This is a genomic window from Massilia sp. CFBP9026 (assembly GCF_034045165.1).
In the GTDB taxonomy this organism is placed as follows: Bacteria; Pseudomonadota; Gammaproteobacteria; order Burkholderiales; family Burkholderiaceae_D; genus Telluria; species Telluria arenae.
This window is the reverse complement of the sequence record NZ_JAXCWH010000002.1, coordinates 399,449-621,170: the sequence shown is the minus strand read 5'-3', so window position 1 is coordinate 621,170 and position 221,722 is coordinate 399,449. Positions and strand designations below refer to the sequence as shown.

220 protein-coding genes, 1 tRNA gene, 1 pseudogene and 1 riboswitch (1 of these 223 only partly in view) are annotated in these 221,722 nt (G+C 64.0%); of the genes and pseudogenes, 139 read left to right on the top strand and 83 right to left on the bottom strand.

Going from position 1 to position 221,722, the window contains the following annotated elements:
- From SOM28_RS07025 to SOM28_RS07015, 3 genes are all read right to left on the bottom strand, one after another.
- Positions 1-805, bottom strand: the 5' portion of a protein-coding gene (locus SOM28_RS07025; protein WP_320467678.1) for a branched-chain amino acid aminotransferase. Its footprint begins 32 nt before the window's first position; 805 of the gene's 837 nt are visible here — the first part of the coding sequence; its start codon is at positions 803-805; its stop codon lies off the left edge, out of view.
- Between the two features lie 82 nt (positions 806-887).
- Positions 888-1,163 (bottom strand): hypothetical protein, encoded by a 276-nt coding sequence (locus SOM28_RS07020; protein WP_320467677.1) that lies wholly within the window; start codon positions 1,161-1,163, stop codon positions 888-890.
- Positions 1,164-1,197: 34 nt separating this feature from the next.
- On the bottom strand, positions 1,198-2,232 hold the full coding sequence (locus SOM28_RS07015) for an extracellular catalytic domain type 2 short-chain-length polyhydroxyalkanoate depolymerase (RefSeq protein ID WP_414675165.1): 1,035 nt from the start codon (positions 2,230-2,232) through the stop codon (positions 1,198-1,200).
- A 210-nt stretch (positions 2,233-2,442) separates the two neighbouring features.
- Here SOM28_RS07015 and SOM28_RS07010 point away from each other — a divergent pair, with 210 nt between their 5' ends.
- Both SOM28_RS07010 and cls (SOM28_RS07005) read left to right on the top strand, forming a co-directional pair.
- Positions 2,443-4,620, top strand: coding sequence for a site-specific recombinase (locus SOM28_RS07010; RefSeq protein WP_123069553.1), 2,178 nt, complete (start codon positions 2,443-2,445; stop codon positions 4,618-4,620).
- A complete protein-coding gene (gene cls / locus SOM28_RS07005; protein ID WP_320467675.1) occupies positions 4,617-6,005 on the top strand; it encodes a cardiolipin synthase in 1,389 nt (462 codons plus the stop codon). Before SOM28_RS07010 ends, cls (SOM28_RS07005) begins: the two co-directional genes overlap by 4 nt.
- A 158-nt stretch (positions 6,006-6,163) precedes the next feature.
- Here cls (SOM28_RS07005) and SOM28_RS07000 read toward each other — a convergent pair whose 3' ends face one another.
- Both SOM28_RS07000 and SOM28_RS06995 read right to left on the bottom strand, forming a co-directional pair.
- A complete protein-coding gene (locus SOM28_RS07000) occupies positions 6,164-7,000 on the bottom strand; it encodes a metallophosphoesterase family protein (protein WP_123069740.1) in 837 nt (278 codons plus the stop codon).
- Positions 7,001-7,014: 14 nt separating this feature from the next.
- Positions 7,015-7,764, bottom strand: coding sequence for a phosphatase PAP2 family protein (locus SOM28_RS06995; RefSeq protein WP_320467674.1), 750 nt, complete (start codon positions 7,762-7,764; stop codon positions 7,015-7,017).
- Between the two features lie 139 nt (positions 7,765-7,903).
- Between SOM28_RS06995 and SOM28_RS06990 the strand changes: the two genes are divergently transcribed.
- From SOM28_RS06990 to SOM28_RS06980, 3 genes are all read left to right on the top strand, one after another.
- On the top strand, positions 7,904-8,116 hold the full coding sequence (locus SOM28_RS06990; RefSeq protein WP_123069738.1) for a hypothetical protein: 213 nt from the start codon (positions 7,904-7,906) through the stop codon (positions 8,114-8,116).
- Positions 8,117-8,239: 123 nt separating this feature from the next.
- Positions 8,240-9,241, top strand: coding sequence for a sulfate ABC transporter substrate-binding protein (locus tag SOM28_RS06985; protein WP_320467673.1), 1,002 nt, complete (start codon positions 8,240-8,242; stop codon positions 9,239-9,241).
- Positions 9,242-9,396: 155 nt separating this feature from the next.
- A complete protein-coding gene (locus tag SOM28_RS06980; RefSeq protein ID WP_320467672.1) occupies positions 9,397-10,365 on the top strand; it encodes an IS1595 family transposase in 969 nt (322 codons plus the stop codon).
- Positions 10,366-10,396: 31 nt separating this feature from the next.
- On the opposite strand, the gene SOM28_RS06975 is transcribed toward SOM28_RS06980, so the two are convergent.
- The 5 genes from SOM28_RS06975 to SOM28_RS06955 form a co-directional block, all read right to left on the bottom strand.
- Positions 10,397-12,217 (bottom strand): glycoside hydrolase family 15 protein, encoded by a 1,821-nt coding sequence (locus SOM28_RS06975; RefSeq protein ID WP_320467671.1) that lies wholly within the window; start codon positions 12,215-12,217, stop codon positions 10,397-10,399.
- The gene (gene fabG, locus SOM28_RS06970) at positions 12,210-13,007 is read right to left on the bottom strand and encodes a 3-oxoacyl-ACP reductase FabG (protein ID WP_320467670.1); all 798 of its coding nucleotides are present in this window, start codon (positions 13,005-13,007) and stop codon (positions 12,210-12,212) included. Before fabG ends, SOM28_RS06975 begins: the two co-directional genes overlap by 8 nt.
- 280 nt (positions 13,008-13,287) lie before the next feature.
- Complete coding sequence (locus SOM28_RS06965; RefSeq protein ID WP_320467669.1) at positions 13,288-14,121, bottom strand: HDOD domain-containing protein; 834 nt, start codon at positions 14,119-14,121, stop codon at positions 13,288-13,290.
- A gap of 88 nt (positions 14,122-14,209) precedes the next feature.
- Positions 14,210-14,491, bottom strand: coding sequence for a hypothetical protein (locus tag SOM28_RS06960; protein WP_123067773.1), 282 nt, complete (start codon positions 14,489-14,491; stop codon positions 14,210-14,212).
- Positions 14,488-14,994, bottom strand: a complete 507-nt coding sequence (locus tag SOM28_RS06955; protein ID WP_123067774.1) for a MarR family winged helix-turn-helix transcriptional regulator — start codon at positions 14,992-14,994, stop codon at positions 14,488-14,490. The genes SOM28_RS06960 and SOM28_RS06955 overlap by 4 nt, the downstream gene beginning before the upstream one ends.
- Positions 14,995-15,170: 176 nt before the next feature.
- Here SOM28_RS06955 and SOM28_RS06950 point away from each other — a divergent pair, with 176 nt between their 5' ends.
- From SOM28_RS06950 to SOM28_RS06905, 10 genes are all read left to right on the top strand, one after another.
- Complete coding sequence (locus SOM28_RS06950; RefSeq protein WP_147935723.1) at positions 15,171-16,109, top strand: GlxA family transcriptional regulator; 939 nt, start codon at positions 15,171-15,173, stop codon at positions 16,107-16,109.
- Positions 16,110-16,396: 287 nt separating this feature from the next.
- On the top strand, positions 16,397-17,638 hold the full coding sequence (locus tag SOM28_RS06945; RefSeq protein ID WP_123067776.1) for an acetylornithine/succinyldiaminopimelate transaminase: 1,242 nt from the start codon (positions 16,397-16,399) through the stop codon (positions 17,636-17,638).
- An 89-nt stretch (positions 17,639-17,727) separates the two neighbouring features.
- Positions 17,728-18,789 carry an arginine N-succinyltransferase gene (locus SOM28_RS06940; RefSeq protein WP_123067777.1) on the top strand — a complete coding sequence of 354 codons (1,062 nt, stop codon included), beginning with the start codon at positions 17,728-17,730 and terminating at the stop codon, positions 18,787-18,789.
- Complete coding sequence (gene astA, locus SOM28_RS06935; protein ID WP_320467668.1) at positions 18,780-19,838, top strand: arginine N-succinyltransferase; 1,059 nt, start codon at positions 18,780-18,782, stop codon at positions 19,836-19,838. Before SOM28_RS06940 ends, astA begins: the two co-directional genes overlap by 10 nt.
- Positions 19,831-21,315: a succinylglutamate-semialdehyde dehydrogenase gene (astD, locus tag SOM28_RS06930; protein WP_320467667.1), complete on the top strand. Its 1,485-nt coding sequence runs from the start codon at positions 19,831-19,833 to the stop codon at positions 21,313-21,315. Before astA ends, astD begins: the two co-directional genes overlap by 8 nt.
- 2 nt (positions 21,316-21,317) lie before the next feature.
- Positions 21,318-22,658: an N-succinylarginine dihydrolase gene (gene astB, locus SOM28_RS06925; RefSeq protein ID WP_320467666.1), complete on the top strand. Its 1,341-nt coding sequence runs from the start codon at positions 21,318-21,320 to the stop codon at positions 22,656-22,658.
- 100 nt (positions 22,659-22,758) lie between these two features.
- On the top strand, positions 22,759-27,450 hold the full coding sequence (locus SOM28_RS06920) for an NAD-glutamate dehydrogenase domain-containing protein (protein WP_320467665.1): 4,692 nt from the start codon (positions 22,759-22,761) through the stop codon (positions 27,448-27,450).
- A 3-nt stretch (positions 27,451-27,453) separates the two neighbouring features.
- On the top strand, positions 27,454-28,440 hold the full coding sequence (locus SOM28_RS06915; protein WP_320467664.1) for a succinylglutamate desuccinylase: 987 nt from the start codon (positions 27,454-27,456) through the stop codon (positions 28,438-28,440).
- A gap of 91 nt (positions 28,441-28,531) precedes the next feature.
- Positions 28,532-29,623 carry an NADH:flavin oxidoreductase/NADH oxidase gene (locus SOM28_RS06910; RefSeq protein ID WP_320467663.1) on the top strand — a complete coding sequence of 364 codons (1,092 nt, stop codon included), beginning with the start codon at positions 28,532-28,534 and terminating at the stop codon, positions 29,621-29,623.
- Between the two features lie 123 nt (positions 29,624-29,746).
- Positions 29,747-30,607, top strand: a complete 861-nt coding sequence (locus SOM28_RS06905; protein WP_320467662.1) for a head GIN domain-containing protein — start codon at positions 29,747-29,749, stop codon at positions 30,605-30,607.
- On the opposite strand, the gene SOM28_RS06900 is transcribed toward SOM28_RS06905, so the two are convergent.
- Complete coding sequence (locus SOM28_RS06900; protein ID WP_320467661.1) at positions 30,608-31,798, bottom strand: globin domain-containing protein; 1,191 nt, start codon at positions 31,796-31,798, stop codon at positions 30,608-30,610.
- Between the two features lie 248 nt (positions 31,799-32,046).
- Between SOM28_RS06900 and SOM28_RS06895 the strand changes: the two genes are divergently transcribed.
- Positions 32,047-33,528 carry an APC family permease gene (locus SOM28_RS06895; protein WP_320467660.1) on the top strand — a complete coding sequence of 494 codons (1,482 nt, stop codon included), beginning with the start codon at positions 32,047-32,049 and terminating at the stop codon, positions 33,526-33,528.
- 1 nt (position 33,529) lies between these two features.
- Positions 33,530-34,204 carry a CatA-like O-acetyltransferase gene (locus tag SOM28_RS06890; protein ID WP_320467659.1) on the top strand — a complete coding sequence of 225 codons (675 nt, stop codon included), beginning with the start codon at positions 33,530-33,532 and terminating at the stop codon, positions 34,202-34,204.
- Here SOM28_RS06890 and SOM28_RS06885 read toward each other — a convergent pair.
- From SOM28_RS06885 to SOM28_RS06870, 4 genes are all read right to left on the bottom strand, one after another.
- Positions 34,167-35,261 carry an alpha/beta fold hydrolase gene (locus SOM28_RS06885; protein ID WP_320467658.1) on the bottom strand — a complete coding sequence of 365 codons (1,095 nt, stop codon included), beginning with the start codon at positions 35,259-35,261 and terminating at the stop codon, positions 34,167-34,169. The two genes, SOM28_RS06890 and SOM28_RS06885, sit on opposite strands and share 38 nt — an antisense overlap.
- 160 nt (positions 35,262-35,421) lie before the next feature.
- Complete coding sequence (locus SOM28_RS06880) at positions 35,422-37,581, bottom strand: S46 family peptidase (protein WP_320467657.1); 2,160 nt, start codon at positions 37,579-37,581, stop codon at positions 35,422-35,424.
- Between the two features lie 135 nt (positions 37,582-37,716).
- The gene (gene cls, locus SOM28_RS06875) at positions 37,717-38,982 is read right to left on the bottom strand and encodes a cardiolipin synthase (RefSeq protein ID WP_123067790.1); all 1,266 of its coding nucleotides are present in this window, start codon (positions 38,980-38,982) and stop codon (positions 37,717-37,719) included.
- Positions 38,983-39,064: 82 nt separating this feature from the next.
- Positions 39,065-39,334: a GlsB/YeaQ/YmgE family stress response membrane protein gene (locus SOM28_RS06870; protein ID WP_123067791.1), complete on the bottom strand. Its 270-nt coding sequence runs from the start codon at positions 39,332-39,334 to the stop codon at positions 39,065-39,067.
- Between the two features lie 302 nt (positions 39,335-39,636).
- Here SOM28_RS06870 and SOM28_RS06865 point away from each other — a divergent pair, with 302 nt between their 5' ends.
- Positions 39,637-40,959, top strand: a complete 1,323-nt coding sequence (locus tag SOM28_RS06865) for a hypothetical protein (protein WP_123067792.1) — start codon at positions 39,637-39,639, stop codon at positions 40,957-40,959.
- Between the two features lie 70 nt (positions 40,960-41,029).
- On the opposite strand, the gene SOM28_RS06860 is transcribed toward SOM28_RS06865, so the two are convergent.
- The 3 genes from SOM28_RS06860 to SOM28_RS06850 are packed head-to-tail and all read right to left on the bottom strand — an operon-like array spanning position 41,030 to position 42,732.
- Entirely contained in the window at positions 41,030-41,599 is a 570-nt protein-coding gene (locus SOM28_RS06860) for a YceI family protein (protein ID WP_005664752.1), read from the bottom strand.
- Between the two features lie 33 nt (positions 41,600-41,632).
- Complete coding sequence (locus SOM28_RS06855; RefSeq protein WP_123067793.1) at positions 41,633-42,187, bottom strand: YceI family protein; 555 nt, start codon at positions 42,185-42,187, stop codon at positions 41,633-41,635.
- Positions 42,184-42,732, bottom strand: a complete 549-nt coding sequence (locus SOM28_RS06850) for a cytochrome b (RefSeq protein ID WP_123067794.1) — start codon at positions 42,730-42,732, stop codon at positions 42,184-42,186. The genes SOM28_RS06855 and SOM28_RS06850 overlap by 4 nt, the downstream gene beginning before the upstream one ends.
- Positions 42,733-42,918: 186 nt before the next feature.
- Between SOM28_RS06850 and SOM28_RS06845 the strand changes: the two genes are divergently transcribed.
- Positions 42,919-44,838 (top strand): TOL_0244 family TonB-dependent receptor, encoded by a 1,920-nt coding sequence (locus SOM28_RS06845; protein ID WP_414675155.1) that lies wholly within the window; start codon positions 42,919-42,921, stop codon positions 44,836-44,838.
- A 129-nt stretch (positions 44,839-44,967) separates the two neighbouring features.
- Here SOM28_RS06845 and purB read toward each other — a convergent pair whose 3' ends face one another.
- Positions 44,968-46,347: an adenylosuccinate lyase gene (purB, locus tag SOM28_RS06840; RefSeq protein WP_320467655.1), complete on the bottom strand. Its 1,380-nt coding sequence runs from the start codon at positions 46,345-46,347 to the stop codon at positions 44,968-44,970.
- Between the two features lie 157 nt (positions 46,348-46,504).
- Between purB and SOM28_RS06835 the strand changes: the two genes are divergently transcribed.
- Together SOM28_RS06835 and SOM28_RS06830 are read left to right on the top strand one after the other, a co-directional pair.
- On the top strand, positions 46,505-47,119 hold the full coding sequence (locus tag SOM28_RS06835; protein ID WP_123067796.1) for a glutathione S-transferase C-terminal domain-containing protein: 615 nt from the start codon (positions 46,505-46,507) through the stop codon (positions 47,117-47,119).
- 14 nt (positions 47,120-47,133) lie between these two features.
- Positions 47,134-48,060 carry a PfkB family carbohydrate kinase gene (locus tag SOM28_RS06830; protein WP_320467654.1) on the top strand — a complete coding sequence of 309 codons (927 nt, stop codon included), beginning with the start codon at positions 47,134-47,136 and terminating at the stop codon, positions 48,058-48,060.
- A gap of 123 nt (positions 48,061-48,183) precedes the next feature.
- Here SOM28_RS06830 and bfr read toward each other — a convergent pair whose 3' ends face one another.
- Entirely contained in the window at positions 48,184-48,654 is a 471-nt protein-coding gene (gene bfr, locus SOM28_RS06825) for a bacterioferritin (RefSeq protein WP_109346016.1), read from the bottom strand.
- 400 nt (positions 48,655-49,054) lie between these two features.
- Here bfr and SOM28_RS06820 point away from each other — a divergent pair, with 400 nt between their 5' ends.
- Positions 49,055-49,852: a MipA/OmpV family protein gene (locus SOM28_RS06820; protein WP_320467653.1), complete on the top strand. Its 798-nt coding sequence runs from the start codon at positions 49,055-49,057 to the stop codon at positions 49,850-49,852.
- On the opposite strand, the gene SOM28_RS06815 is transcribed toward SOM28_RS06820, so the two are convergent.
- The 3 genes from SOM28_RS06815 to SOM28_RS06805 all read right to left on the bottom strand — a co-directional run bounded on the left by SOM28_RS06815 (position 49,824) and on the right by SOM28_RS06805 (position 52,179).
- Positions 49,824-51,182 (bottom strand): ATP-binding protein, encoded by a 1,359-nt coding sequence (locus tag SOM28_RS06815; protein ID WP_320467652.1) that lies wholly within the window; start codon positions 51,180-51,182, stop codon positions 49,824-49,826. The genes SOM28_RS06820 and SOM28_RS06815 overlap by 29 nt on opposite strands.
- Complete coding sequence (locus SOM28_RS06810; RefSeq protein WP_320467651.1) at positions 51,179-51,844, bottom strand: response regulator transcription factor; 666 nt, start codon at positions 51,842-51,844, stop codon at positions 51,179-51,181. Before SOM28_RS06810 ends, SOM28_RS06815 begins: the two co-directional genes overlap by 4 nt.
- 125 nt (positions 51,845-51,969) lie before the next feature.
- A complete protein-coding gene (locus SOM28_RS06805; RefSeq protein ID WP_123071745.1) occupies positions 51,970-52,179 on the bottom strand; it encodes a (2Fe-2S)-binding protein in 210 nt (69 codons plus the stop codon).
- A 235-nt stretch (positions 52,180-52,414) separates the two neighbouring features.
- Between SOM28_RS06805 and SOM28_RS06800 the strand changes: the two genes are divergently transcribed.
- The 6 genes from SOM28_RS06800 to SOM28_RS06775 all read left to right on the top strand — a co-directional run bounded on the left by SOM28_RS06800 (position 52,415) and on the right by SOM28_RS06775 (position 56,791).
- Positions 52,415-52,669, top strand: coding sequence for a FeoA family protein (locus SOM28_RS06800; RefSeq protein ID WP_123071746.1), 255 nt, complete (start codon positions 52,415-52,417; stop codon positions 52,667-52,669).
- A gap of 4 nt (positions 52,670-52,673) precedes the next feature.
- Positions 52,674-54,554 (top strand): ferrous iron transporter B, encoded by a 1,881-nt coding sequence (gene feoB / locus SOM28_RS06795; protein WP_320467650.1) that lies wholly within the window; start codon positions 52,674-52,676, stop codon positions 54,552-54,554.
- Between the two features lie 3 nt (positions 54,555-54,557).
- Positions 54,558-54,821, top strand: a complete 264-nt coding sequence (locus SOM28_RS06790; RefSeq protein ID WP_320467649.1) for a hypothetical protein — start codon at positions 54,558-54,560, stop codon at positions 54,819-54,821.
- A gap of 92 nt (positions 54,822-54,913) precedes the next feature.
- Positions 54,914-55,588 carry a glutathione S-transferase gene (locus SOM28_RS06785; RefSeq protein ID WP_320467648.1) on the top strand — a complete coding sequence of 225 codons (675 nt, stop codon included), beginning with the start codon at positions 54,914-54,916 and terminating at the stop codon, positions 55,586-55,588.
- A 15-nt stretch (positions 55,589-55,603) separates the two neighbouring features.
- Positions 55,604-56,380, top strand: coding sequence for a 5'-3' exonuclease (locus tag SOM28_RS06780; RefSeq protein WP_123071741.1), 777 nt, complete (start codon positions 55,604-55,606; stop codon positions 56,378-56,380).
- Positions 56,381-56,395: 15 nt separating this feature from the next.
- The gene (locus SOM28_RS06775; protein ID WP_123071740.1) at positions 56,396-56,791 is read left to right on the top strand and encodes a response regulator; all 396 of its coding nucleotides are present in this window, start codon (positions 56,396-56,398) and stop codon (positions 56,789-56,791) included.
- A 6-nt stretch (positions 56,792-56,797) separates the two neighbouring features.
- Here the strand turns inward: SOM28_RS06775 and SOM28_RS06770 are convergent, their stop codons facing one another.
- Complete coding sequence (locus tag SOM28_RS06770; protein ID WP_320467647.1) at positions 56,798-57,523, bottom strand: GAF domain-containing protein; 726 nt, start codon at positions 57,521-57,523, stop codon at positions 56,798-56,800.
- Positions 57,524-57,697: 174 nt separating this feature from the next.
- On the opposite strand from SOM28_RS06770, the gene SOM28_RS06765 reads away from it, so the two are divergent.
- Positions 57,698-59,476, top strand: a complete 1,779-nt coding sequence (locus tag SOM28_RS06765) for a sensor domain-containing phosphodiesterase (protein WP_320467646.1) — start codon at positions 57,698-57,700, stop codon at positions 59,474-59,476.
- A gap of 3 nt (positions 59,477-59,479) precedes the next feature.
- Here SOM28_RS06765 and mnmA read toward each other — a convergent pair whose 3' ends face one another.
- Positions 59,480-60,592, bottom strand: a complete 1,113-nt coding sequence (mnmA, locus tag SOM28_RS06760; RefSeq protein WP_320467645.1) for a tRNA 2-thiouridine(34) synthase MnmA — start codon at positions 60,590-60,592, stop codon at positions 59,480-59,482.
- A gap of 18 nt (positions 60,593-60,610) precedes the next feature.
- Entirely contained in the window at positions 60,611-61,093 is a 483-nt protein-coding gene (locus SOM28_RS06755) for an NUDIX hydrolase (protein ID WP_123071736.1), read from the bottom strand.
- Between the two features lie 241 nt (positions 61,094-61,334).
- Here SOM28_RS06755 and SOM28_RS06750 point away from each other — a divergent pair, with 241 nt between their 5' ends.
- Genes SOM28_RS06750 through SOM28_RS06740 form a run of 3 tightly spaced genes read left to right on the top strand, consistent with a single transcriptional unit; the run spans position 61,335 to position 64,292 of the window.
- Entirely contained in the window at positions 61,335-62,447 is a 1,113-nt protein-coding gene (locus tag SOM28_RS06750; protein WP_320467644.1) for a Re/Si-specific NAD(P)(+) transhydrogenase subunit alpha, read from the top strand.
- 40 nt (positions 62,448-62,487) lie between these two features.
- Positions 62,488-62,838, top strand: a complete 351-nt coding sequence (locus tag SOM28_RS06745; RefSeq protein WP_320467643.1) for an NAD(P) transhydrogenase subunit alpha part 2 — start codon at positions 62,488-62,490, stop codon at positions 62,836-62,838.
- The gene (locus SOM28_RS06740) at positions 62,835-64,292 is read left to right on the top strand and encodes an NAD(P)(+) transhydrogenase (Re/Si-specific) subunit beta (RefSeq protein WP_320467642.1); all 1,458 of its coding nucleotides are present in this window, start codon (positions 62,835-62,837) and stop codon (positions 64,290-64,292) included. Before SOM28_RS06745 ends, SOM28_RS06740 begins: the two co-directional genes overlap by 4 nt.
- A gap of 360 nt (positions 64,293-64,652) precedes the next feature.
- On the opposite strand, the gene SOM28_RS06735 is transcribed toward SOM28_RS06740, so the two are convergent.
- Genes SOM28_RS06735 through SOM28_RS06720 form a run of 4 tightly spaced genes read right to left on the bottom strand, consistent with a single transcriptional unit; the run spans position 64,653 to position 68,930 of the window.
- On the bottom strand, positions 64,653-65,801 hold the full coding sequence (locus SOM28_RS06735; protein WP_320467641.1) for an FAD-dependent monooxygenase: 1,149 nt from the start codon (positions 65,799-65,801) through the stop codon (positions 64,653-64,655).
- Complete coding sequence (gene pepP, locus SOM28_RS06730) at positions 65,798-67,144, bottom strand: Xaa-Pro aminopeptidase (RefSeq protein ID WP_320467640.1); 1,347 nt, start codon at positions 67,142-67,144, stop codon at positions 65,798-65,800. The genes SOM28_RS06735 and pepP overlap by 4 nt, the downstream gene beginning before the upstream one ends.
- On the bottom strand, positions 67,141-67,863 hold the full coding sequence (gene murU, locus SOM28_RS06725) for an N-acetylmuramate alpha-1-phosphate uridylyltransferase MurU (protein ID WP_320467639.1): 723 nt from the start codon (positions 67,861-67,863) through the stop codon (positions 67,141-67,143). The genes pepP and murU overlap by 4 nt, the downstream gene beginning before the upstream one ends.
- An 8-nt stretch (positions 67,864-67,871) precedes the next feature.
- Complete coding sequence (locus tag SOM28_RS06720; protein WP_123071729.1) at positions 67,872-68,930, bottom strand: aminoglycoside phosphotransferase family protein; 1,059 nt, start codon at positions 68,928-68,930, stop codon at positions 67,872-67,874.
- 114 nt (positions 68,931-69,044) lie between these two features.
- Between SOM28_RS06720 and SOM28_RS06715 the strand changes: the two genes are divergently transcribed.
- The 5 genes from SOM28_RS06715 (at position 69,045) to SOM28_RS06695 (ending at position 75,043) form a co-directional block, all read left to right on the top strand.
- Entirely contained in the window at positions 69,045-71,303 is a 2,259-nt protein-coding gene (locus SOM28_RS06715; RefSeq protein WP_320467638.1) for an LPS-assembly protein LptD, read from the top strand.
- 71 nt (positions 71,304-71,374) lie between these two features.
- Entirely contained in the window at positions 71,375-72,745 is a 1,371-nt protein-coding gene (locus tag SOM28_RS06710; RefSeq protein ID WP_320467637.1) for a peptidylprolyl isomerase, read from the top strand.
- A 4-nt stretch (positions 72,746-72,749) separates the two neighbouring features.
- Positions 72,750-73,844 carry a 4-hydroxythreonine-4-phosphate dehydrogenase PdxA gene (gene pdxA / locus SOM28_RS06705; RefSeq protein WP_320467636.1) on the top strand — a complete coding sequence of 365 codons (1,095 nt, stop codon included), beginning with the start codon at positions 72,750-72,752 and terminating at the stop codon, positions 73,842-73,844.
- A 10-nt stretch (positions 73,845-73,854) separates the two neighbouring features.
- Positions 73,855-74,628, top strand: a complete 774-nt coding sequence (gene rsmA / locus SOM28_RS06700) for a 16S rRNA (adenine(1518)-N(6)/adenine(1519)-N(6))-dimethyltransferase RsmA (RefSeq protein ID WP_320467635.1) — start codon at positions 73,855-73,857, stop codon at positions 74,626-74,628.
- Positions 74,629-74,875: 247 nt separating this feature from the next.
- Positions 74,876-75,043, top strand: a complete 168-nt coding sequence (locus SOM28_RS06695) for a hypothetical protein (protein WP_005664814.1) — start codon at positions 74,876-74,878, stop codon at positions 75,041-75,043.
- A 180-nt stretch (positions 75,044-75,223) separates the two neighbouring features.
- Here the strand turns inward: SOM28_RS06695 and SOM28_RS06690 are convergent, their stop codons facing one another.
- From SOM28_RS06690 to SOM28_RS06680, 3 genes are read right to left on the bottom strand one after another with little or no spacing between them, the layout of a single operon-like run.
- Positions 75,224-75,865, bottom strand: a complete 642-nt coding sequence (locus SOM28_RS06690) for a hypothetical protein (protein WP_320467634.1) — start codon at positions 75,863-75,865, stop codon at positions 75,224-75,226.
- 20 nt (positions 75,866-75,885) lie between these two features.
- Positions 75,886-76,470, bottom strand: coding sequence for a hypothetical protein (locus tag SOM28_RS06685; RefSeq protein WP_320467633.1), 585 nt, complete (start codon positions 76,468-76,470; stop codon positions 75,886-75,888).
- 16 nt (positions 76,471-76,486) lie between these two features.
- Positions 76,487-76,648: a hypothetical protein gene (locus SOM28_RS06680; protein WP_320467632.1), complete on the bottom strand. Its 162-nt coding sequence runs from the start codon at positions 76,646-76,648 to the stop codon at positions 76,487-76,489.
- A gap of 63 nt (positions 76,649-76,711) precedes the next feature.
- Between SOM28_RS06680 and SOM28_RS06675 the strand changes: the two genes are divergently transcribed.
- The 3 genes from SOM28_RS06675 to SOM28_RS06665 all read left to right on the top strand — a co-directional run bounded on the left by SOM28_RS06675 (position 76,712) and on the right by SOM28_RS06665 (position 80,911).
- The gene (locus SOM28_RS06675) at positions 76,712-77,413 is read left to right on the top strand and encodes an HAD family hydrolase (RefSeq protein WP_123071722.1); all 702 of its coding nucleotides are present in this window, start codon (positions 76,712-76,714) and stop codon (positions 77,411-77,413) included.
- Positions 77,414-77,529: 116 nt separating this feature from the next.
- Positions 77,530-78,558, top strand: a complete 1,029-nt coding sequence (gene hrcA, locus SOM28_RS06670) for a heat-inducible transcriptional repressor HrcA (RefSeq protein ID WP_123071721.1) — start codon at positions 77,530-77,532, stop codon at positions 78,556-78,558.
- Between the two features lie 151 nt (positions 78,559-78,709).
- A complete protein-coding gene (locus SOM28_RS06665) occupies positions 78,710-80,911 on the top strand; it encodes a TonB-dependent siderophore receptor (RefSeq protein WP_320467631.1) in 2,202 nt (733 codons plus the stop codon).
- Between the two features lie 84 nt (positions 80,912-80,995).
- Here the strand turns inward: SOM28_RS06665 and fur are convergent, their stop codons facing one another.
- Positions 80,996-81,427, bottom strand: a complete 432-nt coding sequence (gene fur / locus SOM28_RS06660; RefSeq protein ID WP_123071719.1) for a ferric iron uptake transcriptional regulator — start codon at positions 81,425-81,427, stop codon at positions 80,996-80,998.
- Positions 81,428-81,506: 79 nt separating this feature from the next.
- Between fur and SOM28_RS06655 the strand changes: the two genes are divergently transcribed.
- The 22 genes from SOM28_RS06655 to SOM28_RS06550 all read left to right on the top strand — a co-directional run bounded on the left by SOM28_RS06655 (position 81,507) and on the right by SOM28_RS06550 (position 105,781).
- Positions 81,507-82,112 carry an outer membrane protein assembly factor BamE gene (locus SOM28_RS06655; protein ID WP_183407546.1) on the top strand — a complete coding sequence of 202 codons (606 nt, stop codon included), beginning with the start codon at positions 81,507-81,509 and terminating at the stop codon, positions 82,110-82,112.
- 10 nt (positions 82,113-82,122) lie between these two features.
- Positions 82,123-82,932, top strand: coding sequence for a 4-hydroxy-tetrahydrodipicolinate reductase (gene dapB, locus SOM28_RS06650; RefSeq protein ID WP_123071717.1), 810 nt, complete (start codon positions 82,123-82,125; stop codon positions 82,930-82,932).
- A 2-nt stretch (positions 82,933-82,934) separates the two neighbouring features.
- A complete protein-coding gene (locus SOM28_RS06645) occupies positions 82,935-83,261 on the top strand; it encodes a barstar family protein (protein WP_123071716.1) in 327 nt (108 codons plus the stop codon).
- 201 nt (positions 83,262-83,462) lie between these two features.
- Positions 83,463-86,105: a leucine--tRNA ligase gene (gene leuS / locus SOM28_RS06640; protein WP_320467630.1), complete on the top strand. Its 2,643-nt coding sequence runs from the start codon at positions 83,463-83,465 to the stop codon at positions 86,103-86,105.
- 8 nt (positions 86,106-86,113) lie between these two features.
- On the top strand, positions 86,114-86,623 hold the full coding sequence (locus SOM28_RS06635) for an LPS-assembly lipoprotein LptE (protein ID WP_123069771.1): 510 nt from the start codon (positions 86,114-86,116) through the stop codon (positions 86,621-86,623).
- A 14-nt stretch (positions 86,624-86,637) separates the two neighbouring features.
- Positions 86,638-87,651, top strand: coding sequence for a DNA polymerase III subunit delta (gene holA / locus SOM28_RS06630; protein ID WP_123069770.1), 1,014 nt, complete (start codon positions 86,638-86,640; stop codon positions 87,649-87,651).
- 71 nt (positions 87,652-87,722) lie between these two features.
- Complete coding sequence (locus tag SOM28_RS06625) at positions 87,723-88,988, top strand: glutamate-5-semialdehyde dehydrogenase (RefSeq protein ID WP_123069769.1); 1,266 nt, start codon at positions 87,723-87,725, stop codon at positions 88,986-88,988.
- 18 nt (positions 88,989-89,006) lie between these two features.
- On the top strand, positions 89,007-89,420 hold the full coding sequence (locus SOM28_RS06620) for a CopD family protein (RefSeq protein ID WP_123069768.1): 414 nt from the start codon (positions 89,007-89,009) through the stop codon (positions 89,418-89,420).
- Between the two features lie 248 nt (positions 89,421-89,668).
- Positions 89,669-90,871, top strand: a complete 1,203-nt coding sequence (locus tag SOM28_RS06615) for a THUMP domain-containing class I SAM-dependent RNA methyltransferase (RefSeq protein ID WP_414675154.1) — start codon at positions 89,669-89,671, stop codon at positions 90,869-90,871.
- A 12-nt stretch (positions 90,872-90,883) separates the two neighbouring features.
- On the top strand, positions 90,884-92,173 hold the full coding sequence (locus SOM28_RS06610) for a multidrug effflux MFS transporter (RefSeq protein ID WP_123070506.1): 1,290 nt from the start codon (positions 90,884-90,886) through the stop codon (positions 92,171-92,173).
- A 188-nt stretch (positions 92,174-92,361) separates the two neighbouring features.
- On the top strand, positions 92,362-92,763 hold the full coding sequence (locus tag SOM28_RS06605) for a VOC family protein (protein WP_320467629.1): 402 nt from the start codon (positions 92,362-92,364) through the stop codon (positions 92,761-92,763).
- Positions 92,764-92,767: 4 nt separating this feature from the next.
- A complete protein-coding gene (locus SOM28_RS06600) occupies positions 92,768-93,115 on the top strand; it encodes a nuclear transport factor 2 family protein (protein WP_320467628.1) in 348 nt (115 codons plus the stop codon).
- A 358-nt stretch (positions 93,116-93,473) separates the two neighbouring features.
- Complete coding sequence (locus tag SOM28_RS06595; protein WP_320467627.1) at positions 93,474-95,645, top strand: HDOD domain-containing protein; 2,172 nt, start codon at positions 93,474-93,476, stop codon at positions 95,643-95,645.
- An 8-nt stretch (positions 95,646-95,653) separates the two neighbouring features.
- Positions 95,654-97,867 (top strand): putative bifunctional diguanylate cyclase/phosphodiesterase, encoded by a 2,214-nt coding sequence (locus SOM28_RS06590; protein WP_123070502.1) that lies wholly within the window; start codon positions 95,654-95,656, stop codon positions 97,865-97,867.
- A gap of 6 nt (positions 97,868-97,873) precedes the next feature.
- Positions 97,874-99,445: a tetratricopeptide repeat protein gene (locus SOM28_RS06585; protein ID WP_320467626.1), complete on the top strand. Its 1,572-nt coding sequence runs from the start codon at positions 97,874-97,876 to the stop codon at positions 99,443-99,445.
- 104 nt (positions 99,446-99,549) lie between these two features.
- Positions 99,550-100,779: a putative DNA modification/repair radical SAM protein gene (locus SOM28_RS06580; protein WP_109346055.1), complete on the top strand. Its 1,230-nt coding sequence runs from the start codon at positions 99,550-99,552 to the stop codon at positions 100,777-100,779.
- Positions 100,776-102,320, top strand: coding sequence for a UdgX family uracil-DNA binding protein (locus SOM28_RS06575; RefSeq protein WP_320467625.1), 1,545 nt, complete (start codon positions 100,776-100,778; stop codon positions 102,318-102,320). Before SOM28_RS06580 ends, SOM28_RS06575 begins: the two co-directional genes overlap by 4 nt.
- A gap of 155 nt (positions 102,321-102,475) precedes the next feature.
- Positions 102,476-103,468, top strand: a complete 993-nt coding sequence (locus SOM28_RS06570; protein WP_229414999.1) for a TraB/GumN family protein — start codon at positions 102,476-102,478, stop codon at positions 103,466-103,468.
- Between the two features lie 68 nt (positions 103,469-103,536).
- A tRNA-Gly gene (locus tag SOM28_RS06565) sits at positions 103,537-103,610 on the top strand.
- A 174-nt stretch (positions 103,611-103,784) separates the two neighbouring features.
- Positions 103,785-104,573: a TIGR04255 family protein gene (locus SOM28_RS06560; protein ID WP_320467624.1), complete on the top strand. Its 789-nt coding sequence runs from the start codon at positions 103,785-103,787 to the stop codon at positions 104,571-104,573.
- Entirely contained in the window at positions 104,570-105,094 is a 525-nt protein-coding gene (locus tag SOM28_RS06555; protein ID WP_320467623.1) for a hypothetical protein, read from the top strand. Before SOM28_RS06560 ends, SOM28_RS06555 begins: the two co-directional genes overlap by 4 nt.
- 9 nt (positions 105,095-105,103) lie before the next feature.
- On the top strand, positions 105,104-105,781 hold the full coding sequence (locus SOM28_RS06550) for an HNH endonuclease (protein ID WP_320467622.1): 678 nt from the start codon (positions 105,104-105,106) through the stop codon (positions 105,779-105,781).
- 7 nt (positions 105,782-105,788) lie between these two features.
- Here the strand turns inward: SOM28_RS06550 and SOM28_RS06545 are convergent, their stop codons facing one another.
- From SOM28_RS06545 to SOM28_RS06505, 9 genes are all read right to left on the bottom strand, one after another.
- Positions 105,789-106,826, bottom strand: a complete 1,038-nt coding sequence (locus tag SOM28_RS06545) for a tyrosine-type recombinase/integrase (protein ID WP_320467621.1) — start codon at positions 106,824-106,826, stop codon at positions 105,789-105,791.
- Positions 106,804-107,025, bottom strand: coding sequence for a DUF4224 domain-containing protein (locus SOM28_RS06540; RefSeq protein ID WP_320467620.1), 222 nt, complete (start codon positions 107,023-107,025; stop codon positions 106,804-106,806). The genes SOM28_RS06545 and SOM28_RS06540 overlap by 23 nt, the downstream gene beginning before the upstream one ends.
- Entirely contained in the window at positions 107,025-107,585 is a 561-nt protein-coding gene (locus SOM28_RS06535; protein WP_320467619.1) for a hypothetical protein, read from the bottom strand. The genes SOM28_RS06540 and SOM28_RS06535 overlap by 1 nt, the downstream gene beginning before the upstream one ends.
- Entirely contained in the window at positions 107,582-108,823 is a 1,242-nt protein-coding gene (locus SOM28_RS06530) for a hypothetical protein (protein ID WP_320467618.1), read from the bottom strand. The genes SOM28_RS06535 and SOM28_RS06530 overlap by 4 nt, the downstream gene beginning before the upstream one ends.
- On the bottom strand, positions 108,816-109,490 hold the full coding sequence (locus tag SOM28_RS06525) for a hypothetical protein (protein WP_320467617.1): 675 nt from the start codon (positions 109,488-109,490) through the stop codon (positions 108,816-108,818). Before SOM28_RS06525 ends, SOM28_RS06530 begins: the two co-directional genes overlap by 8 nt.
- A gap of 21 nt (positions 109,491-109,511) precedes the next feature.
- Positions 109,512-109,910, bottom strand: coding sequence for a hypothetical protein (locus SOM28_RS06520; RefSeq protein ID WP_320467616.1), 399 nt, complete (start codon positions 109,908-109,910; stop codon positions 109,512-109,514).
- Positions 109,907-110,224, bottom strand: a complete 318-nt coding sequence (locus SOM28_RS06515; RefSeq protein WP_320467615.1) for a hypothetical protein — start codon at positions 110,222-110,224, stop codon at positions 109,907-109,909. Before SOM28_RS06515 ends, SOM28_RS06520 begins: the two co-directional genes overlap by 4 nt.
- Before the next feature lie 132 nt (positions 110,225-110,356).
- Positions 110,357-111,184, bottom strand: coding sequence for a phage regulatory protein/antirepressor Ant (locus tag SOM28_RS06510; protein ID WP_320467614.1), 828 nt, complete (start codon positions 111,182-111,184; stop codon positions 110,357-110,359).
- A gap of 134 nt (positions 111,185-111,318) precedes the next feature.
- On the bottom strand, positions 111,319-112,083 hold the full coding sequence (locus tag SOM28_RS06505) for a helix-turn-helix domain-containing protein (RefSeq protein ID WP_320467613.1): 765 nt from the start codon (positions 112,081-112,083) through the stop codon (positions 111,319-111,321).
- 277 nt (positions 112,084-112,360) lie between these two features.
- Here SOM28_RS06505 and SOM28_RS06500 point away from each other — a divergent pair, with 277 nt between their 5' ends.
- The 7 genes from SOM28_RS06500 to SOM28_RS06470 are packed head-to-tail and all read left to right on the top strand — an operon-like array spanning position 112,361 to position 117,715.
- Positions 112,361-112,720, top strand: coding sequence for a hypothetical protein (locus tag SOM28_RS06500; protein ID WP_320467612.1), 360 nt, complete (start codon positions 112,361-112,363; stop codon positions 112,718-112,720).
- Positions 112,717-114,087 (top strand): replication protein, encoded by a 1,371-nt coding sequence (locus SOM28_RS06495; protein ID WP_320467611.1) that lies wholly within the window; start codon positions 112,717-112,719, stop codon positions 114,085-114,087. Before SOM28_RS06500 ends, SOM28_RS06495 begins: the two co-directional genes overlap by 4 nt.
- Positions 114,084-115,463: a replicative DNA helicase gene (gene dnaB / locus SOM28_RS06490; protein ID WP_320467610.1), complete on the top strand. Its 1,380-nt coding sequence runs from the start codon at positions 114,084-114,086 to the stop codon at positions 115,461-115,463. The genes SOM28_RS06495 and dnaB overlap by 4 nt, the downstream gene beginning before the upstream one ends.
- Positions 115,460-115,846, top strand: a complete 387-nt coding sequence (locus SOM28_RS06485; protein ID WP_320467609.1) for a RusA family crossover junction endodeoxyribonuclease — start codon at positions 115,460-115,462, stop codon at positions 115,844-115,846. The genes dnaB and SOM28_RS06485 overlap by 4 nt, the downstream gene beginning before the upstream one ends.
- On the top strand, positions 115,843-116,922 hold the full coding sequence (locus tag SOM28_RS06480; protein WP_320467608.1) for a tyrosine-type recombinase/integrase: 1,080 nt from the start codon (positions 115,843-115,845) through the stop codon (positions 116,920-116,922). Before SOM28_RS06485 ends, SOM28_RS06480 begins: the two co-directional genes overlap by 4 nt.
- A 29-nt stretch (positions 116,923-116,951) precedes the next feature.
- Positions 116,952-117,197: a hypothetical protein gene (locus SOM28_RS06475; protein WP_320467607.1), complete on the top strand. Its 246-nt coding sequence runs from the start codon at positions 116,952-116,954 to the stop codon at positions 117,195-117,197.
- Positions 117,194-117,715, top strand: coding sequence for a hypothetical protein (locus SOM28_RS06470; protein ID WP_320467606.1), 522 nt, complete (start codon positions 117,194-117,196; stop codon positions 117,713-117,715). The genes SOM28_RS06475 and SOM28_RS06470 overlap by 4 nt, the downstream gene beginning before the upstream one ends.
- A 130-nt stretch (positions 117,716-117,845) precedes the next feature.
- Here SOM28_RS06470 and SOM28_RS06465 read toward each other — a convergent pair whose 3' ends face one another.
- From SOM28_RS06465 to SOM28_RS06455, 3 genes are all read right to left on the bottom strand, one after another.
- The gene (locus SOM28_RS06465) at positions 117,846-118,082 is read right to left on the bottom strand and encodes a hypothetical protein (RefSeq protein WP_320467605.1); all 237 of its coding nucleotides are present in this window, start codon (positions 118,080-118,082) and stop codon (positions 117,846-117,848) included.
- A gap of 78 nt (positions 118,083-118,160) precedes the next feature.
- Complete coding sequence (locus tag SOM28_RS06460) at positions 118,161-118,577, bottom strand: type II toxin-antitoxin system HicB family antitoxin (RefSeq protein ID WP_320467604.1); 417 nt, start codon at positions 118,575-118,577, stop codon at positions 118,161-118,163.
- Between the two features lie 75 nt (positions 118,578-118,652).
- Positions 118,653-118,829, bottom strand: a complete 177-nt coding sequence (locus tag SOM28_RS06455; RefSeq protein WP_320467603.1) for a type II toxin-antitoxin system HicA family toxin — start codon at positions 118,827-118,829, stop codon at positions 118,653-118,655.
- A gap of 222 nt (positions 118,830-119,051) precedes the next feature.
- Here SOM28_RS06455 and SOM28_RS06450 point away from each other — a divergent pair, with 222 nt between their 5' ends.
- From SOM28_RS06450 to SOM28_RS26355, 32 genes and pseudogenes are all read left to right on the top strand, one after another.
- On the top strand, positions 119,052-119,273 hold the full coding sequence (locus SOM28_RS06450; protein WP_320467602.1) for a hypothetical protein: 222 nt from the start codon (positions 119,052-119,054) through the stop codon (positions 119,271-119,273).
- Complete coding sequence (locus SOM28_RS06445; RefSeq protein WP_320467601.1) at positions 119,273-119,653, top strand: HNH endonuclease; 381 nt, start codon at positions 119,273-119,275, stop codon at positions 119,651-119,653. Before SOM28_RS06450 ends, SOM28_RS06445 begins: the two co-directional genes overlap by 1 nt.
- An 88-nt stretch (positions 119,654-119,741) precedes the next feature.
- Positions 119,742-120,143, top strand: coding sequence for a phage terminase small subunit (locus SOM28_RS06440; protein ID WP_320467600.1), 402 nt, complete (start codon positions 119,742-119,744; stop codon positions 120,141-120,143).
- Entirely contained in the window at positions 120,143-121,825 is a 1,683-nt protein-coding gene (locus tag SOM28_RS06435) for a terminase large subunit (RefSeq protein ID WP_320467599.1), read from the top strand. Before SOM28_RS06440 ends, SOM28_RS06435 begins: the two co-directional genes overlap by 1 nt.
- Complete coding sequence (locus SOM28_RS06430) at positions 121,822-121,998, top strand: hypothetical protein (RefSeq protein ID WP_320467598.1); 177 nt, start codon at positions 121,822-121,824, stop codon at positions 121,996-121,998. Before SOM28_RS06435 ends, SOM28_RS06430 begins: the two co-directional genes overlap by 4 nt.
- On the top strand, positions 121,998-123,203 hold the full coding sequence (locus SOM28_RS06425; RefSeq protein ID WP_320467597.1) for a phage portal protein: 1,206 nt from the start codon (positions 121,998-122,000) through the stop codon (positions 123,201-123,203). Before SOM28_RS06430 ends, SOM28_RS06425 begins: the two co-directional genes overlap by 1 nt.
- Before the next feature lie 8 nt (positions 123,204-123,211).
- Positions 123,212-124,225 carry a head maturation protease, ClpP-related gene (locus SOM28_RS06420; RefSeq protein WP_320467596.1) on the top strand — a complete coding sequence of 338 codons (1,014 nt, stop codon included), beginning with the start codon at positions 123,212-123,214 and terminating at the stop codon, positions 124,223-124,225.
- Positions 124,226-124,227: 2 nt separating this feature from the next.
- Entirely contained in the window at positions 124,228-125,460 is a 1,233-nt protein-coding gene (locus SOM28_RS06415; RefSeq protein ID WP_320467595.1) for a phage major capsid protein, read from the top strand.
- A 51-nt stretch (positions 125,461-125,511) separates the two neighbouring features.
- The gene (locus tag SOM28_RS06410; RefSeq protein WP_320467594.1) at positions 125,512-125,784 is read left to right on the top strand and encodes a hypothetical protein; all 273 of its coding nucleotides are present in this window, start codon (positions 125,512-125,514) and stop codon (positions 125,782-125,784) included.
- 18 nt (positions 125,785-125,802) lie between these two features.
- On the top strand, positions 125,803-126,069 hold the full coding sequence (locus SOM28_RS06405) for a hypothetical protein (RefSeq protein WP_320467593.1): 267 nt from the start codon (positions 125,803-125,805) through the stop codon (positions 126,067-126,069).
- A 2-nt stretch (positions 126,070-126,071) separates the two neighbouring features.
- Complete coding sequence (locus SOM28_RS06400) at positions 126,072-126,491, top strand: hypothetical protein (RefSeq protein ID WP_320467592.1); 420 nt, start codon at positions 126,072-126,074, stop codon at positions 126,489-126,491.
- Positions 126,491-126,868 carry a hypothetical protein gene (locus tag SOM28_RS06395; RefSeq protein WP_320467591.1) on the top strand — a complete coding sequence of 126 codons (378 nt, stop codon included), beginning with the start codon at positions 126,491-126,493 and terminating at the stop codon, positions 126,866-126,868. The genes SOM28_RS06400 and SOM28_RS06395 overlap by 1 nt, the downstream gene beginning before the upstream one ends.
- Positions 126,869-126,871: 3 nt before the next feature.
- On the top strand, positions 126,872-127,990 hold the full coding sequence (locus SOM28_RS06390) for a hypothetical protein (protein WP_320467590.1): 1,119 nt from the start codon (positions 126,872-126,874) through the stop codon (positions 127,988-127,990).
- Entirely contained in the window at positions 127,987-128,322 is a 336-nt protein-coding gene (locus SOM28_RS06385) for a hypothetical protein (protein ID WP_320467589.1), read from the top strand. Before SOM28_RS06390 ends, SOM28_RS06385 begins: the two co-directional genes overlap by 4 nt.
- Entirely contained in the window at positions 128,319-128,471 is a 153-nt protein-coding gene (locus SOM28_RS06380) for a hypothetical protein (protein ID WP_320467588.1), read from the top strand. The genes SOM28_RS06385 and SOM28_RS06380 overlap by 4 nt, the downstream gene beginning before the upstream one ends.
- Entirely contained in the window at positions 128,468-129,028 is a 561-nt protein-coding gene (locus tag SOM28_RS06375; protein WP_320467587.1) for a head-tail connector protein, read from the top strand. The genes SOM28_RS06380 and SOM28_RS06375 overlap by 4 nt, the downstream gene beginning before the upstream one ends.
- Entirely contained in the window at positions 129,028-129,330 is a 303-nt protein-coding gene (locus SOM28_RS06370; RefSeq protein ID WP_320467586.1) for a phage head closure protein, read from the top strand. Before SOM28_RS06375 ends, SOM28_RS06370 begins: the two co-directional genes overlap by 1 nt.
- Positions 129,327-129,866 carry an HK97-gp10 family putative phage morphogenesis protein gene (locus SOM28_RS06365; RefSeq protein WP_320467585.1) on the top strand — a complete coding sequence of 180 codons (540 nt, stop codon included), beginning with the start codon at positions 129,327-129,329 and terminating at the stop codon, positions 129,864-129,866. The genes SOM28_RS06370 and SOM28_RS06365 overlap by 4 nt, the downstream gene beginning before the upstream one ends.
- Positions 129,863-130,213, top strand: a complete 351-nt coding sequence (gene gp17 / locus SOM28_RS06360; RefSeq protein WP_320467584.1) for a DUF3168 domain-containing protein — start codon at positions 129,863-129,865, stop codon at positions 130,211-130,213. The genes SOM28_RS06365 and gp17 overlap by 4 nt, the downstream gene beginning before the upstream one ends.
- Positions 130,214-130,321: 108 nt before the next feature.
- Entirely contained in the window at positions 130,322-130,969 is a 648-nt protein-coding gene (locus SOM28_RS06355) for a phage tail protein (protein WP_320467583.1), read from the top strand.
- A 90-nt stretch (positions 130,970-131,059) separates the two neighbouring features.
- Complete coding sequence (locus SOM28_RS06350) at positions 131,060-131,509, top strand: phage tail assembly chaperone (RefSeq protein WP_320467582.1); 450 nt, start codon at positions 131,060-131,062, stop codon at positions 131,507-131,509.
- Between the two features lie 17 nt (positions 131,510-131,526).
- Complete coding sequence (locus SOM28_RS06345; RefSeq protein WP_320467581.1) at positions 131,527-131,832, top strand: DUF1799 domain-containing protein; 306 nt, start codon at positions 131,527-131,529, stop codon at positions 131,830-131,832.
- Between the two features lie 62 nt (positions 131,833-131,894).
- Complete coding sequence (locus SOM28_RS06340; protein ID WP_320467580.1) at positions 131,895-132,263, top strand: hypothetical protein; 369 nt, start codon at positions 131,895-131,897, stop codon at positions 132,261-132,263.
- Between the two features lie 66 nt (positions 132,264-132,329).
- Positions 132,330-138,563: a phage tail length tape measure family protein gene (locus SOM28_RS06335; protein WP_320467579.1), complete on the top strand. Its 6,234-nt coding sequence runs from the start codon at positions 132,330-132,332 to the stop codon at positions 138,561-138,563.
- On the top strand, positions 138,560-140,188 hold the full coding sequence (locus SOM28_RS06330) for a phage head spike fiber domain-containing protein (RefSeq protein ID WP_320467578.1): 1,629 nt from the start codon (positions 138,560-138,562) through the stop codon (positions 140,186-140,188). The genes SOM28_RS06335 and SOM28_RS06330 overlap by 4 nt, the downstream gene beginning before the upstream one ends.
- Positions 140,185-141,213 (top strand): hypothetical protein, encoded by a 1,029-nt coding sequence (locus tag SOM28_RS06325; protein ID WP_320467577.1) that lies wholly within the window; start codon positions 140,185-140,187, stop codon positions 141,211-141,213. Before SOM28_RS06330 ends, SOM28_RS06325 begins: the two co-directional genes overlap by 4 nt.
- A complete protein-coding gene (locus tag SOM28_RS06320) occupies positions 141,210-141,548 on the top strand; it encodes a hypothetical protein (RefSeq protein ID WP_320467576.1) in 339 nt (112 codons plus the stop codon). Before SOM28_RS06325 ends, SOM28_RS06320 begins: the two co-directional genes overlap by 4 nt.
- Positions 141,548-142,009 (top strand): hypothetical protein, encoded by a 462-nt coding sequence (locus SOM28_RS06315; RefSeq protein ID WP_320467575.1) that lies wholly within the window; start codon positions 141,548-141,550, stop codon positions 142,007-142,009. Before SOM28_RS06320 ends, SOM28_RS06315 begins: the two co-directional genes overlap by 1 nt.
- 11 nt (positions 142,010-142,020) lie before the next feature.
- The gene (locus tag SOM28_RS06310; RefSeq protein ID WP_320467574.1) at positions 142,021-142,404 is read left to right on the top strand and encodes a hypothetical protein; all 384 of its coding nucleotides are present in this window, start codon (positions 142,021-142,023) and stop codon (positions 142,402-142,404) included.
- A 2-nt stretch (positions 142,405-142,406) separates the two neighbouring features.
- A complete protein-coding gene (locus SOM28_RS06305; RefSeq protein ID WP_320467573.1) occupies positions 142,407-142,883 on the top strand; it encodes a glycoside hydrolase family 24 protein in 477 nt (158 codons plus the stop codon).
- The gene (locus SOM28_RS06300; protein WP_320467572.1) at positions 142,880-143,257 is read left to right on the top strand and encodes a hypothetical protein; all 378 of its coding nucleotides are present in this window, start codon (positions 142,880-142,882) and stop codon (positions 143,255-143,257) included. Before SOM28_RS06305 ends, SOM28_RS06300 begins: the two co-directional genes overlap by 4 nt.
- Positions 143,190-143,327 (top strand): annotated as a pseudogene (locus SOM28_RS26355) (hypothetical protein); the annotation flags it as partial. The gene SOM28_RS06300 and the pseudogene SOM28_RS26355, both read left to right, overlap by 68 nt.
- 1 nt (position 143,328) lies before the next feature.
- On the opposite strand, the gene SOM28_RS06295 reads toward SOM28_RS26355, so the two are convergent.
- From SOM28_RS06295 to SOM28_RS06280, 4 genes are all read right to left on the bottom strand, one after another.
- Entirely contained in the window at positions 143,329-143,454 is a 126-nt protein-coding gene (locus SOM28_RS06295) for a hypothetical protein (protein ID WP_320467571.1), read from the bottom strand.
- 722 nt (positions 143,455-144,176) lie between these two features.
- Entirely contained in the window at positions 144,177-144,569 is a 393-nt protein-coding gene (locus tag SOM28_RS06290; protein WP_320467570.1) for a hypothetical protein, read from the bottom strand.
- A gap of 318 nt (positions 144,570-144,887) precedes the next feature.
- Complete coding sequence (locus tag SOM28_RS06285) at positions 144,888-145,190, bottom strand: BrnA antitoxin family protein (protein ID WP_123067842.1); 303 nt, start codon at positions 145,188-145,190, stop codon at positions 144,888-144,890.
- Positions 145,177-145,443 carry a BrnT family toxin gene (locus tag SOM28_RS06280; protein ID WP_320467569.1) on the bottom strand — a complete coding sequence of 89 codons (267 nt, stop codon included), beginning with the start codon at positions 145,441-145,443 and terminating at the stop codon, positions 145,177-145,179. The genes SOM28_RS06285 and SOM28_RS06280 overlap by 14 nt, the downstream gene beginning before the upstream one ends.
- A 163-nt stretch (positions 145,444-145,606) precedes the next feature.
- On the opposite strand from SOM28_RS06280, the gene SOM28_RS06275 reads away from it, so the two are divergent.
- The 5 genes from SOM28_RS06275 to SOM28_RS06255 all read left to right on the top strand — a co-directional run bounded on the left by SOM28_RS06275 (position 145,607) and on the right by SOM28_RS06255 (position 149,755).
- Entirely contained in the window at positions 145,607-146,533 is a 927-nt protein-coding gene (locus tag SOM28_RS06275; RefSeq protein WP_123067840.1) for an aldo/keto reductase, read from the top strand.
- Between the two features lie 35 nt (positions 146,534-146,568).
- Positions 146,569-147,186, top strand: coding sequence for a DUF6064 family protein (locus tag SOM28_RS06270; RefSeq protein WP_320467568.1), 618 nt, complete (start codon positions 146,569-146,571; stop codon positions 147,184-147,186).
- Positions 147,187-147,424: 238 nt separating this feature from the next.
- Complete coding sequence (locus tag SOM28_RS06265) at positions 147,425-148,486, top strand: aldo/keto reductase (RefSeq protein ID WP_123067838.1); 1,062 nt, start codon at positions 147,425-147,427, stop codon at positions 148,484-148,486.
- Between the two features lie 37 nt (positions 148,487-148,523).
- Positions 148,524-149,273, top strand: coding sequence for an SDR family NAD(P)-dependent oxidoreductase (locus SOM28_RS06260; RefSeq protein WP_221176118.1), 750 nt, complete (start codon positions 148,524-148,526; stop codon positions 149,271-149,273).
- A gap of 47 nt (positions 149,274-149,320) precedes the next feature.
- The gene (locus tag SOM28_RS06255; RefSeq protein ID WP_320467567.1) at positions 149,321-149,755 is read left to right on the top strand and encodes a nuclear transport factor 2 family protein; all 435 of its coding nucleotides are present in this window, start codon (positions 149,321-149,323) and stop codon (positions 149,753-149,755) included.
- Here SOM28_RS06255 and SOM28_RS06250 read toward each other — a convergent pair.
- Positions 149,732-150,847: a succinylglutamate desuccinylase/aspartoacylase family protein gene (locus tag SOM28_RS06250; protein ID WP_320467566.1), complete on the bottom strand. Its 1,116-nt coding sequence runs from the start codon at positions 150,845-150,847 to the stop codon at positions 149,732-149,734. The two genes, SOM28_RS06255 and SOM28_RS06250, sit on opposite strands and share 24 nt — an antisense overlap.
- A gap of 171 nt (positions 150,848-151,018) precedes the next feature.
- Between SOM28_RS06250 and trmB the strand changes: the two genes are divergently transcribed.
- The 3 genes from trmB (at position 151,019) to SOM28_RS06235 (ending at position 153,791) form a co-directional block, all read left to right on the top strand.
- Positions 151,019-151,699, top strand: coding sequence for a tRNA (guanosine(46)-N7)-methyltransferase TrmB (trmB, locus tag SOM28_RS06245; protein WP_123067835.1), 681 nt, complete (start codon positions 151,019-151,021; stop codon positions 151,697-151,699).
- Positions 151,700-151,830: 131 nt separating this feature from the next.
- A complete protein-coding gene (locus tag SOM28_RS06240) occupies positions 151,831-153,045 on the top strand; it encodes a sensor histidine kinase (RefSeq protein ID WP_320467565.1) in 1,215 nt (404 codons plus the stop codon).
- The gene (locus SOM28_RS06235; RefSeq protein ID WP_123067833.1) at positions 153,042-153,791 is read left to right on the top strand and encodes a LytR/AlgR family response regulator transcription factor; all 750 of its coding nucleotides are present in this window, start codon (positions 153,042-153,044) and stop codon (positions 153,789-153,791) included. Before SOM28_RS06240 ends, SOM28_RS06235 begins: the two co-directional genes overlap by 4 nt.
- Positions 153,792-153,796: 5 nt before the next feature.
- Here the strand turns inward: SOM28_RS06235 and recQ are convergent, their stop codons facing one another.
- Both recQ and SOM28_RS06225 read right to left on the bottom strand, forming a co-directional pair.
- Positions 153,797-155,629, bottom strand: a complete 1,833-nt coding sequence (gene recQ / locus SOM28_RS06230) for a DNA helicase RecQ (protein WP_147935653.1) — start codon at positions 155,627-155,629, stop codon at positions 153,797-153,799.
- 41 nt (positions 155,630-155,670) lie between these two features.
- Positions 155,671-156,504 (bottom strand): undecaprenyl-diphosphate phosphatase, encoded by an 834-nt coding sequence (locus SOM28_RS06225; protein ID WP_123067831.1) that lies wholly within the window; start codon positions 156,502-156,504, stop codon positions 155,671-155,673.
- 238 nt (positions 156,505-156,742) lie between these two features.
- Between SOM28_RS06225 and SOM28_RS06220 the strand changes: the two genes are divergently transcribed.
- The gene (locus SOM28_RS06220; RefSeq protein ID WP_320467564.1) at positions 156,743-157,150 is read left to right on the top strand and encodes a hypothetical protein; all 408 of its coding nucleotides are present in this window, start codon (positions 156,743-156,745) and stop codon (positions 157,148-157,150) included.
- A 1-nt stretch (position 157,151) separates the two neighbouring features.
- Here SOM28_RS06220 and SOM28_RS06215 read toward each other — a convergent pair whose 3' ends face one another.
- Positions 157,152-157,322, bottom strand: coding sequence for a Fe-S-cluster oxidoreductase (locus tag SOM28_RS06215; protein WP_414675150.1), 171 nt, complete (start codon positions 157,320-157,322; stop codon positions 157,152-157,154).
- A 126-nt stretch (positions 157,323-157,448) separates the two neighbouring features.
- On the opposite strand from SOM28_RS06215, the gene SOM28_RS06210 reads away from it, so the two are divergent.
- Entirely contained in the window at positions 157,449-159,110 is a 1,662-nt protein-coding gene (locus SOM28_RS06210; protein ID WP_320467563.1) for a recombinase family protein, read from the top strand.
- Between the two features lie 38 nt (positions 159,111-159,148).
- Here SOM28_RS06210 and mobF read toward each other — a convergent pair whose 3' ends face one another.
- The 4 genes from mobF to SOM28_RS06190 are packed head-to-tail and all read right to left on the bottom strand — an operon-like array spanning position 159,149 to position 163,743.
- Positions 159,149-161,722, bottom strand: a complete 2,574-nt coding sequence (gene mobF / locus SOM28_RS06205; protein ID WP_320467562.1) for a MobF family relaxase — start codon at positions 161,720-161,722, stop codon at positions 159,149-159,151.
- The gene (locus SOM28_RS06200) at positions 161,716-162,924 is read right to left on the bottom strand and encodes a type IV secretion system DNA-binding domain-containing protein (RefSeq protein WP_320467561.1); all 1,209 of its coding nucleotides are present in this window, start codon (positions 162,922-162,924) and stop codon (positions 161,716-161,718) included. The genes mobF and SOM28_RS06200 overlap by 7 nt, the downstream gene beginning before the upstream one ends.
- A 1-nt stretch (position 162,925) precedes the next feature.
- Complete coding sequence (locus tag SOM28_RS06195) at positions 162,926-163,252, bottom strand: hypothetical protein (RefSeq protein ID WP_320467560.1); 327 nt, start codon at positions 163,250-163,252, stop codon at positions 162,926-162,928.
- Positions 163,249-163,743: a plasmid mobilization protein gene (locus SOM28_RS06190; protein ID WP_320467559.1), complete on the bottom strand. Its 495-nt coding sequence runs from the start codon at positions 163,741-163,743 to the stop codon at positions 163,249-163,251. Before SOM28_RS06190 ends, SOM28_RS06195 begins: the two co-directional genes overlap by 4 nt.
- Before the next feature lie 333 nt (positions 163,744-164,076).
- Here SOM28_RS06190 and SOM28_RS06185 point away from each other — a divergent pair, with 333 nt between their 5' ends.
- The 4 genes from SOM28_RS06185 to SOM28_RS06170 are packed head-to-tail and all read left to right on the top strand — an operon-like array spanning position 164,077 to position 166,497.
- Positions 164,077-164,409: an immunity protein Imm33 domain-containing protein gene (locus tag SOM28_RS06185; RefSeq protein WP_320467558.1), complete on the top strand. Its 333-nt coding sequence runs from the start codon at positions 164,077-164,079 to the stop codon at positions 164,407-164,409.
- 22 nt (positions 164,410-164,431) lie between these two features.
- Complete coding sequence (locus SOM28_RS06180; RefSeq protein ID WP_320467557.1) at positions 164,432-164,710, top strand: DUF7660 family protein; 279 nt, start codon at positions 164,432-164,434, stop codon at positions 164,708-164,710.
- A 7-nt stretch (positions 164,711-164,717) separates the two neighbouring features.
- Positions 164,718-165,857 (top strand): hypothetical protein, encoded by a 1,140-nt coding sequence (locus SOM28_RS06175; RefSeq protein ID WP_320467556.1) that lies wholly within the window; start codon positions 164,718-164,720, stop codon positions 165,855-165,857.
- Between the two features lie 7 nt (positions 165,858-165,864).
- The gene (locus SOM28_RS06170; RefSeq protein ID WP_320467555.1) at positions 165,865-166,497 is read left to right on the top strand and encodes a DUF3885 domain-containing protein; all 633 of its coding nucleotides are present in this window, start codon (positions 165,865-165,867) and stop codon (positions 166,495-166,497) included.
- 466 nt (positions 166,498-166,963) lie between these two features.
- Here SOM28_RS06170 and SOM28_RS06165 read toward each other — a convergent pair whose 3' ends face one another.
- The gene (locus tag SOM28_RS06165) at positions 166,964-167,224 is read right to left on the bottom strand and encodes a YkgJ family cysteine cluster protein (RefSeq protein ID WP_320467554.1); all 261 of its coding nucleotides are present in this window, start codon (positions 167,222-167,224) and stop codon (positions 166,964-166,966) included.
- A 320-nt stretch (positions 167,225-167,544) separates the two neighbouring features.
- Between SOM28_RS06165 and SOM28_RS06155 the strand changes: the two genes are divergently transcribed.
- From SOM28_RS06155 to SOM28_RS06140, 4 genes are all read left to right on the top strand, one after another.
- Positions 167,545-168,186 carry a TetR/AcrR family transcriptional regulator gene (locus tag SOM28_RS06155; RefSeq protein WP_123067828.1) on the top strand — a complete coding sequence of 214 codons (642 nt, stop codon included), beginning with the start codon at positions 167,545-167,547 and terminating at the stop codon, positions 168,184-168,186.
- Between the two features lie 161 nt (positions 168,187-168,347).
- Positions 168,348-169,001 (top strand): protein-L-isoaspartate O-methyltransferase family protein, encoded by a 654-nt coding sequence (locus SOM28_RS06150; RefSeq protein WP_123067827.1) that lies wholly within the window; start codon positions 168,348-168,350, stop codon positions 168,999-169,001.
- Positions 169,002-169,010: 9 nt separating this feature from the next.
- Entirely contained in the window at positions 169,011-169,334 is a 324-nt protein-coding gene (locus SOM28_RS06145; protein WP_123067826.1) for a rhodanese-like domain-containing protein, read from the top strand.
- 37 nt (positions 169,335-169,371) lie between these two features.
- A complete protein-coding gene (locus SOM28_RS06140) occupies positions 169,372-170,730 on the top strand; it encodes a TolC family outer membrane protein (protein WP_320467553.1) in 1,359 nt (452 codons plus the stop codon).
- A gap of 89 nt (positions 170,731-170,819) precedes the next feature.
- On the opposite strand, the gene ribB is transcribed toward SOM28_RS06140, so the two are convergent.
- From ribB to SOM28_RS06105, 7 genes are all read right to left on the bottom strand, one after another.
- Positions 170,820-171,467 carry a 3,4-dihydroxy-2-butanone-4-phosphate synthase gene (gene ribB, locus SOM28_RS06135; protein WP_123067824.1) on the bottom strand — a complete coding sequence of 216 codons (648 nt, stop codon included), beginning with the start codon at positions 171,465-171,467 and terminating at the stop codon, positions 170,820-170,822.
- Positions 171,468-171,569: 102 nt separating this feature from the next.
- Positions 171,570-171,721: riboswitch (FMN riboswitch) on the bottom strand.
- A 96-nt stretch (positions 171,722-171,817) separates the two neighbouring features.
- Positions 171,818-172,927 (bottom strand): hypothetical protein, encoded by a 1,110-nt coding sequence (locus tag SOM28_RS06130; protein ID WP_320467552.1) that lies wholly within the window; start codon positions 172,925-172,927, stop codon positions 171,818-171,820.
- A 22-nt stretch (positions 172,928-172,949) separates the two neighbouring features.
- Positions 172,950-174,512, bottom strand: coding sequence for a hypothetical protein (locus SOM28_RS06125; protein ID WP_123067823.1), 1,563 nt, complete (start codon positions 174,510-174,512; stop codon positions 172,950-172,952).
- A 38-nt stretch (positions 174,513-174,550) separates the two neighbouring features.
- Positions 174,551-177,376, bottom strand: coding sequence for a type VI secretion system Vgr family protein (locus tag SOM28_RS06120; RefSeq protein ID WP_320467551.1), 2,826 nt, complete (start codon positions 177,374-177,376; stop codon positions 174,551-174,553).
- Positions 177,377-177,605: 229 nt separating this feature from the next.
- A complete protein-coding gene (gene gloA, locus SOM28_RS06115; protein ID WP_123067821.1) occupies positions 177,606-178,019 on the bottom strand; it encodes a lactoylglutathione lyase in 414 nt (137 codons plus the stop codon).
- Between the two features lie 99 nt (positions 178,020-178,118).
- Positions 178,119-178,550, bottom strand: a complete 432-nt coding sequence (locus SOM28_RS06110) for an OsmC family protein (RefSeq protein ID WP_123067820.1) — start codon at positions 178,548-178,550, stop codon at positions 178,119-178,121.
- Between the two features lie 3 nt (positions 178,551-178,553).
- Positions 178,554-178,880, bottom strand: a complete 327-nt coding sequence (locus SOM28_RS06105; protein ID WP_123067819.1) for a hypothetical protein — start codon at positions 178,878-178,880, stop codon at positions 178,554-178,556.
- A gap of 143 nt (positions 178,881-179,023) precedes the next feature.
- Here SOM28_RS06105 and SOM28_RS06100 point away from each other — a divergent pair, with 143 nt between their 5' ends.
- From SOM28_RS06100 to SOM28_RS06045, 12 genes are all read left to right on the top strand, one after another.
- Complete coding sequence (locus tag SOM28_RS06100; RefSeq protein ID WP_320467550.1) at positions 179,024-179,932, top strand: DUF3667 domain-containing protein; 909 nt, start codon at positions 179,024-179,026, stop codon at positions 179,930-179,932.
- 130 nt (positions 179,933-180,062) lie between these two features.
- The gene (locus tag SOM28_RS06095) at positions 180,063-180,965 is read left to right on the top strand and encodes an NAD kinase (protein ID WP_320467549.1); all 903 of its coding nucleotides are present in this window, start codon (positions 180,063-180,065) and stop codon (positions 180,963-180,965) included.
- A 66-nt stretch (positions 180,966-181,031) separates the two neighbouring features.
- Complete coding sequence (gene recN / locus SOM28_RS06090; RefSeq protein ID WP_320467548.1) at positions 181,032-182,696, top strand: DNA repair protein RecN; 1,665 nt, start codon at positions 181,032-181,034, stop codon at positions 182,694-182,696.
- A gap of 277 nt (positions 182,697-182,973) precedes the next feature.
- Positions 182,974-183,402, top strand: coding sequence for an organic hydroperoxide resistance protein (locus SOM28_RS06085; protein WP_005664912.1), 429 nt, complete (start codon positions 182,974-182,976; stop codon positions 183,400-183,402).
- A 136-nt stretch (positions 183,403-183,538) separates the two neighbouring features.
- Positions 183,539-184,642, top strand: a complete 1,104-nt coding sequence (gene hemH, locus SOM28_RS06080; RefSeq protein ID WP_123069019.1) for a ferrochelatase — start codon at positions 183,539-183,541, stop codon at positions 184,640-184,642.
- 239 nt (positions 184,643-184,881) lie between these two features.
- Positions 184,882-185,457: a nucleotide exchange factor GrpE gene (gene grpE, locus SOM28_RS06075; protein ID WP_320467547.1), complete on the top strand. Its 576-nt coding sequence runs from the start codon at positions 184,882-184,884 to the stop codon at positions 185,455-185,457.
- A 121-nt stretch (positions 185,458-185,578) separates the two neighbouring features.
- On the top strand, positions 185,579-187,525 hold the full coding sequence (gene dnaK, locus SOM28_RS06070) for a molecular chaperone DnaK (protein ID WP_320467546.1): 1,947 nt from the start codon (positions 185,579-185,581) through the stop codon (positions 187,523-187,525).
- Between the two features lie 118 nt (positions 187,526-187,643).
- Positions 187,644-188,777 (top strand): molecular chaperone DnaJ, encoded by a 1,134-nt coding sequence (dnaJ, locus tag SOM28_RS06065; RefSeq protein ID WP_320467545.1) that lies wholly within the window; start codon positions 187,644-187,646, stop codon positions 188,775-188,777.
- 201 nt (positions 188,778-188,978) lie between these two features.
- A complete protein-coding gene (gene can, locus SOM28_RS06060; RefSeq protein WP_123069023.1) occupies positions 188,979-189,677 on the top strand; it encodes a carbonate dehydratase in 699 nt (232 codons plus the stop codon).
- The gene (locus SOM28_RS06055; RefSeq protein WP_320467544.1) at positions 189,655-190,023 is read left to right on the top strand and encodes a nucleotide pyrophosphohydrolase; all 369 of its coding nucleotides are present in this window, start codon (positions 189,655-189,657) and stop codon (positions 190,021-190,023) included. Before can ends, SOM28_RS06055 begins: the two co-directional genes overlap by 23 nt.
- 338 nt (positions 190,024-190,361) lie before the next feature.
- Positions 190,362-191,141, top strand: coding sequence for a gamma-glutamyl-gamma-aminobutyrate hydrolase family protein (locus tag SOM28_RS06050; RefSeq protein WP_123069025.1), 780 nt, complete (start codon positions 190,362-190,364; stop codon positions 191,139-191,141).
- Between the two features lie 80 nt (positions 191,142-191,221).
- Positions 191,222-192,592, top strand: a complete 1,371-nt coding sequence (locus SOM28_RS06045) for a glutamine synthetase family protein (protein ID WP_123069026.1) — start codon at positions 191,222-191,224, stop codon at positions 192,590-192,592.
- Between the two features lie 145 nt (positions 192,593-192,737).
- Here SOM28_RS06045 and SOM28_RS06040 read toward each other — a convergent pair whose 3' ends face one another.
- The 3 genes from SOM28_RS06040 to SOM28_RS06030 all read right to left on the bottom strand — a co-directional run bounded on the left by SOM28_RS06040 (position 192,738) and on the right by SOM28_RS06030 (position 196,114).
- Complete coding sequence (locus SOM28_RS06040) at positions 192,738-194,198, bottom strand: high affinity choline transporter 1 (RefSeq protein WP_123069027.1); 1,461 nt, start codon at positions 194,196-194,198, stop codon at positions 192,738-192,740.
- 100 nt (positions 194,199-194,298) lie between these two features.
- The gene (locus tag SOM28_RS06035) at positions 194,299-195,051 is read right to left on the bottom strand and encodes a LytR/AlgR family response regulator transcription factor (RefSeq protein ID WP_320467543.1); all 753 of its coding nucleotides are present in this window, start codon (positions 195,049-195,051) and stop codon (positions 194,299-194,301) included.
- A gap of 4 nt (positions 195,052-195,055) precedes the next feature.
- Positions 195,056-196,114 (bottom strand): sensor histidine kinase, encoded by a 1,059-nt coding sequence (locus SOM28_RS06030; RefSeq protein WP_320467542.1) that lies wholly within the window; start codon positions 196,112-196,114, stop codon positions 195,056-195,058.
- Between the two features lie 177 nt (positions 196,115-196,291).
- Between SOM28_RS06030 and SOM28_RS06025 the strand changes: the two genes are divergently transcribed.
- Both SOM28_RS06025 and SOM28_RS06020 read left to right on the top strand, forming a co-directional pair.
- A complete protein-coding gene (locus tag SOM28_RS06025) occupies positions 196,292-197,068 on the top strand; it encodes a DeoR/GlpR family DNA-binding transcription regulator (protein ID WP_320467541.1) in 777 nt (258 codons plus the stop codon).
- Positions 197,065-198,213 carry an MFS transporter gene (locus tag SOM28_RS06020; protein WP_320467540.1) on the top strand — a complete coding sequence of 383 codons (1,149 nt, stop codon included), beginning with the start codon at positions 197,065-197,067 and terminating at the stop codon, positions 198,211-198,213. The genes SOM28_RS06025 and SOM28_RS06020 overlap by 4 nt, the downstream gene beginning before the upstream one ends.
- Here SOM28_RS06020 and thpR read toward each other — a convergent pair.
- Together thpR and panB are read right to left on the bottom strand one after the other, a co-directional pair.
- The gene (thpR, locus tag SOM28_RS06015) at positions 198,203-198,715 is read right to left on the bottom strand and encodes an RNA 2',3'-cyclic phosphodiesterase (protein ID WP_320467539.1); all 513 of its coding nucleotides are present in this window, start codon (positions 198,713-198,715) and stop codon (positions 198,203-198,205) included. The genes SOM28_RS06020 and thpR overlap by 11 nt on opposite strands.
- A gap of 8 nt (positions 198,716-198,723) precedes the next feature.
- Positions 198,724-199,590 carry a 3-methyl-2-oxobutanoate hydroxymethyltransferase gene (panB, locus tag SOM28_RS06010; protein ID WP_370663531.1) on the bottom strand — a complete coding sequence of 289 codons (867 nt, stop codon included), beginning with the start codon at positions 199,588-199,590 and terminating at the stop codon, positions 198,724-198,726.
- A gap of 389 nt (positions 199,591-199,979) precedes the next feature.
- On the opposite strand from panB, the gene SOM28_RS06005 reads away from it, so the two are divergent.
- Positions 199,980-200,687 carry a choice-of-anchor K domain-containing protein gene (locus SOM28_RS06005; RefSeq protein ID WP_320467538.1) on the top strand — a complete coding sequence of 236 codons (708 nt, stop codon included), beginning with the start codon at positions 199,980-199,982 and terminating at the stop codon, positions 200,685-200,687.
- Positions 200,688-200,784: 97 nt separating this feature from the next.
- Here SOM28_RS06005 and SOM28_RS06000 read toward each other — a convergent pair whose 3' ends face one another.
- From SOM28_RS06000 to hda, 5 genes are read right to left on the bottom strand one after another with little or no spacing between them, the layout of a single operon-like run.
- Entirely contained in the window at positions 200,785-201,132 is a 348-nt protein-coding gene (locus tag SOM28_RS06000; RefSeq protein ID WP_005664942.1) for a DMT family protein, read from the bottom strand.
- Positions 201,133-201,145: 13 nt separating this feature from the next.
- Positions 201,146-201,619 carry a 2-amino-4-hydroxy-6-hydroxymethyldihydropteridine diphosphokinase gene (gene folK / locus SOM28_RS05995; protein ID WP_123069033.1) on the bottom strand — a complete coding sequence of 158 codons (474 nt, stop codon included), beginning with the start codon at positions 201,617-201,619 and terminating at the stop codon, positions 201,146-201,148.
- Entirely contained in the window at positions 201,616-203,004 is a 1,389-nt protein-coding gene (gene pcnB, locus SOM28_RS05990; protein ID WP_123069034.1) for a polynucleotide adenylyltransferase PcnB, read from the bottom strand. Before pcnB ends, folK begins: the two co-directional genes overlap by 4 nt.
- On the bottom strand, positions 202,997-203,671 hold the full coding sequence (locus SOM28_RS05985; RefSeq protein ID WP_320467537.1) for a histidinol-phosphatase: 675 nt from the start codon (positions 203,669-203,671) through the stop codon (positions 202,997-202,999). The genes pcnB and SOM28_RS05985 overlap by 8 nt, the downstream gene beginning before the upstream one ends.
- Positions 203,668-204,351: a DnaA regulatory inactivator Hda gene (gene hda / locus SOM28_RS05980; protein WP_123069036.1), complete on the bottom strand. Its 684-nt coding sequence runs from the start codon at positions 204,349-204,351 to the stop codon at positions 203,668-203,670. Before hda ends, SOM28_RS05985 begins: the two co-directional genes overlap by 4 nt.
- A gap of 179 nt (positions 204,352-204,530) precedes the next feature.
- Between hda and purM the strand changes: the two genes are divergently transcribed.
- On the top strand, positions 204,531-205,574 hold the full coding sequence (purM, locus tag SOM28_RS05975; RefSeq protein ID WP_320467536.1) for a phosphoribosylformylglycinamidine cyclo-ligase: 1,044 nt from the start codon (positions 204,531-204,533) through the stop codon (positions 205,572-205,574).
- 61 nt (positions 205,575-205,635) lie between these two features.
- Here the strand turns inward: purM and SOM28_RS05970 are convergent, their stop codons facing one another.
- On the bottom strand, positions 205,636-207,666 hold the full coding sequence (locus SOM28_RS05970; protein WP_320467535.1) for an alpha/beta hydrolase family protein: 2,031 nt from the start codon (positions 207,664-207,666) through the stop codon (positions 205,636-205,638).
- 223 nt (positions 207,667-207,889) lie between these two features.
- Here SOM28_RS05970 and cysC point away from each other — a divergent pair, with 223 nt between their 5' ends.
- The 3 genes from cysC (at position 207,890) to SOM28_RS05955 (ending at position 216,753) form a co-directional block, all read left to right on the top strand.
- Positions 207,890-208,510: an adenylyl-sulfate kinase gene (gene cysC, locus SOM28_RS05965; RefSeq protein ID WP_320467534.1), complete on the top strand. Its 621-nt coding sequence runs from the start codon at positions 207,890-207,892 to the stop codon at positions 208,508-208,510.
- Positions 208,511-208,777: 267 nt separating this feature from the next.
- Positions 208,778-209,641, top strand: coding sequence for a sulfotransferase (locus SOM28_RS05960; RefSeq protein ID WP_320467533.1), 864 nt, complete (start codon positions 208,778-208,780; stop codon positions 209,639-209,641).
- Positions 209,638-216,753, top strand: a complete 7,116-nt coding sequence (locus SOM28_RS05955) for an Ig-like domain-containing protein (RefSeq protein WP_320467532.1) — start codon at positions 209,638-209,640, stop codon at positions 216,751-216,753. Before SOM28_RS05960 ends, SOM28_RS05955 begins: the two co-directional genes overlap by 4 nt.
- Before the next feature lie 19 nt (positions 216,754-216,772).
- Here SOM28_RS05955 and SOM28_RS05950 read toward each other — a convergent pair whose 3' ends face one another.
- The 4 genes from SOM28_RS05950 to SOM28_RS05935 form a co-directional block, all read right to left on the bottom strand.
- Positions 216,773-217,750, bottom strand: coding sequence for a hypothetical protein (locus SOM28_RS05950; protein ID WP_320467531.1), 978 nt, complete (start codon positions 217,748-217,750; stop codon positions 216,773-216,775).
- 3 nt (positions 217,751-217,753) lie between these two features.
- Positions 217,754-218,425 carry a phage tail protein gene (locus SOM28_RS05945; RefSeq protein WP_183407380.1) on the bottom strand — a complete coding sequence of 224 codons (672 nt, stop codon included), beginning with the start codon at positions 218,423-218,425 and terminating at the stop codon, positions 217,754-217,756.
- A 127-nt stretch (positions 218,426-218,552) separates the two neighbouring features.
- On the bottom strand, positions 218,553-219,272 hold the full coding sequence (locus SOM28_RS05940) for an aspartyl/asparaginyl beta-hydroxylase domain-containing protein (RefSeq protein WP_123069044.1): 720 nt from the start codon (positions 219,270-219,272) through the stop codon (positions 218,553-218,555).
- Positions 219,269-219,751 carry a GNAT family N-acetyltransferase gene (locus SOM28_RS05935; RefSeq protein ID WP_123069045.1) on the bottom strand — a complete coding sequence of 161 codons (483 nt, stop codon included), beginning with the start codon at positions 219,749-219,751 and terminating at the stop codon, positions 219,269-219,271. Before SOM28_RS05935 ends, SOM28_RS05940 begins: the two co-directional genes overlap by 4 nt.
- Here SOM28_RS05935 and SOM28_RS26300 point away from each other — a divergent pair.
- Complete coding sequence (locus SOM28_RS26300) at positions 219,673-220,125, top strand: DUF6916 family protein (RefSeq protein WP_414675146.1); 453 nt, start codon at positions 219,673-219,675, stop codon at positions 220,123-220,125. The genes SOM28_RS05935 and SOM28_RS26300 overlap by 79 nt on opposite strands.
- Before the next feature lie 54 nt (positions 220,126-220,179).
- On the opposite strand, the gene SOM28_RS05925 is transcribed toward SOM28_RS26300, so the two are convergent.
- Together SOM28_RS05925 and SOM28_RS05920 are read right to left on the bottom strand one after the other, a co-directional pair.
- On the bottom strand, positions 220,180-220,836 hold the full coding sequence (locus SOM28_RS05925) for a phage tail protein (RefSeq protein ID WP_320467530.1): 657 nt from the start codon (positions 220,834-220,836) through the stop codon (positions 220,180-220,182).
- 131 nt (positions 220,837-220,967) lie between these two features.
- Positions 220,968-221,624 carry a phage tail protein gene (locus SOM28_RS05920; protein ID WP_320467829.1) on the bottom strand — a complete coding sequence of 219 codons (657 nt, stop codon included), beginning with the start codon at positions 221,622-221,624 and terminating at the stop codon, positions 220,968-220,970.
- Positions 221,625-221,722 lie beyond the last annotated feature (98 nt).

The following is a 221,722-nucleotide window of genomic DNA, read 5'->3' as shown; positions in this document are numbered from 1 at the left end:
CGCGCGCCTGGCGTGCGACCGGGCCCGCTTCGAGCGTGCGGTCTTCGTAGCGGGTGCACGGCGTGACCTTGCCGTAGTTACCGGTGCTGAAGATCTCGCGCGCGGTATTGAGCTCGGTGGCCTTGACGCTGCGTTCTTCGACCTGCACGCCGGCTTCGGCCAGCAGCGCCATCACGCGCGCACGGGTGATCCCCGCCAGGAAGGTGCCGTTCAGGGCCGGCGTCACCAGCTTGCCATCCTCCGTCACCAGGAACAGGTTCGACGCCGCGAATTCGGCCACATGGCCTTCGGCGTCGAGCATGATGGCCTGGTCGAAGCCGCGCTCTTTCGCTTCGCGCATCGCGCGGGTCGAGTTGGCGTACAGGGCCGAGGCCTTGGCGTCGGTCGGCGCCATATTCGGCTGCGGACGGCGCATGGTCGACAGGCAGGCCGAGAAACCGGTGAACGGCGGCAGCGGTGCATCGAACAGGGTCAGCGCGAACTGGCTTTTTTCGGCGACCGGGATCAGGAAGCCTTCGGAACCGAACACCAGCGGACGGATATAGAGTTCGGCATCGAGCGGGAACTTGGCCACGCCTTCGCGCACCAGCGCCTCCATCTCTTCGACCGTCAGCGGGCAGCGCAGGCCGAGTTTTTCGGCGGACGTGATCACACGCTCCAGGTGCGGGCGCAGGTCGGGCAGCTTGCCGCGGATCGCGCGCGCGCCGTCGAACACGGACGAACCGAGCCACAGGCTGTGGTCCATCGCGCCATACAGGGGGGTATTGCCTTCGGCCCACTGGCCGTTGTAATAAGTGAGGTACATGGTTGCCTTCTACATTGCTGAACCATGGCAGTGTATAAGGTCTGGCGCGGGCGCGTCCAGACCCGCGGCCGCGCCGCCTCGCCTACTTCGCCTCATCCAGGAAGTAAGGCTTGCGCTCGAAGCCGATGTGATACACGAGCGATTGCATGATGACCTCGGGGCCGCCGATGTCGCGGACGCTGACATTCTTCTCGAGGCCGAGGATGCGTCCGCGCGGCGTCGAGCCCAGGCAGAGGTTCACCAGGTCCATCTGCGACTGGACTTCGGCTTCGCTACGCATCTGGTCCGGATTGTCGTTGCCGACCACGATGCGCTTGATGAAGCGGAAGTTCGCGAGTTCCAGGGGGTTGTTCAGCATGATGTTCCTCTTTCGTCGACATGGTGGAGTTCGGTCACTTGCGGCCCAGGCGCTCGATCATGGCCATCACGGCCTGCATCTGCGGGGCCTGCCTGGTAGCGAAAGTCCAGTCTGGCTGGTGACCGTTCGAATAGCCCCAGAAGTCCCAGCATCCCCTGGGATTGAACGGAATGCCTTTGGAGTTGTGTACCTGCGGATACAGCACGATCAGGCGGTTGGCGTCGGCGAAGCCGTTATAGCCTGCGCCCCGATAGAAACGGCTGCCGACATCGGACGCACCCTGGCGGCACCCGTGGAAGGCGACGTGCACGGCGCAACCGCCATCGCGGCAGGCGTCCGGCACGTAGACGTATGCCTCGTCATCCATGCTGCTGCGCGGGTTGTTCAGGAATTCGCTCTGGTCGAAGCGGATCAGCATGCCACGGGCGCTGCCGTCGACCGCGCCCGTTCGTTCCGGATACAGGTGCCGCAGCACGTCGTGCGCCTGCACGAAACCGCAGTTGTTCATGTAGGGCATCCCGGTCGTCCCGCACGGCGGGTCGTCCGGGTTGTCGGTGCTGATCCCATGGCCGGCCTCCCGACTGAAGACATACCGGATGTTGGCTGCGGGCGCACCCGCCAGCCGATAGAACTCCGCCACCTGCTCGACCACCATGGACTTGACCGTATCGTCAAGGCCGCCGGTGGCCGCGTAGACGCGCTGTCGCTGCAGGTTCCCGGTGGGGTCGATACGGCCGTCCACGGCGAACCGCCTTGCATTCTGGTAAGAGACGGCGCCATTGGCGCCGACCGCGCTGGAGAACGGCGTCATGCAGGTAGTCTGCGCAACCTCGATCAAACTGCCGCTCTGATAGGTGCCGGCGCAGTAGAACGGGCCGCCGCCGATGACGCCGACGCCCACGATCCGGCTCGAATACGCGACCGCGAGCTGGGCCGCCATGAAGCCGCCAGCGCCCAGGCCGGACACCGAGGTCTGGGCCAGGTCGGCGCCGAGGGACGGCAGGGGCCTGTTCTCGGCCATGGCGGCGCCCGCAAGCGCGGTCCAGGTCAACAGCGTCGACAAGATCATCCGTTTCACGTGTTCTCCTTGCGTTGATGGCGGCGCGCCATGGAATGAATACATGCTCCAAGGAAATACATTCGGGTGCAAGTACTATTTTTTCGGCACTGGCAAATATGCAACTGACGGCGGCATCCTCCACCGACTTACTGTTCGTTGCCACACCATATTTACCGGCCTCGTCGCGTACACTACGGCTTTCCAGTAGAAATTGTTTTCATGCTTGCTACTCTCGAACGGATCGATCCCTACAGCGACGACATCGACCTGCTGGTCGAGTTGGTCTGCCACCTGCGCCCGCGCCAGCGCTGGGTGTGGCAGGACGGGGACGATCCAGCCCAGGCGGTGCGCACGCTGACCCAGCTCCTGAAGGGCAATCCAGCCCAGGCCTGGGCGCTGCGCCGCTACATCACGACCCTGCTCGAGAAGCGGCGGCACACCAGTCTTTACAGCGATATCGGGATCCTGTCGAACGACGGCTTCGTCACCGAACTCAAGAGCCGCATCACCTACCGCTTCCTGCCGCCCGCGCTCGACAACCTGTATTTATCGGACGCGCTCGACCAGGTGCTGTACCGCGAGGACGACTACGAATGGATCCGCGCGGTGCCCGACGGCGACTGGATGCAGCTGTTCGACGTGATCGCCAATGCCCCGCAGATGGACGACAGCGCGCCCGGCCGCGCGCGCGTGGTCACGCTCAAGGGCCTGCTGGACGCGATCCGCACCCTGTCCTGCCGCATCTGCGCGCTCGGCCTCGAGCCGCGCCTGGTGCACAGCTACAGCCAGATCGAGAATTTCGATTCGCCCTTCCTGATGCAGAACATCGAGGCCAACCGCTACCTCGACGAATACGCGCGCTATCTCGCCGGCGAGCGCGAGCGTCCGGACGACGCACGCCACCTGCTGGTGATGCTCGACCAGTGCGAGGACGTGGTGCTCAAGATCCGGCGCCTGGCGCTGTCGAATGGCACCAGCATCGCCCTGACTTACCTGCTGGTGGCGGTGCAGCAAAGCATCGACCGCCTGCAAAAGCTGCTGTTCCTGGTCGACGTCACCGACGAGAAGGGTTCGACGCCCTCGCCCGCCCCCGCCTCGGCCCATGAGGTGATGGACGAGCTGGTCATCGACGGCGAGGTGGTGCCGCCGGTGGCGCCGCAAGCCGACAAGCCGGGCCAGCTGGCGCTGCCCGACGCCCCGCTGCTCACTCCGCGCCAGCACGCCGCGATCTCGCTGGCCGAAGAATTGATCGAGGCCCACAACACCAAGTACCAGGTCAGCGGCCTGGTACGCGACAATGTGCACCTGCTGGCGCGCAACGTCACCGAGAACGCCAGCCGCACCGGCGAGCACTACATCGCCGAAGACCGCAAGGACTTGCGCAAGATGCTGTGGTCCTCGTCCGGCGCCGGCTTCATCGTCGGCTTCATGGCGCTGTTCAAGATCCTGCTGGGTTACCTGAGGACGCCGCCGCTGGTCGAGGCCTTCCTGTTCAGCATGAACTACTCGCTCGGCTTCGTGCTGATCCACATGCTGCACTTTACGGTCGCCACCAAGCAGCCGGCCATGACGGCCCAGCGCATCGCCGCCTCGCTGCACCGCTCCGCCACCGGGCGCGGCATCGACGTCGACAAGCTGGCCGAACTGGTCAACAAAGTGTTCCGCACCCAGATGGTGGCGGTGCTCGGCAACGTGCTGGTGGCCTTCCCCGTGGCCTGGGCGATCGCCGAGGGCGTGCGCTGGTACACCGGCCACCACCTGGTCGACCCGATCAAGGCGCTGCACCTGCTGAACGACATCGACCCGCTGCACAGCCCGGCGCTGTTCTACGCCGCCGTGGCCGGCGTCTGGCTGTTCGTGGCCGGCCTGATCTCGGGCTACTACGACAACAAGGCGCTGTACACGCGCATGGGGCAGCGGGTGCAGCAGATCCGCGGCCTGCGCCGCCTGCTGGGCGCCGAGCGCACGGCGCGCCTGGGCCGCTATGTCGAGGACAATCTCGGCGGCCTGATGGGTAACTTCTTCTTCGGCATCCTGCTCGGCACCACCGGTACCATCGGCTTCCTGCTCGGTCTGCCGATCGACATCCGCCACATCACCTTCTCGGCCGCCAACTTCGCCACCGCCCTGGTGGCGCTGGACTACGGCATGAGCTGGGCCCAGATCGCCAATGCCACCGCCGGCGTGCTGATGATCGGCACCGTCAACCTCTTGGTGAGCTTCGGCCTGGCGCTGTGGGTGGCGCTGCGCGCCCGCAAGATCGTCTTCAAGCGCTGGATCCTGCTGGTGCAGGCACTGGGCCGGCGCTTCGCCTATTCGCCAGTCGAATTCTTCCTGGGTCCGCGGCATCGCCAGTTGCCGCCGCCCGATACCGTCTCCTCGAGGGGAACAAAATGAACAAGAAGCGCTTCGCCGCCTGGTTCGGCGTCATCGGTTTCGTCTGCGTGGTCGCCTCATGCAAGGCCCTGCCCGACCGCAGCACCATCGCCGGAGCGCCCGACAAGGCCGTGCCCACCGTCGCCACCCAACGCGGCGAGATGAAGGATGGACAGGCGGCGGCGCTGCTCAAGCGGCGCTGGGCGCGCGCCTCGCCCGACCTCAAGCAGCTGGCGGTGCTCGAAGAACAGGCGACCGGCGTGCCGCTGATCGCCGGCAACCAGGTCTCGCTGCTGTTCGACGGCCCGGCCACGATGCGCGCCATGATGGAAGCGGCGAAGAACGCCAAAACCTCGATCAACCTCGAGACCTATATCTTCGACCACGACGAAATCGGCACCCAGTTCGCCGAGATCCTGATGCAGAAGCGCGCCGAGGGCGTGACCGTCAACATCATCGTCGACGGCGTCGGCACGCTGGCCACGCCGAAGGAATTCTTCGAGCGCCTGCAGCAGGCCGGCATCAACGTGCTGGTGTTCAACCCGGTGAACCCGACCAAGCGGCCCGGCAAGTGGGCGCTGAACAACCGCGACCACCGCAAGATCATGATCGTCGACGGCAAGGTCGCCTTCACCGGCGGCATCAATATCAGCAGCACCTATGCCAACAGCTCGCTGTTCCGCTCGAACAAGCGCGCCGGCAAGGTCAACCAAGAAGACGTGGGCTGGCGCGACACCCACATCAAGATCGAGGGACCGGCCGTCGGCGCCCTGCAGTGGGCCTTCATCGACAACTGGGTGCACCAGGACGCGGGCGAACTGCCCGAGATCGAGTACTTCCCCAAGCTCGCCCCGGTGGGCGAGAAAGTGGTGCGGGTGCTGGCGACGTCGCCCGACCGCGATTCGGAAATCTATAAATCGCTGGTGCTGGCGATCGGCGAATCGAAGAAGTCGATCCACCTGACAGCGGCCTACTTCGTGCCGGACCGGCAGATCGTCGACGCCCTGATCGCAGCGTCCAAGCGCGGGGTCGACGTGCAGCTGGTGCTGCCGGGCGTGTCGGACCACGACTTCATCAAGTATGCGGGCGAGTCGTTCTACCACGAGCTGCTGGAAGGCGGCGTGCGCATCTTCCAGCTGCAGGTGGCGGTGCTGCACGCCAAGACCACGGTGATCGACGGCATGTGGTCGTCGATCGGCTCGGCGAACATCGACCGCCGCAGCTTCATCCACAATTACGAGGTCAATGTGGTGGTGCTCGATCCGCAGTTTGGACGCGATATGGAAGCGGCGTTCAGGGAAGACTTGCGCCACTCGAAAGAGATCAAGCTGGCCGACTGGAAGCGGCGGCCGTGGGGCGATCGGTTGCGCGAGATGATGTCGCGGTTGACTGAATACTGGATCTGACGCGGGACCCCGCATCGATCACCACCGCATGCACGTCGTTTCCGCAAAGGCGGGAACCCAAGCCCTTTAAGCCGCCACGCTATTAAACAGTAGTGGCAACGCATGCAACCTTAGGTTCCCGCCTTCGCGGGAACGACGTGCGCGCGCTGCTGGCCGTCTCAAAGGCCGGCCGCCAGCATGCCGTCGCTATGCGGCGACCAGATGCTCCCGGCGCGCACGAACTTCTCGGTCGTGACCAAGGCAAACCTGCCCCCCACCACGTCCCAGCCATAGCGGTCGATCTCGACCCGCTGCGGCTCGACCCGCACCACATTGAAGGAATTGACCTCGCCGCGCCCGCGGGTGGAGGTGGCGGTGCCGGCCTGGACCACGAGCGCCGCGTATTCGTCGATCTGGTAGCGCGCCGCCGTGCTGCCCGCGTGGCTGGCATGCATGTGGCCGGCCATCAGGATGTCGACGCTGGTCTCGGCGAACACCTCCATCGCCAACGGCGCGCGCACCACGAGGTCGCGCTTTTCGAAGTGTTCCGGCAAATCGAAGGGGTGATGGGTGACGACGATGCGCGTCACCTCCGGTCCCAGGCCGGCCAGGCGCTGGCGCAGCCCCGCCACCTGCTCGTGGCTGATGCGGCCGTCCTTGATGGTCAGCGAACGCGCGGTGTTGACGCCCACCACGGCGATCTCGTCGTCGATGAACGCGGGCTCGAGATCGTCGGTGATAAAGCGCTTGTAGCGCGCCAGCGGCCGCATGAAACGGCGGAACACGTTATAGAGCGAGATGTCGTGGTTGCCGGGTACGATGATCTGCGGACCGGGCAGCGAATCGAGGAAGGCGCGCGCTTCTTCGAATTCCTCGACCTTCGCGCGCTGGGTCAGGTCGCCCGAGATCACGACCACGTCGGCCGCAATGCGCTCGACCAGTTCGCGCAAGGGGCCGAGCAGCGCCTGGTCGACGCGGCCGAAATGCAGGTCGGACAGGTGAACGAGGGTGCGCATGCGGGAATCTCCTTTTATATTTCTTGCCGCGGCGCCCTACCGGACGCGCGCCGCTCGCGCGCGGCCCGGCGCCGGTTCAGGGTAGCGGCGCCGCCGATGCAGATCGCCAGCCAGCCGCAGCCCTCGGCCAGCGCGGCCAGGATGTCGGTCAGGTAGTGTGCGCCGAGGTACATGCGCGAGAACGCGATCAGGCCGATCATCAGCGCCGCCAGCACGAACGGCAGCAGGCGCCCGATCCAGGACCTGGCATGACGCACGAAGTAGCAGGCCAGCAGGCCGTACAACACGGTGGCGGCCATTGTGTGCCCGCTCGGGAAACTATAGGTGGTGAGGGTGAGGATGGGTTCCTCGAAATGGGGACGCGCGCGCTCGAAGGTATGCTTGAGCGCCACATTGAGCAGCATCCCGCCCGGCACGCTCGAGACCAGCGCCACAATCCAGTAGCGCTGCCCACGGCGGTACAGCCAGACGCCGACGCCGAAGGCGATCGCGAGCACGCCCGGCGTGCTGTGGATATGGGTCAGCACCAGCAGCGCATCGCGCAGCAGGCCGCCCTGGCTGGCGTGCGCGTGCAACCAGTTGGCCACCACCATGTCGAGCTGGGTGATCGGGGCGCCGGCGACGACGGCATCGGCCAGCCGGGCAAAGCCCGCCATCGCCAGCAGCAGGAACGCGATCCCGACGGTGAGATGGAGGCCGTACTCGCCTTCCGGCGAGAAGCGGGCGGCGGCAAAACGTTGAAGACGGGGCAGGACATTGCTCATGATATTGATTATGACTGACTTGGCGAAAAAACCACACACGCAAAAATTTACTGTATGTCCGAACAGTAGCTGTGTATTTGTACAGTAGTTGTGTTATTCTTTCCTCACTGCACAACCACTACGATTCAAGGAAACGAACATGACGACTCTGAACAGCTCCTTCGGCCTGGAACACGCACCTGTCCCCTTCCTGGCGCGCATTGGCCGCCGCGAAATCCTCATCACCCGTGATTTCCGCAAGCGCTTCTATGCGGTCAATCCGGTCATCGAGTGCGATACCGGCGTCGAGGCCGGCCACGTCGAGATCCTGCTGTTCCGCCGCTGGCTGCTCATTCTGTCCAAGGCACACTGATCGAAGGCGATGCGCAAGCTGATCTACGTTGGAAAAATTCATATGGATGCTTGAATTTATTCCTTTTCTTTCTATGGGCCGAGACCGTACGCTACGGTTTCCCACCCTCCAGAAAGATAATAAATGCTTCGCAAAACCTTCATCCGTTCGCTGGCAGCACTGACCCTGCTGGTGCAGACCTCGGCGTTTGCCGCCGACGTCAACCTGCTCAACGTGTCGTACGACCCGACCCGCGAGCTGTACCACGAGTTTGACGCGGCCTTCGCCAAGCACTGGAAAGCAAAAACCGGCGACAACGTCACTGTGAAGCAGTCGCACGGCGGTTCGGGCAAGCAGGCGCGGTCGGTGATCGACGGCCTGCAGGCCGACGTCGTCACCCTGGCGCTGGCCTATGACATCGACGCGATTCGCGACAAGGGCCTGATCAATCCGGGCTGGGAAAAGAAGCTGCAATACCATAGCGCGCCATACACCTCGACCATCGTGTTCCTGGTGCGCAAGGGCAATCCGAAGAAGATCAAGGACTGGAACGACCTGGTCAAGCCGGGCGTCTCGGTAATCACGCCGAATCCGAAGACCTCGGGCGGCGCGCGCTGGAACCACCTCGCGGCCTATGGCTACGCGCTGCGCCAGCCGGGCGGCAATCCGCAGAAGGCGGCCGAATTCCTGGGCGCCCTGTACAAGAACGTGCCGGTGCTCGATTCGGGCGCGCGCGGTTCCACCACCACCTTCGTCGAGCGCGGCATCGGCGACGTGCTGCTGGCCTGGGAAAACGAGGCGCTGCTGGCGCTGCGCGAACTCGGCCCGGATAAATTCGAGATCGTCGCGCCGTCGCTGAGCATCCTGGCCGAGCCGCCGGTCGCCGTGGTCGACAAGAACGTCGACAAGAAAGGCACCCGCAAGGTGGCCCAGGCCTACCTCGAATACCTGTACAGCGACGAAGGCCAGGACATCATCGCCAAGAACTACTATCGCCCGGCGGTCGACAAGTTCGCCAAGAAGTATGCGTCACAGTTCCCGCAGATCAAGCTGTTCCAGATCGACGAGCTTGGCGGCTGGACCGCGGCCCAGAAGAACCACTTCGCCGACGGCGGCATCTTCGACCAGATCTACACCAAGAAGTAAGCGCTACACCGCATCATCCCTGTCTCCTGGACGCCGTTCCCGCCGCTGGTGGGGCGGCGTTTTTTTTGGCGCTGTCATCGTTAGATATGGATGAGCATTGAACTGCTGAGCTGACCCGCGGTCCAATCCTGGTCGTCATCGATCGGGAGCGCACGATGAAAGCACCGAAGTTTGAGAAGCTGTTCGCCCAGCTGCCTCAACTGAACCAGCCGCAGCGTCAGCAGGTGCTCGCCGCCCTGCATCCAGCTGCCGGGCTCGACCGGGTGGTTGCTCTCATCGGCGAGATCCGGTCAAAGGGGCGGTGCTGCCCGGATTGCGGCTGCCAGCGTTGGCACCGGCATGGTCACGCTAACGACCTGCAACGCTTTCGCTGTTGCGCATGCGGCCGCACCTTCAACGACCTGACGGGTACGCCACTAGCACGGCTCAGGCACAAGGGCAAATGGCTCGATTATCTGGACACGGTCCTCGATTCCCGCACGGTCCGCTCTGCAGCCAAGCGGCTCGGCGTGCACTCCAACACGACCTTTCGCTGGCGTCACCGCTTTCTCGACCGGGTGAAGGACGACCGGCCTGAACGTCTGCTAGGCATCGTCGAGGCCGACGAGATGTTCCTGCTCGAATCGCAAAAAGGTTCGCGCAAGCTCGATCGCCGGCCGCGCAAGCGTGGCGGCAGGGCCGCCCTGCGTGGCATCTCGCATCATCTCGACTGCATCCTGGTGGCGCGCGACCGCAGCGGCCAGACCATCGACGCCGTGACCGGACGCGGCGCCTTGAAAGTGGTCCAGCTGGTCAAGCACTTGCTGCCAAAACTCGATCCCCAGGCACTGCTGGTCACCGACGCCAACGCCGCCTATCCCGCCTTCGCCCGTGCCCATGACATCGCCCATCAGGCCATCAATCTTAGTGCCGGCGAACGCGTCCGCAACGGCGCCGAGGGCGCCATCCACGTTCAAAACGTCAATGCCTATCACCGCCGATTCAAGGAATGGCTGGCGCGCTTCCATGGCGTGGCGTCGCGCTGGCTCCCAAACTATCTGGGCTGGCAGTGGGCGCTCGATGGCGGCCGAGTCACTTCTGTCGAGCAATTGCTGCGTATTGCATTCGGGGTCATCAATAGGTAACGATGACAGCGCCTTTTTTTATCCGCAGTTTTTATAGCTGCCAGGGATGCTCGATCTTGCCGTCGAGCGCAGCATCGAGATAGGTCGCGGCGCTGATCAGGGCCAGGTGTGTAAAGGCTTGCGGGAAGTTGCCGAGCAGCTCGGCCTTACTAGTGAATTCTTCTGCATACAGGTGGACGTGGTTGCCGTAGGCGAGCAGCTTTTCCATATTGTTGCGGGCCTGGTCGATGCGGCCGGCGCGCGCCAGGCATTCGACGTACCAGAACGAGCAGGCCGCGAACGCGCCTTCCTGGCCCTCGAGACCGTCGTCGCGGTCGTAGCGCAGCACCAGCGCATCGTCGCCGAGCTGTTCTCCGATCGCGTCCAGCGTGGCCAGCCATTGCGGATCGGTCGAGCCGACGAAGCGCACCAGCGGCATCATCAGGAGCGCGCCGTCCAGGTCGCGCGAACCCTTGCTGCGCACGAAGTGGCCAAGCTCTTCGTTCCAGAACGTGTCCCAGATATACCGCGAGATATCGTTGCGCGCCGCGATCCAGCGCTCGAACGGCGCCCGCAGCGAGCGCTTGCTGGCCAGGCGCACCGCGCGGTCGACCGCCACCCAGCACATGAGCTGGGAATGCAGGTGTTCGCGCGGCTCCTCGCGGCCTTCCCAGATGCCAATGTCGGGCCGCTGCCAGTTGTCGCAGACATAGTTGACCACCTCGCACACGCCCACCCAGTCGGCATGCGAAATCGCCTCGCCATACTTGTTGCTCAGGTAGATGGCGTCGAGCAGGGCGCCGAAGATGTCGAGCTGGAGCTGGGTCGCGGCGGCATTGCCGATGCGTACCGGCCTGGAACCGGCATACCCTGCCAGGTGGTCGAGTTCGATTTCCTCGCCGATCTGGCTGCCGTCGAGCGCATACATGATGCGCAGGTGGCTGTCGGTCGAGTCGTGTTTCGGCCGTTCGGCCGCCCAGCGGGTAAATGCCTTGGCCTCGTCGGTGTAGCCGAGCCGCATCAGCGCATACACGGTGAACGAGGCATCGCGGATCCAGGTCGCGCGGTAGTCCCAGTTGCGCTCACCGCCCAATACCTCGGGCAGGCCGAAGGTCGCAGCGGCGACCATCGAGCCGTGGCGGCACGAGGTCATCAGCTTGAGCACCAGCGCCGAACGGTTGACCGCCTCGCGCCAGCGGCCCTTGTAGGTCGAGCGCCTGGTCCAGTCCTGCCAGCGCCGCACGACTTCGGCCAGCAGGGCGTCGCGGGCGCCGGCATCGAGACTCGAGTCGCCATCCTCGTCGAGCACGAAGTCCATCACGTCGCCGTCGTGCAGCACGACCGAGGCGCTGGCGCCGCCATCGGCCGCCACGAATTCCACCGGCGCCGACAGGCGCAGGCGTGGGGCATTGGGAGCCGCGAACAGCGCGTGGTCCTGCCCCACCGTCACTTGAGGCCGCTGGCGGGCATAGTCGAAGCGCGGCTGGCAATCGATCCGGATGCGGGCCTCGCCGCTGCTGACCCGCACCCGGCGTACCAGCCGCACCGCGCCATGGCCGAGTTCCTCGGGACCGACCATGAAATCGATGATCTCGACGTTGGCCGTTTCGCCCATCCACTGCGTCAGCAGCACATTGGTGTCGGGCACATAGGTCTGCACCACGCGCATGTCCCCGTCCTCGGGCGCGATGGTGAAGTGGCCGCCCTGTTCGGGGTCGAGCAGGGCGGCGAAGATGCTGGGACTGTCGAAGTCGGGCCAGCACAGGAAATCGATGGCGCCATCGAGCGCCACGAGGGCGATCGTGGCCATATTGCCGATGGCGCCGTGGTCGCCGATCGGGCGCGGTGGGCGGGTTGCGTTTGGTTCAGCCATTGTCTTCAAATCCTGGGTAAAGCGACATGCCACCGTCGACATAGACCGTGGTTCCGGTCATGTAGTCAGCCAGGTCGGACGCCATGAACAGCGCCAGACTGGCCACGTCGTCGGTCTCGCCGATGCGTTGATACGGAATCAGCTCAAGCAGCTTCTTGCCCGCCTCGCCTTCGGTGGCGTCTTCGTTGATCGGGGTGCGGATGGCGCCGGGGGCGATGCCGTTGACGCGGATGCGTTCCTGTGCGACTTCCTGGGCCAGCGAGCGCATGAACATGCCAATGCCGCCCTTGGACGCTGCATAGTTGACGTGGCCGGCCCAGGGGATGGTCTCGTGGACCGAGCTCATGCACAGGATGACGCCGTTGGCGCGCATGCGGCCGCGGTTGCCCTGTTGGCGAAAGCGCTTCACTGCGGCGCGGGCGCACAGGAACTGGCCGGTCAGGTTGACGTCGAGCACGGCTTTCCAGTCGTCCAGTGACATCTCGGCGATGCCGGCATCCTTTTGCATGCCGGCATTGGCGACCAGGATGTCGAGACCGCCAAAGGCCTTGTCGGTGGCGTCGAACAGGCGCTCGACGTCGTCTTCGCTGGACACATTGCACTGCACCGCCAGCGCATCGCCGCCGGCTTCCTTGATCTGTCGTACGACTTCGTCAGCCTTGTCCTGGCTGCTGTTGTAGTTGACCACCACCTTGGCGCCAGCCGCGGCGAAGGCGATGCTGATGGCGCGGCCGATACCGGAGTCGCCGCCGGTCACGAGCGCCACCTGGTCGTTCAGGGTGATTTTCATGGGATGTCCTCCAGAGCGTGATTGCGCCGGACGCGCTCTGCAGTCGCGTCCTGGCAGAACGACCTTAGCAGAAAGCGCGGATGGCAAATGCACGGCTGGGCCGGCAATGGCACCGAACGGGAGAGGCGAAAAGAGTGATGACCAGTGTGCGTGAACGTACGGAGTGCGCTACGCCGAGAGCATAAGATGAAGCTGTCTCTTTCAGGACATCCCTAGTTTTGGACTTGGCCCGCTCCTTACCGAGCGGGCGTTTTTTTTGGCTTGCTTACTTGTGGCTTGCTTACATCAACGCCGACGTCAGGCTCTTCACTTCCTCGCCCGATTCTTCCAGCACGCCCTTGAGCGTGCCTTCGCCGAACACGAAGTCAATGGTGGCCGCCGCGGCATGGGTGGTGGCGCCGGGCGGCGCGAACAGGGGAGAGGGCAAGGGCGCCAGGTCATTGGCCAGCAGCAGGGTGTCGCCCAGGGTTTCCGGCGGCAGCGCGCGCATGCCGACCCACAGCGCTTCGATCGCGTCCATCACCGGGGCCGGGACGCCCAGCTTGTGCAGCACGCCACGGCCGATGGCCGCTTCGCCATGGTCGAGCCAGGCATTGAGGTTGTCGTCCAGCAGGCCGGGCAGGGCTTCGGCGCGCGACAGCAGGTAGAAGCCGCCGACCTCGTGCACGATGCCGGCGAACAGCGCCGTTTCGGGATCGACGAAGGACACGCGGCGCGCGATCACCTGGGCCAGCGCGGCCACGTGGGCCGAATGGGCCCACAGCTGGTCGGCCTTGTGGCGCAGGCCCGGATCGCGGATCTCGCTGGCCAGCTGGCGCACGATGACCGAGGCCGCCAGGGCGCCCAGGGTGCGAAAGCCCACGCGCTGGACCGCCGCGCGCACATTGGTGACGTCGTTGCCGCTGCGGTTATAGGCCACCGAGTTGGCGATCGCGACCGTGCGCGCCGCCAGCAGCGGCTCGGCCTGCACCAGGCGGGCGGCGGCGTCGATATGGCAGTCGGGTTCGCCCAGCGCCCGCTGCAGGGTCAGCGAGGCGCTGACGCTGGTGGGGAAGGCAAGTTCGCCGCGGCTGGCTTCGGCGGCGATGCTGTCGAGTGCGGAGACTTGGTCCATGGGAAAATTATACCCCTAACACAACACCCTGCTTGCAAAAATATTGCCCTGTGGTATCGATTTCGGTGGCGCCGTGGCCTCCGGGCTCTTACTCTTCGCTGAAGATGGCGTCGCAGCCTTCCTTCTGTTCTTCGAGGTTTTCCAACTCGTCGACCAGACCGAGGTCGAGCAGTTCCTCGACCGCGTTCATGTAGCTGTTGAGTTTGGCGGCACCGATGAGGCGATAGATCTCGCCGGCTTCGTTGCGCACGCCGATCAGCATCGGCTCCTCGCGCACTTCTGCCAGTGGGGCGACGTCGAGCAGGATGTTGCCGATGATGTGCTTGTCGAAATGGGGTGGCTTCTTGCCGTCGATGAGAGAGGTTTTCAAGGCGTTTCCTTCAGGTGGAATAGGGAGGGAGTGGGGCGGTCGCCATCGTCGCTGCCGTCATGCCGGGCGCAGGCGCCATTGGCGCGGATGCGCTCGCGCAGCAGGCCGAGCGCGTCTTCGAGCACGGCGAAATCGGCATCGCTGTAGGCGGTGAATAATTCTTTTCCACGTGCAATCACTTTCGGGAACACATCGCAGAACACTTGATCGCCGGCAGGCGTCAGGCGCACGAAGAACGATCGCTTGTCGTCGCAGCTGCGCTCGCGCAGCACCAGGCCTTTTTGTTCCAGGCGTTCGATGACGCCGGTCAGGGTGCCCTTGGTGATCAGGGTGCGTTCGCCCAGTTCCTTGTAGCTCATGCCGGTGGTATTGCCCAGCGTGGCGATGATATCGAACTGCGCATGCGTCAACCCGTTCTGGCGCACCGCATCGCCCGAGACGCGCTCGAAGCCCTGCATGCACTCGGCCAGCAGCCGGACGCTTTTTAGATATCGTTCCCCCATGGGCGGGGATTATAGCCGTCCGCCGCGCCTTACGTTGCCCGCCACGCAAGATTCTGCCGGAGGCATGGCTGGCGCGAAACGCGCCGATTGAACTCCGGTATGATAGACGACCATGTCCTTTCATCACGTCCGTCGCGCGTCCCCTTCTGCAGCCATGGCATCCCTCACCCGCCGCGATGCAGCCTGACCTGTCCCTGCTGGCGCAGGAGCGCCCGCTGCGCATCCTGCTGGTGAACGCCGGCGAGCCCGATGCGCTGACCTGGTCCGGGCTGTACCAGCCGCTGCGCCTGGCGGCCAAGGTGCTGGGGCCGGACCGCCTGCACGTCGACGTGCGCGGTCCCGACAAATTCATGAGCGATCCCGGGCGCCACTGGCACCTGGTGCTGCTGGTGGCCGACGAGGCCGAGGCGGCACTGCGCCCGGCCAACCTGCGCGCGCTGATCGAGCGCTGCCGCGCCGCGCCGTATTGGGGCGGGGTGGGAGCCGGCGTGCTGTGGCTGGCCGACGCCGGCGTCCTGCATGGCGTGCGCACCGCCTTGCCCTGGGCCCTGTATCCGGACGTGAACGCCCAGGCCGAGCAGGCCCTGCTCACCCCCCATTTGTACGAGGTCGACGCCAACCGCCTCACCTGCTGCGGCGGGGCGGCCAGCATCGATTTCGCATTGAGGCTGGTCGAGCTGCTGTTCGGCGCCACGGTCCAGGCGCAAGTGAAGGAAACCCTGTGCATCGACCGCGTGCGCGGCCCGGACGAGCGCCAGCGGGTGGCGCTGCAGGCCCGCTTTGGCGCCCTGCAGCCCAAGCTGTCCGAGGCGGTGGCGCTGATGGAGGCGAACATCGAAGAGCCGCTCTCGACCGACGAGATCGCCCAGCTGGCCGGCATCTCGCGGCGCCAGCTGGAACGCCTGTTCAAGCAATACCTGGGCAGCCTGCCGTCGCGCTACTACCTCGAACTGCGCCTGCGCCGTGCGCGCCAGCTGCTGCTCGATACCAATCACTCGATCGTGCAGGTGGGGCTGATGTGCGGGTTTTCCTCGGGATCGCATTTCTCGACGGCATTTGGGGCCTTGTTCGGGAATACGCCGCGCGAAGAGCGCCAGCGCAAGCTGGCGCAGTAGGCACTCACACTCTTGCCCTGCTGCCCCAGCACGTCGTTCCCGCGGAGGCGGGAACCTAAGTTTGCATGCATCGCCGATGCTATTTAACGCAGCCATGGCGCAAGCAAACTTGGGTCCCCGCCTTCGCGGGGACGACTGGGCAAGGCTGGGCCTTACCCAGTCGTCCAAAAATGAAAATGCCTGTCGCACTTCTAAAAGAAGTTGTCAGGAAGCGTTTCTATAATGGGCCGATCATGCGGTGATTCCATCCCGCACCACCCACACTGATTGGATGAGGAAAAGAAGCCATGAACGCAAAGCTTGATTCGGGTATCGCCACGCTGCCGGTTAGCCGTCAGACTTTTGACGAGGTCCTGGTCCCTACCTACGCCCCGGCCGCGATGGTGCCGGTGCGTGCGTCGGGCCTCGACCTGTGGGACCAGGAAGGCAAGCATTACCTCGACTTCACCTCGGGCATCGCCGTCACTGCCCTGGGCCACGCCAATCCGGAAGTGAACGAAGCGCTGACCAAGCAGCTCAACACCCTGTGGCACATCGGCAATGGCTACACCAACGAGCCGGTGCTGCGCCTGGCCTCGGCCCTGATCGCGGCCACCTTCGCCGAACGCGCCTTCTTCTGCAACTCGGGCGCCGAAGCCAACGAAGCGGCCCTCAAATTGGCGCGTAAGTACGCGCACGGCAAGTTCGGCCCGCACAAGTCGCGCATCGTGTCCTGCCTGTCGTCGTTCCACGGCCGCACCCTGTTCACCGTCTCGGTCGGCGGCCAGCCGAAGTACACCGAAGGCTTCGAGCCGCTGCCGCAAGACCTCTCCCACATTCCGTACAACGACATCGAAGCGGCGCGCGCCGCCATCACCGACGACGTCGCCGCCGTGATCGTCGAGCCGATCCAGGGCGAGGGCGGCGTCATCCCGGGCAACCCGGACTACCTGAAGGCGCTGCGCGAGTTCTGCGACAAGACCGGCGCGCTGCTGGTGTTCGACGAAGTGCAGTCGGGCATGGGCCGCACCGGTTCGCTGTTCGCCTACGAGCAGATGGGCGTGGTGCCGGATGTGCTGACCTCGGCCAAGGCGCTGGGCAACGGCTATCCGATCGGCGCCATGCTGACCACCAACGAGATCGCCCAGTACCTGGCGGTCGGCACCCACGGCACCACCTACGGCGGCAACCCGCTGGCCTCGAGCGTCGGCCTCAAGGTCCTCGAGCTGATCAACCAGCCGGCCTTCCTGGGCCGCGTCAAGGAAGCCAGCGCAAAAGTCATGGCCAACCTGCAGCAACTGGCGGCGGATTATCCGCAGGTGTTCGGCCAGCCGCGCGGCATGGGCCTGCTCATCGGCCTGCCGATGGCCGAAGGCGTCAAGGGCCGTTCGAAGGACTACACCAAGCTGTGCGAGAAGCTGGGCCTGATGCTGCTGATCGCCGGCCCGGACGTCGTGCGCCTGGCGCCGGCTCTGGTGGTGTCGGACGAGCAGATCGCCGAAGCCGACCGCCTTATGCGCGCGGCGGTGGCTGAATTCACCGCCGCCTGATCGCCAAACTCCGGTCGCGGCCGGCCCGCCCGGGAGGGTAGGCCGGCCGTCCGCATTGTCTCCACTTACGTTTCACCAGGGAGTACTCAATGTATGTTGTCCGTCCGGTAGATCGCGCGGATATCGGCGCGCTGGAAGCGATGGCGGCCATCTCGATGCCGGGCGTGCACACGCTCCCGCGCACGCGTGAAGGCATAGTCGCCGCGGTCGAGCGCTCACTCGCCTCGTTCGCGGCCCAGGTCGATATCCCGAGTGAAGAGTCGTATCTGTTCGTGCTGGAAGACCTGCGCTCGCGCGAAGTGGTCGGCACCGCCATCATCCACGCCTCGGCAGGCTCGAACGGCACCTATTTCGCGTTCCGCAACGACGTGATCCAGCAGGTCTCGCGCGACCTGAACATCAGCCACAGCGTGCACGCGCTGACCCTGTGCTCCGAGCTCACCGCCTATTCGCAGCTGTCCGGTTTCTTCCTGCGCCACCGCGACAGCGCCGGCATCGAAGCCGCGCTGCTGTCGCGCGCGCGCCTGCTGTACGCCATGCTGGCGCCGCACCGCTTCGGCGACCGCTTCTTCGTGCCGCTGGCCGGACGCCTCGATGCCGACGGCCAGTCGCCGTTCTGGAATGCGCTGGGACGCAAGTTCTTCAAGATGGACTTCCTCGAGGCCGAACGCCTGATCGAGGGCGCCCGCAACCGCACGCTGATCGTCGAGCTGATGCCGCATTATCCGGTCTACGTGCCGCTGCTGCCGGGCGACGCCCAGGCCGCGCTGGGCCAGATCCATCCGGGCGGCCAGATTGCCTTCGACCTGCTGGCGCAAGAAGGCTTTGAAGCCGACGAATACATCGACATCTTCGATGGTGGCCCGATCCTGCAGGCGCACAAGAACGCGCTGCGCTCGTTCTGTGCCTCGTACAAGTTGCGCGTGGGCGCGGGGCCTGCTCAGGGAACCGATCATGCCCCTGACGTGGCGCCGGTCGACTACGCCGTCGCCAGCGTCGACAACGGTTTCCGCGCCGTGACCGTGCGCTGTGCACCGATCGAACATGCGCACAGCATCGACTTGCCGCGCGAGGTCCAGCAGGCGCTGGGCGTCTCGGCCGGCGACGAAGTGGTGTGCGTGCGCATCCAGGGAGAACCCGCATGCTCGTGATCCGTTCCTCCAGACTGTCCGACCTCGACGCCCTGATGGAAATGGCGCGCCAGGCCGGCAGCGGCATGACCACCCTGAAACCCGATCCCGAGATGCTGGGTCAGCGCCTGGCGACGTCGGAAGCCTCGTTCGCCGAGACCATCGCGCCGGAGAAGCGCGACTACATGTTCGTGCTGGAGCACACGGGGCCTGCCGGCGAGGCCGGCAGCATTGCCGGCGTGTGCGCGATCAAGGGCGCGGTCGGCCTGACCGAGCCGTTCTACAACTACCGCATCGGCACCCTGGTGCACTGCAGCCGCGAGCTGAACGTGTTCACCCGGATGGAGACGCTGTACCTGTCGAACGACCTCACCGGCTCGACCGAACTGTGCTCGCTGTTCCTGCTGCCGCAGTACCGCGCCGGCTTCAATGGCAAGTGGCTGTCCAAGAGCCGCTTCCTGTTCATCGCCCAGTTCCAGCACCTGTTCACCGAAAAAATCATCGCCGAGATGCGCGGCTACCAGGACGAAGCGGGCGATTCGCCGTTCTACGAAGGCCTGGGCCGCCACTTCTTCAAGATGGATTTCAATCACGTCGACGGCCTGACCGCGATCGGCAAGAAATCCTTCATCGCCGAACTGATGCCGCGCCAGCCACTGTATGTCGACTACCTGCCGCAGTCGGCGGTCGACGTGATCGGCAAGGTGCACACCTCGACCCAGCCGGCGCGCCGCCTGCTGGAGCAGGAAGGCATGCATTACGAGGGCTATGTCGACATCTTCGACGCCGGTCCGGTGCTGCAGGGCCGCGTGTCCGAACTGCGCGCGGTGCGCGACAGCGTGCTGGCGGTGGCGGCCGAGGGCCTGGCAGACGAGGAAGCGGCGCCGGATACCGAGCATATGCTGGTGTCGAACACGCGCCTCGACGACTTCAGGATGATCCTGACCCGCGCCGTGCCGGGCGCCACCAGCGTGGTCCTGAACCCCGCCGAGCTGGCGCAGTTGCGCTGTCAGGCGGGCGACAACGTGCGTACCCTGACACTCAATACCAGGAAGACTTCCCATGGCTAATCTTTCGAACTACATCAACGGCGAGTGGCTCGCCGGCAGCGGCCGCGAACTGGCGACCATCGATCCGTCGACCGGTAGCCAGACCTGGACCAGCAATGAATCGACGGCCCAGGACGTGGCGCGCGCCGCTTCCGCTGCGCACGCCGGCTTCGAAGCCTGGGCACTGACGTCGCTCGACGAACGCATCGCCATCGCGACGCGCTTTCGCGATCTGCTGAAGGAAAATGCCGAGGAACTGGCGGCGACCATCGCCGAGGAAGTCGGCAAGCCGCTGTGGGAAGCGCGCACCGAAGTGGCCACCATGGCCAACAAGATCGACATCTCGGTCCAGTCGTATGGCGCGCGCACCGGAGAAAGCCAGGCCAAGGTCGCCGACGGCAATGCCGTGCTGCGCCACCGTCCGCACGGCGTGTTCGCCGTCTACGGCCCCTATAACTTCCCCGGCCACCTGCCGAACGGCCACATCGTGCCGGCCCTGATCGCCGGGAATACCATCGTGTTCAAGCCGAGCGAATACGCGCCGCGCACGGCGGTGAAGACCGTCGAACTGTGGGAGAAGGCCGGCCTGCCGAAGGGTGTGCTGAACCTCGTCAACGGCGGCCGCGAGACCGGCATCGCGCTGGGCCAGGAGCCACTGGTCGACGGCGTGCTGTTCACCGGCAGCAGCCAGACCGGCGCGGCGCTGCACAAGCAGTTCGGCGGCCAGCCGGGCAAGATGCTGGCGCTGGAAATGGGCGGCAATAATCCGCTGGTGGTGTGGGACGTGGAAGACATTGACGCCGCCGTTCATCACACGGTGATGTCGGCCTTCATCTCGGCCGGCCAGCGCTGCACCTGCGCGCGCCGCCTGGTCATCCAGGATAACGAGGCAGGGCAGGTCTTCCTGGCACGCCTGGTCGACGTGGCAGCCCAGTTGCAGGTCGGCCCGTCGAATGCCGAGCCGCAGCCGTTCATGGGACCGGTGGTCTCGAGCGCGGTCGCCGCACGCCTGGTGCAGGCGCAGGCCGATATGGCGACCAAGGGCGGCAAGATCCTGCTGCAGATGCGCCAGCTCGATACGAACGCCGGATTCGTCACGGCCGGCATCGTCGACACCACCGATGCGCAGGGCATCCCCGACGAAGAGTGGTTCGGCCCGCTGCTGCAGGTGATCCGCGTGAAAGACTTCGACGACGCCCTGCGTGTGGCCAACGCCACCGAATTCGGCCTGGCTGCCGCGCTGCTGTCGCCGTCGGAAGAACTGTGGAAGCGGTTTGCCGTGCGCGCCCGCGCCGGCATCGTCAACTGGAATCGTCCGACCACGGGCGCGGCCAGCTCGGCGCCGTTCGGCGGCGTCGGCAAGTCGGGCAACCACCGTCCGAGCGCCTATTACGCGGCCGACTACTGCGCCTATCCGGTGGCCTCGATCGAGACCGCGGCACTGGAAATGCCGGCCAAGCTGTCGCCCGGCCTGGCCTTCCCGGCGCAAGGAGCCTGACGATGCGCGACGCCCGTGAATTCAACTTCGACGGCCTGGTCGGCCCGTCGCACAACTATGCCGGCCTCTCGTTCGGCAACGTCGCCTCGTTCAACAACGTGCGCTCGGCCTCGAATCCGCGCCAGGCCGCGCTGCAGGGCCTGGCCAAGATGCGCGAGCTGGCCGCGCGCGGCTTCGCTCAGGCGGTGATGCCGCCGCAAGGCCGTCCGAACTTCCGCCTGCTGCGCAGCCTGGGCTTCTCGGGCACCGATGCCGACGTGCTGGCGCGCGCGTACCGCGAAGCGCCGGTGATCCTGGCCTGCGCCTGGTCGGCCGCGCCGATGTGGACCGCGAATGCCGGCACCGTGAGCCCATCGGCCGACTCGCTCGACGGCCGCGTGCACTTTACTGCCGCGAACCTGAACAACAAGCTGCACCGCTCCGAAGAGCATCTGCAGGCGACCCGCACCCTGCGCGCGATCTTCGCCGACAGCAATCGCTTCGTGGTGCACGACACCTTGCCGTCGGTGCCGGCCTTCGCCGACGAGGGCGCCGCCAACCACACGCGCTTCGCCGCCAGCCATGGCGCGGTCGGCGTCGAGTTCTTCGTCTATGGCCGGGTGGAGTTCGACCCATCCGCCCCGGCGCCGAAGAAATACCCGGCGCGCCAGACGCTCGAAGCCTCGCAGGCGATCGCGCGCCTGCACGGCCTGGACCCGGCGCGCACCGTGTTCGCCGCGCAAAACCCCGACGTGATCGACCAGGGCGTGTTCCACAACGACGTGATCTCGGTCGGCAACGGCAATGTGCTGTTCCATCACGAGCAGGCGTTCGCCGACGAAGCGGGCACCCTGGATCTGCTCCGGCGCGCCCTGGCCGGCGTCGATACCGAGCTGCAGTCGGTGCGCGTGGCGAGCAGCCAGGTGCCGGTGGCCGACGCCGTGGCCAGCTATCTGTTCAACAGCCAGCTGCTGTCCAAGCCGGACGGCAGCATGGCGCTGGTGGTGCCGCATGAGTGCCGCGAGAACCCGGCCGTGTCCAACTACCTGGCCGGCCTGGTCGCCAGCGGCGGCCCGATCGACGAGCTGGTCGAATTCGACCTGCGCCAGAGCATGCGCAATGGCGGCGGACCGGCCTGCCTGCGCCTGCGCGTGGTGCTGACCGACGAGGAAGCCGCCGCCATGCACCAGGGCGTGATCATGACCGAGGCGCTGTATGCGCGGCTGGTCGCCTGGGTCGAACAATATTACCGCGACCGCGTCGAGCCCCAGGACCTGGCCGACCCGCAGCTGGCGCTGGAATGCGCGGCCGCACTGGAAGAACTCACCCGCATCCTCGGATTGCCGGGGCTGTACGACTTGTAACGATGTAGTATTCGGGCGGGAGATCCCTGTCCTGTATAAGCAGGGCCGCGTCGGGCCACGAGCTGTCGACGCACCAGGCACACAACTTTGGAGAAGCAAGATGAAAGACATGCCCAACGATCTGCGCAACCAGACGCTCGCGCTGGTCAACGCCAACCAGTCCGCCGACAGCGCCCAGGTCAATGCCCTGACCGCCGCCTGGATCGGATCGCTCGACGACGAAGACCTGGCCGGCACCGCGCCGCAAAGCCTGGCGCCGGTACTGGTGGAAGGGTTCTCGCAACTGGCCCAGCGCAGCGGCCCCGGCGCGCAGATCGCCACCATGCGCTACCTGGACGGCCGCGGCGGCACCGCCACCGCACTCTTGATTCTGAACGACGACCGTCCCTACCTGGTCGACTCCTTCGTCATGGCCCTGCGCCGCGAACGCATCACCGCCGCCGGCGTGATGAACGCCGTGCTGCCGGTGCGTCGCGACGCCAATGGCGCCTTTGTCGCCGTTGGCGAAGCCGGCAGCCCGCTGGAATCGATCGTCCTGTGCCTGCTGAACGATGAACTGCAATTCGAAGAACTGGACAAGCTGACCGCGCGCCTGCGCATGGTCGCCAACGACGCCGCCACCGTGCAGCGCGACGCCGTCGCCATGGGCGACCGCATGACGGCAGTCGCCGCCGCCGCCGCTGCCGCCGGCACCCCGGAAGGCCAGGAAGTCGCGGCCTTCCTCGAGTGGGCCAAGAACGAGGGCTTCGAGCCGTTCGGCTACGCCTACTACGTCGTCAAGCCGGGCGCGCGCGAACTCGAACGCGACATCCCGAGCCGCATCGGCGTGCTGAAGGATACCTCGCACCCGGTCTACGGCACCTGCCTGGCCAGCATTCCGGGCGACTTCGAAACCCTGTCGCTGCGCGCCGAGAACCTGTCGATCGTCAAGGCCGACGTGGCCGGCACCTTGCACCGCGACGCGCCGCTGGACTTCATCGGCGTGCGCGACCTGGATGCGCAAGGCAAGATCCTGGGCGAGCACTGCTTCATCGGCCTGTTCACCCGCGCCGCCACCTCGACCCCGCTGGCGCGCCTGCCGTTCGCGCGCGGCCGCGTGGCCAAGGTGCTCTCCATCGCCGGCGTGCGCCAGGAAGGCTTCCGCGCCGAGAAATTCATCGAGATCCTCGAATCGCTGCCACGCACCGAAGCGCTGGAAGCCGAGCCGGAATGGCTGGCCGAAGTCTGCGGCGCCGTGGTCTCGCTGTACAAGCAGCCGCGCGCCAAGGTGTTCGCGCGCCGCGACGTCTACCAGCGCCACCTGAACGTGCTGGTCTACCTGCCGCGTGAGCGCTTCAGCGCCGCCGTCGCATCCAGCCTGGCCGCCGCCCTGAAGGAAAGCTCGGGCGCGCGCGACGTCGACGTCCAGACCCTGGTGGCCGACGGCCCGCTGGCGCGCGTCTACCTGACCGCGCACGCCGCGCGCTACCCGCTCGACCTGGAAAGCGATATCCAGCGTCCGCTGCTGGGCGTGCTCGATGGCTGGCATGACCGCTTCGCCGAGTTGATCAACTCGGTCGACGAAAGCCGCCAGCGCAGCCTGATGCGCAAGATCGTGCCGACCCTGCCGGTCAACTTCGTCGCCGCGACCACGCCCGAGACCGCGTTCCGCGACGTGCACGCGCTGCTGACCAAATGCCGCCCGGACCGTGTGACCGCGCGCATCGAACACGATGACGCCGCCGGCGCCTCGATCCGCCTGTATTCGAGCGAGACCGTGCCGTCGCTGTCGCGCATCCTGCCAGCGCTGCAGAACGCCGGCATCGCGGTCGACCGCGAGCAGACCTACCGCCACACCGGCCTGGATGGCGTACGCCGCTACGTGACCGCGCTGACGGTCGATGCCGAGAGTGCGGCCAAGCTGGCCAAGCCGGGAATCCCACAGGTGGCCGAGGAACTGTTCAGCGCCCTGTTCAACGACGAGGCCGAAGACGGCCGCATGAACGGCCTGACCATCGAAGGCGGCCTGTCGCTGCGCGAAGTGCAGCTGGTGCGCGCCTATATCAGCTACTGGCGCCAACTGGGCTCCAAGTTCTCAGTGCGCTACATGGCCGAGACCCTGCGCACCCAGCCGGCCCTGGTGAAGGAATTCGTCGCCGGCTTCATCGGGCGCTTCGACCCGAGCCTGAGCGAAGAGCAGCGCAACGAAGGCAGCAGCAAGCTGTACACTCTCAAGACCGGCCTGCCGAGCGTGAACCACGCCGACACCGAAGAGATCATGGGCGCGCTGGTCGACCTGGCCTTGGCCACCGTGCGCACCAACTACTTCCAGAACAGCGGCGAGAAGATCATCTTCAAGGTCGACACCAGCAATCTGGCGCTGGCGCCGGAGCCGCGTCCCTTCCGCGAGATCTATGTGTTCTCGCGCCGCTTCGAAGGCGTGCACCTGCGCGGCGGCCCGGTCGCCCGCGGCGGCCTGCGCTGGTCGGACCGCATGGAAGACTACCGCACCGAGGTGCTGGGCCTGGTGAAGGCGCAGATGGTCAAGAACGCCGTCATCGTGCCGGCCGGCTCGAAGGGCGGCTTCGTGTGCAAGCAGATGCCGACCGGCGCCCCGCGCGAAGTGGTGGCGGCCGAGGGCGAAGCAGTCTATCGCCTGTTCATCGCCAGCCTGCTGGAAGTGACCGACAACCGCGTACAGGGCGAGATCGTGCCGCCAGCGGCCACCGCGCGCCATGACGGCGACGATCCTTACCTGGTGGTCGCTGCCGACAAGGGCACCGCGACCTTCTCCGACATCGCCAACAGCATCGCCGTCGAACGCGGCTTCTGGCTGGGCGACGCCTTCGCCTCGGGCGGCTCGAACGGCTATGACCACAAGAAAATGGGCATCACCGCCAAGGGCGCGTTCGAAGCGGTCAAGCGCCACTTCTACGAACTGGGCCACGACCTGGCCAACAACCCGATCACCATGACCGGCGTCGGTGATATGTCGGGCGACGTGTTCGGCAACGGCGTGCTGCTGTCGCGCCAGCTGAAACTGGTGGCGGCCTTCGACCACCGCCACATCTTCCTGGACCCGACCCCGGATGTCGAAGTGTCGTTCAAGGAGCGCGAGCGCATGTTCGCGCTGCCACGCTCGTCGTGGGAAGACTACGACAAGAACCTGATCTCGGCTGGCGGGGGCGTGTACCCGCGCAACGCCCGCTCGATCGAGCTGTCGCCGCAGATCCGCGAAGTGCTGGGCATCGAGGAAGCCTCGCTGCCGCCGCAGGAACTGATGCACCGCATCGTCAAGGCGCCGGTCGACCTGTTCTACAACGGCGGTATCGGCACCTATATCAAGGCTTCGACCGAGACCCACGCCCAGGTGAAGGACCGCGCCAATGACGCGATCCGCGTCAACGGCAACGAACTGCGCTGCAAGGTGGTGGCCGAGGGCGGCAACCTGGGCGCGACCCAGGCCGGCCGTATCGAGTTCGCGCTGGCCGGTGGCCGCATCTTCACCGATGCGATCGACAACTCGGCCGGCGTGGATTGCTCGGACCATGAAGTGAACGTCAAGATCTGGCTCGACACCGAAGTCAACGCCGGCAAGCTGCCTGAAGCCGACCGTAACCGCATCCTGAACGAGATGACGGGCGAGATCGAGCGCCTGGTCCTGCGCGACAATACGCTGCAGACCCACCTGCTGACCCGCGAGGTGCAGGCGCAGGCCAATAGCGCGGTGGTCGATGGCTACATCACCCTGATCGGCAACCTGGAAGCCGAAGGCGCGGTCTCGCGCGAGCTGGAACAGCTGCCGACGGACGTCGAGCTGCAGCGCCGCAAGTCGCTGGGCCTGGGCCTGACGGCGCCGGAGCTGGCGGTGGTGATCGCCAACGTCAAGAACCGCTTCAAGCGCACCCTGGCGGCGCTCGAGCTGACGGGCGAAGCGTGGGCCGACTCGCTGCTGCGTCCTTACTTCCCGGCCCAGCTGGTGGCGACCCGCGATCCGCTGGATCATCCGCTGGCCAACACCATCCTGGCCACCGTGCTGGCCAACGAGGCGGTCAACCGCTGTGGCCCGCTGATGCTGCGCGACCTGGCGCTGGAGCACCGCATCGACGAGACCGAAGTGGTCAAGGCCTGGGCCCGCGCCTGGGCGGCCCTGCACCTGGCGCCGGTATTCGAGGCGCTCGACCATGACGCGCTGGTGGTGCCGCGCGACGTGTCGGTCTCGGTCGACAACCGTAGCCGCGCGATGCTGCGCGCCACCGTCGAAGGCGTGCTGTCGCTGCCGGCCAATTCGGAAGGCCTCAAGGAGCTGTCGACCCTGTTCGCCGAGGCCGACGGGAGCCAGGCGCCGCAGATCCGTTCGGAAGCCGACGGCCACACCGGCCTGCCGGTGCCGTTCGCTGCGGCCTGGAAGGCGGTCGAGATCATCGAATCGCAGGCCTCGTTCTTGTTCGCTGCCGTGTCGGTGCAGCGTCCAAGCGGCATGACCCTGCTGCAGTTCCTGCAGATCGGCACCGTGCTGCGCCAGAAGGTCGGTATCGATACGCTGGAACTGGGCCTGAAGCTGCCGGCGCAGAGCAAGTCGCAGGAACAGCTGCGCAACTATGCGCTGCAATCGCTGCGCCGCGCCCAGCAGCGCCTGCTGCTGCAGGTGATCGAGCGTGCGGGCCGGGATGGCAATATGGAAGCGGCGGTGGACGAAGTGATGGCCGCGCGCGGCCTGACCGGCTTCGCCCAGCCGGCCGACCTGGAACAGGCGATGCTGGACGTGTGGGCCTTGTCAGAAGGCCTGAGCCCAGAGCGTTTGGCGGCTTGAGTCGTGAGCGCATTGCCTGAAGCAGTGCGCGCGCTGGCCGAGGCGGATTTCGCCTCGGTCGCGCAGCGCTTCGAAAGCGCCGGCTTTGCCGTCGCGCAGCCGGCGTCCGGCGTGCTGACCGTCAAGGCGGCGACGCCGGATGCCGGCCGTCCCAGCGTGCTGGTGTCGGTCGGCGTGCATGGCGACGAGACCGGGCCGATCGAGATGGTCGCGTACCTGGTCGAGGCGCTGTCGCGCACGCCGGAGGCGCTGGCGGTGGACCTGATGCTGTGCGTCGGGAATATCGATGCGATCCGCTCGGCCAAGCGCTTCATCGATGCGGACCTGAACCGGATGTTTCGTCTGGAGCGTGGTTCGCTGACCGGGACTTTCGAGGCCGGCCGCGCCGACGTGCTGATCGACGTCACCCGTGCCTTTTTCGAAGGCAGCGGGCCGCAGCGCTGGCACCTCGACCTGCACACGGCGATCCGGCCTTCGCACTATCCGATGTTTGCGATCGTACCGGAGCTGATCGAGGACCGGGCCCGCGCAAGCCTGATCGCGTGGATAGGCGAGGCCGGGATCCAGGCCATCATCATGAATCCAGCATCGGCCGGCACCTACAGCTATTTCACGTCCGAGCATCTCGGCGCGGCCGGCACCACGGTCGAGCTGGGACGGGTCGGCACGCTGGGACAGAACGACCTGTCGCAGTTCGCCGATGCGTCGAAGGCGCTGGATCGTTTGCTGCGCGGCCAGCCGGCCGAGGCAGCCAGGTCCACGCCGCATGTGTTTGCGACGGCGCAGTCGATCATGAAGCTGTCGGACGCATTCAGCATGCGCGTGGGCCGCGAGACCTGGAACTTCACGCCGATGAAGCACGGCGAGGTGATCGCCTCCGATGGCGAGACCGTGTACACGGTGAAGCACGACGAGGAACTGGTCGTGTTCCCGAACCCCGACGTGCGCGTGGGACTACGCGCCGGCATCATGGTGGTGCGTATCGCTTGACGGGAAACGGGCTGCGGCCCGTTTTTTTTCGCTCCCTGCAGGAATCCTTCCGGCGGAATAGACTGGTGAATTCCGACCTGCAGGAGTCACCATGAGCAAGCTGTTTTCCCCGTATTCCCTCGGTTCGCTGGAGCTGTCGAACCGCATCGTGATCGCCCCGATGTGCCAGTACTCCGCCGTCGATGGCCTGGCCACCGACTGGCACATGATCCACCTCGGGAACCTGGCGTTGTCCGGCGCCGCCCTCCTGATCCTGGAAGCCACCGCCGTCGTGCCCGAAGGCCGCATCTCGCCGGATGACCTGGGCCTGTGGTCGGACGAGCACGCGAATGCTCTGGCGCCGATCATCGCCGCGATCCGCCGTCATTCCCCGATCAAGCTGGGCGTCCAGCTGGCCCACGCCGGCCGCAAGGCCTCGACCAACGTACCGTGGGAGGGCGGAGCCGCGATCCCGCCCGATGCGCCGCGCGGCTGGCAGACCGAGGCCCCGTCCGCCGTGCCGCATGCCGAAGGCGACCCGGCGCCGCTGGCGCTGGACGCCGCGGGCCTGGCGCGCGTGAAGGACGCCTTCGTGGCCGCCGCCCAACGCGCCCATGCGTTGGGCCTGGACGCGATCGAGCTGCACGGCGCCCACGGCTACCTGCTGCACCAGTTCCTGTCGCCGCTGGCGAATCGCCGCGACGATGAATACGGTGGTTCGCTCGAAAATCGCATGCGCTACCCGCTGGAGGTCTTCGCCGCGGTGCGCGCGGCCGTGCCGTCGATGACGGTCGGGATGCGCATCTCGGCGACCGACTGGGTCGAAGGCGGCTGGGACCTGGAGGCGAGCATGCGCCTGGCACAGGAGCTGAAACGCCTCGGCTGCGACTTCATCCACGTCTCGAGCGGCGGCGTCTCGCCCCATCAGCAGATCGTGCTGGGCGCGGGCTACCAGATCGGCTTCGCCGAACGCATCAAGGAAGAAACCGGCATGCCGACCATCGGCGTCGGCCTGATCACCGAAGCGCAGCACGCGGAAACCATCCTGCAAAAAGACCAGGCCGACCTGATTGGCCTGGCGCGCGCCATGCTGTTCGACCCGCGCTGGCCATGGCATGCAGCGGCTGAACTGGGCGACCAGGTATTCGCACCGCCGCAGTACCTGCGTTCGCAGCCGCGCGAGCACAAGACGCTGTTCGGCTAATCCATTCGCGCCGTCCATGCGCCGTCCAGGACGCCTTTTTTGCAGTTTGTCGCATGCAGATGGCGACCGGGGAGGGCGCTTGCTAGAGTGACATCACTCGAACAACAACCTGATTGGACTGCCATGCGTACCCTCATCGCCCTTGCTTCCCTTGCCGTTCTTTCCGGCTGCGCCATCATCGTCGCACCGGGCGACGGCGATACCCGCGTCCACACGGCGTGGAGCAGCGATGCGAAGGAGGGCGACGGCGTGGCCGCGCGCGACCAGCGCGAGGTCAAGGCGCTGGCGGCGCTGGACGTGAGCGGTTCGCTGCCGGTCGAGGTGCGCGTCGGCCCTGCGCCGTCGCTCGTGGTCGAGGCGGACAGCAATCTGCTGTCGCTGATCCGCACCGAGACCCAGGGCGACACCCTGCGCATCTATTCCGAGAAGAGCCTGCGCAGCAAGACGCCGCTGCGCATCGTGTACACCACGCCGCGCTTGAGTGAAGTGCGCGCTTCCGGCGCCACCCGCGTCGAGGTGAGCGACTTGAATGGCGCGCCGCTCGACGTGCGCCGGAGCGGGTCGTCCGAAGTGCGCCTCGCGGGCAAGGTGGGCAACCTGAATGCGCGTTCCAGCGGCTCGGGCCTGCTGGATGCTAGCCGCCTGCAGCTAGAGGGCATCGACGCGACCCTGTCGGGATCGAGCCGCATGCGCCTGGGCCAGGTGAAAGGGGATCATGCGCGCCTGGAACTGAGCGGATCGAGTTCGCTTGACGCCAGTGGCGCGGTGCGCTCACTGAGCGCCCGCGTGAGCGGCTCGGCCAACGTCGACCTGGCCGACCTGAAAACGGACGACGCCGACCTCGGCGCCAGCGGCGCCGGCGGCATCCGCGCCACCGTGAAGCAGTCGCTGTTCGCCCGCACCTCGGGCTCGGGCGGCATTCGCGTGTATGGCCACCCGGCCCAGCGCAGCATCACTGGCGACCGGGTGCATCTGCTGGACTGATTAAAGCAGGTTATCCAGCAGGTCCGGACCGAACACCTCGCGGTGCAGGCGTTCGGCCGGGGCGCCATCTTCCAGCAGCGCATTCCATTGCGCCTGCATGAACGGCAGCGGGCCGCACATATACACGTTGGTTTCGCTGCGCGGCCACTTCGGCAGGCGCGCCAGGTCCATGAAGCCGGGCAGGGCGTCGGGCGCGCTGTCTTGTTCATGGAAGGTCACCACCTGCAGATTCGGCATGCGTGCCTTGGCGGCCGCGATATCGCGCTGGTGCGGGTGATGCTCGGGGCAGCGCGCGGCGTGCGCGAAGATCACGCGGCGCTGCGGATTGACCAGGGCGATGCGGTTCAGCGCGCCGATCATCGGCGTGATGCCCACGCCGGCCGACAGCAGCACCACCGGCTCGTCGGACTCGGTATCCGGCAGGAAGTCTCCAAACGGGTAGCTCACCTGCAGGATGTCGCCCGCTTCCACATTACGGTGCAGCCAGTTCGACACGGCGCCGGCCGGAATGTTGTCGTTGCCTTCCTCGCGCTTGACCGAGATGCGCATCGAATCGACGCCGTGCGCATCCGACAGGCTGTACTGGCGCAGCTGACGGAACCCGTCGTCGAAGATCGCTTCCACGCTCACGTACTGGCCGGCCTTGAACGGCGGCAGCGGCTCGCCATCCTGCGGCACGAAGCGGATCGACAGCACGTTCTCGCTTTCCTGCACGACCTCCGTCACGCGCATGGGACGCAGATAGCCCGCTTCGATGCCGGCATCCGCATACATCTTCGTTTCGGCATCGATGAAGAGCTTGGCCAGCGAGCCATAGGCTTCTTCCCATGCCTTCATCAGCGGCTCGACGGCGGCATCGCCCAGGGTCGACTTGATCGCGCCCAGCAGGTGGAAGCCGACGATCGGATAGTGAGCGGCGGTCAGGCCGACCGAGACGTGCTTGTGCACGATGCGGCTGACCACCGGACCGAGGGCGGCGGCGTTGTCGATGTTGGCGGCGTAGGCGAACAGCGCCGAGGCGAGTGACTGCTGCTGCACGCCGCTGGCCTGGTTACCCATATTGAACAGGTTCCGCAGCTCGGGGTGGGCCCTGAACATATTGGCGTAGAAGGTGGTCGTGATGGCCGGACCGTGCTGGCGCAGGACGGGAACCGAAGCGTCGATATAGGGGCGGGAAGCGGCAGAAATCATGGAAGGTCCTTATTAGATGCAATTTAAAAGCATGTTTTAGTGCTGAAAAAAGCCCGCCAGATGGTCTTCGCGTGCGGGCAACGGTAAGTCGACGGAAAGAATTCTATCAAAGATGCTTTGAAAATGCACCTTACTTAAACTATTTATTGCGAGGGAGGCGGACTCCCCTATAATCGCAACTTCGTTTTTGAGACTGTCGAGCTGCGGCCGCCGAGCCGCGATCGCCAAAGTGGATTGAAGGACACGCCGTGAACCAGACCCTGGGCCAGAAGCTGTTACGTACCAAATCGGCAGCACCGCATCATGAGGAAACCGCCAGCGTCGGCGTCGCCGGCGCCTTGCCCGGCCTGCATCGCTCGCTCGGCCTGTTCCCCCTGACCATGATCGGCGTCGGCGCCACGATCGGCACCGGCATCTTCTTCACGATGGTCGAAGCGGTGCCCAAGGCCGGTCCGGCGGTCATCCTGTCCTTCCTGCTGGCCGCGCTCACTGCTGGCCTGACAGCATTGTGCTACGCCGAACTGGCCGGCCGCGTGCCTGCCTCGGGCTCTTCGTATTCCTTCGCCTACGCCACCGTCGGCGAATTCGCGGCCTTCATCGTCGCCGCCTGCCTGCTGCTCGAATACGGGCTGGCCGCCAGCGCGACTTCGATCGGCTGGTCCGACTACCTGAACAACTTCCTGCTCAATGCCTTCAACTGGCAGATACCGGAGCAGCTGCGTTCGCCGATGTTCGTCTCGGACCACCATGCCGTGACTTTCCATCCGGGGAATATCAACCTGCCGCCGATCATCCTGGTGATCCTGTGCGGCTTCCTGCTGGTGCGCGGCGCCAAGGAGTCGGCCACCACCAATGCCATCATGGTGATCATCAAGCTGGCGATCCTGGTGTTCTTCGCGGCGATTGCCTTCACCGGTTTCGACGCCAACAATTTCCAGCCCTTCTTCAATACCAACGAGGCCTCGGGCTATGCCGGCATGGCCGGCGTGACCGCCGCCGCCGGCACCGTGTTCTTCTCCTTCATCGGCCTGGACACCATCGCCACCGCCGGCGAAGAAGTGAAGGACCCGCGCCGCAACGTGCCGATCGGGATCCTGGCCGCCCTGATTATCGTGACCGTGTTCTACATGCTGGTCGCGGTAGCCGCCATGGGCGCCCAGCCGGCCCATATGTTCGAAGGCCAGCAGGCCGGCCTGTCGGTGATCCTGCAGAACGTGACCGGCCAGGCCTGGCCGGCGCTGGTGCTGTCGGCCGGCGCGGTGGTGTCGGTGTTCTCGGTGACCCTGGTGACGATCTACGGCCAGACCCGCATCCTGTACGCGATCAGCCGCGACGGCCTGATCCCGCAGGTATTCCAGAAGGTCAGCGCGCGCACCAAGGCGCCCGTGAAGAACACCATGATCGTGTGCGTGGTGGTCGGCCTGGTGGCCGGCAGCGTCGACTCCACCTTCTTGTGGGATATGGTGAGCATGGGCACGCTGACCGCCTTCATGGTGGTCTCGATCGCGGTGCCGGTGATCCGCAAGCGCCAGGGTGCGGACGCGCCGCCGGGCTTCCGCGTGCCGTTCGGCCCCTACCTGATCCCGGGCCTGTCGGTGCTGGCCTGCCTGTACATCATGAAGGACCTGTCGCCGGCAACCTTCCGCGTGTTCTTCATCTGGATGGCGGTGGCGGTCGTGGCCTACTTCGGCTACGGGATGCGCAACAGCCGCCTGAACAAGGCAAAGTAAGATGGACAAGTTCGAACAGCGGCGCGACCGTTTCGCGCTGTTCGACGGCATGGACAGCCCGTCGGTCAACCTGTGCTTCCCGCTCGAGCTGCCGGATTTCCGTCCGTGGTGCAAGGAGCAGGAGCTGGCGCCTTTCCACGTGCTGTTGTGCGCGGTGCTGCGCTCGGTCCTCAAGATCGAGAACTTCCGCTATCGCATCTACGACGACGAAGTGATCCGCATCGAGCGGCTGATCCCGTCGTTCACCGTCAAGAACCTCAACGACGACCTCAATTTCGCGACCTTCGACTGGTCCGACGACCTGCGTGAATTCGTCGCGCGCGGCCGCGCGGCCGGCGTCGAGGCGATGGGCATGACGGGACTGAACCAGCGCTACGCGACCCTGTCGCCGCGCGACGCCAAGGACCAGGTGTTCGTCACCTGCATTCCCTGGCTCGAGTTCACCTCGATCCAGCATCCGACCACGCGCGTCGGCCGCTCGGACATCCCTTCGCTGGCCTGGGGGCGCTTCCGCGACGGTCCGGACGGCAAGCTGGTGCTGCCGTTCTCGGTGCAGGCCCACCACGGTTTCGTCGACGGCTTCCATATCTATTCGCTGGGCCAGCAGATCGCGGCCGAACTGGCGGCGATGATGCGTTCTACTTCGCCAGCGGCCGCACATACTCCAGCAGGCTGACCAGGGTCTTGCCCGGCTCCTCCCACGGCGCCATGTGCGCCGAACGCTCGAACCATACCGCCCGCTTCGACGGCGCCTTCACCTGCGCCAGCCAGGCCTCGGTGGGGGCGGTCGGCGTCGTATAGTCGTGGCGGCCCAGGAACATCACGACCGGCACCGGGAATTCCTTCACCTTCGAATAGTCGACCTTCACGAATTCCGGCAGCAGCCGGCCCAGCGTGAGCAGGCTGCCGGCGTCGATGGCCTTGACCTGGTCCATCGTGTAGTCGGGCGAGAGCAGCGGCCCCTTGAAGAAGTAAGTGGACTCGCTGCGGTAGGCCGACAGGCCACCATAGTGCTGCGGCCACTTGCGCGCGGCCACGATGCGCTCGCGCGTGATCGGCTGGCTGCCGGGATAGGGCGCGATCGCCTGCAGCTCCTTCAGCGCCTCCTTGTCGTCGTGGATGCGCGCCTGTTCCAGCGCATATTCGAAGCTGATGCGTTCATTTTCACGCACGCTGATCACCTGGCCGATGCCGACGTAGGCGTGGAACAGGTCGGGACGTTTCAGCGACGCCGCCATCGAGATCACGGTGCCCCAGCTGTGCGCCATCAGCACCAGCTTCTGCTGGCCGTAGCGCCCGCGCAGGTGTTCGGCCACCTCGATCAGGTCGTCGACGTAGCGCTCGATGCGGATCGTCTCGGCCACGATGGCGGGATCGGTTTCACCATAACTCTTGCCGGCGCCGCGTTGGTCGTAATTGGCGACGGTGAAGAATTCCTCGATCGGGCGCTGGAACTGCCACATGGTCGGCGTGATGGGCGAGGCCGGACCACCGTGCACGAACAGGATCATCGGGTTGGCGCGGTCCTGGCCGCGCACATTGATCCACTGGTCGATGCCGCCGATGCGGGTTTTATAGGAATCCTGCACGCCGTGCGGCGCCACGATGCGCTGCAAGTCTTCGACCGCGGCGCGGGCGCCGGCCAGCCGCTTCGCATCGACACTGTCCTGTGCCGAGGCGTTCGCGCACAGCATGCCCAGCGCGGCCAGGCAGCAGATCAGGGTATTTTTCATTTCGCTCTCCCGACATTATTTGAATCGAGTGTAGCGAGCGACCCGCGACGCGTCACGGCGTACGCGACAGGCGGGCGAAACGACGGAATAAACTGTGCAAAACCCCATGAAAAAGGCCGCGCCCCTTGCGGTGACGCGGCCTTCGAAAGAAGAAGAACGATTACAGCGCGTTCATCTCTTTCAGCAGATTATCCGCCTTGTCGACTTCCTTCATATTCCACAGCATGTAGCGGGTGTCGACCTGGATCGAGCGGGTCATCTTGTTGTTGAAGTCCCAGTCCGAGATGATCGAATCCAGGGTGCCGTCGAAGGCCAGGCCGATCAGCTCGCCCTTGGCGTTCAGCGCGGCCGAACCCGAGTTGCCGCCGGTGATGTCGAGCGTCGCCAGGAAGTTGACCGGCAGGGTCTTCTGCTTCGGATCGGCGTACTTGCCGAAGTTCTTCGCCTGGATCGCGGCCAACTGGTTGTCCGGCGCATCGAACTCGCCTTCGCCGGTGTGCTTGGCGGTCACGCCCGACACGGTGGTGAAGGCGGTCCAGCCGGTGGTGCCGTCGGCGCCCACGTCGCGGCCGGCGATCTTGCCGAAGGTGACGCGCAGGGTGCTGTTGGCATCCGGGTAGACGGCCTGGCCCTTGCTGTTCATGTAGGCGATCTTGGCCTTCATGTAGTTGCCATAGGCTTGCTGGATCTTGCCGGCCGACTCTTCGCCTTTTTCTTCATCCTTGATGTCGGCGTCGTACATCGCGACCGCAGCCTTGATGAAGCTGTCGTTCGAGGCCTTGAAGTCGGCTGGCGACTTTTTCAGCCAGGCGGTGCGCTCTTCCTTGCTGGCCAGCTTGGAACCGGCATAGATGCGGTCCAGCGCCGACTTCAGTTCGGCTTCGCTCATGCCCGGCTTGATGCCCAGGGCGGCGTCGAACGATGCGTCATGCTCGGCGGCCGGCTGTGCGTTGTACTGCTTCAGGAAGTTCAGCACCAGCGCCTTGTCGACTTTCTCGTCGTAGGTGCGGTCCTGGCCTTCGATGACCGAGGTCAGGCGCGGCAGGTCGCGGTCCTGGTAGCCGGTCTTGCGCTCGGTGTCCGGCTTGGCGCGTTCGTTGGCCAGGCGCACCAGGGTGCGCGCCGAGGTCAGGAACTTCGGCTGGGCATAGGTCAGGAAGAAGCCCTTCTTGGTGCCGGCATCGCGCTCGGCGATCAGCTTTTCGGCCGCGTCGATGTCGGCGCCGTACTGCGCCTTGCGCGACGCGTCGGCATTCACCCAGGCCTTGAGCGCATTGTGCTCGGCGGTCTTGCGCTGCAAGAAGTCGCTGCTCTGGTAGGAGACCAGCATGCCCTTGCGGTTCTTGTAGTAGTTGTTCACGCCGGCGATCTGGCCGGCGTACTTCAGGCGCGCGGCCGGGTCGTTCTTGGTCTCGCGGTCGATGATGGCCAGGGTCTCGCCCGAGGCTTGCACGAAGGCCGGGTAGTTCCAGTCGAAGGTGAAGGCCACTTCGGACGGCAGGCGGTGGCGGTTGGTGCGGCCAGGATAGCCCAGCACCATCACGAAGTCGCCTTCCTTGGCGTGGTCTTGCGCCAGCTTGATGATGTGCTTCGGCTTGTACGGCACGTTGTCCTTCGAGAACTCGGCCGATTTGCCATCGCGGCTCACGTAGGCGCGGTAGAAGCCGTAGTCGCCGGTGTGGCGCGGCCACATCCAGTTGTCGGTGTCGCCGCCGAACTTGCCGATGCCGTCGGCCGGCGCGTGCACCAGGCGCACGTCGCGGATCTCGAGCTGCTTCAGGCGGTAGAACTCCAGGCCGCCGTAGTAGCTGGCCACGGTGCAGCGGTAGCCGGCATCTTTTTCGCATTCGGCCACCAGGGTCTTCTGGTTCTTCTCGATGGCGTCGATGCGGGCCTTGCCGGTCAGCTTGGCGACTTCTGGCGTGATGACCTGGTTGCTGACGTTGGTCACCTCGTCGGTCACAAAGATGCGGCTGCCTGGCGAAGCCGGCAGTTCGTCAGCCATGGTCTTGGCCAGGAAGCCGTTCTTGAGCAGGTCGCGCTCCGGGGTCGAGTTGACGGCGATGCTGTTGTAGACGCAGTGGTGGTTGGTGACCACCAGGCCCTGCGGCGACACGAAGGACGCCGAGCAGCCGCCCAGGCTGACGATGGCGCCCATCGGGAACTCGGTCAGCTTGGTCAGATTGGCCGGATCCAGCTTGAGGCCGGCGGCTTTCAGTTGCTTGGCCACTTGTGGCAGCTGTTGCGGCATCCACATGCCTTCGTCCGCGTGGGCGGCGAAGCTGCTCAGGATGGCGAGCGAGAGAAGGGTTTTTTTCATGCGCGTAATCTTGGTTGGGAAGGGATACTCATGGACCTCGGAGCGTCCATGAGTATGGTAATCCCATGCTGGATCGTCAACCGCTATTTCGAGCGCGCAAGCAAATTCCGTTTTTCCCTCGTTTCGCCGTGTTTACTACAGCTGCTTGTCGACCAGCGACACCGCCCAGGTACTGAAGCGCTGCCACCACGGGCGCTGCGCGAACTTGTGCTCGGTCACCGGCGTGGCGCGTGCCCAGTCCTGTTCGTAGATCTCGCTCATCTGCGCCGCAAAGCCTTCGTCCAGCACGTTCAGGTTGGCCTCGTCGTTGATGCTGAACGAGCGGTTGTCGAAGTTGGTCGAACCGACCGATACAAGGAGTTTGTCGACGATCAGCGTCTTGACGTGGTACATGGTCGGCTTGTATTCCGAGATCTGCACACCTGCATCGAGGAGTTCGGGCCAGCGATCGCGCGAGGCGGCCTTGACCAGGTCGGAATCGATGATCGGACCCGGCGTGATCAGGCGCACCCGCACGCCGCGCTTCGCGGCGGCGATCAGGGTGCGGACGGTCAGGTCGTCCGGCACGAAATAGGCGGCCGACAGGTCGATCGTCTCGCGCGCGGCGGTGATCGACATCAGGTACATCAGGTGCATGCTCTCGCTGCCGCCGGTTGGCGAGCTCGAGAACATCTGGGCGGGCATCGTGCCTTTTGGTTCCAGCGCCGGGAAGTAGTCGGGACCGTCGAGCACTGCGCCGGTGGCCTTGGTCCAATTGTCGTTGAACACAGCCTGGATCTGCCCGACCACCGGGCCTTCGATCCTGAAGTGGCTGTCGCGCCAGTGATTTTCGTCTTCGGCATTGCCGCGCCACTGGTCGGCGATGCCGACCCCGCCAGTGAAACCGATCTTGCCGTCGATAACCAGGAGCTTGCGGTGGGTGCGGTTGTTCATGCGCGCCAGCTTCCACCATACCGGCTTGTGATAGCGCTGCACGCGCACGCCGGCTTTCTTCATTTCGTCCACCAGCGCATTGTCCATCTTCATGCTGCCCATGAAGTCGAGCATGACGTGGACCTTCACGCCGGCGCGGGCGCGCTCGGACAACGCTTCTGAAAATTCCTTGCCGATCGATTCCGACCAGTAGATATAGGTTTCCAGGTTGATCGACTTTTCCGCCTGGCGAATCGCGGCCAGCATGGCGGGGAAGATCTGGTCGCCATTGATCAAGGCGTCGACCTTGTTTCCTTCAAGAATAGGGGGGCCGAGCAGCACACCCATCGAGCGGCGAAATTGCGGGTCGTGGGTGTCGTACTGCCGTGTCAGTTGCCGTTCGATCTGCTTTTCGCTCGGCATGAAATTCAGCGCCAGCACGCCAAGCACCAGCGTCGCGGCGACCGTGATCAACACTGTCCAGAACATTTTTGGGCTCATCAATAAAACCACAGAGGAAAAAAAACCAACGCACGTGGCGTTGGTTTTTACAGATTGCGTGTCGTACTCATTAACGAACGCGACCGCGGCGCAGCAGATTCACGATGGCCAGCAGGATGACCGCGCCCAGGAACGAGACCAGGAGCGAAGCGACACTGAAGTCGTCCGAGTTGATGGTGCCGGTGCCGAACAGCGGCGACAGCAGCCAGCCGCCCAGGAAGGCGCCGATGATACCTACGACGACGTTAAGAATGATGCCTTGCTCTGCGTCGGTTTTCATGACCATGCTGGCAAGCCAGCCCAGGATGCCGCCGACGACGATCCAGATGATGAATAACATGGTTGCTTCCTCCTCAAGTAAAAAGACATACCCCCAGGCCCAACAATTGCCGTGACCATGGGAAAAAGTCTAGAGATGCGTCCCCGTCAGGTCGGTGCGGCAACTCACGTTAGATAGCGTTTTTGCATTGCTGTTCATCCACCGGTCCGGTCGATCGCAGCTGCGTTGGCCGCATGTCGGCCGGTCTGTGTCAACCGTGCGTCATCGAACAGAGCCATGCAGCTCATGGGCATAAGGTGGACGTCCCTGGCAGTGCCGCTTCAACAGCGCCTGGCCACCCCAACTACCAGAAAGGATTTGACATGAGCAGCTACGACACCAATCGTCAGGACCAGAACCAGCGCATGGTCACCGGCCTGTTCCCCGACCGCGCCAGCGCCGAGCGCGCCTATGGCACCGTGTCCGATCGCGGCTATACCCGCGACGACGTCAACCTGATGATGTCCGACACCACCCGCACGACCCACTTCGCCGATAAAGATACGGAACTGGGCAGCAAGGCGGCCGAAGGCGCGGGCATCGGCGCCGGCATCGGCGGCACCATCGGCGCCGTGCTGGCCGGTATCGCCGCCGTGGGCACGACCCTGGTGCTGCCGGGCCTGGGCGTGGTCGTCGCCGGACCGTTGGCGGCGGCCCTGGCCGGCGCCGGCGCGGGCGGCATCACGGGCGGCCTGATCGGCGCGCTGATCGGCGCCGGCATCCCCGAAGAACGCGCCAAGCACTATGAAGAAGGCATCAAGAACGGCGGCATCGTGATGGGCGTGCACACCCGCTCCGACGAAGACGCGGCCCACATCCAGGAATCCTGGACCAAGCAGGGCGGCTCGCACGTGATCGGCGCCGGCCTGGGCATCGCGGGCGGCGCGGCGCTGGGCGCCACGGTCGGCACCGTTGCCGGTCCGATCGGCACCGTGACCGGCGCCGTGGTTGGCGGCGTGGCGGGCGGCATCGCCGGCAAGGGCGTGGGTGAAGTGGTCAATCCGAAGGCCGGCGACGACCTGGCCGAACACCACCTGGCCAAGGGCGTGGGCGCCGGCACCGGCGCAGCCGCCGGTGCGGCGATCGGCGCCGTCGGCGGTCCGATCGGGATGGCGGCGGGCGCCGTGGTCGGCGGCCTGGCCGGCGGCGCGGCAGGCCGTGGCGCGGGCGAGGTCGTCAATCCGAAGGTGGGCGACGAACTGCATGACCATAACCTGGCGCAGGGCGTGGGCGCCGGCGGCGGCGCGACCGCGGGTGCGATCATCGGCGCCGCGGCCGGCCCACTGGGTGTGGCGGCGGGCGCAGCGATCGGCGGCCTGGCGGGCGGCGCGGCCGGCAAGGGCGTCGGCCACATGGTCAATCCGCACGAGGAAAACGAGTACTGGCGCACCCAGTACCAGACCCAGCCGTACTACACGCCGGGCTACACCTATGACGACTACGCGCCGGCCTATGCGCTGGGCTACAACAGCTATGGCAAGTACGATGGCGGCTATGACGCCAACGAAAGCCACCTGGCAGGCGAATGGGACCGCTCGAAGGGCAATTCGCGCCTGAAGTGGGACCAGGCCAAGTCGGCCACCCGCGCCGGCTGGCACCGCGTCGAGCGCGCGATCCCGGGTGATTTCGATCGCGACGGCCGTTGATCGTTTGATCCGCGGATGAAAAAAGCCCCGCCGGTTCGCACCGGCGGGGCTTTTCATTTGGTGCGATCGATCAGCGCTTGACGGCTTCGACCTGGATCGCCAGCTTCACTTCCGGCGAGAAGTTCGGCAGGCCGAAGCTGATGCCGAAGTCGTCGCGCTTGAAGGTGCCGACCACGTCGGCGCCGCAGGCTTCTTTCTTGAGCATCGGGTGCATGATGCACTTGAATTTGTTGATCTGCAGCGTCAGCGGCTTGGTCACGCCGTGCAGGGTCAGCTCGCCGTCGACCGAGGTCGGCACGTCGCCGGTGTACTTGATCGACTTCGACTTGAAGGTCGCGGTCGGGTACTTGGCGGCGTCGAAGATGTCCGGCTTCTTGGCGTGCTCGTTCATCTTTTCGTGGCCGAAGTCGATGCTGTTGATGTCGACGGTGATGTCCAGCGAGCCGGTCTTGGCTTCGCGATCCAGGGTCACGCTGCCGCTCGACTTGTTGAACTTGCCGCGCCATACCGACAGGCCCATGTGGTCGGCTTCGAAGCTCGGATAGGTGTGGTTCGGCTCGATGTCATAGGTGACCGGCGCGGCGAAGGCGGTGCTGGCGGCGAGGGCGGCGGCGGCCGCGATCAGGTGCTTGATCTTCATGTGGTGATGTCCCTTGTGAGGTGTGGTGGTGAGTTATGGTGCTGCGGTGACGCGGAACTTGATGACGACTTCATCGGCGACCATGCTCGTGTCCTTCCACTCGCCTTCGCCGATGTTGAAGGCCAGCCGCTTGATCGGCAGCTGACCTTCGAATACCTGTTTGCCGCCTTCGGCCTTGACCGCCAGCGGGAAAGTGACGTCGGCAGTCTTTCCCTTCAGGGTCAACTTGCCCGACACGTTCAGCTTGCCGGCGCCGCTTGGTGCGATGCTGGTGGATACGAAGCTGGCCTTCGGGAATTGCGCCGAATTGAACCATTCCTTCTTGGCGACTTCCTTGTTGTACATCGGGTCGCCGATGTCGAAGCTGGCGGTATTGATCTCGACGGTCGCCTTCGAGGCGGCCGGCTTGGCCGCGTCATAGTCGATGGCCGCGCTGAAGCTGCGGAACGGCGCTTCCACCGGCACGTTCATCTGCTTGAACACGGCCGAGACGCTGCTCTTGGCCGGATCGGTCTTGAGCGGGACGGCGATCGCGATGGCGCTGGCGCCGACCAGGGTCGCAACCAGCAAGGCTTTGAATGGTTTCATCGTTTTTCCTTCGGGGTAGGGAGGGGAAGCATGCGCTGCATCACGCCGTCGCGGTCGACCAGCAAATGCTTGAATGCGGCCAGCACGTGCAGGGCCACCAGGGCGGCCAGCAGCATATTGAGCCAGTAGTGCACGCCGCGGAGCAGGGCGCGCAGCTCGGGATCGGGCCCGATCAGCACCGGCAGCGGGATCTCGCCGAAATACACGACCGGGAAGCCGGCCGCCAGGCTGAAGAAATACCCCGACAGCGGCACCGCGAACATCAGCACGTACAACAGCACGTGCAGGCCGTGGGCGGCGCCGCGCTGCCAGGCCGGCATGGCGTCGGCATATTGCGGCGGGTGATTGAACAGGCGCCACAGGAGGCGCAGCGCGGCCAGGCCCAGCACGGTGACCCCGGCCCATTTGTGCCAGTTGGTGTAGCGGAGCTTGGTCATGGTGATGCCCTGGATGTCGGTCATGACCAGGCCGAGCGTGAACGTGCCGATGATGGCGATGGCAATCAGCCAGTGCAGCACGATAGCGGGCAGCGTATAGCGGCGCATGTTTGTATTCAAGTAACTAGTACGAGTTAGAACTAACCAACTATAGCAAAAAAGCGGTCACCGTGCTGCAGAGTGTGATTTCTGTTGCAGACACTAGCACGGACTTGTAAAACATGCACCATTCGGCGCGGCTGAATGTAAAATCGGCTCATGAACGTGTTTATCACTTATTGCTGTCGGAACCTTGTGTTGGCCACGGGCGTCGCCGCCTGGCTGGCGCTGCCCGCCATGGCCGCCCCCGCCGGGCAGGCCGACCTGGCCGACCTGTCGATCGAGGAACTGGCCAATATCCAGGTGACCTCGGTCTCGAAGCGGCCCGAGCGCCTGCAGGATGCGCCGGCGGCCGTGTTCGTGATCACGGCCGACGATATCCGCCGCTCCGGCGCCGACACTCTTCCCGAGGCGCTGCGCCTGGCGCCCAACCTGCACGTGGCGCGCGTCAACGGCTATGCCTATTCGATCAGCGCGCGCGGCCAGAACAGCGGCGGCAGCGTGCTGTCGAACAAGCTGCTGGTATTGATCGATGGCCGTTCGGTGTACACGCCGCTGTTCGCCGGCGTGTTCTGGGACGCCCAGGAGGTGCTGCTCGAAGACGTCGAGCGCATCGAAGTGGTGAGCGGGCCGGGCGGCGTCATGTGGGGCCTCAACGCGGTCAACGGCGTCATCAACATCACGACCCGCTCGGCGCGCGACACCCAGGGCGGCATGCTGGCGCTGCAGGGCGCGAACGACGGCAGCGGCGGCGCCGCCTTCCGCCAGGGCGGCACGAGCGCGGGCGGCGTGGCCTGGCGCGCCTATGGCAAATACACGCGCCGCGACGACAGCGACCGGGTCGGCGGCGGATGCATCGACGACCGCTACCGGCGCACCCATGCCGGCGTACGCGCTGACTGGGAGCAGGGCGGCGACCGTTACTCGGTGATCGGCAACGTCTACCAGGGGCGGCTCGACCAGCCGCAGCCGGGAGAAATCGCGGTGCCGGGCGGTCCCACCGAGCTCGATCGCGTGCGTTCCGACGGCGCCAACCTGACCGCGCGCTGGCAGCGTCAGCTCGCGGACGGCGGCGACGTCGCCGTCCAGGCCTATCTGGATCACACGGTGCGCGAATCGCCGCCCTTGTTCAGCGAGCGCCTGACCACGGCCGACCTGCAGTTCCAGCACACGCTGCCGGTCGCCGGCCGCCATGGGCTGATGTGGGGCGCCAACTATCGCCAGACGCGCGACCGCGTCGGCAACACCCAATACGTGGCCTTCCTGCCGGCCGACACCAACCAGCGCTGGGGCAGCCTGTTCGTGCAGGACGAGATCGCACTGGATGACGCCTGGCGCCTGACGCTGGGTGGACGCGCCGAGTACAACCATTACACCGGGGTCGAATGGTTGCCGAGCGCGCGCCTGTCGTGGCGCATGTCGCCGCAGCACGCCTTCTGGGCCTCCGCGGCGCGCACCGTGCGCGCACCGGCGCGGCTGGACGCCGACGCCTGGGTGCCGGGGCAGCCACCGTTCATCCTGCGTGGCGGGCCAGAGGTGCGCAGCGAAGTGGCGCGCGTGATCGAGCTGGGCTACCGCGGCCAGCCGACGGCGGCGCTGTCGTATTCGGTCACGCTGTTCCATACCGACTACGACCACCTGCGCACGCAAGAACTCGACCCCAGCGGCAGTTATCTGCTGTTCGACAACCTGATGGAAGGCCGCGCCAGCGGCATCGAAGCCTGGGGCAGCTGGCAGCCGATGCCGCGCTGGCGCCTGTCGGCCGGCTGGACCGCGCTGCACCAGCGCCTGCAGCTCAAGCCCGGCGGTAACGATGTGGCTGGCCTGCGGGCGGCGCGGCGCGACCCCTCGCATACGGCGCAACTACGATCGAGCTACAACATCGACGACGCGCGCGAGATCGACGTCACCGTGCGCCGGGTGGGCGAGATGCCGGCGTCTCGGGTGGCGTCGTACACGGCGCTCGATGCGCGCTTCGGCTGGCGTGTGCGGCCGGGCCTCGCCCTGTCGGTGTATGGCGAGAACCTGAACGGCGGGCATGCGGAGTTTGGCTCCAGCACGTATTGGGCGGAGTTCGAGCGCCGGGTGGGCGTCAAGATGAGGTGGGATTATTGAGGTAGGGTGGACCGGGACGCGTAGTCGGCTTTGCCGTCCACGCGTTCAACTGCGGTATGCGTTTCCACAACGCTGGCGTAATTTGAACGCGTGTACGGCGGAGCCGTACACGCTACGAGGCGTTCAACCTCAAATATCAGCAGCCAGCTTCGCTGCCAGGCCGGTGTAATTCGCCGGCGTCATCGCCAGCATCAGGTCCTTGGCTTCCTGCGGCACGGCCAGCGTCTCGATGAACTCGCGCAGCGCTTCGCGGGTGATGCCCTTGCCGCGGGTGAGTTCCTTGAGCTGCTCGTACGGGTTGGCGATGCCGTAGCGGCGCATCACGGTCTGCACCGGTTCGGCCAGCACTTCCCAGTTCGCGTCCAGGTCCTGCTCGAGGCGGGCGGCGTTCACTTCCAGCTTGTTCAGGCCGCGCAGGCAGCTGTCATAGGCCAGCAGGGCGTAGCCGAAACCGACGCCGATATTGCGCAGCACCGTCGAATCGGTCAGGTCGCGCTGCATGCGCGAGACCGGCAGCTTGTCGGCCATGTGGCGCAGCACCGAATTGGCCAGGCCCAGGTTGCCTTCCGAGTTCTCGAAGTCGATCGGGTTGACCTTGTGCGGCATGGTCGACGAACCGATTTCGCCGGCCTTCAGTTTCTGCTTGAAGTAGCCCAGCGAGACATAGGTCCAGATGTCGCGGTTCAGGTCGAGCAGGATGGTGTTGGTGCGCGCGATGGCATCGAACATCTCGGCCATGTAGTCGTGCGGTTCGATCTGGATCGTGTACGGATTGAAGGTCAGGCCCAGGCGCTGTTCGATCACGTTCTTCGAGAAGGTCGGCCAGTCGAATTCCGGATAGGCCGACAGGTGGGCGTTGTAGTTGCCGACCGCGCCATTCATCTTGCCCAGGATTTCGACGTCGGCGATGCGGCGGGCGGCGCGCTGCAGGCGCGCGACCACGTTGGCCATTTCCTTGCCCAGCGTCGTCGGGCTGGCGGTCTGGCCGTGGGTGCGCGACAGCATCGGCAGCGCCGCGTTGGCGTGGGCGATCTCGGTCAGCTTGGCGATGATGGCTTGCAGCGCCGGCAGCATCACGCCGTCGCGCGCGGCTTTGAGCATCATGCCGTGCGAGGTGTTGTTGATGTCTTCCGAGGTGCAGGCGAAGTGGATGAATTCGCTGGCCGCGACCAGTTCCGGCACGTCCTTGACCTGTTCCTTGAGCCAGTATTCGACCGCCTTGACGTCATGGTTGGTGACCGCCTCGATTTCCTTGATGCGCGCGGCATCCTTTTCGCTGAAATTCGCAGCCATCTGGTCGAGGTGAGCGATCGCTTGCGCGGAGAACGGCTTGATCTCGGCAAAGCCGGCCTGCGACAGCGCCTGCAGCCACGCGATCTCGACCTTCACGCGGTGGTGCATGAAACCCGTTTCCGACAGGATCGGGCGCAGCTTGTCGGTTTTCGAAGCGTAACGGCCGTCGAGCGGGGACAGGGCCGACAAGGTAGGGGACAGGGCGGTAGAGGTCATGGCAGCAGTGGCGGTCAAAAACGCGGATTTTACCACCGGACGGGCGGCGAACCCTTGCGCATGACGCAGTTCGGGAGTGTGTTGGGCCGGCGACAGCGCAGGTTTTACGGCAGGGGCCGATGCTATACTGGGTTTCGATTCCCAACTGCGACCTCCCATGAAACTCATCGGTTCTGTCACCAGCCCCTACGTCCGCAAGGTCCGTGTCGTGCTGGCGGATAAAAAGCTCGACTATTCCTTTATCCAGGAGAATGTCTGGGCCGCCGATACGACCATCCAGCAGACGAATCCGCTGGGCAAGGTTCCATGCCTGGTGATGGAAGACGGCAGCACCCTGTACGACTCGCGCGTGATCGCCGAGTACCTCGACACGCTCACGCCGGTCTGCAAGCTGCTGCCGCCGAATGGCCGTGACCGGGCCGAGGTCAAGGTCTGGGAAGCCCTGGCCGACGGCGTGCTCGACGCCGCCGTGCTGGTGCGCCTGGAAACCACCCTGCGTCCCGAGGCCCAGCAAAGCCCCGAGTGGATAGCCCGCCAGTGGGGCAAGGTGCATGCCGGCCTACGCGTGATGTCCGAGCGCCTCGGCGAGTCAAGCTTCTGCGCCGGCAACCATTATTCGCTGGCCGACGTCGCCGTCGGCTGCGCCCTGGGCTGGATCGCCTTCCGCTTCCCCGACATCGACTGGCGCGGCGACTACCCGAACCTGGCGCGTCTGTTCGACAAGCTGTCCGAACGCCAGTCGTTCAAGGACACCATCCCCTTCCTCGCATGAACGGCGTGTCGGGCATGTCCACCGCCGTGGTGTTCGGCGAAGCGCTGGTCGACGATTTTCAGCCCGAGCAGGTCGTCGGCGGGGCGCCGTTCAACGTGGCGCGCCACCTGGCCGCCTTCATGGCGCCGGTCCTGGCCATCACCCGCATCGGCGACGACAAGAGCGGCCAGCTGGTGCACGCCGAGTTCGAGCGCTTCGCCATGAGCGAGGCCGGGCTGCAGCGCGACCCGCTGGAAGAAACCGGCCGCGTGCTGGTCGAGCGCGGCGCGCGCGGCCATCGCTTCACGATCCTGCCGAACCAGGCCTATGACTTCATCGACCGCGCCGCGGCGGTGGCGAGCGTGGAAAGCGTCACGCCGGGCGTCGTCTATTTCGGCATGCTCGCCCAGCGCCACGAGGCGTCGCGCGGCGCGCTCAAGGCGGTGCTGGACAGCACCGCCGGCACGGCAGCGCGCTTCCTCGACCTGAACCTGCGCGACGGCCAGTACGACGAGCGCGGCGTCACCCGCTCGCTGCAGGCGGCGAACATCGTCAAGGTCAACGAAGAAGAATTGCAGGCGCTGTTTGGCTGGCACTTCCAGATCAAGCCCGACGATCCGCCGCTGGCGGCCGACGAGGTGCACGCCTCGTGCCAGGCACTGCTCAAGATGTTCTCGCTCGACGCCCTGATCGTCACCCTGGGCCACCGCGGCTCGGTGTACTTCGACAGCGAGGGCCGGGTGCTGACCCAGCGCGATCATCCGGCCCCGCCGTTCGTGATCGATACGGTGGGGGCGGGCGACGCCTTCGCGGCGATCTTCCTGCTGGGACGGATGCGTGGCTGGCCACTGGAAACGAGCCTGGCGCGCGCGAACGAATTCGCCGGCGCGATCTGCGCGATTCCCGGCGCGGTGCCGAGGGATATGGGGTTCTACGACAAGTGGATGACGCGCTGGCGCTGAAGGCCAGGGCGGGGGAGCGGTAGGGTGGACGGCTTTGCCGTCCACGCGTTCAACTGGAATATGCGCTGCCACTACACCCGCATGATTTGAACGCGTGGGCGGAAACCCGCCAACCCCACGCGATTACGAAGCGATCTGGCTCTGCAGGTAATTCTGGATGCCGACCTTGACGATCAGGTCGAGCTGGGTTTCCAGCCACTCGATGTGCTCTTCGGTGTCTTCCAGGATCATCAGGAACAGGTCGCGCGACACGTAGTCGGCGGCCGCTTCGCAGGCGGCGATGCCTTCCTTGACGGTCACTTGCGCGCCGCGTTCGAGTTTCAGGTCGCATTCCAGCATTTCCTGGGTCGACTCGCCGATCATCAGCTTGTGCAGTGCCTGCAGGTTCGGCAGGCCGTCGAGCATCAGGATGCGGTCGATCAGCTTGTCGGCGTGCTTCATTTCGCCGATCGATTCTTCGTATTCCTTTTTGCCCAGCTTTTCCAGGCCCCAATGGCGGTACATGCGCGCATGCAAGAAATACTGGTTGATCGCGGTGAGTTCGTTGGTCAGCTGTGCGTTCAGCAGACGGAGAACGTTTTGATCGCCTTTCATTTGGAGCCCCTGATGATTTTGAATGGGCTCAATGATAGCAAACAAGCCGGCGAAATATGCCCTCAAAAGGGAGAAAATTAGCGAAAAAAGCGCATTAAATCGAAGAAAAAGCCACAAAATGCGGCGTAATAAAAACCGTTCTCACTCCACGTTGATAACGCTTCTCGCTACCGCAAAAATGAAATGAGACCGCTTCTCGTTTCACCTATTTCGGCCATTATCCCCAGCTTCTTTCCCGCATTAAAAACCGCGTTAAAAGCCGCGTTAAAAACCGCGTTAAAAACCGCATTAAAAACCTATTAATCACAGCTTGGCATTGTTCGCCCTGCCATGGCGCGCCATGGTACGCCCGCCGCCAGGATAGGCGACAGGCGATTCGCCCCACCGTTAGAGGACATCGATGAACCAAGCACTTCACCCCTTTCGCATCCTGGCCGCGGCACTGGCCTGTGTCGTTCCTGCCTGCCTCGTGCCGGCATCCGCCCAGGTCGTGGCGCCCGAGCAGCTCGCCGCGGAAGCCTCGCCCAAGACTTCCCAATGGGGCCTCGGCTTCGGCGCCGGCTTCGATAAAAGCCCGCTGCGCGACTTCGACGACGACGTCGACCCGCTGCCGCTGGTGCTGTACGAGAGCAGGCACCTGAGCGTGTTCGGCGCGCGCATCGACTACAAGCTGCCCTCGTATGGCCCGCTGCAGTTCCGCCTGCGCGCGCGCTATGCCAACGACGGCTACGAAGCCAAGGATTCGCCTTATCTGGCCGGCATGGAAGAACGCAAGGGCGGCCTGTGGCTGGGCGGCGCCGCGACCTGGCGCAGCGGGGCCACGAGCGTGGCGGGCGAATTCACCGCCGCCACCGGCGACGCCGAGGGCAAGCGCATCAAGCTGGAACTGAACCGAGAATTCCGCACTGGCGCCGTCACCATCACCCCGCGCATCGGGGCCGAGTGGTACGACAAGGACTACGTCGACTACTACTATGGCGTGCGCGCCAACGAGGTACGCGCGGGCCGCCGCGCCTACAACGGCGACTCGTCGCAGGCGATCGAGGCCGGTGTGCGCTTCGGCTACGCCTTCCAGCGCCGCCACAACTTCTTCGTCGACGTCAGCGCCAAGTCGCTGGGCAGCGAGATCAAGGACAGTCCGCTGGTGGAACGCTCCACCGAGAGCAGCATCAAGCTGGGCTATCTGTACGCGTTCTGAAGACGACCCGCACCGCGAAGCCGCGGCCGGCCAGGCCGCTGCCGGTCTCGATGCGCGCATCGTGCAGGCGGGCGATGGCGGCCACCAGCGACAGGCCGATGCCGCTGCCGCGGCCCTGGTTGCCGGGAAGGCGGTAGAAGCGCTGGAAGATGGCGCCGTGCTCTGCCTCCGGCACGCCGGGGCCGTCGTCGGCGACGCTGAGCCACGGTCCATCCGGTCCCACGCCGCAGGCCACCTCCACCCGTCCACCGTCGCGCGCGAAGCGCACCGCATTGTCCAGCAGGTTGCGCAGCAGGGTCCCCAGCTCGTCGAGATTGCCCTCGACCCAGGCCGGCGCCTTCACTGAGACGAGCGTGCAGCCGAGGCGCTGCGCGTGATAGGTATATTCATGCACCACATGCTCGACCACCACAGCCAGGTCGAGCGCTTCGGTGCTGATCGAACACGACATCGCATCGAGCCGCGCCACGTCGAGCAACTGCTCGGCCATGCGCGCGCTGCGCCGTACACCCTGCTGCAGCATCTGCAGCGCTTCCGTGCGCTCGGCGTCGCTGCGTGCATGCAGGGCGACGTCGACGTGGGCTTGCAGCACCGACAGCGGCGTGCGCAGCTCGTGGGCGGCGTCGCCCAGGAAGCGGCGCTCGTTCGCCACGGCCTTGTCGAGTTGCACCAGCAGGTGGTTGAACGAGGTGACCAGGGGCCGCAGCTCGACCGGCAGCGCCGCCACCGGCAGCGGCGTCAGGTCGAAGTCCTGGCGCCGCAACAGCGCGCGCTCGATCACGGACAGGGGACGCAGCGAACGATCCAGCGCATGCAGCAGCAGCAGCGCCACCAGCACCAGCACTGCCGTCATGGCGGCCAGCGCGGCCAGCGTCTCGCCATACATCTCGCGGTCGATCGCGCTTTGCAGGTTGGCGACCTGCACCGAGACCAGGCTGTGGCGGTCCGAGATCGTGTACACGCGCCAGGCCTGGCCCCCCGCTTCGAGCGTGGCGAAGCCGTTGCGGAAGCTGGGCTGGAATGGCGCCTCCGGCGCGGCCGGAGAGCGGATCACCAGCCGGCGGTCGTTGCTCCAGACCTGGATCGCGAAGTTCCCGGGATCGTGCTGCATCGTGGGCGGCAATTCCAGGCTGGGTCCGAACGGGCCGTCGTTGATTTCCTCGGCCGGCAGGGACAGCAGCAGGCGAGTGCCGAAGGCCTGCAGCTTGCCGTCCCACAGGCTGTGCTCATTGCTGGCGGTATAGGCGGCGACCACGCCGCCGCCGCAGATCCAGCAAAAGGCCAGCGCCAGGCTGAACACGCAGCGCACGCGGGCGCGGATCGAGTTCACGTCACGTCCTTGCCCAGGCGGTAGCCCTGGCCGTGCACGGTCTCGATGATCTCTTCGCCGAGCTTGCGCCGCAGCTGATGGATGAAGACGGCGATCGTATTGCTCTCGACGTCGCCGTCCGCGCCATAGATCAGCGTTTGCAGGTGACTGCGCGCGATGATGTGGCCGGGGCGCTCCATGAAGGCGAGCAGGGTGCGGTATTCATAGGCGCTCAGGGTCACCGGCTGGCCGTCGCAGGTGACGGCCTGGCGCGCCACGTCCAGCACCACGTTGCGGCAGGTGAGGGTCGGCACCGTCTTGCCTTCGCTGCGGCGGGTCACGGCGCGCATGCGCGCCCACAGCTCGCTGAATTCGAAAGGCTTGACCAGGTAGTCGTCGGCGCCGGCATCCAGGCCGGCGATGCGCTCGGACATCTGGGCGCGCGCGGTGAGGATGATGACCGGCGTCGCGTTGTACGCCGCGCGCAGGCCGCGCAGCAGGGACAGGCCCGACTCTCCCGGCAGGCCGAGGTCGAGCAGGATCACCGAGTAGACGTTGTCGAGCAAAGCCAGGCGCGCGCTTTCGGCATCGCCCGTATGGTCGAGAACCAGGCCTTCCTGGCGCGCGCGCTCACGGATGGCGGCAGCGAGCATGGCGTCGTCCTCGACGAGCAGGATGTTCATGGGGAGAGGTGAAGAATCCGGGACCGGGAAGTATAACGCCGCCGGATTAATGACCTTTTAAGACGCGCCCGGACAAAAAAAAGCCTCGCAGCTTGGCGAGGCGGGGGGGAGAGACAGGGCTGGTGTCAGGCCGCTTGCGGGAGGCGGCGCACTTCGGTAATCGTGGTCTTGCTGTCGAGATGGGTATGCAGGACTTCACGCGCATAGCTGACGCAGGTGCCGCACATGGTGCCGACGCCCAGTTCCTTGCGCAGTTCAGCAATCGACGAGATGCCCAGATCGACGGCCTGGCGGATTTCACGGTCGGAGATGTTGTTGCAGACGCAGACGATCATCAGAGCTACCCTTGCTAGTTACACTATAAAAATGCGAATCATTCTCATTTGCGTTGCTATTTTCTGTAAACTCGGCGGCAAACGCAAGCGGATTTTGCGTATCGTGTGCACTTTTTTTGTGCTTTTCGTCCAAGCAATGACAAGCTGCAAATAGTAATAGTTCGCATTTAGGTTTATGATGTCGGCATCATTCTTGTCGCTGTCTCATAAGCGCAACAACCATTTGGAAGCTGCCATGACCCTAGCCCCCTCCCTGTCCACACTCGACTCGCTGAAAGCGGGCCAGAGTGCCACCGTAGTCCAGCTGGCGCCGCATGCGCAGGGCGGCGTCGATGTGCAGCGCCGCCTGATGGAGCTGGGCTTCGTGCCGGGCGAGCGCATCCGCGTGCTCAAGCGCGTGATGAAAGGCCCGCTGGCGGTCAAGGTCGGCGAGTCGACGTTCGCCCTGCGCCCGTTCGAAGCGGCGCTGGTCTCGATCAAGGCGGATTGAACGAATGGGAGTCATGGATCGACAAGTCGCGGCCCGTACGCCGCTGGTGGCACTGCTGGGCAACCCGAACTGCGGCAAGACCGCGCTCTTCAACCGTCTCACCGGCTCGCGCCAGAAGGTCGCGAACTATGCCGGCGTCACCATCGAGCGCAAGGAGGGCAGCTTCAAGTCGCCGGCCGGCCGCGCTTTCCGCGTGCTCGACCTGCCGGGCGCCTACAGCCTGAATGCGCAAACGCCGGACGAAGGCATCACGCGTGACGTGGTGGCCGGCCTGCGTCCGGGCGAAGCCGCGCCGGACGCCATCCTGTGCGTGGTCAACGCGACCAACCTGCGCCTGAACCTGCGCCTGGTGCTTGAGCTCAAGCGTTTGGGCCTGCCGATGGTGCTGACCCTGAACATGGTCGATGTCGCCAAGAAGCGGGGCATCGAGATCGACACCGTGAAGCTGTCGCAGGAACTGGGCATGCCGGTGGTGGAAACCGTCGCCATCCAGTCGGGCGGCGAACAGGCGCTGCTGGCCGAACTCGATCGCATGACGTTCGACGCGCCGGTCAAGGCCAACCCGCTGTCGGCGATCGACGCGGTGCCGGTCGAAGAGACCCAGCGCGAGGTGCGCCGGATCCTGGCCGCCGCCGTCTCCACCGCGAAGGACACCGGCAACCTGACCGAAAAGGTCGACAACGTGGTGCTGCATCCGGTCGCGGGCCCGATCATCCTGGCCGCGCTGATGTTCCTGATCTTCCAGGCCGTGTTCAGCTGGGCCGGCACGCCGATGGACCTGATCGAAGCCGGTGTCGGCGCGCTGGGCGAATTCGTCGGCGACCTGCTCGGCGAAGGCCTGCTGCACAGCCTGATCGTGGACGGCATCATCGCCGGCGTCGGCAGCGTGCTGGTGTTCCTGCCGCAGATCCTGATCCTGTTCTTCTTCATCCTGCTGCTCGAAGACGTGGGCTACCTGCCGCGCGCGGCCTTCCTGCTGGACCGCATCATGGGCAGCGTCGGCCTGTCGGGCCGCGCCTTCCTGCCGCTGCTGTCGTCGTTCGCCTGCGCGATCCCCGGCGTGATGGCCGCGCGCACGATCCAGAACCCGCGCGACCGCCTGGTGACGATCATGATCGCGCCCTTGATGACGTGTTCCGCGCGCCTGCCGGTGTATGCGCTGCTGATCGCGGCCTTCATCCCCGACCAGACCGTGGCCGGCTTCCTCAACCTCAAGGGCGTGGTGCTGTTCATCCTGTACATGGCCGGCATCCTGTCGGCGATGGCGGTGGCCTGGTTCATGCGGCGCCGCAGCGAATTCAAGCAGCAGGCGCTGATGCTCGAACTGCCGGCCTATCACTGGCCGCAAGCGGGCGCACTGGTCTCGGGCCTGTGGGAACGCGCCAAGATCTTCCTGATGCGGGTCGGTACCCTGATCCTGACCATGATGATCCTGCTCTGGCTGCTGTCGAGCTTCCCGGGCGCGCCGGCTGGCGCCACCGAACCGCCGATCTACTACAGCGTGGCCGGCATGATCGGCCGTGCGCTGGAAGTGATCCTGGCGCCGATCGGCTTCAACTGGCAGATCGCGATCGCCCTGGTGCCGGGCATGGCCGCACGCGAAGTCGCGGTCGGCGCGCTGGGCACCGTGTACGCGCTGTCGGGCGGCGACGAAGTCGGCGACCTGCTGGCGCCGATGATCGCCGAATCGTGGTCGCTGGCCACCGGCCTGGCGCTGCTGGCCTGGTATGTCTACGCGCCGCACTGCCTGCCGACGCTGGCCACCGTGGCCCGCGAGACCGGCAGCCGCAAGTACGCCTGGATCATGGCCGGCTATATGTTCGGCCTGGCCTACGTGGCGGCCTTCATCGTCTACCGCGTCACCCTCGCCATCACAGGAGCGTAAATCATGCAGGAACTGGCCGTCGTCATCATCGTCTCGTTGGCCGCGCTGTACCTCGGCGCGAAGTACATGTCGGCCAGCCTGCGTGCGCGCATCGTGCTGCGCCTGACCCGGGGCGGGCGCAGCTCGGCCATCGCGCGCTGGCTCGACAAGACCGGCGGCGGCGGTTGCGGCGGCGGCAGCTGCGGCAGCGGCTGTGCGCAGCAACAGTCTACCTCGCAGCCCGCCCCGCCCGGCAAGCACCGCGTGATCAAGCTGCACCAGCGCTGATCCGCCTCCACGGCCCGCGCTGTCGGCGCGGGCTTGTTGGCGCATGCGCAACAGTGCTAAGCTGGCGCCCATCGCCACTTCCCGTATCCGCCATGATCGTCGTCCACCACCTGAACAACTCGCGCTCGCAGCGCATCCTGTGGCTGCTGGAAGAGCTGGGCCTGGACTACGAGATCAAGCGCTACCAGCGCGACCCCAAGACCATGCTGGCCCCGCCCGAGCTCAAGGCCGTGCACCCGCTGGGCAAGTCGCCCGTCATCAGCGACGGCGAGCTGGTGGTGGCCGAGTCCGGCGCCATCGTCGACTACCTGGTCGAGCAGTACGGCCAGGGACGCCTGAAACCGGCGGCCGGCACCCCGGCGCGCCTGCGCTACACCCACTTCCTGCACTACGCCGAAGGCTCGGCGATGCCGCCGCTGCTGCTCAAGCTGGTGTTCGACAAGGTCGAGAACAGCCCGATGCCGTTCTTCGTCAAGCCGATCGCGCGCGGCATCGCGCAAAAGGTCAAGGGCAGCTTCGTGCTGCCGCAGATCGCGCTGCACCTGGCCTACCTGGAAGGAGAGCTGGGCAAGCATCCCTGGTTCACAGGCGAAGAGTTCACGGCGGCCGACATCCATCTGAGCTTCCCGCTGGAGGCGGCGGCCTCGCGCGGCGGGCTCGATGGCAAATATCCGAACCTGCTTGATTTCCTCAAGCGCATCCATGCGCGTCCGGCTTACGGGCGCGCGCTCGAGCGTGGCGGCAAATACGAGATCGGCAAGGCGTAAGAGGATCCATCAAGCATGGCCAAGCTGCTCGCCATCGACGGCCTGAACATCGTACGCCGGGTGTACGAGGCCAGTCCCGAGCCGGATTCCGACCTGAAGGCCAGTATCGCCTTGCGCCATGCCTTCTCGTCGTTTCGCAAGGTGCTCGAGACGCATGCGCCGACCCACGTGCTGGCGGCCTTCGACCACGGCGGCGATAACTGGCGCCACGCCCTGTATCCGCGCTACCGCGAGGGCAGGGCGGCGATGCCCCATGAACTGCGCGCGGCGCTGCCCGAGTTCCACGAGCGCCTGCGCGCGGCGGGCCTGCACGTGGTGTCGATTCCCGAGGTCGAGGCCGACGACGTGATCGCCACCGGCGTGATGCGCTGGCTGTCGGAAGGACGCGGGGAGGCCATCGTCGCCACCACCGACAAGGACTTGCATCCGCTGATCGCGCACGGCGCGCTGGTATGGGACCATTTCAAGAACGAATGGCATGACGACGCCTGGGTGCGCCAGCGCTTCGGCGTGGCGCCCGAGCGGCTGCACGACCTGCTGGCGCTGATGGGCGACCCGACCGACGGCGTGCCGGGCGTGTCCAAGGTCGGCATGAAGACGGCCGCGCGCCTGCTCAATGCCTACGGCAGCCTCGACGCCGTGGTCCAGGGCGCCGGCATCCTCAAGACGCCGCTGGGCGAAAGGCTGCGCGCCGAGCGTGAGATACTCGAGATATCGCGTTGCCTGGTGTCGCTCAAGCTCGACGTGCGCCTGGGCGTGACCTGGAATATGCTGGCCTATGACTCTCACTAAACAGAAAGCGACGCGATGCTCAAGGCGGTAATCGTGGATGGAAACGCGGTCTCGCGGTCGATGCTGGGCACCGTGCTGGCCGACGGCAGTTACGAGGTGGTGGGGGCGACCCACACCAGCGCGCTCGGCTACGGCCTGGCGATCAAGCACCGTCCGCACGTGCTCTGCATCGCGCGCGAGCAGGTCGAGGACGGCAACAACGTGGTCGAACAGCTGCGCGCCGAGCTGCCCAAGACCCTGATCTTCCTGGTCTCGGGCACGCTCGATGCGCAGGCGGTGCAGTCGGCGGCGGCGCGCGGCGTGCATGGCTTCATCGTCAAGCCGTTCAAGGCCGACACCGTGCTCAAGACCATCCGCAACACCGTGATCGCCTTCGTCAAGAAGCAGCAGGCGGCCCCGAAGGCCGAGTGAGCGCCGTTAGCCGCGGCGCCTGACTTCGTCGGACGCGATGGCGGCCAGTTCGCGCAGCGCGCGCAATTCGCGCTCGCGCAGGCGGCGCGGTTCGCGGTCCAGCACGCACAGTGATCCGAGCGCCAGCCCCTTGGCATCGAGTACCGGATAGCCCGCATAGAAGCGGATGTGCGGCGCGCCCGTCACCAGGGGATTGGCGGCGAAGCGCGGGTCGGCGCCGGCATCTTCCACCACGAATGCGCCGTCCTGCATGATCGTATGGCTGCAGAAGGCCACCTCGCGCGGGGTCTCACGCCGCTCGATACCGATGCGCGACTTGAACCACTGCCGCTGGCCGGACAATAAGGTCAGCAGGGCCATGGGGCACTCGGTCACGTGGCTGGCCAGCCACGTCAGGCGGTCGAACGTTTCTTCCTCGGCCGAGTCCATCAGCTTCGTCGCGGCCAGCGCCGTCAGGCGCTGCGCTTCGTTGGACGCCACCGGATACGCAGGAGACTGCGTCGGGAGGAACTCGCCGGAGAGCCGCTCGGCCTGCGCCATGGGCAGGCTGGCCTCGCGCTGCCGCATCAGCTGGGTCACCGCGCTCAGGCGCACCCGGCGATGCCCGCCGGGGGTCTTCCAGGTCGGCAGCGCGCCGCCTTCCATCCAGACCTGGGCGGTGCTCACCGCCACCCCCAGCAGCCGCGCCGCTTCGCGCGTGGTCAGGATCGGATCGTCGTCGGTTCTCGTCATTATCGTGTGCTGTATTGCTGCAATACATGGATTTTACACCAAGCAACAAAAAATGACGAATGTGACGATAGAATTGGCGATAATTGTTGACTGTGGGAATTTTTATTGCAACAATGAATCAAAATCCGTCAATTTCGTCATTTCCGGCGCGTGTGCGCCAGCCAGGGGCCAACCATGAACTCACCGATCGAACCAGCACTATTGGCCCCGTCCCTCCATGAAGCGGCGCGTCTCGAAGCCCTGCATCGCCTCGAATTGCTGGACACCCCGCCGAGCGAGGCCTTCGACCGCATCACGCGAATGGCTGCCCAGTTGTTCAATCTGCCGATTGCGGCGGTGTCGCTGACCGACAGCGACCGCCAATGGTTCAAGTCGAAGGTCGGCGTCGGGCATGACTCGATTCCGCGCCTGCGCGCGCCATGCGCAGAGGTGGCCGATACGGCCCACGTGCTGGTCGTGCCTGACCTGCTTGAAAACGCCTATTTTCGCGACAGCAAGCTGGCCGCGGACGGCATCCGTTTCTACGCCGGTGCACCGCTCGTGACCAGCGACGGTTTTGCGCTGGGCGCGATGTGCGTGCTGGGCACCGAACCGCGCCAGGTGACAGAAGCCGAGAGCCAGGCGCTGCAGGACCTGGCGACGATGGTGATGACGCAGATCGAGCTGCAGCATGCGCTGGGGCGGATCGACCCGGTCAGCGGCCTGCCCAACCGCAACCAGTTCATCGTCGACTTCAACGACATGGAACTGGCCGAGCCGGCCGGCGACATGCGCCTGGCGGCCCTGGTCAGCCTGGCCAGCCCGCAAGAGCTGAGCGACGCCCAGCGCGTGATGGGAGCCGGCTACCTGGACGAGATGGTGCGCGACGTGGTGCCGCAGCTGCGCCTGGCCGGCTCCGGCAAGATCTTCCACGTCGGCAGCACCCAGTTCGCCTTCTTCGCGCCGCGCGGCGTCACGCTCGAGACCTTCCGCACCCAGATGCAGTCGTGGCTCGACGCGCGCGCCAGCCACGGTCAGGCGCGCTTCATCACCACCGTCACAGTCGGCATCGCGCCATTCACGGTCGGCCAGACCGAAGGCCTGGACCTGCTGCGCAATATGCACAGCGCGGCCCACGACGGCCTGGCCGCCGAGCGCTGCGTGCGGGTGTTCTCGTCCGAGCATGACGCCATCCTGCAGCGCCGCTTCTGGCTGGTGAACGCCTTCGGCGCCGCGCTCGAGAGCCGCAACCAGCTGCACCTGGTGTACCAGCCCAAGGTCGGCCTGCACGACGGCGCCTGCGCCAGCGTCGAGGCGCTGCTGCGCTGGAGCCATCCCGAGGCGGGGGTCATCTCGCCGGGTGAATTCATCCCGGTGATCGAAGGCACCTCGCTGGCGCGCGCCACCACCGAATGGGTGCTGGCCGCCGCGATGCGTCAGATGGCCGCATGGCGCCAGGAAGGCGTCACCTTGCAGGTGGCGGTGAACGTGTCGGCGGTGAACCTGGAAGAGCCGGACTTCTGCGATCGCGTATTGAAGCTCCTGGTGCGCCACGGCCTGTCGGCGTCAAACCTGGCGATCGAGCTCACCGAGAGCGCGCTGATGCGCAACCCGAAGGTGGCGCAGGGCACGCTGGAGCGCCTGACGCAGGCCGGCGTGCAGCTGGCGATCGACGATTTCGGCACCGGCTACAGCAGCCTGTCTTACCTGCAAAGCCTGCCGGCCAACGTGGTCAAGATCGACCAGAGCTTCATGCGCAACCTGGCGCATGACGAACGCCGGCGCGCGCTGGTGGGGACGATGATCAAGCTGTCGCACGACCTGGGCCACAAGGTGGTGGCCGAAGGCGTGGAGACGGTGGAAGTGGAGGATTTCTTGCGCGCGGCGGGCTGCGACGAGGTGCAGGGCTACCTGCACGCGCGCCCGCTGGCGCCGAACGCGCTGGCCGAATGGCTGGCCGGGCGCGTTCGCTGAGACTTACCCGACGCCCGAGCGGGCGTCGATGATGCCGCCGCCCAGGCAGACGTCGCCGTCGTACAGCACGGCCGACTGGCCGGGCGTGACCGCCCATTGCGGGTCGGTGAAGTCGAGGGCAAATCTGCTGTCGCCTTCGGCCAGCACCTTGCAGGCCACGTCGGCCTGGCGATAGCGGGTCTTGGCCGCCAGCTCGCGCGGATCGGGGGGCTCGCCCGCGATCCAGCTGGCCTGGCCGGCCTCCAGGCGGTTCGACAGCAGCCATGGGTGGTCATGGCCCTGCACGATGTACAGGGTGTTGGCCTCGATGTCCTTGCGCGCCACGAACCACGGCTCGCTGATGCCGTCGGCGGTCTTGCGCGATTTGAGGCCGCCGATGCCGATGCCCTTGCGCTGGCCCAGCGTGTAGAACGACAGGCCGACGTGTTCGCCGACCTTGCTGCCGTCATCGAGCCTGATCGGGCCCGGTTTATAGGACAGGTAGCGGTTCAGGAAATCGCGGAACGGGCGCTCGCCGATGAAGCAGATGCCGGTCGAATCCTTCTTGGCGGCGTTCGGGAGCTTGAGCTTTTCGGCGATCTTGCGCACCTCGGTCTTCGGGATCTCGCCCAGCGGGAACAGCGACTTCGAGAGCTGCGCCTGGTTCAGGCGGTGCAGGAAGTAGCTCTGGTCCTTGGTGGCGTCGAAGGCCTTCAGCAGTTCGAACTTGCCGCTGCCCGTGTTCTCGCGCACGCGCGCGTAGTGGCCGGTGGCGATCAGGTCGGCGCCCAGCTTCATCGCATGGTCGAGGAAGGCCTTGAACTTGATCTCGGCGTTGCACAGCACGTCCGGGTTGGGCGTGCGGCCGGCCTGGTACTCGCGCAGGAACTCGGCGAACACGCGGTCCTTGTATTCGGAGGCGAAATTGACCGCCTCGATGTCGACCCCGACCACGTCGGCCACGCTGGCCGCGTCGATCCAGTCCTGGCGCGTCGAACAGAATTCGGAGTCGTCGTCGTCTTCCCAGTTCTTCATGAACAGGCCGACCACGTCGTAGCCTTGTTCTTTCAGCATCCACGCCGCGACCGAGGAGTCGACTCCGCCCGACATCCCGATCACGACTTTTTTCTTGCTCATGTTACGTCCGTATTGAATTCAGATCCCGCCCTCGAACACCGAGGGATGGGTGTGCAGCAGGGACAGGGGCGTGCTCTGGCCGGCCAGGTAGTCGTCCACGCACCGGAGCACGATCGGGCTGCGGTGGCGGTCGGCGGTGGCGGCGATCTCGTCGCGCGTCATCCACAGGGTGCGCAGGATGCCTTCGTCGAGCGGCTGGTCGAACTTGCGGCCGACGGCCCCGGCGAAGGTGAAGCGCAGGTAGGTGACGTCGGCATTGCGCGACTTCGAGTGGTAGCGCGACATATACATTCCCACCAGCGTGCGCGGTATGAACTCGTGGGCGGTTTCCTCGAGCGCTTCGCGCACGACCGCTTGTTCCAGCGATTCGTGCGGGTCGAGATGACCGGCGGGCTGGTTCAGCTTGACGCCCTCGCTCGTCTCTTCTTCGATCAGCAGGAAACGGCCCTCGTGCTCGATGATCGCAGCCACGGTAACCGATGGTTTGAAGATGTCGCTCATGCCTGTCCTTGAAAATGAGCCGGTATTCTACCTCGGGCGGGGGCTGCTCTGCTCAGCCTTGCCCTTCCTGTGGCGCTTGCCTGTCGTTAATTCGGCTTGATCTGTCGCAAAAATGCCGGCAAATCGCCCGAGCGGCATGAGTTTTGTCATAAGCATTGCAAATTCATTAAAAGACGGTATATTGGAACACTTGCCGTAAAGACAGGTAGTGCACTCGAGTATTCCAACGTACGGAGGTGTCATGAGGATAGGCATACCGGCCGAGACAAGGCCGGGCGAGACGCGTGTTGCAGCAACACCCGAAACCGTCAAAAAACTGGCCGCCAAACACCAGGTCCTGGTGCAGTCCGGCGCCGGCCTGCATGCCGCGGCGCCCGACAGCGCCTATGAAGCGGCAGGCGCCAGCATCGTCGATGCCGCCGCCGCTTTCGGCGCCGACATGGTCCTCAAGGTGCGCAGCCCGGACGCCGCCGAACGAGGCCTGATGCGGCGCGAGGCGGTGCTGGTCGGCATGCTCGATCCCTTCGACGCCGATAATCTGTCCGCGCTGGCCGCGAGCGGCGTCACCGCCTTCGCACTGGAAGCGGCGCCGCGCATCACGCGCGCACAGTCGCTCGACGTACTCTCTTCGCAGGCCAATATCGCCGGTTACAAGGCCATCCTCCTGGCCGCCAATACCTATGGACGCTTCATGCCGATGCTGATGACGGCGGCCGGCACGGTCAAGGCGGCGCGCGTGCTGATCATGGGCGTGGGCGTGGCCGGGCTGCAGGCGATCGCCACCGCCAAGCGCCTGGGCGCCGTGATCGAAGCGTCCGACGTGCGTCCGCCGGTGAAGGAACAGGTGGAGTCGCTCGGCGCCAAATTCATCGACGTGCCGTATGTGACCGACGAGGAGCGCGAGATCGCCCAGGGCAGCGGCGGCTATGCGCGGCCGATGCCGGCCGACTGGATGCGGCGCCAGGGAGAACTGGTGCACGAGCGCGCGAAACTGGCCGACATCGTCGTCACCACCGCCCTGATCCCGGGCCGCAAGGCGCCCATCCTGATCGGCGAAGAGACGGTGCGCGCGATGAAGCCGGGCTCGGTGATCGTCGACATGGCCATCGCCCAGGGCGGCAACTGCCCGCTGACGGAGCTGGGAAAAACAGTGATCAGGCACGGGGTGCACATCATCGGCGAGCCGAACCTGGCTGCGCTGGTGCCGGCCGATGCGTCGGCCCTGTATGCGCGCAACGTGCTGGACTTCCTCAAGCTCGTGATCGACAAGGACGACCGTTTCTTCATCGACCGCGAGGACGAGATCGTGACCGCGACGCTGGTGTGCGCCGGTGGAGAAGTGCTGCGCAAATAGATTGCTTCAGGCAGGACCAGAACTAGACAGGAGACTAGGCATGGACATCAGCCACACCATCATCAACCTGATCATCTTCGTGCTGGCGATCTACGTCGGCTACCACGTGGTCTGGACCGTCACCCCCGCGCTGCACACGCCCCTGATGGCGGTCACCAATGCCATCTCGGCGATCGTGATCGTCGGCGCCATGCTGGCCGCCGGCCTGACCGAAGGCCTGACCGGGCGCGTGGCCGGCACGGTGGCGGTGGCGCTGGCGGCGGTGAACGTGTTCGGCGGCTTCCTGGTTACCCAGCGCATGCTGGAGATGTTCAAGAAGAAGGAGCCGAAAGCCGTGAAGGCGGCGGTCGAAGAGAAGATCGAGGACAAGATCGAGGAGAAGCAGGCATGAACGCCATCAGCATGAACCTCGTCACCCTGTTCTACCTGGTCGCTTCGGTGTGCTTCATCCAGGCGCTCAAGGGCTTGTCCTCGCCCTCGACCGCGCGCATCGGCAACGCCTTCGGCATGGCCGGCATGGGGATCGCCGTGGTGACCACGGTGGCGCTGATGCTCAAGCTGCAGGACAGCCTGGGGCAGGGCGGTGGCTCGGGCTTCGGCCTGGTGGTGCTGGGCGTCGTGGTCGGCGGCGCGATCGGGGCGTACGCCGCGAAGAAGGTCGAGATGACCAAGATGCCCGAGCTGGTGGCGGCGATGCACTCGCTGATCGGCCTGGCGGCGGTGTGCATCGCGATCGCCGCCGTGTCGGAACCCTGGGCCTTCAATATCGCCACCCGCGATGGCGCACTCCCGTTCGGCAACCGGCTGGAGCTGTTCATCGGCACCTTCGTCGGCGCGGTGACCTTCTCGGGTTCGGTGATCGCCTTCGGCAAGCTGTCGGGCAAATACAAATTCCGCCTGTTCCAGGGCGCGCCGGTGCGCTTCGGCGGGCAGCACATCCTGAACCTGGTGCTGGCGATCGCGATCGTCGTGCTGGGCCTGATGTTCTGCTTCGCCGACGGCGTGGCGCCGGCCTGGACACCTTTCGTTGTGATGGCGGCGCTGGCCTTCGTGCTGGGCGTGTTGATCATCATCCCGATCGGCGGCGCCGACATGCCGGTGGTGGTGTCGATGCTGAACTCCTATTCCGGCTGGGCGGCGGCCGGCATCGGCTTCTCGCTCAACAACTCGATGCTGATCATCGCCGGCTCGTTGGTCGGCTCGAGCGGCGCGATCCTCTCGTACATCATGTGCAAGGCGATGAACCGCTCCTTCTTCAACGTGATCCTGGGCGGCTTCGGCGGCGAGGCCGTCGCCGACGACGGCGGCGTCAAGGAGCAGCGCCCGGTGAAATCGGGCTCCGCCGAAGACGCCGCCTTCATCTTGCAGAACGCCGAATCGGTGATCATCGTCCCCGGCTACGGCCTGGCGGTGGCGCGCGCCCAGCACACGGTGAAGGAGCTGGTCGACAAGCTGACGGAGCACGGCGTGACGGTGCGCTACGCGATCCACCCGGTAGCCGGCCGCATGCCTGGCCACATGAACGTGTTGCTGGCCGAAGCCGAAGTCCCCTACGACCAGGTGGCCGAGATGGAAGACATCAACGGCGACTTCGGCCAGACCGACGTGGTCCTGATCCTGGGCGCCAACGACGTGGTGAACCCGGCCGCGAAGGACCCCAAATCCCCGATCGCCGGCATGCCGATCCTGGAGGCCTACCGCGCGAAAAGCATCATCGTCAACAAACGCTCGATGGCCTCCGGCTACGCCGGCCTCGACAACGACCTGTTCTACCAGCCCAATACGATGATGGTCTTCGGCGACGCCAAAAAGGTCATCGAATCGATGGTCAAAGCCGTCGAATAATCAATAGCCCAACAATTAGGGTCAGAGTAGATTTATTGGCCAATTGCCCGGCAGATAACTAGGGTCGGAGTCGAATTAACGGCTCAGCCGTAAAAGTTGTCAAACAATTCGACTCTGACCCTAATTATTTTGATGGTATTTCTCTGCTTGAGGCTGGCTGTTTTGGCGTGCTCGTCCAGTTTTCTTATGATTAATTGCCCCTTTTATAAGAAAAAGGGCTGATTTGACCGCCAAATTAATTAGGGTCAGAGTCGAATTATTGGCCAATTGCCCGGCAGATAACTAGGGTCAGAGTCGAATTAACAGCTCAGCCGTAAAAGTTGTCAAACAATTCGACTCTGACCCTAATTAGCGAGGGGGTTAGCGGCGGCCGAACATCATCAGGTCGGCCAGCAGCGTGCGCGCCGGTCGGGCCAGGTCGAGGGCGGCGAGGCCCAGGCCCAGCAACGGTTGCAGCGGCTTGCTGGCGGTGAAGGCGCGGGCCATGGTGTCGGTCAGGCTGATCGTCAGCTTGCGGTCTTGCGCGCGTTCTTCCAGGAAGCGGCCGAGCGCGGCCGACGTGGCGCCGCGCGCCAGCTGGCGCGCCAGGACGGCGGCGTCGCGCAGGCCCAGGTTCAGGCCCTGGCCGGCGACCGGGTGCAGCGTCTGCGCGGCATTGCCGATGGCGACCGTGCGCGCGGTGGCGCGCGCTTCGGCGTTCAGGCCGAGGGGGAAGGCGACCCGTGGCGACACCTTCGTGAAGGTGCCGAGGCGGGTGCCGAAGGCGTCGCCGAGTTGGTGCAGGAATCGGGTGTCGTCCAGGTCGAGAATTCCTCCGGCGCGCTCGGGGCGCACGCACCACACCAGCGCATACTGGTGGCCGTCGGGACCGTCTTCCGGCAGCAGGGCCAGCGGGCCTTCGTCGGTGAAGCGCTCAAAGGCGCGATGCGCGATCGGCGCGTCGCTCGTCACGCGCGCGATCACGGCGGTCTGTTCGTAGTCGCGGCTTTTGGCGCGACCGTCTTGCTGACCGAAGATGCCGCCTTCGGCTTGCACCGCCACCTGCGCACGCAGCGTGCGGCCGTCGTCCAGCGCCAGCAGCGCGCCAGTGGGAGTTTCGTCCAGCGACTGCACGCGCGCCGGGCGCAGCACGGCGACGCCGGCCGCCTCGCAGCGCCGCGCCAGGGCGTCAACCACGGCGCCGTAGCGCGTGACGTAGCCCAGCGCCTCGACGTCGTGATCGCGGCGGTCCATCAGGCTGCGGCCCAGCTGGCCGCGGCGCGAGACGTGGATCTGGTGGATCGCCGTGGCCGGCAGCGGCCAGGCGCCGACTTCGTCCAGCAACTGCACGCTGCCCCAGGACAGCGCGATCGAACGCGGGTCCGAGATCGCCTGGCCCAGCGACTTGCCGTCGATCAGGGCGATGCGCTCACCCGGCACCCCGCGCCGCACCAGGAAGGCCGCCAGCGCCAGGCCCACCGGGCCGGCGCCGCAGATCGCCACGTCGAAGTCGAGGGTTTGTTCCGTCATCGTGTTTCCCGCATCAATGATTCGATATCCACCACTTCCTTCGGCGCGTCGGCGCTCAGGATACGGCAGCCGGTGTCGGTCACGACCACGTCGTCCTCGATCCGGATACCGATGTTCCAGAACCGCTCCGGCACGCCCTCGCCGGGCCGCACGTAGATGCCCGGCTCCACCGTCAGCGCCATCCCCGGCAGCAGGGGACGAGACGGTTTGTCGGGGGAGGCGACGTCGCGGTAGGCGCCGACGTCGTGCACGTCCATGCCCAGCCAGTGGCCGGTGCCATGCATGTAGAACTGCGCATAGGCGCGTGACGCGATCGCCTCGTCGAGCGAGCCCACCTTGCTCCGGTCCAGCAGGCCCAGGTCGAGCATGCCCTCGGTGAGCACGCGCAACGCCGCATCGTGGATCGCGCTGTACGGCCGGCCCGGCACGATGGCCGCAATCGCCGCGCCCTGCGCGCGCAGCACCAGTTCGTACAGGATGCGCTGGGCTTCGCTGAAGCGGCCATTGGCCGGATACGTGCGCGTGATGTCGCTGGCGTAGCCATCCAACTCGCAGCCGGCGTCGATCAGCACCAGGTCGCCGTCCTCGATGCGGCGGTTATTGGCGTTGTAGTGCAGCACGCAGGCTTGCGGGCCGGAGGCGACGATCGAGGGATAGGCCGGGAACTGCGCCCCGTTGCGGCGGAATTCGTGCAGCAGCTCGGCCTCGATCTCGTACTCGAACATGCCGGGCCGGGTGGCGCGCATCGCGCGCGCATGGGCCTGGGCCGAGATCGCGCCGGCGCGCGCCATCAGGGCGATTTCGTGCTCGTCCTTCAGGAGCCGCATCTCGTCCAGCATGGCCAGCAGGTGGTGCGTCGTCTGCGGCGCGGTGACGCCCGTGCGGCCGCGCGCGCGCACCGCCTTGAGCCAGCCGGCCACCCGGGCGTCGAGCGCCTCGCCGGAGCCGAGCGCGTAATACAGCGCCGGCGCATCGGCCAGGATGTCGGCCATGCGCGCGTCGAGTTCATCGATCGGATACGCCTCGTCGAAGCCGAACGCAGCGCGCGCCGCTTCGGGGCCAAAGCGAAAGCCTTCCCAGATCTCGCGCTCGACGTTCTTCTCGCGGCAGAACAGGATGGAACGCCCCGCATGCTCTGCCTGCGCCGCTACCAGCACCACGCAGCTCTCGGGTTCGGCGAACCCGGTCAAATAATAGAAATGGCTGTCGTGGCGGTAGGGATAGTCGCTGTCGCCGTTGCGCGGCACTTCGGGGGCGGTGCCCAGCACGGCAATTGCGCCCGGTTGCATCCGCCCCAGCAACTGCGCACGCCGGGCCGCATGCGCGGCGCAATGCGGCATCATGAAGCCGTCTTGGCCGCCCGCAGCGGCGCGTTCAGTTCTTCCAGCTGGCCCACGGTGCCGACGTTGACCCACTGGCCCTGGTAGATCTCGCCGCCGACGCGTCCCTGTTCGATGAACTTGCGCATCAGGGGCCCGAACTTGAGGAATTCGCCAGCCTTGATCCCGTCGAACATCTCGGCGCGGTAGACGCCGATGCCGGCGAAGTTCCACTTAGGTGGACCGTCGTTCTTGAGCGTGTACATGTCGAGCGCGAAGTCGCCGTGCGGGTTGTGCCACGGGTTCGGCGTCAGCCACAGCCAGGCGATGTCGCGCTTGTCGACCGGGTAGGGAACGCCGACCGCATCGATGTCCTTGAGCGCGTCGAGCGCCAGCGAGAAATCGAAGTAGGGCGCATAGATGTCGCCCGACACGGCCAGGAACGGCTCGTCGCCCAGCAGGTGCAGCGCATTGGCGATGCCGCCCGCGGTCTCGAGCGGCGTCGGCTCGTGCGAGTACACGATGCGCGCGCCGTAGCGGCTGCCGTCGCCCAGTTCTTCCTCGATCATGTGGCCGAGGTGGGAGTGGTTGATCACGATCTCGGTGATCCCGGCGCGCACCAGGTTCAGCACGTGCCAGGTGATCAGGGGCCGCCCGCGCACTTTCAACAAGGGCTTGGGGCAGCTGTCGGTCAGGGGCCGCATGCGCTCGCCGCGGCCGGCGGCGAAAATCATCGCTTTCATGCTGGACCTCAGAAGGTGTAGCCGACTTGCGGCGCCTTGTCTTCGAGCGCGTCGAGGAGGCGCAGCAGCGGCTTGAGTTCGGTGTAGCGGTTCGCGGTCTTGCGCACGTAGTCGATCACCGTCGGCAGGTCGCCCATGTAGTGCGACTTGTTGTCGCGGTAGTTCAGGCGGCAGAAGATGCCGAGGATCTTCAGGTGGCGCTGCATGGCCATGAACTCGAAGTCGCGGTAGAAGGCGTCGATGTCCGGGTTGACCGGCAGGCCGGCCTGCTTGGCGCTCTGCCAGTAGCGCACCACCCAGTCCAGCACGATCTCTTCGTCCCACTGGACGTAGGCGTCGCGCAGCAGCGACGCCAGGTCGTAGGTGACGGGGCCGTACACGGCGTCCTGGAAATCGAGCACGCCGGGGTTGCCGTGGTCGAGGAACATCAGGTTACGCGAATGGAAATCGCGGTGCATGAACACCTGCTGCTGCGCCAGCACGTTCGAGGCGATCGCCTCGAATACCTTGTCGAGTTGCGCCTGCTGCTTGTCGTCGAGCGTTACACCCAGGTGGCGGTTCAGGTACCACTCCGGGAAGATGTTCAGCTCGCGCAGGATGAAGGCGCGGTCGAACTCGGGCAGCACGCCGGGCTGGCTGGCCATCTGGAACTTGAGCAGGGCATCGACCGCGTCCGAATACATGAAGGCGGCATTGTCGCTATCGAGGCGCGCCAGGTAGGTGGTGGTGCCCAGGTCGCCCAGCAGCAGGAAGCCCTGTTCGACATTGCGCGCGGCGATCGCCGGCACGGTCACGCCGGCGTCGAACAGCAGGCCCTGCACGTGGATGAAGGCCGGCACGTTCTCGCGTTCCGGCGGCGCATCCATGGCGACCAGGGTCGCGCCCAGCTTGTCCTGCATGGCGGGAACGACGTCGTAGCGGAAGTAGCGGCGAAAGCTCGCATCGACGGAGGCAGGGCGGCCGGTTCCGACTTCCACCAGGCCGGTCGAGGCCAGCCAATCGTTCAGCTGCGCCAAACGCGCGTCGGCGCTGACAGAAGTGGAAGAGTTTTGATACAAAGATGACATGAAGCGGCCTGACGAATCCGGTTGGTTGAGCTAATTCCCATATAATAAGGGATTCATTCTAAAAAAACCGCCCTTTATGGTGCATGTCCGATTTTCCATGAGCTGCGATTTTCCATGAGCTGGTCGTCACGCCAACCTTTCCCTCCGCGGCAGGTCCTCGCGCTCTATGCACTGGTTACCGCAACCGCGGTCCCGGCATTCGCCCAGACTGCCCCCCCTGCGCCACAAGCTGAAGACGAACTTCCCGTCGTAATCCAGGCCGAGGAGATCGGCGGCCGTCCCGACCGGCGGCTGGACCTCGACCGCAACGTCGAGATCACGCGCGGCCAGAGCGGCATCACCGCCGATACCGCCTGCTACCTGCGGGTCGAGGACGAAGTCACGGCCACCGGCAACGTGAACATGTGGCGTTTCGGCGACCGCTACAAGGGCGACGAACTGCAGCTGAACCTCGAGACCGGCAAGGGCTACCTGCTCAACCCGACCTATTTCCTAGCCAGTACCAATGGCCAGGGCGAGGCCGACCGCATCGACTTTTTGGGCGAACAGCAGGCCATCGTGCGCAACGGCACGTACAGCACCTGCGAAGGCCCCGATCCCGACTGGTACATCAAGTCGAGCACCCTGCGCCTGGACAGCGGCCGCGACGTCGGCACCGCCGGCAAGACCATCATCTATTTCAAGGACGTGCCGATCCTGGGTACCCCGGCGATGTCGTTCTCGCTGTCGGGCCAGCGCCGCTCCGGCTGGCTGCCGCCCACGGTGGGCTTCGGCTCCCAGGGCAAGGCCGAGGTGATGGTGCCGTACTACGTCAACATCGCCCCCAACCGCGACCTGACGCTGTATCCGCGCATGATGTTCGACCGCGGCTTCCAGATGGGCGCCACCGGCCGCTACCTGGGCAGCACCTACCAGGGCGAGACCCATGTCGAGGTCTTGCCGGACGACCGCAAGACGGAGACCACGCGCTGGCGTGTCGACTCGCTGCACAGCCAGTCGATCAGGCCGAACTGGTCGTATGGCTGGAACCTGCATGGCGCTTCGGATGACGAATACCCGTCCGACTTCTCGCGCAACGTCTCGGCCAGCGCCGAGCGCCAGCTGCTGCGCGAGGTGCGCACCGATCTGCACGGCCAGTTCTGGAGCCTCTCCGCGCGCGCCCAGAACTACCAGGTGCTGCAGGATCCGGCCGCCGACACCGACCCGAACCTGAGGGTGCCGCGTCCCTACGACCGCCTGCCGCAGATTAACTTCCGCGCCGCGCGCTACGACGTGGCCGGCTTCGACTGGGCGATCGACGCCGAGGCGACCCGCTTCGACCACCCTACCGACATCGGCGGCAACCGCGCCGTGGTGCAGGGCCAGGTCAGCTATCCGATCGTGCGTCCGGGCTGGTTCGTTACGCCCAAGCTGATGTACAACGCGGCCAAGTACGATCTCGAAAAGCACGATAGCCGGCCCGGCAAGCCTACCAGTATCACGCGCACGATCCCGACCTTCTCGCTCGACAGCGGGCTGGTGTTCGAGCGCAAGGCCTCGCTGTTCGGCGGCGGCTCCACCCAGACCCTCGAGCCGCGCCTGTTCTACGTCTACACGCCGTACGAGAACCAGGACGACGTGCCGCTGTTCGACACCGGCCGCTCCGGTTTCAACTACGCCCAGCTGTTCTCCGAAAACCGCTACGTGGGCCTGGACCGGGTGTCCGACGCCAACCAGGTCACGGCCGCCTTGGTGTCGCGCTTCATCCAGGAAGATGGCTCCGAGCGCCTGCGGCTGGCCTTTGGCCAGCGCCAGTACCTCAAGCAGCCGCGCGTGGGCCTCTACCAGGGCGAACCGCCACACCAGAGCCGTTCCGACATGCTGCTGGCCGCCTCCGGCACCATTTCCGAGTCCTGGAGCTTCGATAGCGGCGTACAATACGATGCCAGCGGAAGCAGTTTGTACAGCTCGAATGTGGGTGTACAGTGGCGTCCGGGGCAGATGAAGGTGTTGAACGCCGAATACCGTTATCAGCGTGACAGCTTCCGCAACATCGACCTGTCGGCGCAGTGGCCGATCGGCCGCCGCTGGTATGGCGTGGGCCGGGTCAGCTATGCGCTGCGGTCGTACGGCGTGGGGTTGCCAGCCAATTCACCGGCTGGCGGGGGCAAGCTGATCGAAAGCCTGATCGGTCTCGAATACAAGGCCGATTGCTGGGTGTTCCGGATGGGCGCGCAGCGCTTCGTGACCGCGGCCCGAGAAACGTCGACGCCGATCTTCTTCCAGCTCGAGCTCAATGGCTTGTCGCGCCTGGGCCTGGGTAACCCGCTCGATTCGTTCAACAAGAGCGTCCCGGGCTATACGCGACTGAATACCGGAATTGGACGTCCATAAGCAAGCGTTCAGACTAGCCGTCCATAATTCGTCCATGATGTGTGAACTATCCTGAAATGAGTGCTCTCCAGATGATGCGTACTACCCGTTTGCAGTCCCTCCAGATGGCGGCAGCACTGCTGTGCGCGCTAACCGCCGGCCAGGCGCTGGCCCAGGCCGACACCGCGGCCGCCACCGGCGGCGGCTTCCTGCCGCCCGCCTCGGCCAATGCCAAGGTGGTCGATTCGATCCAGGTCGTCGTCAATGACGAAGTGATCACCCGCAACGAAGTCGCGGGCCGCGTGGTGCAGGTCGCCCAGAACATGAAGGCGCGTAACGCCCAGATGCCCGATCCGGCCACCATGGAGCGCCAGGTGCTCGAGGCGATGATCGTCGAACGCGCCCAGCTGCAGCTGGCGAAAGAGATGGGCGTCAAGGTCGACGACCGTACCCTGGACGCCACCATTGGCCGCATCGCCGAAAATCAAAAGTTGTCGGTGCAGGACATGCGCAACCAGATGGAAAAAGAGGGCATGCCGTTCGCCCAGTTCCGCGAAGACATCCGCAACGAGATCATGATGCAGCGCCTGCGCGAGCACGAGGTCGACAGCAAGATCCAGGTCTCGGAAGCCGAGATCGACACTTATATGGCGGCCGCCAAGGCGGCCGAGGCCGACCGCATCGAGGTCGACATCTCCCAGATCCTGGTGCGCGTGCCAGAGAACGCCTCGCCCGAGCAGATCGCTGCGCGCGCCGCGCGCGCCGAGGAAGTGATGCGCCAGCTGCGCACCGGCGCCGACTTCGCGCGCATGGCCTCGACCTATTCCGACGCCCCCGACGCGCTCAAGGGCGGCGAGATCGGCTGGCGCGACGCCGACCGCCTGCCGCCGATGTTCTCGACCGAGCTGCGCAAGCTCCAGGCGGGCCAGGTCACGCCGGTCCTCAAGACCAACGTCGGCTTCCACATCCTCAAGCTGGCCGGCAAGCGTCCGCTGGGCGGCGAGACCGAGAAGTCGGTGGTCGAGCAGACCCACGCGCGCCACATCCTGATCAAGGTCACCCCGACCATGACCGAAGGCGAGGTCAAGCGCAAGCTGCTCGAGCTGAAGGAAAAGATGGACAACAACGCCGGCACCTTCGAGGACCTGGCGCGCCTGCACTCGCAGGACGGTTCGGCCTCGAAAGGCGGCGACCTGGGCTGGCTGTATCCGGGCGACACCGTGCCGGAATTCGAGACCGCGATGAACGATCTGAAGCCGGGCCAGGTGTCGGACGTCATCCAGTCGCCGTTCGGCTTCCACCTGATCCAGGTCATTGGGCGCAAGAGCGAAGACGTGACCCAGCAGAAAGAGCGCAATGTGGCGCGCCAGGTCCTGCGCGACCGCAAGATGCAGGAAGCGATGGAAGACTGGATGCGCCAGGTGCGCGACCGCGCCTACGTCGAGTTCCGCGAGGAGCAGTAACACCATGGCTGCGCCACAGGCGCCCGGGCGCCCGTTGGCGCCGCAGTCGGCGGCATCGCGGCCAGTGTTGGCAATCACCGTCGGCGAGCCCGCCGGCATCGGTCCCGAGATTGCGATCCGCGCCGCCTGGGCCCTGCGCGAGCAGGCCAATTGCGTGCTGGTCGGCGATGCCGCCTTCCTGGCGCTCACCGCCAGCCTGATCGATCCCACTATCCGCCTGTCGGCGCTGTCGACCCAGGCCCTGCGCAATGGCGGCCTGCCGCATTTCGGCGTCGAACGCCTGGCGGTGGTCGACGTGCCGCTGGCCGCGCACGTGGTGCCGGGCCAGCTCGATCCCGACAATGGTCTTGCCGTGCTGGCCACGCTGGACCTGGCGATCGAAGGCTGTGGCTGCGGTTGGTTCGACGCCATCGTCACCGCGCCGCTGCAAAAAAGCACGATCAACGACGCCGGCATCGCGTTTTCGGGACACACCGAATACCTGGCCGAAAAGACCGGCACGCCCAAGGTGGTGATGATGCTGGCCGGCTCGCCTGGCGGCGACCAGCCCTACCTGCGCGTCGCCCTGGCCACGACCCATCTGCCCTTGAAGGACGTGCCGGGCGCGCTCACGCGCGACAACCTCACCCAGGTGCTGGACATCCTGCACGCCGACCTGCGCGATAAATTCGGCATCGCGGCGCCCGTGATCCTGGTCACCGGCCTGAATCCACACGCCGGCGAGAACGGTTACCTGGGCCGCGAAGAGATCGACGTCATCACGCCGGTGCTCATTGATGCGAAAAGCCGCGGCATCGATGCGCGCGGCCCATATCCAGCTGACACCCTGTTCCAGCCCAAATACCTGAAGGATGCCGACTGCGTGCTGGCGATGTACCACGACCAGGGTTTGCCGGTGCTCAAGCACGCGACCTTCGGACGCGGCATCAACGTCACCCTGGGCCTGCCCCTGATCCGCACCTCGGTCGACCACGGCACCGCCCTCGACCTGGCGGCCCAGGGCCTGGGCCTGGCCGATTGCGGCAGCATGGAAGAGGCGATCCGCGCCGCCATGCACATGGTGGCCGCGCGCCGCGCAGCCGCCACCACGAATAATTAAGAAAGCAAGCATGAAACACGTCGCACGCAAGCGCTTCGGCCAGAACTTCCTGACCGACAAGCAGGTCCTTACCGATATTATCGACGCCATCGGGCCGCAACGCGGCCAGGCTATGGTCGAGATCGGCCCGGGCCTGGCGGCGATGACGGCGCTGCTGCTCAAGTCGCTCGACCACATGCACGTCGTCGAGCTCGACCGTGACCTGGTTGCGCGCCTGGAAAAAGCCTATCCGCGCGAGCGCCTCACCGTGCATTCGGGCGACGCGCTCAAGTTCGACTTTGGGTCGATTCCGGTCCCGGAAGGGAAGAAGCTGCGCGTGGTCGGCAACCTGCCGTACAATATTTCCAGTCCGCTGCTATTCCACCTGGCCGAATTCACCGAGCTGGTCGAAGACCAGCATTTCATGTTGCAGAAGGAAGTGGTCGAGCGCATGGTGGCCGAGCCGGGCACCAAGGCCTACAGCCGCCTGTCGGTGATGTTGCAATGGCGCTACGACATGGCCATGCTGTTCATCGTCCCGCCGACCGCCTTCGATCCGCCGCCGCAAGTCGAGTCCGCCATCGTGCGCATGGTGCCTACCCGGCGCCGGCTGGCATGCGACGGCAAGCGCCTGGAAGCGGTGGTGGCCAAGGCCTTCTCGCAGCGGCGCAAGGTGATCCGCAACTGCGTGGCCGGCATGTTCACCGAGGCCCAGTTGGTCGAGGCCGGCATCGACCCGGGCGTGCGTCCGGAAGCGGTCAGCCTCGAACAGTACGTGGCGCTGGCCAATTTACCTCTGACTTGACCGTAGGGTGTACGGCTTCGCCGTACACGCGTTCAACACCATCTGCCCCTAGCGCCGCCCGCCGGCGCTTTTTTGCGTCCAAACCCGTCCTGCTGCGCCGCAACATACGGGTTATCACGTATTTTAGGTCGCCCGGTCGCCGATTTGCGCAGTCTGTCGCATGCCGCTGGAGGGCTGAGGGCCAATTTCTTATAGTGCTTACATGGACAGCCGATCCGGCGCCTCAACCGACCAACAGGAGCACATCATGAACGTCCTCAAGCACATGGAAGCCATCTTCATCGCCGCCGCCATCCTCGCCGGCTTCAGCAGCTACGCCGTCGCCGCCAATGCGCGATCAAGCGAGGCTTACCAGTCGCAGGTGTCGGTCGGCATGGAAAAGATCGCGGTGGTGAAGGTGAGCGCCGCCCGCTGATTGCCCTGGCGCCGCCTCGATGAATCCTGCGGGCAAAAAAAAGCCCGCTCTAGAAGAGCGGGCTGAAATCCAATTCTTTTCTGAGGAGAGTTGGAGGAGACAGGAGTTATTATGCTGCGCGACAGCATATAAATCCAATTTTCCTTTCAAATACTCGACATAAGAATTGTGTATATCTGATCAGCTCGGTGCGGCCACGCAAGTGACGTTGATGTTGCTGACGTTCGCCGCGCCCATGGTGCCGGTGGCGTTCGCGATGGTGCACACCTGACCGGTTGGCTGGGTCAGAATGGTCACGCCGTAGGTCGTACCGAAGAGCACTGGTCCGGCAAAAGTGAACGTGATCGGCGTCGTAACCCCCGCGGCCGGCTTGCCGACCGTGATGGTGCCGCCAGTACTGCCGTTGGCCAGCACCAGGCCGTCCGCGGTCAGGCCGCTGATCGTACCGCCGATCGAATAGGGATCGACCGCGCATGCGAAGGTGATGGCGATTTCCGCCAGGCGCCCGGCGGTATCGTTGAAGTTCGGGATGGTCTGGAAAGGCGTGTCACATTTCTGATTGCTCGGGAAGCTCTTGAACTGGACATTGTAGACATCGCCATACTCGAGCTTGTTCGGGAATTCGAAACTGACAGGGTCGCCAGTCCTGGCCGGCGGTGCAACGGCGATTTCCATGCCATTGGTGGTCAGGACGGCGCCCGGGTAGACGATGCCGGTGATCGTGCCTTTGACAACGAACTCGGCTTTGTCGCTACCGCCACAGCCGGCCAGGCCCGCGGCCAGCGCCAGCGCGAGCGCCGGACGGATCAGGGAAGACTTCATGCGTAACGCTCCAGGGAAAATTAAGGGGTGCAGGTGACGCTTACGTTGCTGATGTCGGCCTGGCGGGCGGTGCCGCTGCCATTGCTGACGGTGCAGGTCTGGTCGGCAGGCTGGCGCAGGATCGACACGCCATAAGGCGAGTCTTCAGCCACGTTGGCCATCTTGAACGACGTGGCGCCCGCCTGGAGCGTCACATTGTCCGAGCCATTGACCAAGACCAATTCGCCCTTCAGGTTGCCAATGGTGCCGGACAGCCCGCGGAAATTGGGTGTACAAGTCACGTAAACGTTATAGACGTGGTATCCCGCACGGCCGCCGGCGTTTTCGATCTTGCAATCGCTGACGTTCGACGGCCTGGACTTGATTTCGACGTTATAACGGTCGTCGGTCGAGATCAGGTTGTCGAAAGCCCAACGACCCGCGCCGGTACCATCGGCCGGCGGCGTGATTGCCTTTTCCTGACCGCCATTGGTCAATACCAGGCCGGCCTTGGTCACGCCGGCGAAACTGCCGCCCAGCTCCAATTGGCCATCGCTGCCGCCGCAGGCAGACAGTGCGACCGCGCAGGCCAGCGCCGCGCCGGCACGCAGGTAGGAACTCTTCATAACATCTCCAAAAAATCTAGCGGGAAAGCGCAGCTTGCGCGGTGAGAATGGAAAAATCGCTCAACATTTTAGTCCATTTGGCAAGCAGCTGGTCCATTTCGGGCGCATTTGGTTTTGTATCTTGGTGTAACCATAATTCAACAAAGGCAATATTCCAGGGCGCGAACGGCGTGCGCATTGCATTCGGACTGGCGCATCGCTATGCTTGGGGCGCACCTTTTTACCCCTAGTCTGGAAGCCGATGACCCGCCAACCCTGGCCGAAAGCCGTCCTGTTCGACCTCGACGATACCCTGTGGCCGATCGCGCCCGTGATCCTGGAAGCCGAAAAACTGTTGTATGCCTGGCTCGGCGAGCACGCGCCGCGGGTGGCCGAACGCTTCACGATCGACAGCCTGCGCGCGGCGCGCCTCGAACTGCTGGCCGCGCGCCCCGAGTTCGGGATCGATCTGGGCGCGCTGCGCCATGCCGGCCTGGTCGCGGCCTTCGAACAGGTGGGCGAGGATCCGGGCAAGGCCGAGCTGGCGATGACGGTGTTCTTTGCCGCCCGCAATGCCGTGACGCCCTACGAAGATGTCGTGCCCGGGCTCGAGCGCCTGAAACGCCATGCGCTGGTCGGCTCGGTCACCAATGGCGTGGCCGACCTGCAGACCATCGGCCTGGCCCACCACTTCCAGGCCTCGGTAGCGGCGCGCGAGTTCGGCCGCGCCAAGCCCGACCCCGGCATCTTCCTGGCCGGCTGCGCCGCCCTTGGCGTCGAACCCGGCGAGACCCTGTACGTGGGCGATGACCTATTGCTGGACGTGCAGGGCGCCCAGCGCGCCGGCCTGCGCGCGGCCTGGATGAACCGCACCGGCAAGGTCAACGAACTCGCCCACGAAGTCCGGCCCGACGTCGAAGTGGCCAGCCTCGACGCGCTGCTCGATTGGCTCGAATCGCTGTAAAGACGCAGACAAGAGCGTTGGACATGCGTCACAGCAAGCCTTGCGCTGGCCGTGCCACGTCCCAACCTGCCTATAATGCACACACTAAATACGAGCATCGAACGTTTCCTGGAATCATGCAACTCGACCAACGCGCCCACACCCTGCTCAAAGCCCTCGTCGAACGGTATATCGCCGACGGCCAACCGGTAGGCTCGCGTGCGCTGTCCAAGCTGCCCGGCCTGGAGTTGTCGCCGGCCACCATCCGCAACGTCATGGCCGACCTCGAGGAGATGGGCTTCGTCGCCAGCCCGCATACCTCGGCCGGTCGCATCCCGACCCCGCGCGGCTACCGCGTGTTCGTCGACACCCTGCTGACGGTGGGGCCGATCGACGACAAGACGGTCGATGCCGAGCGCATGCGTTTGCCGCAGCCCCTGTCCAACCTGCAACCGCAGAAACTGATCGCCAACGCGGCGCAGATGCTGTCCTCGCTGTCGCAATTCGCCGGCGTGGTGCAGAGCCCGCGCCGCGAGTCGGTCTTCCAGCAGATCGAATTCCTGCGCCTGGGCGAAAAGCGCATCCTGCTCGTGATCGTCGATCCGCGCGGCGACGTCCAGAACCGGCTGCTGCTGCTCGATCAGGATTATTCTCCGTCGCAACTGACCCAGTCGGCCAACTACCTGAACCAGAACTTCGCCGGCCTGTCCTTCGACGCGGTGCGCAAGCGCCTGAGCGGCGAGCTGCAGCAATTGCGCGACGATATGGGCCGCCTGATGCAGGCGGCGGTCGAGGCCGGCAGCGAAGCGATGGCCGAGGGCGACGACATGGTCATCGCCGGCGAGCGCAACCTGCTGTCGGTGTCCGACCTGTCGTCCAATATGAGCTCGTTGCGCCAGATGTTCGAGATGTTCGAGCAAAAGACTGGCTTGATGCAATTGCTCGACGTCTCGAGCAAGGCCGGCGGCGTGCAGATCTTCATCGGCGGCGAATCGAAGCTGGTGCCGATGGACGAGATGAGCGTGGTGACGGCGCCGTATGCGGTCGACGGCCGCATCGTCGGCACCCTGGGCGTGATCGGCCCGACCCGCATGGCCTACGAAAGGGTGATCCCGATCGTCGACATCACGGCCAAGCTGCTGTCGAACGCCCTCAGTCACTCCTGAATCGCGAAAACTTAAGCCAGTGCAAGGCTGGCAACCCTCTCGCCACAATTTGACATAGTTTTGGAAATGCAAATGAGTATGATTCTCAATTGCATTGAGCCGGAGCATTCCGGCTTGTCCACAGAACAGTCAAATAACAGGAACACGAGGGATGAAACTGATACGCATGACGCCGCTGGCCGCGGCAATCGGACTGGCGCTCGTCGGGTTGCCGGCGGTGGCCCAACAGTCCCCCGGCGATGCGCCGATGCAGCAGGTGCACATCGTTGGCACCGCCGAACAGGAACTGAAGCAGGCGATCGGCGTCTCGGTCATCACCTCGGAAGACATCGAAGCGCGTCCGCCAGCGAACGACCTGGCCGAGCTGATCCGCACCATGCCGGGCGTGAACCTCACCGGCAACAGTGCCAGCGGCCAATACGGCAACAACCGCCAGATCGACCTGCGCGGCATGGGCCCGGAAAACACCTTGATCCTGGTCGACGGCAAGCCGGTCAGCTCGCGCAATTCGGTGCGCATGGGCCGCAGCGGCGAGCGCAACACGCGCGGCGACACCAACTGGGTGCCGGCCGAGGCGGTCGAGCGCATCGAGGTGCTGCGCGGCCCGGCGGCGGCGCGCTACGGTTCCGGCGCCGCCGGCGGCGTGATCAACATCATCACCAAGGCGCCGGGCGACTATCTGACCGGTTCGGTCACCGCCTATGCGCTGGCGCCCGAGCACAGCGAGGAGGGCGGCAGCAAGCGGCTCGGCTTCAACCTGTCCGGCCCGCTGGCCGGCAAGCTCTCGTTCCGCGTGTTCGGCAACGTCAACAAGACCGACGCCGACGCGCTGGCGCTGAACGCCACGCCGGACAACACCGCCAACGGCGCGATCCCGCCGGCCGGCCGCGAAGGCGTGCGCAACCGCGACATCGGCGGCCTGCTGCGCTGGGACTTCCTGCCCGACCAGGTGCTCGAGTTCGAGTCCAACTTCAGCCGCCAGGGCAATATCTACGCCGGCGACCGGGCCGTGAATGCGGCCGGCTTCCCGATCCTGGGAGAGCTGGCCAATGCGGCCGCCGAGACCAACGTCATGCTGCGCCGCAGCGCCGCGCTGACCCACCGCGGCAAGTGGGGCGCCACCACCTCGCGCCTGTGGCTGACCTATGAAGGCACCGACAATACCCGCATGAACGAAGGCCTGGCGGGCGGGCCGGAGGGCAGCATCAGCGATCCGACCAAACGCTCGACGTCGGAGCTGGAAACCTATGGGGCCAACGGCGAGATCCATACGCCGCTCAACTTCGGTGGGGTGGCGCAGATGCTCACCGCCGGCTTCGAGGCGCGCAAGGAAAAGCTCGACGATCCGTATTCGATGACGCAGGCGGCCACCGCGATTCCCGGCATGCCGGCCGGCAGCCGCGATGGCCGTTCGAGCGCCGAAACCTATGCCGTCTACGTCGAAGACAATATCGGCGTGAATACCGCATTCACCCTGACCCCGGGCCTGCGCTTCGACAAGCACAGCCAGTTCGGCACCAACTGGAGCCCGAGCCTGAACGCCTCGTATGCCTTGAGTCCCACCTTGACCTTGCGCGGCGGCGTGGCGCGTGCCTTCAAGGCGCCGAACCTGTACCAGTCGAATCCGAACTACCTGTATTACACGCGCGGCAACGGCTGCCCGGTCAACAACCCGAACCTGGGCGGCGGCTGCTATGTGCGCGGCAACGAACAGCTGGCGCCGGAGACCTCGGTCAACAAGGAAATCGGCATCGCCTGGAAGGACCGCGGCCATGAGGCCAGCCTGGCCTACTTCCACAACGACTACAAGAACAAGATCACCGGCGGCATGGATCATCTGCTCGGCAACACCTCGGCCAATGGCCGCCTGTTCCAGTGGGAGAACTCGCCGAAGGCGGTGGTGCAGGGCGTCGAGGGCAACCTGACGATCCCGTTCGGTCCGCGCCTGAAGCTGACCAACAACCTGACCTATATGATCGAGAACGAGAACAAGACCAATGGCGAGCCGCTGTCGGTCATTCCCGAATACACGCTGAACTCGACCCTGGACTGGAAGGTCAATGCCAGGCTGACGACGCTGCTGACGGTGTCATATTACGGCAAGCAGGAGCCGCGGCGCCTGACCGGCACCGGCGGCCAGGCCAGCGGCGAGGCGCTCAACACGCTGGCGCCGTATGCCGTGGTGGGCGCCAACGTCGGCTATGCCTTCACGCCGAAGCTGTACCTGCGCACCGGCATCAACAACCTGTTCGACGAACGCCTGTTCCGGCGCAGCACCAATGGCAGCACGGGCGCCGAGTCGTACAACGAACCGGGGCGCGCGCTGTTCGTGAACCTGACCGCCTCGTTCTGACGACGCTTAGATAGAGAAAGGGCGCATGGGATGGTTCCCATGCGCCCTTTACTTGTTTTTACACCGGCCGTGCCGGCTGCAAGATTACTCCGGCTTGCCGATGCCCCGGCATTGCGGGCAGCTGCCATAGATCGCCAGCGCATGCTCGACGATCGTAAAGCCGTGCTGTTCGGCGATCATCTGCTGGCGCTTCTCGATCTCGTCGTCATAGAACTCTTCGACGCGGCCGCAGGTGACGCACACCAGGTGGTCGTGGTGGGAACCGGCGTTGAGCTCATAGATGGCCTTGCCGGTCTCGAAATGGTTACGGTTGAGCAGGCCAGCCTGCTCGAACTGGGTCAATACGCGGTAGACGGTCGCGAGGCCCACGTCCATATTGTCAGCAAGAAGGATCTTGTAAACATCTTCCGCCGTCAGATGCCGTACGGAGCTGTTCTGGAAGATTTCCAGGATTTTCAGTCGTGGCAGCGTGGCCTTGAGGCCGCTCGCCTTCAGGTCAGTCGGGTTGTTACTCATGTTTGTCACTCGAATATTGGCGGAGTGCTTTATGATATAGCGTTTTGGACGCTCCCGCTCGAACGTATTGAGGTTAACTATGCCTGTCAAACAAGCCGTATTCCATCGATTCTCCGCCAAAGCGGCTCTGGCGGCGGGTCTCGCCTGCACCTTGACGCTGTCCGGCTGCGCATCCTGGCGCAACCAGACGCGTCCGGCGCCGCCGGTGGCAACGGATGCGGCCGCCAGTGCGTCCGACGCGGAAAAGTCGGCCGCCATCGCCAATGCCGGCGCCCAGACCGTCCAGGCCTCGCGCCTGCAGCGCTTCCTGTGGATCTTCTCGCCCTACCGCCCAGACATCCAGCAAGGCAACTTCGTCTCGCAAGAGATGCTCAACCAGCTCAAGGCTGGCCAGACTCGCGACCAGGTGCGCTTCCTGCTCGGTTCGCCGCTGCTGATGGATGCCTTCCATGCCGACCGCTGGGATTACCCGTTCTACCTGGCACGCGGCAATGGCGAGCTGACCACCAGCCGCGTGACCGTGTTCTTCAAGGACGATGTGGTCGAGCGTTTCGAGGGCGGCAACCTGCCGAGCGAGCGCGAGTACATCGACCGCATCGCCGGACCGTCGAAGGGCAGCAAGGATCATCCTGACCGACGCCCGGTAGAGCCGGCCAAGGTCAATGCGCCTGCAACGCAGCAATAAGGAGGCGAGCATGACGATGTTGAATATCGCCGTCGCCGGCGCCAGCGGCCGCATGGGCCGCATGCTGATCGAAGCCATCCAGTACGCACCCGATGCGCGCCTGGCCGGTGCGCTCGACTTGCCGGGTTCTCCTTTCATCGGCCAGGACGCGGGCGCCTTCGCCGGCTTCCTGACCGGCGTGATGATCGAGGATAGCCTCAAGCACGGCTTGCACAATGCCGACGTGCTGATCGACTTCACGCGCCCCGAAGGCACCCTGCAGCACCTGGAATACTGCGCCGCCAACGGCAAGCAGATGGTGATCGGCACCACCGGCTTCGACGAGGCCGGCAAGGCCGCGATCCGCGCCGCCGGTGAAAAAATCGGCGTCGTGTTCGCCCCGAACATGAGCGTGGGCGTGAACGTCACGCTCAAGCTGCTCGAAATGGCCGCCAAGAGTTTTTCGGAAGGCTATGACATCGAGATCGTCGAGGCGCACCACCGCCACAAGGTCGATGCGCCGTCCGGCACCGCGCTGAGGATGGGCGAAGTGATCGCCGACGCCATCGGCCGCGACCTGAAGGAATGCGCCGTCTATGGCCGCGAAGGCGTCACCGGCGAGCGCGATCCGTCGACCATTGGCTTCGCCACCGTGCGCGGCGGCGATGTGGTGGGCGACCATACCGTGATGTTCCTCGGCACCGGCGAGCGCATCGAGATCAGCCACAAGTCGAGCAGCCGCGTGACCTATGCCCACGGCTCGCTGCGCGCGGCGCGCTTCCTGGCGGACAAGGCCAACGGCCTGTTCGACATGCAGGACGTGCTGGGACTGAAGGGTTGATCATGGCGGTGGCAGAACTGAACGGCGCCGTCATTGTCGATGAGGCATCGTTCCACCAGCAGAGCCGCGAGGCCTTCGGTTTCCCGGCCTCGTACGCGGACAGCATCGACGCCTGGGTCGACTGCATGAGCTATCTGCGGGACGACGAGAACATGACCAAGTTCCGCCTGAAAGCGGATGAAGTGCTGGAAATCGTCATCCTCGAGGCCGACAAAATGAAGGCGGCGGCGCCGGAGCTGCTCGAAGAGCTGAGCTATTGCGTCGGCGGCATCAACGAGCGCTATGAGGATTACGGCGAAAAGCCGGCGCTGGAGCTGATCCTGCGCTGAATCCCGGAGATACGTTGTCATCCGTAGGGTGGACGGCTCTGCCGTCCACGCGGTGATCGTTATCCCCTCCGATTTCGCGCCGAATGATCTTGCTGCTAACCATCACCGCGTGGACGGCGCAGCCGTCCACCCTACGCCGCAGTGCAAAATTGAACGGGTTATAATGACCGGTTCCACATCCCACCTTACGTCTGCAGAATCATGCAAGAAAAATATAGTCCAGCCGAAGTAGAACAAGCCGCCCAGGCCTACTGGAAATCGATCGACGCCTATAAGGCCGTCGAAAACGATCCTCGTTTCCCAAAAGGCAAGTATTACGCCTGCTCGATGCTGCCTTACCCATCGGGCAAGCTGCACATGGGTCACGTGCGCAACTATACGATCAACGACGTGATGTACCGCTACCTGCGGATGAACGGCTATAACGTCCTGATGCCGATGGGTTGGGATGCGTTCGGCATGCCTGCCGAAAACGCGGCGATGGCCAACAACGTGCCGCCGGCCGAATGGACGTATTCGAACATCGCCCACATGCGTGGCCAGATGGAGTCGATGGGCCTGGCGATCGACTGGTCGCGCGAGATGACCGCCTGCAAGCCGGACTACTACAAGTGGAACCAGTGGATGTTCCTCAAGATGCTCGAGAAGGGCATCATCTACCAGAAGACCGGCACCGTGAACTGGGACCCGGTCGACCAGACCGTGCTGGCCAACGAACAGGTCGTGGACGGCCGCGGCTGGCGTTCGGGCGCGCTGATCGAGAAGCGCGAGATCCCGATGTACTACGTGCGCATCACCGACTACGCCGACGAGCTGCTCGACCACGTCGACAACAAGCTGCCGGGCTGGCCGGAGCGCGTGCGCACCATGCAGGCCAACTGGATCGGCAAGTCGACCGGCGTGCGCTTCGCCTTCCCGCACAGCGTAAAAGACGATAACGGCGACGCGATCGGCGACGGCAAGCTGTATGTCTTCACCACCCGCGCCGACACCATCATGGGCGTGACCTTCTGCGCCGTGGCGCCGGAACACGCGCTGGCCCAGCACGCGGCCCGCAACAACCCGGCCCTGCAGGAATTCATCGCCGAGTGCAAGATGGGTTCCGTGATCGAAGCCGATATGGCGACCATGGAGAAGAAGGGCATGCCGACGGGCCTCTTCGTCACTCATCCGGTCACGCAAGAACAGATTCCGGTCTGGGTCGGCAACTACGTCCTGATCACCTATGGCGACGGCGCCGTGATGGGCGTGCCGGCGCACGACGAGCGCGACTTCGGCTTCGCAAAAAAATACAACCTGCCGATCAAGCAGGTGGTGGCGGTCGAAGGCCAGGAATTCTCGCTCGACGCCTGGCAGGAGTGGTACGGCGACAAGGAAGCTGGCCGCACCATCAACTCGGGCAAGTACGATGGCCTCGATTACACCTCGGCCGTGAACGCGGTCGCCGGTGAACTGGCCGAACAAGGCCTGGGCGAAAAGAAAACCACCTTCCGCCTGCGCGACTGGGGCATCTCGCGCCAGCGCTACTGGGGCACCCCGGTGCCGATGATCCACTGCGGCGACTGCGGCATCGTGCCGGTGCCGGAAGCCGACCTGCCGGTCGTGCTGCCCGAGCACCTGGTCCCGGACGGCACCGGCAATCCGCTGAACAAGGACGAAGCGTTCTTGACATGCGACTGCCCGAAATGCGGCAAGCCGGCGCGCCGCGAGACCGACACGATGGACACCTTCATCGATTCGTCGTGGTACTACATGCGCTATACCTCGCCGGGTTCGAACGAGGCGATGGTCGACGCCCGCAACGATTACTGGATGCCGATGGACCAGTACATCGGCGGCATCGAGCACGCCGTCATGCACCTGCTGTACGCGCGCTTCTGGACCAAGGTGATGCGCGACTTCGGCCTGGTGAAGTTCGACGAGCCATTCGTGAACCTGCTCACGCAGGGCATGGTGCTCAACGAGACCTATTACCGCGAAGACGCGTCGAGCAAGAAGACCTGGTTCAACCCGGCCGACGTCGATCTGACGTTCGACGACAAGGGCCGTCCGCAGAGCGCGACCCTGCGCGCCGACGGCCAGCCGGTGGAAATCGGCGGCACCGAGAAGATGTCGAAGTCGAAGAACAACGGCATCGACCCGCAAGCCCAGATCGAGCAGTACGGCGCCGACACCGCGCGCCTGTTCACGATGTTCGCTTCGCCGCCGGAACAGACCCTGGAATGGTCGAACAGCGGCGTCGAAGGCGCCAGCCGCTTCCTGCGCCGCGTGTGGGCCTTCGGCTATGCGCAGCGTGAACGCATCGCCGCCAGCTTCAATGGCGAAGCGCAAGGCACGCTGAACGACGACCAGAAGACCCTGCGCCGCGAAGTGCACAAGGTGCTGCAGCAGGCCGACTACGACCTCAAGCGCATCCAGTACAACACCGTGGTCTCGGCCTGCATGAAGATGCTCAACACGCTGGAGTCCGCGAAGCTGGACGACTCGGCGGCCTCGAACGCGATCATTGCCGAAGGCTTCTCGATCTTCCTGCGCTTGCTGAACCCGGTCGCGCCGCACATCACCCATGCGCTGTGGCAGGAACTGGGCTTTGCCACCGCCCATGGCGACATCCTGAACGCCGCCTGGCCGCAAGTCGATCCGGCCGCGCTGGAGCAGTCCGAGATCGAGATGATGATCCAGGTGAACGGCAAGCTGCGTGGTTCGGTCAAGGTGGCGAAGGAGGCCGACAAGGCCGCCATCGAAGCCGCTGCCCTGGCTTCCGAGGCGGTGCAGAAGTTCATCGAAGGCACGCCGAAGAAGGTCATCGTGGTGCCGGGCAAACTCGTCAACATCGTGGTGTAAGGATCAATATGTCGAACAAGACCCTGGTGCGTGCGCTGGCGGCGCTCTTGATGGCAGGCGTGCTGGCCGGTTGCGGCTTCCAGCTGCGCGGCAGCGACGGCCAGTACAACCTGCCGTTCCAGAGCATCTGGCTGTCGTTCGGCGAAGCGTCGCCGCTGGGCACGGAGCTCAAGCGCAATCTGCGCGCGGGCGACACCGTGCGCATCGAGACCGACGCCTCGAAGGCCCAGGCCCTGTTCGACGTGATCAGCGAAACGCGCGGCAAATCGATCCTGTCGCTCAACAGCCTGGGCCGGGTGCGCGAGTACTCGCTCAGCTACACCCTGGTGTTCCAGGTACGCGACGCCAACAACCGCCAGTTGCTGGCGCCGACCGAGATCACCCTGCGCCGCAACATCGCCTTCGACGAATCGCAGGTGCTGGCCAAGGAATCGGAAGAAGCGCTGCTGTACCGCGACATGCAGTCCGACCTGGTGCAGCAGATCCTGCGTCGCCTGGCGGCGATCAAGCCGGCGTGAGGAAGTAAGCGACGATGCAGTTGCGGCTCGAGGCACTCGACGGCCATCTGGGCAAGGGACTTGCTCCCTTGTACGTGATCACCAGCGACGAGCACCTGCTCGCGCTGGAAGCGGCCGACCGGATCCGCAAGACGGCGCGCGCGCAGGGGTACACCGAGCGCGACGTGCTGACGGTCGAGCGCAGTTTCAAGTGGGGCGAACTGCTGGCCGCCAACCAGGCGCTGTCGCTGTTCGGCGACAAGAAGCTGATCGAGCTGCGCATCCCGACCGGCAAACCGGGCAAGGACGGCAGCGCCGCGCTGCAGAGCTACGCGAAAGACCTCAGCCCCGACAACCTCACCCTGATCACGCTGCCGAAGCTGGACTGGCAGACCGCCAAGTCGTCGTGGGTGACGGCGCTGCAGCAGTCGGCGGTCTATATCGAGATCCCGAATGTCGAACGCGCCCACCTGCCGGGCTGGATCGGCCAGCGGCTGTCCAGCCAGGGCCAGAGTGTCGAGCGCCAGAGCCTGGACTTCATCGCCGACCGGGTCGAGGGCAACCTGCTGGCGGCGCACCAGGAAATCCAGAAGCTGGGGCTGCTGTACGAGCCGGGCAAGCTCAGTTTCGAGCAGGTGCACGACGCCGTGCTGAACGTGGCGCGCTACGACGTGTTCAAGCTGTCCGAGGCGATGCTGGGCGGCGACCCGGCGCGCCTGGCGCGCATGCTCGAGGGGTTGAAAGGCGAGGGCGAGGCGCTGCCGCTGGTGCTGTGGGCGGTGTCCGAAGAAATCCGCACGCTGCTAAAATTAAAGACCGGCATGTCGCAGGGCCGCCCGCTGGGCGCGCTGCTGAAGGAATACCGGATCTGGGGACCGCGCGAGCGGATGATGGAACCGGCGCTGCGCCGCGTGTCGCTTGGCACGCTCGAGGCGGCGCTGCAGGACGCGGCGCAGGTCGACCGCATGGTCAAGGGCTTGCGCGCGAAAAGGTTCGCGGGCGACGCGTGGGATGCGATGTTGCAGCTGGCGTTGAAGGTGGCGCGGTAACGTGTCAGCCGACGCGTTCAACGCACACATGCATACCCGTTCCGACCACATACAACGCAACGGGAATCACGATGGACATCACCGCACACATGCACCAACTGGGCCGCCAGGCCAGGGCCGCCTCGCGCGCCATGGCGCGCGCCGACACGGCCACCCGCAACCGCGCCTTGGCCCTGATCGCCGCCGCCATCGAGCGCGATGCCGATAGCCTGCGCGCCGCCAACCAGAAGGACCTGGAAACGGCGCAGGCGGCCGGCCTGGCCCCGGCCCTGATGGACCGCCTGGCCCTGTCGGACAGCGCGATCGCCACCATGGTCGCCGGCCTGCGCCAGATCGCCACCTTGCCCGATCCGGTCGGCGAGATCTCGAACATGAAGGTGCGTCCGAGCGGCATCCAGGTCGGCCAGATGCGCGTGCCGCTGGGCGTGATCGGCATCATCTATGAAGCGCGCCCGAACGTGACGGTCGACGCGGCGGGCCTGTGCATCAAGAGCGGCAACGCCGCCATCCTGCGCGGCGGTTCGGAAGCGATCCACTGCAACCGCGCGCTGGCGACGCTCGTGGCCGAGGGCCTGGCGGGCGCCGGCCTGCCGCAGGACGCCGTGCAGGTGGTCGACACCGTCGACCGCGCCGCCGTTGGCGCCATGATCACGATGCCTGAGTACGTGGACGTGATCGTCCCGCGCGGCGGCAAGGGCCTGATCGCGCGCCTGATGAAGGAAAGCACGGTGCCGATGATCAAGCACCTGGACGGCATCTGCCACGTCTATATCGACGACAAGGCCGACGTCGAGAAGGCGCTGGCGGTCGCGTTCAACGCCAAATGCCACCGCTACGGCACCTGCAACACGATGGAAACCCTGCTGGTCGCGCGCGGGATCGCGCCCACCGTGCTGCCGCGCCTGGCCGCGCTGTATGCGACGCAAGAGGTCGAGCTGCGCGCCGACCCGGAGGCGCGTGAGATCCTGGCCGGCTATCCGCACCTGGCCGCCGCCACCGAGGAAGACTGGACGACCGAATACCTGGCCCCGATCCTGGCGGTGAAGGTGGTGGCCGACATGGATGAGGCGATCGACCATATCACCGCGTACTCGTCGAAGCATACCGAGGCCATCATCACCGAGGACTACACGCGCGCCATGCGCTTCCTGCGCGAAGTAGACTCGGCCTCGGTGATGGTGAACGCCTCGACCCGCTTCGCCGACGGTTTCGAATACGGCCTGGGCGCCGAGATCGGCATCTCGAACGACAAGCTGCATGCGCGCGGCCCGGTCGGTCTGGAAGGACTCACCTCGCTCAAATACGTCGTGTTCGGGCACGGCGAAGTTCGTCAATAATCAATAACAAGGAACCGCATGTATCTCTGGATCAAAGCCCTGCACATCGTCTTCATCGCCTCGTGGTTCGCCGGCCTGTTCTACCTGCCGCGCATCTTCGTGAACCTGGCCCAGGAAACCAACCCGGCCGCGACCGAACGCCTGCTGGGCATGGCGCGCCGCCTGTACCGCTTCACCACGATCCTGATGGTGCCGGCGCTGCTGCTCGGCCTGTACCTGGCGATGATGATCGGCATGAAGCACGGCTGGCTGCATGCGAAGCTGGTGCTGGTGATCCTGGCGATCGGCTACCATCACGCCTGCGGTTCGATCCTGAAAAAATTCGAGCGCGGTGTGAACACGCGTAGCCACAAGTGGTTCCGCTGGTTCAATGAAGTGCCGGTGATCCTGCTGCTGGTGATCGTGATTCTGGCGACGGTAAAGCCGTTTTAAGTCGGCATCGCATGGCGCGCGGGTCTTGTGGCCCGCACCATGTAAACGTCGTCCCCGCGAAGGCGGGGACCCAAGGTGCTTGCTCAGCCACTCAAGCATGAGCTAGTGGTTTAGCGTGCAAACTTGGGTTCCCGCCTTCGCGGGAACGACGTGCGCAAGCAGGTGGCAATAACTATTCCGACGGTCATCCGGCACAACCGGTGACGCGTTATCAACACAGTTTCATCAACGGACAAAGGGTACCCCTCATGGCCTCATATTTTTGCCCATGCCCGCGCGGCATGGAAGCGGCGCTGGCCGAAGAACTGGGCGAGATCGCCCAACTCTCCACCACCTTCAAGGTGCACAACCAGGTGCCCGGCGGCGTGCACTGCTCGGGTTCGATGCAGGACGCCTGGCTGGTCAACCTGCATTCGCGTATCGCCTCGCGCGTGCTGATGCGCATGGGCCAGCGCAGCTACTCCAACGAGAATGACATCTACGACCTGGTGCTCGAGCAGCCCTGGGAAGACTGGTTCGGCCCCGACCACACGATCCGGGTGGACGTCACCGCCGTCAAGTCGCCGCTCAAGAGCCTCGAATTCACCACGCTCAAGATCAAGGACGCGATCTGCGACCGCTTCCGCGACCAGTACGACAAGCGTCCCTCGGTCAACACCCGCGAGCCGGACATGCGCATCGTCGGCTTCCTCGACCAGCGCAACTTCATCATCTACCTCGATACCTCGGGCGAAGCGCTGTTCAAGCGCGGCTGGCGCGAAGAGACGGGCGACGCGCCGCTGCGCGAGAACCTGGCTGCGGGCCTGCTGCGCGTCTCGGGCTGGAAGCCGGGCGTGCCGCTGTTCGATCCGATGTGCGGTTCGGGCACGATCCTGGTCGAGGCGGCCCAGATGGTGCAGGGCATTCCGCCCGGCGCGCGCCGCCGCTTCGCCTTCGAACAATTCGCCGACCACGACCGCCAGGCCTGGGCCGACATGAAGGCCGCGATCAAGCCGAACCCGCTGCCGACCGAGCCGACCATCTTCGGCTCCGACATCTCGGGCGACATGGTCGCCATGACGCGCCATAACCTGAAGGTGGCCGGCATCCTGTTCGACGTGCCGCTCAAGCAGATCGAGGCCCAGCACGTGGTGGCGCCGACCGAACAGGCCGGCATCCTGCTCACCAACCCGCCGTACGGAGAGCGGATCGGCGTGCGCGGCGACAGCACCGTGCCGCAGGACGAGATGGCGCTGGGCTTCTACTCGGCCTTCTCCACCACGCTCAAGCAGCGCTTCGCCGGCTGGACCGCTTATCTGTTCACTGCCGATCTCGGATTGCCCAAGATGCTGCGCCTGAAGGAATCGCGCAAGACGCCGTTCTTCAACGGCGCGCTCGAATGCCGCCTGTTCCGCTTCGACATGGTGGCAGGCTTCAACCGCCGCGAAGAAGCGAAACCAAAGCAGGACTGACCTGGACTGACGATGCTGCCGCCAACCGACCCGCCCGATCTTCCGAAGGACCCCGTCACCCCGGTTCCACTTCCTCCCCCCCACAAGATCGTGATGCTGTCGGCCGGCGGCCTGGCGACCCTGCTGGCGGCCCTGGCGATGCTGGGGCCGTTCTCGATCGACGCCTACCTGCCGGCCTTCCCGCAGATCCAGGCCGAGCTGGCGGCGACCCCGCTCGAGGTGCAGCAGACCCTGACCGCCTACATGCTGGCCTTCGCCGGCATGGTGCTGTGGCATGGCGCGCTGTCGGACGCCTTCGGGCGCCGCAACGTGATCCTGGTGGCGCTGGTGGTGTTCGCGATCGGCACCTTCGGCTGCGCTTCGGCGTCCTCGGTGCACTACCTGTGGGTGTTCCGCATCATGCAGGGCGTGTCGGCGGGGGCCGGCGTGGTGGTGGGACGCGCCATCATCCGCGACCTGTATTCCGACACCGCGGCGGCGCGCCTGCTGTCGATGGTGACGATGATCTTCTCGATCGCGCCGGCCATCGCGCCGGTGGTGGGCGGCTGGATCGTGTTGTGGTTCGACTGGCGCGCGATCTTCCTGGCGCTGTGCATGTACACCGTGCTGCTCGCCTGGTTCTGCTGGAAGCACCTGCCCGAGACCATCCCCAGCACCCAGCGCCAGCCGTTCAACCCGCGTTTCCTGGCCAAGAGTTATGGCGCCATCTTCAGCTCCTTCCTGTTCCACATGAAGGCTGGCGTGACCGCCCTGAACTTCGGCGGCCTGTTCCTGTACATCGCGGCGGCGCCGGTCATGCTGCCCGAAAGCCTGGGCCTGGGGCCGTCGCAATTCGCCTGGCTGTTCGTGCCGACCGTGAGCGGGATCTTCCTCGGTTCGCTGATGGCCAACCGCCTGGCCGGCAGGATGGACTTCGCGCGCCAGATCCGCATCGGCTTTTTCTTCATGCTCGCCGCGGTGACCTTCAACGTGACCTACCACGCCTTCCTGCCGCCGGCGCTGCCGTGGACGGTAGCGCCGATGTTCTTCTTCACCTTCGGCAGTTCGCTGATCGCGCCCGGCGCAACCCTGCTGGCGCTCGACCTGTTCCCGCACATCCGCGGCACCGTGGCCTCGTGCCAGTCCTTCGTCTCGACCCTGTTGGGCGCGATCGTGGCCGGCGTCGTCGCGCCGATGCTGTCGCACTCGGTGCTGGCGCTGGCCGTCGGCCAGATGTTCTTCGTGCTGGTCTCGCTGGCGTTCTGGGACACGGCGCGGCGTCACCGGCGCAAGCTGCGCGCCAGGGGCGAGCACGTGCCGTGATCGGCCAGGGATCCTGCATCGGGCGGCGCCGGTCGGCCCCGCAGGTCCGATCGAGAGAAAAGCAGGAATAGGCAGGATCGAGACAGAATCGGGTGGGTAGGAACAGCGGCGCGCGCTTATCGTGTCGCTACTGGTTTCAACGGTGGACGTACCGCCGTCATGCCCGCATCCCCTGAAAGGACTGTCTCATGCTCGATCACATATTTCTCACAGTGGGCGACACCGCTCGTTCGATCGCCTTTTATGAAAAGGTGCTGCCCATCCTGGGCATCACCAGCCGCCACGACTATGACGGCAAGGACGGCCCGCCGGGCCACGCCGACCTGAAGGGATTCGGAGCGGATGGCCGCATGTTCTTCTGGCTGCGGCAGGGCACGGCCGCACCCGGCGCCGTGCACCTCGGCTTCGTCGCCGATTCGGAGGCGATGGTCGATGCCGCCTGCGCACAGGCGCTGGCGGCCGGCGCGACCGCACTCCATGCGCCCGGGCCGCAGCACCACTACGATCCCCGCTATTACGCGGCCCAGGTCATGGATCCGGACGGTTACAGCGTCGAGTTCGTCTACAAGAGCTGGCAGCATGGGAAGTAATGCCATGGCTCTGGAAAAAGACGACCTGCGCGCGACGGCCGATGCGCTGATCGCGGCAACCAATGCTTTCGATGTCGAGCGCGCCCTGGCCCTGTTCGCGCCGGATGCAACGATCGACGACCCATCCACCGGCCACCGCTTCGATGGCAGTGCCGGCGTACGCGACTATATTGCGCGATACTTCGTCGGCTATCGCACGGTCAGCCGCTTTCTGTCGCTGGAACATGCCGGTGACCGACGTGCGCGCCTGCGGTTGGATTTCACGGGAGATTTCGGCCACGAAGTGGGCGTGCTGGACATCTCGGTCGATCGCCAGGGGCTGATCGCACGCATCGACGCCGACCTTGAGTGATGCTCGGAATCGCTGAGCCGGAAGAATTTGATGCGGCAGCGGGCTGGCTCCAGCCTCGGCATCGTTTTTATGTGAAAAAAAACTTACGGAACTTTGTGCAACAGTCGTATCGATGCAACAAGCATATGTTCGTTTTCCCTCTGCCGTACAGTTAGAACTAATCCTCGGCAAGAGTTATTGGTGTAACTATTGTTCCTGATCAGAAATGTATATATGCTACGATACGTTTTTTACATCCGGAGCAGAGGGCAATTCACTCGCCTGTTCCATTGACTGAAGTGCCAGATGTTGTGGCCGCCCCGGGTAGCGGGCAACGCCATCAACCAACCTTCGACAAGTGGCGGCCGTGCTAGAAAACATGCACCAATCCGACCAGGACATCCGCAATCGTTTGTTGATTGCCCGTCTGCCGGCCATGCCGCAGATCCTGGTCAAGCTGATCGAGCACCTGCAGGCCGACGACCTCGGCATGCCGGAACTCGCTGCCCTGATTGCGAAGGATGCCGGCATGACCGGCAAGCTGCTGGCGGTCGCCAACAGCTCCGCCTACCACCGCCACACGCGCAGCGCCGACCTCGAACAGTCGCTGGTGGCGCTCGGCACCGACATGATCAAGACCCTGGTCATCAGCGATTCGGTGTTCCAGACCTTTAACAGCTTCCCGCATTCGAACAGCACCGACCTGCGCGCGTTCTGGAAGCATTCGCTCAGCGCCGCGGTGCTGGCGCGCGACGTGGCGCGCGCGCTCGACTACGCGCATCCCGAAGAAGCCTACCTGGCCGGCCTGCTGCACAACGTCGGCCGGCTGGCGCTGCTGGCCGCGGCGCCCAAGGAATACGGCTTCAACTTCACCGCGCGCGACGACGACGATTTGTGCGCGGTCGAGCAGCGCACCCTGCAGATCACCCACACCGAAGCCGGCGCCTGGCTGATCGAGCGCTGGCAGCTCGATTCCTTCCTGGCCGACGCGGTGCTGTACCACCACGAACCGAGCGAGCGGCTCGAGTCCAGCCACCCCCTGATCCGCATCGTGCGCCTGGCGCACGTGCTGTCGCATCATGCGGACGATGCGACGATGGTGAGCGAAGCCGGCGTGCTGTGCGGCGTCGACGCCGCACAGGCGGCCAAGCTGGTCGAGAAGGCCGCGCGCCAGGTCGAGCAGGCCGCCGCCCACCTGGGCATCGACCTGGCGGGCGCCGACGACATCCCGAGTCCGCCGGCCTGGGCGCCGCCGCCGCCCGCCGATCCGGTGCAGCAGCGCCTGAACGAGGAAGTGCGCAATATGGTGCTGGTGTCCGAAGTCGGTCAGAGCCTGGCGCGCCAGCAGGGCGAATCCGGCCTGCTGGACGCGATGACGCGCACCGCGCGCATCCTGTTCGATTTCGACAGCGCCGTGGTGCTGCTCGAGAACCCGACCGGCCAGCTGCTTGCCGGCGCCCCGACCTTCGGCGCGCAGCGCATCGCCGAGTTCACGCTGCCGCTGGCGAAAGGCGGCCCGGTCGCGCGCAGCGCGCTGGAACGCCGTCCGGCTTTCGTGCAGCGTGCGCGCCACCACGATCAACTGGGCCTGGCCGAGGAACAGCTGCTGCGCATGCTGGGCACCGACAGCCTGGTGGTGGTGCCGCTGGTCGCCGGTCCGCGCTGCCTGGGCGTGCTGGTCGGCGGCGTGCCGGGCTGGCAGCTGCCGCATTGCCAGCGCCGCGAGCGCTTCATGCAGGCCTTCGGCGCGCAGGCCGCGAGCGCGCTGGAAAACCTGCTGCTCGAACGCGGCCACGCGCGGCGCCAGCTGGCCAGCGTGGCCGAGGAATTCCGCGATGCCTCGCGCCGCGTGATCCACGAAGTGAACAATCCGCTGGCGATCATCAAGAACTACCTCAGTGTCCTGGACGGCAAGCTGGCGCGCCAGGAGCCGGTAGGCGGCGAGCTGTCGATCCTGAATGAAGAGATCGACCGCGTCGGCCAGCTGATCGGCAGCCTGGCCGACCAGCGCACGCCGGACGCCGTTCCGCGTCCGCTCGATGCGGCCAAGGTGGTGGACGACGTGCTGCGCCTGTTCCGCGGTAGCGGCTACGTGCCGGCCACGACCCAGGTCGTGGCGCGCATGGAGGGCGATGGCGCGATCGAGGGCGATCCCGACCTGCTCAAGCAGATCCTGGTCAACCTGGTCAAGAACGCGGTCGAGGCCCTGGGTTCGCGCCCGGCGGGGCGGATCGAGATCGTCAACCGCGGCCATGTGAACCGCGAGCGCAAGGTCTACCTGGAGCTCGTCGTCAGCGACAACGGCCCGGGCCTGTCGCGCGAGGTGCTGGCCAACCTGTTTTCTCCGGTCAGGAGCGCCAAGGACGGCGCCAACGCCGACGGCAACCGCGGCCTGGGCCTGTCGATCGTCCACGGCCTGGTCAAGCAGCTGGACGGCCACATCGCCTGCCGCAGCGGCAGCGCCGGCACTTCCTTTGAAATCCTTCTGCCGGCGTGGTCCGGCGCCGGCGCGGCTCCTGCGCTCCCGGCGCGCGCCCTCGGTTCCGCTTAACCCTCACCATGAACGCGCATCCCGCCACCATGCTTCCCGGCGAACCCGCTCCCTTTTCCCAGACCCTCGAGACCGACAGCCAGCCACGCCTGCTGCTGGTCGACGACGAGCCACGCCTGCTGTCTTCGCTGTACGAACTGCTGCAGGGACGCGGCTACCGCCTCACGACAGCGCCGTCCGGGTCTGACGCTTTGGCACACCTTTCGCGCCAGCACTTTGACCTGGTCCTGCTCGACCTGCGCCTGCCCGACATCGGCGGCCACGAGATCATGGACTTCATCAACGAGAGGGGCATCGACGCCGACGTCATCGTGATGAGCGGCGAGATCGGCATCGACGCCGCGATCGGTGCGCTCAAGCGCGGCGCCTACAGCTACCTGCGCAAGCCCTACAGCCGCGAGGAGCTGCTCTCCACCGTGAGCAATGCGCTGCAGCGGCGGCGCTTGACGCTGGATAATGCGCGCATCGCGAACCAGCTCGAGAACTCCGAGAAGATGTACCGCTACCTGGTGGACTCGTCGCCGGACATCATCTATACGCTGAACCACGAGGGCCGCTTCACCTTCGTCAACGACCGCGCCTACCAGCTGCTGGGCTATACCCGCGAAGAGCTGATCGGCCAGCATTACTCGATCCTGGTGCACGAGGAAGACCTGGAACGCGCGCGCTACGTGTTCAACGAACGCCGCGTCGACGAGCGCGCCTCGCGCAACGTCGAACTGCGCCTCAAATGCCGCGGCGGCAACGGCCACGACCGCACCTTCAACACTACCCTGATGACGATCTCGCTCAACGCGATCGGCATGCATGTGCCGGACCAGGAAGTCAAGAAGCTCGAATTCTTCGGCACCTATGGCGTGGCGCGCGACATCACCGACCGCAAGCGCGCCGAAGAGGTCATCTCCTACCAGGCCTACCACGACATCCTGACCGACCTGCCGAACCGCATCCTGTTCAAGGACCGCCTCGGCCTGGCCGTGATCCAGGCCAAGCGCAAGCAGACCGAGCTCGCGGTGATGTTCATCGACCTGGATCGCTTCAAGCTGGTGAACGACACGCTGGGCCACGTGAAGGGCGACGAACTGCTGCAGCAGGCGGCCGGCCGCCTGAAGGAATGCCTGCGCAAGGGCGACACCCTGGCGCGCCAGGGCGGCGACGAATTCACCATCGTGCTGCCCGAGCTGCGCGACCGCGACGACGCGCGCATGGTGGCCGATAAATTCCTGGAGGTGCTGCAGGAACCGTTCGATCTGGACGGCCACGAGGTGCACATCTCGGCCTCGATCGGCATCGCGATCTATCCGAAGGACGGCGAATCGATCGACGAGCTGCTGCGCCACGCCGACATCGCGATGTACCAGGTCAAGGCGCTGGGCAAGAACGGCCACAGCTTCTACCACGACTCGATGCTCGAAGTGTCGCACCAGAAGATCGCGCTGGAGCAGGCCCTGCGCCGCGCGCTCGAGCACGACGAGCTGGAGATGTTCTACCAGCCGCAGATCGACGCCATGAGCGGCCGTATCACCGGCGCCGAAGCCCTGATGCGCTGGAACCATCCAACGCGCGGGCGCCTGTCGGCCGGCGAGTTCCTGCCATTCGCGGAAGAGAACGGCCTGATGCTGCCGATCTCGGACTGGATGATCGGCGCGCTGTGCCGCGACATGCTGCAGTGGAATGCGATCGGCGGCAGCGAGATTCGTCTTTCGCTGAATCTGTCGCCGCAATACCTCGACCGCGGCGATTTCTTCGAGAAGATGCGCGGTGCGCTGGCGCGCTATGGCATCTCGCCGCAGCAGATCGAAGTGGAGATCACCGAGAACATCTGCATCCGCAACCCGCAGTATGCGATCGAGCAGCTCAACAAGCTGTGCCAGTTGGGTGTCTCGATCGCGATCGACGACTTCGGCACCGGCTACTCGTCCCTGTCCTACCTGCACCGCTTCCCGATCCACACCGTCAAGATCGACCAGTCCTTCGTCAAGGAGATCCACCAGGAAGACGGCCACTATCCGGTAATCCTGGCGATCATCTCGATCGCGCGCGGCCTGGGCCTGAACCTGATCGCCGAAGGCGTCGAGACCGAGGAGCAGGCGCGCTACCTGCGCGCCAACGGCTGCCTGACGATGCAGGGCTATCTGTTCTATCGCCCGATCTCGCTGCAGGACTTCATGGCCGCGCTGCGCACCCAGTCTGGCGGCGCCCTGCGCGCGGTACAGGCCTGACCGACCATGCTCGACGCCACGCTGCAATCGAGCGCCACGCCTACTTTTAGCGCTGAGTTCTTGCGAGTAAAGGCGCAGGCCGAGCGCGGCGTGGTGCAGGCCCAGCATAGCCTGGGCTTCATGTACGTGAGCGGCCAGGGCGTGCCCAAGAGCGACGAGCTGGCGGTGGCCTGGTACCGAATGGCGGCGGCGTCGGGACTGGCGCAAGCCCAGTACAACCTGGGCGTGATGCTCCAGAAGGGCCAGGGCGTCGAGCAGGACTTCGGCCAGGCGGCCCACTGGTATGGGCGCGCGGCCGAACAGGGCTATGCGCCGGCCCAGTACAACCTGGGTTGGCTGTATGCGAAAGGCCATGGCGTGGTCAGCGACGTGGGCCAGGCGCTGCACTGGTTCAGCCAGGCGGCCGACCAGGGCGAGCCGGGCGCGCAGCACAACCTGGGCATGATGTTCGAGACCGGCAAGGGCGTGGCCCAGGACCAGGAAGCGGCGCTGCACTGGTATCGGCGCGCCGCCGAGCAGGGCTATATGCGCTCGCAGTACAACCTGGGACTGCGCTACGACGCCGGCCAGGGCGTGGCGCGCGACGCGCGCGAAGCGCTGGCCTGGATGCGCAAGGCGGCGGAGCAGGGCCATGCTCCGGCCCAGTTCAACCTCGGCCTGCGCTACGACAAGGGCCAGGACGTCGAGCAGGACAGCCGGCAGGCGATCCTGTGGTACGGCCGCGCCGGCGAGCAGGGGCATGCCAGCTCGCAGTTCAATCTCGCGCTGATCTATGACACCGGCCACGGCGTGGCGCGCGACGAGGCGCTGGCCCTGGCGTGGTACCGGCGCGCCGGAAACCAGGGCCATGCCGGCGCCCAGAACAGCCTCGGCATGCGCTATGAGCGCGGACAGGGCGTCGCGGTTGACGCGGCGCAGGCGGCCGCGTGGTACCGGCGCGCGGCCGAGCAGGGACTGCCGGCGGCCCAGTACCAACTTGGGCAGCTGCTCGATGCCGGCAACGGGGTCGAGCAGGATCCGGCCCAGGCGACCGAGTGGTATCGCAAGGCGGCCGAGCAGGGGCATCTGCAGGCCCAGTTCGACCTGGGCCTGCGCTATGAAAGTGGCAACGGCGTCGAACAGGATAGCGTGCAGGCCCTGGCCTGGTACCGGCGCGCGGCCGGCCAGGATTACGCGCCGGCCCAGTACATGGTCGGCGCGCTGCTCGATCGCCTGGAGTCTGGAGATCTATTCGAGGCGACCGACTGGTTCCACAAGGCGGCCGACCACAAGCACGCGCTGGCGCAGTTCGAGCTGGGGCTGCGCTACGACTGCGGCAAGGGCGTGGAGCGCGACTACGAGGCGGCCCATTTCTGGTACCTGTGCGCCGCGCGCCAGGGCCATGCGCGGGCCCAGTTCAACCTCGGCGTGATGTATGCGGCGGGGCAGGGCGCCCAGCGCGACCTGGTCGAGGCCTATGCCTGGCTGCACCGGGCCGGTGGCGCCGGCGTGGCGCCGGCCACGGCCTACCTGGCGAAGATCGCCGGCCGGATGGAGCCGCAACAGTTGTCCCAGGCGGAACGTTTGATTTCGGTCTGACGTCCCGCATTTGAACCGTCGGCAGGCGCGCACGGCTGCGCCAGCGCACCGTGTGCGTATGCACGCCGCGTTATACTGTATGCCCATACAGTCACGTGCGCGCGATGGAACTCAACGACAAGCTCGAAATCTTGGCCGACGCGGCCAAGTACGACGCATCCTGCGCCAGCAGCGGTGCGCCCAAGCGCGGTTCCGAAGGCAAGGACGGCCTGGGCGCCACCACCGGCATGGGCATCTGCCATAGCTATACGCCGGACGGCCGCTGCGTCTCGCTGCTCAAGATCCTGCTCACCAATTTCTGCATCTACGACTGCCAGTACTGCATCAACCGGCGCACCTCGAACGTGCCGCGGGCGCGCTTCGCGGTCGACGAGGTGGTCAAGCTGACCCAGGATTTTTACCTGCGCAACTACATCGACGGCCTGTTCCTCAGCTCGGGCATCATCCAGTCGGCCGATTACACGATGGAGCAGCTGGTCGCGGTGGCGCGCCAGCTGCGCGAGGTGCACCAGTTCCGCGGCTACATCCATCTCAAGACCATCCCCGACGCCGATCCCTTGCTGATCCAGGAAGCCGGCCGCTGGGCCGACCGCCTGTCGGTGAACATCGAGCTGCCGACCCACGACAGCGTGACCCGCCTCGCGCCCGAGAAAAGCGTTCACACGATCAAGCTGGCGATGGGTTCCATTCGCCGCAAGCTGGACGAAAAAGCCGAAGAGCCGAAGGCGCCGGCCTTCGCGCCGGCTGGCCAGAGCACGCAGATGATCGTCGGCGCCGACGCCAGCGACGACCACACCATCCTGAACACGGCCGAGACGCTGTACGGCAGCTATAAACTCAAGCGCGTGTACTACTCGGCCTTCAGCCCGATCCCGCAAAGCCCCGGCAGCGTGCCGCTGGCGCCGCCGCCGCTGCTGCGCGAGCACCGCCTGTACCAGGCCGACTTTCTGTTGCGCGGCTACGGCTTCACGGCCGGCGAACTGATGCCGCAGACGGGCAACCTGGCGCTGGACGTCGATCCCAAGCTGGCCTGGGCCTTGAGCAATCGCGAGCACTTCCCGATGGACTTGAACCGGGTGGATGCATCGCTGATCCCGCGCATTCCCGGCATCGGCCTGCGCAACGCCAAACGCATCGTCGAGCTGCGCCGCCTGCGCCGCATCCGCTGGGAAGATCTATCTCGCCTGCGCTGCAGCCTCAAGAAGCTCGCCCCCTTCGTCGTCACCGCCGACTACAAGCCGGCGCAGGGGGCGACCAGTTCCGACCTGCTGCGCAAGCATATGGCCGATGCGCCGCAGCAGATGAACCTGTGGCCCGAGTTGCAGGCGGCATGAACCCGGCTGCCGGCGCCGTCGCCCTCGCCGCAACCGCGGTAGCAAGCGTGCGCGCGGGCCGGCCGCTGCTGGTGGACGGCTTTACGGCATGGCGCGCGGTGGCGCGCGAACTGCTGCGCGCCGGCGTGCCGCCCCAGGCGATCACCTGGGGCGCGCCGGGCGCCGACCTGTTCTCGGGTGCGCCGGGAGAGGCCGCGCATCATGGAGGCGATCTTCTGTCGTCCCAGGTGCAAGCAGACGCGCAGGAGCCTTCGAACGCAACGGCGCCAAGGCCACAAGTTCCGCGCTCCCTGATGGAAATGCTGCAGACCGCCGCCTGCTACCGCGACCATGACCGCTGGGCCTTCCTGTACCGGGTGATCTGGCGCTGGCAGCAGGGTGAGCACGACGTGCAGTCGCCCGCCGATCCGGACGGGCAGCGGCTGCACGTGATGGTCAAGGCGGTGCGGCGCGAGGTACACGATATGCACGCCTACATCCGATTTCGCGAACGGCCGATCGAGGCCGGCGCGCCCCATTTCGTGGCCTGGTTCGAACCCGCTCACGATGTCTTGCCGCAGGTGGCCGAACACTTCGTCGCGCGGATGGGCAAGGTGAGCTGGATGATCGCGACGCCCGAGGCCAGCGTGCTGTGGGACGGCGCCACCCTGCACCATACCGGCCCCCTGATGTCGAGCGCGGCCGACCTGGACGATGCCGGCGAGGCGCTGTGGCTGACCTATTACCGCAGCATCTTCAATCCGGCGCGCCTGAACACGCAAGTGATGAACAGCCATATTCCTTCGCGCTTCTGGAAGAACCTGCCGGAAGGCGCGCTGGTGCCGTCCCTGGTGAGCCAGGCCGGCCTCGGCGCGCGCCGCATCGGCCAGGTCGAGGCGGTGGGAAGGCGCAGCGGCCGCACGATCCCGATCGAGGCCGAAAAGGCGCAGCCCGAGCGACAGCAGCCGTCGAAGCTGGACGAGTGCCGGCGCTGCGAGCTGTGGGAACACGCGACACAGGCGGTTGGCGGCGAAGGGCCGAAACACTCAAGAATCATGCTCGTCGGCGAACAGCCGGGCGACCAGGAAGACCTCGCTGGCCATCCCTTCGTGGGCCCGGCCGGCAAGCTGCTCGACCGCGTGTTCGAGCAGGCCGGCGTGGAGCGCAAGGGCGTCTACATCACCAACGCCGTCAAGCATTTCAAGTGGGAGCCGCGCGGCAAGCGGCGCCTGCACAAGACGCCGGCGCAGAAGGAGATCGAGGCCTGCCATTACTGGCTCGAGAAGGAGATCGCCACGCGCAAGCCCAAAGTCATCGTGGCGATGGGCGGGACCGCGCTCAAGTCGGTGCTGCAGACCGGGAGCGTGACGCTGAAGGACAAGCTGGGACGGCCGGTACGGCATGGCGACAGCTGGGTGGTGACGATCTACCACCCGTCGTACGTGCTGCGCGTGCCGGACGAAGCGTCCAAGCACGAGGCGTTTTCGGTGATGGTCGAGGGCTTGAAGCTGGCGCAGGAATTGCTGGACCGGCCCGACGTTCCGGAGCCGCCGGAAGGCTGACATATGCATTTATATGCACAATATGCGCTGCTCATGTAATTGAAACAGCCGCGTTACAGCAGGTTCGCCAACGATGCCATTGGCGTAAGATCTGGCGATTCTCATCACCGGAAGATTTCATGAACAAGCTCGCCGTACCTGCTTTCTGCATATGCATGCTGGCCACTCCCGCCTGGGCGCAATCGGAAGATGTGGCCGTCCCGGCGCAGGCCGTCGATGCGGCGGAAACCGCCGCCGAACCGGCGCCGGAGCAGATCCACGTCGTGGCCCAGCGTCCTGGGCCGGGCATGTGGAAGGTAACGAAGGGCGATCACGTGTTGTGGGTGTTCGGCATGTACGGGCCGGTACCGAAGGACATGCAGTGGCGCTCGCACGAAGTCGAGAACGTCATCCGGAATTCGCAGGAATACCTGTCGGCGCCAAGCGTCTCGGCCAGCCCCGGTTTCTTCAGGGGGATCACACTGCTGCCAAGCTTCATCGGCATGCGTAAGAATCCGGATGGCGCAAGCTTGCGTGACGTGATGCCGGCGCAAGAGTATGCGCGCTGGACCACGTTCAAGGCCAAGTACCTGCCCGAGAACGACGACGTCGAGCGTGAGCGCCCGATCTTCGCGGCGGAGGTGTTGTCGAACGCCGCGCGCAAGCAGGCGGGCCTGGTCGACAGCTACGCGGTGCGCAAGCCGCTGCTGGACCTGGTCAAGAAGGCAAAGCTGAAGGAGACCGCGTCGACCTTCCAGCTGCCGATGGACAATGCGCGCACGGTGCTGAAGAACTTCAAGAAATCGACCCTGGGCGACGCCGCCTGCCTGACGCGCACGATGGCTACGCTGGAGCAGGACCTCGAGGCCGCCAGCCGGCGCGCCAATGCCTGGGCCAAGGGCGACATGGATGAAATGCGCAAGCTGGACTTCGCCACGCGTGAAGAGGCCTGCTTCGGCGCCCTGATGAACAGCGCGGCATTCGATGCCGAGCCCGAATTCAAGCACATGAGGACGCGTGCGAACGAGAAATGGATTGCCTCGGCCGAGAAGGCGCTCGCGGCCAATGTCTCGACCTTCGCCGTCCTGAAGATCGAGGATATCTTCGACCCGAAAGGGGTGATCTCGGCGCTGGCTGCGAAGGGGTATGCGGTCGAGCAGCCGGATTGATCCGGGGCAGGCGCGGGAGGGACGGGAAATTGTCAAACCGTCCCAAACGCGCGTAGAATGCTGGCAACGCGGGTGTAGTTCAATGGTAGAACGGCAGCTTCCCAAGCTTCATACGAGGGTTCGATTCCCTTCACCCGCTCCAGTGAAAAATGGTCCTGGAAGCACTTACGCTGCTCCACAAAAATAGCTCCGCTCCACAAAACTGTTGTTGTGCTCGTGGAAGGAGCGGGTCATATCGAGCGTGTGCAAGACATTTCTTGTGTTGCATGGCAGAATGTTCACTTAAGGTTGTCTCCTTTCACATTACGAGAAGTCCATGAGCTCTCCTGCAACAGCAGATCAGTTGGTAAAAGTTCAATCAAGTAATATTGAGCGCTACAAGCGGAACTTTTTGAAACAAGCTGTGTGCGAACTCCGCTTCCCAACGCTCATGGAACTTGGGGAATCGAAGCCACCAGCTGCGGTAGTGCATGCGCTTCGAAAGGAGTATCCAATTCTCGAGTTGGCTAACGAAGTGACGTTTGGCGTTGGGATGAGCAACGAGTCGAATCATATCCACACGTTGCGTTCCTCCAAAATGAATTGGTCGGTCTCGATAAAGCAAAGTGCTTTAACTATCGAGACAACTTCATATAGCGAATACACGGAGATGAAAGCCCGTGTACTCCGTGTCGTACAAGCCGCAGAAAAGAGTATTGATACAGATTTTTTCACAAGGATTGGACTTCGATATATCAACGTGATCGATGTCGGCTCTGATCCTTCTGATGGATGGATTAATCCTTCGCTGGTTTCTCCAATCCGAGAAGGTGCATTTATCAATATTCAAGAGTTTGCCGGAAAGCTTCTTTTGTCAGCTCAAGACGGCGGTTGTTTGTTGCAACATGGGATTCGATTAAAGCCTGCTGTCAATGACGCAGAGGTTGTGCCTGAATATTTCATTGATATCGATTCATTCCGTAGTGAAGTCCCTCTTAATGAGGTTGCTTCGGCGTTGGATTCTATGCATGCTCAAGCATTCAATCTATTCGACTGGTGCCTTGGTGAGAAATCGCGAGAATACCTCGCTAACCCGCGGAATGCAAAGAAACGGGAAGGTGAATGATGGACTACTATGTGGATATGACCGCATCGACGGTCGGTTACGTCAACTGGGCAGCTGTCGCACCATTTGAGCCAGAAAGGCGCGAGCGTTCAAGAACGCTTAACGAAAAAGATCTTCATACGCCAATTTCGAATGCGCCAGGGTTTTTTGATCCAGTGACTGGACCAGGGGCGCCAACTGCTCGACTTTCTCGTAATCCAAGAAAACTCGAGCATACCGAATTTGTTGCAAGCGGGAAAGATACGGCAACACTAAACCGTCCGTCAGTCTCTGATAATGCCCAAAGTGACCTTGAGCGGATAGCTAAACAGCGCGTCCGCCTTATGGCCGCAAAGTACGCTAGCAAGGTTGAATCTTCTGAGATGGTTGCGCGTCTCGAGATCTTGAACCAAAGGCTGATAGACCGGTTTCCACGTGTGTCAGAGGGGCAAGTTAATGCGCTCGAAACCGCTGCTGGACAACTAGCTCAAGCTCGGTCTGCTCGTGAAGAACGGATGAGGCGCCTCGGAATCAATGTGTAGTGAGTGATCTTGTTTTTATTTCCAAAATCAAAACATATTCGCAGTCAGAAGCCACGCGTATTTAAACGATATGGCTCCTATAAACGATATCTGCAAGCTGAATTCTCGCGCCTTTGCGTTTATTGCAGACAGCCTGATAGCAGTGCGCCAAATTTAAATTACGGCGCTGATCATTATCGTCCGAAAAGCGTTCCGCGCTTCGCTTCATTGGTTTGTTCTTATGATAATCTCTATTATTGCTGCGGAAGTTGTAATAGCCGAAAGAATGACTACTGGCCATTTGACGAAGTTGCTGGACCGTATATTGTAAACCCTTGCGAGTTCGAGATGGCATCGCATCTACGGTTCGATTCTTCTTCGGGGCGGATTGAGCCAAGGTCCGATCATGGTAAGCATACTGAGGAATTGTTGCAGCTAAATGATCCGGCTTCCGTGCAATATCGTTTAGGAACTCTGACCACAGTTCGGCTTTATAACAAGGAAATTGAGGATCAACGAAAGCTGCTCCTCGCTATCGAAAAGCTGTACAAAGATGGAGTGTTGTCGCTGGAAGAGAGAGACCTTGAATTGACTGAGGTCAGAGCTGAAATTGAATCGTTGACGCGTACCCTCCAGTCTCACACCGGAGAATTGCCATTAAAGCCGCTTCGATCGAAAAAGCTCGGTGTCAGCTTAATCGTAGCGTAGCTCATCATCACTTGGTAGGAGTGACAATTTTTCCTCGCCTTAAATAATGACGCTGAGTGGTTCGTACGCTTTCGTGCCCCAGCAAATCCCGCGCTGCTTCTTGACCCCGACCATCCGCCGTATCATCTGCCGCTTTCGCGCGCAGATCGTAGAAGCGGAAATTCTTCACATCCTTCTCGAGCTCCGGCGACTTTGCGATGACCGCATCGCGCGCCTTATGGAACTGGGTGCGTAGCGCCGGCCCAGTCAGGCGCTTGCCGTTGGTGTTAACGAGCAGCGCCGCCGTCTTGAACTTGCAGGCCGCTTTCCTCACCTCGATCCGCGCCAGGAGTGCCGCCAGCTCGCCGACGATCTGGATCCGCAGTGGCTGCTTGGTCTTCTCCTGGGTGACAATCAGGTGGCCGTCGATGATGTCGTGCTCGGTCATGTTGAGCGCGTCCGCGGGCCGCTGGCCGGTCAAGTAGGCCAGGTCCATGGCGTCGCGCACTGGCGCGCTTCCGCAGGTCCACACGGCCTTGTAGATGGCGTCGCTGATGTACACCGTCCGCTTGTCGAGCGAATGCCCCTGGATGCCCTCGCATGGGTTCGGCAGCTCCGTATAGCCCCAGCCGCGGGCCTTGTTCCACATGACGGAGAACACGCGCTTGCAGCGGTTCGCAGTCGTCGGCTTGTCGGCGTGATCGTCGAGGAACTGCCGGATGTGCACCGGCTTGATCTGGCTGAGCGGGGCGTCGGCGAACGACGCCATCAGGTGCTTGACGTCCATCCGCCAGATCCTGGCCGAGCTGGCCGCCAGCTTCGGCAGCGCGTCGACCATATACCGCGTGTAGACGTCCGAGAAGGTAGGGCCGTGGCTCGGCTTCGTGATGACGTTCAGGTCCGCATACTTCTTCAGTGCCAGGATGAAGTCGTCGCCCAAGGCGATCTCCTTGCGCTTCCCATCCTCGCCCTTGTGGTACATGTAGTAGTAAACCTTACCGCTGCGCTGCGTCCGCGGATGCATGTGCGGCGGCATGTTCAGATTAACTGTATTTTTTCGGCCCATCACTTCGCCTCGGCATCGTCCACACCTTCTCGCGCGGCGCCTCTTTTCGCCCCTCTACGGCGGCGATCGTGACGACCGGCTCCCCAATCGCGTTGACCCAAAAGGGCAGCCCCATGGTGCGCAACGCTTCGATCTGCTTCGACTTCCGCCGGCGGCCGGTGAGCCTGATGACTGCCTCAGTTGTCAAAAACGTATCCATTATGCACGATCCCTTTCCCTTGGCCGAAATCCCGCGTCTGGCACTGTCGCCGGGGCGCTCTTTTGGGCGGTGCGCATGCTGCGGGATTTCGGCCGCGCCAGCGCCATGTCCACGGCCGTGTCCAGGTCTTCGCCATCAATCAGTGCGACCATCTGGCCCGACTCGTCGAGGCTAGCCACCATCGGCGCCGCGGTGCCCGTCATAGCGTCGGCCTTGTCGCGCAGCCATCGGTACCGCGCGGCGTCGCGCTGCAGGTCAAGCAGGGCGCCCATGCTGACGGCCTGGCCACCGACCACGATCAGCTGCCGGCCATCCGCCATCGACTTCGGTGCCGGCGGCCGCGACACCGCCACCTCTCGCAGCTCAGCGATCTCTTCCACCATTGCCCGCTCGACGTCGTTCGGCGCATGTAGCGGAAACGTCGCGGCTTTGCCGATCCGTTCACGCCAGGTCCGGACATCCGGGCGCAGGGTTGCGCTGAACGAGTCGAGCGAGCAGGGCAGCACGCCGCGCGTCCTGCAGCTCCCCACGTAGGCGGCATACTCATCCATGACGCTCATGGCTTCGCTCCCCGGCGCATCGGCCATAATCCGCACTGCACCTCAGTGACCAGGCGCTCGGCGCGCCGGATCTTCCTGTGTAAGCTGCTGGTGCCGGCGGCGTCGAGCTGGCCAGCATCGGCCGCGGCGTCAATCCGCGCGCGCATGCCCCGCACCGCCAGCGCCGGATCTTGGGTGCCGGCAGACGGCGAACCACCGGTGGTGGATGGCCCGCGCGCGAAAATAGCGGCGGTCACCAACTCGGCACATGCGAGCTTCCGAAGCATCAGTGCCCGCATGATGGAAGCCCGCTGCTCGGATAGGTCGGGCGCCTCGACTCGGAGCCGCTCTGCCAGCAAAGAGGCCATCCGGATGTCATCGACGACATAAGCGGGGTTGTACGCGCCGAACTCACGCTCGAAGTCACGCAGATCCGATTCGGCTTCGCTGCGCGCGCGGCGCAGGCTGGCCTCACATTCGCTGGGCAACCCTTCTCTCTGCAAGCTCTCTGCGAGCGGCATTTCTTGCAAAGGACTTAAGAGAGCCGTGTGCGCAGCCGCCGCATCACGATCGGTCGTGAAATCATTGGCCGGCCCATTCACACCCGGGAAGCCGTGAACGTCCGCCTCGACCGATGCTGCGGAGATCGCGGCGCCCACGTTGACGATCGCCTGGCGGCCGCTGGCTAGGTCGACCGAGCCCGGCGCCAGGCCGGCGCCGCCACGCTCGCGCAGAAGCTCTCCGACATCGATGCCGGCACCCTTCGATAGCTTCTCGATCACCAGGTCGACGAACGGCATCCGGCCGTAGCCGCGTGGCAGCCTCCGGTAGAGCCACAGCAGCACGCTGAGCACCTCCGCGACCTTCGCCTTGCCGAGTGCCTCCTGTGCCGCCAAGGCGGCTGCACTGGCTTGGTATGCAGCGTGGAGTGCTTCCAGGTTCGGTGCGGCAGCGATTTCATCCTCAATTGGTGGCAGGGCGCCCGCGTGTGCCAAGGTCATCTGCTCGATTGCACGAGCAAAGGCCCGCTTCGCGTAGTTGCTGCCGGCGCCTGGTAGGTACTCGTCGGCCAGGCCGTCGATCAACTCGATCGAGATGGCGCTGGCGTCGGCTCTCGGAATAACGGCCACCGGTGATTCGCCACTATCGCGAGATGTGAGCAGATCTGCGCGCATCTCGGCGCCGAGGGCAGATCCGTCCAGATTTGGACGCATCTGCGCGGCACCAGCGATCTGCGGACTTTCGCCTTGCTTACGCATAGTCGCCTCCTGAGGTCGCCACAGATTGTGGACCCCCGCCCCGTACGTTCATTCGAGTGGTTTCGATCTCGGTCACTACTAAGAGCAGGCCGAGGCTGAGCCCACGAACCATGGCCGTCTCATAGGCAGATCCCTGAGACGAGGACGGCATTGGAATGACGGCGCCACCGCGGCGCAAGCGCGCGGCGATCCGCTCCAATGTCTCGACCACGGCTGCGCTGCTTGACGTTCCCGCTTGAGCGGGAACACCGATGCCGGCCACTGCCCGGCGGACGCTAGCGCGCGCTGCGACATCCACTATCTCGCGCTGGGCCTCCAGTTGGAGCTGGCAGTGCGTTGGGGCCGATGCCGGGATTCCGGTATCGATGTCTGAGACATGCTTGGCCAGCAGGCCGCGCAGGACTCGCAGGGCGTCAGCGCAGCGGCATGCCAGCTCGTCGCTGCCTTCGTTCTGGCTGGTCTCTTCCAAGTTGCGCACCAGCTCGGCGACGTTCACACCATTTATCTGGGTCGGGGCGATGCTGGCGCTGGCTGGCACATCTCCCGAAAAAGGCGCGCCTCGCTGGTGGTTTGTGCAAGCATTTTGAGCATCAAGTGCTTGATTCGATTGGGCTTTACCCTGGTGTTCAGTGATGCTGGCGCTCAACACGCTGGTTTTCTTGTTCATCGCGATTCCTTTCCAGTTGCCTTAGGCGCGGACCGCTGCGCGCTGGCGCGGCGCCGGGGCAGTGTTCTTTTCAGCAATGCTCGACAGGCGTTTCAGCGCGCCCATATTCGACTCGACGTCGTGCAGGTGCTGCATCTCGACCGCCAAATGCTTAACCAAGTCAGCCAAGTCGGCCACGTTGCGCTGATCGATTCCGTCCTGGCTGCGAGCCGCTGCGCTCATCACGACGCCGATCGCCTCCAGTCCGTTGAGGATGGCCTCAGTCGCGTTGTAGGCATGGGTCTCGACCGCATCGGCGATCTGGCGCTGTTCTTCGGTCAAAGGTGCGATACCATCCGGATCGCCCAGGCGGCGCAGCAAATTCGGCATCTCATAGGCGGCGCGGCCGACGTTTTGAACAAGCGAGTTCATGGCGCTCATGCCCGAATTCCTTTCAATGCGTTCTGTTCAAGGGCGGCAATTTGCGATGCCGCGGCGTTGTACAGGCTGTCGAGCGCGGTGGATGCAAGGCCGGCTAGCGCATCGATGTCGCTGGGCGACATGAGCGGCACCACGCCTGGCGTCTCGTCCGCGATGTTGTAAAGGTCCTGGACGTGGCGCCGCATGATCTGCGAGATCACCTTGGAGCCGGCGGCAACCTCCATCACCTGTGCCGCGAACTGCGCGCTTGCATTGCCCTCCATCGCGCCGTGCAGCCACGTGAACGGGCGATGAAGTGGGGGCACGTCAGTCACTGACGTTGCGCGTTGTGTTGCCGTAGTGCTACAATTAACATTCGCCATAATCTTTCTCCAAAGTTTGCGGGCGTAAGGGGCCATCCGGTGCGGGAACACCGGGTGGCTTCGTTGTTTCTGGGATGGCGCTGGTTAAGTCGTCAGCGCATTACGTCGGCCGGGCGGGCCAGTCTCGGCGCCGAGCAGCAGGGCCAGCTTGGTTAGGCCGCGTGGCGTCACGCGCACCTGGTCGCTGACCTTCTGCTCACAGGTCTTGGGGTCTTCGTACACACTCTGTTTGTGGGTCAGGTGTCCGGACTGGATCTTGTCCTGGTAGGCCAGGTAGCCCTTCTTCCCCGGGCGGGTATAAATCCACTTCTGCTGGAGCAGCAGGTCGATCAGCCTTTTCGGACCCGTCTGCAGGTTCTTCGCTGCGTCAGTGATGCACAGGCTGCCGCTGGCGCTGGCGATTCGCTCGAAGCCGGCGACGGCCGGCGCCTGCTCAGCGACTTGATGCTCCAGCTGCGCTGCGCGGCCAGCCTGTTCGCGCTCGGCCTCTTTGGCGTCAGCCCAAGCGCGCGCTGCTGCGATCGGGTCTGCGAAGTTTGGGAGAGCTGGTGCCGCAGGCGTGTTGAGTTGCTGGCGCATCTCGGAGAAGCCACGGACCAAGGCCACCTTGAAGCGGCGCACGATCACGTTGTTGCGCATGTAGGTGATGAGCAGCACGGCCTGATCCTCGTTCAGAAAAGCGATCTCGCGCTTTTGCTGGCCGCCGGCCGTCGCAAAGGGTTCGATTTCAAATCGGACCCCTCCAAACTCTTCGAAATCTGAGAGGTGCGTCCGCACCAGCTTGATCACCGCTTCGTGGGAGTTCGCCGTACCGCCAGCGATCGCGACCGTGGTCGTCATGAGCTCACCCTGCTGGACGATGACCAAGTCGGCCTGTTTGTGATTTGATACTGCTTGCTGTGGTACGCTCATTGGTCGCCTGCTGGTTGACATCTAACTCGATGGATCAACTTTACATCAACCGGTTTAAAAACGTCAACCAAAAGTTCGAAAAATATCAACCGAGCTTCGGGCTGGCGAAAAAAAACCGGCTTTCGCCGGCTTTTTCATTCGATGCCAGGTTCAGGTCTCCACGTCCCAATAACTGTCCCGCTAAGAGTGTCGTCGTCAAGAAGCTCTCGCTTTGAATCCGGCCATGCTGGGTTGAGTGCACGAATATAGAGCTTCCCATCCTCGGCAAAAAACTCCCGAACTATGGCTTTGAAGTCGTTCTTCGCAGTATGGTCGAAAAGCACGACCCGAGTGTTCAACTGATATTTTCTATCCGGATCGACGAAGATAAAGTCGCCCTCAGAATAAGAGGTCACTCCTTCGCGGCACTCCATACTAGCGTCAGAAATGCGCAAGGCGTATGTTCTCGGACCATGAGGCGCAGGGCATGTTAGCCACTGCAGACCGTTGATTCTAGAGCCGTTTCCGATTAGCCATTGAAGCATATACTCAGCAGACATCAACGGGACTAGGCTAGATTCGCCGATCGAGATAGCCTTCGGCATCGGTGGGAGATCAGCGGTAAGATCCAATTTGTCGTCAGGAGAGCCCTCTCCATCAAGGATCCACTCGAGCGACACATCAAGTGCCCGTGCTAGAGCCGTTTGCCGAGCAGGGTCAACTTGCCCGCCGTTCTCCCACTTGTGAACCGCTTGCGCGGATACACCAACCTTCTCTGCCAGTGCAGCAAGGCTGAGGCCGCGGCTTTTGCGAAGGCGCCTTAGGCGTGCAGCAAATGTATTTTGTTTATCAACCATCCGTTGATTTTCACACGGTTTTCCGTTGCGCGCAACATCTTCTGGTTGATATCTCTGACGCATCGGTCGTCCATTGGTTGACATTCATCAACCGACGATTGATAATCGTCTCATGAACACTTTCCTTATCGAGCAGATTGCAGCCTACGGCAATAATCGACTGGCAGCTGATTTGGGGGTTACTCCTCAGGCCGTCTCAAAGTGGTCGAAGCGGGGCGAGCTCCCGCCGCGCAGGGTATGTGCAGCAGCGCGGCTGCTGGGGGTTCCTGCAGAGCGTCTAGCACCGGAGCTATACGGCATCACTGCTGAGTCGACAGCGCTTAGAAACTAAGAGGCTTTAATGAAAGCAAATACGACCGTCGCCGCTCATCCGGCCGGCGCAGGGCATTTGCACGCCCAAATTCCACAACTGATCGCACTGATCAATGCCGGCGCCCTGGCGCTGGAGCTATGGCGCGCCGAGCAGGCCGTTACCGAGCTGCACGGCATCTACGTGCGCAAGCTCCGCGAGTACGAGGGCCGCCACGGCAGCATTAAAGGGGCGCTGAACCCGCGCAACCACGAACACATCGCCATCATCGCGTACACCATGGACGAGAAGCAGGCCCTAGCGTCGGCTAGGCGCAAGGTCTATTCGGCTCGGCGCCGGCTGCGCGCCGCGTGCGCGAAGGCGGCCAGGGAAGGGGCGGCCAGCGCATGAGCACGCCTCAGCTCGAAGATGGTTTTGTCCGGATTGCCAACGAGCTTCTGGAGGCGCTGCTTGCTGCCAGGCTTACTGCGAACCAGTGGAAAGTCGTTATGACGATCATCCGGAAAACCTACGGCTATGGCAAAAAGGAAGACGACCTGTCTGCATCGCAGATCGCGAGCATTTGCGCAATGAATCGCACGCACGTCACCGAAGTACTGAATCAACTGGCGCGCATGAACATTATCAACAAGCGACCCGGAATGCACGGCAGCCTCGTATCCATTCAGAAGGACTCGCGGACCTGGATCGCAGACGCGAAAATCGACGATGGAACTCCGAAGCGAATTATTGTCAAGACCGCTGACAGGCACTATGTCTATCGCGTAACGCTGCCTGCTACGGGCGAGTTCTATCTTGGTGTTCGCAGCTGTAAGTGCCATCCGAATCAGGATCGCTACGTCGGCTCAGGAAATTGGATTTCGACGATCGAAAAGAGTCAGCTGATCAAGGAGGTCATCCAGATATTCGACAGTCGCCAGGATGCAGAGAGGGCCGAGGTTTCGCTCATCCGCCAGCACGCGGGCAATGGATTGCTGCGCAATTCGACGTGCTACTTGAACGGCACTGCTTTCGGGGATGACCTGTCCACATCGTGTCCTACTAGGACAGACTCTGTACAGGGTGTACAGGAATCACACTCCGCTAGGACAGACTCTGTGCAGGTCGATAGGACAGACTTTGTACACACAAAAGACAACCTTCCAAAAGACAACCACCAAAAGAAAAACCCTTGCGCTCCGCAAGCGGACCGCGATCAAGTTGGCGAGACCCCAGCAGGCCGAAAAGGCCGGGCCAAGACGGGACTCGCTGGCGACCTGGCAGACAGGTTCGAGCGCTTCTACGCGGCATACCCGAAGAAGCGGTCACGTGGCGTCGCCGAGAAGGCGTTCGCTCAGCTGAATCCAAGCGAAGAGCTGCTGGCCGACATGCTGGCCAGCCTGGCGCTGCAGGTGGCGTCGGGCGGGTGGGTGGATCCGCAGTTCGTACCGCACCCGGCTTCATGGCTGAATGCGAAAGGCTGGCTCGACGAAGTGCAGGCCGCCTACAGCGCCGACGAGCTTGCTGTGATCGACGCGTTCAACCGCGCGCTCGGCGCCCAGCTTGGCGACGTGTCGGCCACGCTCTTCGTGCCTGCCCGCGCTGCAGCGATCAGGGAGTTCGTCACGTTCTCGCAGAAGCCAGGCTTCGTCGAGAGGTATTTCCCTTGGGTTCGAGACAACGCGTCCATCCCTCCGCACGCCAAGTTCGATTGGATCATCAGCCGCAAAGGCTTCGCCGACGTCACCAGCGGCCAACACGACAGGAAAGCAGCATGAGCAACATGGCAGAACACGCGGGCATCCCGCAGTCGATCGAGGCAGAACAGGCAGTGCTCGGTGCACTGCTCAGGGTGAACGATGCCGTCGACAAGATGGGCGACCTGCAGGCGAAACACTTCGTCCGTGAAGACCATCGCGCGATCTACAGCGAGATCATGCGGCTGGTGATGGCTGGGCAGCCGGCGGACCCGATAAGCGTCTGGGCCGGCCTGGAAGCGCGCGGCGGTGCGCACATCCAGGGCCTGGGCCCATACCTCAACCAACTGGCGCAGACCGTGCCCAGCGCGGCAAACGTCGGCAAGTACGTCGCCATCGTGGTCGACCGCGCGCTGCTGCGCGGCGTGATGCACGTGGCCGACTCGATCAACGGCCTGGCCCAGAACACGAAAGGGCGCTCGGCCGACGAGATCCTGGACGCTATGCAAACGATGGTCACCTCGCTGGCCGAGCGGCGCGTGCGCAACGAGCCGAAGATGATCCGCGAGATCCTGGGAAGTGTGGTCGACGGAATCAGCGACCGCGCCGAGGGACGCGCGTTTGCGATGGCGACCGGCATCCCGTCGGTCGATCGCCTGTTCAACGGCGGCCTGCGCCCCGGACAGCTCGTCATCGTTGCGGGTCGGCCGTCCATGGGCAAGACCGCGCTGACGTCCGACATCGGCCTGAACATGGCCGAGAACTACAGCGTGCTGAACTTCAGCATGGAGATGGAGGGCCAGGAGATCGCCAGCCGCGCACTGGCAAACCGTGGGCGCGTGGCGCTGTCGTCGATTCTCGGGGAGATCAGGCCTGACGATTCAGCGGCCTGGGCGGGCGTGACGGCCGGCGTGGTCAAGCTCGACGACATCCGTTTCGCGATCGACGACACCCCGGCGATCACGCTGCTCGAGCTGCGGATGAAGGCGAAGGCGTGGAAGCGCCGCCATGGCCTGCACGTGATCATCGTCGACTACCTCGGGCTGATGACGGGCGGGGAGGGCGAGAAGCGACACGAGCAGATCGGATCCTACTCGCGCGGCCTCAAGGCCCTGGCCAAGGAGCTGGGTGTCGCGGTGATCGCTCTGGCCCAGCTGAACCGCCAGGTCGAGGGCCGGCCTGACAAGCGCCCGATGCTGTCCGACCTGCGCGACTCGGGCGAAATCGAGCAGGATGCCGACATCGTGATGCTGGTGCACCGCCCCGAGATGTACGAGCCCGAGAACGAGGACGTGCGCGGTTATGCCGAGGTGCTGGTGCGGAAGCAGCGCAGCGGCTCGCTGGGCGACATCCCGCTCCGGTTCGAGGGGGCCACGTGTCGATTCGAGCAGTGGACGGGCGGTACTCCGTCGCCGGCGGCGCCGCGCGGCCGTGGCCGGGAAAGGTTCGAGCCGTGAGCAAGTCTGCAACCATCACCGTTGAGCTGCCGTTCCCGGATCGGCGCCTGAACCCGAACAACTCGAAGGGCAAGCACTGGGCCGCGACGGTGGCGCTGCGCAAGGCCGCCCGTACGGATGCGGCGCTGCTGACCCGCGCCGCCGGCGCCGGCGTGCGCTTCGCTGCTGGCCAGGAGGTCGAGCTGGCGATCACCTTCATCCAGCCCGACCGCCGCGCGCGCGACCGCGATAACCTGCTGGCCGCCTGCAAGCCGATGCTCGACGGCGTAGCCGACGCCCTGGGCGTGAACGACAGCCAGTTCGAGCCGGTGACGATCCGGCGCGAGTACGGCAAGAAGCCGGGCGCGGTGCTGATCGAAATCGGTGGGAGGCCTGCGGAATGAGCGCGAACGTCTTCAAGCGCGGTGACGTCTGGCACTTCGCTTTTCAGGTGGGCGGCGAGCGCGTGCGGCGCAGCACCAGGCTCAAGAGCCGGCGCGCCGCCGAGCAGCTGGCCCAGCGCGAATATGACGCGGCCGTGCTGCGCGCCAACGGCGGCCAGCCGGTGCCGACCCTGGCGGAGCTGGCGCAGGCCTGGATTGAGGTGCACCGGCCGGTAGCCAGCGCCGCGCACCTGCGCAGCGTCGAGCTTTTCTACCGCTTGCACATGTTCGACCTGGGCGAGAAGCCGATCAACGCCATCAGCACGCTGGACGTCGAGCTGGCCCGCAACAAGTACCTGGTCGACCACAAGCCGGCCAGCGCGAACCACTGGCTGCGGATCCTGAAGCTGCTGACCATGTGGGCGGTCAAGCGCGGCATGCTGGCGGCGATCCCGTGGCACGTGCCCATGCTCAAGGTGCAGAAGCGGCCGCGCTCGATCCTGCCGCTGGCCGCCGCGCGCGCGTGGTTCGCCGCGGTCGACCAGGCCACCGCCCACGCGCCGGCGATCGGCACGGCGGTGCGCCTGATGTTCGGCCTGGGCCTGCGCGAGGGCGAGGCGATCACCGCGCGCTGGGAGTGGATCGACTGGGCCCGGAAGACCTACACGCCCGGCATCACAAAGGGCAGGGAGGCCGAGCCGCTGCCGATGGCGACATGGCTGCGCGAGCACCTGGAGGGGCGACGCCAGCCCGCCGGCCTGATCGTGGCCAGGCCAGACGGCCAGGCCTTCGCGTCCGGGTTCGCGCGCCAGGCGATCCGCCGCGCCAACGACACCTGCGCCGTCAAGGGAATCACGCCCCACCGCCTGCGCGGGACGTTCGCCACGCTGATGTCCGAGGCCGGTGTGCCCATCCAGACCGTGCAGCGGGTCATGCGCCACAAGAGCTTCACCACCACGATGGGATACCTGGAGAAGAACCTTGACGTGGCCGCGCAGGCTCAGGAACGAATCAGCGCTATTGCTGGATTTGAGTGCCACAAAAATGACACAGACCATCAAAGCGCGCCCGTAGATTCAGGCTCTACGGTTTATTAATGGTCAGCAGAAATACAGGAGGATGCACTATGCAGTTCGATAAATTTAACGAGTTCGACCAGGCCCTGCTGGCCCAGATCCGGGCCGGCCGCACCACGATGCGCCAGCTCGACACAGATGCGAGTGGGTTGCGTAACTTGGCGTGGCCGTTGTGCACGCGGGGCCTGTTGAGCCGGCCGGTGCCGCCGCCGCGCGTCATCGACGAGCGCCTGCGCGCGCTGCAGAAGCGGGGCGTCATTCGTTTTAACGGTAAAGCATGGGTGGAGGCAACTTGATCGAGCAACGCAAAACTATCACCCTCAACTGGCGCCCGGCCGGCACGCCCGCGCGGCGCATTGACGATTTTGCCGAAGTGCCGTACGCCACGGCGGCGCCGCGCGCCGAACCTTCAGCGCCGGCACCGGCACCCGGCCCGGACCGCAGTGGCATCACACAGCGTTGCGAGAACTGGGGCAGGTGGGCGAAGTCGTCGGAGGGGCCGGTGGCGGCGGCCTGCATGACCGGCGCCATCTGCGAGTCGCTGCGGCGCGCTGAACTGGGTACGGCGTCAAGCATGATGCTGGGCGAACGCGCGATCGATACCGCCGACGCGGTGCTGATCGGGCGCGCAATGGTCAGGTTGAGCCTGGACCAGCGCCGCATCCTGGGCCTGCTGTACGTCGACGGGCAGAGGAAGGGTTTTATCGCAGCGCTGGTGCGATTCCATCCCGACGATTTCGACCAGCGTCTGGCCGCGGCGCAGGACGCGCTTAGCGCTGTCCTTTCCGTGTATCAAAATTCCAACAGTAAATAATTTCTCACATTAAATTTCCACTGATCTATAATTGAGCTCTACATTGCGAATTGCTGGATGGTTGCCGTTGGCAGCCATTCGCACGCCAAGAGAAAGCCCGCCCCTTCAACAGGTCGCGGGCTTTTTCGTTTTAGTCGGTTCCGGAGGCCCACTCGGCCAAACGCTGCGATGCACGCTCGTTCTCGACGTCTTGAGCTGAGTTAGCAATGTCATCTACCTCTTTGAAAATCTCCGTCGCAATTTCGATGAGATTCTCGTCGCGGTACTCTTTCGCAGCTGCGGGCGGCATGTGTTTCGTGTCTTCCGCAACCTTTTTCAAAGCCGCATCGCGTAGATAGGCCGCAAACTGCAAGCGTTGGAAATCCATTTCAGTTCCTAGAATAGTTATTGGAGTGATAACCGTAACACAGGTTCGATCGCCGCCGGAGCGGCGGTACTCGTTATTTCAGTGCGCGACCAGATCCAGCTCGCGTCCCATGGCCGACATGGCCTCGGCGATGCGGTCGATCTTAGTCGCGTGTTCCAGGTCGGTGAGACGATTCACCTCCTGCCTGGTGGTGCCGAGGCGTCGGGCCAGCTCGGATGGAGCGACGTCCTGCGCCAGCATCGCGTTGAGTAGATGTACCTTGGCCGCCACGCTCAACGGCAAGTCGATCAGGCGTTCGCCCTTCTGGGGTTTGGAAGGCGCCGGTACAGCGCGCTTCTCGTCGAAGTAGACTCCCATGGCTTCGCGCAGTACGTCGCGCGCCATAAAGACTGCCTCCGCCTCGTCATCCCCTTGCGTGATCGCTTCGGGAATATCGCGGAAAGTAATGACGAAACCGCCCTCTTCGGCGGGAGTAAAGGTCGCTGGATATTTCATAGTGTCCCTTCTGGGTACGATAAATAGAGCAAGTAGGGTGGTGCGGTTAAGCTGGAAGCCCCTTTCGGGGCATCCTCACTTTAGGTTCAACTGTTTCTTGATCGCTTCGACTGTCCCGGTCTTTATCTCTTTGCTCGGGTGTCTCGGCAGGAAGCTCGTTTTGCCGTTCAGCTTGACCTTCGTGTGGTTTGCACCCTCTTCGAAAGTTGCTCCGAACTGCTTGAGCCACCTGACAAACTCGCTTTGCTTCACCGCACCTCCGTTGTGTGTTTCAATGAGACTATTGTAATCATTATTGATTACATGAGCAAGCACTTTCGTAACTAATTTTGATTACACTACAGCCGCCGATGCAGCCATGCAGTCGGCGGTTTTCATTTCGAGGTCAGCTATGCACATCAGCATCGAAGAAGAGCTGGAGTGGCTGCGGTACACGGTGCAGCGCAAGCGCGCGCAGGCGGCCCAGGTGCAGCCATGAGCATGGCCGCCATGCACTACCGCCACCTGATGGTGCGCGCCGTCACCGGCAACCGCCCGGCGCTGGTCTTCCACGTCACCGACGGCGCTGCCATCGACAGCCTCTGCGAGCGCCTGGTCGACGCCGAGCGCGCTTTCGAGATCCTGCGGGCCAAGGGCTACGGCAAGCCGGGCATGCTGCTGCACGACGTTGCGGCGCTGGTGCCGCCTGCTGACTGATGGCTGCACGCCCCAAGACCATTTGCAGAAAGGTCGGCTGCGGCAAGCTGGTCGACACGCCAGGCTATTGCGAGAAGCACGTCAAGCAGTCATCCGGATGGGTGCGTAGCAACGGTGGCCAGACCAGCGCCCAGCGCGGCTATGGCTACCAGTGGCAAAAGCGCCGCGAGCGCATCCTCCAGCGAGACTTTGGGCTGTGTCAGATCAAGGGCCCGAGCTGCATCGTCGTCGCCACCGAGGTGGACCACATAACGAGCAAGGCAAGGGCCCGCGAGCTAGGGTGGACCGAAGAACAGATCGAGGCCGATTCGCAGCTCCAGGCCGTCTGTGGGCCATGCCATCGGGCGAAAACCCAGGCGGAGAGGGGAGGGGCGGTCTAGTTCTCTAGAGCAACTTCCGGTCATGACCGACTAGCTAGTTTTATTTTTTCTTCCGCAATTCAAACTTTCAACTTTCAGGAGTTGCAGCATGCCCAAACCCCGAACCCCTTCGGCGGTGCTGGAGGCTCGGGGTGCTTTCGACAAGGATCCGGCGCGTCGCCGCGACGACTTCGAGGCGGCCGAGTTCGACCCGGCGCCACCCAAGTACTTCAGCCCCGCCCAGCGCGCGGTGTGGAACGAGATCGTTGCCGCGCTGCCGGCGTCTGTGCTGCAGGCGACCGACCGTATCGCCGTCGAGCTGGCCGCGCGCCAGGTCGCGTACTTCCGCGTGACGCCCGATCCGGATGTGACGGCGGCGCAGCTGGCCCAGATTCGCACGGCGCTGGCGGTGCTTGGCATGACGCCGGCCGACCGCTCGCGTGTGTCCGCGAAGAAGGCCCCGAAGGTCAACGCGTTCGCTGAGCTCCTGGGCGATAAGAAGGCGCACTGATGACGGCCGCCGATTATGTCGGCATCGGTCTGGAGTACGCGCAGGCAGTCGTCAGAGGAAAGATCATCGCGTGCAAATGGGTCAAGCTCGCGTGCAAGCGACACCTGGACGACCTGAAGGCCAGCAAGCGCAAGGCCTACCCGTACTACTTCGACCAGGCTGCCGCCAACAAGGTCTGCAAGTTCCTGTCGCTCATGCCCCACACGAAGGGCAAGTGGGCACGCAAGCGCGAGCTGATCAAGCTCGAACCATGGCAGTGCTTTGCCTTCATCTCGCTCTTCGGCTGGAAGATCAAGAAGAACGACCGGCGCCGGTTCCGCAAGGCCTACTTTGCAGTCCCAAGGAAGAATGGCAAGTCGATCATCGGCTCGGGCCTGGGTCTGTTCATGTTCGCGGCCGACGGCGAGTTCGGTGCCGAAGTCTACTCCGGCGCAACGAATGAGAAGCAGGCCTGGGAGGTATTCCGGCCGGCGAAGCAGATGCTCGAGCGCACGCCCGACTTGCAGGATCTTTTGGGCGCGGAGGTGTGGGCAAAGGCGCTGCTGGTGCCCGAGGACGGTTCGCGCTTCGAGCCGGTTATCGGCAAGCCGGGTGACGGCGCGTCGCCGTCCTGCGCGATCGTGGACGAATACCACGAGCACGATAGCTCCGACCTGGTCGACACGATGGAGACCGGCATGGGCGCCCGAGAGCAGCCGCTGCTCCTGATGATCACGACGGCCGGCTTCAACATCGCAGGTCCGTGCTTCGACCAGGAGCAGGACGCCAAGAAGGTGCTCGAGGGCGTGCTGGACGATCCCGAGCTGTTCGCGCTGATCTACACGATCGACGAAAAAGACGACTGGACGAGCCCGGCCGCGCTGCGCAAGGCAAACCCGAACTTCGGCATCTCGGTCGACGAGGACTTCCTGCTGTCGCAGCAGCGACAGGCGATGCAGAGCGCAGCGAAGCAGACCCGATTCAAGACGAAGCACCTGAACATCTGGTGCTCGGCGAAGTCGGCCTGGCTAAACATGCTGGAATGGGCGAAGTGCGCCGACCGGACGCTGCGCCGTGAGCAGTTCAAGGGCGAGCGCTGCTATCTGGTCCTGGACCTGGCGAGCCGTTCGGACGTCTGCGTGCTGATGCTGATCTTCGTCCGCGAAATCGACGGCAAGCAGCACTTCTACCTGTTCGGCGACTATTACCTGCCCGAATTCGCCATCGAGAACGCGGAGAAGAACGCCAACGCCTACCGCAAGTGGGTGATCGAGGGTTACCTGCAGCAGCACGACGGCGCGGAGATCGACTTCGACCTCATCGAAGAGGACATGCTGGCGCGGGTCGCGGAGTTCGGGCCGGACGAAGTTGTCTTCGACCCGTACCGCGCCGCCCAGCTCGAGCAGCGGCTCACGAAAAACGGCGTCACCGCGGTGGAACTCGGGCAAACCGTCAAGAACCTGTCGCTGCCGATGAAGGAATTCGAGAGCGCGATCAAGGCTGGGCGCGTGCACCACGACGGCAATCCGATGCTGACTTGGATGATGTCCAACGTCGTCGCCAAGCTGGGCGCGAAGGACAACATTTATCCGCGCAAGGAGAAGCCGGAGCAGAAGATCGACGGCCCCGTGGCCGCGATCATGGGCGTCGCGCGCGCAATCAGCGGCGAAGTCGCAACCACCTCATTCTGGGATACACCATGAAGAAACTCACCAAGATCGTTCCCGACGCGCTGATCGTCTGCGGCGCCGGCGCGCTCGCCTACGGTGTGGGGATGCTGAACCCAGCGGCCGGCGTGATTGTGGCCGGGCTCCTGCTCATTGTGGGCGGCGTGGTCGCTGCGGTGAACAGCCAGCGCGCGAAAGCGGGGGCGTAATGTCGATTTTCGTTCCGACCGCATCGGGCCCGAAGAACCAGGCATTCAAGGAATCGTTCTGGAGCGAGCTGGTGGCCTTCGCAAAATCGCGCTCGGGTCAGTCCGTGACGCTGGCATCGTCGCTCGAAGTGACAGCGGTCCTTGGGTGCGTGCGTGTCATTTCCGAAGATGTGGCGCAGGTGCCATTGAAACTCTTCCGCAAGCGAGAAGATGGTGGGAGCGACGAAGAGCGCGAACACCCGCTCGCCGATCTGCTTGACGTCGGCCCCAACGACTGGCAGACGGGGTTCGATTTCGTAGAGAACGCGGTCATCCAGGCTGCGCTCGGGGGCAACTTCTACTCCTTCAAGAACAAGGTCAGGGGCAGTATCAAAGAGCTGATTCCGTTCCCCCCGGGGTCCGTTGCGGAGCGCTGGGACGACTTTGTACCGACCTATTCCTGCTTGACCACCAGCGGCGCGCACAAGGATTTCCCCGCAGAGGCGATCTGGCACCTGCGTGGACCTTCGGTCGACACCAAGACAGGGATGGCGGCAGTCCGAATGGCGCGCGAGGCGATCGGCCTGGCGATGGCCATGGAAGAAGCTCACGCGAAGCTGCATGCGAATGGCGCGCAGACCAGCGGCATGTACTCGGTCGAGCAGAAGCTCGACGACCAGCAGTATAAGAAGCTGAGTACGTGGATCGCGGCGCAGATCGCAGGTGAGAACCGCTTTAAGCCTTTCGTGTTGGACATGGGGGCCAAATGGACGCCGACGTCGATGACAGGCGTCGATGCGCAGCACCTGGAGACGCGCCGACATCAGATCGAGGAGATCTGCAGGTCGTTCCGAGTGATGCCCATCATGATCGGACACGCCGACAAGGCAGCTACCTACGCCAGCGCTGAGCAGATGTTCCTGGCGCACGTGAAGTACACGCTGCAGCCCTGGTTCCGGCGGATCGAGAAGTCGATCGACAAGCACCTGCTGACGCGCGAGGACCGGGCCAAGGGCATCTATGCCAAATTCCTGCCGAACGCGCTGATGCGTGGTGCGGCCCGCGATCGCGCCGAGTTTTATTACAAGATGTGGTCGATGGGGACGCTTAACCCGAACGAAATCCGGGCGATGGAAGAGCAGAACCCGTACACCGGAGGCGACACCTACCGTGTCCAACTGAACACCACTGACGCTTCCAAGCCTGCTCCAGAAGCAGCCCTGTAGGAATCCAAATGCCAAAATCAAATACGCAGCCATCGGCTGCAGGACGAGTGCTGTCCGCTGAAAACGAGCGCCTGCTGCGCGAGGCTCGCGACAGCCTGGACTCGGTCCTATCGAAGCTGGCGCAGGAGGATCCGGAGGATTCCGGATCGTTCCGGTACCGTAATCGGATGGCGCTCAAGCCTGGCCAGGTGCGCATCAATGCAGCCCTGGAGGAAAACGAGGCCGAAGTCCTGATCTACGGCGACATCGGCGGCGGGTGGTGGGATGAAGGAATCACTGGCGAGTCGATCTCGAACCAGATTGCCGAGCTGGACGTCGACACCATTCACGTGCGCATCAACAGCGGCGGCGGCCTGGTCTTCGAAGGCCTAGCCATCTATCAGGCCTTTGCGCGGCACGCCGCGAAGATCATTGTTCACATTGACAGCATCGCTGCTTCGATCGCGAGCGTCATTGCGATGGCCGGCGATGAGATCCGGATAAGCGAGGGCGCCAACCTGATGATTCACAAGCCCTGGTCGGGCGTGTGGGGTGACGCCGACGCGATGCGCAAGGAGGCTGATGTGCTCGACCAGCTGCAGGCTGGTCTGATCAACATCTACGAGGCGCGCACAGACGCTAAGCGGGCGGACCTGGAGGCGTGGGTCAACGCTGAAACCTGGTTCCTCGGACAGCAGGCGGTTGACGCTGGTTTCGCAGACACGCTGGTGCCGGCCAAGAAGAAAAAAGCCGCTAACTCGGCGATGCTGAACCTCTTCAGGAACACCCCGCAGAACCTGCTGGCGTCCGCTGGCGGCCCCGAAATTCGCGAGTTCGAAGCCTTCCTGCGCGACGCAGAAGGGCTCTCGCACGCGCAAGCAAAGCGCATCGCTGCGGCGATGCCGAAGGCGAATCGTGACGATTCGTCGAAACCGTCAGTACAGCCCCTCCGTGATGGTGGGGACCCTGCGGATGAGCAGCGCTCGGCGGCCCGCCGCCTGGCGCAGGGCATCAAACAACTTACCTCCACCATCAAGGAATGACCATGGCAGACAAAGACGCCGTTCAAGAAGTAATGGAAGCGTTCAACGAATTCAAGCGTACGAACGACGAAAACGAGAAAAAGCGCAGCGCTGCGCTGGATGAAAAGCTCGACAAGATCAACAAGGTCTTCGATAAGCACGAAGGCACCGGCCAGCAACTGCTGCTGATCGAGAAGCAGAACAAGGCAATGCAGGACCAGCTGGACGCGATCGAGAAGATCGCGAATCGTGCTGGCCTGGGCGGCGGGAGCGACCCGCAGGCCAAGGCGGCACAAGAGTACCTGGATGCGTTTGACCGCGTGATGCGCAAGTCGCCGGAAAACCGCGATCCCGCTGACTTGACGCTGATCCGCGAACGTTCGGCTGCGCTGATCAAGACCGACGACGCCAGCGCGGGCTTCCTGCTGGCGCCGCCGGACATGCAGCGCGAGATCATCAAGAATGTGATCGAGCTGACCCCGATCCGCTCGCTGGCGACGGTGCGCTCGATTGGCGTTGGCAGCCTGAAGATGCCGAAGAAGGTCGGCAACGGCTCAGCATCGCGGACTGGCGAGACCACCAAGCGCACCAACACCGGCGACCCGGCATACGGCATGCTGGAATTCTTCGCGCCGGAGATGTTTGCGCGAATCGAGGTGTCGCAACAGATGCTGGAAGATGCCGACTACGACCTGGCCGCCGAGCTGCGCGAGGACGCTGCCGAGCAGTTCGCGGTGCGCGAGGGGATGGAGTCGATTTCTGGCACCGGTGGCAATGCTCAGATGGAAGGCATCCTGACGAACACCAGCATCGGCTTCACGCTGAGCGGCGATGCCAGCAAGCTGACTGCGGACGGCATGATCGCGCTGTACCACGATCTGAAGACCGCCTACGCGCGAAACGCGCTGTGGGGCCTGAACCGCAACACCCTCGGCCAGGTACGCAGGCTGAAGGAGACCACCACCGGCCAGTACCTCTGGGCGCCGGGCATCGCGAACGGCGCGCCGAACACCATCCTGGGTGCCGGCTACGCCGAAATGGCGGATATGCCCAACGTCGCAGCCAACTCCTTCCCCATTACCTTCGCTGACTGGAAGAAGCTCTACGTCATCGTCGACCGCCTGAACGTGTCGCTGTCCGCCGACTACATCACTGGCGCCGACGACGGCTTGGTCGTCTTCCGCGCCCGTCGCCGCGTCGGTGGCGGCGTGCGCCAGGCTGAAGCCGGCCGCAAGCTGAAGATCGCTGCGAGCTAAGCGATCCAATCACGGCGAGCCTGAGCGGCTCGCCATTCAAATGGAGCAGCGATGAAGCTCAAAGCAATCTTACCCTTCGACTGGGCGCATGGTGGTGTGAAGGTCGAGCATTTTCCTATCGGCGCTGAGATCGAGACCGAGGACGAAGACCTGATCACCGTTTCGACTCGCGAGGGTTGGGCAGTGGAAGCCGGGGCCGTGTCGCAGGCGGCGAGTAAGGCGGATCAAGCAGACGAGACGCTGCCCGCCCCAGTACCGGATGCTGAAGACCCGAGCGCGACCGATACCCCTGCGGCGCCGAAACGCGGCCGCGCGAAGCAGTAATTACCTGGGCGGACCGCTATGACCCACCTGCACATCGCCCCAAGCGTTCTGACCATCCGCGTGTACGACGCGCCGGGCGGCTACGAGGCGCGCCGGCCGTACGTGGGAATCATGACGGTCAGCCACCTCTCGGACACGGTCGTCTACCTGCATGGCGCCGTCGGCAAGATCGACCGCGCCACCCACCGGGCGGCCCTGGCCATGCTCCGCGAGCGCGGAGTGACCACGGTGCAGTACGAGCGCCGCGGGCAAATGAAAACCATCAGCTTGATATCGAAGGAATAACTATGGCGCAGCAATTCTCCGTGGCCGTGCGAAACGCCCGCCTCGACGCGATCGAAGCAGCAATCGGCGCGTCGCCAAAATTGCGCTTCTACAGCGGCGCCCAGCCCGCCAACTGCGCCGCCGCGCGCACCGGCACGCTGCTCGCCGAGCTGAGCCTGCCGGCCGACTGGATGGCGCAGGCCGCCAATGGCGCCAAGGCGTTTGCCGGCAGCTGGTCGGGCGCCGGCGCCGCCGCAGCGGGCACGGGCACGACTATCGGTCACTTCGCCATCATGGATGCAGCCGGCACCACCTGCCACCACCAGGGCAAGGTCGGCGCCACTGGCGACGGCACGGCCGATATGACGGTCGACAACCTGAATTTGGCGCAGGGTCAGGCGATCTCGGTTACCACGTTCACGCAGACCGACGGGGGCGCCTGATGAAGCGCTGCTACCTGACCGACATCCTGGGCACCGGGGCGGCGGACGTCGACGAGTTTCGCCCTGTGCCAGCGGAATACGGGGTCAACTTCGCCTGGTCGATGCCGTCGAACGCCGACGGCCTGCCGCTGAACGACTGGGGGCTGGTTGAAGTCAGCCTGGCCAGCGAGGCGGCACTGGCCGCAATGGCCGCTGACCCGCGACTGGACGCGCTGCCGTTCGTGGCGCGCGAAACGCTGGTGGCCGAGATTGACCCGGTAGCGGTTGCCGCGATGCGCGATGCGCTGGCCCGCCGCAGGATTGACGTCGGCTTCTCGAGCGCGGCGACCTTCGGCGACATCCTCGACAACATCACCTGGCGCTCCAACCACCCATAAAACATGGCGACCCCGTTCTTTCTCGACGCGTTCGATGGCCCGGATAACCAGTTCCTGGAATCATATTCTGCAAGCTGGGTGAAGTCGACCAGCCAGGCGGGCAGAGCGATGCTGCTCGGTGGCCGCGTCTATCAGAGCAACACTGACACCGCGGTGTATTGCCGTGGCGACGTGCAGCCGCCGACGGCTGATTACGACGTAAGCGCCTCGCTGTATTTTGCCAGTGGAAGCGGATCGCCTTCCGTCGGGGTCTGCGGTCGGATGGCCGGACCAGGTGGCGCGGCCCTGACCTTCTATCAGGCTCGCATCGTCAACAATGGGTCCGGTATTGTCCTGGCACGGTTCATCAATGGCGCAACGGTAACGCTTTCGTCGGTTGCCTACAGTGCGCCTGCTGGCGCCGAGCCGAAGCTGACTCTTCGCATGAAGGGCGACCAGCTCAGTGTTCTGCTGGGCGGCGTGGTCGTCGTCGGGCCGATTGCGGACGGCAACATCACGGCGGCCGGGTATGCCGGCTTTCGGATGGCGAGCGCCTCCGGAAACCAGATTCGCATCGATAACTTCGCTGTTGAGCCGATCGAGGAGAGCGTCGCCGCGATTGTCGCGACGCTGAGCGCGACTCTGGAGCCAGCGGCAATCAGCAGCACGGCGCAGGTGGAAGTCGCCGCCGCAGTCTCCAGCATTCTCGCCTCGGCGACCCTGGCATCGGCGGCCGCGCTCGCATCGACGGCTGGCCTGACGAAAACGCTGGCGCCGGCCGTTCTCACGGCGAGCGCCTATATCGAGGCCGAGCCGCCGCAGCAGGACGGGGTCGAAGGAACGCTATCGAGAGTACTGGCCACCGCCACGCTTGCGGCATCGGCCAGCGTGGCGGTCAGGGGCGAGCTCTCGTCGACGCTTGCAGGTCCGACCCTTGCGGCTGCGGCCGTGACAGGGGAGTTGGTGCAAGCGCCGTTCGATATATCCAAAATTCATCCGTCCCGCATCGTCGTGTTCGAAGGAAGCGGCAGTCGCGTCACCCCGTTCGAGGGCAGTGGCGCGCGCGTCACGCCATTCGAAGGCAGCGGGAGCCGGGTCACGCCCTTCGAGGGCAGCGGCAGCAGACTGACGAGGTTCGAATGAGCACAAAAGAGCCGATCAAGATCGGCGAGAAGTGGACGGTCGACCGCGACGTCGACGAGATTAGCCACTACCTGGCCGACATCACCCAAGAGCTGATCGACCGGGCTACCACTGCAGTGTCGGTGGTGCTGGTCCTGGTCGGCGTGGCGCAGGTCGAACAGCCAAGCATCGAGGTCGCGACGCTGGAGGGTGTCGAGCGCACCTATGTCGTTGCTCTCCTGGGGCCGGTCGCCGAAAAGCCGCCGGCTGACTGGCGGTGGGTGGCACGCGTCACCTGCGCAAACGGCGAGCGGTTCGACAAAACGACCTGGTTCAACGAGGTAGACCCATGATCGACATATCCAAACTCCCGGCCGTGCGCGCGCAGCTCGAGCGTGATATCGCTGCACGCGTCGAACAGAAGCAGGATCCGAAGCCGCAGCCTGTCGAGTACGCTCGTGCGCCACTGGCTGGCGGCGGCGCGGCTGGAGCGATCCGATGAGCTGGAAACTGATCACGCCGCCCACCGGACTGGCGGTCTCGATGGTCGAGGCGCAAATCTCGGCACGCGCCGACGCCGATGAGAACGGCGTTTCGCCGCTGGACGGCGAGATCCAGCGCGCGATCCGGACCTACACCACGGAAGCTGAGGGCGAGACGAACCGCGCCATCATGGAGCAGACCTGGCGCCTGACGCTGGACCGCTTCAGCGGCAAGATCGAGCTTCGCCGGCCGCCGCTGCTGCAGGTCGTCCACGTGAAGTTCTACGATCCCGAGAACGTGCAGCGCACGCTCGACCCGCAGGACTATCAGATCGACGGCGAGAGCGAGCCGGGGTACATCGTGCCGGCGGATGGAAAGGCCTGGCCAGCGACGGCGAGCCGCATCAACGCGGTGGAGGTGCAAATCCGATGCGGCTACGGCCCGGATCACACCAGCGTGCCGGACTCGATTTCCGGCTTCATTCTGGCGCGCCTGAGTGAGCACTTCCAGTCGGGCGGCAAGGCGGAAAACAAGCACGTGAAGCGACTGTTGTGGCCGGAGGTGGTATGGGGGTGATGAACGACCGCGTAGAGCTGCTGAAGCGTACCGCGGGCCGCGACGGCGCTGGCCAGCCGGTGGAAAGCTGGCCGGTGCTGCGCGAGGTCTGGGCCAACGTCAAATTTCAGTCCGGCGCCGAGGTCATGCGCGCCAACGCCGACGTGTCGATCGTGAAGTGCTCGATCCGGGTCCGCGTGGCGCGCGACGTCGACGCTTCCATGCGGGCGCGCTACAAGGGTACCGTCTACGATATCCAGGCAGTGCTGGCGGATTCAAACGACCGGGACTTTATGTTCCTGGTCTGCGAGAGTGCGAAATGATCGAGTTCGATCCTGCATCCTTAATCCAGGCTGTGCAGGAGACTGCCAGCCAAGTAACCGACCTGGTCGATGAGCCCGTACTGCGCGCCGTGGCCTATTCGGGCGCCGACCTGTTCCGCGACCAGGCGAAACAGAACGCGCTGGATAACAAGAAGACCGGCGTCCTTTATAACAACATCATCGTCAAGCGCCTGGAGGAAGAATCCGACGGCGACAAGAAGCAGGTCTACCTGGTCACAGTTCGAAAGGGGCCGCGAGGCGGCGATGACGCGTATTACTGGCGATGGGTCGAGTTCGGGCACAAAGTCGTCGGCGAGAACAGGAATATCGATCCGAGGACCGGGCGCAAAACGAACTGGGAGGCGCACAGGGAGGCCGAGGCGAAGAAGCGCCGGGAGGCCATCAGTGCGGAGTTCGGATCTGCGACGGTCGAGGAGCAACCATTCATGCGGCCGGCTTTCGATAACCGAAAGGCCGACGCAATGGACCTGATGACGCGCACCCTCGCTGAGCAAATTGCAAGGAATTCGAGATGACGCCCCACGAACAAATATTTGCGGTGCTCGGCGCCCTGGCTGATGGGCGGGTATTCCCCGGCCTTGCTAAGCCCGGAACGCCGCTCCCCTACGTCACCTTCAGGGTGATCAGCGGGAGGGCCATCAACTTCGTCACCGGCGAGAAGCCGGCGAAGCGTTTTGTCCGGGTACAGGTTAACGTCTGGGCAACGTCCTCGATCGAGGCGTTCCAGGTTGCGATGCAGGCCGAGGATACGCTGCGCGCCGCCAAGGAACTGCAACCCGAGGTTCTGACGGGCGCCACCGATACCTATGACGAGGTCGTGAAGTACCGAGGAGCGATGCAGGACTTCCAGCTCTTCCTCTGACCAGCAGCATACATTTCCCAAGCCGCCCGAGCAATCCGGCGGCTTTTTCTTTGCCCGAACGGGCGCAACGGGCCCGGCAACGGGCTTTTTTCATTGAAAGGCCCATAAATGGCACTCTCGCTCCCGACCGGCACCGCATATGCGGTCGCCACCGCCTACGCTGCGGCAATCAGCGTCTCCGCCGCCACCAATGCCGTGGAGACGGTTCTGACCACTGCGGCCAATACCTTCGCCATCGGCGACTACCTGGAATACACCGGCGGCTGGAACCGCATGACCAATCGCGTGTTCCGCGCAAAGGCGGTCTCCGGAACCTCGGTGACCCTGGAGGGTATGGACACCTCCGAGGTGAACCTGTTCCCGGTCGGCATGGCCGGTGGCTCGCTGCGGAAGATCACCACCTGGTTGGCGATCCAGCAGGTGCTGACCGCAGAGCCATCCGGCGGCGATCCGAAATACGCGTCGGTCAGCCTGCTCGACAACGAGAACGACATCAGCCTGCCAGACGGCTACAACGCGCAGACCCTCGCGATGACCATCGCCGACGACCCAGCGCTGCCGCACCACTCCGCGCTGAAGAAAATCGCTGACTCGCGCAAGATCGCCGCTATCCGCGCCGACCTGCCGAACGGCAGCAAGATCCTCTACAACGGCTTCGTGTCGTTCGACGAGACCCCAACCATGACCAAAGGCCAGGTGATGGCCGTGCGCGCCGGCAGCGCTCTGCAGGGCCGCCCGGTCCGCTACGCCTCGTAACAGTTTTGCCAGCCTGCTTCAGCAGGTTTTTACAGCCGCGGGGTCGCACCTCGCGGTTTTTTTATTTCCTCATCATCGAAAGACAACATCATGGCAAAAGCTACCAAAATCGTCCTGGGCAAACGTCCGGAGTCGTTCAAGAAAACCGTGCAGGCCACCATGCTGGACGGTTCGACTGGCTGCATGGAGGTCGAATATCGCTACCGCAGCCGCACCGAACTGGCCGAGCTGACCGACCAGATGCAGGCGAAGCTGAAGGACGAGGCGAACGCCGAGATCGAGCGCTTCAACGCCGCGGTGGAGAAGGCCAAGCAGGCCGGTGCCGCGATCCCGGAATTCACCATGACCCAAGCCGAGATCGTGAAGCGTCAGACCGCGGTCGCTGTCGAATACATCCAGGCCATCGCCAAAGGGTGGAACCTGGACGCGGAATTCGACAAGGACGGCATCGCCGAGCTGGTCGACACGCTGCCGGCCATGGCTGAAGCGCTCAAGGACGACTACCGCGCCGCGATCAACGAAGGCCGCCTGGGAAACTGACCGCGATCGCCGAAGCCATGTATCGGCCAGGCCTGACAAAAAAGGATCTGGCCGAGATGGAAGCGGCATGCCTGAGCCCCGATGACTTCCCGGAGGAGGCTGTCGAAGTCTGGCCGGAGAACTGGCCGGCCTATGCTCTGTTCGCCTTCATGCGGACGCAGTGGCGCTCGGGCGGAATGGGCGTCATCGGCCTGGACTACGGGCCGCTATACAGCAAGATGGATCGGATGGAGCTGACGTCCGAGGCGTACGAAGATCTCGAGGCGGATATCCAGGCGCTGGAATTCGCCGCAATCGGTGCGATGAATGATCGGGACGAATAGGTGCCAATTCTGGCACCTTCCTTGTGCTGGTGTAACATTTCACTTCCAACATGGGAGGTGATATGCAGCGAATCATTCTGGCAGCCGCGCTCTGCCTGGCGAGCGGCGCCGGCCAGGCGGCCATGCCGTGCGATAAGCCGGAGTACCTGCAGCTGAAGTCAGCGGATAAAGCAGAGCTGCAGCAGGAGTTCTGTAGCGCGACGCGGAAGCACAGCCTCAACCTCAAACTGCGCGATGGGAACGAGGAGGGGATAAGTCGCCTGCGCGCAATCGGTGCAGATGTTTCGAAACACGTGAAGCAAAGCCAAGACGATTTAGACGCGGCGCAGTCCTGCTCGAAGGCAGCCGCACAATTCGCCGGTGCGCTCGAGCGCCGCTTCAAGAGTAAGCCCCCAGCGGTGAAGGCATGCCTATCACCTGGCGGGATATGAGCTGACGCCAAGTCGGCTTCTAGCAACTGAGCCACCTTCGGGTGGCTTTTTTATTGGGCCAATGCCATGACCGATATCGTCAACAACGCAACAATCATGGTCACGGCCGACTCATCGGGAGTCGAGGCAGGCCTGCGGCCCGCAGTCGATGCGGCCAACCGCACCGGGCAAGCTATTGCGCAAACTGGCCAGAAGGCCGCTAGCGCTTCGCGTGCGGTCGAAACCGCTCAGCGCAACATCATTGCCTCGATTCAGCGCACCACCATGGCGATGGAGGCTGGTGGCCGTACCACCGCGGCATACTACGAGGCCCAGGCGCGCCAGCGCAACGTAGATCCGGCTTCGCTGACGCCATACCTCAATCAGTTGCGCGCCGTGGAGGCGGCACAGACTCAGGCAACCGAGTCGACTCGCGCCGAGGCTGCGGCCGCGCGCGAGCTCGCCCAGGTGCAGTCGAATAAGGAATCGTTCCTGGCCGGCTTGCGCGAGCAAATTGCGCTGTTCGGAAAATCGGCTGATGAGGTCCAACGGTATCGCGCCGCGCAGGCAGGCGCAGCCGACGCGGCAGATCCGCTGATTGCGCAGCTGCGGGCGCTCCGCGTGGCGCAGGAGCAGGCGGCCGAAGCCGCGCGGCTCGAGGCCCTGGCTCAGCGAGAGGCGGCCCAAGCGAAAGCTAATCGAGAATCGTTTGTTGCCGGGCTTCGCGAACAGATCGCCCTGCATGGAAAATCGGCCGACGAGGTACTGCGCTACCGCGCGGCCCAAGCAGGCGCGTCGCAAGAATCGTCCATGCTGATCCTGCAACTGCAGAACATGCGTGTGGCCCAAGAGCAGGTCGAAGCGGCGGCGCGCGCCGCAGCGCTGGCCCAGCGCGAAGCCGCACAAGCCGACGCAGCGCGCAATACCTTTCTGGCCGGCCTCCGCGAGCAGATCGCGCTGTTCGGGCTGTCGACTGATGAGGTGAACCGCTACCGTGCGGCACAGCTCGGCGCATCGACCGCGGCGGATCCTTTGATCGCCAAACTTCGCGACCTGCGCCTGGCGCAGGAGCAGCAGACCTACGCGACCCGGATGGAAGCTCAGGCCCAGCGCGAGCTGGCGCAGGCTCAGGCCTCGCGCACCTCGTTCCTCAAAGGACTTGAGCAGCAGGTCGCTGCGATCGGCAAGACGCGCACCGAGATGCTCGAGCTCCAGGCTGCGCAGCTCGGCGTGACGACGCAGGCCAAGCCGCTGCTCGACCAACTGCGCGCCCAAGATCAGGCATTCCGCAACGGCGGCATGTCGGCAGCGGCGATGAACGCAGCGCTCCGCGGCGTGCCTGCGCAGCTGACCGACATCGTGGTCAGCCTGCAGGGCGGCCAAGCGCCGCTGACCGTGTTCCTGCAGCAGGGCGGCCAACTGCGCGACATGTTCGGCAGCGCCGGACTTGCCGCGCGCGCGCTCGGGTCTGCCGCGCTGGGGCTAATCAACCCGTTCACCGTTACTGTCGGTGTGCTCGCGACCGGAGCCATCGCCTTCAAGTCTGGTCATGATGAGGCGGTGCGGTACTCGCGCGCGCTGATCATGACCGGCAACATCGCGGGCACGACCGCAGGCCAGATGGCCGATATGGCGAACCGGATGGAGGAGATCAACGGATCGCAGGGCGTCTCGTCGAAAGCACTGGCGACGCTGGCTAGTACCGGCGCCATCGCTGGCGTCAATCTGGAAAAGTTCGGCACGGTCGCTGTCGACGCGCAACGAGTTCTTGGCAAGAGCGTCGAGGACACCGCGAAAGAGTTCGCTGCCCTTGGCAAGGATCCGTTGACTGCACTGCGGGCGATGGGCGACCAATATGGCTTTATCACGACTGAAACATACCTTGCGGTAAAGGCCGCGCAGGATCAGGGTCGCATGATTGAGGCGGCCAGCATCGCGCAGAACGCATACGCCGACGGCGTTGCGAACCAGAAGACTAAGGTCCTCGAAACGCTAGGTTCTTGGGAGAAGGGCTGGCTCGGCATCAAGCGCGCCGCGAGCGGGGCATGGAGCTCGACTGTCGATTTTTTCGGTGGCCGGGAGATGGGGCCACAGGAGAAGATCAGCGCGTTTGAGGCGCAGATCGCTAAGCAGGAAGAGCGAATCACGAGTCTCAAGGCGGCTGGAGTCGCGCGTGAAGGGGAAAAGTACGATCCGACTAAGGACCGCGACGTGCAGGGGGCCGAGGCGATCATTGCGGCGAACAAGCGAGAGATCGAGAGCGTTCAGCAGGTGGCGGAGGCTGATAAAAAAGCAGCTGAGCAAAAAGGAAAGAAGACCCAAGCTCAAGAGTTGGAAAGAAAATATCTAAAAGACCAAGAGATTCTTTTCACTAGGAAAGAGCTGATGCAGCGCGAGCTGCGTGCTACCGAAACAGAGGCGCGGGAGAAGGGCGTCAACGAAGAGATACTCCAAAACCAGCTGCTCGCCATTCGTCGCAAGTATAACGACGTCTTCGTTGCCGGCATCGATGCCGGCATGACGGCGTTGCGCAAGCGAGGCGAGCTTGAGGACGTTCTATCGCAGCGCGCGCTTGCGAACATCAAGGCACAGCGTGATGCAGGGGCCATTTCGGAGGATGCCGCAATTCGTCAAACGGCAGACGAGGAACTTGCAATGATCGACCGGCGTAAGCGGGGACTGCAAGAGCAGCTAGGGATGACCCGCCAAAAGATCGGGAGCGAGCGAGACCAGCTCGACCTGCAAGGGCAGATTGCCACTTTGAACGAGCAGCGTGTCAGCCGAGAGAAACAGCTTGAAGATGACCTTGCGTCTGCTCAGCGTGTCCGCTCGCAGGCGAGCATGGACCTGTACATGCAGGGCGTCACCGCCGCAAATGCAGAGGCCGACAGCCTGGCAGACCAGTTGAAGGCTCAGCAGTTGGCCAACGAGGAAATCGGCCTGAGCAAGTCTGCGCTGGCAGACCTGCAGTTCGAGCGGATGAATGCCACCGCTGCACTGAAGGACCAGACCGCAGCTGAGATTGACGCGCTCGACCCGGGCAGCGCACTCGCCGAAGCCTACCGGCGTCAGGCAGAGCAGTTGCGCGGCCTGGCGCAGGCGCGCCGTGAGGGGGCTATTCAGCAAGATTCGTACGAGACCAGCAAGAAGGCGCTGGACGAGCTGAATCAGTTCCTCGACCCGGCGCGCGCGCAGACCTTCGGCGACGCGCTGCGCGAGGCGTTCGGCGGCGCCGGCGAATCGATCTCGAAGATGACCGCGTCGCTGGAAGGCTTCGCGCAACGTCAAGCGGAGATCGCGAAGAATCGCGCTACCGCTGAGGCACAGCGCGGCACGAAGGACTTCGACGAGATCAAGTACCAGAAGACGATCGCCGAGCTGAATGAGCGGGAAACCCGCAATCGCCTGGCCGGCTACGGCGCCATGACCGGCGCCGCCGCTGGCTTCTTCGGTGAGCAAAGCCGCGGCTACAAGGCCCTGCAGACTGCATCGCAGGTGTTCCACGCAGCCGAGCTGGCGATGACGCTGGCGGAGCTGGTGCCGAAGGGCATCAGCGCGGTGCTGAGCCAAGGCAGCGGTGATCCATACACCGCGTTCGGCCGCATGGCTGCTATGGCGGCGATTGTGGCCGGCCTGGGCGTCGCTATCGGCGGCGTTTCGGGCGGTGGGGTTCCGCTGTCGCAGCAACGGCAGGAGAAGCAGGGCACCGGCACGGTGCTCGGCTCGGACGCCAAGTCGGAATCAATCGCACGTTCGCTCGAGGCCATCGAGGGCGCCACGCTCCAGGGCCTGGGCATCAGCAACGGCATGCTGACCTCGCTGCGCAACATCGAGGCCGGCATTGGTCAATTCGCATCGCTGCTGGTGCGCACCACCGGCGTGACAGGCGACTTCAGGTCGGAGCTGACCGGCTCCAAGTTCGACACCAAGGGCCTCAATTCGGCCGGCATGTTGGCTGGCGGCGCCCTGGGCGGCCTGGGCGGCGGCGCCGTGGCTGGTGCCATGACGATGGGTGTCACCGGTACGACGGCGCTTACCACGCTCGGCGCAGTGGCGGGTCCAATCGGCATGGCCATCGGCGCCGTGCTCGGCGCGCTGCTGGGCAAGTCGCTCGGGCGCGTCATGGGCACGGTGTTCGGCGGCAAGAAGTTTGTCGAGGATACTGGGTTCACGCTCAACCCGGCCTCTTATGGTGATATCCAGGCCGGCGGCGCCGATGCGGCGCAGTATGCCGAGATCAAGACCACCGGCGGCTGGTTTGGAAAGGATAAGTTCAAGACCGAACTGGAAGGCCTCGGCGCCGAGGGCAACCGCCAAATCACCAGCGTCCTGATGTCGCTGTACGACACGGTGTTCGAAGCTGGCCAAATGCTCGACATCGGTGCCGACGGCTTCGCTGCGCAGCTCAGCAGCTTTGTGGTCGATATCGGCAAGGTTTCGCTGAAGGGCTTGTCGGACGACGAGATCCAGAAGGAGCTGTCGGCCGTGTTCTCCAAGGTTGGAGATGACCTAGCCAAGTTCGGCGTGGGCGGTCTGGAGCAGTTCCAGAAGGTGGGCGAGGGCTACCTCGAGACGCTGACCCGGGTGGCTACCAACTACCAGGCCGTGGCGGTGGTCACCGACTCGTTGGGGATGACGTTCGACTCGCTGGGCCTGGCCTCGGTCGGCGCGCGCGAGCGGCTGATCGACCTGGTCGGTGGGCTGGACGAATTCACCTCGAGCGCGGACCAGTTCCTGTCGGATTTCTACACCGACCGGGAGCGCGCTGACGCACTGCGCGCGCGGATCGCGCCGACGCTGGGCCAGTTCGGCATCAAGACCGGCGCCGAAGACTCGCTGCAGCAGTTCCGCAGCGTGGTCACTGGCCTGGACCTGACGACCGAGGCGGGCGCTCGCGCCTATGCCACGCTGATCCAGATCGCGCCGGCGTTCAAGTCGATCGCCGACGTCGACGCCAAGATTTTCGAGGAGCGGGCCGACCTGCAGAAGGAATTGGACCAGCTCACGCTGACCGAAACCCAGCTGCTGGCCCAGCAGCGCGCCGCGCTCGACGAGAGCAACCGCGCGCTGTTCGACCAGGTGCAGGCGGTGAAGGCGCAGGCCAACGCGGCCCAGATGGCGAAGGATGCCGCGTCGTCGCTGTTGGGCGGCGTGGATGCAGCATTCTCGGTGCTCCAGAAGGTGGTGGGGCGCCAGAAGCAGGCGCTGCAGGAAGAGATCACGGTGCGCAACGCTTCGATCCAGTCGATCGAGGCGCTGTCGCAGTCGCTGCGGTCCACCCTGGATGGCATGACGGTGCAAGGCCGCGAGGCCGAGGACCGTCTGGCGGCCCAGGCGCAAATCCAGGCAGCTTTGGCGATCGCCAAGGCCTCGGGCACGCTGCCCAAGGCCGAGGACCTGCGCAACGCCCTGTCGGTGGTCAGCAAGGATTCGTCCGCGCTGTTCGCCACGCAAGAGGACTACCTGCGCGACTTCTACGCTACCCGGATTGGTATCGAGGATCTGGCCGGCCTGACGGACAACGCACTGTCGGTGGAGGAGCGCAGCCTCAAGCAGCTGGAGGACCAGGTCGCGCGGTACGACCTGATGCTCGAGCGCGAGCAGGAGCAGATCGACGTCCTCAAGGGCCTTAGCATCACCGGACTGTCGATCGAACAGGCCATCTTGGCGCTGCGCGGCGCAATGCAGGCCGCCAGCGCGAACCCGGTGGTCTCGGCCACCTCGGCCATCAGCGACGCCTACAAATCCGCTCTCGGCCGTGCGCCGGATGCGGACGGGCTGAAGTATTGGCAGGACCGGGCCGCCGGCGGAATCTCGACCGGCGCGATCGTCGACTCGATCAAGAACTCGCCCGAAGCCCAGATCAAGGCGCTCTACAAGGACGTGTTCGGCCGCACGGCTGACGCGGCCGGGCTGAGCTACTGGATGGATCGGCTCAAGGGCGGTATCAGCCTGGGTGCGATCAAGGACACGTTCGAAAGCAGCGACGAGGCCAAGAAGAAGCTTCGCGGCTTCGCCGTCGGCACGAACTATATCCCGGTCGATATGCCAGCGATGGTCCACCAGGGCGAACGCATCATCCCAGCGGCCGACAACCGCGAGCTGATGCGCCGCCTGGCCAGCCCGGAGCAGGGCAACGAGGTGCTGGCCACCGAGCTGCGCGCGCTGCGCGAGGAAAACCGTCAGCTGCGCAAGGACCTGAACGACGGCCTGTACGCCATCGCGAAGCACACGATGAACACGGCCAGCTCGCTGGACGACGCCATCAACGGCGAGAAGCCGCTGGCGACGAAGATCATTCAAGAGGAGGTTGTTCAGTGATCATTGTTGATCCAGTAGCCCTGGGGGATGTGGCCTGCACGCGCGCATCCGCCAAGTGGGTGTACGACAGAACCGGCACGCTGGTCGAGGTGCCGGCCAATACCCTGGGAGTGACCTATGACCCGGCCGACTTAAGCAGGGCGCCATACGCTACGGTCGAGCCGGCAGCGGTGAACCGGCTCAAGATGAATACTCGGCTCGATCACACCGAGTGGCCGAAGAACCGTGTTACGGTCGACGGAGATACCGCAATCTCTCCGGACGGCACGCTATATGCCGATAAGGTAGTTCCTGACGCGTCTTTCGCCGCCCACTACATCGAGCAACAGGTCAACCAAAGCTTCTCCGACGGTGAGGTGTACACATTTAGCGTGTACGTGAAGGCGGGTGGTATCGCACGAGTTCGATTGGATCTTTACTACGCGATCGGAAGTACTGGTGGGCATGCGGCTACCTTCAACTTAGATGCCGAGACATGCTTCGCGTTAAGCCCTGACATCAAGTCCGTGAAGATTGAGCCCCTTCCTGGGGGATGGTATCGCTGCATCCTGACGTCGACCGTAACGTTCAGTGCAGTTCACCCCAACAGGGTCCTTTGTCGATTCGTTTTTTATGATGTGAATAACCTGGTCACCTTTTCAGGGAACGGCGTAGACGGCCTCTGGATCTGGGGACCTCAATTCGAAGATGGCGATAAGGCCACATCCCTTATTAAGACACTGGACGTCCCCGTCACCCGCGCTGCTGATGTAATCGGCGCTGGTGCTGGCCTGGTGTATTCGAACGTGCCGATCACGGAAGCGCCTTACAGCGCAACTGCGACCTATGCGAAGGACGCGGCTGTACACGACCCTGTGACGAAGATCGTCTACTGGTCTATGCAGGCGTCGAACGTCGGCAAGCCGCTCAGCGATCCGCTGTGGTGGAACAAGCGCTCGGCGATCAACCGCTGGGCGATGTTCGACGACCGCAACAGTACGGTGACGAGCAACCCGGAGGAAATCATCGCAGTGGTTTCGGCCAGGGCGATCACGCAAGGCCTGTTCGCCGGCGCGCTGGACGCGAGCGAAGTGCGTATTTCGATGACACACCCGACGCGCGGCGTGGTGTACAGCGAGAAGCGCGCCCTGGCGCTTCCCCGCTCCGGGAGCAGCTTTTACGGATGGTGCTTCAACAGGTTGCAAATGCGCACCTGGTTCTTGACGCTCAAGCTGCCGGTGTTCGCCAACGCACTGGTCACGATCACCATTCGGAGGCCGGGCGGCGTGGCGAAGTGCGGCATGTGCATGATTGGACCTGCAATCGACGTCGGACTTTCGCTCATGGGGCTGTCCACCGAGTTGAAAGACTACTCGACCACCACGTTCTATCCAGACGGATCGAGCGACACGATCCCGCGAGGCTTCTCGAAGCGCATGAGCATCGATCTGCTGGTTGAGCGGGATCGGGTCGAATCCATTGAGGACGACCTGATCAGGCGTCGCCAGAAGACGCTGGTTTGGCTGGGCTCCACCGTGCGCGGCGACACGATGCTGGTCGGGAAATTCAGCAGCTTCCGCAAGGTGATCGACTCATACCCGCGCTCGAAGATGGCATTGCAAATTGAAGGAGTATTGTCCCAATGACGGTGATCACCGCACTTACCGATCCCAGCCAGATGCCGAATCAGCTGGACGATCAAGAAACGTTCGACACGAAGACGGCGAACTATATGGACGGCCTGGTCGAGCGCGCGCGCCAGGAAAACGAGCTGGTGGCCAACCTGAATGCGCTTGCCGCTGGCGGTGTCTACGGATTCCCATACGTGTTCGACAGCTCGACCGCCGACAGCGATCCTGGCGTCTGGAAGCTGCGCCTGGGCAGCACGACCCAAAACGCCGCGACCAGCATGCGCATCGACCTGCAGGCTGTTGGCGGCGCCGATATGACCAACGTGCTGGCGGACCTGCGCGCGGCCACTAGCGCGGTGAAGGGTTCGATTCGCTTGGTCAAGATGACCGATCCGAGTAAGTGGCTGATCTTCGACGTTACCGCTGTTGCGCTGCCGTCGGGCTATCGCAATCTCACGGTAAGCTGGCGTGCGACGGGCGGCGGCTTGGCCAGCCCGTTCGCCAATGGCGATGCCCTGATGGTCTTCATCGACCGCAATGGCGACTCGGGCACCGTGCCGGGAGCGACCGAGCTGCTGGCGGAAATGAATATCTCAACTGCCGTCACTACAGTTGCTTTTCCCAACGTGTTCGACAGCGCACACGACTGGTATCTGATCGATATCCAGCATTTGCAGGGGGGGCTGAGTGCGCAGCCGTTTTCATTTAGGTTTTACTTCAATGGAGCGGAGGGGGCGGATACGCAATATGTGGCGGTTCCAGCAAACGGGACGTCCAGTACGAAGGTGGCATCTTTTCCTCTATCGCCAGCCAATAACGCCGCAAACTTGCGTGGACTGGTGCAGGTCCGCGGAGTTAACTCGCCTAATCGCAAGGATCTGGCGTTCGACGGAACTTGCCTGACAAACACGGCGGAAGTCCAGGGGATCGGGCAGCGCGGCTTCTATGATTCAAGCAACAACCCCAGCGGATTTGGCCTCCGGGGCAATACCACTATCTCAGCAGCCCTTGTCCGTGTCTATGGAGTGCGCAAAGTATGACGACCCTGCAAATTGCGGAATATATCAACGGACAAACCATCATCCGCGACCTGACCGAGGAGGAGATCGCCGCGACTCCGCCGGAGCAGATCATCGTGCCATCGGAGGTCACGATGCGCCAGGCGCGCCTCGCGCTGCTCAGTATCGACAAGCTGGACCGGGTGATTCCGGCCATCGAATCGCTGGAAGGCGCCGAGCGCGACGCGGCCCGCATCGAGTGGGAGTTCTCCAGCGCGGTGGTGCGCAGCCGCCCGCTGGTGGTCATGCTGGGCCAGGCGCTGGGCCTCGACGAGGTGGCGCTCGACCAGCTGTTCATCACCGCGGCGGGGCTGTAATGCGCGCCGCCTTCTACCGGGGAACCCGGCCCGGCATAGCCGGCATCTACAACCGCATCGTGCGCTGGTGGACCCGCAGCGAGTTCTCGCACGTCGAGCTAGTACTGTCGTCGGGCCGCGCCTGGTCGGCCAGCTTCGCCGACGGCGGCGTGCGCAACAAGCTGATCGACTTCGACACCGAGAACTGGATCCTGATCGACCTGCCGGCCGAGCTGGAGCAGGGCGCCGAGGCCTGGTTCCGTGCGCACCGCGGCGCCAAGTACGACCTGCTGGGCAACCTGCAGTTCGTGCTGTCGCCGATCCCGCATTCGCGGGGACGATGGTTCTGCTCCGAGGCCGTGGCTGCCGCGCTCGGCATCCCAGACCCCTGGCGATACTCGCCGGGCACGTTGGCCAGCGCCCTGACCCTTCTCCAACCCGCTTCGGCGGGTTTTGTTTTTTCTGATGCACCAATGCCATGAAAGTATCCCAAATGAGTGAACCAATTTCCGGCGCCGCCGCCGGCGCCTTCGGCTGGAAGCTGCTGGGCGGCATGGCCGGCATGGGCGCGATCGGCGCCGGACTGGCGGCGGTGGTCGTGATGTGCATGATGACGCCGCGCAGCCCTCGCGAGTGGGCCGTGGGCCTGATCTCGACTGTCGTGTCGTCGATCGGCGGCGGCGCGGCCGTCATCCAGCACTACGGTCTGGAAGCCTGGGCCCACAAGCCAGTCGGCCTGGTCGCGATGCTCGGCCTGGTGTTCGCCTGCGGGCTGCCGGGCTGGGCCATCGTGCGCTGGCTGTTCAACTACATCGAGCAGAAGCGCGCAGCGACGATTGCCGAGGTGGTATCGGACGTGCGCGGGATGGGGCGCTGATCATGGCCGCGCTGAAAGGACTCCACCCGAACGTCGCCGCCTTCCTCGACATGATCGCGTTCAGCGAGGGCACGGACAACGGCCGACAGCCGACGAAGGACCGCGGCTACGACGTCGTCGTCGGCGGCGCACTGTTCGACTCCTACGCCGACCACCCGCGCAAGCTGGTGCCGCTGCCGAAGCTGAAGATCAAGTCAACGGCCGCGGGGCGCTACCAGCTGCTGTCCCGCTACTTCGACCACTACAGCAGGGAGTTGAAGACGGCCGGCTTCGGGCCCGAGGTGCAGGACAAGATTGCCCTGCGCCAGATCCGCGAGCGCGGCGCGCTGTCGGCGATCGAGGAGGGCAACTTCGTCAAGGCGGTTGCCTTGGTCAAGAACATCTGGGCCAGCCTGCCGGGCGCCGGCTATGGCCAGCACGAGCACCAGCTGGCCGACTTGGCGGCGGTGTACCAGCGGAAGGGTGGGGTGCTCGCATGATCCTCGCACCGTACCGCGCGCTGGCGGCCGGCATCGTGGTGCTGGTCGGCCTGCTGCTTGCCGGCGCCGCCGGCTGGTTCGCCAACGGCTGGCGGCACGGCTCCAAGCTGGCCGACCTGCAGCGCGCGCACGCCGAGTTCCGTGCTGACCTGTCCGAGCAGGCGCTCGCCGACGTCCAGGCCGACGCCGCGACGATCCGCCAGGCCGCGACCGAGTTCGGCACCATCCAATCCACCCTGGCGCCGCGCATGACGGCGCTCACCAAGGAGCTGCGCAATGCGAAGCCTCTGCCTCCTGATTGCCGTCCTGATCCTGTCCGGGTGCGCAACCTCGACGCCGCAATCGACGCCGCCAACCAGGCCATCCCTCGATAGCGCGCTGGCCGCGCCGTGCCCACTGGTGGCGCGCCCGGCGGCCGAGGATTTCGACGCCTGGCAGGCCTGGGCTATTGAACTGCTGCGCCAATATGCGGAATGTGCGGCTCGGCACGCGAAGACGGTTCAGGCGTGGCCGAGCTGAGATTCATGCGCTTTGCATAAAATGCAATGCCGGTATTGATTTTGGCTTGCATGCTCTCCATCTTTTGTTCCGCGCGGGAATCCTCTCGCGCCTCAAAATCTAGGGAGAATGACAATGGCACTCAAGCCAGGACCAAAGCCGATTGCAAAATCAACAGGGCTGCCGGATCAGCGCCGCCGTGATAACAAAACCACTCCAGGGAATAATCCGGCCCTCAAACCGAGCAAATCTAGCAATCCCCCTAAAAAGTAGATGATAGGGGTGCCAACTGCCGGGTTAGCACGGCAGTTGGCGCGTCGATAACAACGGCGACTTCGACGCTTGGCAGGCCTAGGCTATCGACCTGCTGCGCCAGTACGCGGAGTGCGGCACGCTACGCCAAGACGGTTCAGGCGTGGCTGAAGTAGGTTCCTACTTAGACCGTGGTCACCATGCTGCTGGAGTCCATTGGATTAAGCGTTCCTTCTTCTTTTTCTCCCTTTCCTTCGCAAGTAGCTTCGGTACCCTGTGAGACTTCTGCTCGGAGCTTAGGCCGCGCCAATGTGGGTGGCTGTAGATCGACTCTTGTGTCGCAGCAGCCGCGATGCGTGGAAACTTGGAATGTCGGTACCATCTCGTCCCATCCCAATTCGAGAATACAACCCCATTCACATGCGGCACGTCGATCTGGTACAGGCCCAGTCGGGACGGCACCCTGCACTTTCCATCGAACCACTCTGTATATCGGCTCATTCGGCATCTTCCATGACTAAAGTATGAAGAATGTATCGCTGATCAGTAGTACCAGTTTCGCTCACTTTTCCATGACCAGACGGTGGCCGCCACCAACGCGACACCTACCACTGCCCAGAACGTCCAGGACGAGTACCATGGAATTTGTGCGCGCCACAGCATCGGGTCGTCCGGAGACATCCCGTTGTTCGCGATCGTCGCCAAAAAAGATCGAATCGTAGGAATCAGCAAAGTCAGGTAAGCGAGAAAACCTGTTCGCAGACTGAGTACGCGGTTGAAGGCTGCGACGAGAACCGCGCACAATCCGATGAATCCCCAGAATACAAGTGCGCCGGTCTCCCACGGGCCGGCGCCGAACCAGCTGGCTATGTCGCGAATCGTCACCACGACGAAGATGCCAATAAATACTAGGAACGCTAAGACGATCTGCGGCATATCCGCACTCCATAGGGGGAAGTTGATGACAAGTATCTCATCTAACCTTTCCATATGGCAAGTATCGAGCCTACATTTTTGAGGTACTAGTGCGCCAAAATCCGCTCCACAAAAATTTTAAGTACCGCATGAACAGTGGCTTGTAGCAGGTCTGAAACCGCATTTTTGTGGAGCAGAAATCGCCCGCAAACCCGCATGGTTATGCGGTTCCTTAGACAGCTTCCCAAGCTTCATACGAGGGTTCGATTCCCTTCACCCGCTCCAGTCGAATGACCGCTTCAGCCGAAAGGCTGGTCGCCGGCCCTGGTAGTAAGTGCTTTAGTTCGAGCTACGTTCAAGCATGCCGTGTTGATCGGCCCACTCAGTCAGTGCATCATTCATTCGGGTCTGCCATCCTTCTCCTGTCGCCTTGAACGCGTCCAGGACGCGGACGTCCAGACGAATACTGATGGGTGCTTTCGTCATAGCCTGCAGCGGACGTCCACGACCGCGAACTGGCTTCACATCGGCCCATTCTTCGTCTGTGAATGGACGTGCGTCTGGATCGTCCATGGCCGCGGCGGTGATTGCCGCGTCGTCTTCAGGAGTTGGCATCACCGTTCCCGGTTTAAGCTTGGGCATATCGTTTCACCTCTCGTGAATTTGCCTTACGCAGGCTGATGATGCGGCGAACATCGTCGCGCAGTACGTAGACAATGTAGTACAGGCGAAGATCGATGTAGCCGATCGCACACAAGCGGGCTTCGCCGTAATGTTTACGTTCATCGTTCCAGATAAGCGCATCATCCCACTCAAATCGCATTGCTTCGGCCAGTGAAATACCGTGCTTGGCAGTGTTTGATTCGCTTTTTACAACGTCATAGACGATGTCCATCCATCCAGTGTATATACCGTTCACAAAATTCGCAAGAATTTCTGTATATACATAAATTTATGGAATCGCTTAACTACCTTCTATTCGGCTGGACAGCGCCACCTCATCCTCCGGCACAGTATCCTGACAGTTCTCGGATTTCGCCAAGCAAGGAGATTTTTGCATGACACCGGATTCATCACGCCGACGCCTGCTGCAATCGATACTTGCCGCATCCGGCAGCCTGGCCCTGCCAATGCTGCACGCCGCGCCAGCCCCTGCGCCACTGCTCACCCGCCCGATCCCCTCGTCCGGCGAACAGATCCCGGTCATCGGCCTGGGCAGCTGGATCACCTTCAACGTCGGCCGCGATCCGCAGGCCCGCAAGGAATGCCAGGAGGTGATGCGCCAGTTCCTCGCTGGCGGCGGCAGGGTGATCGACTCGTCCCCTATGTACGGCTCGGCCCAGGATGTGATCGGCGAAGCCGTGCAAGCCATCAAGCCGCCGGCCTTGTTCTCGGCCGACAAGGTCTGGATCAGCGGCGGCGCCCGCGGCGTGCAGCAGATCGAGACTTCCCGAAAACTGTGGCGCGTGCCGCGCTTCGACCTGCTGCAGGTGCATAACCTGCTGTCGTGGGAAGAGCACCTCAAGACCCTGCTGGCGATGAAGAAGGAAGGGCGCCTGCGCTATGTCGGCATCACGACGTCCGAAGGCCGGCGCCACGGCGAGATCGAGAAGATCATGGCGTCACACCCCATCGACTTCGTACAAATCTCGTACAACGCCCTCGATCGCGAGGTCGAACAGCGCATCCTGCCGCTGGCGCGCGAGCGCCGCATCGGCGTGATCGTCAACCGGCCGTTCCGCCAGGGAGATTTGACGCAGGCGCTGGCCGGCAAGCCGTTGCCCGGCTGGGCTGCGGACATTGGCTGCACCACCTGGGCCCAGGCGCTGCTGAAGTTCATCGTGTCCCACCCCGCCGTCACCTGCGCGATCCCAGCCACCTCGAGCGTGGCCCACGTCCGCGAGAACCTGCTGGCCGGCACGGGCCGGATGCCCGACAAGGCCCTGCGCAAGCGCATCGCCCAGGATGCCGAAAGGCTGGCATGAGCGAGTGGTGGACCTATACGCTGTCGGACTTTTTAATGTTCTCGCAACGCAGCTACTACCGGCTCATCGCCCTGTACAACGAGGCGGTCTGGCCCGCGCACCTGCTGGCGCTGGCGGCCGGCCTGATCGTCATTGGTTGCATCGCGCGCCCTGGCGCCCACACCCGCCGCATCGCGCTGCTGGTGCTGGCCATGGCCTGGGGCTGGGTGGGTTGGGCGTATCACCTGGAACGCTATGCGGACATCAATACCGCCGGCCCTTGGTTCGCGCTCGCCTTCGGCGTGCAGTCCGTGATGTTGTGCTTCATGGCGCTGCGGTCGCACGGCGCGGTGCCGGCAGGTACGCAAAAGCTGGTGGCGCTGGGCCTCTCCGGCCTGGCAGTGCTCGGGTATCCGCTGCTGGCGCTGGGTAGTGGACGTGGTTGGCACCACGCTGAAGTGTTCGGCATCGCGCCCGATCCAACCGCCGTCGCCACGCTGGGCGCGCTGCTGGCATGCCGCGCCCACCCGCTCTATTGGCTGATTCCGCTGGCCTGGTGTGCGGTGAGCGGGGCGACCCTGATGGAGCTACGCGTCGGCTATGCCTGGCTGTTGCCGACATTCGCCATCCTGGCAGTCGCAGCCGGCTTGCTCTTCAGACAGTCCAGGCATTGAACAACGGATTGACCCTTGCCTGCACCTTTTGCCTGGGCACCGGGCCGCGCAACTCACCAATAAAACATGGCACCCGCATGGCCGCAGGCACGCCGCCATCCTCCAACATTAGGCATTGCTTCCGCACGAATGTGTATTCCTTGTCATCTCGGAAGAAGCCAGACTGTCGTCATCCGGGGCCGAACGGCTGACGTCAACGCGCCCTGGTATTCATTCGAAGTCTTCCAAGGAGAACACGATGAAATACAAGACCTTAGGTAACACCGGCTTGCTCGTATCGCAGCTATGCCTGGGAACGATGACCTTCAGCGGCGGTAGCGGCGTGTACAAGCATATCGGCAATGTCGACCAGGCGGGCGCCGATGAACTCGTCAAGGCCAGCATCGAGGCCGGCATCAATTTCTTCGATACCGCCGACGTATATTCCGGTGGCGAAAGCGAAAGCACGCTCGGCCAGTCGTTCAAGAACCTGGGCATTGCGCGCAAGGACTATGTGCTGGCCACCAAGGTATATAGCCGCATGGGGCCAGGCCGCAACGATGTCGGCGCTTCACGCGGCCACATCATGGATGCCGTCGACGCGAGCCTGCAACGGCTGCAGACGGATCACATCGATCTGTACCAGATCCACGCGACCGATATCCTCACGCCCACCGAGGAGACGTTGCGCGCGCTGGACGATCTGGTCCGCCAGGGCAAGGTGCGCTATATCGGTGTCTCGAACTGGCCGGCATGGCGCGTTGCGACCGCGCTCGGGATTTCCGCCCGCCTGAACCTGGCGCGTTTCAATACGCTGCAGGCCCACTACTCGATAGCGAGCCGCGATCTCGAACGCGAACTCGGACCATTGCTCGAAGCGGAAAAGATGGGCTTGCTCGTCTGGAGTCCGCTGGCCGGTGGGCTGTTGTCGGGAAAATTCAGCCGCGAGAACCAGTCTCCGGAAGGCTCGCGCCGTTCGGAATTCGACTTCCCGATCATCAACAAGGAGCGCGCCTGGAACGTCATCGACGTGATGCGCCCCATCGCCGAAGCGCACGCGTGCAGCCCGGCCCGGATTGCACTGGCCTGGCTGCTGTCCAAGCCGGTCGTTACGTCCGTGCTGGTCGGGGCCAAGCGCCTGAGCCAGCTCGAGGACAACATCGCTGCGGTCGACATCACTCTAAGCGAAGACGAAATCCGCCGGCTCGACGAAGTCAGCGAGCTGCCGCCGGAATATCCGGGCTGGATGCTCGCGACCCAAGGCGTGGATCGCCTCGGTCCGGTCGACCTGTGGGCCGACAAGATGTCGGCCACTTCCTGACGGCCGTCCTGTGGCGCTTACTGAAAGGATTTCAGTCATGAGTTATCGATTGCAAGAAAAAGTCGCCGTGATCACCGGCGCGTCGAAGGGCCTGGGTGCGGCCATCGCAAAACACTTCGCGGCCGAGGGGGCATCGGTCGTGGTCAATTATTCAAGCAGCAAGGAAGCGGCCGACGAGATCGTGGACGAGATCGTCGAAGCCGGCGGCAAGGCAATCGCCATCAGGGCGGATATGCGCGACCCGGATGCCGTCAGGCAGCTGTTCGCCCAGGCGAACGAGGCCTACGGACGCATCGACGTGCTCGTCAACAATGCCGGGGTATATGATTTCCAGCCCCTGGAGAACCTTTCGCTCGAACTCTTCCGCAAGCATTTCGAGCTGAACGTCTTCGGCTACCTGCTCGCCATCCGGGAAGCGGCCACCTACATGCTCGACGGCGGCAGCATCATCAATATGAGCTCCACCGTGACACTGTTCGGACCGGAGAACGCGTCGGTCTATTCCGCCACCAAGGGCGCGATCGATGGCCTTACCCGCGCCCTGTCGAACGAGCTCGCGCCACGCAGGATCCGCGTGAATGCGATCAAGCCGGGCGTGGTCGCGACCGAGGGCGTGCACGCGGGCGGCTTCCTGGAGTCCGACTACGGCCCGGCCATCACGGCCCGGACGCCGCTGGGCCGGCTGGGTGTGCCCGACGATGTCGCGCCCGCGGCCGTCTACCTGGCGTCCGACGAATCGGCCTGGACCACGGGAGAATTCATGGTGCTCGCTGGTGGACACCGTTGATGTGATCGTTCGCGCCCGCCCGCAGGCGGGCTGAAAGGAGAATTGGTATGGCAACGACAAGCGGTATGACGCCCGGACAGGTCGTCCAGCACTACCTCGATACCTTCTTCAAGAAGGATGTCGAGCGCACCCTCGACTGCCTGACCGATGACGTCGTGTGGAAGGTACAAGGGGCGCCCGACGTGCCGACGATCGGCGTCCAGCTTGGCAAGGAAGAGGTGCGCGCCTGGATGACGCTGTTCCCCGCCAACTTCGAGCCGCTCGCATTTCACATCGAGCGCATCTTCGAAAGCGGCGACCAGGCAGTCATCACGGGACACTTCAAGCACCGCATCCTGAGCACCGGCAAGGAGTTCGAGAGCGACTTCGCGGCAATCTGTTCGGTAAGAGACGGTAAGGTCAGCACGTACAACTTCATCGAGGATTCATATGGCCTGTGGCGCGCGTTCCAGTCCGACTCAGTTCGACAGCAGATTGCCTGACCTGAACGAATCCGCCCCCGCCACTTTGCAAATGTGCATCCCGCGCAGCAGGTGGCGGTGCGCCGTGCTGGCGAACAGCAGTCCCGGACGGCTGGCCGCTACCGGCGTGACCTGGCCGCTGACCGGGTTGACGACATCCGCGATCGGCTCGCCCGCCGCCACCTGATCGCCCAGCTTCTTGCGGAACACCAGCACGCCCGCATGCGGCGCCACCAAAGGCTCGACCGCATCGAGCGGCGTCGGGCCGCAGTGGGCCGCGGGCAGGGCGACCTTCGAGATGTCAAGCACGCCCTGGTGCGCCAGATACTGCAGGATGGCGTCGGCATCCCGCTGCGCATAGTCATAGTTCACATCGTTCTCACCGCGCAGTTCGACAGTGACGGCGGCGCAGGCGGGCGGGATGACGGCGTCCGTAAAATGGTCGGCCAAGTCCCACCACACCCGGCTGCAGGCTTCGTCGAAGGCTTCGCCGCCCGACTCCTTCGCCACCAGCAGCACGCGCGCGCCCATCAGGTCGGCCAGCGGCTGGATCACGTCGACGAGCGGCGTGCCGGTGTACATGTGCAGCACCGCCTCGTTATCGCAGTGCAGGTCGAGCACGATGTCGGCGTCGATCGCCATCGTCAGCAGGAGTTTCTTGAGCGTGGCGGCATTGTCCGCCGGTTCCCAGGCCGCCACCTCGTTGCGGGCCAGCTCGCGGATCAGCGCGACGTTGGCCGCGGCGTCCTGGCCCAGCCGGCCTTCGAGCGCGCTTTTGAGGGCGGCGGCAACGTGGCGATAGGAGCGGTTGAAGTTCAGACCGGTGGACAGGTCGTAGCGGCCGAAGGGCGCGCCATGCAGCACCTGGGACAGGCCGAGCGGGTTGGCTGCCGGGACCAGGACGATCTCGCCCTTGATCCGCCCTTCGGCATCGAGCTTGTCGAGTTGCCCGCGCAGCAGGTGCGCCACCAGCATCGCCGGCACTTCGTCGGCGTGGATCGCGGCCTGGATGTACACCTTCTTGCCGCTGCCTGCGGCGCCGTAGTGGAAGGATGTCAGGTTCAGGGTGGCGACACTGTCTTCGATGGCGATCGGGTGTTTCGTCGAGTGCATGGCAAGGGGCTCCGGCGTTGCTGGGGGAAGACACCAATTATGCGCGATTCCGCCTTGCCGCCACGCACGGCCGATGGCGGGGGCGGCTGCGCTATAATGACAGCCGTTTTTTCCGCATACTCAACGCTCCCCATGTCTTCTGAAAAGCCTACCAGTGGTCCGGCACGGTCCATGCTGTACGATCCCACCGAACACCGCATCCGCAGTTTCGTCACGCGCGCAGGGCGGCTGTCGACCGCGCAGGCGCGGGCTTTCGAGGAGCATGGCCCCAAGTTCCTGATCGAATACAAGAAGGAAGCGCTCGACCTGGAACAGGCCTTCGGCCGCAAGGCGCCGGTGGTCCTCGAAATCGGCTTCGGCATGGGCGACACCACGGCCCATATCGCGAAGCTGATGCCCGAGAAGGACTTCCTGGGCGTCGAAGTGCACACGCCGGGCGTGGGCAGCCTGCTCAAGCAGATCGGCGAGCAGGGCATCGATAACCTGCGCCTGGTCCAGCACGACGTGTTCGAAGTGCTGAACCACACGATTGCCGACGGCTCGCTGCACGGCGTGCACGTGTTCTTCCCCGATCCATGGCACAAGGCGCGCCATAACAAGCGCCGCCTGATCCAGCCGGCCTTCGTCAAGCTGCTGTGTCAGAAGATCGCGCCGGGCGGCTACCTGCACCTGGCGACCGACTGGGAAGACTATGCGGTGCAGATGCTCGAGGTCCTGAGTGCCGAGCCGGAGCTGACCAATACCGCCGAGGGCTACGCGCCGCAGCCTGCATACCGTCCGCTGACCAAGTTCGAGAACCGCGGCATCAAGCTGGGTCACGGTGTCTGGGACCTGGTCTTCACGCGCAAGTAAGTGTCAATCCGGGGGCGGATCGTCGTTCGTTCCCCCGTCTTCGTCGTTCGTCGCCACCTGCTGTCCCGGGCCACCGGAAGTTCCTAGACTGGACTCGTTGATATACATTAACGAGCACAGAGGAGAACAGCATGTGGAAACGCATCGAACAATGGAACCGTGAGGTGGAAGCGGAGCAGCTCGCGGTCCTGCGCGACCCTACGCTGGTGGAGCAGGTGCCGGCCGGCTGCCGCCGCTTCTTCGCCCGCAAGCTGGCGGAAATGTCGCCCGCCGAGCGCGAATCCCTGTACAAGTTTTCCAGTACCGTCAGCACCTCGGCCGCCCTGCTGGCGGTGCTCAAGCTGTGCGTCGTGCTGTCGGTGCTGGGCTTCCTGATCAATCTTGCCTATCTGCCTGCCACGCCGTGGTGGCAGACGGTCGTCGCCGCCAATGCGATCGGCGTTGCGGTAGCCATGTCGTTGGCAGGCGTGTGGTTCAACTACGGAAAAATCGTGCGGGCCAAGGGCAAGGCCCTGGTTACCATCGTCGGTCTCGGCCTGCTGGGTGGGCTGATCGGTGCCTTGACCGCCATGTTCGAGAGGGGGCACTCGTGGTCGCTCCTGCTCGACAAGCTCCCCAAGATCGTCGTCACCGTGACACTGGTCGTCACCGCGCTGGTGGCGATACCGGTCATCCTGGTTGCCGTGCTGCGCAATCGCCATTACCAGATCCAGGCCGAGCAGCTCAAACGCGACGCCGAACAGGAGCGCCTGGCGCGCGAGCTGAGCGAAACCCAGTTGCGCCTGCTGCGCGCCCAGATCGAGCCACACTTCCTGTTCAACACCCTCGGCGCGGTGCAGCAGCTGGCCGAGCAGGGTGCGCCGCGCGCCGCCGAACTCACGTCCCACCTGATCGACTTCCTGCGCGCCAGCATGAGCGATATGCGCTGCGAGCAGGTGGCGTTGGCCACCGAATTCGGCCTGGTCGAGTCCTACCTGCGGGTGATGCAGATCCGCATGGGCGAGCGCTTGCGCTTTACGATCGACGTGCCCGACACGCTGGCGACCACCCAGGTCCCCAGCATGCTGGTGCTGACCCTGGCCGAGAACGCGATCAAGCACGGCATCGAGCCATCCATGCACGGCGGCGAGATCGCGGTCACGGCCCATGATGACGAGGGAACGATCCGCATCCGGGTGCGGGACAGTGGCGTCGGCATGAACGACACGCCGGGCGCCGGCACCGGCCTGGAAAACGTGCGCCACCGCCTGCGCCTGGCCTACGGAGACGGCGCCTGCCTGTTGTTGAGTGAAGCCGAACCTGGCCTGCTGGCCGAAATCGCCATCCCCTGCAAGGAGCCGAAATGAGTGTCACAGTGCTGGTCGCCGAAGACGAACCCCTGATGCGCGAGCGCCTGCTCGGCATGCTGGCCACCGCCTGGCCCGAAGCGCAAGTGGTGGCGGCGCCCGAGAACGGCATCGATGCCTGGGACGCCTGGCTCGAACACGAGCCGCAGGTGGTCTTTCTCGATATCCGCATGCCCGGCATGTCGGGACTCGAAGTCGCGGAGCGCATCGGCCGCCGCTCGCACGTGGTGTTCGTCACCGCCTACGACCAGTATGCGGTCGATGCCTTCGACACCGGTGCGGTCGACTACCTGCTCAAACCCATCCAACCGGGTCGGCTCGACAAGGCCCTGGCGCGCCTGCGCGAGAAGCTGGACGCCCGTCCCGACGATGTCAGCGAGGTTCTGCAGCAGGTGAAGGCGGCGGCGCCGCAAGCGAAGCGCGAAAAGCTCAAATGGCTCAAGGCCAGCGTCGGCAAGCAGATCCGCCTGATCGACGTCGAGGAGGTGCTGTTCTTCCAGGCCGACACCAAGTACACGCGGGTGGTGCTGGCCGACTCGGAGGCGCTGGTGCGCATTCCGCTCAAGGACCTGGTGGGCGGGCTCGATGCGGGCCTGTTCTGGCAGATCCACCGCGGCACGCTGGTGAACGTGAATGCGATCCGGGCGGCGGAGCGGGTCGATGCCGAACGCATGCAGGTGCTGCTGCGCGGGAGCGACGAGGTGCTCCCGGTCAGCCGCAGTTTCACCCACCTGTTCCGGGAGTAGTCCGGTCAGCTCATCTCGTTGATGATGGCGACGATCTCGTCGCCGTAAGAGACGAGCTTCTTCTCACCGACGCCCGACACGCCGCGCAGCTGGTCGATCGAGGATGGCTTGACCTTGGCGATCTCGCGCAGGGTCGCGTCCTGGAACACGACATAAGCCGGCACGCCGTGTTCGCGCGCGGTGCCCATGCGCCACGAGCGCAGGCGGTCGAAGATCGCCTGTTCGTCGCGCGACAATTCGGTTTCTTCGTAGCTCGAGCGCGAGGTGGACGGACGCTTGGCCTTGACCGGCTTCTGGTACTGGCGCAGCTGCACCTTCTGCTCGCCCTTGAGCACCGGACGCGCGGCGTCGGTGAGCTTGAGCGAACTGAAGGCGTCGTGGTCGACCGTCACCAGGCCGAGGGCGATCGCCTGCCGCAGGATGGCGCGCCATTCCTGTTCGGAGCGGTCGGCGCCGACGCCATACACGGTGAGCTTGTCGTGATGCCACTGGCTGATGCGCTCGGTCTGCGCGCCGCGCAGCACGTCGATCACGTGGCCGCCGGCGAAGCGCTGGTCGACCCGGTAGATGGCCGACAGCAGCTTTTGCACCGGCACCGAGCCGTCGAAGCTGACCGGCGGCACAAGGCAGGTGTCGCAGTTGCCGCAAGGGCCGGAGCGCTCGCCGAAGTAGTCGAGCAGGCGCATGCGCCGGCAGCTGAGCGTTTCGCACAGCCCCAGCATGGCGTCGAGCTTCATCGACAGCACGCGCTTGAAGGTTTCGTCGGCCTCGGATTCGTCGATCATGCGGCGCTGCAGGACCACGTCTTGCAGGCCATAGGCCATCCAGGCGCTGGCGGGAGCGCCGTCGCGGCCGGCGCGCCCCGTCTCCTGGTAATAGCCCTCGATGCTCTTGGGCAGGTCGAGGTGGCAGACGAAACGCACGTCGGGTTTGTCGATGCCCATGCCGAAGGCGATGGTGGCGACCATGACGATATTTTCTTCGCGCAGGAAGCGGGCCTGGTTGGCGGCGCGCACCGTGTGCTCCATGCCGGCGTGATAGGCCATGGCACGGATGCCGTGCTCGTTCAAAAAGTCCGCCGTTTCCTCGACCTTCTTGCGCGACAGGCAGTAGACGATGCCGGAGTCCTGCGCGTGCTCGCTGCTGATGAAATCGATCAGCTGCTTGCGGCCGGTGGTCTTCTCGACGATCGAGTAGCGGATATTGGGGCGGTCAAACGACGAGACGAACTGGCGCGCGTCTTCCAGCTGCAGGCGGTGCGCGATCTCGGCCCGGGTCTGCTGGTCGGCGGTCGCGGTGAGCGCGATGCGCGGCACATTGGGGAAGCGCTCGTGCAGGATCGACAGCCGGATGTATTCGGGCCGGAAGTCATGGCCCCATTGCGAGACGCAGTGGGCCTCGTCGATGGCGAACAGCGAGATACGGCTGCTTTCGAACAGTTCGAGGCAGCGCGGCGTCATCAGGCGCTCGGGCGCCACGTAGACCAGGTCGATCTCACCGGTACGCACCAGGCGCTCGATGCGCATGGCTTCTTCGAAGCTCTGGGTCGAGTTGAGGAACGCCGCCCTGACCCCGACTTCTTCCAGCGCATCGACCTGGTCTTGCATCAATGCGATGAGCGGGGAGACGACGACGCCGACGCCGTCGCGCAGCAGGGCGGGGATCTGGTAGCACAGCGACTTGCCGCCGCCGGTCGGCATCAGGACCAGCGCGTCGCCACCGCTGGCCACGTGTTCGACGATCTCTCCCTGCTGCCCGCGGAAGGCGGGATAGCCGAAGACCGTCTCCAGCACGTGGAGAGCGCGCGCGCCGAGGTCGGCGCCGATATCGGGATTCATACTGTCTGTTTCAGTGTTTTGGATCTGGGTAAGGCGCTAGTTTACTCCGACCAGTTGACCAAGCCAAAGTGAGCGGTCACCAGCACCAGGATACCGAATACGATACGGTACCAGGCGAAGATCGTGAAGTCGTGCGTGCTGATGTAGCGCAGCAACCAGCGCACGCACAGGAAGGCGGCGATGAAGGCCGAGACGAAGCCGAGGCCGAACATCGGGACGTCGGCCATCGACAGTGCCTCGCGTTCCTTGACCACAGAATACACCGTGGCGCCAAGCATCGTCGGCATGGCAAGGAAGAACGAGAACTCGGTGGCCGCCTTGCGCGACAGGCCGAACAGCATGCCGCCGATGATGGTCGAGCCCGAACGGCTGGTGCCGGGAATCAGGGCGAAGGATTGGGCGAAGCCGACCTTGAGGGCATCGAGCGCCGTCATCTGGTCGACCGTCTCGACCCGCGGCGGCGTCGCGCGCTGGCGCTGGCGGTGTTCCACCCACAGGATGATGACGCCGCCCACGACCAGGGCGATCGCCACCGGCACCGGGTGGAACAGGAGTTCGGTGATCGTGGCGCTGAACAGCACGCCGGCGATGGCGGCCGGCATGAAGGCGATCGCGACGTTGCGCGCGAAGCGCTGCTGCAGCGGATCCGAGCCCAGCCCGGCGAACAGGCGCATGACGCGCTCGCGGTACTCCCAGACGACGGCCAGCACGGCGCCCAGCTGGATCACGATCTTGAATACCGTTTCTCTGACGCCTGTGAAGTTGAGCAATTCGCCCGCAAGAATCAGGTGACCAGTGGAAGAAATCGGAAGAAATTCGGTGAAGCCCTCGACCAGGCCCATGATGATCGCCTTGATGGCGAGCGCAATATCCATGAATTGTGTTGGTGTGGAAGTGATCTGGGGACGAGCCGGGACAGGCACGCCGGCTTGGGCTCGAAGCTTACCATGAGCCGGGCCGCCACCGTTGGGCTAACTGAACCGTACGGGCGATTTTGCGGGGGTAATGTGCGGCCGACCGGCGCCTGGACCTGCGCGCGAATGAAAAAAGCGCTTGCATCGAATGTGAAATCGCGTGCTAAACTAAATCCATGAGTAATCCTGCACTCACCCAATGAGTCTATTATTGGTCATCATCCTTGCCGCGCTGTCCTGGCTGGCATTTCATGACTGGCAGTTGCCCAACGCATTACGCTACCGACCCTTCCAGGGCCGGGTCTGGCGCAGTTCCTTCCCATCCGCATCCCGTAAAGACATCCGCGAATTCCTGTCGGTGTTCGGCGCCGCCTTCTCGTTTGGCGACAGCGAGAAGCTGCACCTGCGCCCCGACGACCAGGTGCTGGGCGTGGTGCGCGCCGCCAGGTCCGCACGCTGGATGCCCGATGCATCCGACATCGAGCCGCTGGCGCGCGCCCTGCGCGAGCGCTATGGCCTGCGGCTGGACGAGGTCTGGCATGACGGCTTGACCCTCGGCGGGCTGTTCCAGCGCGTGCAACAGGCGCGTGGAAAATCGGCGGTCTAGCTCAGGAAGATGCGCAGGCAGGTGCGGTAGCCTTTTCCAGCTCGCTTAGCCAGCGGATCGCCTGCGGGCGGTCGTCGCCGCACATCTCGTGCGACGGCTGCAGGCCGCCGCAGAAGGCCGGCCGTTCCGGTTGCCCAAAGATGCGGCAGCGCTCATCCTCACCCAACTGCACGCAACGCACCCCGGCCGGCTTGCCGGAAGTTACCTTAAGGGCTGAGAAAGAAACCATTTTAAGTGTAGGGTCAATATAAAACTACTGCATTTACTGGTTTCGTCCATCCCTTAAGGAACCAGAATCATGACCAGCACTTCCATTGTAGTAGCTAAAGAGATTTCGAAGCTCTACCCCTTCGAGCACCCCAAGGCGTACTCGTATGTACGCTTTTCCACAAGGCGTCAGGCAAAGGGGGACAGTCTCCAGCGGCAGCTCGACCGAAGCCGTGAATATGCAGCGGAAAACAATCTTCTTCTACAAGAGAAATCGTTCGAAGACCTCGGCGTCTCTGCCTTCGACCGTTCGAACGCCACTAAAGGCGCCCTCGCAGCTTTCATCCAGGCCGTAGAATCCGGCGCAATCGAACGAGGGTCGTTCCTGCTGGTGGAAAATCTTGACCGCTTGTCTCGTGCGGACTTGTTCGATGCAATGGCGCTACTTGCTAAACTGGTAAAGCTCGGCATCCGCGTCGTTACACTCATCGACAAAAGGATTCTTGACGAAGAGAGCATCAAAGACCAGACGAGCCTCATCTGGGCCGTCATGGTGTTCATTCGTGCCAATGAAGAATCCGCAACCAAGTCGGACCGGGTGAAAAAGGCACATCAGCGCAAGCGCGACAACGGGTCAACGTTCGCCTTTGGCCAAGGACCGGGCTGGCTACGCCCGAACGCCAACAAAACCGGCTGGGAGGTCATTCCTGAGAAGGCCGAGAGCGTAGTCAAGGTCTTTGAGCTCGTTGCAAGTGGTATTGGTTCTACAGCAATCGCACGCATCGCGAATCGGGAAGGCTGGCCAGTGCCAGGGAAGGCAAAGGACTGGCACAAGACCTTGCCGCATAAGCTCGTTCACAACCGCAGGGTTCTCGGTGAATTTGAGCCGTCAATTAAAGATGGGAAGGCTCGCCGGCAGACTGGCGATTGCTGGCCCGACTACTACCCGAGGATTGTGTCGTTGGAACTCTTCAACGCTGCACAGGCGGCGGCAGAGCGGCGGCGTCATCTCCCCAAGCGCCGGGATGCTGGGTATCACAACGTATTTCAGGGGTTCTTGCGCTGCGGGCACTGTGGCGCGACCCTGGCGCGCAAAGGGAAGACGAGCGGTCGTAACAGCGCCGGCTATGCTCTGTACGTCTGCGCCGACCGCGACCGTGGCGTGACCAAATGCCCCAACTGGAACGCGCGTGAACTAGAGACCAAGCTCATCCCGCCGCTCATGACTTCGGTCTCTGCCGAAATACTGAAGGGGAGCATCAAGCAGAATGCCCTCGAAGCGTTGGACTGGGAGCGCGCTGCACTCTTGCAGGACACGAAATCCCTGCAAAACTTGCTCCACATTGTCGAGCAGGCAGGCGGTTCGGCTGCTCTTGCCAACCGTATTCGTGAACTTGACAGCGCGGTGGAAGCGCGCAAGGTCCGCGTGATGGAGCTGTCTGCCGTTGCGAACGACCCTGTCGCGGCCGTATGGGAGGATGACGTCGAGCAGGCCATCGTGGATGCGCTTGGCGCAGTCAGGGACATCACGGACGAGCGGATGACCGAACGTGCGGAGCTGCATGAGTCGTTCACCCGCGTCATCAGGAAATTGTCGGTCTGGGCCGGCAGTCATGCCGTACTTCAGCTTCGCCATGACGACGCCAACGTTTTCATCCCTCTGTCCGAGCAGGCACCGCTTCACATGGCGCTCAAGGGCAAACTGTCGTTGCCAATCTGCGCCAGCAATGATGAAACGGCCGTGTTCGGGTGAACACGGCCTTGTCCAGCCATTGGCGAGTCTGTTGGTATCTACAGCCCCATTGCCAAGCGGGGCTTGTCCAGGTCGAGCGCCGCAGACTTCACGTCCGTCCTAGCCATGGCAGCGGGTAGCAGCTGGCGGTCATCAGTGTAGAGCCTGACTTCCTCCCTGGCACGGCTGATGGCGACGTAGAACAGACTCTCGTTCGCCATCGCACTGCTTACGTCAGCGTCAATCAGGACACGGGCACAGGTCTGCCCTTGTGCAGAGTGCACCGTGGTGCAGTATCCGTGCTCCAGATGCAGCGGGCGCGCACGGTCGAGCGTTACCGCGCGCCCATTTTCTGTCCTGACCGTGACTCCGAGGCTCGTGACTGCGGTTACGGTGCAGTAATCGCCGTTGATGAGGCCTCGGGTGTAGTCGTTAGCACTGAACCGTACCCTATCGCCAACGGCGAGGTTGCGCTCGGCCACTGTGTAGACGCTAACGTGGGACAGTAGCGCCGGCCGCCATTGGTGGGTCGTGCCGTCTTGGCATTGCAATGCGACCTGGCCGCTTCCTGCCGAAACGACCCTGGCGAAATCTCCTCGGCAAAGATTGAGCGACGGATAGTCCTTCTGAGCCTGCACCAGGTCGCCGACTTGGTAGGACACCGAACTCCTTTTTTGCGCATCGGTCAGGTCTCGGCTCACAAGAATCGATACCGCCTCGCCGACGAGACCGAGGCGAGCGCGCACCTCGGCGTTGATGGCTTCGCGCGCGTGATGGGTGCCGGCCACAATCAGGGTTTGCTCGCGTTGCGCGGGAACGAGTGCGCAGTAGTGACGAGCGATGGTCGCGTACCTGTCGCGAGCGTGAGCGACCTCCGCAATTCGGGGTGCAAGAAGCTTTACCGATTCCGCTACATTGCCTTCCGCAGCGTGTTCCACAGCCGTCTTCAGGTTCGCGTTGGTTTGCCGCTGAATCTCGTGCATGATTGCGGTTTCCATGCCCGCTGCCTGGAGCTGCGCGAAGGGGATACCCGCGCGGACGGCTTTCAACTGCTGGGTGTCGCCTACAAGCACGACGCGTGCGTTGGCACACTCCACCAGCTCGAGAACGGCTTGCATGTCACGCGCAGCGACCATGCCTGCCTCGTCCACCACGACCAGCGTGCCGCTATCAAGACCACGGCCACCTCTGGCCAAAAATGCGGCGATGGTCTGGGCTTCGATACCGGCGCCGCCGAGCTCCTGCGCGGCGGCGGCTGACGGTGCCAGCCCCATTGAGCGCCAGCCGCTCATGGATGCGATGTCGTGTACCTGCGTGAGCATGCGTGTTTTCCCGGTGCCAGCGCGTCCTTGTATGCCGACGACGCGGTGCCGGCTTGTCAAGACGAGTCGCGCCGCGCCCCATTGCCCCGCGTTGAGCTCCGTGCCCTCAGTACCCGGCAACCATTGCTGGCGGACGATGGGGGCGAGTGCATCTCGTCCGCGTGCTTCGATGCCCAGGAATGCCCGCTCTGTCGATTGCGCCTCGGGGGTGGTGTAGACCTCGCCATTCGACAGCAGACGACCACTGCTGACTCGGCTTGCCAATTCCGTCTCGATGTCGGCCATTGTCGCGGCGCCGGTAGCGTGCCCCAATGCCCAGCCGGCTACGGCTTCATGCCTTATCAGGCTTTGCCTTTCTGTTAAGTGCTCGGTTGCAAAGTCGATTGCTGCCGCAACTCGTTGATGTCGCTCGTCCGCGCTGAGGGACGAGGGCGCCAACGGTGCGTAGTCGATTCCAAGCGCGGCACTCTTTTCGCGCCACGCCATGCGTAAGCTCTCGCGGTCCAGGTCTCCCTTGGCCTTGCGGCTCGCGAGCGCCGCAATCTCGCGCTCTGCTGCCGAGGCGGTACGCCGGTCCTTCCCTTGTTGAGCAAGGGCGTGAGCAATGGCCTGGCTGCGGCTACTGAATGCTGCCACGGCACTATCGGAAAGATGGGCGAGCTCGAAGCGGCCGTCATGGTGGGTCAAGCGAACCGCATAGCCGAGTGCTTGCACCTCCAACGCCAACTCGGCGCGGTAGAGGGCTCCAAGCATTTTCTGCTGGGCGTACAGCGGCGCCGCGTCGAGAGCACGCCACTGTCCATCAGCGCGGCGCGTCAAGTTCAGGACGACGGCATGCGTGTGCAACTGTGGTTCGGCATCACGTGACAGCTCGTGCCGAAACGTAGCGACTGTCAGATTGCCCGTCAGTTCCGAATACGTCGCACCTGCTTGCGTCACGCGGCATGCAGCAAGACGTGCCTCCACGTGGGACAGCACGCGTGCGACCGCTGTGTCGTGCGCCTTCAACAGCCGTTCGTCATCGGCAATCAGGGCCTGCATCGATACGCTCTTCGGCGCACTGAACGTCAGGTCTGAACCGGCCCGGCGCTCTCCGTCGCCGCCATGATGCATTGTCGTGCCATCCGGTAGCTCGCCGTCGAGAAGCGCTTTGAACATCGGGGTATCCACGACGCCAGCGAGACACAGTGCCTCCGCGCCCGCGCCCCACCAGACGCTGGCGGCCTGGCCATCTTCCGCGTAGTAATCGTCAGCACTTTCGTAGTAGCTGGCAGCGGCATCACCCGAGGTCACTTTGGCAAGGCTCAGCATGTGGCCTCCTCCTGGTATGCCTCGGTGACGACATCGCGAATTTGCGGCAGTAAGCGCACTTTGCGCACGAGGCTGTCGCCGGCAAGCGTCAGATAGCCCTGTAAGCTGGGCAGCCCTGCGATTTCCGACGCCAAGACAAGCCGCTCCTGCGCCGTCTGCAGGCTGGTGCCACGGCTGGTCCCCTGGGTGCCTTGTGAACGCGAGGCGTCGGGCCGCTGTATTTCGCGTTCGCCCAAGGACCGGGAAAGGGCATCGCAAGTGTCCGGGTCTGTACGAGAGATAGCTAAAACCATCAGGTTCCGGAAGCAGCTACGCAACACCGTCGCGGCGTCCTTCCCATAGAGCCCGTCAAGCTGGGCCGTGCTCTGGACGCCTGCGACCACGCAGAGCCCGTGCTTGCGTCCTAAGGTCAGCACTGCTTCGAGCGATGCCAGAGACCCGAGAGCGGCGAGTTCGTCGGCGATGAGCCAGATACGCCGTGACGGGTCCGGTGGCAGCGAGAGCACGGCATTGGCAAGTACGTCCACCCAAGTGCCCATGAGTGGGGCAAGTGCCGTCTGCATGTCGGGGCGCCAAGTGAGGAACAGACTACCCGACTCGTTCTCCAGCCAGCTCCGCAGAGAGAATGCACCGGGTGCGAGATAGCGCTGGGGTGCAAGCCGCGCCGCCAGGACAAACCTGGTAGACGCAAGCGCCTTCGCGGCTTCCGGGTCGAAGAGCCCTGCCGTCGCCGTGCCAGCCAATAGCTGTGCAAGTTCGCTGGCTGGTGCGATGCTGGCCCAGTAGAGCAGCCTGTCCGTCGATGTTTCGCCGGTACGTACCAAGGCGCGGAGAATTTCGGCCAGTAGCGTCTGTGCGTAGCCATGCCAAGCGGCACTTTCGCCGTGCCCGTCCGGAACGACACTTCTGGCAAGGCGCTCCGCGTCGAAATCCTTGCGGAACTCGTTGAACAGAGACCAGCGTTCGCTCCGGCTGTCGAACGGATTCAGTAGCCTGTCGCCATCCTGGGCATGGTGCGCGAGGTATCCGCCGTTGGGGTCACAGATAATGCACCGGTCGCCACGAGCGCGGGTGCCGTCGAGCAGCTCCGAGATGGCAGTAGTCTTGCCAGCACCGGTGGTGCCGGTCAACAGCCAATGCAGGGGCTCGATTTCTCGTGGTAGCGGGATGCCGGCCAAGGTGAGGGTGTCGAACTGCTGCATCTCAAGCCTCCAGCCTGGGGCCACGGATGTGCGCACCCTTTAGCTCGCCCTGGCGTCTCCACCGCGCGAAGAGCCACATGCATACCCCGCTGGTCGCCAGCACGGCAACGGTCAGGGTGAGCACAAACAGCGTTCGGGTCAGGGACGTTGCTGTTCCAGTGACAACTGATTCAAGCTGCTTGACAGCGACCGACCAGTGAAGTCCAAGGCCGCGCTGCCATACTGCTGCCCAGATGACCATGAAGTTTGCCCCGGTTAGCGCCGTCCACACAGCCACGCGGTCGAGCACTATGCCGATACTGTTCAGGAATGGGTCGCGGATGTTCATGCTTTCCCTCCGTTCCGCTGGGCCAGTTGCGCACGCACGCGCGACAGGATTTGCGCATCCCGGGCCGCTGCCAGTTCGCGCAGGAGCAACACGGCTTCCAGGGCCAGCGTGTCGCCCGTGGACTGGACTGGCGCACCGAGCAGACCACGGAGGGTTGCCAGCTCAGCCTTCAAGTCGAGGGTCTCGTGGACCGCGAGCACCTGCTCGCGTACGTACTCGCTCATTGGCTGGCTGGCGATGTCTGCTTGACAGGCAATTGCTGAGTATTCGTCCGGCGAAACGCGGACCTTGATGAACCTGCTGCGCGCGGCTGCCCGTGGCGCTGCGGCACCGCGCTGCGTGGCCTGTTTGTGGACCGCCGAAATCGAGGACGGTCCACCCGCAAAGCCAGTATTGGCGCGGGTTTCAGGGGCGAATGCTCCGCAATCGGAGATTGCAGGGGTGTGTACTTTCTTTACTTGGCTTGTTGGAGCCGGGATGACGGTTTGCATGGCTTGCTCTTTGCGTGGTTGGGATTTTTCGTATAGCGAACGCGATTCCGAAATCTCGGAACGACGTGGCCCGAAGGACCGGGCGGGGCCAGTCCACGCGGTAGTTAAGCCACGGGATTTATATCGAGGACATGCAAAACGCGTAGACCGTAGAGAAGGGGGGCGCCACCTGCGAAAGGGCACGCTATTGATGAAATTGGCCGTCATGACGAGCCGCTGGGCTACGTCAACCTGTTAAACTTGCAAAACGGGGCGGTATTGCCTCAACGGTTTTAGCGCTATATGGCAATCGCCGTTGCAATACTGAGTTGTAACGAAATCTGGAGCGTTGATATGAATTTCTTGGATGAGCAACTAAAGATTTGCCAACGATTCAGTTCAGACTTCGTTCCGCCGGACGAAAGTCAGAAAGTTGGAATAGCGTTGGACAGTCTGCAGATACTGCCTCTAAATGCGCTTCGCCTTCCGCCGAAGGAAGGAACCTGCGGTTGGTATATATGGGGTGGTGAAATGTCGACGTCACCGGACTTCTTCACCCCTTTGCACGTTTCCCACCTTCCCGAAAAATGCCCGGCGCTCGTGCCTTATCTTGCACTCACGCCTGGTTGGCGCGTGCAATTGGCACCGGGACACGAAGATGTATGGTTCGACAATGAATTGCGATGAAAACTTGGGCTGAGCTTCCTGAATGAACTTGAACGATTACCTTGAAGCGGTCGTAGATGAAACTACCTTCCTTGCGTTCGTCGAGGCGCTAGCGGACGACCGTCGTGTAGCGGACCGTATAGCAGCCGATGCAGCCGGGGAAGTTCAGAATGGCTGGGAGAATGATTCGATACAGGACTTTCTCGAAGCTGGGCACGCATGGGCGCAGGATTCTGCATTCGGTGCCAAACAAGGACTTGCCTCAGCGTTGCCATGGAAGAAGTTTGCGGTATTTCTTTACTGCGGAAAAATTTACGAGTGAGGCAATCATGAATGCCGCAGTAACGCGTACCATGAATCCTTTGCCGTTCCAGGACCTGGAGCCGAAGCGTTTTGAAGACCTCGTTCGACAACTTGCCTACGATTTCCGTCCGTGGCGACGCTTGGAGGCGACAGGTCGTTCAGGAGGCGACGAAGGATTTGATGCGCGAGCTCTGGAGATTGTCGAATCGGCCGAGGTATTCACTTCTCTGGATGAAGAGGACGATGAGTCGCTGCAGGCCCTGTCTGACCGACTTTGGCTAATCCAATGCAAACGGGAGCGTGCCATTGGCCCGTCAAAGGCCAAAGGCTACCTGGATGAAATTGTGCTTCAAAAAGATGAGCCGTTGTATGGGATGATTTTTGCGGCGGCCTGCGACTTCTCCAAAAAGACACGTGATGGAATTTTCGAATGGTGTCGGGCAAACGGCATTTCAGAGGTGCACATTTGGGGGCGCGGTGAACTTGAGGATATGTTATTCCAGCCGAAAAACGATAACCTTTTGTTCGCATACTTTGGCATTTCTCTGGTTATCCGACAGCGGTCATTAACAACACAACTCAGGGCTGAACTTGCGACAAAGCGCAAGCTGAGCAAGACTGTAGCAACGAGCTCCGCTGAAATTTTGGTGCGTGACCCGGCAGCGTCAGCTTATCCAAGAGCTGAAAAAGGCAAGCGACCAACACAGTGGTGGGTATACCGGCCAGAGGAGCTTACACACCTTGGGTTAATGGTAAGCATTCGGTGGCACTATGCATATGTTGATACCGTGACAGGTGAGTGGGACGCAGCAGACGCAGTTACTGCCATGCCGGGTTATCACCCGTGGCGCGTCGAAGATGCTGAGAGAGATGAGCTTGAGGCGGCCGCACGCAGCTTGTGGGATGCGTTGCCAGAGCAAAATAAGGGGTGGCTCAAAATCTCCGGGTTTATTCCGTTTCGTACGGTGGTTGCTATTGACGAGCTGGGTGATGATGTCTTTAAAGGGACACACGTCTATGTGCCTTTTCATCCAACGAAGGGTCCGTTCGACGGAGGCGGGTACTGGAATAGATTAAGCACGACTTCCCCCTATGATGGTGAATTTGAATCCCTAGCCGAAAAACGTATCAAAAAGTTTGATAAAAGACTTCGCATCAAAGATTGAGCCGGAGATGAAATTCAAAAGCATAATTGATGGTTTGACAGAGGCTGGAAGTTACCGGCACGCCTTGTTTTACAACTTTCCCGGTGGACTGCGATTTGAACTGTCTGAGGGTGAGAGTCCACTGGACCAAGTGTTGACAGCTCTACGTAAGGCAACGGAAATTTGCAATGACGTCTTTGCTGATAGCGATTCAGTTCTCGTCCACTTGCAACGATTTGTGTTTTCAACGCGTTTCGAGCTACGGCACTCTATTCGCGAACTCGGGATGGCCGGAATTTCCATTCCAAAAGACAGGGACGTTTGGTACGAAAAGGTAGATGAGAGTGATGATTTCGGCGAAGGATTCTGGATAAATTGCGCATTTCAGGTGCCCGCCGCCAAGTTGCAAAACCTACTTTGGTGTGCCCTGGTTACCGACTTCAGCTCAATGCATCCGAATCCGCATTGCTTGATTTACCTCGTCAACACTGCGGGGGCAATTATTGTTCACCCGTATGATGACCGGGGGATGGATGTTATCTGTCGAAAGCCGTCAGTGTTGGAAGCGCTGTACAAAAAGCACAATCACTGGCTGCTCGACTACGACAGGGAGGCCATGGAGCAAACATTCGCCCCGAAAAATACCGGTGTTAATTCGTAACGGCCTGCTTCTTGTGCGCGACGAGAACCTTTCAAGGGGGGGATGTAATGGCGTTTACTCAAGAGGATTGCGAAAAGGCGCTTGCAGGAATGTCTTCGCAAACCCAGGCCCAGTTTTTGGCTGGGCTTGGGCACGTCTATACCGTCTTCGCTAGAGATTCCTACGAATTTCAAGGGGCAGGAGTTACGAATCCTAGGCTTCTTCGAGACTTCAACGAAGTGCATCACCGGCTATATGCTCAGCTCTCTGCACTTCTGATGCATGGCGAGGGCGTATTCCCGCCTGATGTACTTGCATCCTGGCTCTGCGGTGAGGGGCGTAGCGATGCTTTTCGCGCAGCAAGCATAGAAGCTTTTGAGCGTTGCTTCCGCAAATTGCCTGGTGCGTAAAGCGCGCTACCGGTTAAGAGACCATTGGTCTGCAACAAAAGGCAGAGAGCCACGTTGGGCGACGCACGATGCCCGTCTTACTGCGCAGGGGCTGTCGCGCGTTCCAATTCATCCAACCAGCGGATAGCCTGCTCCCGGCTGGAACCGCACATCTCTTCCGATGGTTGTAAGCCGCCGCAGAACGCCGGCCGTTCCGGACTTCCGAAGACGCGGCAGCGATTGTCATCCGCCAGTTGAACACACCTGACACCTGCCGGTTTTCCGTTGGGCATCCCGGGTATCGGGCTCGTAATCGAGGGGGCGATGCAGCACGCCCCGCAGTTGTCGCGGCAGTTCATGGCATCTCTTTAGTTGACAGCCGGCTTGCCGTTCGGCATGCCGGGAATCGGGCTGGTGATCGAGGGCGCGGTGCAGCAGGCGCCGCACTGCGGCCGGCACTGGAAAGAGGCGGACATGGACATCGAGGACTGCTTGAAACAGAGCCCGCCAGTATACCTTCGTCGTCCGCAACGGGCGGCAACATCTTCGTAAAAACGGTTTAATCTACGGTTACTACCATATTTCGACTAATATAGTTTCGGTTATACAACGCTTGCTTGACTGTACGGACGAGCGCGGTCTATATTGGTTGTTCCTTAGATAATTTCTGGGCGGGAATATGGACTGCCAACTTGACAGCAAGCCGCGCTGGGAACGTCGCAAGGATGCGCGTCCCAAGGAACTCCTGGCATCTGCCATGGAGCTGTTCGTCGAACGCGGTTTCGCCTCCACGCGCCTGGAAGACGTGGCCCGCCGCGCCGGGGTGTCGAAGGGAACGCTCTACCTGTATTACGCCAACAAGGAAGACCTGTTCAAGGCTGTCGTACGCCAGACCATCCTGCCGATGATCGACGATGCCGAGACCTCGGTGGCGGAGTTCGATGGGCATAGCGCCGAGTTGCTGCGCCACGTGATCCTGTCGTGGTGGGTGCGCATCGGCTCGACCAAGGCCTCGGGCATCAGCAAGCTGATCCTCGCCGAAGCCGATAATTTCCCTGAACTGGCGCGCTTTTATCAGGAAGAGGTCATGACGCGCCGCATGCGCATGATTTCGAACATGCTCGAACGCGGCATCCGCCGCGGCGAATTCCGCGTGATCGACGTGTCGCAGACGGCCCAGGTACTGATCGCGCCGCTGCTGATGCTCTCGACCTGGAAGCATACGATCGCCCCCTGCGACCGTTGCGACCTGCAGCCCGAGGCCTTCCTCGAAGCCTTCCTCGACATCACCCTGCACGGCCTGCTTCCCCCATCCCAGTAACTTGCCTCTCACGCCAGGGACGGATTTCTGGCGTTCATCCCCCTCAAACTGCAGACTGTCGCAATTTTCCTCTGGCTCGGCCGTGCATCGTTAAGATGTGCGTCCAGAGGCCATTGAGCGATTAGAATATCGGATTATTTATTTTTCCACCGAGAACTGAAATGAATATCGAACAAGCCCGCTTCAACATGATCGAACAGCAAATCCGTCCGTGGAACGTCCTGGACGAGGACGTGCTGGCGCTGCTGCACGTGGTCAAGCGCGAACAATTCGTGCCGAAGGCCTACGAGAACCTGGCATTTGCGGACGTCGAGATCCCGCTGGCGGGTGGCGAGACGATGTTCAATCCGAAGGTCGAAGCGCGCATCGTGCAAGAGATCGCGGTGCAGAAACATGAGAACGTGCTGGAGATCGGCACCGGTTCCGGCTACATGACCGCGCTGCTGGCGCACACCGCGCGTCACGTGACCACGGTCGAGATCCAGCCGGAGAGCGTCACCCTGGCCAAGGAAAACCTGTCCAAGGCGGGCGTGATCAATGTCAGCGTGGAAGAAGGCAATGGCGCCCAGGGCTGGTCGACGGGTACCGAATACGACGTGATCGTGGTCTCGGGCGGCCTGCCGGTGCTGCCGGAAGCGCTGGTCAAGCAACTGAAGGTGGGCGGCCGCATGATCGCCATCCTGGGCGAGGCGCCGGCGATGACTTGCCAGCTGATCACCCGCACCTCGGAAACGGCGCACGACGCGGTCAAGGTGTTCGAGACCGTGACCAAGCCGCTGACCGGCGCCGAAGCGCCGTCGCGCTTCACCTTCTGAGGGCGATCGATGCGACAGATAACCGCCCCCGAGTTGGCCGCCTGGCTGGCCGACCCGGCGCGCGAGCAGCCGCTGCTGCTCGACGTGCGCGAGGACTGGGAATTCGAGACCTGCAAGATCGCAGGCTCGACCCAGATCCCGATGCACCTGATTCCGGTCCGCGTGGGCGAGATCGACGACGACCGGGAAGTGGTGTGCATCTGCCACCATGGGGCGCGCAGCATGAACGTGGCCGCCTTCCTCGAGCGTAATGGGTTCAGTAACGTAACGAATTTAACGGGCGGGGTACACGCCTGGGCCGTACAGGTCGATCCGTCGATGCCGAAGTATTGACCTGATCCTCAACTAGATGACTCCTGTGGAGATAGCAATGCAGAAACCCCTACTTGCCGTGCTGCTTGCCAGCGCGTGCTTCTCGCTCAACGCCCATGCTGCCGACCTGATCCAGGTGTACCAGCAGGCGCTGGCCAACGATGCGACGTATGCGAGCGCGCGCGCCTCGCTGGCCGCCGGCCGCGAGCGGATCACACAGGGGCGTGCAGGCTTGCTGCCGACCGTGGGTCTCAGTGGTGGAATCAGCAAGAACGACAACGACTTCGATCCATGGAATATCGGCCAGGTGGGTACCTTGCCGAACGGCCAGCCGGGCATCATCGATTCGAGCGGTTCGAACCTGCGCACCAACGAATACACGCTGTCGCTGCAGCAGCCGTTGTATCGCTGGGATCGCTGGCAGACCTACCAGCAGAGCAAGCTGCAGCAGGCGATCGCCGAGGCGCAGTTCGCCCAGGCCCAGCAGGACCTGATCACGCGCGTGGCTTCGGCTTATTTCGACGTGCTGGCGGCGCAGGATGCGCTGGAGTCGACCCGCGCCCAGAAGGAAGCGACCACCGAACAGCTGGCGTCGGCCAAGCGCAACTTCGAGGTCGGTACCCAGACCATCACCGACACCCACGAGGCGCAAGCCGCGTATGACCTGGTGCTGGCGCAGGAATTTGCCGCGGTCAACGACCTGGACAACAAGCGCAACACGCTGCAGACGATCATCGGCACCGCGCCGGGCAACCTGGCCGCGCTCAAGCCGGGCGTGACGCTGGCAACGCCGCAGCCGGCCACGGTCGATCCGTGGGTGTCGTCGGCCGAGAACCAGAACTATGGCGTGACCGTCGGCCAGTTGCAGGTCGAGATCGCCATGCGCGACATCTCGCGCAACCGCGCCGGCCACCTGCCGACCGTCGACCTGGTGGCGAGCTCGACCCGCCGCGACGTCAACGGCCGCACCGGCAGCTCGGGCGACACGAAGAACAATGCGATCGGCGTGCAGTGGAGCGTGCCGATCTTCAGCGGCTTCGCCGTCACCAGCCGGGTGCGCGAATCGATCGCGCTGGAAGACAAGTCCCGCAACGACCTGGAAGCGACCCGCCGCAACGCGGCGCTGCAGGCGCGCCAGTCGTTCCTGGGCGTGAACAGCGGCCTGGCCCAGGTGAAGGCGCTGGAAGCGGCGGAAGTGTCGAGCCAGTCGGCGCTGGAGTCGAACAAGCTGGGTTACCAGGTCGGCGTGCGCATCAATATCGACGTGCTGAACGCCCAGCGCCAGCTGTACCAGACCCGCACCGACCTGTCGCGCGCGCGCTATGACGTGATCATCAACGGCCTGCGCCTGAAGGCGGCGGCCGGTTCGCTGCGCGAGGCGGACCTGGTGCCGGTGAACAGCCTGCTGGGAGAGTGATCGACCGGGCCTGCGCCATGGATGCGCAGGCAGGTTGGAAAAGCCCGGGGGCCAGCGTGCTGGCAACCCGGGCTTTTTCGTTTTTTACATTACAGCGCCCGTGCGCGGCGCCACTGGATCAGTTCGGCGATGGTGAGGATCGGGAAGGCGCGCTCTTCGGCGAACTGTTCGATCTGCTCGCCGCGCATCATGGTGCCGTCCGGGTTCATCAGCTCGCACAGCACGGCGGCCGGCTGCAGGCCGGCCAGCTTGGCAAGGTCGACCGAGCCTTCGGTATGGCCGGCGCGCGCCAGCACGCCGCCCGGCGTGGCGCGCAGCGGGAACACGTGACCGGGACGCACCAGGTCGTCCGGCTGGGCATTGCGCGCGATCGCGGCCTGGATGGTGGAGACGCGGTCCGCGGCCGAGACGCCGGTGGTCACGCCGTGGCGGGCTTCGATCGAGACCGTGAACGGGGTGCCGTAGCGGCTGCCGTTTTCCGGCGCCATCGGCGGCAGTTCGAGCGCGCGCACCTTCTCGTCGGACAGGCACAGGCAGACGATGCCGCTGCATTCACGGATCATCAGCGCCATGGATTCGACGCTCAGCTTTTCGGCGGCGACGATCAGGTCGGCCTCGTTTTCGCGGTCGAAGTCGTCGAGCAGGATGACGGGAATGCCGGCGCGCATGGCGGCCAGGGCGGCGGCGATACGACCTTCGAGATCATTGCTTTGAAGGGTGTAGGTAGGGACTAACATGTGAAACGCTCCTCGCATAGGTTGGCGAAAAACGCATCAGGGCAAAGCGAAACCGCGCACCTGTTCAACCGCAAAGGCGCGGGTGATCAGGCGCATGACAGCGCACATCTTCTTTCATCCGGACTATACCGTCGGCCCTGGCTTTTCACCAGGTCTGCTGACCCTGCTCAATGGGAGTTGAGCAAGCGCTCGCGGGCTCGACCTGTGAAGGTCATACCGCCGGTGGGGAATCGCACCCCGCCCCGAAGACGTAATTAAGTTGTTGCCTGCTGAGCAGCAGGCGGGAGGATTGTAGCAGCGGTGTGCGGAGTTTGCTGGAGGCGGTCAAATCCTGGCTGCCGCTCCGTCTGTCAGTCTTGCTGGGTGTCCCATTGCCAGATTGATTTGCCGTAAGAGGACTGAGTATCGGGAAATGTCTCTCCATGTGCGAACCAACGTCGCGAGTCCAGTCGTGCTGGCGTAAAGTAGTAACCCGCATTCTGGCACTTCTCACCTGCGAAGAATCGTTGGGTCGTCATGTTAGAACTGAGTGTGGATGATTCGATTTCTTCTATGTGTTCAAATTCCCCCTCTACAATTTCTACAAAGCACCAGCGGGTTGGACGCGCCATGAATGCATACCGTGCAATCACGCTCGGGGCTAATGCGAGATCCAATGTGCTATTCGCGTACTCGTCGCTTGCCAAGTCTGGGTTTGATAAATTTGCCCAAACAAAATCACGCATCGCTGTTTGGTCGACCCAAAGCTTGGATCGTCCTACAGCAGCCAAAGCTGCGAGTCCTAAATCATTAAATGTTGAGCTAGGAATAATTTCGCCACCTCGTGATCCGTTCCAGGCAAATTGCAACGATGCATTCGGGTCATCGACAGCGATATATACACCAGTACGTGGTGGAATTTGGCCCGTATCTGAAATAATTTCTGGCACCACCCGGAACTTTGGAATCATCTGTAGTTCCGAAGAATTTTTTGCCCATGCCATTGTAAGGCCGAAGTCACTCCACCAACTTACCTGATTACTTTTTTGCATTGTCGTGTCTATGTTGCGTGCATAATTTGAAAGCTCTGCAAACATAGCGTCAAATTGCTTTTCTTCTTCAATAGTGGCCCATTGCATAGAATATTCACTTAATCCTCGAGCACACTGATGAGTCCCTGTAACGTGGAAAGAGTTTGATGAATGATCCGATATGTCCTCAGCAACAGACTGTTGAAAGTCAGCTAGAAACTGCCAGGCATTATTTGACCAGTTCTCAGTCGTATCACGGTCGCCCCATTGATTGCTGTGTAAGAAACGATCGCGCCCTTCTAGGCGGCTTTGATTAATTTTTTCTTCGGCGAATGATTTTATCTGATTAACTCGATCACGAAGTCCCTCCAAGTATTTCAACGAAGAGAAGTAATACAGGAGCGCAGCTTGCTTTTTCTGCCATGCAGTGAGCGGAAGGTCGCGGCTCATAACATTCCTTAATCAAGATGATTTAGTTCTGAATTCTGGTAACTTGCCCAGGTAAGGAGGGAAGGCCTATCCTTTGATCGAAGCCACTTCCTCCAAAATCAGTATAATCCCACCCGGTGTCAAATGGGCCACTTATGTTTGGGTGATTGATGGATTCCCTTATCTCCACGTATTTATCCCTTTCTGGTTTGTCGATCTTTTCGAATGCTGATCGGTCAATTGGCTCACTCAAAGAGTCTCCATTTTTACCTGTTCTTTTGTAGAATTTCGTCGTATCGTTTCTTGGGTCAGCCCTATCGATTTTGAAGACTATCTGCTCTCCTCCGCCCTCAAGATGTTCGTCTGGTAGCGATTTCTTTTTCTGACCAGCCGCTGGGCCTTGCCATGCTTTTAATGTTTCGCCAGGCTTGATGTCGTAGATTACGAATTGACCATTTCCGTTCCAATCTGGCCATACAGCCAGAAATTTTCTCCAGGCAGCTTTTGGGTCTGGCGAGTTCTGAATCTCGTTAAAAACTTTTTCGCTTATCCAACAGTCGCTCATTGCCCGACTATTAGGAGATATAATCCTAAATAGCCGTGCTGGCCCTTTAATGGAAACGCTGGCCATCTTGTGAAAGGATTCGATGTTGTCATCTGTCAATGGAGGCCAACCATCTTTTACTTTTTTGTCGACGCGGTAACGTTCTAAGTCGGCTTGTTGTGAAGGGAATTTTAACGTCTGACCTGCGCTCAACCATGACGGCTTTGGGTTTGATGTTCGCATCATGGTCACCGCTGATGCTTCCGGAATTGCTCCCCGATAGTGGACATTCTTGACATCCACAATCCCATGAAGACGTCTTAGCGATTCTCTACCCAGTCGCATGATAATCGCATCGAGTATCTCCTGGATTGGTCCGCATGCTTTTCTCAACCCTTCGTCAGATTTTGCACGAACCCAAACGATCGTATCGAGCGCAGCTTTCGCCTTGGTTCCCACGCGAGGAATATGCTGGACCTTGGCTACAAGGGCTTGTGTCGTATTTACCCCTTTGTCGAACGCGCGCAATAGCGCGCCCGGATTTGTTTTCGCCTTGACCTGCTTGATCTCCTTCGCGAGCCACGCGAAAACGTCGTCGACCTTGAGGCGACGGAGATAGTGTTGGCATGTTTCGCGGCGTAACAGCGCTACCACGCACGTCATTGAGGCGTCTACGGCAAGCGAGAATCCCTTGCTTGCTCCCCGCCGGACATACGAGAAGAACACCTTCAACACGCCCTTGACCAAGGACCCGAGAACCGGAAATAGCCCAATGAGCGTCAGCGCCAGTGCAACCCACGACCACATGTCGTCCGGCTCCTGGCGCAGCTTCTTGCAGTTCGCGACCAAGTCCCGCACATCGCAGACCTGATCGACCAAGGGAATCATGGAGATCGCGGCATCCGCCACGATCTGTCCGGTGGACCGGTTTTCATTGAAGTCTCCCTGAATCGCCTCCCAAAACCACTCCCAGGCGCTTTTGTCGTCCTCTACTTCTGCTTGTGGTGTGCCGGTGCTCCATGCAACTGCACTACGCAACTGGGTAGGATTTATCTCGGCCATTGCTACGCTCCGGCAGGCGCTGCGTTATTGGGCAAACTTCAACGGGTCAATGCTTCCAATGGATCGTGAGGATCCTCATCGTCAGGCTTTCGCGGCTTGTAAATGACCTTCTTGACCGCCTTGTTTTCGACATTCTTGTGCAAAGCCTTGCCGTCCTTGTCGAGCGTTCCTGTAACGACTGGTCCATCCTGAAAGTGGATCTCGTAATCGACATCGGGAATGCCCTCGGCGATCTCGGGATCGAGGTAGTGCAAGGCAATCCAATGCTGCATCTCGGGACTGAGTTCTCCCGGCAGATTGCGTAAATTGGCGGTGTTGCGACCGCCCTTGTCGAAGACGTGCTTACCACCCTTGACCGAAAACTTCCCAGGGCAGGCAAAGGTAATATCCCCACCTTCCAGCGTGATTGCCGACTCGCCTGCCTGCAGCACGATCTTTTCCTTGGCCTTGATCTCGATCCGGTCATTCACCGAAATCACAGTAACTTCCTTGTCCGCCAAAATCTCCAGCTGATCCGTATGCGCCTGCAACGACACCGGCCCGTTCGCCGCGATAGCCTGAATCCCGCCCGCATGCGAAAACAGGCTGGCCGCGCCACCCGCAACAGTCGACACCGTATGCGCCGCAGCGATATGGAAATCCGATTGCGTCGTCCACTGCATCTGCCCGCCCGCATAGACCACGGTCGATGCCGGTGTCGCCCAATTCACGCTGGCCGCCGAGTCCATCAGCACGATCGCCGCCCCAAATTTTTCAACAGGCTGCTCACTGTCGAGCTCGCGCGACCCCGTCTTGGCCTTGAGCGCCGTCTGCCCACCAACCGCGCCGTCATACTTGCCCTTGGCGTGCGGATCGATCATCGCGATGAATTCCTCCTGCGCCGTGGCCGCATCGCTACTAAACAACGCCTGCGATTGGCCGGCCGCATCGCGCAGCGCATCGCCCAGCGACTGCGCCGCCTTGAACTGCGCCACCGCCTCGGCCGCATCCATCTGCGTCGACGTGATCCCGCTCCCGAGCTGCGGCCGCGCGCTGGTCGACAGCAGCACGCCTTCACCGCCGCGCACGACCGCCCAGGCATCGGTGCGCAGCTCGAAGCCGCTGCCGCGATAACGCCCGCGTTGAGAAGTCCCATGCGGTTGCTCGACCAGGTAACCAAGATTGAGTTCGCTGCCAGCGCTACTGCTTGCCAGCCGCGTGCGTAACTGGCCGGACGTATCGTCCACCTGCCATTGATTGAAGCCTCCGCCATCGAAGTTCCGGCTATGAATCCCGGACAGCACACCTGCGTGCTCGGCGCCCGAATCCACGCCGGCCGGGAACGGCGGCAGGTCAACGCCGTTATGCAGCTGCGCCACGATGACTGGCCGGTCAATGTCTCCTTCGATGAAATCCACCAGCACTTCGGTGCCGATGCGTGGCGTGAACACCGTTCCCCAGTTCGGTCCGGCCAGCGCCTCGGCCACACGTATCCAGCTGCCGGAAGCGTCATTGCCCGGTGCGCTGCCCCGCTCATCCAGGTTGTGAGACAGACCTCCCGGATTCGGATTGACGCCACGCTGCCACGCGAACTGGACTTTTACTTGATGGTCTCGTGTGCTGGTGGCGACCGTATTCGGCAAGCCGACCACGAGTGCCGTCTGCGGCCCCAGACTCGTGCAGGGATGCGGCGCGGCGGTCGCGGCCGGCACCAGCGCCACCACGTCGCGCACGCAGGCAAAGGCATTGCGGTAGGTGCCGTTCTCGACCTGTTTCGCGGCGCCCGCGATCCCCGTGTCGAAGTTGTTGCGCGCCTCGTGCTGGACCCACAGCACGGTAAAGGCGTTGGCGCCGCCCGGATAGCGATCGTGCTGCGTCAACGTAAAGCCATGTCCCGCCGCCTGCCGGCGCACGGCGCCCGCGCCTTCGAAGACCTTGTTGTCCAACTCCAGCGCCAGCAGCATCAGCTCGCTGTGAGCACGCATCGCGGCCCCAGTGTCTCCACCGGTGCGTTCGCCGCTACCGTCATGAATGGAGAGCACCGGCAGTGCGCCGGCATCGAGGTGCGAACCCAGTTCGGCCGCCGGCGCCAGCAAGATGGACGGATTCCAGCTGCTGATGCTGACGCCGTTGGCGGCGAGCCGGCGCCGCGCGTGGAAGGTGTCGATCGCATCGTCGCGCTCGGTCGCGCGCACGCCGTGAAAGCGCAGCGTCGCGCCGCCCGGCGTCGGGGGAATCCGCGCCCGCCGGTCGAAGATCACCAGCCGGTGCCGCGCCTGGCCATGGTCGGCGCCCGCTACGGTCTCGAACGGAGAGTGATCGAAGCGCCAGCTCAAACCCTCGGAGGCGAGCAGCCGCTCGAAGAAGGCGTAATCGCTTTCGCGGTACTGGGTGCAGACGGGCCGCGGCGCCAGTTCCTGCGTTACGTCGAATGACACTTCCACCTGTGGATAATCCGCCAGTAATTCACAGACGATGTCGCGCACGGTCTTGTTTTGGAACAGGTAGCAATCACGCCGTAGCGTCAACAGCGCCAGCGCCGGTTCGAGCACCAGCCGGTAGCGGGCAACGCCGCCATCGGCGCCCAGCCAGGAGGCTTGCGTACACAGGCCATGCCAGGCGCGCCGGCCGCCATCCGGCTGCAGCAGGCCGACGCTCAATTCTTCGCCGATGAAGGAAGACAGGTCGAGGTCGGTCGAGGTACTGAGCGCATCGACCTCGAAGCGAAACAGCGCATTGACGGCCTCACGTCCCGCGAAGCGCTCCGCCACGAGCGATTGCGGCAGGCCGCTTTTCTGGCTGCTGGCCAGGGTGAGGAGCCGCGCATGCTGGCTCAGGCCCGTGCCGAACAGGCCGAGCGAAGCGGGATCGGGAAAGGCTCTCATGGGCGCAGGCAGGCCGGGATGGACATCGTCGCTCCTTTGCGTTGGCGGCAATGTCGATCTTAAAAGAGCTGGTCGGGTCGGTGATGCCTGCAGGCATGACGGTCGTCAAGCCGTAAGTGGGATATGCGTAACGGGTAGATCGAAATAAAAAATGGCGCGGCACCTACAGGCGCCGCGCCATCCTTGCTGAAAATTCAGTCAGTGCTCAGGTGCTCAGGTGCTCAGGTGCTCAGGTGCTCAGCCCACCGCCGCCGGCATGGTCGGCGCGCTCGATCAGCTCGACCTTGTAGCCGTCCGGATCGGTAATGAAGGCGATCACGGTGGTGCCGCCCTTGACCGGGCCCGGTTCGCGGGTGATGTTGCCGCCGGCCGCGCGCACCTGGTCGCAGGTGGCGTAGATGTCTTCGGCCGAGATCGCGATGTGACCGTAGGCGCTGCCCATGTCGTAGCTGTCGGTGCCCCAGTTATAGGTCAGCTCGAGCTCGGCGTGGTCCGGATTGCTGCCGTAGCCGAGGAAGGCCAGGCTGTACTTGTATTCCGGATTGTCGCTGGTGCGCAGCAGTTTCATGCCCAGCACCTTGGTGTAGAAGTCGATGGAGCGTTGCAGGTCGCCGACCCTCAACATGGTATGCAGGATGCGCATTTTGGCTTGCCCTATGTGTTTCGAAGAACCGCCATTCTATGCGTTCGACGGCATCCTTGCCGGAGGCGCCGCAGGCAGGACCGCCCGCGGCGCGCCGGATCAGTTCTCGAGTTTGGCGTCGAGCGTGATCTTCGCGTTCAGCAGTTTCGAGACCGGGCAGTTTTCCTTGGCCGTGGTGGCCGCCTTGTCGAAGGCTTCCTGGCTCGCGCCCGGGATCTTGGCCACCAGCTCGAGGTGCACGGCCGTGATCGAGAAGCCGCCCTCGACCTTTTCCATCGACACCGTCGCCTTGGTGCGCAGCTCGTCGGCGGTCAGGCCGGCCTGGCCCAGCTGGCCCGACAGCGCCATCGTGAAGCAGCCCGCGTGCGCCGCGCCGATCAGCTCTTCGGGATTGGTGCCCGGCGCGTCTTCGAAGCGGGTGTTGAAGCCGTAGGGCTGGTCCTTGAGGGCGCCGCTGCCGGTCGATACCTGGCCCTTGCCATCCTTGATACCGCCGCTCCAGACGGCGCTGCCATCGCGTTTGATCGTCATGTGTTATTTCCTTTCAGTGTCGTTGTCATTGTCTTCGGGTGCGGGCTCGGCGTCGTGGTCGCGCATGTCGCGATGACGGTCGGGCTGCGGTTTGGCCTGGCCAGTGGCGCCGGGGGCGGGATCGACCGCCTCCGAAATGCCGGGCGTGTTGCGTGAATCGGTGTCGACCAGGCCTTGCTCGAGGTCCTTGGCCGCCTGCTTCATGATGCCGCGCGGCGCCTGGTCTTGCCCGTCCGGCGTCTCGTCGCGTTCATGCGGCTGGCGTTTGACGCCATCGTTGCTCATCGGTTCCTTGGTATTGACGAACCGGTCCTTGGATTCAGTCACCATGGTGTTCTCCTTTGTCATTTCGTCATTCCCATCGTAACTGTGTCGCATCGAAACAGTCGCGCAATTGAAAGCCGTAATTTGATGATGCTTTTTTGCAATTAGATGGTTAACATGGAAGCTTGACCGTATTGACGGAAAGCGCCGTGAGCTCCCATACCCTGACCGACCACGCCAGCATCCCCTGCAAGAACTGCGGCACGACCACGCACGGCAATTACTGCCAGCAGTGCGGGCAGGCCACCCACCTGCACGTGCCGAGCGCACGCGAATTCCTGCACGAGTTCATCGCCCACTATGTGGCGCTGGAGGGCAAGCTGTGGAAGTCGCTGGCCCTGCTGATCGCCAGGCCGGGTTTGCTGACCTGCGAATACATCGAGGGGCGCCGCGTGCGTTATCTCGAGCCGTTGCGCCTCTACCTGACCTTCAGCATCATTTTCTTTGCACTGTTTAAGCTCAGTGGCGTCGAGGTGGCGCGCTTCGACGAGCCGTCGCCGGCCCTGGCCGCCGCGGTGGCCGAAGGGCGCGCCAAGGAGACGGTGCTGGGCCCGGCCATGGGAGCGAACGCCGCCGAGTATGAAAAAGTCCAGGCCGTGCTCGACAAGAAGGCCAGCAATGTGCATCCGGTACTGCGCGAACGAGTGGCGCGCTTCATGTCGCTGTCCCCGCAGGCGCAGAGGTCGGCGCTCAAGCAGGCCTTCTACAGTTACACGCCTTACGCGATCTTCGCCATGATGCCGCTGTTCGCGCTGTACCTGAAGATCCTGTACCTGGGCACCGGGCGCCGCTATGGCGAGCATTTCCTGTTTGCCCTGCACGTAAATGCCTTTGCCTTCCTGATGCTGTCGGTGATGATCCTGGTGCCGGAAACCTGGAAATTCATTACCTTCGCACTGTTGCTATGGCTGGTGTTCTACCTGCCGATGGCCATGCGCCGCGTCTACGAGCGTAGCTGGGTGGGCACTGTGGTTCGCTGGGTCGTGCTGATCTTCGCTCACATCGTGACCCTGGCCTCGGCTGTATTGACCGTGATGGGCATGGTACTGATGGGCTGAACTTGCAGGGCAGGGCTGGCGCCCGCTATACTGTTCATCTATACAGTAATTATCGAGCGCCGTATGGCAGCCGCAGGGATTATCGGTTAATCTCCAGCGTGTCGTTCAACCCTATACCGCAGAGACCGTCATGCCCGCTTCGCCCCAACCGCAACAGATCATCGCGCTCGTTGTGCGGCATAACACGGCAGGCGTCGAAGAGCCGGTCGGCCGCATCCGCGATTTCCTGCAAGAGGCGGGCTACCGCGTGGTGTTCGAGGCCGATACCGCGGCGAACCTGCAACTGGACGATATCGATTCGATGACCGTGGCCGAGATCGGCGCCCAGGCGAAGATCGGCATCGTGGTCGGCGGCGACGGCACCATGCTGGGCATCGCGCGCCAGCTGGCCGCGTACGACATCGCCCTGATCGGCATCAACCTGGGCCGGCTCGGCTTCATCACCGACATCCCGCTCGACGACATGCTGCCGGCGCTCAGCGAGATCCTGCAAGGCCGTTCGCGCGCTGAAGAACGCACCCTGCTCGAAGCGCGCGTGATGCGCGGCGGCGAACAGATCTTCTGCAGCGTGGCCGTCAACGACGTGGTCGTGGCGCGCGGCACCGGCGCCGGCATGGTCGAACTCAAGCTGACCGTCGACGGTCAATTCATGTACAACCAGCGCTCGGACGGCCTGATCGTGTCCACGCCCACCGGCTCGACGGCCTACGCGTTGTCGGCCGGCGGTCCGCTGCTGCACCCGAGAATGAAGGGCACGGTGCTGGTGCCGATTGCGCCGCATGCGCTGTCGAACCGGCCGATCGTGGTGCCTGACGATAGCGAGATCGTGGTCGAGCTGGTCAGCGGACGCGATATCAGCGTGAACTTCGACATGCAGACCTTCACCAGCCTGCAACTGGGCGACCAGATCGTCATTTCGCGTTCGCCGCATACGATTACCTTCCTGCATCCGCTCGACTGGAGCTACTACCACACGCTGCGCCAGAAGCTGCACTGGAACGAATACCCCACCAACGACGGCAAGCTCAAGTAAGTCGCCACGATCCAGCGCCTGACCTGATCGCCACAGAATCGCCAATCACCGGAGCCCCGATTTTTCATGCTGCGCACACTGACCATCCGCGACTTCGTCATCGTCGACGCCATCGAACTGGAGTTCTCGAACGGCTTTTCGGTGTTCACCGGCGAGACCGGCGCCGGCAAGTCGATCCTGATCGATGCGCTGCAACTGGCGCTCGGCGGACGCGGCGACGCCAGCATGGTGCGCGAAGGCGCGGCCAAGGCCGACATCACGGCCGATTTTTCGCCGACCGCAGCGGCGTCGAGCTGGCTCGAGCAGCATGAATTTGGCGTCGAGGAGGGCGGGGCGCTGCTGCGCCGCGTGATCGACAACGCCGGCCGCTCCAAGGCCTATATCAATGGCGTGGCCGCCACCGCTGCCCAGCTGCGCGAACTGGGCGAACTGCTGGTCGACATCCACGGCCAGCATGCCCACCAGTCGCTGCTCAAGCCGGACGCCCAGCGCGCGCTGCTCGACAATCAGATCGCGGTGCGCGATCCGCAGGCGCGCATCGAGGCGCAAGAAGTGTCGCAGTCCTGGCGCGCCTGGCGCGCGCTGGTGCGCCAGCGCGAAGAATACGAGACCAATGCCAAGAACGTGCTGATCGAGCGGGAGCGCCTCGAGTGGCAGGTCAGCGAGCTGGATAAACTGGCGCCGAAGGCCGGCGAATGGGGCGAGATCAGCAACGAACACAGCCGCCTGTCGCATGCCGCCAGCCTGCTCGAAGGCGCGCAGGAAGCCCTGGCTGCGATCTCGGAATCGGAGCATCCGATCCTGTCGCAGCTGTCCTCGCTCAATGCCAAGCTCGGCAAGCTGGTCGACGTCGATGCCCAACTGCAGTCGGTGCTCGACTGCATGGAGCCGGCCCGCATCCAGCTGCAAGAGGCGGTGTCCGAGCTGAACAACTACATCGACAAGGTCGAGCTCGATCCAGGCCGCCTGCGCGAAGTCGACGCCCGCATGGACGCGCTGCACAGCGCCGCGCGCAAGTACCGCGTCACGCCCGAAGAACTGCCCGAAGAACACGCGCAATTGGCCACCAAGCTGCGCCAGCTCGCCGACGCCACCGATATCGAGGGCTTGCGCAAGCAGGAAGACAAGGCCGCAGCCGCCTATATGGAAGTGGCGGGGCGCCTGTCGGTGCGCCGCGTCAAGGCCGCCGCCGAACTGGGCACGCAAGTGACGGCAGCGATGCAAGAACTGAGCATGAGCGGCGGCAGCTTCGCCATCGGTCTCAATAGCGGCGAGCCGGGCGCGCACGGCCTCGAACAGGTGGAATTTTTGGTCGCCGGCCATGCCGGCGTGGCGCCGCGTCCACTGGCCAAGGTGGCCTCGGGCGGCGAACTGGCGCGTATCTCGCTGGCGATCTCGGTGATCACCTCGAACGCGACCACGGTGCCCACCTTGATCTTCGACGAGGTCGACACCGGCATCGGCGGCGGCGTGGCCGAAGTGGTGGGGCGCCTGTTGAAGCGCCTGGGCCAGCAGCGCCAGGTGCTGTGCGTGACCCATTTGCCGCAGGTGGCGAGCCAGGCCAACCAGCATTTCCAGGTGGCCAAGGGCACGACTGGCGAAGGTCGCACCGTGTCGCGCATCGACGTGCTCGACAGCCGCGCGCGGGTCGAAGAGGTGGCGCGCATGCTGGGCGGGATCGAGATCACCGAGACCACGCGCAAGCATGCGCGGGAATTGCTCGCTTCCTGACATCGGCCAACAGCCTCAGCACGTCGTTCCCGCGCAGGCGGGAACCCAAGTCCTTCGCGCTGCCGATACCGCCAAACGTAGCGTCAGCGCTAACAACCTTAGGTTCCCGCCTGCGCGGGAACGACGTGCGTGCGGCGCGGGCGACAATGTGGTGACCGGTCTGCACCTATCCAATTAGTTGTCATGCCGCTTTCTTCATTCTGTGGCAGAGTGACGTTCGACCTGCGGCCCTCACGCCGCAGCATCGTTCGCCAACCCAACCATGGAAGGAATTCGCATGAGCATCGAAAAAGTCCTGTACCGCGCCCAAGCCACCTCGCAAGGCGGCCGTGAAGGCACCTCGAAAAGTTCCGATGGCGTCCTTGACCTGAAACTGAGCACGCCGAAGGAACTCGGCGGCGGTGGCGGCCCGGGCACGAATCCGGAGCAACTGTTCGCGGCCGGCTACTCGGCCTGCTTCCTGGGCGCCCTGAAATTCGTGGCCGGCCAGGCCAAGGTCGCGCTGCCGCAAGACCTGACCATCACCGGCGACGTCGGCATCGGCCAGATCCCGACCGGCTTCGGCATCGAAGTCGACCTCACCATCAAGGCCCCGGGCATGGACCAGGCCCAGCTGCAAGAGCTGGTCGACAAGGCCCATATCGTGTGCCCTTACTCGAACGCCACCCGTGGCAATATCGACGTGCGCCTGCACGTGAACACCTGATTCCTGGCGGTTAGAACAGTTTCCGTGGCGGCAGCGCCACGGAAGACGGTGGCGCCACTCCGGCAAAAGGGGGCGTCATCCGCTTTGCCGATAGCCCCCACTTATAATAGACAGGTCCTGTCCTACTTTCCTGTCTATGCCATTTCGTAAAGAACCGCCTCACATCCACGGTACCGTGCCGCACAGCGCGATCGTCCTGGTCAACCTCGGTACCCCGGACGAGCCGACCCGCTCGAGCGTGCGCCGCTACCTGAAGCAGTTCCTGTCCGATCCGCGCGTGGTCGAGATCCCCAGCCGCATCTGGTGGTTCATCCTGAACCTGTTCATCCTGCCGTTCCGCTCCGGCCAGTCGGCTGCCAAATACCGCACCATCTGGACCCGTGAAGGCTCGCCCCTGCGCATCCACACCGCCCAACAGGCGGCAAAACTGCAGGCCGTGCTGGCCGAACGCGGCCACGAAGACGTCAAGGTGGCGATGGCCATGCGCTACGGCACGCCATCCCTGCCCGACGTGCTCGACCAGCTGAAGGCCGACGGTTGCGACCGCATCGTCGTGCTGCCCGCCTACCCGCAGTATTCCGGCACCACCACCGCCTCGATCTGGGATTCGGTGTTTCAACATTACGCGCGCGTGCGCAACGTGCCCGAGTTGCGCCTGGTGAAGCACTACCACGACCATGAGGGCTATATCAACGCGCTGCGCGACAGCGTGCAGGCCCACTGGGATGCCCACGGCCGCGGCCAGAAACTGGTGATGAGCTTCCACGGCACGCCCAAGCGCACCCTGGAACTGGGCGACCCGTATTTCTGCGAGTGCCAGAAGACCGGGCGCTTGCTGGCCGACGCGCTCGGGCTCGCGCCGGACGACTACCTGGTCACCTTCCAGTCGCGCTTCGGCAAGGCCGAGTGGCTGCAGCCGTATACCGCGCCGACCGTGCAGCAGCTGGCGCGCGACGGCGTCGAGCGCATCGACGTGATCTGTCCGGGCTTTACCAGCGACTGCCTCGAGACGCTGGAAGAGATCTCGATGGAAGTGCGGCACGATTTCATCTCGAACGGCGGTAAGGACTTCCACTACATCCCCTGCCTGAACGCCTCGCCGTCCTGGATCCGTGGCATGGCCGAGATCGCCGAGCAGCACCTGATCGGCTGGCCCACCATCCAGACCCCGGCCCAGCGCGAGGCACGCCGCCTCGACGCCGAGCGCGGCGCGCAGAACGCGGCCCGCCTGGGTGCCTGAGCCGTCGCATGCCGGCGCCGCGCCGGCATCGATTCCACAGCCTTTCACAAGCGCTTGCTTATTGACAACCTGCTAAAATGCCAGGTTGTTGGTGCTGGGCGCCGTATTTAACCGTTTTTTAGATGCCATCTCTGCAATTCCCCTTGAAATTGTAGGAGATCGCCCCATCTGGGGCGCTGTGTATCGATCCCGGATACGTTTCTAACTCAGCCAAGTCCTTGATTCTAGGAGTTTTTCCGATGCAAGACCAAGAAAACAAAGAGGTGCTCGACCAGCAAGCTGGCGAAGCGCCTGCCGCTGACGCCACTGAGGGTGCGACCGCACAAGCCGGCGCGCCGGCCACTCCGTCCGCAGAGCCGGGCCTCGAAGAACAACTGAGCGCCACCGAAGCCAAGCTGGCCGAAATGCATGACGCCTTCATGCGCGCCAAGGCCGAAGCGGACAATATCCGCCGCCGCGCCCAGGAAGACGTGAGCAAGGCCCATAAATTCGCCATCGAAAGCTTCGCCGAGGCCATGGTGCCGGTGCGCGACAGCCTGGAAATGGCCATCAAGGTCGAAGCCCCGACGGTCGAGTCGATCCGTGAAGGCGTCGAAATGACCCTCAAGCAGCTCACCGCCGCGTTCGAGAAGAACCGCCTGGTCGAAGTGATGCCGCAGGCAGGCGACAAGCTGGACCCGAACAAGCACCAGGCCGTGGCCGTCGTGCCGTCGGAACAGGAAGCCAATACCGTGGTCACCGTGCTGCAAAAGGGCTATATGATCGCCGACCGCCTGTTGCGTCCGGCCATCGTGACCGCCGCAGCGCCGAAATAAGGACTGGCAGCGGCATCTGTGTGTGTTCTAACTGACGCTGTCAACTGAACCACTTGAAACCACGCTGCCCCTTCCCAATATTGAATCCATCAGAAATTCACAAATACTAAAGGAACACATCATGGGCAAAATCATCGGTATCGACCTGGGCACCACCAACTCCTGCGTCGCCATCATGGAAAACGGTACCCCGAAGGTGATCGAGAACGCCGAAGGCGCGCGTACCACGCCGTCGATCATCGCCTACCAGGAAGACGGCGAGATCCTCGTCGGTGCGCCGGCCAAGCGCCAGGCCGTGACCAATCCAAAGAACACCCTGTTCGCCGTCAAGCGCCTCATCGGCCGCAAGTTCGACGAGAAGGAAGTGCAGAAAGACATCTCGCTGATGCCGTACCAGATCGTCAAGGCCGACAACGGCGACGCCTGGGTCGGTGTGCGCGACAAGAAACTGGCAGCCCAGCAGATCTCGGCTGAAGTCCTGCGCAAGATGAAGAAGACCGCCGAGGACTACCTGGGCGAAGAAGTCACCGAAGCCGTCATCACCGTGCCGGCCTACTTCAACGACTCGCAGCGCCAGGCGACCAAGGACGCCGGCCGTATCGCCGGCCTGGACGTCAAGCGCATCATCAACGAGCCGACCGCGGCTGCGCTGGCATTCGGCCTGGACAAGACCGACAAGGGCGACCGCAAGATCGCCGTGTATGACCTGGGCGGCGGCACTTTCGACGTCTCGATCATCGAGATCGCGGACGTGGACGGCGAGAAGCAGTTCGAAGTGCTGTCGACCAACGGCGACACCTTCCTGGGCGGCGAAGACTTCGACCAGCGCGTGATCGACTACATCATCGACGAATTCAAGAAGATCAACGGCCTCGACCTGTCGAAAGACCCGATCGCCCTGCAGCGCATCAAGGCTTCGGCCGAGCGCGCCAAGATCGAACTGTCGTCGTCTCAGCAGACCGAGATCAACGAGCCGTACATCGCCATGGCGAACGGCGCGCCGGTCCACCTGAACCTGAAAATCACCCGCGCCAAGCTGGAATCGCTGGTCGAGGAACTGATCGCCAAGACCATCGAGCCATGCCGCATCGCCATCAAGGATGCCGGTGTCAAGGTTTCGGACATCGACGACATCATCCTGGTCGGCGGCATGACCCGCATGCCGATGGTGCTCGAAAAAGTGAAGGAATTCTTCGGCAAGGATCCACGTCGTGACGTGAACCCGGACGAAGCCGTCGCCGTCGGCGCCGCGATCCAGGGTTCGGTCCTGTCGGGCGAGCGCAAGGACTTGCTGCTGCTGGACGTGACCCCGCTGTCGCTGGGCATCGAGACCCTGGGCGGCGTGATGACCAAGATGATCCACAAGAACACCACGATCCCGACCAAGTTCTCGCAGGTGTTCTCGACCGCCGACGACAACCAGCCGGCCGTGACCATCAAGGTCTACCAGGGCGAGCGTGAAATCGCGCAAGGCAACAAGAGCCTGGGCGAGTTCAACCTGGAAGGCATCCCGCCGGCAGCACGCGGTACGCCACAGATCGAAGTGACCTTCGACATCGACGCCAACGGCATCCTGCACGTCGGCGCGAAAGACAAGGCCACCGGCAAGGAAAACAAGATCACCATCAAGGCCAACTCGGGCCTGTCGGAAGAAGAAATCCAGAAGATGGTGAAGGACGCCGAGCTGAACGCGGAAGAAGACAAGAAGGTCAAGGAAATGGCCGAAGCCCGTAACCAGGGCGACGCACTGGTCCACTCGACCCGCAAGTCGCTGACCGAATACGGCGACAAGCTGGACGCGGCCGAGAAAGAGAAGATCGAAGCGGCGATCACCGACCTGGAAGGCGCGATCAAGAGCGGCGACAAGGCGGACATCGATGCCAAGACCGCCGCCCTGTCGAGCGCAGCGCAATCGCTGGGCGAGAAGATGTATGCCGACATGCAGGCGCAGCAAGCCGGTGCGGCGGGCGGCGCGGCTGGCGCCGGCGCGGCCGGTGGCGAACAGTCGGCCAAGCAGGACGACGACGTGGTCGACGCCGACTTCAAGGAAGTGAAGGACGCCAAGTAAGCGTCTTTGGCGCGGGAACGAACAGCTTCCCGCGTACAGGCCGAGCCGATACCTTCGCTGGTTCATCGGCTCGGTTTTTTTGGTTTAGAGAATTCAGTAGATAACTTAGGTGCCGACCATGGCGAAGCGTGATTTTTACGAGATCCTCGGGGTCGCAAAGGGTGCGTCGGAAGACGAGATCAAGAAGTCGTATCGCAAGCTTGCGATGAAGTACCACCCTGACCGCAACCCGGACAACAAGGAAGCGGAAGAGAAGTTCAAGGAGGTCAAAGAGGCCTACGAGATGCTGACCAATCCGGAGAAGCGCGAAGCGTATGACCGCTACGGTCACGCCGGCGTCGATCCGAACAGCGGCATGGGCGGCGGCTTCGGCGGCGGCGCGGGCGGTTTCGGCGACGCCTTCGGCGACATCTTCGGCGACATCTTTGGCGGCGGCGGCCGTGGCGGCCGCGGTGGCGGCCCGCAGGTGTACCGCGGCGCCGACCTGCGCTACAACCTCGAGATCACGCTGGAACAGGCGGCCCATGGCTTCGACACCACCATCCGCGTGCCGAGCTGGGACAAGTGCGACACCTGCCACGGCAGCGGCGCCAAGCCGGGTACGCAACCCGTGACCTGCACCACCTGCGCCGGTCATGGCCAGGTGCGCATGCAGCAGGGCTTCTTCAGCATCCAGCAGACCTGCCCGAAATGCCATGGCAGCGGCAAGATCATTCCCGAGCCGTGCGCGGCCTGCGGCGGCGCCGGACGCATCAAGCGTAACAAGACGCTGGAAGTGAAGATCCCGGCCGGCATCGACAACGGCATGCGCATCCGCTCGTCGGGCAATGGCGAGCCGGGCACCAATGGCGGGCCACCGGGCGACCTGTATGTGGAGATCCACATCAAGCAGCACGCGGTGTTCCAGCGCGAAGGCGACGACCTGCATTGCGAAATGCCGATCTCGTTTTCCAAGGCAGCCCTGGGCGGCGAGATCGAAGTGCCGACGCTCACCGGCAAGGTGTCGTTCACGGTGCCCGAAGGCACCCAGACCGGCAAGACCTTCCGCCTGAAGGGCAAGGGCATCAAGAACGTGCGCTCGGGCTATACCGGCGACCTGTTCTGCCACGTGGCGGTCGAGACCCCGGTCAAGCTGACCGACAAGCAGAAGGAACTGCTGCGCGAGTTCGACCGCCTGACGGCCGAAGGCGGCGCCAAGCACAGCCCGCAGAGCAAGGGTTGGATGGACAAGGTCAAGGACTTCTTCGAATAAGCTGTTGTACTCAACCGCCGACGGGCACATGCCCCCGGCGGTTTTTTTTTGCCTGGCCCGGCCGCAGCCAGCCGCCACGCAACGCTGTTACACTTCACGTATTTTGAGGAGCACCGCCGAAACGCCCGCACAAGATGGGCCCGGCAACGTCAAACGGGAAGCCTCCCGCTCGACGGCAACACGACAATATAAGGAATCACGATGGACAAGTACAAGACCAAGGGATTGACCGCGGCAGAGCTGTTTGAACGGAATCGCACCTGGGCCGCCTCGATGGTGGCCGAAGACCCGAACTTCTTCAAGGCGCTGCAAGACCAGCAGGCGCCCGAATACCTGTGGATCGGCTGCTCGGACAGCCGCGTGCCGGCCAACGAGCTGCTGGGCATGGCGCCGGGCGAGCTGTTCGTGCACCGGAACATCGCCAACGTGGTCGTGCACTCCGACCTGAACTGCCTGTCGGTGCTGCAGTTCGCGATCGACGTACTGAAGGTCAAGCACATCATCATCTGCGGCCACTACGGCTGCTCGGGCGTGCATGCAGCGCTGACCGATATCCGCGTCGGCCTGGCCGATAACTGGCTCGGCCACGTGCGCGACGTGCGCGAGAAGCACGGCAAATACCTGGGCAATGTGGCCGGCCGCGCCGCCACCAACCGCCTGGTCGAACTGAACGTGGCCGAGCAGGTCATGAACACCGCCCACACCACCATCGTGCGCGATGCCTGGGAACGCGGCCAGCCGCTGACCATCCACAGCTGGGTGTACGGTGTGCACGACGGCCTGCTGCGCGACCTGGGCATCACGGTCAGCAGCTTCGACGAGATCGCGCCAAAACTCGAGCGCGTGCTCAACGGCTATCTGGACGGCGGAGAAGTGCGTGACGAACGCCGCGGACAGTGATCTCGCGCGCCTGCGCGCCATCGTTCGCGAGTTCGTCGACGAGCGCGACTGGGACCAGTTCCACACGCCCAAGAACCTCGCTTCGGCCCTCTCCGTCGAGGCGGCCGAGCTGCTGGAGCATTTCCAGTGGCTGCAGTCGGGCCGCGCCGAAGAACTCGGCGCCGGCAAGCTGAACGAGGTGCGCCACGAGATGGCCGACGTGCTGGTGTATCTGGTGCGGCTGGCCGACAAGCTCGACGTCGACCTGTTTGCGGCAGTCGAGGAGAAGATGGTGCTCAACCGCGCGAAGTACCCGGCCGAGCTGGTGCGCGGCGATATGCGCAAGTACGACGAGTACAAGAAATAAGGCACTACCTGCCGGCGCCATGCCGGATGCAATAAGCCTGCCGCGGCGCCGCCCGCAGCAGGCCCTCCACATCCCCCCTCGTTGCAGATCCGCTCTCCGGCATCTGGACCTCTGCTACCGATTTTTCCACGCGCAAACTGATTTGAGAACGTTTCGTTACGGTCCGTAACGTGTGGGCAGGGCTCGGCGGTTAACGTTAAGCTTTTGATATGGAATCGCATTTTTATTAGCAGATCGGCAGGAGAGGCGCTCCGCTTGCGCTGTGTTTGATCTGGATTAAAGGCCCGCGCCAGGGCCGGAGTTTTCCGGTCCGCGCGCTTCGAGACAAGGTAGAACCCATGCGCCCTATCGTCATCGTTCCCGCATGCACGCGTGATTTCGGCGAACACCCGTACCACGCGGCCCAGCACAAATACGTCGACGCCGTCACCCTCGGCGCCGATTGCGCGTCCCTGATCCTGCCGTCGCTCGGCGCGTCGCTGGACCTGGAAACCCTGTTCGGCACCATCGACGGCATCATGTTGACCGGTTCGGCATCGAATGTGCATCCGAGTTATTACTCTGAGGAAGTGCTCGATCCCTCGCTGCCGCAGGATCCGGCGCGTGACCAGACCACCTTGCCGCTGATCCGCGAGGCGGTGCGGCGCGGCGTGCCGATCATCGCGATCTGCCGCGGCTTCCAGGAGATGAACGTGGCGCTGGGCGGCAGCCTGCACCAGGCGGTGCAGACGGTCGCAGGCAAGTTCGACCACCGCGAGAAAGCCGAACTGGGCATGGATGAGCAGTACGGCGACGCCCACAACGTCAGCCTGTGCCCCGGCGGCCTGCTGGAGCGCATCCTGGGCGTGCCCGAGATTCCGGTCAATTCGCTGCATGGGCAGGGCGTGAACGAACTGGCGCCCGGCCTGACGGTCGAAGCTCTGGCGGAAGACGGTCTGGTGGAGGCATTTACGGTGTCGAACGCGCCTGGTTTCACCCTGGCCGTGCAGTGGCATCCCGAGTGGCGCATCCAGCACAATCCGTATTCGATGAAGATGTTCGGGGCCTTCGGCCAGGCTTGCCGCGAGTATCACGAACGACGCTGCGAGAACCACGAACGGCGCCGGAGCGCCGGATGAGCGCCTCTGCCAAGGGCCCGGGACCGAGGCTCCCCGACTCTCCTGCCTTCTGCACCCTTCAACGACAGTGAGGCAACTACATGGCAATTCGCGATAATTTCAGCTATACCGATATGGAAGAGTGGCTCGACGCCAAGCGGGTCACCGAGATCGAATGCCTGGTCCCCGACCTGACCGGGGTGGCACGTGGCAAGATCCTGCCGCGCGTTAAATTCACCGATGACCGCGGCATGCGCCTGCCCGAGGTGGTGCTGGGCATGACCGTCACCGGCAATACCCCCGAGCGCGATGCCGCCTACGAGCGCGCCATCTCGAGCATCGACCGCGACATGATTCTCAAGGCAGACCCGACTACCATCACCATGGTGCCGTGGGCGGCCGACCCCACCGCGCAAGTGATTCACGACTGCTATTACGCCGATGGCAAGCTGGTCGACTTCGCCCCGCGCAGCGTGCTGCGACGCGTGCTCAAGCTGTACGAGCAGCGCGGCTGGAAGCCGGTGGTGGCCCCCGAGCTCGAGTTTTATCTCACTGCCAAGAACATCGACCCGGACCTGCCGCTGGCGGCGCCGATCGGCCGCAGCGGCCGCGCCGAGACCAGCCGCCAGGTGTACAGCATCGACGCCGTCAACGAATTCGATCCGCTGTTCGAGGACATCTACGATTACTGCGAGATGATGAACCTCGACGTCGACACCCTGATCCACGAGATCGGCGCAGGCCAGATGGAGATCAACTTCCAGCACGGCGAGCCGCTGGGCCTGGCCGACAAGGTCTTCTATTTCAAGCGCACCCTGCGCGAGGCCGCGCTCAAGCACGATATGTACGCCACCTTCATGGCCAAGCCGATGGCGGGCGAGCCGGGTTCGGCGATGCACGTGCACCAGAGCGTGGTCGATGCCGAGAGCGGCAAGAACATCTTCAGCAACGACGACGGTTCGCCATCGACGCTGTTCCAGCAGTACATCGGCGGCCTGCAGCGCTATATGCCGTCGGCGATGGCGATCGTCGCGCCCTATGTGAATTCCTACCGCCGCATCGTGCGCGAGACGGCGGCGCCGATCAACCTGCAGTGGGGCATCGACAACCGCACGGTGGGCTTCCGGGTGCCGGTGTCGGGTTCGCAGGATCGCCGGGTCGAGAACCGCGTGATCGGCGCCGACGCCAATCCCTACCTGGCGCTGGCGATCACGCTGGCCTGCGGCTACCTTGGCATGACCGAAGCGATCGAACCGTCACCGATGGTCGAGGGCAATGCCTACGATATGCCGGTCGAGCTGCCGCAGGGATTGTCGGAGGCGATCACCCTGCTGCGGCGCGAGGACCGGCTGCGCGACGTGCTGGGGGAGCGCTTCATCGACGTCTATACGGCGGTGAAGGAGCTCGAGCACCGCGAGTTCATGCAGGTGATCAGCCCGTGGGAGCGGGAGCATTTGTTGCTGCATGTTTGATTGAAGTGCATCGCTGCTCATGCAAACTTGGGTTCCCACCTCCGCGGGAACGACGTGCAAAAGATTCGGGCCACGATCAATGACCGTGGCCCGCAGCACTAAAACCGTCGTTCCCGCGCAGGCGGGAACCTAAGTATCAAGCAGCTTACGCCTTAGCCTCCAGCACATCCTGCGTCTCCCCACGATTCTTCAATACCTGCGGCGCCAGCGACCCCACCACCATGCCGATGAAGGCCGCGATCAGTCCCGCCAACTGGCCCGGGAAGTGCTCGCCCAGCGACGTGATCTGCTCGAAGAACAAAATCCAGGTGAACAGCCCCGCGCCGATCGAGAAGATGGCGCCCTGGGTGGTCGCGCGCTTCCAGTACAGGCCCATCACCAGCGGGATGAAGGCGCCGACCAGCGGCACCTGATAGGCGCCCGACACCAGTTCGTAGATCGAGGTGCCTTCCATCGCGATCGCGTACAGCAGCACCAGCGCCGCGAACACGACGATCGAGACGCGCATCGCGAACAGCTGTTCGCGGTCGGTCATGCCGGGACGCAGGTTCTTGAGGATGTTCTCGACAAAACTGGTCGACGGCGCCAGCAGGGTGGCCGACGAAGTGCTCTTGATCGCCGACAGCAGGGCGCCGAAGAACAGGATCTGCATGACCAGCGGCATCTGCGTCATCACGAAGGTCGGCAGCAGGCGCTGGTAGTCGTTCTGGGCCAGGTCGAGCGCGGTGCTGCCCATCACGACCACGGCGGCGGCCACGATGAACATCGGCACGAAGGCGAACACGATGTAGCTGGCGCCGCCGACGATGGCGCCGGTGCGCGCGGTCGGCGCGTCCTTGGCCGACATCACGCGCTGGAACACGTCCTGCTGCGGGATCGAGCCGAACATCATCGTGACCGCGGCGGCGATGAAGAACATGACGTCCTTCAGGCTCGGCTCGGGCAGGAAGCGCCACAGGTCGGCCTGCTGGGCCATCGCCAGCACGTTGCCGGCGCCGCCGGCCAGGTCGGCGGCGAACCAGGCGATCACGCTCATGCCCACCACCAGCACGATCATCTGGATGAAGTCGGTCACGGCCACGGCCAGGAAGCCGCCCACCACCACGTAGATCAGCACCGTCAGGGTGCCGACGATCATGCCGACGGCCGGCGACATGGCGCCCGCGGTCAGCACCGAGAACACCAGTCCCAGCGCCGTGATCTGGGCCGCGACCCAGCCCAGGTAGCTCATGATGATGGCCACCGAGCAGAACACCTCGATGCCCTTGCCGTAGCGCTGGCGGTAGTAGTCGCCAATCGTCAGCAGGTTCAGTTTATACAGGCGAGCGGCGAAGAACATGCCGACCAGGATCAGGCACATGCCGGCCCCGAACGGATCCTCGACCACCGCGTTCAGGCCGCCCTGCACGAACTTGGCCGGGATGCCCATCACGGTCTCGGCGCCGAACCAGGTGGCGAATGTGGTGGTGATCACCATGATCAGCGGCAGGCTGCGGCCGGCGACGGCGAAGTCGCTGGTGTTCTTGATCCGCGTGCCCGCCCACATGCCCAGGGCAAGCGTACCCAACAGGTAGAGCACGACGAAAGAGATCAGGGTGATATTCATGCTGGTGAATGCTCCGAAGGCCAGAATTATTATCGGGCGGAAAATTCGCGATTATAAATGCAGAAGCCGGCGGCAGGACCAACTTTGCCGTTTCGCCGGTCTAGATCGCCATGTCGCGCAACAGTTTGGAAGCTTCGCGGTTGGCGCCGATGCAGGCGCCGTCGCGCATGAAGATCTGCAGTTGCGATTGCTCGTCGGCGCGCATCGACTCGACGAAATCGAGATTCACCAGCGCCGAGCGGTGCACGCGGATGAAGCGGCGTGGGTCGAGCTGCGTCTCCAGTTCCGAGATCCCGATGCGCACCAGGAAGTGCTGGCCGCGCGCGACGATCACCGTGTACTTCGAATCGGCCTTCATGTATTCGATCTCGCCCACGGCGAGCGGGAAGATGCGGCCGCGGTCGCGCACCAGGATGCGGTCCAGCCGCGCCGGGCCGCTCTCCACGCGCGCCAGCGCATCCTCGAGGCCGGCGCGATCCTGCTGCTGTTCGGCGCCTTCCAGCAGGCGCGCCACGCTGGCCGCGAAGCGCGCGCGGGTAAACGGCTTGAGCAGGTAGTCGACCGCGTGCAGCTCGAAGGCGGTCACCGCGTACTGGTCGTAGGCGGTGGTGAATACGATCTGCGGCAGGTAGTCGAGCCGGCGCAGCACTTCGAGGCCGGTCATCTCGGGCATCTGGATGTCCATGAATACGACATCGGGCCGCAGCTGCCCGATGCGTTCGAGCGCGCTGGCGCCGTCGGCGGCTTCGCCCACCAGGCGCAGGCCGGGATGGGAATAAATGGCGTCGCGCAGCACGTCGCGCGCGAGCGGTTCGTCTTCGGCGAAGAATACGGTCTTTGCGGTCTGGGTCATGGTTTCAGGCGATGGGCAGGGTGACGCTGGCCGCGAAGCCGGCGCCGGGACGGGAATCGATGCTCAAGGAGGCGCGTCCCGCGTAATCGAGTTCGAGACGGCGGCCGATGGTGCGGATGCCCAGGCCGGGCGACGCGTCTATCGTCTCTTGCGCGGCGCCGGGGCCGTCATCGCTCACGGTCAGGCGCAGCGTGCCGGCCTGCGGGTCACGCCGGCTCTCGATGCGCAGCAAGCCGGGCCGGGTGTAGGGATTGAAGGCATGCTTGATGCTGTTCTCGATCAGCGGTTGCAGGGTCAGGGCCGGCAGCACGATGTCCCCCAGGTCGGGATCGAGATCCCATTGCACCTGCAGGCGCGGCCCGAGGCGCAGCTGCTCCAGCTCCAGGTAGTCGCGCACGAACTGTAGTTCGGCGTCGAGCGTGACGCGGTCGACACCGGCGCGTTCGGTGTCCAGCACGTAGCGCAGCATGTCGGAGAACTGAAACAGCGCCGTCTCGGCGGCGGCTGGATTGCGCTGGGTGAGGGCGATGATCGAGTGCAGGGTGTTGAACAGGAAGTGGGGATTGAGCTTGCTGCGCAGCGCGCCCAGTTCCGCTGCAACCAGCAGGGTTTGCGCCTGCTGGGCGGCCAGGGCCTGGCGCTGGGCGGCGGCATTGGCGCGCATGGTCTGGAAGACGCCGGCCGTCAGGGCGTAGCTCATCAGGCTGTACATCAGCGGCCAGGCATGCCAGGACAACGATTGTCCGTCTCCCTTCTGCAGCGAAAGGATGACCAGGTGCGCGAATGTGGCGAAGGCGATGGCGGCGGACAGGTGGATGGCAAAGCGCATCCGGGCCTTCATGCTGCGTCGGTCCATCCACCCGGTGAGCGGCCACACCAGCGCCAGCAGCACGCCGCCTGACCCGGTGGTGACGAAGGCGTAGGCGATCATTGTTGGGTCGAACTGACCGGCCTCGATCTCGTCGGCCTGCACGATCAGCCCCACCAGGATGATATAGGCGATCCAGGCGCCGATATAGATGCGCCACATGGGGGAGAGGAAAGCGGGCTTGGTTTGGTTCATCTGCAAAGTATCGTCGAGATTGCGTCGCTTGCGCCATGCCATGCGCTCGGTTGCAGGAAATACGGCGCCAGTTGCGACTTGGATGCCACGACGAACATTCATGCATGTTTTTGCATGTTGTTGCGTGAATTTGCATGTTTGTGTAAAGTGACGCATCAACCGAACTGGAGCGAAATCATGCAATTGCCGGAAGAACGGCGCCAGGCGATCGTCGACGCGGTCGAGCGCGAGGGGCGAGTATTGGCCGCCGAGCTGGCGGGGCGCCTGGCAACGTCCGAAGACACCATCCGCCGCGACCTGCGCGATCTCGACGCCGCCGGCCTGCTGCGGCGCGTGCATGGCGGCGCGGTGCGGCTGCGGCCCGCCGCCAGCTTCGGCGAGCGCGCCGAGACCGACCTGCCGCGCAAGATGCTGCTGGCGCACGGCCTGCGCGCATGCATCCGTCCGGACGACACGGTGCTGATCGACGCCGGCTCGACCCACCTGGCGCTGGCGCGCCTGCTGGAAGACGGCTGCGCGGCGGCCATCGTCACCAACAGTCCGCAGATCGCGCTCGCGCTGGGGCATTTCAGGCGTACGCGCATCGTGCTGCTGGGCGGGACCTATCACCCGGACGAAGGCGCGACCTATGGCGCCGCCACCCTGGCCGAGGTCGGGCGCCTGCGCCCCGACCTGGCGCTGGTGGGCGTCTGCGGCGTGGACGTCGAACGCGGCCTGGCCGCCTCGAATCCCGAAGAGGCTGCGCTCAAGGAAGCGATGCTGGCGGTGAGCGCGCGCTGCGCGGCCGCGGTGCTCAACGAACGTTTCGACGAGCGCGCCGCCTTCCTGTTCGGCGCGCTGGAGCGGATCGACCAGCTGGTACTGGAATCCGATGCGCCGCCGCAGGCCGTTGCGCGTCTGCGCGATCGCCATCCCCAACTCGATCTCACATTCACTGCAAAGGCCGAAGCATGACCCACGTCACCAATGCCATTCCCCGCAGCGTCGAAGCCGGCCGCTGGGCCATCTCGACCGTCTTTTTACTCAACGGCGCCGGCATCGGCCTGTGGGCGGCCCACGTGCCGACCGTGCAGGCGCGCATGGGCATCGATACCGGCATGCTCAGCCTGGTGCTGCTCACCATCGCCGGCGGCGCCCTGATGGCGATGCCGCTGATGGGCGGCCTGACCGGCCGCTTCGGCACGCGCCGCATGGTGCTGCTGTCGGGCTTTGCCTTCGCGCTGATGACGGCCGTGATCATGGGCATGCCGAGCCTGCCGCTGCTGTTCGTGGCGGCCTTCCTGTTCGGCGTGTCCAACGGGGCGCTGGACGTGGCCATGAACGCCAACGCCAGCGAGGTCGAGAGCGCGCGCGGCGTGCCCACCATGTCCTCGTTCCACGGCTTCTTCAGCCTGGGCGGCCTGTTCGGCGCGAGCCTGGGCGGCGTGCTGGTCGGCCAGGGCCTGGGACATGGCGAAGGCGCGCTGATGGTGGCGGTGGCGACCGCCGTGGTGCTGGCCTTGACGGCGCCGCGCGTGCTGGGCTTCGCCGCGCATGCGAGCGGCAGCCACTTCATGCTGCCGCGCGGCGCCGCCCTCGGCCTGGGTCTGCTGGCGCTGCTGTGCTTCGCGGTCGAAGGCGCGCTGGTCGACTGGAGCGCGCTGCTGTTGGAGGAGCGCACCGGCGCCTCGCCGGCATCGGCGGCGCTGGGCTACTCGGCATTCTCGATCGCGATGGCGGCCTGCCGCTTCGCCGGCGACCGCATCATCCTGCGCGTCGGCGCGATGCGGGTGATGGTGATCGGCGGCCTGGCCATGTTCGCCGGCCTGGCGCTGGCGGTCCTCAGCACCAATTTCGTGATGTCGAGCTGCGGCTTCGCCCTGGTCGGCCTGGGTGCGGCGAACGTGGTGCCGCTGCTGTTCGGCGCCGCCGCGCGCATCCCCGGCATGCATCCCGGCGCGGGTGTCGCTGCGGTGGCCACGCTGGGCTATGGCGGCCTGCTGCTGGCGCCGCCGGTGCTGGGCTGGGTGGCGGTGCACTCGAGCGTGATGGTGGCGCTCGGCGCGCTGTCGCTGTCGGGGATCGTGATCGCGCTGAGCGCGGGGGTGCTCAAGAAGTAGGGTAGTCGCGCAGGACGATGTAGACGCCGTCGCGCGATTCGACCAGCGCGTACCTGTCGGCCAGCCACGCGATCGGGGGGCCGTTCTCCGGCACCGCGACGCTGCCGGCGCGGCGCGCCATGGTGACGTGCGGCCGATAGCTGCGCTGTTCCGGCTGCAGGCCGAGGCGGGCCAGCGCTTCGGAGAGGCGCGCGTGCAGGGCCAGTAGTTCGGGTGGTTCTGCGAACGGTTCGAGCACCGCGATCCCATGCGGCCACAGCACGGGTTTGCCGAGATCGAGCCGGAATGGCGCGAACGGCACCGAAAATCCATCGAGGAGTTCGGGCAGGCGCTCAGTTGGAACGCCGCCCACGAAGTGCAGGGTCAGGTGCAGCTTGTCGGTGTGGACCGGCGTCACTCCACGCGGCCAGCGCCAGGCGTCGCGCCAGGTGCGCAGCTCATGGCGCACGGCGGGATCAGGCCACAGGGCCAGGAACAGACGCGAAGTCGATTGCTGGCCCATGATTGACCTTAGAAGCAGTGCTCCGGCGCCGGGAAGCTGCCGTCCTTCACCGCCGCCACATAGGCCATGACGGCGGCGTCGATGCTGGTCTGGCCATCCATGAAGTTCCTGACGAAGCGCGCCTTGCGGCCCGGGAACACGCCCAGCAGGTCGTGCATCACCAGCACCTGGCCCGAGCAATCGGGACCGGCGCCGATGCCGATGGTCGGCACCGACAGCATCTCGGTGACTTCGCGGCCCAAGACCGCAGGCACCGCCTCGAGCAGCACCACCGCCGCGCCGGCCGCCTGCAGCGCCAGCGCGTCATTCTTCAGGCGCTCGGCGCCTTCGCCGGTCTTGCCCTGTACCTTGAAGCCGCCCAGCTGGTGCACGAACTGCGGGGTCAGGCCGATGTGCGCGCACACCGGAATGCCGCGCTCGACCAGCAGGTGAACGGTGTCGGCCAGCCAGGCGCCGCCCTCGATCTTGACCATGTGGGCGCCGGCGCGCATCAACTGCACCGCGCTGTCGTAGGCCTGCTGTGGGTTGCCGTAGCTGCCGAAAGGCATGTCGGCCAGCACCAGCGCGTTCTTGTTGCCGCGCGCGACCGAGGCCGTGTGATAGACCATGTCGGCCACCGTCACCGGCAGGGTCGAGTCATGGCCGGCGCAGACCATGCCCAGCGAGTCGCCGATCAAGAGGATCTCGACGCCGCAGCGGTCCATCAGCGAGGCGAAACTGGCGTCGTAGCAGGTCAGCATCGCGATCTTGTCGCCGGCTGCGCGCCTGGCGAGCAGCGCGGGAACGGTCACGGCCTTCGGCAACGCGGGCACCGGCGTCGGCACCGTGGCGGCGCCGGTCGCGGTCATGTCGTTACCCTGCAAATAAGAGCTCATACAAAAATCCTTTGAAAAACGAAACGTTCAGACCGCGTAGTGTAATGCGGCGCCCGCGAATGTGCATGCAGTCGTGGCGAATGGCGCTGGCGCGGCGGCTGCGCCACGCAAGTGGTCGGGATGCAATGGCGGTGCGGAGCCTATCAAAACACGCATTCGATCAAAGCCCGCAATCATTCTCACTTTGGTTGGAGTCGACAATATTTACAGTGCATAGCGACGAGAAAAACCAACTATCAATTAATCAATGGCTTATGCAGGTGGCATGATTTTAGCTTGGCGTGAAATCATAAAAACCACGAGAAAGGGAAATGCAAAAATCGAGGATTTAATAATTCACAAACACCAGCTTGGATTCAAAAATTCATATTCCTGAAAGGACAAGCAAAATGTTTACTCTTCGTTCCGCAATCAGCGCCATGACCCTGGCAGCTTCCATGATCTTCACTGCTGGCGTTGCCAGTGCTGGCCCCGCCGTTATCGGTTACTCGAATGGGAATTTCTCCAATATGAGTTGCGGTTGGCTGGGTGGCTGCAGCACCAATGACACCGAAGAAGGAAATGATAGCCAAATGGAATGGGGCTCCTTATTCGGTACTGGCTCGACCCTGACCGCGATAAAGCGCGATTGGGAGTTTGATTCTCCCAAGGAGGGCGCTGTATTGGCCGAACTTCAGTGGTCAAACGCATCGACGTCGGCATGGACCACGCCGCCCGTGTTCAGCGCGCTATATAACCTGTCGATCGGTTTCACCAGCCCGGCTAATGCAGAAGACAGCGAACAATTCAACCTGACCATCTTCAATGTCTTGAACAATCTCGGTGATGTCCTGCTGGGCTTGCAGTTCGCGGACCTGGCGAACTTGTCGTTCGACCTCGGCGATGTCTCGGTTTCCAACCTGAGATACCAGCTCGCTTCCGGTCCGGGCAGCTTCGAACACAATATCTGGTACAACCCGGAGAACCGGATTTCCACGCTCTACATCATGGCCGATTTCACTGACCAATCCGTGGCCGAAGTGCCCGAGCCGACCTCGCTGGCGCTGCTCGGCCTGGGCCTGTTCGGGGTCGGCATGCTGCGCCGCCGCCGGAGCTGATGCCTGCACTTGCCTGCGACCGGGCGAGTGATTGAACGGCAAGGGGTTGCGCTCGCGAGAGCGCAACCCCTTGCCGCATGAAGATCGTCGTGCGAAGTCAGGAACGGAAAATGAAATACACGGCGCCAACCAGGCACAGGCCCGCCCACACGTAGTCGAGCTTGAACGGTTCGTTCATGTAGAACATCGCGAACGGCACGAACACGGTCAGGGTGATCGCCTCTTGCATGATCTTGAGCTGGGCCAGCGAGAACTGCGTGTGGCCGATGCGGTTGGCCGGCACCTGCAGCAGGTATTCGAACAGCGCGATGCCCCAGCTGATCAGGGCCGCCACGTACCAGGCGCGGTGCTGCAGGCCTTTCAGGTGGCCGTACCAGGCGAAGGTCATGAAGACGTTCGACAGGATCAGGAGGCCCGTGGTCTGGGCCCAGACGGGCAGGTTCATGGCGTGCGCTTTCCTACGCGAGCTTGGCGATGGTCTGGCCGGCCACCAGCGCCGCGAAATTGCGCGCCGGGCCGTGGCCGGGAATGTCGATGTCGGGGGCGATCTCGAGCAGCGGTTGCAGCACGAAGGCGCGTTCATGCATGCGCGGATGCGGAACGGTCAGGGTCGGACTGGCGATGACCTCGTCGCCGTACAGCAGCAGGTCGAGGTCGAGCGTGCGCGGCGCGTTGTAATAGGGCCGCTCGCGGCCATGGGCCTGTTCGATGGCTTGCAGCGCGGCGAGCAGGTCGTGCGGGGCCAGGCTGGTGTCGATGCAGGCCACGGCATTGATGTAGTCGTCGCCGCTCGAATCGATCGGGGCGGTGCGGTACAGGCTCGAGGTGTGCAGCAAGGTGCTGCCGCCCTGCCGCGCCAGGCGCGCCAACGCGTCGAGCACGTTGGCCTGGGCGTCGCCCAGGTTGGCGCCGATCCCGACCCAGGCGATCATTCCTCGCTACCGCCCGCTGCCGGCGCCGGGCTGCCTTCGCCGCCGGATTTGCGCGGACCGCGGCGCGGACGACGCTTCTTCGGCGCGCCATTGGTGGCGCCGCCTTCGCGCTCGCGCGTGCTGGCTTCGACCACCAGGCGCTCGCGGTCGCCGCCTTCGGCCGCATAGAACGCGGTCCACCATTCGCCCACCTCGGCCGGCAGTTCGCCCGAGGCGCAGCGCAGCAGCAGGAAGTCGTAGCCGGCGCGGAAGCGCGGGTGTTCCAGCAGCTTGTACGGCGCGCGGCCGGCGCGGCGCTCGAAGCGCGGCTGCATGGCCCAGATGTCGCGCATATCGGTGGCGATGCGGCGCTGCAGGGCCAGGTTCTCGGTTTGCGTTTCCAGCACGGCGTCGGCCGCCAGGTGCAGCGCGGGGATCGGTGCTTCGCCGGCGGCGCGGTAGGCGGTCCATTTTTCCAGCACCTGGTGCCACAGCAGCGATGCGAACAGGAAGCCGGGCGAGACGCCCTTGCCGGCTTTGACGCGCGAGTCGGTGGAGTCGAGCGCCAGGGTCACGAACTTCATGCCGATCGGCTGCTCCAGCACCACGTCCAGCAGCGGCAGCAGGCCATGGTGCAGGCCGGCCGAGCGCAGCTCCTTGAGGCAGGCCAGGGCGTGGCCCGACAGCAGCAGCTTGAGCATCTCGTCGAACACGCGCGCCGCCGGCACATTGTCGATCAGCGGGGCCATGACGGGGATCGGCGCGCGCGTGGTCGGCTCGATCGTGAAGCCCAGCTTGGCCGCGAAGCGCACCACGCGCAGCATGCGCACCGGGTCTTCGCGGTAGCGCGCTTCCGGCATGCCGATGATGCGCAGCAGCTTGGCGCGGATGTCTTCCATGCCGCCGTGGTAATCGAGCACGCTCTGGCTGGCCGGATCGTAGTACATGGCGTTGATGGTGAAGTCGCGGCGCGCCGCGTCTTCGTGTTGCGGGCCGAAGCTGTTGTCGCGCAGGACGCGGCCATGTTCGTCCTTCGGTGCGTTGTCGCTGCCGTTGCCGCGGAAGGTGGTCACCTCCAGCAGATCCTGGCCGAACATCACGTGCACGATCTGGAACCTGCGCCCGATGATGAAGGCGCGCCGGAACAGCTTCTTGACCTGCTCGGGCGTGGCGTCGGTGGCGATGTCGAAGTCCTTGGGCTTAACGCCCAGCAGCAGGTCGCGCACGGCGCCGCCGACCACGAAGGCCTTGAATCCGGCTTCCTGCAGGGTTTGCGTGACCCGGATCGCGTTGGACGAGACGTTCTTGGGGTCGATGCCATGTTCGTCCGGGCCGAGGATGGTCGGTTCGGTTGCGTCGCGCTGGTCTTTCACACCCAGGATTTTACGGATGAATTTTTTAATCATTGAATAGTTGGATGGTTGGCCAGCCCTGTTGCTGCGCGTGGCTCGCGAGCGCGGCGCTCGGATTGGTCGCGACCGGATGGGAGACGATGGACAGCAGCGGAATGTCGTTGTGCGAATCGCTGTAGAAATGGCTGCGGCCGAAGCTGCTGAACGGCTGCCCCAGTCGCTCCAGCCAGGCGTGCATATGCGTGATCTTGCCTGGACCCGAGGTCGGGGTGCCTGCCAGGCGCCCGGTCAGCTTGCCGTCGGCGTCGCGTTCGGGCATGGCCGCGATATGGTGCTCGACGCCGAAGGCGGCCGCGATCGGCGCCGTGATGTAGTGATTGGTGGCGGTGATGATCGCCACCAGGTCGCCGGCGTCCTGGTGCTCGCGCACCAGCTTCAGCGCTTGCGGCTTGATCGCCGGCTCGATCACTTCGCGCATGTAACGTGCATGGAGGGATTCGAGCTCGTGGCGTGGAAAGCCCGCCAGGGTGCCGAGCGCGAATTCGAGGTATTCGACCGGGTCGAGCACGCCGGCGTTGTACTGGGCGAAGAAGGCGTCGTTGCGGGCGCGGTAGGCGGCGCCGTCGACCGCGCCGACCCGCGCCAGGAATTCGCCCCATTCGTGGTCCGAATCGAGCGGCAGCAGGGTGTGGTCGAGGTCAAACAGGGCAAGGTTTTTCATTCTTTGGGTTCAAGCGGCAGGTTCTCTTGCAACAGCAGGTCGCGCAGCAGGGGCAGCGTGACCGGGCGCTGGGTTTCGAGCGAATACTGGTCCAGCGCGTCCAGCATGGTCGACAGGGAACGCATGTCGCGTTTGAAATGAGACAACAAATAGGGTAACACGCTGGCCGACAAGGTCAAACCACGCAACTCGGCGGCGTGCGTCAGGGCGGCGATCTTCTGGTCGTCCGACAAGCCATGGATCTGGTACACCAGGCCCCAGCCCATGCGCGTGCGCAGGTCTTCGCGCACTCCCAGCACCGCTGGCGGCACCGGACCGGTGCAAACCATGTAGGCGCCGTGCTCGCGGATCTGGTTGAACAGGGCGAAGGCGTCGATCTGGCGCCGCGGGCTGAGGCGGTGGCAATCGTCCAGCAGATACAGGGTGACGTCGGGCGAATGCACGAACTGCCCGGCAGCCGCGTCGGCCGCGATGTAGCGCGAGGCCGGACTGGCCGCCAGTCCCTGCAGCAGGTGGGTCTTGCCGGCGCCGGTATCGCCCCACAGATAGGCAAAGTGTTCGCGCGAGACGCGTTCGGCGAACAGGTGCATCAGGTGCGCCAGTTCGGCATTTTCCCCCACCTGGAAGGTGTCGAGGCTGTGCGCCGGCTCGGCGCCTAAATCGAGCACCAGCTGTTTCATGGCGTTCGTCGGTTCATGCCCGCGGTAAGGGAAAATGGCATGCCAGTATGGTGAAATTCGCTGCGCTGTTAGTCAAATTCGTTCGATAAACGGCTATAGGAGAAACCGTTTTGCTAAAATAGTGGATTGACCAGTTTTGCCGGTCGCCTCCTATTTTACCGCCTCCGCTGCCAAATACCATGAGCCAACCATCTAATGTTTCTCTCTCCTACCGCGACGCGGGTGTCGACATCGATGCCGGTGACGCCCTGGTCGAAGCCATCAAGCCGCTCGCCAAGCGCACCATGCGCGAAGGCGTGCTGGGCGGGATCGGCGGCTTCGGCGGTCTGTTTGAGATCAGCAAGAAGTTCAAGGAACCGGTCCTGGTCTCGGGCACCGACGGCGTGGGCACCAAGCTCAAGCTGGCGTTCGAGCTGAACCGCCACGACACGGTCGGCATCGACCTGGTCGCCATGAGCGTCAACGACATCCTGGTGCAGGGCGCCGAGCCGCTGTTCTTCCTCGATTACTTTGCTTGCGGCAAGCTGGACGTGGCGACCGCCACCGCCGTGGTCTCGGGCATCGCCAAGGGCTGCGAAGAGTCGGGCTGCGCCCTGCTGGGCGGCGAAACCGCCGAGATGCCGGGCATGTATCCGGACGGCGAATACGACCTGGCCGGCTTCGCCGTCGGCGCGGTCGAGAAATCGCAGATCATCGACGGCTCAAGAATCGTGCCGGGCGACGTGGTGCTGGGCCTGGCTTCGTCGGGCATCCACTCCAACGGCTACTCGCTGGTGCGCAAGATTATTCAAGTGGCCAAGCCCGACCTCGAATCCGATTTCCACGGCCGCAAGCTGTCCGACGTGCTGATGGCGCCGACCCGCCTCTACGTCAAGCCGCTGCTGGCGCTGATGGCGTCGATGGAAGTCAAGGGCCTGGTGCACATCACCGGCGGCGGCCTGGTCGAGAACATCCCGCGCGTGCTGCAGGATAATCTGACCGCGGTGCTGGACGCGTCGTCGTGGACCATGCCGCCGCTGTTCAAGTGGCTGCAGCAGCACGGCGGCGTGGCCGATGCCGAGATGCACCGCGTGTTCAACTGCGGCATCGGCATGACCGTCATCGTCTCGAAAGAAAACGCCGATGCGGCGTTTGCCCAGCTGGAAGCGGCCGGCGAGACCGTGTACCGCATCGGCGAGATCCGCGCCCGCGAAGAAGGCCAGGCGCAGACCGTCGTGTTGTAAGCGTCGGACGGCTGGATGAAAAACGGGCGCCCGCGGGCGCCCGTTTTGCGTCGTGCGGTGCTCAGCGCGCCGCGCCGCCGCCGATGTGCTTGTCGAGGAAGGTCTCGACCCGGCCCCAGAAGTCGAGGCGGTTCTTTTCCAGCGACCAGCCATGGCCTTCTTCCGGATACTCGATCCACTCGACGTTCTGGTTGGTGCGCATGACGGCGTTGCGGAATGCAGTGCCGTGGTTGATCGGCACGCGCCGGTCGACCCCGCCGTAGGCCAGGATCAATGGCTGGGTGATGCGCGCCGCCTGCTGGATGGGCGAGGTGGCCTTGAACTGGGCAGCGTCCTTGACCGGATCGCCGATTTTTTCCGGCATGCTGTGTTCCTTGGTATCGCGCGAGACGTCGTCGCCGAAGCTCCAGCCATTGTCGAACAGCAGGCCGATATCGGTCACGCCGACGATATTGATCCCGCACTTGTACAGGTCCGGATCGCTTACCAGGCCCATCAGGGTGGCATACCCGCCATAGCTGGCGCCGGCGATGCAGATACGCTTGGGATCGACGATCCCCTTGTCGATCGCCCAGCGCGCGCCGTCGGCGATATCGTTCTGCATCGCCAGGCCCCATTGCTTGTAGCCGGCGCGCTCGTGCCGGGCGCCAAAGCCCAGGCTGCCGCGAAATTCCGGTTCCAGCACCGCATAGCCGCGCGAGGCCAGGAACTGCGATACGGGCGACCAGCCCCAGGAGGCGCCGCGCACGTAGGGGCCGCCATGCACCATCACCACCAGCGGCAGGCCGGTGCGTTTCGCGCCCGGCGGCAAGGTCAGCAGCGCCGGGATGTCCAGGCCGTCGCGCGCCTTGTAGCGGAAGGATTGCTGGCGTCCCATCTGCGCCGGCTGCAGGCCGGGACGCGCTTCGCCGATCCTGTTCAGCGCCTTGGTCCTGGTGTCGTACAGGAAGAAGATGGGGGCAACGACGTCGGAATAGGCAGTGACCAGGGTCAGAGGCGACGTTGCGTGGCCCGGCACCGAGACCAGGTTGACGGTCGTCGGCAGCAGCTTGTCGACGTCCTGCTGCACCTGCTTCATGGCGGGATCGAACCATTCGTTCGACATCGCGTCGGTGCGGAACAGGACCCCGAGCACCTTGTCGCTGTTGACCACGAGAGCGCCGTCGAAATCGTAGCCGGGGGCGGACAGCAGCGGCTGCGGGTCGCGCTTGCCAGTGGCAACGTCGACCGTGTGCAGCGCCTTCAGGCCGGTCTTGTTGCGGGCGACGACGAACAGGGTGCCGGTCGGACCGAAGCCGACCGGCTCGATGGTGTCGGCGGTTTCCTGGAAAATCGGGGAGCTGGCCAGCTCGCGCCACGCACCGGTTGCCGGGTCGAGATACTGGATCGTCCTGGTGAGGTCTTTATGGGTAATCGCCAGGCGCGGTTGTCCCTTGTGGTCGAGCAGCCAGCCAAAGGTATTGCCCGGGCGCGGCACGATGCTGTGCTGGCCGGTGACGGTGTTTACGCGCAACAGGTCGACGTAACTCAACTCGCCTTTCATATTGCCGACTGCCGACGCGACATAGGTGAAGTCCGAGCCTTCCCACGGCATATTGCCGGCGATCCGGCTCTGGACGGGCAGCAACTTGCGCGCCGTGCGCGAGCCCTCGTTGGCCGACCTGCCGGTGCGGCTGGCCAGTTCGACGAAGCGTCCGCCATCGTGGTCGACCGCATACAGGCCGGGCGCGAAACGCTGGTCGCCCGGGCCCACGCCTTTTTCGTGGGTGTCGAAGACCAGGCGCGTGTCGTTGATCCAGTAAAAGCCGTTGACGTCGGCATCGCTGTAGTTGGCGATGATCTTGCCGGCCTTGCTTTCCAGGTCCACCACCATCAAAAAGTCGCGCTGGCCCGGCGCGCTGGCGCGCACGGCCAGGTAGCGGCCCGTGGGCGAGAGCTTGGCGTCGCCGAATGGCGAGTTGCCGAAGAAGGCAGAGAGGGGAGGCGGTGCGGCGGACGAGGGGGCTGGGCCCTGGGCATGGGCTCCGGCCGCGCCGCACAGCACCAGCGCCGCCAGCGAGGCGGCGCGCAATGCGCGGGTCAATACAGTCATGGTTTCCGTTCGAGATCGTTATTGTCGTAGCGGCCGCGGCGAGCACGGCCTGCACGAACCACGATATCATCCGGAGCCCGGCCGGAATCTACTCAATTCTCACGACGTTTCGTTCCGACGACGTTCGCCGGATGGCCGGTCGGCGAGCTGAGCCTTTTGCTAGAATAGTGAGTCGATCGGCTCCGCCGGTCATCCAGCATGACCATCGTCGTTGCCGAATACCATGAGCCAACCATTTGACGTTTCTTGTTCACGCCATGGAGCGGGTGTCGTTATCGATGCCGATGAACGGCGCGCGCGCCTGGGACACCGCGGGGCGGTGGTCTGGATCACCGGCCTGTCCGGTGCAGGCAAGACCACGCTGGCCGAAGCCGCCGAGCGGGCCTTGTTCGAGCGCGGCTGCAATGTGTTCGTGCTCGACGGCGATAAGGTGCGGGGCGGCCTGTGCGCCGACCTCGGCTTCTCCCTTCCCGAACGTTCCGAAAACATCCGCCGTATCGGCGAGGTCGCGCGCCTGTTCTGCGAAAGCGGCCAGATCGTGATCGTATCGGCGATTTCGCCGCTGCGCGTCGACCGCGACCGCGCGCGCCGGCTGGTGCCGGCGCCGCACTTCATCGAAGTGTATTGCCGCTGCCCGCTTGCCGTATGCGAAGAGCGCGACCCCAAGGGCCTGTACCGCAAGGCGCGCGCCGGCCAGTTGCCGGAATTCACCGGCATATCCTCGCCCTATGAGGCGCCGGAAGCGCCCGAGGTGCTGGTCGACAGCGCCGCCTCGACGGTGGGCGAGGAAGTCGCCAGGCTTCTGGAAGAACTCGCGCGGCGCGGAATCGTCCGCGCCGCCTGAACGGGCGCCCGGCGTTCGTCGACCCCGCGGTAGGCCCGCAGCAGCGGCCGGGTGCATTTGTTGCCAGGGTGAATCTCACCAACTCTCACGTCTTGATAGTTTGTCACCCACTTACATTGATGGGCGGGTACAAAAACCAACAAATTCGTACTGAAAGTACAGAAAATAACTGCTGGATCTGCGGAATTCGTTGCTGCGCAGCTATTTTTCTAGGATCATCAAGCATATTTCGGTCACAGGATGCCTGTCGCGTCCGCCTGCTTCCTCATGACTTCTAGCATTGCCGTTCAAGAGCGCAAGTTCCATTTCATTTCTGGCCTGCCGCGCTCCGGCTCGACCTTGTTGTCGGGCATCCTGCTGCAGAATCCGCGCTTCCATGCCGGCATGAGCAGTCCTGTCTCATCGCTCTGCAATGCGGTGCTGGGCCAGGTCAGCGCCGGCAGCGAGTTCGCGTCCGTCGTCAGCCGCGACAAGCGCCGCGCACTGCTGCGCGGCCTGTTCGATGCGTATTACTCGGACGCCGGGCGCGAGGTCGTGTTCGACACCAGCCGCTCCTGGTGTGCGCGCATGCCGCTGGTGCGTGACCTGTTCCCAGAAGCGAAAGTGATCGCCTGCGTGCGCAGCGTGGCCTGGATCATGGACAGCTTCGAGCGCCTGTACCGCGCCAATCCGTATGAACACACGCGCCTGTTCGGCAGCGCCGGCGCGCGCGGCACCGTGACCAGCCGCCTGGAAGGCCTGGGCCAGCACGACGGCACCGTCGGCCATCCCTGGGCCGCATTGCGCGAAGCCTTCTATGGCGAGCATGCGTCGTCGCTGCTGCTGGTCGACTACGAGCTGCTGGCGCGCGCGCCGGCCAAGGTCATGCCGCTGGTGTATGACTTCCTGGGCGAACCGCATTTCGAGCACGACTTCGACAACGTCGAGTATGACGCCGAGGAATTCGATACCCGGCTCGGCGCGCCGGGGCTGCACAAGGTGCGCGCGCGCGTGGAGTACAAGCCGCGCCAGACCATCATCCCGCCCGATTTATTTGACCGATTCAACAAGATGTCCTTCTGGACCGATACGGCCGGCAGCGCCGCCAACGTGATCGCGCCGCAGAGCGCACAACAAGGAAAACAAGCATGACGTCCAAACAGCAACAGGCCGCCCTCGGCGAATTGTTCATCGCATCGACCCCGAACCCGGCCATCGACGTCGCCGTTTCCAGCCAGACCGTGCCGGAATTGGCAATTGCCGCCGCGCGCAAGGAAATCGTCTTCATCGACGATCAGGTGCCGGATATCGAGGTGCTGGTCCGCGGCTTCGGCGCGGACAAGGAGATTGTGATCCTGGACTCGGGCCAGGACGGGTTGCGGCAGATCGCCGACGCGTTGGCGGGGCGTACAGGCATCGATGCCCTGCACATCATTTCGCATGGCGCCGAAGGACGCATCGCATTGGGTTCGACGACCATCGACGGCGCCAACCTGCCCGCCAACGGTGCGCTGCTGCAGGCGATCGGCGCCAGCCTGGCCGAAGGCGCCGACATCCTGCTGTATGGCTGCAAGGTCGGCGCCGGTGCCGGCCAGGCGCTGGTCGATCAGCTGGCGATCGCGACCGGCGCCGACGTCGCGGCGTCGGATGACCTGACCGGCAACGCAGCGCTCGGCGGCGACTGGCGGCTGGAGATCAACAGCGGCGACATCGAGACGGCGGCCTTGGTCGATCCGGCGCTGGCGGCGCTGTACCAGCACACCCTGGCCATTTCCAGCGCCACCATCGACTTCAGCACCGCCGCGAACTTCGACAGCACCGGTACGCAAGTGTACGCGAACGCGAACGCGAACTACGATGTCGTCTATAACGTCGGCGGCGACAGCAACTATCAGTTGACCATCGACGGACAAACCCGCGATGTCGCGTTCTATGACTACGGCTACGTGGGGAATGACGTCCAGGGCAAGTATGAGACGATGCTGACCTTCTCGTTCGGCGCCGACAAGGTATTCACGCCCAATTCGATCAGGATCGCCAATGGCATTACCCAATTCCAGGCGCAGAAGCTGATTTTCCAGGCCTACGACGCCAAGGGCGACCGGGTGGGAGCCCCAACAATCTTCGATACGGTCCACACCGGCGACGAAGTCGCCTACGTCGATGTGTCGTTCCTGAATTTGGTTGGCATTGCCAAGCTGACGCTGACTGCCGACGAATCGTCGTTCGGCGGCCTGATGTCTATGCTGTACATCGACGACTTCGTGGTATCGGACATCAAACTGGCAGGCCCAACAGCGCCGGTGGTCACCTCGGTCTCGTCCACCAACGCGAACGGCGCCTACGGGGTTGGCCAGGACATCTTCGTGACCATTACCTTCGACCAGGCGGTGAGCGTGGCCGGCGGCATTCCGACTCTGCAGCTCGAGACCGGTGCCACCGATCGTCTCGCGGTATACGCCGGCGGTACCGGCAGCAATACCCTGACCTTCAAATACACGGTCCAGCCCGGTGACAGCAGCACCGACCTCAATTACTTCAGCACCGGTTCGCTCAGCCTTGGTGGCGCCACCATCAAGGGAAGCAACGGCGGCGCCGATGCGTCGCTGGTCCTGCCTGCCCTGAATACTGCGGACTCACTTGGTGGCGGCAAGGCCATCGTCATCGATACCCTGGCGCCGACGCTGGCCATCTCCAGCAACGTCCCCGGTCCGCTCAAGATCGGCCAGACCGCGGTCATCACCTTCACGTTCAGCGAACAGGTCAATGGCTTCGAGCGCAGCGACGTCCAGGTCAGCGGGGGCACGCTCGGCAACCTGACCGATAGCGGCAATGGCAGGTCCTGGACCGCCACCTTCACACCGACCGACGGCGTGAATAACGGCGTGGCCAGCATCACCGTGGAAGCCGGCAGATACACGGACGCAGCCGGTAACAACGGCGGCGCCGGCTCCTCGCCGTCGATCACCTTCGACACACTGGCGCCAGGCAAGCCGGCACAGCCGGTCCTGCAAGCAGCCAGCGACACCGGCGTCGTGGGCGACAACATCACCAGCGACAGCACCCCGACATTCTCCGGCGGCGCCGGCAGCGTCGAAGGACTCGCCACGGTGCGTGTCTACGCCGGGGCCACCCTGATCGGCCAGACCACCGCGAATGCCGACGGCAGCTGGAACGCCACCAGCAGCGCGCTGGCCAGCGCCAGCTACCAGGTCACCGTCGTGGCCAGCGACGAGGCCGGCAACGCCAGCATCGCCTCCAACCCGCTCTCCCTGGTCATCGACACCGTCGCGCCGGGCGCGCCGACGCTGCCAGTGTTGGCGACCGGCAGCGATAGCGGCGTCAAGAACGACAACATCACCAATGCGGCCACCCAGACCATCGGCGGCGCAGCCAACAGCGCCGAAGGCGGCAGCGTGATCACGCTGTACAGCGGCGGCGTCGCGATCCCGGGCGCAAGCACGACCGCCAACCTCGACGGCAGCTGGTCGATCGACCTGCCGCTGGCCCATGGATCGCACGCGATCACCGCCCGCGCCACCGACAAGGCGGGCAACACGGGCGGTGCTTCTCCAGTGCTGGCGCTCACGGTCGACCGCGTGGCGCCCGACCAGCCGCAGGCGCCGCTGCTGCACGCCGACAGCAATAGCGGATCGAAGGCCGATACGATCACCAACGACCGCACCCCGACCTTCTACGGTGAGACTGGCAGCGTCGAAGGCGGCGCCACGGTCAAGCTGTACGCTGACGGCCAGCCCATCGGCAGCGTTGTCGCCGCCGCCAATGGCAGCTGGTCGGTCGCGGCCAATGAGCTCGACAATGGCACCTACACCATCACCGCCGAGGCGGTCGACGTCGCCGGCAACGTGAGCGCCGCGTCCAGCGGCACTTCGCTCACGATCGATTTCACCCCGCCCACGGCCGGCGTCGACAACGTGGCGTTCTCGGACGACACCGGCGTCGCAGGCGACTTCATCACGCGCATTGCGAACCAGACTGTGTCCGGCACGCTCACGGCGCCGCTCGCGGGCGGCGAGTGGGTCGGCGTGTCGATCGACAATGGCGTGACGTACTCGCCAGCGGTTGTCGGCGCGGGAGGCGACAGCTGGTCGCTCGCCAGCGTGCAGATCGAAGGCACGGGCACGCTGTGGGTGCGCGTGTTCGACGCCGCCGGCAACGGCGGCACGCCGTTCAGCCATGCCTATGAACTCGATACGGCAGCGCCAGGCAAGCCGTCCACCCCCGACCTGACGGATGCGTCGGACAGCGGCGACGACAATCAGGACAACATCACCGGCGTCACCATGCCCACCTTCACCGGCACCGCCGAGAAGGATGCGACCATCACCCTGTACGCCGATGGCCAAGCCGTCGGCACCGCCAAGGCCGGCGCCGACGGCAAGTGGAGCGTCACGGTCGACGAGGCGCTGGAGGGCGGCAGCTACGCCTTCACGGTCAGGGCAACCGACCTCGCCGGCAACCAGGGCGTGGCCTCGGATGCGCTCGACGTCACGATCATCACAGCCGCGCCGACGACGACCAACCTGAGCTTCAGCCTGGAGACCGACAGCGGCCTTCCCGGCGACCGCATCACCAATGTCGCGGCCCAATTGCTGCAGGGCGAGTTGTCCGCCGCCCTCGGCGCCGGCGAGAAGGTCCAGGTCCGTGTTGCCGGCGGCAGCTGGCAGGAAGCCACGATCGTTACGGGCACCACTGGCTGGACGCTCGACACCACCCTCGCGCAGGGCGCCAAGGAGGTCGAGGTGCAGGTCGTCAATGCCATCGGCAATGCGGGCCCGGTCGAGTCATACGACTACGTGCTCGACACCGACGCACCGACCGTCAGGATCGAGAGCGACAAGCCGGCGCTCAAGGCCGACGAGACCGCCATCATCACCTTCACGTTCAGCGACGCGCCGGGCGCGACATTCACCGAGGAAGCCATCAAGGTCAGTGGCGGCACCCTGTCCGGATTCGATGGCGCGGGGCTGGTATGGACCGCGGTGTTCACGCCGGCTGCCGACACCAATAACGGCACGGCCAGCATCTCGCTCGACGGCGGCCTGTTCACCGACCTGGCCGGCAATGAGAGCGTGGCCGCCGTGCCGGCATCGCTGACCTTCGATACCAAGCGGCCCGAGACCAGTGCGCCGGTCCTGGCCGCTGCCAGCGACACTGGCTGGTCGGCAGCAGACGGGGTCACCGCCAATCCAAGGCCGACCTTCACCGGCAGCGCCGAGTCCGGCGCCACGGTGACCCTGTACGACGCCATGGACAATGTGATCGGCAGCGGCACCGCCGTCAACGGCGCCTGGTCGATCGCGCCGGTCGCCAACCTGGCCAACGGCAAGCACACGATCAGCGCCAGGGCGGTCGACGTCAACGGCAATGCGAGCGCGCTGGTCCCGGGCCAGGAAATCACGATCGATACCACCCCACCGACCGTGACGATCACCAGCAACGTCGACAAGCTCAAGATCGGCGAAACCGCCACCATCACCTTTACCTTCAGTGAAGACCCGGGCGCCACTTTCACGCGCGAAGACATCACGGTCGTCGGCGGCACGCTGGGCGCGCTGGAGAAGGACGGCCTGACGTTCAGCGCCACGTTCACCCCGACCGACGACGTCAACGCCACCACCGCCAGCATCACGATCGGCGCCGGCTCCTATACCGACCGGGCGGGCAATAATGGCGGCCCCGGCATCGCCCCGACACTGGCGTTCGACACCAGGGCGCCGGGAGCGCCTTCGGTCCCCGACCTGGATCCGGCGTCGGACACCGGCACCTCGGATGAGGACGACATCACCGGGGACACCACCCCGACCTTCAGCGGCACGGCCGAAGCGGGCGTCACGGTCAGGCTGTTCGCAGGCGACGAAGAGATCGGCTCGGCCGTCGCGACCGGCGGCGTCTGGAGCATTACCAGCAAGGTGCTCGAGCAAGGCAAATACGATATTACCGCCATCGCGACCGATGCCTTCGGCAATGAGGGCCCGGCATCGGATCCGCTCAAGGTCGAGATCATCACCGATGCGCCGACGACCACGGCGACCAGCCTGAAGTTTTCCGCCGACACCGGCGCTTCCAATACCGACCTCGTCACCAGGACCGCGGCGCAGACCATCAGCGGCGAGCTCGATGCACAACTGAAGGCCGGCGAATACGTCGAAGTGTCGGTCGACGGCGGCAAGCACTGGAGCCGCGCGAGCATCGATGCAAACGGCTGGTCGATCGCGGCCACGCTGGTCGCGGGCGAGGAGGCCGTCGCGGTGCGGGTGGTCAACGCCATCGGCAACCCGGGCGAGGAATATACGCGGGACTACCGTCTGGACACCCTGGCGCCGGGCGTGACGATCACCAGCAATGTGAGCGCACTCAAGCGCGGCGAGAGCGCGACCATCACCTTCACGTTCAGCGAAGATCCGGGCGCAACCTTCACCTGGAACGGCGCGGCGGGCGACGTGGTGGTGAGCGGCGGCGCCCTGTCGGCGATCAGCGGCAGCGGCGCCACGCGCACGGCCACGTTCACGCCGGCCGACGGTTTCGAAGGCAACGCCAGCATCACGGTCGCTGCCAGCAGCTATGCCGACCTGGCCGGCAACCTGGGCACCAACGGCGTGACGCCGGCGCTGGCGATCGACACCAAGGCCCCGGACGCGCCGGCCGTGCCGAAGCTGGCCGCCGACAGCGACACCGGCGAGAAAGGCGACGGCCGCACCGAGAGCACCACCCAGGTCATCGAGGGTGGCGGCGCGGATCCGGGCGCCATGGTCTACCTGTACAACGGCAACCTGCGGATCGGCTCGGCCCAGGCCAATGCCGACGGCCTGTGGAGCATCGACGTCGCGCTGGGCGGCGGCACCTACACCCTGAGCGTGACCCAGAATGACAAGGCCGGCAATGAATCGGCGAAGAGCGATCCATTCCAGCTGACGGTCACGGTATCGAATCCGGAACCGAATCCGCAACCCAATCCACCCGCGGTGATCGACGGCATGCCAGTGACCACCACCACCGTCACCCTGCCGGGCGGCGTGCGCGGCACCACGGTCGCCGTGCCGATCGTCACGAGCGGGCGCAACGAGACCGACGGCCAGGCCAGCCTGGCCGACATCCCGCTGGCTTCCAGCGGCGGCCAGACGCAGTTGCTGGCACAGTTGCCGGTCGGCTACGGCTTGTCGTCCAGCGGCGCCAGCGTCGGCGCCACCAGCGGGCTGGCATTCCTGATCGCCTCGATCAAGGCGGCCACCCCGACCCACGCACCGGATGACCAGGGCCACCTGGTCCAGAACGGCACTTCGTTCCTGCAGGGCCTGAGCTACAGCTCGCTGCTGGTGCATACCGTCAAACCGGTCAGCAATCCGGGCACGACCGATGCGCTGGTCCTGACCGGTTTCAATCCGTCCGGGGTCCAAGGCACCGCGCTGGTGATCGAAACCGCGGGCCTGGCAAACGGCGCGTCCATCCAACTGGCCGATGTCGACTTCGCCGCCCTGATCGGCGCAGCGACGGTGTACACCGGCAGCAATGGCGCCATCCTGTCCGGGGACGGCGCCAGCCAGCACTTCACGGTCCTGATGGGCAACGACAACGGCGTGTTCGCCGGCGGTGGCAGCGACCTGCTCAGCATCGCCGCGGGCGCGCCCGTGGATCCGGGTTCGGCCAGCGGACGCGCCAGCGCACAGCAGGCTGCGGCCAGCGGTGTCACCACGCTGCACGGCGGCCAGGGCGGCGACGCGGCCAGCTTCGCGGGCGCGCGCGCCGACTACGACATCGAGGCGCACAACGGCTACCTCGTCGTCAGCAGCAAGGCGGCGCCGGATGCGAAAGCACTGGTGGTCAACGTCGAGGAACTGCGCTTTGGCGACGGCAACGTCGCGGTCGAGAACGGCGCCGGCCTCACCACGCTGGCCGGCATGTACCAGACCGTGTTCGGGCGCCAGGCCGACCTGTACGGTTTCGAGTTCTGGGCCGATCACCGCGATCACGGCGTCAGCTGGGGCACGATCGCGCTGGAACTGATCGCATCGAGCGAGCGCGTGGCGCAGCATGGCGACTTCAATGGCGACGCCGCCAACGACATCGGCCTGCTGTACCAGGCGCTGTTCAACCGCGCAGCGGACGCCCAGGGGCTGGCCTATTGGCGGGCGGCGATGGAGGAGCGCGGCATGAGCCTGGAGCAGGTCGCCACCAGCTTCGTCGAATCGGCCGAGATGGTGGGCTTCCAGCGCGCCGCGCTGGACTGGGACTTCCAGGTGTAAGGCGGCTAGTGGCGGCGCCTCAGGCGCCGCGTTCCCGGCCCACGCGCAGCGCTTCCAGCTGCGCATACAGCGGCGCCAGCATCTCGAGCAGATGCGGCGCCGTTGTCGTCGATGCGGGTGGATCGCCGGCGAACGGCGCGCCACCCGACTTGGCGTGAAAGCTCGCGCGCTTGCGCATGGTGGCGAGCTGCTCGGGCGTGCAGGCGATGCCGAGTTCGTCCAGCAGCGTATCCCAGACGATCGACGGCAACTGCCGGTAGTCGAGCAGGCGCAGTTCGCCGGCTTGGGCCAGGGCGTGCTCGAAGAGGTGCGCGATCACGCGCGCGGACCAGCCATCGAGATCGCCCGGCGCCAGGCCGGCGCCGAATTCGGCCGGCAATACCAGGCCGGGCACCATCTGCGGCCCGCGCTGGCGTTGGTGCGATTCGAGGATGGCGCGCGGCTCGCGGTACAGGAACCAGAATGGCGTCTCTGGAAAGGCGGCGCGCAGCAGCGGCAGGTGCGGCAGGTGCCAGCTGTCGAGCTTGACGATGAAGTGGGTTTCTCCATGCCGCCGCTGGCCGAGCGCGTGCAGCAGGCGGCGCAGGCCGGGAACGGCCATTTCCTGCGGTGCAGCGCCGTAGCGAATGAGGAAATCGTCGATGACGGGCGGCTCGGACAGCACCACGCATTGCGGCAGGCTGGCCAGCATCTGGGACAGCAGGGTCGAGCCGCAGCGCGACGCGTGAAACACAAAGGCGCTGGGAGGGATGGCCGGACCGGTGCGTTCGAGCCAGTCATGCGGTGTGCGGCAGACGCGCCGTTCGGCGCGCTCCTGCGCGGTCAGGGTATCCGCGAAAAAGGGCGCCGTGAAGCGGCCGGGAAGGTACCGCCAGCCGACCTCAGCGCCGTCCAGTGCGATCGGAAACCAGTCGCGCAGCGAATCGAGCGTGCCGGGATCGACCATGGGCCAGCGCAGCCAGCTGTCATGCCTTAGTACCGATCCAGGCTGCGTCATCGCTTAGTTGCGCGCTGGGTAAATGCCCGAGACGCAGATAATGAAATTCATGCCGAGCGAGGGCTGCAGCACGCTGAGCGTGGTCTGGGTGGCGAAGGGGACCTGGACCGGAGTCGGGGCGACGCCGGAATTGTTCGTGGTGGCGGTGACGCTGCCGGTGACCGTGGTGGTCACACTCGCCGGGTCCATCGTCACGTCAAGGGTCTTGCCGGTGACATAAATGTTGGCGGCAGCACCGCCACTTCCAGAACCACCCAGTGCGCAGTTTGCAAGCGGAGCGCCGGCGCCGGGTCCGGTCGAGCAGGCATGCATGGTCGACGTGGCGCCGAACTGGTCACCGGCGATCGTCACCGTGTGATTGTGCGGGGGCAGGTTTGCCGCGCTGAGCGTCACGCTGGCCACGCCGGTCGACTGCGCCGTCGCATTGGGGGTGCCAAATTGCTGCGCCTGGAGCACGGTCATACCGATCGGCGACGCGCCCATGCCTACCAGAGTGCGGGCGCGCAGGTCGGGCAGGGCGAAGGTTGAGACGCCATCGCCACCATACTGGACGCCGAGCAGCGCGAACAGCGCCGAGTTCTGCTGGATCGAGATTAGCTGGCCCTGGCACAGCATCCAGCCGCGCGGTGCGTAGGTAAATGCGACCGGCATGATCGTTCCCATAAATGCATCCATTGACATCCCCTTTTTTCAGACTTGCACATTATTTGGAGTAGTGCGGTTCGTATTGCCGCTTCGTGGCGCGCATCGCTCGACGCCCTGATGCGCGTTGGAGCATCCTAGCATCGAAGTTTCCTTGAAGTCACGACTTTAAAGCCAGATATGTTAGCCGGGTTGCCATGGCCTCGGCCGCCGGTGTGCCAAGCGCGTGCAACTGGCTGATCACATCATCGACATTGGCATCGGTGATGGCGGGATCGCCATACTTCGGCGCTGGCGGAGCCCGCCATCCCGCATCCTCGAACAGCGTGCGCAGCCAGGGATTGGGCACGCAGTCGAGCACCAGGTGGACGCGCACATGCCCACTGTCGTTGCGCACCGCATGCAGGCAGCTGGCATTCATGTACCAGGTGGCGCCGGCGCCGAAATGCACGTCATCGCCGTCGAGCGTGAACAGCACGGCCGGATCGGTGGCGATCGGGACGTGCAGCCGCGCGAGGCCATCTTCGAAAGCGCCGCCGGGGTCGCGATGCGGCTTGATGCGTGCGCCCGCGCCCAGCGCCATCAGGCGCACCGACTGCTTGTCGCAGGCGAAGCTGTCGATCACCTGGCGCAGATAGGGACAGCGCAGCAGCAACGGCGTGTCGGTGAATCCAGGCCCGTCGCCGGCATGGATGTCGTCCGGGCGCCCGCTGCTCGAGCGCAATGCGATGCTGGTCCAGCTGCCTTGATGGGCCTGGTCGTTGTAATGGGCTTGCCAATGCATGGCCAGCACGGTGTCCAGGTCGGCGCGCAGGCGGTCGACGTCGAATGCGGGCGCCAGCCGCAGCCAGCGCGTGACTTCGTCCGGCACGCCGCTCATGCCGGTTGCCAGCGCATTTCGTGGCGCAGTTCGTCGCTGTCCACGATCGCGAAACCGGTACGCTGGTACAGGGCCAGGGCAATGGCGTTGGTGCGCATCACGGAAAGACCGATGCTGGCGCCGCGCAGTTCGGCGCGCTGCTGCAAGGCGAGCAGGGCGGTGTGCGCCAGGCCGCGCCCGCGCTGTGCCGGCAACAGGGCCAGGTCGACCAGGCGCCAGTGCGCGCCGGCGGTGTCGAATACGATACGGCCGGCGGGTTCGCCAGCGTGCTCCAGGATCAATACCTCGGCATCGGGGAATGCGCTCTGGCGTCCCTGCTCATGCGCCTGCTGCTGCATGGCGATGAGGTTGTCGACCATCGCCGGCGGCAAAGGCAGGGCGCGCAGGTCGTCGCGCGTGGATGCGTACAGGGCGCGTGCAAAGGCGGCATCGTCTTCATCGGCGTTGCGCAGTAGCAGGGGGTGAGGTAGCGTATACATGCGTCATCCTGAAACAAGACAGCGTGATCATGCCTGCATGGTTGCGTCGCCGCAACTACAAACATCACTCTATGGAATTTTCTCTCGCACAGTTCGCGCCCCTGGTCGGCACGGACTTCACTGTCCAGACTTCGCATGGTCCTTTGATTCTGAAACTCGCCGAGGCCGTCGAGTATCCGCGCCGCGGCTTGCCCGAGCACCTGCGCACGCCGTTGTCGCTGATCTTCGACGGCCCTCCCGGCGTGGTGCTGGCGCATGACAACTACCGGATCGCGCATCCAGGCATGGGCGAACACCTGCTGAACATGGCGCCGGTGATGTCCAGCGCCGGGGTGCCGGGAGGTGGACCGCAGTATGAGATCCTGATTGCCTGAGTCTATCTTGTACGTTGTTGCGAATGGCCTGCGCCGGAGCGCTGGCCATTCGCTTCACGATCTGACCGGGAAGATACCGTCGTAGCAGATGATGAAGTTGAGACCGACGGAAGGTTGCAGGGTCGAAAACGTGGCGCTGGCGCCGACTGCGGCCACGACAGGGGAGGCGGCGTTGCTGCCGGTGCTGTCGCTGGTGACGCTGACCGGCGCCAGCGTGGTCTGCACGGTGTCGGCTTGCAATGGGATATCCGGCGCGGTGGCTGGCGCATAGATGGCGGCCTGCCCGCCAGCGGTAGCCGCGCCAGCGCTGAGCGCGGCGCCAGTGACTGGAACTGCTTGCCCGTTGGCCTTGGACACGCGCATCGTGGATGTGGCGACCAGATCCTTGGCGGCGATGTCGACCTCATGGGTATGCCCCGGAAGATTGCTCGCATTCAGCGCAAAGCCGATCGTGCCGCTGGCAGTGGCATTGACGGTCGGCTTGCCGACCAACTGGGCGGTTGTCAGCGCCAGCCGGTCGGAAGGCGGTGGCGAAAGGCTGCTGCCGATCTGCACACGGCCGCGCAGGTCGGGCAAGGCAAAGTTGTCCTTTCCATCGCCGCCGTACATGAAACCGATGGTGCCGAACAGCCCCATGTAGTTGGTGATCGGCACCACGCGGCCATCGCATGGCAGCCACCCCTGCGGCACGAAATTGAACGCTGCCGGCATGATTGTTCCAATATAAACTTCCATTCCAGTCCTTTAAGAATTGTCACGAGGTGCTGCCGGTTGCGCGCTGCGCGGCCGACAGCAGCCGCCAGCCAGGCCGGGAAATGCGATTCGCTGCGATACTGGTTTCGTTAATTGCGCGTAGGAAATAGGCCGTTGACGCAGATGATGAAGTTGATGCCCATCGATTCCTGCAGGGCGCTGAACCCCAGGTTGCCCGCATAGGGCGCATTGATCTTGGTAGCGGCACCGGTGCTTGCGCTGGTGACGCTGACTGGCTTGAGCGTGGTCTTCACGCTGGCATCGGACAGTGCAACGTTCGGCGTGGCGGTCGCATAGATGGCTGCCTGGCCATTAGCGGCGCCGCCCTTGCCAAGGGCCGCGCCGTCGACTGGCTCCGCGGCGCCCACGGTTTTTGTCGCGTGCATGGTGGACTTTGCCGCCAGCTTGTCGGCCGGAATGGTGACGCCATGCGTATGCGCCGGAAGGTTCGCCGCGTCGATCGCGAATTGCACGGTGCCGTTCACCGGCACTTCCGATCCATAGTCGCCCGTCGACTGGCCATGGCGCACATTCGTCTGATCGGGTTTGAGGGGCAAGGCGCTCAGGTTGGCGCCGATCGGGGTGCGACCGCGCAAGTCGGGCAGGGCGAACGTGGTTCTTCCGTCGCCGCCGAATTGGACTCCGAGCAGGGTGTACAGCGCCTGGTTGGTGTTGATGGGCATGAGGCGTCCGTCGCAAGGAAGCCAGCCTTTCGGGACGCGATCGAATGCCACCGGCAAGATCATCCCTATAAACGCGTTATCCATATTTATTCCTGATATGTCGTCGAGTGCATTGCGTTTCCAGTGTGTGCGGTGCCGGCCTTGGTACTGCCGCAAGGCCG

Excerpts from the sequence above, each read along its gene's own strand:
- SOM28_RS07020 (WP_320467677.1), bottom strand. The coding sequence starts at position 1,163 with ATGCTGAACAACCCCCTGGAACTCGCGAACTTCCGCTTCATCAAGCGC.
- SOM28_RS07015 (WP_414675165.1), bottom strand. The coding sequence starts at position 2,232 with ATGATCTTGTCGACGCTGTTGACCTGGACCGCGCTTGCGGGCGCCGCC.
- SOM28_RS07010 (WP_123069553.1), top strand. The coding sequence starts at position 2,443 with ATGCTTGCTACTCTCGAACGGATCGATCCCTACAGCGACGACATCGAC.
- cls (WP_320467675.1), top strand. The coding sequence starts at position 4,617 with ATGAACAAGAAGCGCTTCGCCGCCTGGTTCGGCGTCATCGGTTTCGTC.
- SOM28_RS07000 (WP_123069740.1), bottom strand. The coding sequence starts at position 7,000 with ATGCGCACCCTCGTTCACCTGTCCGACCTGCATTTCGGCCGCGTCGAC.
- SOM28_RS06995 (WP_320467674.1), bottom strand. The coding sequence starts at position 7,764 with ATGAGCAATGTCCTGCCCCGTCTTCAACGTTTTGCCGCCGCCCGCTTC.
- SOM28_RS06990 (WP_123069738.1), top strand. The coding sequence starts at position 7,904 with ATGACGACTCTGAACAGCTCCTTCGGCCTGGAACACGCACCTGTCCCC.
- SOM28_RS06985 (WP_320467673.1), top strand. The coding sequence starts at position 8,240 with ATGCTTCGCAAAACCTTCATCCGTTCGCTGGCAGCACTGACCCTGCTG.
- SOM28_RS06980 (WP_320467672.1), top strand. The coding sequence starts at position 9,397 with ATGAAAGCACCGAAGTTTGAGAAGCTGTTCGCCCAGCTGCCTCAACTG.
- SOM28_RS06975 (WP_320467671.1), bottom strand. The coding sequence starts at position 12,217 with ATGGCTGAACCAAACGCAACCCGCCCACCGCGCCCGATCGGCGACCAC.
- fabG (WP_320467670.1), bottom strand. The coding sequence starts at position 13,007 with ATGAAAATCACCCTGAACGACCAGGTGGCGCTCGTGACCGGCGGCGAC.
- SOM28_RS06965 (WP_320467669.1), bottom strand. The coding sequence starts at position 14,121 with ATGGACCAAGTCTCCGCACTCGACAGCATCGCCGCCGAAGCCAGCCGC.
- SOM28_RS06955 (WP_123067774.1), bottom strand. The coding sequence starts at position 14,994 with ATGGGGGAACGATATCTAAAAAGCGTCCGGCTGCTGGCCGAGTGCATG.
- SOM28_RS06950 (WP_147935723.1), top strand. The coding sequence starts at position 15,171 with ATGCAGCCTGACCTGTCCCTGCTGGCGCAGGAGCGCCCGCTGCGCATC.
- SOM28_RS06945 (WP_123067776.1), top strand. The coding sequence starts at position 16,397 with ATGAACGCAAAGCTTGATTCGGGTATCGCCACGCTGCCGGTTAGCCGT.
- SOM28_RS06940 (WP_123067777.1), top strand. The coding sequence starts at position 17,728 with ATGTATGTTGTCCGTCCGGTAGATCGCGCGGATATCGGCGCGCTGGAA.
- astA (WP_320467668.1), top strand. The coding sequence starts at position 18,780 with ATGCTCGTGATCCGTTCCTCCAGACTGTCCGACCTCGACGCCCTGATG.
- astD (WP_320467667.1), top strand. The coding sequence starts at position 19,831 with ATGGCTAATCTTTCGAACTACATCAACGGCGAGTGGCTCGCCGGCAGC.
- astB (WP_320467666.1), top strand. The coding sequence starts at position 21,318 with ATGCGCGACGCCCGTGAATTCAACTTCGACGGCCTGGTCGGCCCGTCG.
- SOM28_RS06920 (WP_320467665.1), top strand. The coding sequence starts at position 22,759 with ATGAAAGACATGCCCAACGATCTGCGCAACCAGACGCTCGCGCTGGTC.
- SOM28_RS06910 (WP_320467663.1), top strand. The coding sequence starts at position 28,532 with ATGAGCAAGCTGTTTTCCCCGTATTCCCTCGGTTCGCTGGAGCTGTCG.
- SOM28_RS06905 (WP_320467662.1), top strand. The coding sequence starts at position 29,747 with ATGCGTACCCTCATCGCCCTTGCTTCCCTTGCCGTTCTTTCCGGCTGC.
- SOM28_RS06900 (WP_320467661.1), bottom strand. The coding sequence starts at position 31,798 with ATGATTTCTGCCGCTTCCCGCCCCTATATCGACGCTTCGGTTCCCGTC.
- SOM28_RS06890 (WP_320467659.1), top strand. The coding sequence starts at position 33,530 with ATGGACAAGTTCGAACAGCGGCGCGACCGTTTCGCGCTGTTCGACGGC.
- SOM28_RS06885 (WP_320467658.1), bottom strand. The coding sequence starts at position 35,261 with ATGAAAAATACCCTGATCTGCTGCCTGGCCGCGCTGGGCATGCTGTGC.
- SOM28_RS06880 (WP_320467657.1), bottom strand. The coding sequence starts at position 37,581 with ATGAAAAAAACCCTTCTCTCGCTCGCCATCCTGAGCAGCTTCGCCGCC.
- cls (WP_123067790.1), bottom strand. The coding sequence starts at position 38,982 with ATGTTCTGGACAGTGTTGATCACGGTCGCCGCGACGCTGGTGCTTGGC.
- SOM28_RS06870 (WP_123067791.1), bottom strand. The coding sequence starts at position 39,334 with ATGTTATTCATCATCTGGATCGTCGTCGGCGGCATCCTGGGCTGGCTT.
- SOM28_RS06865 (WP_123067792.1), top strand. The coding sequence starts at position 39,637 with ATGAGCAGCTACGACACCAATCGTCAGGACCAGAACCAGCGCATGGTC.
- SOM28_RS06860 (WP_005664752.1), bottom strand. The coding sequence starts at position 41,599 with ATGAAGATCAAGCACCTGATCGCGGCCGCCGCCGCCCTCGCCGCCAGC.
- SOM28_RS06855 (WP_123067793.1), bottom strand. The coding sequence starts at position 42,187 with ATGAAACCATTCAAAGCCTTGCTGGTTGCGACCCTGGTCGGCGCCAGC.
- SOM28_RS06850 (WP_123067794.1), bottom strand. The coding sequence starts at position 42,732 with ATGCGCCGCTATACGCTGCCCGCTATCGTGCTGCACTGGCTGATTGCC.
- purB (WP_320467655.1), bottom strand. The coding sequence starts at position 46,347 with ATGACCTCTACCGCCCTGTCCCCTACCTTGTCGGCCCTGTCCCCGCTC.
- SOM28_RS06835 (WP_123067796.1), top strand. The coding sequence starts at position 46,505 with ATGAAACTCATCGGTTCTGTCACCAGCCCCTACGTCCGCAAGGTCCGT.
- SOM28_RS06830 (WP_320467654.1), top strand. The coding sequence starts at position 47,134 with ATGTCCACCGCCGTGGTGTTCGGCGAAGCGCTGGTCGACGATTTTCAG.
- bfr (WP_109346016.1), bottom strand. The coding sequence starts at position 48,654 with ATGAAAGGCGATCAAAACGTTCTCCGTCTGCTGAACGCACAGCTGACC.
- SOM28_RS06820 (WP_320467653.1), top strand. The coding sequence starts at position 49,055 with ATGAACCAAGCACTTCACCCCTTTCGCATCCTGGCCGCGGCACTGGCC.
- SOM28_RS06810 (WP_320467651.1), bottom strand. The coding sequence starts at position 51,844 with ATGAACATCCTGCTCGTCGAGGACGACGCCATGCTCGCTGCCGCCATC.
- SOM28_RS06805 (WP_123071745.1), bottom strand. The coding sequence starts at position 52,179 with ATGATCGTCTGCGTCTGCAACAACATCTCCGACCGTGAAATCCGCCAG.
- SOM28_RS06800 (WP_123071746.1), top strand. The coding sequence starts at position 52,415 with ATGACCCTAGCCCCCTCCCTGTCCACACTCGACTCGCTGAAAGCGGGC.
- feoB (WP_320467650.1), top strand. The coding sequence starts at position 52,674 with ATGGGAGTCATGGATCGACAAGTCGCGGCCCGTACGCCGCTGGTGGCA.
- SOM28_RS06790 (WP_320467649.1), top strand. The coding sequence starts at position 54,558 with ATGCAGGAACTGGCCGTCGTCATCATCGTCTCGTTGGCCGCGCTGTAC.
- SOM28_RS06785 (WP_320467648.1), top strand. The coding sequence starts at position 54,914 with ATGATCGTCGTCCACCACCTGAACAACTCGCGCTCGCAGCGCATCCTG.
- SOM28_RS06780 (WP_123071741.1), top strand. The coding sequence starts at position 55,604 with ATGGCCAAGCTGCTCGCCATCGACGGCCTGAACATCGTACGCCGGGTG.
- SOM28_RS06775 (WP_123071740.1), top strand. The coding sequence starts at position 56,396 with ATGCTCAAGGCGGTAATCGTGGATGGAAACGCGGTCTCGCGGTCGATG.
- SOM28_RS06770 (WP_320467647.1), bottom strand. The coding sequence starts at position 57,523 with ATGACGAGAACCGACGACGATCCGATCCTGACCACGCGCGAAGCGGCG.
- SOM28_RS06765 (WP_320467646.1), top strand. The coding sequence starts at position 57,698 with ATGAACTCACCGATCGAACCAGCACTATTGGCCCCGTCCCTCCATGAA.
- mnmA (WP_320467645.1), bottom strand. The coding sequence starts at position 60,592 with ATGAGCAAGAAAAAAGTCGTGATCGGGATGTCGGGCGGAGTCGACTCC.
- SOM28_RS06755 (WP_123071736.1), bottom strand. The coding sequence starts at position 61,093 with ATGAGCGACATCTTCAAACCATCGGTTACCGTGGCTGCGATCATCGAG.
- SOM28_RS06750 (WP_320467644.1), top strand. The coding sequence starts at position 61,335 with ATGAGGATAGGCATACCGGCCGAGACAAGGCCGGGCGAGACGCGTGTT.
- SOM28_RS06745 (WP_320467643.1), top strand. The coding sequence starts at position 62,488 with ATGGACATCAGCCACACCATCATCAACCTGATCATCTTCGTGCTGGCG.
- SOM28_RS06740 (WP_320467642.1), top strand. The coding sequence starts at position 62,835 with ATGAACGCCATCAGCATGAACCTCGTCACCCTGTTCTACCTGGTCGCT.
- SOM28_RS06735 (WP_320467641.1), bottom strand. The coding sequence starts at position 65,801 with ATGACGGAACAAACCCTCGACTTCGACGTGGCGATCTGCGGCGCCGGC.
- pepP (WP_320467640.1), bottom strand. The coding sequence starts at position 67,144 with ATGATGCCGCATTGCGCCGCGCATGCGGCCCGGCGTGCGCAGTTGCTG.
- murU (WP_320467639.1), bottom strand. The coding sequence starts at position 67,863 with ATGAAAGCGATGATTTTCGCCGCCGGCCGCGGCGAGCGCATGCGGCCC.
- SOM28_RS06720 (WP_123071729.1), bottom strand. The coding sequence starts at position 68,930 with ATGTCATCTTTGTATCAAAACTCTTCCACTTCTGTCAGCGCCGACGCG.
- SOM28_RS06715 (WP_320467638.1), top strand. The coding sequence starts at position 69,045 with ATGAGCTGGTCGTCACGCCAACCTTTCCCTCCGCGGCAGGTCCTCGCG.
- SOM28_RS06710 (WP_320467637.1), top strand. The coding sequence starts at position 71,375 with ATGATGCGTACTACCCGTTTGCAGTCCCTCCAGATGGCGGCAGCACTG.
- pdxA (WP_320467636.1), top strand. The coding sequence starts at position 72,750 with ATGGCTGCGCCACAGGCGCCCGGGCGCCCGTTGGCGCCGCAGTCGGCG.
- rsmA (WP_320467635.1), top strand. The coding sequence starts at position 73,855 with ATGAAACACGTCGCACGCAAGCGCTTCGGCCAGAACTTCCTGACCGAC.
- SOM28_RS06695 (WP_005664814.1), top strand. The coding sequence starts at position 74,876 with ATGAACGTCCTCAAGCACATGGAAGCCATCTTCATCGCCGCCGCCATC.
- SOM28_RS06690 (WP_320467634.1), bottom strand. The coding sequence starts at position 75,865 with ATGAAGTCTTCCCTGATCCGTCCGGCGCTCGCGCTGGCGCTGGCCGCG.
- SOM28_RS06685 (WP_320467633.1), bottom strand. The coding sequence starts at position 76,470 with ATGAAGAGTTCCTACCTGCGTGCCGGCGCGGCGCTGGCCTGCGCGGTC.
- SOM28_RS06680 (WP_320467632.1), bottom strand. The coding sequence starts at position 76,648 with ATGCGCACGCCGTTCGCGCCCTGGAATATTGCCTTTGTTGAATTATGG.
- SOM28_RS06675 (WP_123071722.1), top strand. The coding sequence starts at position 76,712 with ATGACCCGCCAACCCTGGCCGAAAGCCGTCCTGTTCGACCTCGACGAT.
- hrcA (WP_123071721.1), top strand. The coding sequence starts at position 77,530 with ATGCAACTCGACCAACGCGCCCACACCCTGCTCAAAGCCCTCGTCGAA.
- SOM28_RS06665 (WP_320467631.1), top strand. The coding sequence starts at position 78,710 with ATGAAACTGATACGCATGACGCCGCTGGCCGCGGCAATCGGACTGGCG.
- fur (WP_123071719.1), bottom strand. The coding sequence starts at position 81,427 with ATGAGTAACAACCCGACTGACCTGAAGGCGAGCGGCCTCAAGGCCACG.
- SOM28_RS06655 (WP_183407546.1), top strand. The coding sequence starts at position 81,507 with ATGCCTGTCAAACAAGCCGTATTCCATCGATTCTCCGCCAAAGCGGCT.
- dapB (WP_123071717.1), top strand. The coding sequence starts at position 82,123 with ATGACGATGTTGAATATCGCCGTCGCCGGCGCCAGCGGCCGCATGGGC.
- SOM28_RS06645 (WP_123071716.1), top strand. The coding sequence starts at position 82,935 with ATGGCGGTGGCAGAACTGAACGGCGCCGTCATTGTCGATGAGGCATCG.
- leuS (WP_320467630.1), top strand. The coding sequence starts at position 83,463 with ATGCAAGAAAAATATAGTCCAGCCGAAGTAGAACAAGCCGCCCAGGCC.
- SOM28_RS06635 (WP_123069771.1), top strand. The coding sequence starts at position 86,114 with ATGTCGAACAAGACCCTGGTGCGTGCGCTGGCGGCGCTCTTGATGGCA.
- holA (WP_123069770.1), top strand. The coding sequence starts at position 86,638 with ATGCAGTTGCGGCTCGAGGCACTCGACGGCCATCTGGGCAAGGGACTT.
- SOM28_RS06625 (WP_123069769.1), top strand. The coding sequence starts at position 87,723 with ATGGACATCACCGCACACATGCACCAACTGGGCCGCCAGGCCAGGGCC.
- SOM28_RS06620 (WP_123069768.1), top strand. The coding sequence starts at position 89,007 with ATGTATCTCTGGATCAAAGCCCTGCACATCGTCTTCATCGCCTCGTGG.
- SOM28_RS06615 (WP_414675154.1), top strand. The coding sequence starts at position 89,669 with ATGGCCTCATATTTTTGCCCATGCCCGCGCGGCATGGAAGCGGCGCTG.
- SOM28_RS06610 (WP_123070506.1), top strand. The coding sequence starts at position 90,884 with ATGCTGCCGCCAACCGACCCGCCCGATCTTCCGAAGGACCCCGTCACC.
- SOM28_RS06605 (WP_320467629.1), top strand. The coding sequence starts at position 92,362 with ATGCTCGATCACATATTTCTCACAGTGGGCGACACCGCTCGTTCGATC.
- SOM28_RS06600 (WP_320467628.1), top strand. The coding sequence starts at position 92,768 with ATGGCTCTGGAAAAAGACGACCTGCGCGCGACGGCCGATGCGCTGATC.
- SOM28_RS06595 (WP_320467627.1), top strand. The coding sequence starts at position 93,474 with ATGCACCAATCCGACCAGGACATCCGCAATCGTTTGTTGATTGCCCGT.
- SOM28_RS06590 (WP_123070502.1), top strand. The coding sequence starts at position 95,654 with ATGAACGCGCATCCCGCCACCATGCTTCCCGGCGAACCCGCTCCCTTT.
- SOM28_RS06585 (WP_320467626.1), top strand. The coding sequence starts at position 97,874 with ATGCTCGACGCCACGCTGCAATCGAGCGCCACGCCTACTTTTAGCGCT.
- SOM28_RS06580 (WP_109346055.1), top strand. The coding sequence starts at position 99,550 with ATGGAACTCAACGACAAGCTCGAAATCTTGGCCGACGCGGCCAAGTAC.
- SOM28_RS06575 (WP_320467625.1), top strand. The coding sequence starts at position 100,776 with ATGAACCCGGCTGCCGGCGCCGTCGCCCTCGCCGCAACCGCGGTAGCA.
- SOM28_RS06570 (WP_229414999.1), top strand. The coding sequence starts at position 102,476 with ATGCTGGCCACTCCCGCCTGGGCGCAATCGGAAGATGTGGCCGTCCCG.
- SOM28_RS06560 (WP_320467624.1), top strand. The coding sequence starts at position 103,785 with ATGAGCTCTCCTGCAACAGCAGATCAGTTGGTAAAAGTTCAATCAAGT.
- SOM28_RS06555 (WP_320467623.1), top strand. The coding sequence starts at position 104,570 with ATGATGGACTACTATGTGGATATGACCGCATCGACGGTCGGTTACGTC.
- SOM28_RS06545 (WP_320467621.1), bottom strand. The coding sequence starts at position 106,826 with ATGGGCCGAAAAAATACAGTTAATCTGAACATGCCGCCGCACATGCAT.
- SOM28_RS06540 (WP_320467620.1), bottom strand. The coding sequence starts at position 107,025 with ATGGATACGTTTTTGACAACTGAGGCAGTCATCAGGCTCACCGGCCGC.
- SOM28_RS06535 (WP_320467619.1), bottom strand. The coding sequence starts at position 107,585 with ATGAGCGTCATGGATGAGTATGCCGCCTACGTGGGGAGCTGCAGGACG.
- SOM28_RS06530 (WP_320467618.1), bottom strand. The coding sequence starts at position 108,823 with ATGCGTAAGCAAGGCGAAAGTCCGCAGATCGCTGGTGCCGCGCAGATG.
- SOM28_RS06525 (WP_320467617.1), bottom strand. The coding sequence starts at position 109,490 with ATGAACAAGAAAACCAGCGTGTTGAGCGCCAGCATCACTGAACACCAG.
- SOM28_RS06520 (WP_320467616.1), bottom strand. The coding sequence starts at position 109,910 with ATGAGCGCCATGAACTCGCTTGTTCAAAACGTCGGCCGCGCCGCCTAT.
- SOM28_RS06510 (WP_320467614.1), bottom strand. The coding sequence starts at position 111,184 with ATGAGCGTACCACAGCAAGCAGTATCAAATCACAAACAGGCCGACTTG.
- SOM28_RS06505 (WP_320467613.1), bottom strand. The coding sequence starts at position 112,083 with ATGCGTCAGAGATATCAACCAGAAGATGTTGCGCGCAACGGAAAACCG.
- SOM28_RS06500 (WP_320467612.1), top strand. The coding sequence starts at position 112,361 with ATGAAAGCAAATACGACCGTCGCCGCTCATCCGGCCGGCGCAGGGCAT.
- SOM28_RS06495 (WP_320467611.1), top strand. The coding sequence starts at position 112,717 with ATGAGCACGCCTCAGCTCGAAGATGGTTTTGTCCGGATTGCCAACGAG.
- dnaB (WP_320467610.1), top strand. The coding sequence starts at position 114,084 with ATGAGCAACATGGCAGAACACGCGGGCATCCCGCAGTCGATCGAGGCA.
- SOM28_RS06480 (WP_320467608.1), top strand. The coding sequence starts at position 115,843 with ATGAGCGCGAACGTCTTCAAGCGCGGTGACGTCTGGCACTTCGCTTTT.
- SOM28_RS06475 (WP_320467607.1), top strand. The coding sequence starts at position 116,952 with ATGCAGTTCGATAAATTTAACGAGTTCGACCAGGCCCTGCTGGCCCAG.
- SOM28_RS06465 (WP_320467605.1), bottom strand. The coding sequence starts at position 118,082 with ATGGATTTCCAACGCTTGCAGTTTGCGGCCTATCTACGCGATGCGGCT.
- SOM28_RS06460 (WP_320467604.1), bottom strand. The coding sequence starts at position 118,577 with ATGAAATATCCAGCGACCTTTACTCCCGCCGAAGAGGGCGGTTTCGTC.
- SOM28_RS06450 (WP_320467602.1), top strand. The coding sequence starts at position 119,052 with ATGAGCATGGCCGCCATGCACTACCGCCACCTGATGGTGCGCGCCGTC.
- SOM28_RS06445 (WP_320467601.1), top strand. The coding sequence starts at position 119,273 with ATGGCTGCACGCCCCAAGACCATTTGCAGAAAGGTCGGCTGCGGCAAG.
- SOM28_RS06440 (WP_320467600.1), top strand. The coding sequence starts at position 119,742 with ATGCCCAAACCCCGAACCCCTTCGGCGGTGCTGGAGGCTCGGGGTGCT.
- SOM28_RS06435 (WP_320467599.1), top strand. The coding sequence starts at position 120,143 with ATGACGGCCGCCGATTATGTCGGCATCGGTCTGGAGTACGCGCAGGCA.
- SOM28_RS06430 (WP_320467598.1), top strand. The coding sequence starts at position 121,822 with ATGAAGAAACTCACCAAGATCGTTCCCGACGCGCTGATCGTCTGCGGC.
- SOM28_RS06425 (WP_320467597.1), top strand. The coding sequence starts at position 121,998 with ATGTCGATTTTCGTTCCGACCGCATCGGGCCCGAAGAACCAGGCATTC.
- SOM28_RS06420 (WP_320467596.1), top strand. The coding sequence starts at position 123,212 with ATGCCAAAATCAAATACGCAGCCATCGGCTGCAGGACGAGTGCTGTCC.
- SOM28_RS06415 (WP_320467595.1), top strand. The coding sequence starts at position 124,228 with ATGGCAGACAAAGACGCCGTTCAAGAAGTAATGGAAGCGTTCAACGAA.
- SOM28_RS06410 (WP_320467594.1), top strand. The coding sequence starts at position 125,512 with ATGAAGCTCAAAGCAATCTTACCCTTCGACTGGGCGCATGGTGGTGTG.
- SOM28_RS06405 (WP_320467593.1), top strand. The coding sequence starts at position 125,803 with ATGACCCACCTGCACATCGCCCCAAGCGTTCTGACCATCCGCGTGTAC.
- SOM28_RS06400 (WP_320467592.1), top strand. The coding sequence starts at position 126,072 with ATGGCGCAGCAATTCTCCGTGGCCGTGCGAAACGCCCGCCTCGACGCG.
- SOM28_RS06395 (WP_320467591.1), top strand. The coding sequence starts at position 126,491 with ATGAAGCGCTGCTACCTGACCGACATCCTGGGCACCGGGGCGGCGGAC.
- SOM28_RS06390 (WP_320467590.1), top strand. The coding sequence starts at position 126,872 with ATGGCGACCCCGTTCTTTCTCGACGCGTTCGATGGCCCGGATAACCAG.
- SOM28_RS06385 (WP_320467589.1), top strand. The coding sequence starts at position 127,987 with ATGAGCACAAAAGAGCCGATCAAGATCGGCGAGAAGTGGACGGTCGAC.
- SOM28_RS06380 (WP_320467588.1), top strand. The coding sequence starts at position 128,319 with ATGATCGACATATCCAAACTCCCGGCCGTGCGCGCGCAGCTCGAGCGT.
- SOM28_RS06375 (WP_320467587.1), top strand. The coding sequence starts at position 128,468 with ATGAGCTGGAAACTGATCACGCCGCCCACCGGACTGGCGGTCTCGATG.
- SOM28_RS06370 (WP_320467586.1), top strand. The coding sequence starts at position 129,028 with ATGAACGACCGCGTAGAGCTGCTGAAGCGTACCGCGGGCCGCGACGGC.
- SOM28_RS06365 (WP_320467585.1), top strand. The coding sequence starts at position 129,327 with ATGATCGAGTTCGATCCTGCATCCTTAATCCAGGCTGTGCAGGAGACT.
- gp17 (WP_320467584.1), top strand. The coding sequence starts at position 129,863 with ATGACGCCCCACGAACAAATATTTGCGGTGCTCGGCGCCCTGGCTGAT.
- SOM28_RS06355 (WP_320467583.1), top strand. The coding sequence starts at position 130,322 with ATGGCACTCTCGCTCCCGACCGGCACCGCATATGCGGTCGCCACCGCC.
- SOM28_RS06350 (WP_320467582.1), top strand. The coding sequence starts at position 131,060 with ATGGCAAAAGCTACCAAAATCGTCCTGGGCAAACGTCCGGAGTCGTTC.
- SOM28_RS06345 (WP_320467581.1), top strand. The coding sequence starts at position 131,527 with ATGTATCGGCCAGGCCTGACAAAAAAGGATCTGGCCGAGATGGAAGCG.
- SOM28_RS06340 (WP_320467580.1), top strand. The coding sequence starts at position 131,895 with ATGCAGCGAATCATTCTGGCAGCCGCGCTCTGCCTGGCGAGCGGCGCC.
- SOM28_RS06335 (WP_320467579.1), top strand. The coding sequence starts at position 132,330 with ATGACCGATATCGTCAACAACGCAACAATCATGGTCACGGCCGACTCA.
- SOM28_RS06325 (WP_320467577.1), top strand. The coding sequence starts at position 140,185 with ATGACGGTGATCACCGCACTTACCGATCCCAGCCAGATGCCGAATCAG.
- SOM28_RS06320 (WP_320467576.1), top strand. The coding sequence starts at position 141,210 with ATGACGACCCTGCAAATTGCGGAATATATCAACGGACAAACCATCATC.
- SOM28_RS06315 (WP_320467575.1), top strand. The coding sequence starts at position 141,548 with ATGCGCGCCGCCTTCTACCGGGGAACCCGGCCCGGCATAGCCGGCATC.
- SOM28_RS06310 (WP_320467574.1), top strand. The coding sequence starts at position 142,021 with ATGAGTGAACCAATTTCCGGCGCCGCCGCCGGCGCCTTCGGCTGGAAG.
- SOM28_RS06305 (WP_320467573.1), top strand. The coding sequence starts at position 142,407 with ATGGCCGCGCTGAAAGGACTCCACCCGAACGTCGCCGCCTTCCTCGAC.
- SOM28_RS06300 (WP_320467572.1), top strand. The coding sequence starts at position 142,880 with ATGATCCTCGCACCGTACCGCGCGCTGGCGGCCGGCATCGTGGTGCTG.
- SOM28_RS06295 (WP_320467571.1), bottom strand. The coding sequence starts at position 143,454 with ATGCAAGCCAAAATCAATACCGGCATTGCATTTTATGCAAAGCGCATG.
- SOM28_RS06290 (WP_320467570.1), bottom strand. The coding sequence starts at position 144,569 with ATGCCGCAGATCGTCTTAGCGTTCCTAGTATTTATTGGCATCTTCGTC.
- SOM28_RS06285 (WP_123067842.1), bottom strand. The coding sequence starts at position 145,190 with ATGCCCAAGCTTAAACCGGGAACGGTGATGCCAACTCCTGAAGACGAC.
- SOM28_RS06280 (WP_320467569.1), bottom strand. The coding sequence starts at position 145,443 with ATGGACATCGTCTATGACGTTGTAAAAAGCGAATCAAACACTGCCAAG.
- SOM28_RS06275 (WP_123067840.1), top strand. The coding sequence starts at position 145,607 with ATGACACCGGATTCATCACGCCGACGCCTGCTGCAATCGATACTTGCC.
- SOM28_RS06270 (WP_320467568.1), top strand. The coding sequence starts at position 146,569 with ATGTTCTCGCAACGCAGCTACTACCGGCTCATCGCCCTGTACAACGAG.
- SOM28_RS06265 (WP_123067838.1), top strand. The coding sequence starts at position 147,425 with ATGAAATACAAGACCTTAGGTAACACCGGCTTGCTCGTATCGCAGCTA.
- SOM28_RS06260 (WP_221176118.1), top strand. The coding sequence starts at position 148,524 with ATGAGTTATCGATTGCAAGAAAAAGTCGCCGTGATCACCGGCGCGTCG.
- SOM28_RS06255 (WP_320467567.1), top strand. The coding sequence starts at position 149,321 with ATGGCAACGACAAGCGGTATGACGCCCGGACAGGTCGTCCAGCACTAC.
- SOM28_RS06250 (WP_320467566.1), bottom strand. The coding sequence starts at position 150,847 with ATGCACTCGACGAAACACCCGATCGCCATCGAAGACAGTGTCGCCACC.
- trmB (WP_123067835.1), top strand. The coding sequence starts at position 151,019 with ATGCTGTACGATCCCACCGAACACCGCATCCGCAGTTTCGTCACGCGC.
- SOM28_RS06240 (WP_320467565.1), top strand. The coding sequence starts at position 151,831 with ATGTGGAAACGCATCGAACAATGGAACCGTGAGGTGGAAGCGGAGCAG.
- SOM28_RS06235 (WP_123067833.1), top strand. The coding sequence starts at position 153,042 with ATGAGTGTCACAGTGCTGGTCGCCGAAGACGAACCCCTGATGCGCGAG.
- recQ (WP_147935653.1), bottom strand. The coding sequence starts at position 155,629 with ATGAATCCCGATATCGGCGCCGACCTCGGCGCGCGCGCTCTCCACGTG.
- SOM28_RS06225 (WP_123067831.1), bottom strand. The coding sequence starts at position 156,504 with ATGGATATTGCGCTCGCCATCAAGGCGATCATCATGGGCCTGGTCGAG.
- SOM28_RS06220 (WP_320467564.1), top strand. The coding sequence starts at position 156,743 with ATGAGTCTATTATTGGTCATCATCCTTGCCGCGCTGTCCTGGCTGGCA.
- SOM28_RS06210 (WP_320467563.1), top strand. The coding sequence starts at position 157,449 with ATGACCAGCACTTCCATTGTAGTAGCTAAAGAGATTTCGAAGCTCTAC.
- mobF (WP_320467562.1), bottom strand. The coding sequence starts at position 161,722 with ATGCTGAGCCTTGCCAAAGTGACCTCGGGTGATGCCGCTGCCAGCTAC.
- SOM28_RS06200 (WP_320467561.1), bottom strand. The coding sequence starts at position 162,924 with ATGCAGCAGTTCGACACCCTCACCTTGGCCGGCATCCCGCTACCACGA.
- SOM28_RS06195 (WP_320467560.1), bottom strand. The coding sequence starts at position 163,252 with ATGAACATCCGCGACCCATTCCTGAACAGTATCGGCATAGTGCTCGAC.
- SOM28_RS06190 (WP_320467559.1), bottom strand. The coding sequence starts at position 163,743 with ATGCAAACCGTCATCCCGGCTCCAACAAGCCAAGTAAAGAAAGTACAC.
- SOM28_RS06185 (WP_320467558.1), top strand. The coding sequence starts at position 164,077 with ATGAATTTCTTGGATGAGCAACTAAAGATTTGCCAACGATTCAGTTCA.
- SOM28_RS06180 (WP_320467557.1), top strand. The coding sequence starts at position 164,432 with ATGAACTTGAACGATTACCTTGAAGCGGTCGTAGATGAAACTACCTTC.
- SOM28_RS06175 (WP_320467556.1), top strand. The coding sequence starts at position 164,718 with ATGAATGCCGCAGTAACGCGTACCATGAATCCTTTGCCGTTCCAGGAC.
- SOM28_RS06170 (WP_320467555.1), top strand. The coding sequence starts at position 165,865 with ATGAAATTCAAAAGCATAATTGATGGTTTGACAGAGGCTGGAAGTTAC.
- SOM28_RS06165 (WP_320467554.1), bottom strand. The coding sequence starts at position 167,224 with ATGAACTGCCGCGACAACTGCGGGGCGTGCTGCATCGCCCCCTCGATT.
- SOM28_RS06155 (WP_123067828.1), top strand. The coding sequence starts at position 167,545 with ATGGACTGCCAACTTGACAGCAAGCCGCGCTGGGAACGTCGCAAGGAT.
- SOM28_RS06150 (WP_123067827.1), top strand. The coding sequence starts at position 168,348 with ATGAATATCGAACAAGCCCGCTTCAACATGATCGAACAGCAAATCCGT.
- SOM28_RS06145 (WP_123067826.1), top strand. The coding sequence starts at position 169,011 with ATGCGACAGATAACCGCCCCCGAGTTGGCCGCCTGGCTGGCCGACCCG.
- SOM28_RS06140 (WP_320467553.1), top strand. The coding sequence starts at position 169,372 with ATGCAGAAACCCCTACTTGCCGTGCTGCTTGCCAGCGCGTGCTTCTCG.
- ribB (WP_123067824.1), bottom strand. The coding sequence starts at position 171,467 with ATGTTAGTCCCTACCTACACCCTTCAAAGCAATGATCTCGAAGGTCGT.
- SOM28_RS06130 (WP_320467552.1), bottom strand. The coding sequence starts at position 172,927 with ATGAGCCGCGACCTTCCGCTCACTGCATGGCAGAAAAAGCAAGCTGCG.
- SOM28_RS06125 (WP_123067823.1), bottom strand. The coding sequence starts at position 174,512 with ATGGCCGAGATAAATCCTACCCAGTTGCGTAGTGCAGTTGCATGGAGC.
- SOM28_RS06120 (WP_320467551.1), bottom strand. The coding sequence starts at position 177,376 with ATGAGAGCCTTTCCCGATCCCGCTTCGCTCGGCCTGTTCGGCACGGGC.
- gloA (WP_123067821.1), bottom strand. The coding sequence starts at position 178,019 with ATGCGCATCCTGCATACCATGTTGAGGGTCGGCGACCTGCAACGCTCC.
- SOM28_RS06110 (WP_123067820.1), bottom strand. The coding sequence starts at position 178,550 with ATGACGATCAAACGCGATGGCAGCGCCGTCTGGAGCGGCGGTATCAAG.
- SOM28_RS06105 (WP_123067819.1), bottom strand. The coding sequence starts at position 178,880 with ATGGTGACTGAATCCAAGGACCGGTTCGTCAATACCAAGGAACCGATG.
- SOM28_RS06095 (WP_320467549.1), top strand. The coding sequence starts at position 180,063 with ATGCCCGCTTCGCCCCAACCGCAACAGATCATCGCGCTCGTTGTGCGG.
- recN (WP_320467548.1), top strand. The coding sequence starts at position 181,032 with ATGCTGCGCACACTGACCATCCGCGACTTCGTCATCGTCGACGCCATC.
- SOM28_RS06085 (WP_005664912.1), top strand. The coding sequence starts at position 182,974 with ATGAGCATCGAAAAAGTCCTGTACCGCGCCCAAGCCACCTCGCAAGGC.
- hemH (WP_123069019.1), top strand. The coding sequence starts at position 183,539 with ATGCCATTTCGTAAAGAACCGCCTCACATCCACGGTACCGTGCCGCAC.
- grpE (WP_320467547.1), top strand. The coding sequence starts at position 184,882 with ATGCAAGACCAAGAAAACAAAGAGGTGCTCGACCAGCAAGCTGGCGAA.
- dnaK (WP_320467546.1), top strand. The coding sequence starts at position 185,579 with ATGGGCAAAATCATCGGTATCGACCTGGGCACCACCAACTCCTGCGTC.
- dnaJ (WP_320467545.1), top strand. The coding sequence starts at position 187,644 with ATGGCGAAGCGTGATTTTTACGAGATCCTCGGGGTCGCAAAGGGTGCG.
- can (WP_123069023.1), top strand. The coding sequence starts at position 188,979 with ATGGACAAGTACAAGACCAAGGGATTGACCGCGGCAGAGCTGTTTGAA.
- SOM28_RS06050 (WP_123069025.1), top strand. The coding sequence starts at position 190,362 with ATGCGCCCTATCGTCATCGTTCCCGCATGCACGCGTGATTTCGGCGAA.
- SOM28_RS06045 (WP_123069026.1), top strand. The coding sequence starts at position 191,222 with ATGGCAATTCGCGATAATTTCAGCTATACCGATATGGAAGAGTGGCTC.
- SOM28_RS06040 (WP_123069027.1), bottom strand. The coding sequence starts at position 194,198 with ATGAATATCACCCTGATCTCTTTCGTCGTGCTCTACCTGTTGGGTACG.
- SOM28_RS06035 (WP_320467543.1), bottom strand. The coding sequence starts at position 195,051 with ATGACCCAGACCGCAAAGACCGTATTCTTCGCCGAAGACGAACCGCTC.
- SOM28_RS06030 (WP_320467542.1), bottom strand. The coding sequence starts at position 196,114 with ATGAACCAAACCAAGCCCGCTTTCCTCTCCCCCATGTGGCGCATCTAT.
- SOM28_RS06025 (WP_320467541.1), top strand. The coding sequence starts at position 196,292 with ATGCAATTGCCGGAAGAACGGCGCCAGGCGATCGTCGACGCGGTCGAG.
- SOM28_RS06020 (WP_320467540.1), top strand. The coding sequence starts at position 197,065 with ATGACCCACGTCACCAATGCCATTCCCCGCAGCGTCGAAGCCGGCCGC.
- thpR (WP_320467539.1), bottom strand. The coding sequence starts at position 198,715 with ATGGGCCAGCAATCGACTTCGCGTCTGTTCCTGGCCCTGTGGCCTGAT.
- panB (WP_370663531.1), bottom strand. The coding sequence starts at position 199,590 with ATGAGCTCTTATTTGCAGGGTAACGACATGACCGCGACCGGCGCCGCC.
- SOM28_RS06005 (WP_320467538.1), top strand. The coding sequence starts at position 199,980 with ATGTTTACTCTTCGTTCCGCAATCAGCGCCATGACCCTGGCAGCTTCC.
- SOM28_RS06000 (WP_005664942.1), bottom strand. The coding sequence starts at position 201,132 with ATGAACCTGCCCGTCTGGGCCCAGACCACGGGCCTCCTGATCCTGTCG.
- folK (WP_123069033.1), bottom strand. The coding sequence starts at position 201,619 with ATGATCGCCTGGGTCGGGATCGGCGCCAACCTGGGCGACGCCCAGGCC.
- pcnB (WP_123069034.1), bottom strand. The coding sequence starts at position 203,004 with ATGATTAAAAAATTCATCCGTAAAATCCTGGGTGTGAAAGACCAGCGC.
- SOM28_RS05985 (WP_320467537.1), bottom strand. The coding sequence starts at position 203,671 with ATGAAAAACCTTGCCCTGTTTGACCTCGACCACACCCTGCTGCCGCTC.
- hda (WP_123069036.1), bottom strand. The coding sequence starts at position 204,351 with ATGAAACAGCTGGTGCTCGATTTAGGCGCCGAGCCGGCGCACAGCCTC.
- purM (WP_320467536.1), top strand. The coding sequence starts at position 204,531 with ATGAGCCAACCATCTAATGTTTCTCTCTCCTACCGCGACGCGGGTGTC.
- SOM28_RS05970 (WP_320467535.1), bottom strand. The coding sequence starts at position 207,666 with ATGACTGTATTGACCCGCGCATTGCGCGCCGCCTCGCTGGCGGCGCTG.
- cysC (WP_320467534.1), top strand. The coding sequence starts at position 207,890 with ATGAGCCAACCATTTGACGTTTCTTGTTCACGCCATGGAGCGGGTGTC.
- SOM28_RS05960 (WP_320467533.1), top strand. The coding sequence starts at position 208,778 with ATGACTTCTAGCATTGCCGTTCAAGAGCGCAAGTTCCATTTCATTTCT.
- SOM28_RS05955 (WP_320467532.1), top strand. The coding sequence starts at position 209,638 with ATGACGTCCAAACAGCAACAGGCCGCCCTCGGCGAATTGTTCATCGCA.
- SOM28_RS05950 (WP_320467531.1), bottom strand. The coding sequence starts at position 217,750 with ATGACGCAGCCTGGATCGGTACTAAGGCATGACAGCTGGCTGCGCTGG.
- SOM28_RS05945 (WP_183407380.1), bottom strand. The coding sequence starts at position 218,425 with ATGGATGCATTTATGGGAACGATCATGCCGGTCGCATTTACCTACGCA.
- SOM28_RS05940 (WP_123069044.1), bottom strand. The coding sequence starts at position 219,272 with ATGAGCGGCGTGCCGGACGAAGTCACGCGCTGGCTGCGGCTGGCGCCC.
- SOM28_RS26300 (WP_414675146.1), top strand. The coding sequence starts at position 219,673 with ATGCGTACAGGGCGCGTGCAAAGGCGGCATCGTCTTCATCGGCGTTGC.
- SOM28_RS05935 (WP_123069045.1), bottom strand. The coding sequence starts at position 219,751 with ATGTATACGCTACCTCACCCCCTGCTACTGCGCAACGCCGATGAAGAC.
- SOM28_RS05925 (WP_320467530.1), bottom strand. The coding sequence starts at position 220,836 with ATGCCGGCAGCGTTCAATTTCGTGCCGCAGGGGTGGCTGCCATGCGAT.
- SOM28_RS05920 (WP_320467829.1), bottom strand. The coding sequence starts at position 221,624 with ATGATCTTGCCGGTGGCATTCGATCGCGTCCCGAAAGGCTGGCTTCCT.